Origin of the sequence: Actinocorallia aurantiaca (assembly GCF_039533685.1) — a bacterium.
Classification (GTDB): domain Bacteria; phylum Actinomycetota; class Actinomycetes; order Streptosporangiales; family Streptosporangiaceae; genus Actinocorallia; species Actinocorallia aurantiaca.
This window is the reverse complement of record NZ_BAAATZ010000009.1, coordinates 213,047-410,809: the sequence shown is the minus strand read 5'-3', so window position 1 is coordinate 410,809 and position 197,763 is coordinate 213,047. Positions and strand designations below refer to the sequence as shown.

The 197,763-nt window shown below is 70.9% G+C and carries 192 protein-coding genes and 3 tRNA genes; 68 read left to right on the top strand and 127 right to left on the bottom strand.

Going from position 1 to position 197,763, the window contains the following annotated elements; genetic code table 11:
• Positions 1 to 9: 9 nt before the first annotated feature.
• Complete coding sequence (locus tag ABD327_RS14725) at positions 10 to 1,611, bottom strand: alpha/beta hydrolase (protein ID WP_344450918.1); 1,602 nt, start codon at positions 1,609 to 1,611, stop codon at positions 10 to 12.
• A 114-nt stretch (positions 1,612 to 1,725) separates the two neighbouring features.
• Positions 1,726 to 3,111 carry a PucR family transcriptional regulator gene (locus tag ABD327_RS14720; RefSeq protein ID WP_344450917.1) on the bottom strand — a complete coding sequence of 462 codons (1,386 nt, stop codon included), beginning with the start codon at positions 3,109 to 3,111 and terminating at the stop codon, positions 1,726 to 1,728.
• 82 nt (positions 3,112 to 3,193) lie between these two features.
• Between ABD327_RS14720 and gabT the strand changes: the two genes are divergently transcribed.
• Positions 3,194 to 4,525 carry a 4-aminobutyrate--2-oxoglutarate transaminase gene (gabT, locus tag ABD327_RS14715; protein ID WP_344450916.1) on the top strand — a complete coding sequence of 444 codons (1,332 nt, stop codon included), beginning with the start codon at positions 3,194 to 3,196 and terminating at the stop codon, positions 4,523 to 4,525.
• Positions 4,526 to 4,982: 457 nt separating this feature from the next.
• Here gabT and ABD327_RS14710 read toward each other — a convergent pair whose 3' ends face one another.
• Positions 4,983 to 6,146 (bottom strand): extracellular solute-binding protein, encoded by a 1,164-nt coding sequence (locus ABD327_RS14710; protein ID WP_344450915.1) that lies wholly within the window; start codon positions 6,144 to 6,146, stop codon positions 4,983 to 4,985.
• 156 nt (positions 6,147 to 6,302) lie between these two features.
• Positions 6,303 to 6,590 carry a hypothetical protein gene (locus ABD327_RS14705; protein WP_344450914.1) on the bottom strand — a complete coding sequence of 96 codons (288 nt, stop codon included), beginning with the start codon at positions 6,588 to 6,590 and terminating at the stop codon, positions 6,303 to 6,305.
• Positions 6,591 to 6,865: 275 nt separating this feature from the next.
• Between ABD327_RS14705 and ABD327_RS14700 the strand changes: the two genes are divergently transcribed.
• On the top strand, positions 6,866 to 8,218 hold the full coding sequence (locus ABD327_RS14700; protein WP_344450913.1) for a CoA transferase: 1,353 nt from the start codon (positions 6,866 to 6,868) through the stop codon (positions 8,216 to 8,218).
• An 87-nt stretch (positions 8,219 to 8,305) separates the two neighbouring features.
• Here ABD327_RS14700 and ABD327_RS14695 read toward each other — a convergent pair whose 3' ends face one another.
• Complete coding sequence (locus ABD327_RS14695; protein ID WP_344450912.1) at positions 8,306 to 9,910, bottom strand: PucR family transcriptional regulator; 1,605 nt, start codon at positions 9,908 to 9,910, stop codon at positions 8,306 to 8,308.
• Between the two features lie 86 nt (positions 9,911 to 9,996).
• On the opposite strand from ABD327_RS14695, the gene ABD327_RS14690 reads away from it, so the two are divergent.
• From ABD327_RS14690 to ABD327_RS14680, 3 genes are all read left to right on the top strand, one after another.
• Positions 9,997 to 10,230 carry a 4a-hydroxytetrahydrobiopterin dehydratase gene (locus tag ABD327_RS14690; protein WP_344450911.1) on the top strand — a complete coding sequence of 78 codons (234 nt, stop codon included), beginning with the start codon at positions 9,997 to 9,999 and terminating at the stop codon, positions 10,228 to 10,230.
• Between the two features lie 68 nt (positions 10,231 to 10,298).
• Entirely contained in the window at positions 10,299 to 11,582 is a 1,284-nt protein-coding gene (locus ABD327_RS14685; protein WP_344450910.1) for an aspartate aminotransferase family protein, read from the top strand.
• On the top strand, positions 11,582 to 13,072 hold the full coding sequence (locus tag ABD327_RS14680) for a CoA-acylating methylmalonate-semialdehyde dehydrogenase (protein ID WP_344450909.1): 1,491 nt from the start codon (positions 11,582 to 11,584) through the stop codon (positions 13,070 to 13,072). Before ABD327_RS14685 ends, ABD327_RS14680 begins: the two co-directional genes overlap by 1 nt.
• 18 nt (positions 13,073 to 13,090) lie before the next feature.
• Here the strand turns inward: ABD327_RS14680 and ABD327_RS14675 are convergent, their stop codons facing one another.
• The gene (locus ABD327_RS14675; RefSeq protein ID WP_344450908.1) at positions 13,091 to 13,510 is read right to left on the bottom strand and encodes an ATP-binding protein; all 420 of its coding nucleotides are present in this window, start codon (positions 13,508 to 13,510) and stop codon (positions 13,091 to 13,093) included.
• A 198-nt stretch (positions 13,511 to 13,708) separates the two neighbouring features.
• Here ABD327_RS14675 and ABD327_RS14670 point away from each other — a divergent pair, with 198 nt between their 5' ends.
• From ABD327_RS14670 to ABD327_RS14645, 6 genes are all read left to right on the top strand, one after another.
• Positions 13,709 to 14,551 carry a helix-turn-helix domain-containing protein gene (locus ABD327_RS14670; RefSeq protein WP_344450907.1) on the top strand — a complete coding sequence of 281 codons (843 nt, stop codon included), beginning with the start codon at positions 13,709 to 13,711 and terminating at the stop codon, positions 14,549 to 14,551.
• A gap of 16 nt (positions 14,552 to 14,567) precedes the next feature.
• Positions 14,568 to 14,765 carry a DUF397 domain-containing protein gene (locus ABD327_RS14665; protein WP_344450906.1) on the top strand — a complete coding sequence of 66 codons (198 nt, stop codon included), beginning with the start codon at positions 14,568 to 14,570 and terminating at the stop codon, positions 14,763 to 14,765.
• A gap of 36 nt (positions 14,766 to 14,801) precedes the next feature.
• Positions 14,802 to 15,203: an NUDIX hydrolase gene (locus ABD327_RS14660; protein WP_344450905.1), complete on the top strand. Its 402-nt coding sequence runs from the start codon at positions 14,802 to 14,804 to the stop codon at positions 15,201 to 15,203.
• 454 nt (positions 15,204 to 15,657) lie between these two features.
• Positions 15,658 to 16,266, top strand: coding sequence for a DUF1989 domain-containing protein (locus ABD327_RS14655; protein WP_344450904.1), 609 nt, complete (start codon positions 15,658 to 15,660; stop codon positions 16,264 to 16,266).
• 13 nt (positions 16,267 to 16,279) lie between these two features.
• Positions 16,280 to 17,419: an oxidoreductase gene (locus ABD327_RS14650; protein ID WP_344450903.1), complete on the top strand. Its 1,140-nt coding sequence runs from the start codon at positions 16,280 to 16,282 to the stop codon at positions 17,417 to 17,419.
• A 10-nt stretch (positions 17,420 to 17,429) separates the two neighbouring features.
• Positions 17,430 to 18,296: a polysaccharide deacetylase family protein gene (locus tag ABD327_RS14645; protein ID WP_344450902.1), complete on the top strand. Its 867-nt coding sequence runs from the start codon at positions 17,430 to 17,432 to the stop codon at positions 18,294 to 18,296.
• Positions 18,297 to 18,311: 15 nt separating this feature from the next.
• Here the strand turns inward: ABD327_RS14645 and ABD327_RS14640 are convergent, their stop codons facing one another.
• The gene (locus ABD327_RS14640) at positions 18,312 to 19,865 is read right to left on the bottom strand and encodes a PucR family transcriptional regulator (RefSeq protein ID WP_344450901.1); all 1,554 of its coding nucleotides are present in this window, start codon (positions 19,863 to 19,865) and stop codon (positions 18,312 to 18,314) included.
• A 36-nt stretch (positions 19,866 to 19,901) separates the two neighbouring features.
• On the opposite strand from ABD327_RS14640, the gene ABD327_RS14635 reads away from it, so the two are divergent.
• Positions 19,902 to 20,054 carry a hypothetical protein gene (locus ABD327_RS14635; protein ID WP_344450900.1) on the top strand — a complete coding sequence of 51 codons (153 nt, stop codon included), beginning with the start codon at positions 19,902 to 19,904 and terminating at the stop codon, positions 20,052 to 20,054.
• A gap of 211 nt (positions 20,055 to 20,265) precedes the next feature.
• Here the strand turns inward: ABD327_RS14635 and ABD327_RS14630 are convergent, their stop codons facing one another.
• From ABD327_RS14630 to ABD327_RS14620, 3 genes are all read right to left on the bottom strand, one after another.
• The gene (locus ABD327_RS14630; RefSeq protein ID WP_344450899.1) at positions 20,266 to 20,685 is read right to left on the bottom strand and encodes an ATP-binding protein; all 420 of its coding nucleotides are present in this window, start codon (positions 20,683 to 20,685) and stop codon (positions 20,266 to 20,268) included.
• Between the two features lie 230 nt (positions 20,686 to 20,915).
• Positions 20,916 to 21,686 carry an MBL fold metallo-hydrolase gene (locus tag ABD327_RS14625; RefSeq protein WP_344450898.1) on the bottom strand — a complete coding sequence of 257 codons (771 nt, stop codon included), beginning with the start codon at positions 21,684 to 21,686 and terminating at the stop codon, positions 20,916 to 20,918.
• 58 nt (positions 21,687 to 21,744) lie between these two features.
• Complete coding sequence (locus ABD327_RS14620; RefSeq protein WP_344450897.1) at positions 21,745 to 22,614, bottom strand: dihydrodipicolinate synthase family protein; 870 nt, start codon at positions 22,612 to 22,614, stop codon at positions 21,745 to 21,747.
• 71 nt (positions 22,615 to 22,685) lie between these two features.
• On the opposite strand from ABD327_RS14620, the gene ABD327_RS14615 reads away from it, so the two are divergent.
• Positions 22,686 to 23,543, top strand: a complete 858-nt coding sequence (locus ABD327_RS14615) for a LysR family transcriptional regulator (RefSeq protein ID WP_344450896.1) — start codon at positions 22,686 to 22,688, stop codon at positions 23,541 to 23,543.
• Positions 23,544 to 23,556: 13 nt separating this feature from the next.
• Here ABD327_RS14615 and ABD327_RS14610 read toward each other — a convergent pair whose 3' ends face one another.
• From ABD327_RS14610 to ABD327_RS14580, 7 genes are all read right to left on the bottom strand, one after another.
• Positions 23,557 to 23,880, bottom strand: coding sequence for a putative quinol monooxygenase (locus ABD327_RS14610; protein ID WP_344450895.1), 324 nt, complete (start codon positions 23,878 to 23,880; stop codon positions 23,557 to 23,559).
• A gap of 91 nt (positions 23,881 to 23,971) precedes the next feature.
• Positions 23,972 to 24,703 carry a hypothetical protein gene (locus ABD327_RS14605; protein ID WP_344450894.1) on the bottom strand — a complete coding sequence of 244 codons (732 nt, stop codon included), beginning with the start codon at positions 24,701 to 24,703 and terminating at the stop codon, positions 23,972 to 23,974.
• 223 nt (positions 24,704 to 24,926) lie between these two features.
• Positions 24,927 to 25,436: a hypothetical protein gene (locus ABD327_RS14600; protein ID WP_344450893.1), complete on the bottom strand. Its 510-nt coding sequence runs from the start codon at positions 25,434 to 25,436 to the stop codon at positions 24,927 to 24,929.
• 118 nt (positions 25,437 to 25,554) lie between these two features.
• The gene (locus ABD327_RS14595) at positions 25,555 to 26,412 is read right to left on the bottom strand and encodes a haloalkane dehalogenase (protein WP_344450892.1); all 858 of its coding nucleotides are present in this window, start codon (positions 26,410 to 26,412) and stop codon (positions 25,555 to 25,557) included.
• Between the two features lie 12 nt (positions 26,413 to 26,424).
• Complete coding sequence (locus ABD327_RS14590; RefSeq protein WP_344450891.1) at positions 26,425 to 26,880, bottom strand: MarR family winged helix-turn-helix transcriptional regulator; 456 nt, start codon at positions 26,878 to 26,880, stop codon at positions 26,425 to 26,427.
• An 87-nt stretch (positions 26,881 to 26,967) separates the two neighbouring features.
• A complete protein-coding gene (locus ABD327_RS14585; RefSeq protein ID WP_344450890.1) occupies positions 26,968 to 28,176 on the bottom strand; it encodes an alpha/beta hydrolase family protein in 1,209 nt (402 codons plus the stop codon).
• An 892-nt stretch (positions 28,177 to 29,068) separates the two neighbouring features.
• Positions 29,069 to 29,293 (bottom strand): hypothetical protein, encoded by a 225-nt coding sequence (locus tag ABD327_RS14580; protein WP_344450889.1) that lies wholly within the window; start codon positions 29,291 to 29,293, stop codon positions 29,069 to 29,071.
• Between ABD327_RS14580 and ABD327_RS37465 the strand changes: the two genes are divergently transcribed.
• From ABD327_RS37465 to ABD327_RS14540, 8 genes are all read left to right on the top strand, one after another.
• Positions 29,184 to 30,455, top strand: coding sequence for an ice-binding family protein (locus ABD327_RS37465; protein WP_425547121.1), 1,272 nt, complete (start codon positions 29,184 to 29,186; stop codon positions 30,453 to 30,455). The two genes, ABD327_RS14580 and ABD327_RS37465, sit on opposite strands and share 110 nt — an antisense overlap.
• 356 nt (positions 30,456 to 30,811) lie before the next feature.
• A complete protein-coding gene (locus tag ABD327_RS14570; protein WP_344450887.1) occupies positions 30,812 to 31,963 on the top strand; it encodes a GDSL-type esterase/lipase family protein in 1,152 nt (383 codons plus the stop codon).
• A 147-nt stretch (positions 31,964 to 32,110) separates the two neighbouring features.
• Positions 32,111 to 33,049 carry an alpha/beta hydrolase gene (locus ABD327_RS14565; protein WP_344450886.1) on the top strand — a complete coding sequence of 313 codons (939 nt, stop codon included), beginning with the start codon at positions 32,111 to 32,113 and terminating at the stop codon, positions 33,047 to 33,049.
• Positions 33,050 to 33,215: 166 nt separating this feature from the next.
• Positions 33,216 to 35,411: a serine/threonine-protein kinase gene (locus tag ABD327_RS14560; protein ID WP_344450885.1), complete on the top strand. Its 2,196-nt coding sequence runs from the start codon at positions 33,216 to 33,218 to the stop codon at positions 35,409 to 35,411.
• Positions 35,412 to 35,433: 22 nt separating this feature from the next.
• Positions 35,434 to 36,363 carry a protein phosphatase 2C domain-containing protein gene (locus ABD327_RS14555; protein ID WP_344450884.1) on the top strand — a complete coding sequence of 310 codons (930 nt, stop codon included), beginning with the start codon at positions 35,434 to 35,436 and terminating at the stop codon, positions 36,361 to 36,363.
• The gene (locus ABD327_RS14550) at positions 36,360 to 37,607 is read left to right on the top strand and encodes an FHA domain-containing protein (protein WP_344450883.1); all 1,248 of its coding nucleotides are present in this window, start codon (positions 36,360 to 36,362) and stop codon (positions 37,605 to 37,607) included. Before ABD327_RS14555 ends, ABD327_RS14550 begins: the two co-directional genes overlap by 4 nt.
• Positions 37,604 to 39,007 (top strand): hypothetical protein, encoded by a 1,404-nt coding sequence (locus tag ABD327_RS14545; protein ID WP_344450882.1) that lies wholly within the window; start codon positions 37,604 to 37,606, stop codon positions 39,005 to 39,007. The genes ABD327_RS14550 and ABD327_RS14545 overlap by 4 nt, the downstream gene beginning before the upstream one ends.
• Positions 39,004 to 39,831 (top strand): glutamate ABC transporter substrate-binding protein, encoded by an 828-nt coding sequence (locus ABD327_RS14540; protein ID WP_344450881.1) that lies wholly within the window; start codon positions 39,004 to 39,006, stop codon positions 39,829 to 39,831. The genes ABD327_RS14545 and ABD327_RS14540 overlap by 4 nt, the downstream gene beginning before the upstream one ends.
• A gap of 15 nt (positions 39,832 to 39,846) precedes the next feature.
• Here the strand turns inward: ABD327_RS14540 and ABD327_RS14535 are convergent, their stop codons facing one another.
• The 7 genes from ABD327_RS14535 to ABD327_RS14505 all read right to left on the bottom strand — a co-directional run bounded on the left by ABD327_RS14535 (position 39,847) and on the right by ABD327_RS14505 (position 47,422).
• On the bottom strand, positions 39,847 to 40,437 hold the full coding sequence (locus tag ABD327_RS14535; RefSeq protein WP_425547117.1) for a GTP-binding protein: 591 nt from the start codon (positions 40,435 to 40,437) through the stop codon (positions 39,847 to 39,849).
• Positions 40,418 to 40,768 carry a DUF742 domain-containing protein gene (locus tag ABD327_RS14530; protein ID WP_344450879.1) on the bottom strand — a complete coding sequence of 117 codons (351 nt, stop codon included), beginning with the start codon at positions 40,766 to 40,768 and terminating at the stop codon, positions 40,418 to 40,420. Before ABD327_RS14530 ends, ABD327_RS14535 begins: the two co-directional genes overlap by 20 nt.
• A 35-nt stretch (positions 40,769 to 40,803) precedes the next feature.
• Positions 40,804 to 41,211, bottom strand: coding sequence for a roadblock/LC7 domain-containing protein (locus ABD327_RS14525; RefSeq protein ID WP_344450878.1), 408 nt, complete (start codon positions 41,209 to 41,211; stop codon positions 40,804 to 40,806).
• The gene (locus tag ABD327_RS14520; RefSeq protein ID WP_344450877.1) at positions 41,211 to 43,478 is read right to left on the bottom strand and encodes a sensor histidine kinase; all 2,268 of its coding nucleotides are present in this window, start codon (positions 43,476 to 43,478) and stop codon (positions 41,211 to 41,213) included. The genes ABD327_RS14525 and ABD327_RS14520 overlap by 1 nt, the downstream gene beginning before the upstream one ends.
• Positions 43,479 to 43,721: 243 nt before the next feature.
• A complete protein-coding gene (locus ABD327_RS14515; RefSeq protein WP_344450876.1) occupies positions 43,722 to 45,209 on the bottom strand; it encodes a prenyltransferase/squalene oxidase repeat-containing protein in 1,488 nt (495 codons plus the stop codon).
• Entirely contained in the window at positions 45,206 to 46,042 is an 837-nt protein-coding gene (locus tag ABD327_RS14510; protein ID WP_344450875.1) for a terpene synthase family protein, read from the bottom strand. The genes ABD327_RS14515 and ABD327_RS14510 overlap by 4 nt, the downstream gene beginning before the upstream one ends.
• Positions 46,043 to 46,066: 24 nt before the next feature.
• Positions 46,067 to 47,422: a cytochrome P450 gene (locus ABD327_RS14505; RefSeq protein WP_344450874.1), complete on the bottom strand. Its 1,356-nt coding sequence runs from the start codon at positions 47,420 to 47,422 to the stop codon at positions 46,067 to 46,069.
• A 335-nt stretch (positions 47,423 to 47,757) separates the two neighbouring features.
• Between ABD327_RS14505 and ABD327_RS14500 the strand changes: the two genes are divergently transcribed.
• Positions 47,758 to 48,783, top strand: coding sequence for a polyprenyl synthetase family protein (locus ABD327_RS14500; RefSeq protein WP_344450873.1), 1,026 nt, complete (start codon positions 47,758 to 47,760; stop codon positions 48,781 to 48,783).
• A gap of 40 nt (positions 48,784 to 48,823) precedes the next feature.
• On the opposite strand, the gene ABD327_RS14495 is transcribed toward ABD327_RS14500, so the two are convergent.
• The 4 genes from ABD327_RS14495 to ABD327_RS14480 all read right to left on the bottom strand — a co-directional run bounded on the left by ABD327_RS14495 (position 48,824) and on the right by ABD327_RS14480 (position 52,546).
• On the bottom strand, positions 48,824 to 49,198 hold the full coding sequence (locus ABD327_RS14495; RefSeq protein WP_344450872.1) for a DUF742 domain-containing protein: 375 nt from the start codon (positions 49,196 to 49,198) through the stop codon (positions 48,824 to 48,826).
• The gene (locus ABD327_RS14490; RefSeq protein WP_344450871.1) at positions 49,185 to 49,607 is read right to left on the bottom strand and encodes a roadblock/LC7 domain-containing protein; all 423 of its coding nucleotides are present in this window, start codon (positions 49,605 to 49,607) and stop codon (positions 49,185 to 49,187) included. Before ABD327_RS14490 ends, ABD327_RS14495 begins: the two co-directional genes overlap by 14 nt.
• Positions 49,604 to 51,982 (bottom strand): sensor histidine kinase, encoded by a 2,379-nt coding sequence (locus ABD327_RS14485; protein ID WP_344450870.1) that lies wholly within the window; start codon positions 51,980 to 51,982, stop codon positions 49,604 to 49,606. Before ABD327_RS14485 ends, ABD327_RS14490 begins: the two co-directional genes overlap by 4 nt.
• Positions 51,983 to 52,096: 114 nt before the next feature.
• Positions 52,097 to 52,546, bottom strand: a complete 450-nt coding sequence (locus ABD327_RS14480; RefSeq protein WP_344450869.1) for a winged helix-turn-helix domain-containing protein — start codon at positions 52,544 to 52,546, stop codon at positions 52,097 to 52,099.
• A gap of 106 nt (positions 52,547 to 52,652) precedes the next feature.
• Between ABD327_RS14480 and ABD327_RS14475 the strand changes: the two genes are divergently transcribed.
• The 8 genes from ABD327_RS14475 to ABD327_RS14440 all read left to right on the top strand — a co-directional run bounded on the left by ABD327_RS14475 (position 52,653) and on the right by ABD327_RS14440 (position 60,683).
• Positions 52,653 to 53,183 carry a PH domain-containing protein gene (locus tag ABD327_RS14475; protein ID WP_344450868.1) on the top strand — a complete coding sequence of 177 codons (531 nt, stop codon included), beginning with the start codon at positions 52,653 to 52,655 and terminating at the stop codon, positions 53,181 to 53,183.
• Positions 53,184 to 53,304: 121 nt separating this feature from the next.
• Complete coding sequence (locus tag ABD327_RS14470; protein WP_344450867.1) at positions 53,305 to 54,831, top strand: hypothetical protein; 1,527 nt, start codon at positions 53,305 to 53,307, stop codon at positions 54,829 to 54,831.
• 2 nt (positions 54,832 to 54,833) lie between these two features.
• The gene (locus ABD327_RS14465) at positions 54,834 to 55,280 is read left to right on the top strand and encodes a hypothetical protein (RefSeq protein ID WP_344450866.1); all 447 of its coding nucleotides are present in this window, start codon (positions 54,834 to 54,836) and stop codon (positions 55,278 to 55,280) included.
• Positions 55,277 to 56,440, top strand: coding sequence for an FHA domain-containing protein (locus tag ABD327_RS14460; RefSeq protein WP_344450865.1), 1,164 nt, complete (start codon positions 55,277 to 55,279; stop codon positions 56,438 to 56,440). Before ABD327_RS14465 ends, ABD327_RS14460 begins: the two co-directional genes overlap by 4 nt.
• On the top strand, positions 56,440 to 58,056 hold the full coding sequence (locus ABD327_RS14455) for a cation:proton antiporter (RefSeq protein WP_344450864.1): 1,617 nt from the start codon (positions 56,440 to 56,442) through the stop codon (positions 58,054 to 58,056). The genes ABD327_RS14460 and ABD327_RS14455 overlap by 1 nt, the downstream gene beginning before the upstream one ends.
• 32 nt (positions 58,057 to 58,088) lie before the next feature.
• Positions 58,089 to 58,886 carry a serine/threonine-protein kinase gene (locus tag ABD327_RS14450; RefSeq protein WP_344450863.1) on the top strand — a complete coding sequence of 266 codons (798 nt, stop codon included), beginning with the start codon at positions 58,089 to 58,091 and terminating at the stop codon, positions 58,884 to 58,886.
• A 79-nt stretch (positions 58,887 to 58,965) separates the two neighbouring features.
• Positions 58,966 to 59,403: a cupredoxin domain-containing protein gene (locus tag ABD327_RS14445; RefSeq protein WP_344450862.1), complete on the top strand. Its 438-nt coding sequence runs from the start codon at positions 58,966 to 58,968 to the stop codon at positions 59,401 to 59,403.
• On the top strand, positions 59,403 to 60,683 hold the full coding sequence (locus tag ABD327_RS14440; RefSeq protein WP_344450861.1) for a hypothetical protein: 1,281 nt from the start codon (positions 59,403 to 59,405) through the stop codon (positions 60,681 to 60,683). Before ABD327_RS14445 ends, ABD327_RS14440 begins: the two co-directional genes overlap by 1 nt.
• A gap of 46 nt (positions 60,684 to 60,729) precedes the next feature.
• Here the strand turns inward: ABD327_RS14440 and ABD327_RS14435 are convergent, their stop codons facing one another.
• The 6 genes from ABD327_RS14435 to ABD327_RS14410 form a co-directional block, all read right to left on the bottom strand.
• On the bottom strand, positions 60,730 to 62,139 hold the full coding sequence (locus ABD327_RS14435; protein ID WP_344450982.1) for an NAD(P)/FAD-dependent oxidoreductase: 1,410 nt from the start codon (positions 62,137 to 62,139) through the stop codon (positions 60,730 to 60,732).
• 90 nt (positions 62,140 to 62,229) lie between these two features.
• On the bottom strand, positions 62,230 to 63,015 hold the full coding sequence (locus ABD327_RS14430) for an ABC transporter permease (RefSeq protein WP_344450860.1): 786 nt from the start codon (positions 63,013 to 63,015) through the stop codon (positions 62,230 to 62,232).
• Between the two features lie 32 nt (positions 63,016 to 63,047).
• On the bottom strand, positions 63,048 to 63,875 hold the full coding sequence (locus ABD327_RS14425; RefSeq protein ID WP_344450981.1) for an ABC transporter permease: 828 nt from the start codon (positions 63,873 to 63,875) through the stop codon (positions 63,048 to 63,050).
• 26 nt (positions 63,876 to 63,901) lie between these two features.
• Positions 63,902 to 65,113: an ABC transporter substrate-binding protein gene (locus tag ABD327_RS14420; protein WP_344450859.1), complete on the bottom strand. Its 1,212-nt coding sequence runs from the start codon at positions 65,111 to 65,113 to the stop codon at positions 63,902 to 63,904.
• A 3-nt stretch (positions 65,114 to 65,116) separates the two neighbouring features.
• Positions 65,117 to 66,214: an ABC transporter ATP-binding protein gene (locus tag ABD327_RS14415; protein WP_344450858.1), complete on the bottom strand. Its 1,098-nt coding sequence runs from the start codon at positions 66,212 to 66,214 to the stop codon at positions 65,117 to 65,119.
• Between the two features lie 82 nt (positions 66,215 to 66,296).
• Positions 66,297 to 67,733 (bottom strand): gamma-aminobutyraldehyde dehydrogenase, encoded by a 1,437-nt coding sequence (locus tag ABD327_RS14410; protein WP_344450857.1) that lies wholly within the window; start codon positions 67,731 to 67,733, stop codon positions 66,297 to 66,299.
• A gap of 210 nt (positions 67,734 to 67,943) precedes the next feature.
• Between ABD327_RS14410 and ABD327_RS14405 the strand changes: the two genes are divergently transcribed.
• On the top strand, positions 67,944 to 68,408 hold the full coding sequence (locus ABD327_RS14405; RefSeq protein WP_344450856.1) for an Lrp/AsnC family transcriptional regulator: 465 nt from the start codon (positions 67,944 to 67,946) through the stop codon (positions 68,406 to 68,408).
• A 6-nt stretch (positions 68,409 to 68,414) separates the two neighbouring features.
• On the opposite strand, the gene ABD327_RS14400 is transcribed toward ABD327_RS14405, so the two are convergent.
• The 8 genes from ABD327_RS14400 to rpsB form a co-directional block, all read right to left on the bottom strand.
• Positions 68,415 to 68,825: an HIT family protein gene (locus ABD327_RS14400; protein WP_344450855.1), complete on the bottom strand. Its 411-nt coding sequence runs from the start codon at positions 68,823 to 68,825 to the stop codon at positions 68,415 to 68,417.
• Between the two features lie 11 nt (positions 68,826 to 68,836).
• Positions 68,837 to 69,376, bottom strand: coding sequence for a DivIVA domain-containing protein (locus ABD327_RS14395; RefSeq protein ID WP_344450854.1), 540 nt, complete (start codon positions 69,374 to 69,376; stop codon positions 68,837 to 68,839).
• 25 nt (positions 69,377 to 69,401) lie between these two features.
• A complete protein-coding gene (gene rlmN, locus ABD327_RS14390) occupies positions 69,402 to 70,538 on the bottom strand; it encodes a dual-specificity RNA methyltransferase RlmN (protein ID WP_344450853.1) in 1,137 nt (378 codons plus the stop codon).
• Positions 70,539 to 70,552: 14 nt separating this feature from the next.
• Positions 70,553 to 71,332 (bottom strand): phosphatidate cytidylyltransferase, encoded by a 780-nt coding sequence (locus ABD327_RS14385; RefSeq protein WP_344450852.1) that lies wholly within the window; start codon positions 71,330 to 71,332, stop codon positions 70,553 to 70,555.
• A gap of 59 nt (positions 71,333 to 71,391) precedes the next feature.
• The gene (frr, locus tag ABD327_RS14380) at positions 71,392 to 71,949 is read right to left on the bottom strand and encodes a ribosome recycling factor (RefSeq protein ID WP_344450851.1); all 558 of its coding nucleotides are present in this window, start codon (positions 71,947 to 71,949) and stop codon (positions 71,392 to 71,394) included.
• Between the two features lie 15 nt (positions 71,950 to 71,964).
• On the bottom strand, positions 71,965 to 72,723 hold the full coding sequence (gene pyrH / locus ABD327_RS14375; RefSeq protein ID WP_425547113.1) for a UMP kinase: 759 nt from the start codon (positions 72,721 to 72,723) through the stop codon (positions 71,965 to 71,967).
• 87 nt (positions 72,724 to 72,810) lie between these two features.
• Entirely contained in the window at positions 72,811 to 73,647 is an 837-nt protein-coding gene (gene tsf / locus ABD327_RS14370) for a translation elongation factor Ts (RefSeq protein WP_344450850.1), read from the bottom strand.
• A 72-nt stretch (positions 73,648 to 73,719) separates the two neighbouring features.
• The gene (gene rpsB, locus ABD327_RS14365; protein WP_344450849.1) at positions 73,720 to 74,658 is read right to left on the bottom strand and encodes a 30S ribosomal protein S2; all 939 of its coding nucleotides are present in this window, start codon (positions 74,656 to 74,658) and stop codon (positions 73,720 to 73,722) included.
• Positions 74,659 to 74,924: 266 nt separating this feature from the next.
• On the opposite strand from rpsB, the gene ABD327_RS14360 reads away from it, so the two are divergent.
• The 4 genes from ABD327_RS14360 (at position 74,925) to ABD327_RS14345 (ending at position 78,803) form a co-directional block, all read left to right on the top strand.
• Positions 74,925 to 75,368 (top strand): peptidoglycan DD-metalloendopeptidase family protein, encoded by a 444-nt coding sequence (locus ABD327_RS14360; protein ID WP_344450848.1) that lies wholly within the window; start codon positions 74,925 to 74,927, stop codon positions 75,366 to 75,368.
• Positions 75,369 to 75,659: 291 nt separating this feature from the next.
• Positions 75,660 to 76,544, top strand: a complete 885-nt coding sequence (locus tag ABD327_RS14355; protein ID WP_344450847.1) for a tyrosine recombinase XerC — start codon at positions 75,660 to 75,662, stop codon at positions 76,542 to 76,544.
• Positions 76,545 to 76,971: 427 nt separating this feature from the next.
• Complete coding sequence (locus ABD327_RS14350) at positions 76,972 to 77,328, top strand: YraN family protein (protein ID WP_344450846.1); 357 nt, start codon at positions 76,972 to 76,974, stop codon at positions 77,326 to 77,328.
• The gene (locus ABD327_RS14345) at positions 77,328 to 78,803 is read left to right on the top strand and encodes a YifB family Mg chelatase-like AAA ATPase (protein ID WP_344450845.1); all 1,476 of its coding nucleotides are present in this window, start codon (positions 77,328 to 77,330) and stop codon (positions 78,801 to 78,803) included. The genes ABD327_RS14350 and ABD327_RS14345 overlap by 1 nt, the downstream gene beginning before the upstream one ends.
• 35 nt (positions 78,804 to 78,838) lie before the next feature.
• Here the strand turns inward: ABD327_RS14345 and ABD327_RS14340 are convergent, their stop codons facing one another.
• Positions 78,839 to 79,759 (bottom strand): hypothetical protein, encoded by a 921-nt coding sequence (locus tag ABD327_RS14340; RefSeq protein ID WP_344450844.1) that lies wholly within the window; start codon positions 79,757 to 79,759, stop codon positions 78,839 to 78,841.
• A 97-nt stretch (positions 79,760 to 79,856) separates the two neighbouring features.
• Between ABD327_RS14340 and ABD327_RS14335 the strand changes: the two genes are divergently transcribed.
• Complete coding sequence (locus ABD327_RS14335; protein WP_344450843.1) at positions 79,857 to 80,123, top strand: GntR family transcriptional regulator; 267 nt, start codon at positions 79,857 to 79,859, stop codon at positions 80,121 to 80,123.
• A gap of 197 nt (positions 80,124 to 80,320) precedes the next feature.
• Here ABD327_RS14335 and ABD327_RS14330 read toward each other — a convergent pair whose 3' ends face one another.
• The 10 genes from ABD327_RS14330 to ABD327_RS14285 all read right to left on the bottom strand — a co-directional run bounded on the left by ABD327_RS14330 (position 80,321) and on the right by ABD327_RS14285 (position 89,623).
• Complete coding sequence (locus ABD327_RS14330) at positions 80,321 to 80,830, bottom strand: hypothetical protein (protein WP_344450842.1); 510 nt, start codon at positions 80,828 to 80,830, stop codon at positions 80,321 to 80,323.
• Positions 80,827 to 81,210, bottom strand: a complete 384-nt coding sequence (locus ABD327_RS14325) for a hypothetical protein (protein WP_344450841.1) — start codon at positions 81,208 to 81,210, stop codon at positions 80,827 to 80,829. Before ABD327_RS14325 ends, ABD327_RS14330 begins: the two co-directional genes overlap by 4 nt.
• The gene (locus ABD327_RS14320) at positions 81,207 to 81,680 is read right to left on the bottom strand and encodes a hypothetical protein (RefSeq protein WP_344450840.1); all 474 of its coding nucleotides are present in this window, start codon (positions 81,678 to 81,680) and stop codon (positions 81,207 to 81,209) included. Before ABD327_RS14320 ends, ABD327_RS14325 begins: the two co-directional genes overlap by 4 nt.
• Positions 81,681 to 82,030: 350 nt before the next feature.
• A complete protein-coding gene (locus ABD327_RS14315; protein ID WP_344450839.1) occupies positions 82,031 to 82,174 on the bottom strand; it encodes a hypothetical protein in 144 nt (47 codons plus the stop codon).
• A 156-nt stretch (positions 82,175 to 82,330) separates the two neighbouring features.
• Positions 82,331 to 84,208, bottom strand: coding sequence for an FtsK/SpoIIIE domain-containing protein (locus ABD327_RS14310; RefSeq protein ID WP_344450838.1), 1,878 nt, complete (start codon positions 84,206 to 84,208; stop codon positions 82,331 to 82,333).
• Positions 84,209 to 84,522: 314 nt separating this feature from the next.
• Positions 84,523 to 85,491, bottom strand: coding sequence for a DUF2637 domain-containing protein (locus tag ABD327_RS14305; RefSeq protein WP_344450837.1), 969 nt, complete (start codon positions 85,489 to 85,491; stop codon positions 84,523 to 84,525).
• 27 nt (positions 85,492 to 85,518) lie between these two features.
• Positions 85,519 to 85,809 carry a hypothetical protein gene (locus ABD327_RS14300; protein WP_344450836.1) on the bottom strand — a complete coding sequence of 97 codons (291 nt, stop codon included), beginning with the start codon at positions 85,807 to 85,809 and terminating at the stop codon, positions 85,519 to 85,521.
• On the bottom strand, positions 85,806 to 86,051 hold the full coding sequence (locus tag ABD327_RS14295) for a hypothetical protein (protein ID WP_344450835.1): 246 nt from the start codon (positions 86,049 to 86,051) through the stop codon (positions 85,806 to 85,808). The genes ABD327_RS14300 and ABD327_RS14295 overlap by 4 nt, the downstream gene beginning before the upstream one ends.
• 667 nt (positions 86,052 to 86,718) lie before the next feature.
• Positions 86,719 to 89,355, bottom strand: coding sequence for a bifunctional DNA primase/polymerase (locus ABD327_RS14290; protein ID WP_344450834.1), 2,637 nt, complete (start codon positions 89,353 to 89,355; stop codon positions 86,719 to 86,721).
• 37 nt (positions 89,356 to 89,392) lie between these two features.
• On the bottom strand, positions 89,393 to 89,623 hold the full coding sequence (locus ABD327_RS14285; protein ID WP_344450833.1) for a hypothetical protein: 231 nt from the start codon (positions 89,621 to 89,623) through the stop codon (positions 89,393 to 89,395).
• 279 nt (positions 89,624 to 89,902) lie between these two features.
• Here ABD327_RS14285 and ABD327_RS14280 point away from each other — a divergent pair, with 279 nt between their 5' ends.
• A complete protein-coding gene (locus ABD327_RS14280) occupies positions 89,903 to 90,115 on the top strand; it encodes a MerR family transcriptional regulator (protein WP_344450832.1) in 213 nt (70 codons plus the stop codon).
• A gap of 59 nt (positions 90,116 to 90,174) precedes the next feature.
• Here the strand turns inward: ABD327_RS14280 and ABD327_RS14275 are convergent, their stop codons facing one another.
• Entirely contained in the window at positions 90,175 to 91,575 is a 1,401-nt protein-coding gene (locus ABD327_RS14275) for a recombinase family protein (RefSeq protein ID WP_344450979.1), read from the bottom strand.
• 340 nt (positions 91,576 to 91,915) lie between these two features.
• Here ABD327_RS14275 and dprA point away from each other — a divergent pair, with 340 nt between their 5' ends.
• On the top strand, positions 91,916 to 93,073 hold the full coding sequence (gene dprA / locus ABD327_RS14270; RefSeq protein ID WP_344450831.1) for a DNA-processing protein DprA: 1,158 nt from the start codon (positions 91,916 to 91,918) through the stop codon (positions 93,071 to 93,073).
• Between the two features lie 186 nt (positions 93,074 to 93,259).
• Here dprA and ABD327_RS14265 read toward each other — a convergent pair whose 3' ends face one another.
• From ABD327_RS14265 to recG, 26 genes are all read right to left on the bottom strand, one after another.
• Entirely contained in the window at positions 93,260 to 93,568 is a 309-nt protein-coding gene (locus ABD327_RS14265; RefSeq protein ID WP_344450830.1) for a DUF2469 domain-containing protein, read from the bottom strand.
• Positions 93,558 to 94,295, bottom strand: coding sequence for a ribonuclease HII (locus ABD327_RS14260; protein WP_344450829.1), 738 nt, complete (start codon positions 94,293 to 94,295; stop codon positions 93,558 to 93,560). The genes ABD327_RS14265 and ABD327_RS14260 overlap by 11 nt, the downstream gene beginning before the upstream one ends.
• Positions 94,296 to 94,387: 92 nt before the next feature.
• Positions 94,388 to 95,278 (bottom strand): signal peptidase I, encoded by an 891-nt coding sequence (gene lepB / locus ABD327_RS14255; protein WP_344450828.1) that lies wholly within the window; start codon positions 95,276 to 95,278, stop codon positions 94,388 to 94,390.
• A 206-nt stretch (positions 95,279 to 95,484) separates the two neighbouring features.
• Entirely contained in the window at positions 95,485 to 95,838 is a 354-nt protein-coding gene (gene rplS, locus ABD327_RS14250) for a 50S ribosomal protein L19 (RefSeq protein ID WP_344450827.1), read from the bottom strand.
• 105 nt (positions 95,839 to 95,943) lie between these two features.
• Positions 95,944 to 96,729: a tRNA (guanosine(37)-N1)-methyltransferase TrmD gene (gene trmD / locus ABD327_RS14245; protein ID WP_344450826.1), complete on the bottom strand. Its 786-nt coding sequence runs from the start codon at positions 96,727 to 96,729 to the stop codon at positions 95,944 to 95,946.
• 3 nt (positions 96,730 to 96,732) lie between these two features.
• Positions 96,733 to 97,233 (bottom strand): ribosome maturation factor RimM, encoded by a 501-nt coding sequence (gene rimM, locus ABD327_RS14240; protein ID WP_344450825.1) that lies wholly within the window; start codon positions 97,231 to 97,233, stop codon positions 96,733 to 96,735.
• 3 nt (positions 97,234 to 97,236) lie between these two features.
• Positions 97,237 to 97,479, bottom strand: coding sequence for an RNA-binding protein (locus ABD327_RS14235; protein WP_344450824.1), 243 nt, complete (start codon positions 97,477 to 97,479; stop codon positions 97,237 to 97,239).
• The gene (rpsP, locus tag ABD327_RS14230; RefSeq protein ID WP_344450823.1) at positions 97,480 to 97,911 is read right to left on the bottom strand and encodes a 30S ribosomal protein S16; all 432 of its coding nucleotides are present in this window, start codon (positions 97,909 to 97,911) and stop codon (positions 97,480 to 97,482) included.
• 220 nt (positions 97,912 to 98,131) lie between these two features.
• Positions 98,132 to 99,676, bottom strand: a complete 1,545-nt coding sequence (gene ffh, locus ABD327_RS14225; protein WP_344450822.1) for a signal recognition particle protein — start codon at positions 99,674 to 99,676, stop codon at positions 98,132 to 98,134.
• A 100-nt stretch (positions 99,677 to 99,776) separates the two neighbouring features.
• Positions 99,777 to 99,911: a hypothetical protein gene (locus ABD327_RS14220; RefSeq protein ID WP_344450821.1), complete on the bottom strand. Its 135-nt coding sequence runs from the start codon at positions 99,909 to 99,911 to the stop codon at positions 99,777 to 99,779.
• A 121-nt stretch (positions 99,912 to 100,032) separates the two neighbouring features.
• A complete protein-coding gene (locus ABD327_RS14215) occupies positions 100,033 to 102,285 on the bottom strand; it encodes a [protein-PII] uridylyltransferase (protein ID WP_344450820.1) in 2,253 nt (750 codons plus the stop codon).
• Between the two features lie 84 nt (positions 102,286 to 102,369).
• The gene (locus tag ABD327_RS14210) at positions 102,370 to 102,708 is read right to left on the bottom strand and encodes a P-II family nitrogen regulator (RefSeq protein ID WP_344450819.1); all 339 of its coding nucleotides are present in this window, start codon (positions 102,706 to 102,708) and stop codon (positions 102,370 to 102,372) included.
• Positions 102,705 to 103,997, bottom strand: coding sequence for an ammonium transporter (locus ABD327_RS14205; protein WP_344450818.1), 1,293 nt, complete (start codon positions 103,995 to 103,997; stop codon positions 102,705 to 102,707). The genes ABD327_RS14210 and ABD327_RS14205 overlap by 4 nt, the downstream gene beginning before the upstream one ends.
• Before the next feature lie 237 nt (positions 103,998 to 104,234).
• Positions 104,235 to 104,888 (bottom strand): hypothetical protein, encoded by a 654-nt coding sequence (locus ABD327_RS14200; RefSeq protein ID WP_344450817.1) that lies wholly within the window; start codon positions 104,886 to 104,888, stop codon positions 104,235 to 104,237.
• Positions 104,889 to 105,014: 126 nt separating this feature from the next.
• Positions 105,015 to 106,160 (bottom strand): signal recognition particle-docking protein FtsY, encoded by a 1,146-nt coding sequence (gene ftsY, locus ABD327_RS14195; protein WP_344450816.1) that lies wholly within the window; start codon positions 106,158 to 106,160, stop codon positions 105,015 to 105,017.
• An 82-nt stretch (positions 106,161 to 106,242) separates the two neighbouring features.
• The gene (smc, locus tag ABD327_RS14190; protein WP_344450815.1) at positions 106,243 to 109,881 is read right to left on the bottom strand and encodes a chromosome segregation protein SMC; all 3,639 of its coding nucleotides are present in this window, start codon (positions 109,879 to 109,881) and stop codon (positions 106,243 to 106,245) included.
• 286 nt (positions 109,882 to 110,167) lie between these two features.
• Complete coding sequence (locus tag ABD327_RS14185; protein WP_106398019.1) at positions 110,168 to 110,353, bottom strand: hypothetical protein; 186 nt, start codon at positions 110,351 to 110,353, stop codon at positions 110,168 to 110,170.
• 182 nt (positions 110,354 to 110,535) lie between these two features.
• On the bottom strand, positions 110,536 to 110,823 hold the full coding sequence (locus tag ABD327_RS14180) for an acylphosphatase (RefSeq protein WP_344450814.1): 288 nt from the start codon (positions 110,821 to 110,823) through the stop codon (positions 110,536 to 110,538).
• A complete protein-coding gene (gene mutM, locus ABD327_RS14175) occupies positions 110,813 to 111,682 on the bottom strand; it encodes a bifunctional DNA-formamidopyrimidine glycosylase/DNA-(apurinic or apyrimidinic site) lyase (protein ID WP_344450813.1) in 870 nt (289 codons plus the stop codon). The genes ABD327_RS14180 and mutM overlap by 11 nt, the downstream gene beginning before the upstream one ends.
• Positions 111,675 to 112,409: a ribonuclease III gene (rnc, locus tag ABD327_RS14170; protein ID WP_344450812.1), complete on the bottom strand. Its 735-nt coding sequence runs from the start codon at positions 112,407 to 112,409 to the stop codon at positions 111,675 to 111,677. The genes mutM and rnc overlap by 8 nt, the downstream gene beginning before the upstream one ends.
• 239 nt (positions 112,410 to 112,648) lie before the next feature.
• Entirely contained in the window at positions 112,649 to 112,825 is a 177-nt protein-coding gene (gene rpmF / locus ABD327_RS14165) for a 50S ribosomal protein L32 (RefSeq protein WP_344450811.1), read from the bottom strand.
• A gap of 3 nt (positions 112,826 to 112,828) precedes the next feature.
• Entirely contained in the window at positions 112,829 to 113,350 is a 522-nt protein-coding gene (locus tag ABD327_RS14160; RefSeq protein ID WP_344450810.1) for a YceD family protein, read from the bottom strand.
• Positions 113,351 to 113,563: 213 nt separating this feature from the next.
• Positions 113,564 to 114,043, bottom strand: a complete 480-nt coding sequence (coaD, locus tag ABD327_RS14155) for a pantetheine-phosphate adenylyltransferase (RefSeq protein ID WP_344450978.1) — start codon at positions 114,041 to 114,043, stop codon at positions 113,564 to 113,566.
• Between the two features lie 75 nt (positions 114,044 to 114,118).
• The gene (gene rsmD / locus ABD327_RS14150; RefSeq protein ID WP_344450809.1) at positions 114,119 to 114,679 is read right to left on the bottom strand and encodes a 16S rRNA (guanine(966)-N(2))-methyltransferase RsmD; all 561 of its coding nucleotides are present in this window, start codon (positions 114,677 to 114,679) and stop codon (positions 114,119 to 114,121) included.
• A gap of 84 nt (positions 114,680 to 114,763) precedes the next feature.
• The gene (locus tag ABD327_RS14145) at positions 114,764 to 115,663 is read right to left on the bottom strand and encodes a HEAT repeat domain-containing protein (protein WP_344450808.1); all 900 of its coding nucleotides are present in this window, start codon (positions 115,661 to 115,663) and stop codon (positions 114,764 to 114,766) included.
• Positions 115,664 to 115,858: 195 nt separating this feature from the next.
• Positions 115,859 to 118,087, bottom strand: coding sequence for an ATP-dependent DNA helicase RecG (recG, locus tag ABD327_RS14140; RefSeq protein ID WP_344450807.1), 2,229 nt, complete (start codon positions 118,085 to 118,087; stop codon positions 115,859 to 115,861).
• A 212-nt stretch (positions 118,088 to 118,299) separates the two neighbouring features.
• On the opposite strand from recG, the gene ABD327_RS14135 reads away from it, so the two are divergent.
• Complete coding sequence (locus ABD327_RS14135; protein WP_344450806.1) at positions 118,300 to 118,572, top strand: hypothetical protein; 273 nt, start codon at positions 118,300 to 118,302, stop codon at positions 118,570 to 118,572.
• Positions 118,573 to 118,668: 96 nt separating this feature from the next.
• Here the strand turns inward: ABD327_RS14135 and ABD327_RS14130 are convergent, their stop codons facing one another.
• Positions 118,669 to 120,252 carry a DAK2 domain-containing protein gene (locus ABD327_RS14130; protein WP_344450805.1) on the bottom strand — a complete coding sequence of 528 codons (1,584 nt, stop codon included), beginning with the start codon at positions 120,250 to 120,252 and terminating at the stop codon, positions 118,669 to 118,671.
• A gap of 253 nt (positions 120,253 to 120,505) precedes the next feature.
• Here ABD327_RS14130 and rpmB point away from each other — a divergent pair, with 253 nt between their 5' ends.
• Positions 120,506 to 120,703: a 50S ribosomal protein L28 gene (gene rpmB, locus ABD327_RS14125; RefSeq protein ID WP_106398010.1), complete on the top strand. Its 198-nt coding sequence runs from the start codon at positions 120,506 to 120,508 to the stop codon at positions 120,701 to 120,703.
• Positions 120,704 to 120,810: 107 nt separating this feature from the next.
• On the opposite strand, the gene ABD327_RS14120 is transcribed toward rpmB, so the two are convergent.
• The 4 genes from ABD327_RS14120 to ABD327_RS14105 form a co-directional block, all read right to left on the bottom strand.
• The gene (locus ABD327_RS14120) at positions 120,811 to 121,191 is read right to left on the bottom strand and encodes an effector-associated constant component EACC1 (protein WP_344450804.1); all 381 of its coding nucleotides are present in this window, start codon (positions 121,189 to 121,191) and stop codon (positions 120,811 to 120,813) included.
• 155 nt (positions 121,192 to 121,346) lie between these two features.
• On the bottom strand, positions 121,347 to 122,144 hold the full coding sequence (gene thiD, locus ABD327_RS14115; protein WP_344450803.1) for a bifunctional hydroxymethylpyrimidine kinase/phosphomethylpyrimidine kinase: 798 nt from the start codon (positions 122,142 to 122,144) through the stop codon (positions 121,347 to 121,349).
• A gap of 33 nt (positions 122,145 to 122,177) precedes the next feature.
• A complete protein-coding gene (locus ABD327_RS14110; protein ID WP_344450802.1) occupies positions 122,178 to 122,816 on the bottom strand; it encodes a hypothetical protein in 639 nt (212 codons plus the stop codon).
• A 103-nt stretch (positions 122,817 to 122,919) separates the two neighbouring features.
• Entirely contained in the window at positions 122,920 to 123,852 is a 933-nt protein-coding gene (locus tag ABD327_RS14105; RefSeq protein WP_425547120.1) for a thiamine-phosphate kinase, read from the bottom strand.
• 67 nt (positions 123,853 to 123,919) lie between these two features.
• Here ABD327_RS14105 and ABD327_RS14100 point away from each other — a divergent pair, with 67 nt between their 5' ends.
• Both ABD327_RS14100 and ABD327_RS14095 read left to right on the top strand, forming a co-directional pair.
• Positions 123,920 to 124,153, top strand: a complete 234-nt coding sequence (locus tag ABD327_RS14100) for an Lrp/AsnC ligand binding domain-containing protein (RefSeq protein ID WP_344450800.1) — start codon at positions 123,920 to 123,922, stop codon at positions 124,151 to 124,153.
• The gene (locus ABD327_RS14095; RefSeq protein WP_344450799.1) at positions 124,150 to 124,635 is read left to right on the top strand and encodes a DUF3515 domain-containing protein; all 486 of its coding nucleotides are present in this window, start codon (positions 124,150 to 124,152) and stop codon (positions 124,633 to 124,635) included. Before ABD327_RS14100 ends, ABD327_RS14095 begins: the two co-directional genes overlap by 4 nt.
• On the opposite strand, the gene ABD327_RS14090 is transcribed toward ABD327_RS14095, so the two are convergent.
• Positions 124,632 to 125,231 (bottom strand): acetamidase/formamidase family protein, encoded by a 600-nt coding sequence (locus tag ABD327_RS14090; RefSeq protein ID WP_344450798.1) that lies wholly within the window; start codon positions 125,229 to 125,231, stop codon positions 124,632 to 124,634. The two genes, ABD327_RS14095 and ABD327_RS14090, sit on opposite strands and share 4 nt — an antisense overlap.
• 178 nt (positions 125,232 to 125,409) lie before the next feature.
• Between ABD327_RS14090 and ABD327_RS14085 the strand changes: the two genes are divergently transcribed.
• Entirely contained in the window at positions 125,410 to 127,227 is a 1,818-nt protein-coding gene (locus ABD327_RS14085) for a beta-propeller domain-containing protein (RefSeq protein ID WP_344450797.1), read from the top strand.
• Here the strand turns inward: ABD327_RS14085 and ABD327_RS14080 are convergent.
• Both ABD327_RS14080 and ABD327_RS14075 read right to left on the bottom strand, forming a co-directional pair.
• On the bottom strand, positions 127,224 to 128,273 hold the full coding sequence (locus tag ABD327_RS14080) for a D-alanine--D-alanine ligase family protein (protein ID WP_344450796.1): 1,050 nt from the start codon (positions 128,271 to 128,273) through the stop codon (positions 127,224 to 127,226). The two genes, ABD327_RS14085 and ABD327_RS14080, sit on opposite strands and share 4 nt — an antisense overlap.
• 68 nt (positions 128,274 to 128,341) lie before the next feature.
• Positions 128,342 to 129,349 carry an NAD(P)H-dependent glycerol-3-phosphate dehydrogenase gene (locus ABD327_RS14075; protein ID WP_344450795.1) on the bottom strand — a complete coding sequence of 336 codons (1,008 nt, stop codon included), beginning with the start codon at positions 129,347 to 129,349 and terminating at the stop codon, positions 128,342 to 128,344.
• A 460-nt stretch (positions 129,350 to 129,809) separates the two neighbouring features.
• Here ABD327_RS14075 and cofC point away from each other — a divergent pair, with 460 nt between their 5' ends.
• Entirely contained in the window at positions 129,810 to 130,442 is a 633-nt protein-coding gene (gene cofC / locus ABD327_RS14070; protein ID WP_344450794.1) for a 2-phospho-L-lactate guanylyltransferase, read from the top strand.
• Positions 130,443 to 130,452: 10 nt separating this feature from the next.
• Positions 130,453 to 130,653 (top strand): hypothetical protein, encoded by a 201-nt coding sequence (locus ABD327_RS14065; RefSeq protein ID WP_344450793.1) that lies wholly within the window; start codon positions 130,453 to 130,455, stop codon positions 130,651 to 130,653.
• 86 nt (positions 130,654 to 130,739) lie between these two features.
• On the opposite strand, the gene ABD327_RS14060 is transcribed toward ABD327_RS14065, so the two are convergent.
• The 4 genes from ABD327_RS14060 to leuC form a co-directional block, all read right to left on the bottom strand.
• Entirely contained in the window at positions 130,740 to 131,018 is a 279-nt protein-coding gene (locus tag ABD327_RS14060) for an HU family DNA-binding protein (protein WP_344450792.1), read from the bottom strand.
• Between the two features lie 160 nt (positions 131,019 to 131,178).
• Positions 131,179 to 131,418: an SCO5555 family protein gene (locus tag ABD327_RS14055; protein WP_344450791.1), complete on the bottom strand. Its 240-nt coding sequence runs from the start codon at positions 131,416 to 131,418 to the stop codon at positions 131,179 to 131,181.
• 161 nt (positions 131,419 to 131,579) lie between these two features.
• Positions 131,580 to 132,167: a 3-isopropylmalate dehydratase small subunit gene (gene leuD, locus ABD327_RS14050; RefSeq protein WP_344450790.1), complete on the bottom strand. Its 588-nt coding sequence runs from the start codon at positions 132,165 to 132,167 to the stop codon at positions 131,580 to 131,582.
• A 12-nt stretch (positions 132,168 to 132,179) separates the two neighbouring features.
• The gene (gene leuC / locus ABD327_RS14045; protein ID WP_344450789.1) at positions 132,180 to 133,577 is read right to left on the bottom strand and encodes a 3-isopropylmalate dehydratase large subunit; all 1,398 of its coding nucleotides are present in this window, start codon (positions 133,575 to 133,577) and stop codon (positions 132,180 to 132,182) included.
• A gap of 108 nt (positions 133,578 to 133,685) precedes the next feature.
• On the opposite strand from leuC, the gene ABD327_RS14040 reads away from it, so the two are divergent.
• The 3 genes from ABD327_RS14040 (at position 133,686) to ABD327_RS14030 (ending at position 137,789) form a co-directional block, all read left to right on the top strand.
• Positions 133,686 to 134,408: an IclR family transcriptional regulator gene (locus tag ABD327_RS14040; RefSeq protein ID WP_344450788.1), complete on the top strand. Its 723-nt coding sequence runs from the start codon at positions 133,686 to 133,688 to the stop codon at positions 134,406 to 134,408.
• A gap of 87 nt (positions 134,409 to 134,495) precedes the next feature.
• Complete coding sequence (locus ABD327_RS14035) at positions 134,496 to 136,772, top strand: glycoside hydrolase family 3 protein (protein WP_344450787.1); 2,277 nt, start codon at positions 134,496 to 134,498, stop codon at positions 136,770 to 136,772.
• Between the two features lie 30 nt (positions 136,773 to 136,802).
• Positions 136,803 to 137,789 carry an alpha/beta hydrolase gene (locus ABD327_RS14030; RefSeq protein ID WP_344450786.1) on the top strand — a complete coding sequence of 329 codons (987 nt, stop codon included), beginning with the start codon at positions 136,803 to 136,805 and terminating at the stop codon, positions 137,787 to 137,789.
• Positions 137,790 to 137,979: 190 nt separating this feature from the next.
• Here ABD327_RS14030 and ABD327_RS14025 read toward each other — a convergent pair whose 3' ends face one another.
• The 5 genes from ABD327_RS14025 to pdxR form a co-directional block, all read right to left on the bottom strand.
• Complete coding sequence (locus ABD327_RS14025) at positions 137,980 to 138,750, bottom strand: class I SAM-dependent methyltransferase (protein ID WP_344450785.1); 771 nt, start codon at positions 138,748 to 138,750, stop codon at positions 137,980 to 137,982.
• A 47-nt stretch (positions 138,751 to 138,797) separates the two neighbouring features.
• Complete coding sequence (locus ABD327_RS14020) at positions 138,798 to 140,531, bottom strand: AMP-dependent synthetase/ligase (protein ID WP_344450784.1); 1,734 nt, start codon at positions 140,529 to 140,531, stop codon at positions 138,798 to 138,800.
• A gap of 30 nt (positions 140,532 to 140,561) precedes the next feature.
• Positions 140,562 to 142,172, bottom strand: a complete 1,611-nt coding sequence (locus ABD327_RS14015) for an AMP-binding protein (protein WP_344450783.1) — start codon at positions 142,170 to 142,172, stop codon at positions 140,562 to 140,564.
• A 69-nt stretch (positions 142,173 to 142,241) separates the two neighbouring features.
• A complete protein-coding gene (locus ABD327_RS14010) occupies positions 142,242 to 143,102 on the bottom strand; it encodes an EamA family transporter (RefSeq protein ID WP_344450782.1) in 861 nt (286 codons plus the stop codon).
• A 40-nt stretch (positions 143,103 to 143,142) separates the two neighbouring features.
• Positions 143,143 to 144,546 carry a MocR-like pyridoxine biosynthesis transcription factor PdxR gene (gene pdxR / locus ABD327_RS14005; protein ID WP_344450781.1) on the bottom strand — a complete coding sequence of 468 codons (1,404 nt, stop codon included), beginning with the start codon at positions 144,544 to 144,546 and terminating at the stop codon, positions 143,143 to 143,145.
• 67 nt (positions 144,547 to 144,613) lie between these two features.
• Here pdxR and ABD327_RS14000 point away from each other — a divergent pair, with 67 nt between their 5' ends.
• Together ABD327_RS14000 and ABD327_RS13995 are read left to right on the top strand one after the other, a co-directional pair.
• Positions 144,614 to 145,264, top strand: a complete 651-nt coding sequence (locus tag ABD327_RS14000) for a pyridoxamine 5'-phosphate oxidase family protein (RefSeq protein WP_344450780.1) — start codon at positions 144,614 to 144,616, stop codon at positions 145,262 to 145,264.
• A 5-nt stretch (positions 145,265 to 145,269) separates the two neighbouring features.
• The gene (locus ABD327_RS13995) at positions 145,270 to 148,767 is read left to right on the top strand and encodes a translocation/assembly module TamB domain-containing protein (RefSeq protein ID WP_344450779.1); all 3,498 of its coding nucleotides are present in this window, start codon (positions 145,270 to 145,272) and stop codon (positions 148,765 to 148,767) included.
• A gap of 22 nt (positions 148,768 to 148,789) precedes the next feature.
• On the opposite strand, the gene ABD327_RS13990 is transcribed toward ABD327_RS13995, so the two are convergent.
• A complete protein-coding gene (locus ABD327_RS13990) occupies positions 148,790 to 148,912 on the bottom strand; it encodes a type II toxin-antitoxin system YoeB family toxin (protein ID WP_344450778.1) in 123 nt (40 codons plus the stop codon).
• A gap of 88 nt (positions 148,913 to 149,000) precedes the next feature.
• Between ABD327_RS13990 and ABD327_RS13985 the strand changes: the two genes are divergently transcribed.
• Together ABD327_RS13985 and ABD327_RS13980 are read left to right on the top strand one after the other, a co-directional pair.
• A complete protein-coding gene (locus ABD327_RS13985; RefSeq protein WP_344450777.1) occupies positions 149,001 to 150,152 on the top strand; it encodes an RNA-guided endonuclease InsQ/TnpB family protein in 1,152 nt (383 codons plus the stop codon).
• A gap of 57 nt (positions 150,153 to 150,209) precedes the next feature.
• Positions 150,210 to 150,386: a hypothetical protein gene (locus ABD327_RS13980; RefSeq protein WP_344450776.1), complete on the top strand. Its 177-nt coding sequence runs from the start codon at positions 150,210 to 150,212 to the stop codon at positions 150,384 to 150,386.
• 21 nt (positions 150,387 to 150,407) lie between these two features.
• On the opposite strand, the gene ABD327_RS13975 is transcribed toward ABD327_RS13980, so the two are convergent.
• Positions 150,408 to 152,786, bottom strand: a complete 2,379-nt coding sequence (locus tag ABD327_RS13975) for a HelD family protein (protein ID WP_344450775.1) — start codon at positions 152,784 to 152,786, stop codon at positions 150,408 to 150,410.
• A gap of 186 nt (positions 152,787 to 152,972) precedes the next feature.
• Here ABD327_RS13975 and ABD327_RS13970 point away from each other — a divergent pair, with 186 nt between their 5' ends.
• Positions 152,973 to 154,742, top strand: a complete 1,770-nt coding sequence (locus ABD327_RS13970; protein WP_344450774.1) for a thiamine pyrophosphate-binding protein — start codon at positions 152,973 to 152,975, stop codon at positions 154,740 to 154,742.
• A gap of 547 nt (positions 154,743 to 155,289) precedes the next feature.
• Here the strand turns inward: ABD327_RS13970 and ABD327_RS13965 are convergent.
• Both ABD327_RS13965 and ABD327_RS13960 read right to left on the bottom strand, forming a co-directional pair.
• Entirely contained in the window at positions 155,290 to 155,796 is a 507-nt protein-coding gene (locus ABD327_RS13965) for a DinB family protein (protein WP_344450773.1), read from the bottom strand.
• Positions 155,793 to 156,068 (bottom strand): hypothetical protein, encoded by a 276-nt coding sequence (locus tag ABD327_RS13960; RefSeq protein WP_344450772.1) that lies wholly within the window; start codon positions 156,066 to 156,068, stop codon positions 155,793 to 155,795. Before ABD327_RS13960 ends, ABD327_RS13965 begins: the two co-directional genes overlap by 4 nt.
• Before the next feature lie 155 nt (positions 156,069 to 156,223).
• Here ABD327_RS13960 and ABD327_RS13955 point away from each other — a divergent pair, with 155 nt between their 5' ends.
• Positions 156,224 to 157,261, top strand: a complete 1,038-nt coding sequence (locus ABD327_RS13955) for a hypothetical protein (RefSeq protein WP_344450771.1) — start codon at positions 156,224 to 156,226, stop codon at positions 157,259 to 157,261.
• A gap of 1 nt (position 157,262) precedes the next feature.
• Here ABD327_RS13955 and ABD327_RS13950 read toward each other — a convergent pair whose 3' ends face one another.
• Complete coding sequence (locus tag ABD327_RS13950) at positions 157,263 to 158,270, bottom strand: TY-Chap domain-containing protein (RefSeq protein WP_344450770.1); 1,008 nt, start codon at positions 158,268 to 158,270, stop codon at positions 157,263 to 157,265.
• 323 nt (positions 158,271 to 158,593) lie between these two features.
• Between ABD327_RS13950 and ABD327_RS13945 the strand changes: the two genes are divergently transcribed.
• Positions 158,594 to 160,618, top strand: coding sequence for a serine/threonine-protein kinase (locus ABD327_RS13945; RefSeq protein WP_344450769.1), 2,025 nt, complete (start codon positions 158,594 to 158,596; stop codon positions 160,616 to 160,618).
• 62 nt (positions 160,619 to 160,680) lie between these two features.
• Here the strand turns inward: ABD327_RS13945 and rox are convergent, their stop codons facing one another.
• Together rox and ABD327_RS13935 are read right to left on the bottom strand one after the other, a co-directional pair.
• Positions 160,681 to 162,117: a rifampin monooxygenase gene (gene rox / locus ABD327_RS13940; protein WP_344450768.1), complete on the bottom strand. Its 1,437-nt coding sequence runs from the start codon at positions 162,115 to 162,117 to the stop codon at positions 160,681 to 160,683.
• 238 nt (positions 162,118 to 162,355) lie between these two features.
• Positions 162,356 to 162,802 (bottom strand): hypothetical protein, encoded by a 447-nt coding sequence (locus ABD327_RS13935; RefSeq protein WP_344450767.1) that lies wholly within the window; start codon positions 162,800 to 162,802, stop codon positions 162,356 to 162,358.
• 149 nt (positions 162,803 to 162,951) lie between these two features.
• Between ABD327_RS13935 and ABD327_RS13930 the strand changes: the two genes are divergently transcribed.
• The 4 genes from ABD327_RS13930 (at position 162,952) to ABD327_RS13915 (ending at position 166,162) form a co-directional block, all read left to right on the top strand.
• Positions 162,952 to 164,400, top strand: a complete 1,449-nt coding sequence (locus ABD327_RS13930) for a serine/threonine-protein kinase (RefSeq protein WP_344450766.1) — start codon at positions 162,952 to 162,954, stop codon at positions 164,398 to 164,400.
• A 120-nt stretch (positions 164,401 to 164,520) separates the two neighbouring features.
• Positions 164,521 to 165,057, top strand: a complete 537-nt coding sequence (locus ABD327_RS13925) for a maleylpyruvate isomerase N-terminal domain-containing protein (RefSeq protein ID WP_344450765.1) — start codon at positions 164,521 to 164,523, stop codon at positions 165,055 to 165,057.
• A gap of 335 nt (positions 165,058 to 165,392) precedes the next feature.
• Positions 165,393 to 165,821, top strand: a complete 429-nt coding sequence (locus ABD327_RS13920; protein WP_344450764.1) for a hypothetical protein — start codon at positions 165,393 to 165,395, stop codon at positions 165,819 to 165,821.
• Positions 165,818 to 166,162, top strand: a complete 345-nt coding sequence (locus ABD327_RS13915; protein ID WP_344450763.1) for a winged helix-turn-helix domain-containing protein — start codon at positions 165,818 to 165,820, stop codon at positions 166,160 to 166,162. The genes ABD327_RS13920 and ABD327_RS13915 overlap by 4 nt, the downstream gene beginning before the upstream one ends.
• An 88-nt stretch (positions 166,163 to 166,250) precedes the next feature.
• Here ABD327_RS13915 and ABD327_RS13910 read toward each other — a convergent pair whose 3' ends face one another.
• The 7 genes from ABD327_RS13910 to ABD327_RS13880 form a co-directional block, all read right to left on the bottom strand.
• Positions 166,251 to 166,901 carry a hypothetical protein gene (locus ABD327_RS13910; protein WP_344450762.1) on the bottom strand — a complete coding sequence of 217 codons (651 nt, stop codon included), beginning with the start codon at positions 166,899 to 166,901 and terminating at the stop codon, positions 166,251 to 166,253.
• A 341-nt stretch (positions 166,902 to 167,242) separates the two neighbouring features.
• Positions 167,243 to 168,229 carry an NADPH:quinone reductase gene (locus ABD327_RS13905; protein WP_344450761.1) on the bottom strand — a complete coding sequence of 329 codons (987 nt, stop codon included), beginning with the start codon at positions 168,227 to 168,229 and terminating at the stop codon, positions 167,243 to 167,245.
• A 242-nt stretch (positions 168,230 to 168,471) separates the two neighbouring features.
• Entirely contained in the window at positions 168,472 to 169,110 is a 639-nt protein-coding gene (locus ABD327_RS13900; RefSeq protein WP_344450760.1) for a hypothetical protein, read from the bottom strand.
• A gap of 361 nt (positions 169,111 to 169,471) precedes the next feature.
• Positions 169,472 to 170,104 (bottom strand): hypothetical protein, encoded by a 633-nt coding sequence (locus ABD327_RS13895; RefSeq protein ID WP_344450759.1) that lies wholly within the window; start codon positions 170,102 to 170,104, stop codon positions 169,472 to 169,474.
• A gap of 566 nt (positions 170,105 to 170,670) precedes the next feature.
• Entirely contained in the window at positions 170,671 to 171,885 is a 1,215-nt protein-coding gene (locus tag ABD327_RS13890) for a hypothetical protein (RefSeq protein ID WP_344450758.1), read from the bottom strand.
• A complete protein-coding gene (locus tag ABD327_RS13885; RefSeq protein WP_344450757.1) occupies positions 171,882 to 172,598 on the bottom strand; it encodes a hypothetical protein in 717 nt (238 codons plus the stop codon). The genes ABD327_RS13890 and ABD327_RS13885 overlap by 4 nt, the downstream gene beginning before the upstream one ends.
• Positions 172,599 to 172,767: 169 nt before the next feature.
• Entirely contained in the window at positions 172,768 to 173,532 is a 765-nt protein-coding gene (locus ABD327_RS13880; protein ID WP_344450756.1) for a GIDE domain-containing protein, read from the bottom strand.
• Positions 173,533 to 173,655: 123 nt separating this feature from the next.
• Here ABD327_RS13880 and ABD327_RS13875 point away from each other — a divergent pair, with 123 nt between their 5' ends.
• Both ABD327_RS13875 and ABD327_RS13870 read left to right on the top strand, forming a co-directional pair.
• A complete protein-coding gene (locus tag ABD327_RS13875) occupies positions 173,656 to 174,030 on the top strand; it encodes an ArsR/SmtB family transcription factor (RefSeq protein ID WP_344450755.1) in 375 nt (124 codons plus the stop codon).
• Positions 174,027 to 174,512 carry an SRPBCC family protein gene (locus ABD327_RS13870; RefSeq protein WP_344450754.1) on the top strand — a complete coding sequence of 162 codons (486 nt, stop codon included), beginning with the start codon at positions 174,027 to 174,029 and terminating at the stop codon, positions 174,510 to 174,512. Before ABD327_RS13875 ends, ABD327_RS13870 begins: the two co-directional genes overlap by 4 nt.
• 237 nt (positions 174,513 to 174,749) lie before the next feature.
• Here the strand turns inward: ABD327_RS13870 and ABD327_RS13865 are convergent, their stop codons facing one another.
• Positions 174,750 to 175,358, bottom strand: a complete 609-nt coding sequence (locus ABD327_RS13865) for a TetR family transcriptional regulator (protein ID WP_344450753.1) — start codon at positions 175,356 to 175,358, stop codon at positions 174,750 to 174,752.
• A 91-nt stretch (positions 175,359 to 175,449) separates the two neighbouring features.
• Here ABD327_RS13865 and ABD327_RS13860 point away from each other — a divergent pair, with 91 nt between their 5' ends.
• The 4 genes from ABD327_RS13860 (at position 175,450) to ABD327_RS13845 (ending at position 179,664) form a co-directional block, all read left to right on the top strand.
• The gene (locus ABD327_RS13860; RefSeq protein ID WP_344450752.1) at positions 175,450 to 176,220 is read left to right on the top strand and encodes an SDR family NAD(P)-dependent oxidoreductase; all 771 of its coding nucleotides are present in this window, start codon (positions 175,450 to 175,452) and stop codon (positions 176,218 to 176,220) included.
• A gap of 109 nt (positions 176,221 to 176,329) precedes the next feature.
• The gene (locus ABD327_RS13855; protein WP_344450751.1) at positions 176,330 to 177,202 is read left to right on the top strand and encodes an enoyl-CoA hydratase/isomerase family protein; all 873 of its coding nucleotides are present in this window, start codon (positions 176,330 to 176,332) and stop codon (positions 177,200 to 177,202) included.
• A 41-nt stretch (positions 177,203 to 177,243) separates the two neighbouring features.
• On the top strand, positions 177,244 to 179,022 hold the full coding sequence (locus ABD327_RS13850) for an N-acyl-D-amino-acid deacylase family protein (protein WP_344450750.1): 1,779 nt from the start codon (positions 177,244 to 177,246) through the stop codon (positions 179,020 to 179,022).
• Positions 179,023 to 179,664 carry a TetR/AcrR family transcriptional regulator gene (locus ABD327_RS13845; RefSeq protein ID WP_344450749.1) on the top strand — a complete coding sequence of 214 codons (642 nt, stop codon included), beginning with the start codon at positions 179,023 to 179,025 and terminating at the stop codon, positions 179,662 to 179,664.
• A gap of 53 nt (positions 179,665 to 179,717) precedes the next feature.
• Here ABD327_RS13845 and ABD327_RS13840 read toward each other — a convergent pair whose 3' ends face one another.
• Together ABD327_RS13840 and ABD327_RS13835 are read right to left on the bottom strand one after the other, a co-directional pair.
• Positions 179,718 to 180,638: a tyrosinase family protein gene (locus ABD327_RS13840; RefSeq protein WP_344450748.1), complete on the bottom strand. Its 921-nt coding sequence runs from the start codon at positions 180,636 to 180,638 to the stop codon at positions 179,718 to 179,720.
• A gap of 244 nt (positions 180,639 to 180,882) precedes the next feature.
• Complete coding sequence (locus tag ABD327_RS13835) at positions 180,883 to 181,065, bottom strand: hypothetical protein (protein WP_344450747.1); 183 nt, start codon at positions 181,063 to 181,065, stop codon at positions 180,883 to 180,885.
• Between the two features lie 18 nt (positions 181,066 to 181,083).
• Between ABD327_RS13835 and ABD327_RS13830 the strand changes: the two genes are divergently transcribed.
• Positions 181,084 to 181,791 carry a hypothetical protein gene (locus ABD327_RS13830; RefSeq protein ID WP_344450746.1) on the top strand — a complete coding sequence of 236 codons (708 nt, stop codon included), beginning with the start codon at positions 181,084 to 181,086 and terminating at the stop codon, positions 181,789 to 181,791.
• 21 nt (positions 181,792 to 181,812) lie between these two features.
• On the opposite strand, the gene ABD327_RS13825 is transcribed toward ABD327_RS13830, so the two are convergent.
• From ABD327_RS13825 to ABD327_RS13815, 3 genes are all read right to left on the bottom strand, one after another.
• Positions 181,813 to 183,291 (bottom strand): SulP family inorganic anion transporter, encoded by a 1,479-nt coding sequence (locus ABD327_RS13825; RefSeq protein ID WP_344450745.1) that lies wholly within the window; start codon positions 183,289 to 183,291, stop codon positions 181,813 to 181,815.
• Between the two features lie 176 nt (positions 183,292 to 183,467).
• The gene (locus tag ABD327_RS13820; protein ID WP_344450744.1) at positions 183,468 to 184,502 is read right to left on the bottom strand and encodes a hemolysin family protein; all 1,035 of its coding nucleotides are present in this window, start codon (positions 184,500 to 184,502) and stop codon (positions 183,468 to 183,470) included.
• Entirely contained in the window at positions 184,502 to 185,878 is a 1,377-nt protein-coding gene (locus ABD327_RS13815; protein ID WP_344450743.1) for a hemolysin family protein, read from the bottom strand. Before ABD327_RS13815 ends, ABD327_RS13820 begins: the two co-directional genes overlap by 1 nt.
• A gap of 243 nt (positions 185,879 to 186,121) precedes the next feature.
• Between ABD327_RS13815 and nhaA the strand changes: the two genes are divergently transcribed.
• Positions 186,122 to 187,975 (top strand): Na+/H+ antiporter NhaA, encoded by a 1,854-nt coding sequence (gene nhaA / locus ABD327_RS13810; RefSeq protein WP_344450742.1) that lies wholly within the window; start codon positions 186,122 to 186,124, stop codon positions 187,973 to 187,975.
• A gap of 64 nt (positions 187,976 to 188,039) precedes the next feature.
• Here nhaA and ABD327_RS13805 read toward each other — a convergent pair.
• The 5 genes from ABD327_RS13805 to ABD327_RS13785 all read right to left on the bottom strand — a co-directional run bounded on the left by ABD327_RS13805 (position 188,040) and on the right by ABD327_RS13785 (position 190,070).
• Positions 188,040 to 188,112, bottom strand: a tRNA-Glu gene (locus ABD327_RS13805).
• Positions 188,113 to 188,135: 23 nt separating this feature from the next.
• Positions 188,136 to 188,211: transfer RNA gene (locus ABD327_RS13800), tRNA-Glu, on the bottom strand.
• 42 nt (positions 188,212 to 188,253) lie between these two features.
• Positions 188,254 to 188,325: transfer RNA gene (locus ABD327_RS13795), tRNA-Gln, on the bottom strand.
• Positions 188,326 to 188,446: 121 nt separating this feature from the next.
• A complete protein-coding gene (locus ABD327_RS13790) occupies positions 188,447 to 189,214 on the bottom strand; it encodes a fumarylacetoacetate hydrolase family protein (RefSeq protein WP_344450741.1) in 768 nt (255 codons plus the stop codon).
• Positions 189,215 to 189,245: 31 nt separating this feature from the next.
• The gene (locus ABD327_RS13785) at positions 189,246 to 190,070 is read right to left on the bottom strand and encodes a cellulose binding domain-containing protein (RefSeq protein WP_344450740.1); all 825 of its coding nucleotides are present in this window, start codon (positions 190,068 to 190,070) and stop codon (positions 189,246 to 189,248) included.
• Between the two features lie 229 nt (positions 190,071 to 190,299).
• On the opposite strand from ABD327_RS13785, the gene ABD327_RS13780 reads away from it, so the two are divergent.
• Positions 190,300 to 190,653 carry an antibiotic biosynthesis monooxygenase family protein gene (locus tag ABD327_RS13780; RefSeq protein WP_344450739.1) on the top strand — a complete coding sequence of 118 codons (354 nt, stop codon included), beginning with the start codon at positions 190,300 to 190,302 and terminating at the stop codon, positions 190,651 to 190,653.
• Positions 190,654 to 190,698: 45 nt separating this feature from the next.
• Here the strand turns inward: ABD327_RS13780 and ABD327_RS13775 are convergent, their stop codons facing one another.
• The 5 genes from ABD327_RS13775 to ABD327_RS13755 all read right to left on the bottom strand — a co-directional run bounded on the left by ABD327_RS13775 (position 190,699) and on the right by ABD327_RS13755 (position 197,291).
• A complete protein-coding gene (locus tag ABD327_RS13775) occupies positions 190,699 to 190,977 on the bottom strand; it encodes a GNAT family N-acetyltransferase (protein WP_344450738.1) in 279 nt (92 codons plus the stop codon).
• Between the two features lie 18 nt (positions 190,978 to 190,995).
• Positions 190,996 to 192,570 (bottom strand): citramalate synthase, encoded by a 1,575-nt coding sequence (gene cimA / locus ABD327_RS13770; protein ID WP_344450737.1) that lies wholly within the window; start codon positions 192,568 to 192,570, stop codon positions 190,996 to 190,998.
• 287 nt (positions 192,571 to 192,857) lie between these two features.
• A complete protein-coding gene (locus ABD327_RS13765; RefSeq protein ID WP_344450736.1) occupies positions 192,858 to 193,949 on the bottom strand; it encodes a branched-chain amino acid aminotransferase in 1,092 nt (363 codons plus the stop codon).
• Between the two features lie 150 nt (positions 193,950 to 194,099).
• Positions 194,100 to 195,149: a 3-isopropylmalate dehydrogenase gene (locus tag ABD327_RS13760; protein ID WP_344450735.1), complete on the bottom strand. Its 1,050-nt coding sequence runs from the start codon at positions 195,147 to 195,149 to the stop codon at positions 194,100 to 194,102.
• 81 nt (positions 195,150 to 195,230) lie between these two features.
• Positions 195,231 to 197,291, bottom strand: coding sequence for an AAA family ATPase (locus tag ABD327_RS13755; RefSeq protein WP_344450734.1), 2,061 nt, complete (start codon positions 197,289 to 197,291; stop codon positions 195,231 to 195,233).
• Positions 197,292 to 197,763: the final 472 nt, after the last annotated feature.

The window sequence follows — 197,763 nt, the reverse complement described above, 5'->3', positions numbered from 1 at the left end:
GCGGAGGGGTCACCGCCGGCCGAGGATCACCTCGTCGGCGGGCACGGCCCGGGTCCGGGCCGCCGCGGCCGGGGGCTGCGGCTGGGGCAGGGCGTCCACGTGGACGATCTTCTTCTTCGGAAGGCGTCCGGTGAGCAGGTAGTTCTCGAAGTAGGCGTCGATCCTGGTGTTGCCGCGCTGGACGACGCCGTGGGTCAGGCCGCCGTCCTCGACGACCAGGTGGCCGCCGAGCCTCTTGCGCAGCTCGACGCCGCCGGCGTAGGGGGTGGGGGCGTCATGGGTGGCCTGGAACAGCAGGATGTCCGGCAGTCCGGCGCGCTCGCGGACGTTCACCGGCTTGCCGGCCTTGGCGGGCCAGTAGAGGCAGGAGGTGTTGTACCAGGTGTTCCCCCACGTCACGAAGGGGTGCTTGGCGTGGACGCGCTCGGCGTCCCGCTTCCAGGTCTTCCACTTGCGCGGCCACTGCACGTCGGTGCACTGGACGGCGTTGTAGACGGGGAAGCCGCTGGTGGGCTCCTCCGTGGCGCCGAGGTTGACGTAGGCGTTGGCGATGCCGGTGTCGGATCCGGCCTTGCGTTCGGCGAGGGCGGTGGCGAGCAGGCCCCAGATGCCGCTGCTGGCGCGGTATCCGGCGACGAGGAAGCTGTCCTCGAGCTCGGAGGACCCGACCTTGGTCAGCTCGGCGGGCTTGGCGGGGTCGAGCGCGACGGAGACGGGCTTGGCGGCGAGCTCGGCGCGGGTCTTGTAGTAGAAGGCGCGCACGGCCTTGCGGGTCGTCCCGACCTTGTAGGTCTTGTCGTGCTTGGCGACCCAGCCGAAGAAGACGTTCAGGTTCCGGTCGAAGGCCTTGTCCTGCTCCAGGTTGGCCTCGTACCAGACCCTGCTGGGCGCGACGTTGGAGTCGAGCACCATGCGGCCGACCTTGCGCGGGAACAGCGTCGCGTAGACGCCGCCCAGGTAGGTGCCGTAGGACGCGCCGTAGAAGTTGAGCTTCCGCTCGCCCAGACGCTGCCGGATGAGCTCCATGTCGCGGGCCGAGTCGGTCGTCTTCATGTTCTCCAGGAGGCGGCCGTACTTCTTGCCGCACGCCTTGGCGTAGTCCTTCGACTCCTTCAGCCAGTAGGCGATGTCGCCCTTGTCCTTGGGCCGGTAGTCCGGCCGGACGGGGTCGAAGTGGTCGGCGACGCAGCTCATCGCGCCGCTGCCGCCGGTGCCGCGCGGGTCGAAGCCCACGATGTCGTAGGCGGCGCGGAGCTTGGCGGAGGCGCGGCCCGCGACCGGGACGGCGAAGTCGGTGCCGGTGCCGCCGGGACCGCCGGGGTTGACGACCAGGCTGCCGCGCTTCTTGGCGCCGGTGTGCTTGATCCGGGAGAGCGCGAGGGTGATCTTCTTGCCGCGGGGCCTGTCGTGGTCCAGCGGGACCTTGATCTTCGCGCACTGGAGGGTGGCGCCCTTGAGGGTGTCGTACGCCGCGGCGTAGTCCACCAGGTCCTGCCCGCATGCTCCCCACTTGACGGGGCTGTACCCGGGCGCGGCCGAGGCCGGCGCGGGCACTGCCAGGCCGGCGAGGACGAGCCCCGCCGCGGCGGACGCCCCGATCAGCTTCTTCATCGACTCCCCTTGTCAGGTTCAGATAGGGCAAAGCGAACAAAGGGAGAGTCTCACGATAAGTTCCGGCAAAATAGAAGATCGCTAACAAGAACTACGCCGAACCGTGATGGATCTTTAAAAAACGGCACGCTGCGTGAGCATGAGAGCGATCCACAACTCCGCACGGGTACCGGCGTCCTCCAGGTCACGGTCGAGCAGCCGGGAGATCCTGCGCGTCCGGTGGCGCAGGGTGTGCCGGTGCACCCCCAGCGCGCGGGCCGCCGGATCCCCCAGGCCGCCCGCCTCCAGATACGCCCGCAGCGACGCGCGCAGCGTCTCGTCCAGCGGGGCGAGCAGCCTTTCGGCCATCGCCTCGGCCTCCGGCCCGTCCAGCAGCCCGAGCAGCCCCCGGACCGGCAGCTCGGCGTACCGGCGGACCCCGGAGACCGGCCTGGCCCGTTCGGCCTCGGCCAGCGAGCGGGGCACGTCCCCCAGCTTCGCCGGGTCCCCCACCCCCACCGGCCCGTACGCCTCCACCAGGGGGATGACCTGTTCGACCAGGGGGTCGGAGACGATCAGCACGCATCCGGCGGGATGCGGCACCGCCAGGCAGCGCTCCCACACGGGGTCGTTCTCCAGCCCCTTCGGCGCGTCGGCTCCGCAGACCAGGACCCGCAGCGGGTGCGGGGGCTCCTCGGGCTCCCACCCCAGCAGCAGGCTGCCCAGCGCCGCCCTGAGCCGCGCGTCCCCGCGCGGCGCCTCGGAGCCGAGGGTGAGCAGGGAGACCGCGACGCCCACGATGGTGTGCTCGACGGGGTTCAGCGTCCGCGGGGTCCCGACCGCCAGATAGCCGCGGGGCCGCCCGCCCAGGCCGATCGCCTGGACCACGACCGGGCCCGGCAGCGCCAGGCTCGCGGCCCCGCCCGCCAGCCGGTGCAGCTCCGAGGCGATTTCGTCCAGGCGGTTCCCCGCGTACTCGGGCACCGCGTGCCGCAGCTCCCCGGACGGCCCGAGCAGCAGCGCCCAGCCGCGCAGTTCCCTGGCCAGCCGGTCGGTCAGCGCCCCGGAGCCGCGCAGCGCGGCCCTGGTCAGCTCCCGCTGGGCCTGGAAGGCCCGGGTGACGTTCTCGTACTGGGCGGAGGCCAGCGCCCGGGAGACCGCCTCGCCGATCGCCACGAACGGGACGGGCCGGGGCACCTCCAGCAGCGGCAGGCCGTGCCGCTCCGCCGCCTCGACCAGCGCGGGCGGCACCTCGGCGTGGCCGAGCCCCACCCCGAACCCCAGCCCGGCCACCCCCCTCGCGACCAGTCTGGCGACGTACGCCTGGAATTCCCCGTCCTCCCCGGGGCCCGCCGCCCACATTCCGGTCGTCAGCACCAGCTCGCCGCCCTGCAGGAAGGGCGTGGGGTCGGGCAGCTCGCTCACCGCCACCCAGCGGACAGGGACGTCCGGGGACGCCGTCGTGAGCCCGCGCAGGCCGAGCCTGGGCAGGGACGCTACGGAGGCGAGAGTCGGCGCCATGACACTGTGTCCAATCGCGAGGCACTGAGTTGTCCAGAATGTCAGCGTCTCAGGCTTGGACGCGCGGCTTATCGTCAGGGGTATGAGCAGCTTGAACGGCGGCCCGGCCCTGCCGCAGGAACGCAAGATCGTCACCGAGATCCCCGGACCCCGCTCCCGGGAGCTCCAGGAGCGCCGGAAGAAGGCCGTGGCCCCCGGGGTCGGCTCGACGCTGCCGGTCTACGTCGTCGCGGCGGGCGGCGGGGTCGTCGCCGACGTCGACGGCAACAGCCTGATCGACTTCGGGTCCGGGATCGCGGTCACCGGCGTCGGCAACGCCCATCCGGAGGTCGTGCGCAGGGTCCGGGAGCAGGTGGGGGCCTTCACCCACACCTGCTTCATGGTCACCCCCTACGAGGCGTACGTCGCGGTGTGCGAGAAGCTGAACGAGCTGACGCCCGGCGACCACGAGAAGCGCACGATCCTGGTGAACTCCGGCGCGGAGGCCGTCGAGAACGCCGTGAAGATCGCGCGGTACGCCACGCGGCGTCCCGCGGTCGTGGTCTTCGACCACGGCTACCACGGGCGCACCCTGCTCACGATGACGCTGACCTCCAAGAACATGCCGTACAAGGAGGGTTTCGGCCCGTACGCCCCCGAGGTGTACCGGATGCCGATGGCCTACCCGTTCCGCTCTGAACTGGACGGTCCGGCCACCGCGGCACAGGCGATCGACCAGATCACCACGCAGATCGGCGCGCACAATGTGGCCGCGATCCTGGTCGAGCCGATCCTCGGCGAGGGCGGCTTCATCGAGCCCTCCCCCGGTTTCCTCCCGGCTCTCGACCGGTTCGCCAAGGAGAACGGGATCGTCTTCATCGCCGACGAGATCCAGACGGGCTTCGGCCGCACCGGGCGGCTGTTCGCCAGCGAGCACGAGGGGATCGTCCCCGACCTGGTCACCACCGCCAAGGGCATCGCGGGCGGGCTGCCGCTGGCCGCCGTCACCGGCCGGGCCGACCTGATGGACTCCGTGCACGGCGGCGGCCTCGGCGGCACCTACGGCGGCAACCCGCTCGCCTGCCAGGCGGCTCTGGCCGTCTTCGAGGCGATGGAGGACGGGAGGCTCGTCGAGCGGGCCGGGTGGATCGGCGAGGTCATGCTGTCCCGGCTGCGGGCGCTGGCCGAGAGGTTCCCGCAGATCGGCGACGTGCGGGGACGGGGCGCGATGACCGCGATCGAGCTGGTCGTGCCGGGGACGAAGACGCCCGATCCCGGGGCGGCCGCGGCGCTGGCCAGGGCGTGCCACGAGCGGGGGCTGCTGGTGCTCACCGCGGGCACCTACGGCAACGTCCTGCGGTTCCTGCCGCCGCTGGTCATCCCCGAACACCTGCTGCTGGAGGGGCTGGATCTGCTGGAAGAGGCGTTTCAGTAAGTAAGGGGGAACCCAGCAGCTTTGCCAGGGTTTGGTTCCGACATTCCCCCGATCTCAGACAACAGCACGTAGAAAGGAGGAGAACCGAGGAACGGTCCACCGAATGTCAGGGAGGTGAGCAATGAGCCGAAAGACCTATATGGTCCCCGGCGCCGGCGCTCGCGCCCGCATGTCGGGCGGCTCAGGGGTGTTCGCGCATGCCATCGTCGGCGTGCCCGCCCTGCCGGTCTCCCTTCGGGGACCGTCCGCGGTTCCAAGTGGGTGAGTGAACCTCACTGGATACAGCGGGGCCCCGGGCTTTCGGGGGGTTGGCCCGGGGCACCCGCTCCCATGAAAGGGACGCGAAGACGGCGGTCTTTCGCCCACGCGTCCGCGAGGCGGGTCCGACTGGGGGCGGTCGGGCCCGCCTTCGTCATGTCCTGACGCCGACGCGACGACGCGACGGCCGGGAGCCGGGTCAGCCGAGGGAGGACCACGCCTCCGTCCAGTCCGACCAGTCCGCGCACTCGGAGTCCTTCTCGCACTCCTCGTCGGGGATGCGGGGGAAGACCAGCCCGTCGATGTAGGCGCGGTCCCCCACGTGGTAGGCGGTGCAGAACCCGGGCCGCAGCAGCCCGCAGGCCCGGCTGTCCGCAGGCGAGACCCCTCTCCACTCCGCGACCTGCTTCTGCACCTCGGGAGTGCTCACCCAGTCCAGCCACTGGTACATGCAGTTGGGGTGCCGCACCCGGGGGTTGATCCCCCACGCGGCGTACCAGCCGGTGACCCCTTCTTTCGGGGCGGCGACGGCGATGGGGCGCCCGCCCCTGGCGAGCACGTCCAGCTCGTGCAGGCCGCCCATCCCGACCACGGCGTCCCCGGCGGCGAACGCCTCGATCGACTGGATGCCGTCCTTCCACACGCTCAGCACGTTCGGGCGCTGCTCGCGCAGCAGCGAGACGACCTCGTCCAGCTGGCCCGTGGTCAGCGCGTAGGGATCGCGGATCTTCAGGGAGCGCTTGCGGTGCTTGAGGTAGAGCGCGGCCGACGCGATGGCGTGCGGGCCGTCCCGCCAGACGATCCTCTTGTGGTGCGGCTTGCTCTCCCCCGGGTCGAACACCGCGCCCCAGGAGGCCGGCTGCGCCTGGCCCGTCTCGAACAGCAGCAGGTTCGCCCCCCACGCCGCGGGCACCCCGTAGGTCTCGTCCCCCTGCTTCACCAGGCCGCGCAGCCGCGCGTCGAGGGACTTGTAGGAGGGGAGCAGCCTGGTGTTCACCGGGGCGAGGCCGTCCGCGGCGACGAGCCTGCCGAACGCCTCGGACGGCACCAGCGCGCCGTCGTAGAAGTCCCCTCCCGACATCCGCTCGTAGACGTCCTGGGCGGTGCCGACCGTGCGGACGTTCACCTGGCAGCCGGAGCGCTCCTCGAACGGCTTCACCCAGTCGACGGACCGGTCCTCGAAGCCCTCCTCGACGTAGCCGGGGAGGGACAGGAGGTTCAGGGCCCCCTCCGCGGCTCCGACCGTCTTCAGCGGCTCGGCCTTCCCGCCGGGGGCGTCCTCGGCGCTGCACGCGGAGAGCGTCACGACCAGACCGGTGCACAAGGCCGTACAGAGCGCCAGTACCGACCGAAGATGACTCATGAACGGGCAGCTTACTGAGGAAGACCCCGGAAAGCGGCGGGGGTTGCCCGGCTGAGCATTCTCACGGAGGAACGTGATGGAGGGTGAATGCCTCGCCTGTGCGCTTTCCGGGGTCTCATGCCGCTGCGGCACGGAGCCGGGCCGGGGAACAGCGGGTCACCTTGCAGGGTCACCCGGCCATGCCGCCAGCGGCACCCGTCGGACCGGGGGCGCGCCGAGCCGGAGGATGCTCGACGGGTCCCGGTACGGCGGGAGTTCGGATTGGATCTCCTCGATGTGCTCGATGAGTCCGGGCAGGTCGGCCGCCTCGACGAAGTCGCCGATGTCGCGCTCCCTGGGGGGAAGCGCCCACCAGCTGCCGGTCGCGAGGCCGTACCAGATGGTCCACTCGGGATAGCGTCCGACGAGGAAGGAGAGCTCCGTGGAGTGGTCCTCTTCGGTCATCTCCGCTCTCCCTTCCCGTCATTCTCGAGTGTGTCCAGTGAAACAATTCGGGTCAAGTCTTGTAGAAATATTCCTTATTACTCACACACCGCCGAAAATGGGTAACGCGCAAATAAAGGATGCAAAACCCTTCCGGCGGGACCGTTCTCCAATGGGATTCGTCAGCGGCGCGGCGTCCCGGCCGCCCATGCGATCTCCGCGTCCCGCGGCGGCCTTCCCCACTGACCCGCGGGCCAGGTACCCGTGGCGCACGTCATATCGACGGGGAGGCCGGGTTGCGGTTGAGTGAAAACGTGGTGGAGCAGAGCATCCTGTCGTTGTGCGCCGAAGCGGGAATTCCTCCGGCTCCCGTGGAGGTGAGCGGAAGGTCCGGGCTCCTGCCCTCCGTCTTCCGGGTGGACCTCCTGGCCGCGGCGAGCGTCGGCGCCGTGAGCTCCGCGGCGGCGGTGTACTGGGAGCTGCGGGGCGGGCCGCGCGCCTTCGCCTCCGTCGCCCGCGACCACGCCGAGCTGGCCTTCCTCTCCGAACGCTTCTTCAAGATCGCCGGCAACGAGCTCGAACTGTGGGCCGACCTGTCCGGCGACTACCGCACCCGCGACGGCTGGGTCAGGCTCCACTGCAACTTCCCCGCGCACCGCGACGCGGCGGTCCGCGCGCTCGCCTGCCCGCCGACCCGCGACGCGGTGGCCGGGGCCTGCCTGGAGCGCGGCTCCCTGGAGGTGGAGGAAGCGGTGCTCGCCGAGGGCGGAGCCGCCGCGGCGCTCCGGTCCCGGGACGAGTGGGCGGCCTTCCCGCACGAGCCTCTGGTCAGCATGGAACGCCTCTCCGAAGGGCCCGCCGTCCAGCCGAAGAACGCCGACCGGCCGCTGGAGGGCGTCCGGGTCCTCGACCTCACCCGGGTCATCGCCGGTCCCGTCGCCACCCGGACGCTGGCCGCGCACGGCGCCGACGTCCTGCGCATCGGCGCCTCGCACGTCCCCGAGGTCCCCGGCCTGGTGCTCGACATGGGCTTCGGGAAACGCTCCTGCCACCTGGACCTGCGCACCGAGGACGGCCGCGACCGCCTGCGCGGGCTCGTCGCCACCGCCGACGTCCTGGTGCAGGGCTACCGGCCGTCGGCGCTGGCCGCGCTCGGATTCGGGCCGGAACAGCTGCACGAGCTCAACCCGTCGATCGTGAGCGTCGACATCTCGGCGTACGAGCCGGGCAGCCCCTGGTACGCCAGGCGCGGCTTCGACAGCCTGGTGCAGCTCGCCACGGGCCTGGCCCACGAGGCGATGCTGGCCGCGGGCTCCGACCGTCCGGTCGCGCTGCCCGCGCAGGCCCTGGACCACGCCACCGGCTACCTGGGGGCGTTCGCGGCGATCTCCGGCCTCGTCCACCGGGCCACGACGGGCGGTTCCTGGCACGCCAGGCTGTCCCTGGCCGGCACGGCCCGCTGGCTGGACTCGCTGGGGCGGCGGGAGCCCGCTCCCGCGACCGTCCCGTCGGACGACGTGATCGCCGCGATCGACAGCCCGCACGGGGTTCTCAGCTTCGTCCTGCCGCCGGGGGGCGTCTCCGGATGGCGGCCCCGGTGGGATTCGCCGCCGCCCCTGGACGGCTCTTCTCCGCCCGTCTGGCTGTGACGTTTTCCCGAGTGGGGACTTTTGTGTAAAAGGACGGTCCGCGCCCCGAGAATTGCGCGAAATGAAACCATTCAATACGGGATTTCATCAGTAGTGGTCGCGGCGCACCGATGCCAGGGCCAGGAGTGCCACGTGCAGTGACGTGCACGTTTCGACGTCGTCCAGATCCACGTTCAGGACGCGTTCGACACGGTGAAGGCGCTCGTAGAGGGCCGGACGGGAGAGATGGGTGCGCCGGGCCGCCATGACCTTGTTGCGCCCGCAGTCCAGGTAGGCCGACAGGATCCCGGTGAGGTCGCCGCCGCGCCGGGCGTCGTGCTCCAGGAGCGGGCCCAGCTCGCGCTCCACGAACGTCTGGAGGCGGGCGTCGTCGCGCAGCAGGTGCAGCAGGCCGCGCAGGCGCAGGTCGGGCAGGCGGTGGAAGAGGCGGTCGCCTCCGCTGCGCACCACCACGTCCGCGACCTGCTCGGCCTCCAGGAAGGAGCGGCGCACGTCCCGCAGGGAGTCGACGACGGAACCGGCCGCCATCACCGGCTCGGACGTCCCCGCCGAGGCCCGCAGGCGGCGCGCCGTCTCGGTGAGCACCGGCTCGGCGTCCGCGCGCGGCGGCAGCGCGGCCAGCATCCCCACCCGCGCCTGCGGGGTCCACTCGTCGAGCAGGCCGACCAGCGCGGAGAGCCCGGCCCCCCGGGCCGCCGCCGCGGCGGCCTCGGCCAGGTCGGTGAGCCCCTCGGGCTCCGCCCCGGCTCGGGCCCGCACGACGACCCCGAGCAGCCTGCGCCCGGCCAGCCGCACGCCCAGGGCGCGGGCGCGGGCCGCCGCCTCCTGCGGGTCGGAGTAGGAGCCTGCGAGGATGCCGCTGATGAGCGTCCCGTGGGCCTGGCGCTCCAGCGACGCCTCGTGCCGGTCCAGCAGGCGGCCCAGGGCCAGGGTCGTCGCGGCCCGTTCGATCAGGACCGTGTCGCGCGGGGTGGGCGGGGCGCCCAGCGGGACGATCAGGCGCCCCCAGTCCTCGCCCCGCGCGCCGACCGTCGTCACCAGCCAGCCGGACGCCTCGTCGTAGCCGGTCCGCCCGTCCGGGCGGACCGCGCGGGAGCGGCTCTCCCAGCCGTCGAGCAGGCCCGCCGGGTCGCTTCCGGAGGCGGCCAGCACCTGGTGGGAGAGGTTCTCCAGGACGGCCGGGCGGCGGGAGAGCGTCGCGACCTGGCGCACCACCTCGCCGGGGGCCGCCCCCTCCACGCTGAGCTGGGTGAAGATCTCGTGCAGCCGTTCCGAGGCGCGGAGCTCGGCGAGCTGGGCGTCGAGGATACGGGCGTGCACGGCCTCCGTCACGTCCACGAAGGGGATCTCGCGGCGCAGCACGATCACCGGGAGGCCGAGCCGTCCGGCCTCCCGCACCAGGGCGGGCGGGAGCTCGTCGGCGTAACGCCGGCCCAGCTCGACCATGAGGCCGCTGACGCCGACCTCGGCCAGGGCCGCCACGTACCCGCGCAGCCGGGACGCCTCCTCGGGGAAGGCGATGCCGGTGGTCAGCACCAGTTCGCCGCCGCGCAGCAGCGGGGCGATGTCGGCGATCTCCGCGACATGCACCCAGCGGATCGGGGAGTCCAGCCGGTCGGCGCAGGCCACCGCCCGGGGCAGGCCCCGGCGCACCGGCTCCAGCTCCAGCACCTCGGCCAAAGTAGGCAGCATCGCTCTCATCTTAGGACACAGTGTTAAAAATCCGTCACCGCTTGTTAACAGGTTGTCAAACCTTGCGCCTGGGTAAGGAGACCTGCATGGAGAACGGATGGGAGAACACGGGCCACGCCCTCGTCCGGGAGTTCGTCTTCTCGGACTTCGCCGGGGCCATGGCCTTCGTCAACAGGGTCGCCCAGGTGGCCGAGGAGAAGAACCACCACCCCGACATCCAGATCCGGTGGAACAAGGTAACCCTCACCCTGTCCACCCACACCAGCGGCGGGCTCACCGAGAAGGACTTCAGGCTCGCCGAGGCGATAGACAGCCTGTAAGAAGACTCCCCCCTTCGCCGACACTCTGCCCCCTGCCCCGCCGTCTCCGAGCCGAAAAGACTGGGTACATGTCGGAACTCCTCGCCCGCCACCGGGCTGTCATGCCGCAGTGGACAGCGCTCTACTACGACCGGCCCATAGAGATCACCGGCGGCAAGGGCAACCGCGTCTCCGACGCCGAGGGCCACTCCTACCTCGACTTCTTCGCCGGCATCCTCACCAACATGATCGGCTACGACGTGGCCGAGGTCCGCGAGGCCGTCGAACGGCAGCTCGCCACCGGCGTCGTGCACACCTCGACCGTCTACCTCCTGCGCGGCCAGGTGGAGCTCGCCGAGAAGATCGCCCGGCTGTCGGGCATCCCCGACGCCAAGGTGTTCTTCACCAACTCCGGCACCGAGGCCAACGAGGCGGCCCTGCTGCTCGCCACGTACGAGCGGCGCAGCAACCAGGTCCTGGCGATGCGGCAGAGCTACCACGGCAAGTCGTTCGGCGCGACGGCCGTCACGTCCAACCGGGCGTGGAAGAACAGCGGGCTGACCCCGTTCAACACCGTGTTCCTGCACGGCGCCGACAGGCACCTGCCGCAGTTCGCGGGCCTGTCGGACGCCGACTACACCAGGGTCTGCGTCGAGGACCTGCGCCACACGCTTGCCACCGCGACCGGCGGCGACGTCGCCGCGCTCATCGCCGAGCCGATCCAGGGCGTCGGCGGGTTCACGATGGCCCCGGACGGCCTGTTCGCCGCCTACAAGGAAGTGCTGGACGAGCACGGCATCCTGTTCATCTCCGACGAGGTCCAGACGGGCTGGGGACGCACCGGGCAGAGCTTCTTCGGCATCGGCAACCACGGCGTCACACCCGACGCGATGACCTTCGCCAAGGGCCTCGGGAACGGCTTCGCCGTCGGCGGCGTCGTCGCGCGCGGCGACCTGATGGACGCCCCGCACGCCGTCGGCCTCTCCACCTTCGGCGGCAACCCGATCGCCATGGCAGCCGCCAACGCGACACTGGACTACGTGCTCTCCCACGACCTCCAGGCCAACGCCGCCGCGCAGGGCGCGTTCATCATCTCCGGGTTGAAAGACGCCGCGCCGCGCTTCCCGTTCGTCGCGGACGTGCGGGGCAAGGGCCTGATGTTCGCGCTCGACCTGGTCGACCCCGAGACGGGCGCGCCCTCCCCCGCGCTGGCCGCCCGCATGATGGAGGAGACGAGGAAGCGCGGGCTGCTCGCCGGCAAGGGCGGCCTGTATGGCAACGTCATGCGCATGGCCCCGCCGCTGACCCTCACCTCCGAAGAGGCCGCCGAAGGCCTGAAGATCCTCGTCGACTCCCTGGAAGCGATCTCCTGATGACCTCGCACGTGACGCACTGGATCAACGGCAAGCCCTGGACGGGGACGGCCTCCCGGCAGGGCGACGTCTACAACCCGGCGACGGGCGTCGTCTCCGGGACCGTGGACTTCGCCTCCGTCTCCGACGTGGACGAGGCCGTGGCCGCCGCGAAGGCCGCGTTCCCCGAGTGGCGCGACGCCTCGCTCTCCCAGCGGGCCCGGGTGCTGTTCCGCTTCCGCGAACTGCTCGTGCGGGACTCCGAGGAACTGGCGCGGATCATCTCCTCCGAGCACGGGAAGGTCGTCTCCGACGCGGCCGGTGAAGTGGCGCGCGGCCTGGAGGTCGTGGAGTTCGCCTGCGGCATCCCGCACCTGCTCAAGGGCGGATTCTCCGAGAACGTCTCCACGAAGGTCGACGCGTACTCGATCCTCCAGCCGCTGGGAGTCGTCACGGGGATCACCCCGTTCAACTTCCCGGCGATGGTGCCGATGTGGATGTTCCCCATCGCGATCGCCTGCGGGAACACGTTCGTGCTGAAGCCGTCGGAGAAGGACCCGTCCGCCGCGATGAAGATCGCCGAACTGTGGGCCGAGGCGGGGCTGCCCGACGGCGTCTTCAACGTCGTGCACGGCGACAAGACCGCGGTGGACGCGCTGCTGGAGCACAAGGACGTCAAGGCGGTGTCGTTCGTCGGGTCCACCCCGATCGCTCGGTACATCTACGAGACGGCCGCCCGCAACGGCAAGCGCGTCCAGGCGCTCGGCGGCGCGAAGAACCACATGGTGGTGCTCCCCGACGCCGACCTGGACCTCGCCGCCGACGCCGCCGTCAACGCCGGTTTCGGCTCGGCCGGCGAGCGCTGCATGGCCATCTCGGTGCTGGTGGCGGTCGAGCCCGTCGCGGACGCCCTCCTAGAGAAGATCAAGGACCGGGTGTCCGGGCTGGTGACGGGCCCCGGCGACGACCCGACGTCGGAGATGGGCCCCCTCGTCACCCGCGCGCACCGCGACAAGGTCGCCTCCTACCTGGCGTCGTCGGTGGAGCAGGGCGCGACCCTGGCGGTCGACGGCCGCGAGGGCCTGCCGTCGGGCGACGGCTTCTGGTTGCGCCCCACCCTCATCGACAACGTCACGCCCGACATGGACTGCTACCAGGACGAGATCTTCGGCCCGGTGCTGTCGGTCGTCCGCGTGCGGACGTTCGACGAGGCCATGGCCCTGGTCGACGCCAACCCGTACGGGAACGGCACCGCCATCTTCACCAACGACGGAGGCGCCGCCCGCCGCTTCCAGAACGAGGTGGAGGTCGGGATGGTCGGCATCAACGTGCCCATCCCGGTGCCGATGGCGTACTACAGCTTCGGCGGCTGGAAGGCCAGCCTCTTCGGCGACAGCCACGCCCACGGCACCGAAGGCGTGCACTTCTACACCCGCACCAAGGCCGTGACGTCCCGCTGGCTCGACCCGTCCCACGGCGGCGTCAACCTGGGCTTCCCCACCAACGGCTGATCCCTTCCCTTCCAGCCGTCACCGTCCGGCCTCCTCGACCACCCCCGAGGAGGCCGGCCGCCTTTCCAGCTCCACCCACACCGTCGTGCCCGTCTCCCCGCACACCGCTCCCCACCTTCGCGCAAGGCCGTCGACGAGCAGCAGCCCCCGTCCGTCCTCGTCCTCCTCCCCCGCCTTCTTGACCCGCAGTTCCCGTCCCGGCCCCGAGTCACCTACTTCGATCCGCACGAAGTCCTCGTTCACCGAGACCGCCAGGCCGAACTTGCCCGAACCCCCATACGCGACGGCGTTGGCAGCCAGCTCGGTGACGACGAGCGACGCCTCCCAGTCCTCGATCCCCTCCTGTTCGAGCAGTCTCCGCGCATACCGTCGAGCCGCCGTCACCGCCCGTTCCTCTCCCTCGAACTCGACGATCCCCAGCACGGCCAACGCCCCCATCACGCCTCCCGGTCTCCTCGCTTCCGCTCCGCTCCCCCGAGCGGCTCCCGCCAGGATGACGACGAGACGACGTCGTCGCTCTCGTCTTCGGATCCGTCGCCGGATATCCCTTCTGGAAATTTCCGCTCTCGCCGATTTCCGCGGCCTCCCTGACAGCGCGACAGCAAAATGAAGTCACGAGATCACAGGGAGCAGCCGATGGCGGAAACACCACAAAACGAACGGGCCCGGCGGCTGGGCGTGGAACTCCGCGCCATCCGCAGGGAGCAGAACCTCACGATCGCCACCGCCGCCAAGAAGGTGAAACGCTCCCTCGCCTCGCTGAGCCGCATCGAGAACGGCCAGGTTCACCTACCGGAACGGGACCTGATGGCCCTTCTGACGCTCTACGGAGTGGAGGACTCCGCTCGCCGCTCTCAACTCTTCCTGCTCTGCAGGGAGGCCGAATCCGGCTGGTGGGAGAAGTACAAAGACGGACAGAATTCCTTCGAGACCATCAGCTTCGAGGCCAACGCCAGCAAGATCTACACTTACGAGCAGATGGTCGTCCCCGGCCTGTTCCAGACCCGCGGCTACATCGAAGCCCTGTTCCGGACTTCGACACCCCCGCTCGATCCGACGGCCTTCCGCAGAGCCGTGAGGGTCCGACTCAACCGGCAACTGGTGCTCTGCCCTCCGGCCCCCACCCCGGTCCACGCCCTCATGTCCGAAGCCGCTCTCCACAACAAAGTGGGGAGCGACGAGACCATGCGCGCTCAGTTCACCCGGCTGCTCGCCATCTGCGAGCTGGGGCACGTCAAACTTCAGGTTCTCCCCTTCAGCAGAGGCGCTCACACGACAGCCGCCAACTCCTTCCTCATGTTCGACCTCCCCCAGATGGGCGATGTCCGCCTCGTCTATGTAGACCTCATCCGAGCCCATTGCATCCACGATGAGACCGATGTCAACGCATATAACCTGGCATTCGGGCATCTAGCTTCGGCAGCACTTTCGGAAACCGACTCACGAGACGTCATCAAGACGATGGCATCCAGCTACTGAACCGAGGAGACCGGCAATGTCCTCCCTCATCCCACCAGCTCCCTTTTGGCGCAAGAGCTCCCACTCCGGCTCAGACCCCACCAGCAACTGCGTCGAGCTGGCCGCCGCCCGCCGCGCCGTCGCCGTCCGTGACTCCAAGCATCCCGGCGGCCCCGTCCTCCGCCTGTCCCCCGCCGGGTTCCGCTCCCTGCTCCAGGGTCTCCGGAACATCTGAGCCCGGCGGCCCCGGACGAACTCTTAGGGTTCGAGCATGCATCTCGTCGTCGACAAGATCGCCTGGATCCATCTGGACCAGGGCAGGATCCTCAGCACCCGCTCACGCGGCAAGGACGTCTACTACCTCCCCGGCGGCAAACGCGAACCCGGCGAAAGCGACCTCGACACCCTCGTCCGGGAGATCGACGAGGAACTCGCCCTCGTCATCGACCCGACCACCGCCATCCACCTGGAAACCTTCCATGCCCAGGCCCACGGCTTTCCCGACGGGTCCACCATCCAGATGGCCTGTTACACCGCCGACCACCGGGGAACCCCCACCCCCTGCAACGAGATCGACGAGATCGTCTGGCTCACCTACGCCGACCGCCCTCGGAGCTCACCCGTCGACCAGCTCGTCTTCGACCACCTCCACCGGACCGGCCGACTCCACTGACCGGACCCCGCCCGAGACCTCGTCCTTCCCCATGGCCAGCCGACCCGCTGAGAAGGCTGCCGGCCGGAGACGCCCCTCCGCCCGCCTTGGAACCTGACCGGCGGAGCGCGGCAGCCCTGGCGGCCTCGCCAGCGCTCTGCGTCACCCGGGCTCTCTACGAAGCCTGGGACCTCCAGAGCACCGGGATCCATGGTGGCGACTACAGCGATCACGACTGTCCCGGCTGAACCCGTGCGGTACCCGTCCGCCCGGCCGTGAGGACGTCCTCGATCCGGCGATGACGCCGATGCCGTCCAGAGCCGAGCGTTGTCCCGTCCGCTGCCGGATGCACTTCCATGGAACCGGGTAACAACGACGCGCCCGCACCAGAAATGGATGAAAGTCCAGGAGATTCCAGAAAGGATGAATGAATCTCCATAGAAGAGTCGGCATGGTCGATGGTTGCCTTACCGGCATGGAAACCACGACCGCCGAAGGGCGGATGGTCGTTCCCGCCCGCACCGGACGAGGGGTGCGGGTGGCCGCGGGCCGGCGGGTCAGCGTCGTCGACCTCGAAGGCGGCCAGGTCGGCGATGTCTTCGCCTTCACCGCCGACATGAGCGAGCACCTCAGCGCCGCCCACACGCGCGCCGCCACGGACAGGCTCTTCCCCGCGCAGGGCCGGCACTTCGTCACCGACCGGCGCCGTCCGATCCTCGCGCTGGTCTCCGACACCTCGCCCGGCCGGCACGACATGCTGATCCCGGCATGCGACCCGGCGCGCTACGCGAGCCTGGGAGCAGAGCCCGGCCACCCCTCCTGCGCCGAGAACCTGCACCGCGCCCTCGCCGAGCTGGGCACGGCCTCACCCCTCACGCCGCAGCCGGTCAACGTGTTCATGCACATCCCCGTGGACGGGGACGAGCTGCGCTGGCTGCCCGCCACCACCCGTCCGGGCGACGCCATCACCTTCCAGGCGGTCGTGGACTGCGTGTTCGTGGTCTCAGCCTGCCCCCAAGACCTGGTGGACATCAACGGCGGCGACCCGACACCACTCGCGATCGACCTTCTACCCGCCGACTGAGAACGGAACCGACATGACCACGCATCCCGCACTCCAGCCCGCACGACTCGGTGAGCTGGAACTGGCCAACCGGCTCGCGGTCTCCCCCATGACCCGGGTCTCGGCCACTCCCGACGGCACCCCGACCGCCGAGATGGCCGACTACTACACCGGATTCGCCGAGGGCGGCTTCGGCCTCGTGATCACCGAGGGCACCTACACCGACACCCTCTACAGCCAGGGGTACTTCAACCAGCCGGGCATCGTCTCAAAAGCCCACGCCGCCGCCTGGCTCGGCGTCACCGAGCGGGTGCACGCCGCCGGGTCGCGGATCGTGCTGCAGCTCATGCACGCCGGCGCGCTGTCCCAGGGCAGCCACTACCGCGACGACACGGCGGGCCCGTCGGCCGTGCCGCCCCTGGGCGAGAAGATGCCGGAGTACGGCGGGCAGGGGCCGTGGCCGACGCCCGAGGCGATGAGCCAGGACGACATCGACGCCGCCGTGCGGGGCTTCGTCGACTCGGCCGCACGCGCCCGCGAGGCCGGATTCGACGGTGTCGAGGTGCACGCGGCCAACGGCTACCTGCTGGACCAGTTCCTCACGGCGTACACCAACGAACGCGACGACTCCTACGGCGGCCCGGTCGAGAACCGGGTGCGGCTGACCGCCGAGGTGGTCGCCGCCATCCGGGCCGAGGTCGGCGCGGAGTTCTGCGTGGGCGTACGGCTTTCGCAGACCAAGGTCAACGACTTCGTCCACCGCTGGCCCGGCGGCGCGTACGACGCCCGGGTCATCTTCGCGGCCCTCGCCGAGGCCGGAGCGACCTACCTGCACATCGCCAGCGAGGGACGCGACTGGATCGAGACCGCGCGCCTGGACAGCGAGACGACGATCACGGGCCTGGCCCGCCTGGCGACCGGCCTGCCCGTCATCGCGAACGGCGGCATGCACGATCTCCCCCAGGCCGCGCAGGTGCTCCGGGACGGCCACGCCGACCTGCTCTCCATCGGCCGGGGCGCGCTGGCCAACCCCGACTTCCCGCGGTGCGTCGCCGAGAACCGGCAACTGGAACGATTCGACCATATGATGCTGCAGCCCATGGCGACTCTGGCCAACGCCCGCCGCTGGCGGCAGACCGCGGCGAACCGCCATCCGGCCCCCGCCGGAAGCTAGGAAGGCACCGATGAGCGAGAGCTGGCACCGCGGAGCCGCGGCTGTCGCCACGCTGACCTTCGACGTGGACGCGGAGACGCCGATCCTCGCCCGGAGCCGCGGCTACGCCCGGCACGCCGGCACGATGTCGCACCAGGCGTACGGGCCGGACGTCGGGCTGCCGCGCATCCTCGACCTGCTGGACGAGCTCGACATACCGGCCACCTTCTTCGTGCCGGGATGGGTGGCCGAGCACCGGCCGGGGCTGGCGCGGTCGATCGTCGAGCGCGGGCACGAGGTGGCGCACCATTCCTACAGCCACCGGCCGCCCACCTCGATGACGCCGGAGGACGAGCGCGCCGACTTCGAACGCGCTCTGGCGGTCTTCGCCGACCAGGACATCGAGGTCGCCGGGCATCGGGCCGCGCTGTGGGAGGCCAGCTGGCAGACCGCCGAGCTGGTCGCCGAGTACGGCCTGCGCTACGACTCCTCCCTCATGGGCGACGACCGGCCCTACCGCGTCGCCACGGCGTCGGGCGACATCGCCGAGCTGCCCGTCCACTGGTCGCTCGACGACTGGGAGCAGTACGCGTTCCTGCCCGCGCCGGACATCGGCTCGGTCATCGAATCGCCGGAGAAGGCGCTGGAGCTGTGGCGGGCCGAGCTCGACGGGATGCGCCACTACCGGTGCCTGTTCAACCTCTGCATGCACCCCTTCCTGTCCGGCAGGCCGGGCCGGGCGATGGCGCTGCGCAGGCTTCTGGAGTACGCGCTGGAGTGCGGGGACGTGCGGTTCGCCCGCTGCCGTGACGTGGCGGACGCCGCGCTGGCCGATCCGGGGCTGCCCACCCGCCGGCCGCAGGCCCCGGTCGTGGACCCGGACGTCTATCCCGTCTGAGCCGTCCCGTCCCGCTCATGCCATCGCGTCGATGGCCAGGGCGAGGAACAGGTCCACCCGGTCCTCGGTGCGCCCCACGTCCCTGCCGGTCAGCTCGGTGACACGGGCCAGCCGGTTGCGCAGGGTGTTGACATGGACGTGCAGTGCGGCGGCCGTGGCCGCCCACTGCCCGTCGTGGTCGAGGAACGCGCGCAGCGTCGGCTCCAGGTCGCCGCCGCGCCGGGCGTCGTGCTCGCGGAGCGGGGTGAGCAGGTCCCGCGAGAACGCGCTCAGCGTCTCGGGATCCACCAGCCCGAGCAGCAGCCGGTGCGTGCCCAGCTCGCGGAAGCCGCGCACGGCCGGGCCGCCCGGTGTGCGGCGGAGCACCCGGCACGCCTCCCTCGACTGCAGCAACGGCTGCCGCAGGTCGCCCGCGTGCGCGACGACACCACCGAGACCGGCCACGGGGCGCCGTCCGGGAGACCGCTCCGCCACGTTCGCGACCAGGCGTTCCCCCAGCGCGGGCAGCTCGTCCTCGGAATCCCGCCAGGCGAGCACGGCCACCACGTCGTTCGTGCCCCCCGCGACGACGGCGGGAACGCCCTCGTCCGCGAAGAACTCGCCGACCATTTCGGCCAGGCCGTGCACGGTGGCGGCTTCCCCGCTGAAAGCCACCGTGCACACCGCCAGAGCTCCCGTGGGGTCCACGCCGAACGCCTGCAACCGGCCCGCCACCTCCGACGCGCGCCGCCCACCGGACAGCACCATCTCCAGCAGCTCTCCGGCGAAGCGCATCTCGATGGCCTGCACGGCCTGCTGCCTGGCCACTTCCAGGCTGAGGAACCTGGCGGCCTGCTCCAGCGCGTCGCGCTCGGTGGCGGTCAGCTCGGCCAGCGGCCGCAGGCAGACGAGCGCCGCGTCGACGTCACCGACCGCGCCCACGAGGAACAGCGCGGCACGCCCGTCCCCCAGGTCCAGCTCCAGTGCCGGCGGCCGGCGCGCCAGCCCCTCGGCCACGGTCCGCAGCTGCCCGGCGTCCAGCTCGGCCCCGTCCGCCGCCAGCAGCCGTCCCATCCGGTCGACCACCGCCAGCGGCAGGTCGCGGTCACGGGTGAGCACGCGCAGCACGCCCGAGGCGCCCGTCCCCCGGGAGAGCGCCGTGGCCAGGGCGTCGCCCCGGCGCACCATGCCGATCAGATCCCGCTGGCGTTCGTCGGCGTACATCGCGGAGAACGCGTGCGAGACCGCGGTGAACGGAACCGCCGGAGAGATCTCCAGCAGCGGGAGACCCGCCTCCCCGCAGGCCGCGACCAGGCCTTCCGGGGTGCGCGGCCGCTCGGCGCGCAACCCGAACACGATCCCGGCCGCTCCGGCGCGCCTGACGTTCGCCACGAACTCGGCCGGCGTCACCTGATCGATCCACAGTCCGTTGGTCAGCACCAGCTCCTTTTCCCGGATGTACGGGGACGGGTCGGGAAGCTCGGTGTTGTGCACCCAGGTCACCGACTCCGACAGGGCTCCCGACGTGCCGGATTCGAGGATCCTGAGCTCCAGCGCGGCATTGCCGACGAGCGCGCCAATGGTGATCATCCTGTGAATCTATACATGCCTACCGAGCATCGTGAGATGTTCATCCACCGTCTGGTGCGACGAGCCGGTTCCCTCGTCGGCACGCGACTCGACCCCATGGCAGCAGTCCTGGATCTGGTCGGGCACCGAAAAGGACACTTCGTGGTCATGACCGCGGAGGGTTCGGGCCTGTGGGGAGTCCGGGTCTGAGGCCGTCGGAGGGGTAGGGGGCGGTCTCGGCGATGGGCGGTGGGGAAGGGCTGTCGTCCGGCGACGGTTTCCGGCGTCGCCCCACCTTCATCCACCACGTCATCGAGGGCGTGCACTTCTCCAGCTGCGCCGAGGCCGTGACATCACGGCGGCTCGATCCGTCCCACGGCGGAGTCGAACTCGGCTTCCCGGCCGGTGCTTCCGGCCGTTCTCACCCGGTCTCCCCGGCCAGCCCCGAGGAGACCGGGCGTTTTTCCAGTTCCGCCCATACGACCGTCCCGTCCCCGTCCTCGTGCACGCCCCATCTGCGTGTCAGCGCGTCGACGATCAGCAGGCCCCGTCCCTCTTCGTCCTCATCGGCCGCCTCCCGGACCTGAGGCTCCTTGCCGACGACCCCCGAGTCGGCCACTTCGATCCGCACCACGTCATCTCCGACCGACACCGTCAGCCGGAATCCGCCTTCGCCTCCGTGCGCCACCGCGTTGGTGACCAGCTCGCTCACGATGAGCTGCGCCTCCCCCGCGTCGACCCCCTCTCCGTCCAGCAGCCCACGCGCATACCGCCGGGCCGCCGGCACGGCCGAATCCTCTCCGCCGAAACCGACGCTTCCCAGCACGACCAGTGAACCCATCTCGTCTCCCCCGATTTCCCATATCCGATCCCGCTGCCTCCCGGGCGGCCCCTCGTCACAATGACGACGCTTTGTCTCTTCTGCCCATGTCAAGGCCACTCCAGCCCGGTATCTCCTAAAGAATTGCCACGCTCCCCTACTTTTAGTGATCAAATAGCCATTTTCATTACTTAAACGACCAGATCGCTCACTCTTCGCTACCGATCCGCCCTCGCCGAAGTCGCGGCGCTTCACTCCACCGGGAAGGTGACACCGGGAGCCGCGTGGTCGACGGGGCCGTCGAACCGGGTCGAGGCGCGCGCCACCGCCTGCTGCGGGGTGAGGAAACGCCCGACATGCGTGACGACCAACCGTCCCGCCCCGGCCGAGCGGGCTGTGTCCCCGGCGTCCTCCGGAGTGTGGTGGACCCGCTCACCCTCGGCCGGGGACCGGTCGCTCTCGGCCTCGCACAGCAGCACATCGCATCCCTCGGCCAGACTCGTCAGCGCGGGGCAGGGCGCCGTGTCGCCGGAGTACACCAGCGAGCGGTCCGCGGACTCGACGCGCAGGGCGAAGGCGGGCATGCCGTGCTTCACCGCCCGGCTGGTCAGTGTGAGCGCGCCGACCCGCACCCGGTGCCCGTCGTGCAGTTCCTCGACGGCGAAGGCGGATTCGATCGGGCTGCGGGTGTCGGTGTTGGTGAGGAAGTGGGCGAGCCGGTCGGCGATGCCCGGCGGGCCATACAGGGGGATCGGCGCCGCGAGCTCGATGTCGGCGTAGAGCGCGCCGTAATAGGCGGTGAGAAGGTCCGCGCTGTGATCGGCGTGCAGATGCGAGATCCAGATCGCGTCCAGCCCGTCCAGCCCGACATGCCGTTGCAGCTCGCCCAGCGTCCCGCTGCCCGCGTCCACCCACACCCGGGCGCCCCCGCCGGACACCAGGTAACCGGAACAGGGGTTGCCCACGCTCGCGTAGGGCGTCGCGCAGCCGAGAACAGTGAAACGGAGAGGGTCGTTGGTCATCCACGCACCCTAGAAGACCCGGTCCACGGGCATCGAGTGCGGCCGGACAGCGCGAAGGTCAGGGGATCCGGCGGAGGGCGGCGGTGGTGGCCTCGGGGCTCGCGGACAGCAGCGGCAGGCGGACGGCCGGGGTCGGGATGGCGCCTCGTGCGGCGAGCACCGCCTTGATCACCACCGGGTTGGGCTCTGCGAACAGCGCGCCCGACAGGCCCGCCAGCTCGTGGCCGAGCGTTCGGGCCTCGTCGATGCGGCCGGTCCGCCACAGTTCGACGAGCCGTGCGAAACGGGCGGTCTCCAGGTGGGCGGAGGCGAGGACCGCGCCGGACGCGCCGAGCGCCAGCATCGGCGAGACGTAGAGGTCGTCGCCGGCGAGCACCGCCGTGTGCTCCGGACGGCCCGCCATGAACGTGATCGTCGCCTCGTCGACGCCTCCCGCGGCGTGCTTGAACCCCGCGACGCCCGGGATCGCGGCGAGCCTGAGCAGGGTACGGCCGCTCAGCGGACGGCCCGTCCGGTAGGGGACGTGGTAGATGACCAGCGGCACCCGGGAGGCGGCGGCCAGCGTCTCGAAGTGGGCGACGACTCCGTCCTCCGAGGGCCTGACGAACGCCGGGACGCCGACCATGGCCGCGGTCGCACGCTCGTCGAGCGCGGTCAGGGCCGCGAGCGTCGCGGCCGTGGAGGCGCCCTCGACCCCGGCGGTCAGGGGGACCGAGCGCTCCGCGCAGACGGCGGCGCAGATCTCCAGGGCCCTGCCGCGCTCGTGCTCGGTGAGGGAGGCGGCCTCCGCGGTGGTGCCGAGCGCGACGATCCCGGACGCCCCGTCGTCGAGGACCGTGTGGGCGAGGCCCTCCAGGGCGTCCTCGGCGAGCGTGCCGGAGGAGGTGAAGGGCGTGATGAGCGGAATGTGGAGACCTGTGAAAATCATGGATCGAGGGTGTCCCGACCTTGAGCATCAGGTCCAGTTCAGGTTCGTTCAGTTGAGCGTAAGCTGAGCTGATGCTCGATGTGCGCAAGTTGAGGCTGCTGCGGGAACTGGCGCATCGCGGGACGATCGCGGCGGTCGCCGAGGCCCTGTCCTACACGCCCTCGGCCGTCTCCCAGCAGCTCGCGGCGCTGGAGCGCGAGGCCGGGGTGGCGCTGCTGGAGCGGACCGGACGCCGGGTCGAGCTGACCCCCGCGGCCCGGACGCTCGCGACGCGCACCGAGACGGTCCTCGCGGCGCTGGCCGAGGCCGAGGCGGAGCTCGCGGCCTCCCGGACCGGGCTCACCGGGACCCTGCGGATCGGCGCCTTCCCCACGGCCGTGCGGACCGTCCTGTCCCCCGCGCTGGTGACGCTCAGCAGGACCCATCCGGGGCTCGACCTGCGGGTCAGCGAACTCGATCCGGCGGTGGTGCCCGACGCGCTGCGGGCCGACGCGCTCGACGTCGCACTCGTCCAGGAGTACGACTTCACGGCCTCGCCCGACCATCCGGGGCTGGAGACCGAACCGCTGCTGGAGGAGACCGTCCACCTGGCGGCGCTGTCGGCGGGTCCGCCGAGCGCCCACCGGGACGCCCCGTGGATCGCGGCGACCCCCGGCACGCTCTGCCACACGATGACCGTCCGGGCCTGCGAGGCCGAGGGCTTCACTCCGAGGATCCGGCACCACGCCGACGACTTCGGGGCCGTCCTCGCCCTGGTCGCCGCAGGCCAGGGCGTCGCGCTGGTTCCCGACCTCGGCCTGCTCGACCCGCCGCCCGGCGTCGTCCTCACCCCGCTGGCCGCGCGCCGCCGCACCCGCATCGCCTACCGCCGAGGCGCCGCAGCCCACCCCCTGATCGCCGCGGCCCGAGCCGCCCTCCACGCCGTCTGACGCCGGTCCCGAGTCAGTCGAGGCCCAGCTCGCCCATCCTGCTCCAGCCGGACGCGCCCTCGATCGTGGTGCTGACGATCTCGGGGGCGCGCTGGACGAGGGGGCGCATGGTCTCCATCGCGGCGCGGAAGTGGTCGGAGTCCACGTGGGCCGCGGCGGCATCATCCTGGAAGGCCTCGACCAGGACGTAGGTGTTCGGGTCCTCCAGGCTGCGGGACCACTCGAACCAGAGGTTGCCGGGTTCCGCGCGGGTGGCCCGGGTGAACGCCTCCACGTGGGACGGCCACTCTTCGGCGTGCTCGGGCTTCACGGGGAATTTCACGACGATGAAGATCATGCTTCCAGCTTACGGACCCGGGGTCGGGCTCCGGCGTGTTCTCCGCCACCGGGGCGATGTCCGCTTCCTCATGCGGAGGTCGATTCGGCGGTCAGGTGTCCTCTGGTTCCCAGGGGGTCGTCTCCACGATCCGGGGGACCGTCATGTGGCCGTCGACGATCTCCACCTCGATGACCACGGAGACGGGGGTGTCCGCGCGGCAGCACCCGGCCGTCTCCCTGATTCCGGTGGAGGTCACCATCTTGGCGGCGGCGTAGGTGCCCATCGTGCCGCAGCCCGCGAGGATGACCAGGCGCCTGGAGGGAGAAAAGGGATTGGGCAGGAAGCTGATGACCGCGAAGTCCCGTACGGTCTTCTCCTCTTCGATCTCCTGGGCGAGCTTCCGATTGTCGGAGAGACGTATGAGGTTCGCACTGCGGGGGAAGAGCTCGAATGCGTACGGCATTTCCAGGCGGCCATCGAGCCGCTTGTAAAAGTCATTCGCGTTGGGACCTCCGATGACGACCAGGTGGCTGTCGGCGTCTCGTCTCAGGGAAAAGGTCTTCGACCGTTCGATCCTGATCGTCCTCACGCCGAGCGCCGTGCTCAGATAATGGTCCACAGTCGCTGCGGCCATGGCGTCGCCCTCGTACAGGGTCGGCAGCGGCGTGTCGCCCCCCGGCCCGTCGGACTGCACGATGACCACCTGTTCGGAGGACTGGACGCGCCAGAACCGCCTCGCCGGGCCGATCGACCTCCACCGCGCGTAGAGCCCTCGGGCCAGGGCTCCCAGAAGAAAGGCGAGAAGCGAGGACAGCAGGTTGAGCGCCAACGCCGAAGTCATGGTTCCGCCACCTCAGAGTTTTTCACAACAGATCGTCACCGACGATTTCGTCGAAGACCAGTGAATAACTGAGACGCATCACCGGGATCTGCGGTTTCATCGGCGCGCGACTCGGAAGCAGGGGCCGCGAGGGCGGTTCCGCGAGATGAAAAAGACATCCGGAAAGCCCGTGGCCGTGAATCCGGAAATCTTCGGCGTCCGAAACCCGAGTATCTTCGCCCCGTCAGACCCCACCGCTCCAGGCCCGGAGGGCGTGGCCCTTCCAGCAGGCCCCCCCTCGGCTCGGCGCGTAGTAGTCGAAGGAGTTGACGGCGCCGCAGGCGCATCGCACGTTCACGCCCGGGAGAACGGTTTCCGGTTTCCCCTGGGGCGAGGGGCCCCCGTTCTCGAAGGCGGCCCGCGTTCCGTCGAACCGGACGAGTTCGAGCGTCCTGGCGGCCCTCCGCCTGGAGACGAAGGCCTCGACCCTCCCGTCCTCGCCCAGCAGCACGATGCCGGGAATCTCCTTCTCCTCCAGGAAGATGAAGCCGACGGCGCTCTTCACGAGCTCGTCCAGGGTGGCCGTGGACGGGGCGACGGCCACAGGGAGGACGCGTCCGTCCTCCCCCGCCACCCCGTAAGGGGTGCCCTGCTCGTCGATCAGGACGAACGGGCCGTGCTCCGGCCTCCCGGCGTCGTCCGGGGCGACGACGGTGAAGGGGTCGCTCCCCAGCTCCCCGATCTCGTGGTGCACGATCGCTCCCCTCCCGCAGGCGGCCCGCAGGCCGGTTCCGGTCCCCGGGGAGATACCCGGACGGAAGCCCGGCCCCGCCGGACACGGGAAATCAGCGGAGAAATTTTCCCCTTCGGGGTCAGCGCAGGCCGTGGCGGTCGGCCCAGGCGGAGACCGCGGCGGCGATCTCCCCGGGACGGTCCTCGGGGGCGTGGTGGCCGGCCTCGCCGCAGTGGACGGTCTCGAGGGAGGCGATGTTCGCCGTGCACCAGGCCGCCATCCTCTCGTCGACGAGAAGGGTCGGCGAGCCTTCGAAGGTCATCAGGAGCTTGGGGACGTCCGGGCTCTTCGCCAGCCAGGCGTCGTAGGCCTCGATCCGGGTGACGAGTTCGGCGGGCTCGCCGCCGAGGGGCATCTGCCGGGCCCAGGCCAGCAGGGGGCGGCGGCTGTCGCGGGTCGGGTAGGGGGCGAGGTAGGCCTCCAGGTCCGCCGCCTCCAGCGGGGTGAGCACTCCGCCGGTGAACGCCTGCCGGACGGCGAGGTCCTGGTCGAGCATCATCTTCTCGCCGGTGCCGGGCGTGCGGATGGCCTCGGAGCGGGCGCGCGCCTGCGGTGAGAGGTCCTCCCAGGCCATCGGCTTGACGATGCTCTCCAGGAACGCCAGGCCGAGGACGCGCTCGGGATGGCGGGCCGCCCAGTCGAAGGCGAGCGCGCCGCCCCAGTCGTGCCCGACGAGGACGACGCGGTCGAGGCCGAGCGCGTCGAACCAGGCGTCCAGATAGCGGGCATGGTCGGCGAACAGGTAGGGGATGTCCGGTTTTCCGGAGAGCCCCATGCCGATGAGGTCCGGGGCGAGCAGCCGGCCGGGCCCGACGCCGGGCAGGACGTCGCGCCACAGGTGCGAGGAGCCCGGGTTGCCGTGGAGGAAGACGAAGTCCGTCCCCGTTCCGGAGTCCCGGTAGTGGATGGTCGAGTCGAGAACGTTCACTTCGGGCATGCGGGGTCCCTTCTAGGGGGTCGGGGTGTCGAGAGGGGCGTCCAGCAGGGCCGTCAGGTCCCGGACGAACTCCTCGGTGCGCGGATCGTCGCGGCCGCCCAGCGGGGCCAGCAGCCGTTCCAGCAGCACCCGGACGGTGTCGAGGGCGGGCCGGACGGCCTCGTGCCCTCGTTCGGTCAGTTCGAGCCGCACCGTCCGGGTGTCGACGGGATCGCGTGTCCGCGCGATGAGCCCGTCGGCCTCCAGCGTCCGCGCCAGCTTGGACACGTACAGCGCCTCCATCCCCGCGTGGTCGGCCAGTTCGCGCTGACTGGGCCGCAGCCCGTCGCGCCGCATCCCGTACAGCGAGGACAGCAGCACGTACTGCGCGTGCGTCAGCCCCAGCGGCGCCAGCGCCCGGTCGACGGCGACCCGCCATTTCATGGCCAGCCGCCACACCAGGTGGCCGGGCGTCCCTCTCTCACTCATGCCATTTAATGTACATGGCTACTATGTACATGACTACTGTTTTCGGCGCGAAAGGCTCCCGGAGGCGAAGGGGCGGACCCCGTCAGGTCAGAAGAGGGGGCGGGAGACCGGCCAGCGGAGGGTCTCGGAGAGCCAGTCGAAGGCCTGCTGGGTGAAGCGGGAGCGGTTCCACAGCTCGCAGTGGCCGGCGGCTCCCTCGGCCCGGGTGAAGGCCCTGAAGGTCTTGGGGCCGGGGAGGCGGGCGTAGAAGGTGCCGGCCCGGGCGGACAGCAGGTCGGCCTCGGTGGCGCCCACGAAGGTCGGGCAGGTGATCTCCTCCACGACCTCGGAGATGTTGTAGCGGGCCAGGTCCAGGATGTACTCGGCGGGCGAGTCCACGCCGTGGATCCACTGGCCGCGCTGGACCAGCTGCCAGCGGTGCACCCGGTCCTCCAGGAACGGCTCCAGGTAGGGCGCCAGGTCGGCCGGGTCGACGTCCGGGAGGGCGTTCTTGATCTCGTCGGGGAAGGGGGCCTCCTCGCGCAGCAGGTCGATCTGGTCCCACTGGCCGGGGTCGACGACCAGCGCCTTCACCCGGGGGTCGCCCGCCACGCCGCGCGAGGCCAGGTAGCCGCCGAAGCTCCAGCCCATGACGACCAGCCGGTCCGGGTCGACCTCCCCGTAGGTGAGGAGCCGCTTGAGGATCGGCCCCAGGACGTGCTCCCAGTCGTGGCGGATGTGCAGGCCGTACTCGATGAGATTGCGGCCCTGGCCCGGCCCGTCCATCAGCAGGCAGTGGTATCCGCGTTTCAATGCCGGAATTGCGTGGGACCAGTACATCTCGTGGAGGTTGGAGTCGTATCCGTTGACCGCGACCACGGTCGGGCGAGTCTCGTCCTTGGCCGCGAGGCAGAGGTAGCCGCGCAGTTCGACGTCCTCGTAGGGGACTTCCATGGGGCGCAGGCGCCGCAGTTCCGCCGAGCGCCCGAAGGCGTCGAACTCCTTGCGGAAGGTCTCGGCCAGGCGCGGGTCCACGGGGCTGCCGAAGAGCGGGAAGTTCGCCACGCGGTAGTAGGTGGAAGCCCTGTGGTAGGCCTCGGCGGCGCTGACGGCGTGTCCCTTGTCGTCGCTGCGGGCGCCCCATTCGGCGACCATGTCGGCGGTCGCCGTCCACTCGCGGTGCCAGCCGTCGGCGTCCCTCCCGGTGATCCGGGAGGCCGTCAGGGCGCACTCGCCGTACTCGGCGCCGCCGCCCGTCATGGTCATCAGCGCGCGGTCGGCGAACTGCTGGAACAGCCGATCCTCGAACAGGCGCATATCACATCCATACCCGCATATCACGTACCTACCCGGAAAGAGCACAAGTCGGCAGATGCCACTTACCAATCGCTTGCTTGTTTTATGTCGCGACGAGGCGGCACCTCCCTGCCTCGCCACGGAAGACCGGCGTCCTCGGCGACTCACCACGCACCACCCCGCCCACCCCCGAGTCGGCGATTTCAATACATCCGGCCCCCCAGCGACTATTACGCAACAGCGATAGGCCGGTCATGGACGGATTCATGACGAGCGGCGCAGGCGATCAGATTTTCACGTCGTTTCATTGACACGATTTCCACTCGATAGAGCCGCGCCATTTGACTCTTCTCTAGGGCCTCCTATTTTCCAGATGTGGCGGTTTTCGCGTTTCCGGTTTTTCGGCTGGAACCGATGAGACGTCCACCCCTACCGAAGACCGTTAGGTGACGTTCCGGTGCCGGCCAGGCACTACTCCGACGCCCACAGGGACCAGGTCGAACGGCTGGCGACACCCCCATTCACCACGTCCCCTACCAGCGGATACCTTTCCGGCATTCCGCGACATGACGCCGATCGAGATAGCCGCAGAAAACGCTCGGCCAGGCGGACAGGCGTCGAATCATTCACTTCGGTGAAATCATTGATCTCGACCTATTCGACGACTTTCTCGGCAGCCGTTTGAAGATCGATAACTGTGTGTTTGCAATTCTCAGTGGTTCACGCCCGCGCTCCCTGGAGAAAACAGCGGTGTGCGACTCACCGCGCAGGAATATCCGGGTTTCACGCACCACTGATCACTCCACGAGGGAAGTTGTGATTGGTCAGTGAATCGCCCGACTGTGACGGCTCTGCGTCTTCACAAACGCGACAGACGGGGATGTCCGGTACTCGTTAATAGGAGAAAGATTCGCTAAATGAAAACTATCCTCACTCGCGTCTCGCGGAGTTCACCGCGAAGTTCGCCCTGGCGCTCTCGGCTGGCGGCGGCCTTCTCAATCCTCCCGGTGATAGCCCTGACCATCGCTGTGCAGTCCAGCGCGCGCGCCGCGACGGCTCCAGTGGATCTGGGAACTGCCGAAAGCTTCGCGGTTCTGGCCGGAACCACGGTCACGAACACCGGTCCCAGCAAGATCATCGGGGACCTGGGCGTGAGCCCGGGCAGCGCGGTGACCGGGTTCCCTCCCGGCATAGTGATCGGGGCGGAGCACGTTGCCGACGCCGTCGCCCTCCAAGCGCAATCCGACCTGACCACCGCGTACAACGACGCCGCCGGGCGACCCTCGACCGGCTCCGTCTCGGGCGACCTCGTCGGTCAGACCTTCGTCTCCGGCGTCTACACGGCCACGTCCTCCATCGGGCTGACGGGCACGGTCACTCTCGACGGCCAGGGTGACCCCAGCTCCGTCTTCATCTTCCAGATCGGTTCCACGCTCATCACCGGATCGGCCAGCCGCGTCAGGCTCATCAACGGCGCCCGAGCATGCAACGTCTTCTGGCAGGTGGGCAGCTCCGCGACGCTGGGAACGAACTCCACCTTCGTCGGCAACATCCTCGCCCTCACCTCGATCTCGGTGACGACCGGCACCACCATCGCCGGCCGGGCGCTGGCCCGCAACGGCGCGGTCACCCTTGACAACAACGTCATCACCAGACCCCAGTGCTCCCCTCCCGGACCGACAGGACCACCCGGACCGACAGGATCACCCGGGCCGACAGGACCCGAGGGGCCGGCAGGTCCGGGTGGACCCGCGGGACCGGGTGGGCCCGCAGGACCGGCGGGACCCGGTGGACCCGCAGGACCGGCGGGACCCGGTGGACCCGCAGGACCGGCGGGACCGGGTGGTCCCGCGGGACCCGCGGGACCTGAGGGTCCGGCAGGACAGCCCGGGCCGGCAGGACCCGGGGGACCCGCAGGACCCGGGGGACCCGCAGGACCCGCAGGACCGGGAGGACCCGCGGGACCCGCGGGACCCGCGGGACCCGCAGGACCCGCAGGACCCGCAGGACCCGCAGGACCGAAGGGTGACCACGGCGAGTGCCGCGACAGAGACGACAAGTGCCGCGACAGGTGTCACGACCGGGGCGACAAGTGCCACGAGAGGGGCGACAAGTGCCACGAGAGGGACTACAAGTGCCGCGACAGGTGCCGCGACCGGGGCGACAAGTGCCACGAGAGGGGCGACAAGTGCCACGAGAGGGACTACAAGTGCCGCGACAGGAACAATAAATGTCGCGACAGGGGCGACAAGTGCCATGACAAGAACGACCACTGGCGCCGCGTTTCCAAGAACAGCTGATCGCTCCACGTCGAACCCATGAAGACCACTCCGGCCCAGCCAGATCTCTGGCTGGGCCGGAGTGGTCTGTACGGCGTGGAACGGGACGCTGAAGCGTTGCGGGACCGGAAGGAGGCGCTCACCGGGACCGGCCCGGCCGACCGTCGCCCTCAGGGCGGGGCCACCGGCGGCAGGTGGACGTCCGGCGGCCGTCCCTTCCCCTCGCCCGTCATCGGCGTAACCTCGGTGATCCTGGGACGGATATCACACGCCCGCCCGACAAAATCATGGCCAAGTGGGCAATACACAACCGAGTGCCTGCCTGGTGGGCATATGCGATGATCGAAATTTTCTCCAGAAATGAGAGGAGCGTGCACATGGGCGTGCAGTGGGTGGCCGCGCACCGGGCGGCGATGGTCAGCCCCTACGACGGCCTCAGCTTCACCAAACCGCGCGGCGGGTTCAGCGGGCGCACCGTGCGGCAGGTCGTCCACCTGCACCGCGGCGGACCGCAGCTGCGGGTGTGGCTGAGCAACCAGTTCGGCAGCGGCCCGCTGCGTATCGGAGAGGCCCGGGTAGGCCGCCATCTCGGCGGCGGGCGGATCGCCGAGGACCAGATCAGGCTGTCGTTCGGTGGTTCGAAGTCGGTGGAGATCGTGGCCGGCACCGAGGTGGTCAGCGACCTCACCGACTTCGAGGTCCCCGACGACGCCGAGCTCGCGATCAGCCTTTACGTAGTAGAGGACAGCGGGTTGGCCACCAACCACCCCGAGGCCCTGCAGACCGGTTACGTCGCCGCCGGGAACACCGCCGCCGACCCCGAGCCCGGCCTCGCGGAGGAGATCGCCTCCCTCTACTGGATCAAAGGGGTGGACCTCCGGCTGGAACGCTCCGGAGACGAGCCCGTCGTCGCCGCGTTCGGCGACTCCCTCACCGACGGCTCCGGCACCACCCCCGGAGCCCACCAGCGCTACCCCGACCACCTGTCCCGCCGCCTCGGCCTGCCCGTCCTCAACCTCGGCATCGGCGGCAACCGCCTGCTGCGCAACGGCTTCGGGCCCGCGGGACTGCTCCGCTTCCAGCCGGACGTCCTGTCCGTCCCCGGCCTCACCCACGTGATCATCGCCCTGGGGATCAACGATCTGGGCCTGCCGGCGATGCTCGGCCAGCCCAAGACCGGCGCCGAGGAGATGATCGCGGGTTTCACCACCCTGGCCCGCCTGGCGCGGGAGGCGGGGGTGGCTCCGATCGGCGCGACCCTGCCGCCCTACGCCGGGACCACCTTCCCCGGCTACCACTCCGAGAAGGGGGACCGGATCCGCGAGGCCGTCAACGACTGGATCCGCCGGACCCCGGAGTACCACGCCTGCCTGGACATCGACGCCGCCGTGCGCGACCCCGAACGGCCCTCCCGCTTCCATCCGGACCTGCACTGCGGGGACGGCCTGCACCCCAACGACGAGGGCGCCCGGGCCATGGCCCACGCCATCGGCCTGGACGCCTTCCTGACGCGGCGGGTCAGCCGCTGAACGGGGACTCCGCCGGGAGTCCACTCCCCCGCCGCCGAGCCACCTGCCCGAAATTCAGCAAAATGTGCGTTCCGTCCGGGATGCCGGTGCGTTAGGTTCCTGCGTTCCCCCACCGAAGACGTTCTCGTTTCCAGGAGTGTGATTCCGATGTGGCAGCGGCGTGACCTCCTCAGGGCCGCGGTGCTCTCGGCCGGAGCCGGCGGCGCCCTCCTCGCCGGTCCCGCCGGGGCCGCGGGAGCGCGGGTCGTCTCGGAGAAGAAGCTGAGCTCCCGGGTCCGCGACCTGACGATCGCCTCCCCCGCGATGCGGCGCAACATGAAGGTCAGGCTCGTCCTGCCCAAAGGCTGGAACCGGAAGCGGAAATGGCCGCTGCTGTGGCTCCTGCACGGCGGGAACGACGGCTACCGGGCATGGTCCGAGAAGTCCGACATCATCACGAGGAGCGCCCGGCACCGGATGATGGTCGTCATGCCCGAGGGCGGCAGCGGCGGAGGCTACACCGACTGGCTGGTCGGCCCCCAGTGGGAGACCTTCCACCTGAAGGAGCTGCGCGGCATCCTGATGAGCCGTTACGGGGCGTCCAGGCGGCAGGCGGTCGCCGGGCTGTCGGCCGGGGGCTACGGAGCGCTGATCTACTCCGCCCGGCACCCCGGCATGTTCGCGTTCACCGGCAGCTTCAGCGGCTACGGCGCCACCCTGGTGCCCGGCGCCCCCGAGGTGCTGCTGACCGGCATCCCCGGCTCCGGCGCCGAGAAGTTCCTCATGTGGGGGCAGCCCCAGCTCAACCGGGACGTCTGGGAGGCGCACGACCCGCTCAGCCGGGCCAGGGGGCTCCGCGGCACCAGGCTCTACATCTCCTGCGCCCGCAACGGCGAGAAGGGGCCGCTGGATCCCGAGACCGCCCACGCCGCCGACCCCGCCGAGGCGTTCTGCCACTACACGACGGCCCCTCTGGTCGCCCGGCTGCGCAGGCTCGAGATCCCCGTCACCGCCGACCTCTACGCCAGGGGCACCCACACCTGGCCCTATTTCCGGCGGGGCCTGAAGCGCTCCTGGCCCATGATCACCAAGTCGCTGGGGGTCTGAGCAGGGACTCCCGCCCCGTCCGCCCCCGGCCGAACGGCACCCCGGGACTGGCCTCAACACCAAACCGGCTGATACCTATATCAGCTAGGGCGACCTACAGAGAGCCAGGACAAGTGGGGCAAAGTACTGCGGAGATCTTCCTGAGCGGCCAGGACGACCCCGGACCATGAACACGAGCTGCGCCTGGCCCGAATGCGCCGGCACCGTGGCGGACGGCTACTGCCTGGAATGCGGGCTGGCCCCGGAACCGCCACCGGAAGGCCTCACCCACCCCGACCACGGACTCCCCCGCACCGGCTCCCAGCACCCCGGAACCTGGACGAGCACGGCCCGCAGCACCGCCCGCAGCACCGGCGGGTCGGCCAGCGGCAAGTCCCGGCGCGGGCTGCTCGGCGCCGGCCTGGTCGAGGTCCCGCCCGTCCCCTACAAGGACCCCGCCGAGGCCGTACTGGCCGACCCCGTCGTCGCCGAGCGCAAACGCTACTGCCGCTGCGGCGAGGCCGTCGGGCGCGGCCGCGACGGCGGGCCCGGGCGGGCCGAAGGCTTCTGCCCCCGCTGCGGCGCCTCCTACTCCTTCCTGCCCAAGCTGCGCCCCGGCGACCTCGTCGGCGGCCAGTACGAGGTGCTCGGCTGCCTCGCCCACGGCGGCCTCGGCTGGATCTACCTGGCCCGCGACCGCAACGTCAGCGACCGCTGGGTGGTACTCAAGGGCCTGCTGGACACCGAGGACCCCGAGGCCGGCGCGGTGGCCGCCGCGGAGAAGGCGTTCCTGGCCGAGGTCGAGCACCCCAACATCGTCCGGATCTACAACTTCGTCCAGCACCCCGACCCGCGCACCCTGCGGATGCTCGGCTACATCGTCATGGAGTACGTCGGCGGCCACGCCCTCAAGGACGTCCTGCACGAGCACCGCCGCGAGCACGGCGAGGGCGCCGCCCTCCCCCTCGGCCAGGCCATCGCCTACGCCCTGGAGGTGCTGCGGGCCATGGGCTACCTGCACTCCCTCGGCCTCCTGTACTGCGACTTCAAGCCCGACAACGCCATCCAGTCCGAAGAGCAGCTCAAACTGATCGACCTCGGCGGGGTGAGGCGCATGGACGACACCGAGTCCGCCGTCTACGGCACGGTCGGCTACCAGGCTCCCGAGATCGCCGGGCTCGGCCCGTCCGTCGCCTCGGACCTCTACACCGTCGGCCGCGCCCTGGCCGTGCTCAGCTTCCCCTTCCACGGCCACACCACCAAGTACGCGGCGAGCCTGCCGCCCCGCGAGCAGGTCCCGGTGCTGCGCGAGCACGAGTCCTACGACCGCCTCCTGCGCCGCGCCACCGCCCGCGACCCCTACTCGCGCTTCCAGGACGCCCAGGAGATGGCCGAGCAGCTCACCGGGGTGCTGCGCGAGGTGCTCTCGGCCCAGGACGGGCGGCCGCGCCCCGCCCCCTCCGCCCTGTTCGGACCCGAACGCCGCATCCCCGCCGAGCGGCTCACGCCCCGGGCCGCGCTGCTGGCCCTGCCGACCCCCCTGCCCCGCCCCTCGGACGGGTCCGCCGGGTTCCTGGCGTCGCTGACCGTCGACGACCCCCGCGCCCTGCTGGCCGCGCTGGCCTCCGCCCCCGCCGACTCCCCCGACCTCCGGCTGCGCCGGGTGCTGGCCCATCTGGAACTCGACGACCACGACTCCGCCCGCCTGATCCTCGCCGGACTGCGCGAGGACTGGCGGTCCGAGTGGTACCGGGCGGTGTCCGCGCTGGGCGCGGGGGAGCTGCGGGAGGCCCGCCACCGGTTCGACGACCTCTACGACCTCACGCCCGGCGAGGCCGCCCCGAAACTCGCCCTCGGCTTCTGCCACGAACTGCTCGGCCGCCTGCCCGAGGCCGAGCGCTACTACCAGACCGTCTGGCGCACCGACCAGACGTACGTGAGCGCCGCCTTCGGCCTGTCCAGGGTGCGTTCCGCCGCCGGGGACCGGGCCGGCGCCATCGCCGCGCTCGACGCCGTCCCCCCGGCCTCCAGCCACTTTCCGAGCGCCCGGATCGCCGCCGTCCACCTGATCATTTCCGGTCGGGAACCTACCGGTCTGTCCGAGCGTGAACTGATAGACGCCGCCAGTCGTCTCAGCCGTCTGGGCCTCGACGCGCAGCGCCACTGGCGGCTGTCCGCCGAGATCCTTCACTCGGCCCTGGACCGGGTGATGGCCGGGAATCCGTCCCGGGCCCGGATCCTGGGCGTCCGCCTGACAGAGGAGGAACTGCGCCGCGGCCTTGAACGCGCCTACCGGGCCCTGGCCCGGCTCGCCGACGACCCCCCCGAACGCCACGCCCTGGTCACCCGGGCCAACGCCATCCGTCCCAGAACCCTGTTCTGACCCTCCCAGCGAACGGACTCCGATGCCCTGCCCCTCCTGCTCCGCCCCCGTCCTCGCCGGCGACCTGTTCTGCGAGGCCTGCGGCCACCGGCTGCGCACGGGCGCAGAGCCGTGGCCGGAGACCGCCGACCACCGGGAGATCGACCTGGGCGGCGACGCCGCCGCGGTGAGCGACCGCGGACTGCGGCACAGCACCAACCAGGACGGCATGGAGCTGTGCCGCGTCCCCGGCGGCCTGGCCGCGGTGGTCTCCGACGGCGTCTCGGCCTCCCCCCGTCCCGAGGAGGCCTCCCGCACCGCCGTCGGCACCGGCATCGCCGTCCTGACCCGGGAGCTGGAGGCCGGCTCCGACCCGCGCGACGCCACCCGCACCGCCGCGCTGGAGGCCGCCAAGGCCGTGGCGGGCCTCACCGCCGACCGGTCCTCCGCCCCCGCCTGCACCTACATCTCGGCGGTCACCGGGGAGGCCGACGGCCGGCCCGTCATCACCGTCGGCTGGATCGGGGACAGCCGCGCCTACTGGATCGGCGCGACCGGCGACGAACTGCTCACCGAGGACGACTCCTGGGCCGAGCACGTCATCGCCCACGGCATGATGACCGAGGCGGAGGCCTACTCCGACCGCAGAGCGCACATGCTCGTCGGCTGGATGGGCGCCGACGCCAGGGAGATCGACGTGCACGTGCGGGTCTACGCGCCCGAGGTGCCCGGCGTGCTGGTGGTCTGCACCGACGGCCTCTGGAACTACATGGCCTCGCCGCTGGCGTTGGCCGCCGCGTTGGCCGACCCGCTGGCCGACCCGGTCTCCGGGCCGCTCACCGGGCACCGGGGCGGCAGCCGCACCCCGCTGTCGGTCGCCCGCGAGCTGGTGCGCGCCGCGCTCAACGGCGGCGGCCACGACAACATCACCGTCGCGATCATCCCGGTCGAAGGGGACGGCCTCGAACTATGACCACCAGGACCGCCTTCACCGTCTCCGTGGACCAGAACCGCTACCTGCCCGACGGCGGGACGGACCTCCACGCGATCGTCTCCGTCACCGGGACGGGCGACCCCGACGAGCCGGACGGGGACGTCCTCCTGCGGGTGACGGTGCCGCGCGGAGTCTCCCTCCGCTCCCTCAGGCAGGTGCTGCCGGCCGAGGAGGACCTCACCGGGAGCGCCTCCGAGAGCGCCCCGCGCGTCTTCGACCACCCCACCGGGCGCTGGGGCCGCCGCGAGACCCGCGAGTACCACCTGCGCCTGCGGGTCCCCGCCCACGAACTCGGCCTGCGGATGCGCGCGGCCCGGATCTCGCTCCTCGACGGCGGCCCGTCGGGCGCCGCCGACGTGTTCGCCGAGTGGACCGACGACCGGACCCGGTGCACCCGCATCGACGCGAGGGTCGCCCACTACACCGGCCAGAGCGAGCTCGCGGCGCGGATCCGGGCCGGGCTGGACGCCCGGCAGGCCGGGGACGCCGGGACCGCCGCGGTCGAGCTGGACGGCGCGCTCCGGCTGGCCCGCGCCCACGGAAACGTCCCGCTGGCCACGGTGCTCAGCCGGGTCATCGAGGGCGACGAGACCACCTGCACCTTCCGGCTGCGCCGCGGCGCCTCCCGCGCCGAGCCCCCACGGCCCGTCCCCGCCGTCGCCGTGGACACCCCCTGCCCCGAATGCGGCCTGCCCGGCTTCGGACGCTTCTGCGAGGGCTGCGGCCACGACTTCGCCACCGGCGTGCCGGGCCCGCGGCCCGCGCCGCGGGACGCCGCCGGGTTCCGGTGGCACGTGGTGATCAGCACCGACCACGACTACCACCGGCAGGTCCTCGCCGAGAGCGGGCCCGACGCCGGACGGCTGCCGCGCCCGCCGCGGCGAGCGGAGCGGAGCCTCCCCCTCACCGGCGGCCGGGTGCTGCTGGGCCGGCGCAGCGCCCTGCGCGGCACCGTCCCCGACATCGACCTGGCCGGCACCAGCCGGGACCCCGCCGTCTCCCGCACCCACGCCGTCCTGCTCGCCCGCGGCGGCGGCTGGTCCCTGATCGACCCCGGCTCGGCCAACGGCACCCGGCTGAACGAGGCGGCCGCCCCGCTCTCCCCCGGCGCCGAGATCCCGCTCCGCGAGGGCGACCGCATCCACCTCGGCGCCTGGACCACGGTCGAGCTGCGCGGAGAACCGGCCCGAGAAGGCACGGGCCGGGAAGAGTCCCCCTCGTGACCGGCCCCGCCGCCAAGGCCGCCGGCAAGGCCGCCGGCAAGGCCGCCAGCAAGACACTGCGGCGGCTGACCGGGCGCGGAGCGGTCCCACGGACCGTGCCCGGCCGCATCCGGGGCTGGACGGCGGCGGGTCTGGTCGCCGTCATCGTCCTGGTCGCCGCGGTCTCCACCGGCCTGGAGGCGGCCCGCCAGGGCGTGCGGCTGGTCGGCGAGGACGCCGGGCCGCAGGTGGTGCACACCGGGCACCTGTACTTCGCGCTCAGCGACATGGACACCCAGCTCGCCGGGACGCTGCTCATCGGCCGCGAGCACGACCTGGGCGTCGGCCGGGACCGCTCCGAGGCCCTCTACAGCGACCGGCGGGGCGAGGCCCACCGGGCGCTGCTGCAGGCCTTCGAGATCGCCGGGACGGACACGGCGAGCCGGCGCACCGTCCAGGAGATCCTGGACCGCCTCGGCACGTACGAGCAGCTCGCCTCCCGCGCGCTCCTCCTCGGCGACCAGGCCGCGCACCCGGCCGGACCGCCGCCGGAGGAGGTCCTGGACGTCTACCGGCAGGCCACCGACCTGATGCGGCTGGACATCCTCCCCAAGGCCTACAACCTCACCCTGGAGAACGCGAGCGTCGTCCGCCGCGCGTACGCGGACGAGCGCTCGCACGTCCTGCGCTCCCGGGTCACCGTCGGCGTCGCCTCGGTGCTGCTGCTGGCCGCGCTCGCGGGACTCCAGATCTACCTCACCCGCCGCTTCCGGCGGCTGGTGAACCCGGCGCTGGCGCTGGCCACCGCGCTGACGCTGGTGCTGGCGGGCTGGGCGCTGCTCGTCCTGGGCAGCTCCTCTGCGCACCTGCACGACGCCAAGGAGGAGGGCTTCGACCCGACCCTCGCCTTCACCCGCGCCCGGGCCATCAGCAACACCGCCGCCGCCGACCAGACCCGCTTCCTCCTCGATCCCCGGCGCGCCGACACCTACGCGCAGGTCTACCTCGACACCTCCCAGGCCATCGCCTACCGGGAGGTCGGCAGCCTCGCCGACTACTACCGGGGGCTGGCCTCGCAGCCGACGGAGCTGGGCTTCCTGGGCGGCGTGCCGCGCCACGCCGAGGTGCTCGTCCGCTACCGGGCCTTCCAGCAGCAGGACGAGGCGATGCGCGGCCTGGTGCGCGAGGGCCGGGACCGGGAGGCCCTCATCCTGCGCACCGGCCTCATGTCCGAGCTCTTCACCGCCTACGACCTCGAGCTGAGCAAGCTCATCGCGAAACGGAACGCCGACTTCGAGCGCGAGGTCGACGCCGGCGCCGCCGCCCTCGACGGCTGGAACCGGGGCCTGCCCGCGGCGGGCCTCGTCCTGGCCGTCCTCATCGTCGTGGGCGTACGGCCCAGACTCGCGGAGTACCGTTGACCTGCACCGTTCCCAGACGCCTCCTGGCCGCCCTGCTGGCCGCCGTCCTCGTCCTGCCCCTGGCCTCCTGCGGCGTGAAGGGCTCTTCCGGCGTGGAGGGCAGGAAGGTCCTCAAAGTCGGGGTGAAGTACGACCAGCCGGGCATCGGGCTGCGCGTGCCCGACGGCTCCTTCCAGGGCTTCGACGTGGACGTCGCCTCCTACGTCGCCCGGCGGCTCGGGGCCGACAGGGTCGAGTTCGTCGGGCTCACCTCGAACGACCGCGAGGAGTTCCTGGCCGAGCGGAAGGTCGACCTGGTCGTGGCCAGCTACTCCATCACCCCGCAGCGCAAGACCGTGGTCGGCTTCGCGGGCCCCTACTACGTGGCCCACCAGGACATCATGGTCCGCGAGGAGGAGAAGGGGATCCGCGGCCCGCGGGACCTGAGGGACCGCAGGCTGTGCAAGAGCGAGGGCTCCAACTCCTGGAAGCGGGTCGTGGAGGAGCTGGGCGTCCGGGCGAGGCTCGTCGACGCCGGGACCTACGGCGAGTGCGTCCAGCTCCTCCTGGACGGCGAGCTCGACGCCGTCACCACCGACGACCTGATCCTCGCGGGCTTCGCCATGCGGCAGCCCGACGCCTTCCGCATGGTCAACGCCAGGTTCACCGACGAGAAGTACGGCATCGGGCTGCACAAGGACGACATCGGCGGTTGCGAGGCGGTCAACCGCGCCCTCACCCGGATGTACCAGGACGGGACGGCGGAGCGGCTCCTGACCCGGTGGTTCGCGCCGACCGGGCTGAAGACCGCTGCCACCGTCCCGCAGTTCGAGGGCTGCGACTGAGCCCCCGGGCGGCCCCTAGCGGGCCGCCCTCATGCGCATGGCGTGCTGCACCAGGGTGATGAGCACCTCCTTGCTGGACTCCTTCAGGCGGGCGTCGCACAGCAGCACCGGGATGCCGTCGCCGATCTGCAGCGCCTGCTTGACCTCGTCGGCGTCGTACTTCCGCGCGCCGTCGAAGCAGTTGACCGCCACGATGAACGGGGTCCCGCGGCGCTCGAAGTAGTCGATCGCGGGGAAGCAGTCGGCCAGCCTCCGGGTGTCGGCCAGCACCACCGCCCCGAGCGCCCCGAGCGCCACCTCGTCCCACATGAACCAGAAGCGCTCCTGGCCCGGGGTGCCGAACAGGTAGAGGACGAACTCCTCGCCGAAGGTGATCCGGCCGAAGTCCATCGCCACCGTGGTGGTCCGCTTGGTCTCCACCCCGCCGAGGTCGTCGACCCCGACCCCGCGGTCGGTGAGCACCTCCTCGGTGCGCAGCGGCTCGGTCTCCGAGACGGCGCCGACCAGGGTCGTCTTCCCCGCGCCGAAGCCCCCCGCCACCAGGATCTTGATGGCGGTGGGCATCTTGCGGCGCGTCCCGGACGTGCTAGAGGGCGCGGAGGCCATCGATCACCGCCTGGTACATCCTGAGGTCCTGCATGTCGATCTCCGGTTGGGGTTCCTGGACGGTGACGAGACCACGGTCGAGCAGGTCTCCCAACAGCACCCGGACCGTGCCGGTCGGCAGGTCCAGGTGGGCCGTGATCTCGGCCACCGACATCATCGTCTGGCAGAGGCGGAGGATCGACAGGTGCTCCGGTCCGAGGCCTATGCCGACCGCCGGAGCGGGACCGGTCGCCTCGACCAGGGTGATCAGGTCGAATTCCCCGCGGACCGGCTGGAGCCGGCCGCTGGTCATCACATACGGCCTGACCAACGGGCCGGCGCTCTCATCCATCCAGCGCTCATGCTCGGGCTCCTGAGGCGGGTATTTCACGCCGACTCCGTCACCCGGGCGGGCGTGGAGAGATGGTGCCCCAGCTTGGTGACCATCATGGCCATCTCGTAGGCGATGAGGCCGACGTCGGCGTCCTCGCTGCTGAGCACCGCCAGGCAGGCTCCCTGCCCGGCGACGGTGACCAGCAGGAAGGCCGACCGCATCTCGATGATGGTCTGGCGGACCGCGCCGCCGCCGAACCGCTCTCCCGCGCCCTTGGCCAGGCTCTGGATACCCGCCGCGATCGCGGAGAGGTGCTCCGCGTCATCCCGGCCGATGTCCTGGGACTGCGCCATCAGCAGCCCGTCCGCGGACAGCACGATCGCGTGTTCCGCCTCGTTGACCCGCTTGACCAGGTCGTCGAGCAGCCACGCCAGATCGGCGCCGGCTCCTGTCTTCTGCATCACTCGGTCTCACTCTCGACGGAGGCGGCCCTGCCTCGCAGGGTGCCGCTTTGGAACGCGCCCACGATCCGGCGGATCTCTTCGGGCGAACGGCCGGGGTCGTCTTCGGCGGTCGGCTCCCCGCCGTTCGTCTCGTCGCGCAGCGGCGGGGCGAGGCTGGCCTGGGGAACCCGCACCGGCAGACCCGACGAGGTCACCTCTCCCTGGTCCTGGTTCTTGGTCTGCCGGACCGGCAGCGGCGCGTCGGAGTCGGAACTCGGTGCGGCCAGTGGTTCTTCGGGGGGTGACGGAACCAGGACGGGAGTGAACCGCTCCCTGCCCTCGGACTCCATCGGGTCGGTGACTTCCGGCATGGTCGCCCCGACGACCGTCAGGGACTGCGACGGCGCGCCGGACTCTCCTTCCTCGAGCAGTTCCCGCGGGATGATGACCACCGCGGTCGTTCCCTTGTAGGGCGAACGCTTCAACGTCACTTGCACGCCGTACCGTTCGGCGAGCTTGCCGACCACGTACAGGCCGAGCTGCACCGAGCTGGAGAGGTTGAACTCCGGCGGGTCGGCGATCTTGCGGTTGATGGATTCGAGGTTGTCGTCCGACATGCCCAGGCCGCGGTCCTCGATCTCCAGGGCGTACCCGGAGGCGACCATGTGGCCGGAGATCTGCGCGTAGGTGTAGGGCGGCGAGAACGACACGGCGTTCTCGATCAGCTCGGCCAGGAGGTGGGCGATGTCGGCTACGGCCCGGCCGACGAGGTGGACCTCGTCGATCGGCATGACGGTCACCCGGGTGTAGTCCTCGACCTCGGCGACGGCCGAGCGGACCACGTCGACCATGGGGACGGGCTTGCGCCAGCCGCGGGCCGGCGTCGCGCCCGAGAGGATGATCAGGTTCTCCGCGTTGCGCCGCATACGGGTCGCGAGGTGGTCGAGGCGGAAGAGGTCCTCGAGCTCCTCGGTGTCGATCTCGCGGCGCTCCATCTGGTCCAGCAGGTTGAGCTGCCGGTGTACCAGCGCCTGGGAGCGGCGCGCCAGGCTCAGCAGGATGTCGCGGATGCCGCGCCGCAGCTCGGCCTGCTCGACCGCGGTGCGGATCGCGGTCTCCTGGACGGCGTTGAACGCCTGCCCCACCTTGCCGATGTCGTCGTCGCCGAACTCCAGCGGCGGCGCCTCGGCCTTGACGTCCACCTGCTCACCGTGGCCCAGACGCTCCACGACGTTCGGCAGCCGCACGTCGGACAGCTCGTGCGCGGCCTCCTGCAGCCGTTCCAGCTGCCGCACCAGGTGCCGGGCCGTGGTGATGGCCAGCACCACCGAGGCGAGGACCGCGAGGAAGCCGAGACCGCCGGCCAGGGTCAGCCGGACGATGACCCAGGTCGCGATGGGGACGGCGTCCTTGACGAGCTGGTCGCCGGCGTCCCACGTGATGTCCTGCGAATCCGCCAGCCAGGCGGTGGTGGCGTTGTTCCAAGCGGTCAAGGAGACGGTCTGGATGGGCTTGCGGTGGTTGTTGCCCATCATCGCCAGCAGGCGGTCCTCCAGGGCCGTCACCGCGGCCAGGGACTGGCTCCCGTTGTGTCTCTCGACCGTTTCCGGGGCGAACTCGGCGAGCCGCTCGATCACCTCGGCCCGCGCGTGGCGCTGGACGCCGAGCAACCGGTGGAAGTCGGTGTAGGAGGCGTTGGTGAAGCGCCCGGTGGCCAGCACCCCGGAGACCAGCGCGTCCTCCTGGGAGAACAGCTCGTTGTACTGGTTGAGCTCGACCAGGATCCGGGTCCTGGCGGCGAAGTCGTCGTCGTCGAGGGTCGCCATGCCCTCGTACACCCGGTTGATCGAGCCGATCGCCTCCGTGTAGAGCGAGCGGGCCCAGTCGGGCGACCTGCCGTCGGGCGCGTCGAACCAGGCTCGCGCCTTGTCCAGTTCCTGGAGCGCCGTGAAGGACTGCGCGAGCTGCGCCTCCAGGGCGTCGCCCGCGGCCAGCTTCGTCATGGTCGAGCGGGCGTCCCGCAGGTACTTCGCCTTTTTGCGGTCGGTGCTCGCCCGCTGGTCGCGCAGGGCGTCGGCGGTCACCTGCGTCCGGCCGCCGGCGAGGATCACGGACAGCCGGCGCTCCTTCTGGAGGTCGACGATGAGGGGGTCTCCCGGCTGGGCGATCCCCTTGTCGAGCTGGTTGACCCACAGGAGGTTCACACCCTCGCGGAGTGTGACCCAGGCGGCGAAAACCCACAACGCGGTGAGCGAGAGCAGCAGGGCCGTGATTTTGGTCCGCACACTGGAATTGCGGAGGCGCATTACAGCCGCTCCATCGCATCAATAGACAAGAAGGCCGTTGAACTCTAGCAACGTGCCGTTAACAGTGCCGTATCGAGCGGTTCCGGACATCTCCGGCAGAACCGCCGTCAACGGACGGGAGAACGATAGCAACTTAGCGAACAACCCACCAAAATACCGGCAAGATTCCTACATCTCCCCCGCCTCCGCAAAAACAATGCGTTCCGGAGTATAAGGATAATCCTAAGTAACCAGCGTGCCGCCGAGCTGCGCCCGGGCGAGATGGGAGGCGGCCAGCACCGCGGCACGCACGATCGCGATCGGGAGATACAGATCCTTGTCGTGCCAGAGCGCCGGCGGCTCGCCGTCCGAGGCCTCCTCCAGGAAACCGGCTCCCGCCCGCACCGCCTCGGCCGCGTCCTCCGGCTCGCCGGCGAGCAGCAGGACGTGCAGGGCGTAGGCGCTCTCCTCCGCGGTTCCGCCCCACACGCCCCAGGAGCCGTCGGGCCGCTGGGTGCCGCGCACCCAGCGCACGGCCGCGCGGACCGAGTCCGCCGAGTCCTCGCCCCCGAACTCCGCCAGGGCCAGGGCCGCCGCCATCGTCGCGTAGTAGGGCGAGACGTGCCAGCGGTCCGTCCAGGAGCCGTCGACCCGCTGCACGTTCCGCAGCCACGCCGCGACCTTGGCCGCGGTGGCCTCGTGCCCGGCACCGGGCTCCAGCCGCGCGTACTGGCCGAACGCTTCCAGAACATGGGCGTTGGTGGTGACCGAACGCCCCTGCTCGCCGCCGGTCCAGGTGCTGAAGTTGGTCTCCGTCTCGTATCCGGTGAGCGGGTCGGGCGCGACGCGCCTGCCCAGCAGTGCCAGGGCGTAGAGGACCGCGGAGGTGGTGTCGGCGTCCGGGGGCAGGCCCGGCCCGGTGGCCACGCCGTCCGGGCCCAGCGGCTCGGACAGGCTCAGCAGCAGTTCCGGGTGGGGGTCGAAGGCCAGCCCCGCCCTGTTCAGCAGGGTCAGCACCCAGGACCGTTCGAAGACGGTGATCGGCAGTCCGCAGGCCACCGGACCGCCGTGCTGGCGGGCGGCGGTCTCCAGGAAGCGCCGGGAGGGATCGGACGGCGGAGGCTCCGTCCGGCCCAGCCAGGCGGCTGTCGCGGCGGGCGCCGCGCCCACCCCGCCCATGCTCTCCACCGGGACCCCGGGCAGCCCGGCCGCGGCGGGACCGATGATCTCGAGCGCGTGCCACATCTTCTGCGGCAGCGGCCCGCCCTGCTTCGCGGCGGCGATGACCAGGTCCAGGGTGCCGTCGTCGAGCGCGGCGGGCGCCGGCAGCGCCCCGGGCAGGCGGGAGTCGACCGAACGGATCAGCGAGGCCGAGATCAGCTCGATCGCCGGGGTGTCCGGGAGCGGCGGCAGCGCGGCCAGCAGCGGGCGCATCCGGTCCAGCCCGCGGCGGGCGGCGGCCACCGCCTCGGCCGACCCCTCGGCCAGCAGCGCGTCGATCGCGCTGAGCGAGGGCACGAGGAGGTAGCCCGGTTCGCCGTCCGGTCCCCAGGCGCCGTCGGGCCGCTGGGTGCGGAGCAGGAAGGCGACCCGTTCGGCGTGCCCTGCCAGCCAGGGGGTGAAGGCCACCAGCCGCCCGGTCTCGTAGACCGACGGCGAGACCTGGCCCCAGGGCTCGGCGAGCAGTCCGTCCACCAGCTCCTGGGCCCGGAGGTCGACATCGCGGATCAAAATTCGACACCCCAGTAGTCGGTGACGCCGTAGAAGCCGCCGCAGAACTCCATCTGCCGGCGCATGTAGCCGCCGTGCTCCGGCGGGAGCGGCTCCAGCAGCCGCACCGCCTCGGCGGACAGCTCGGCGACCTTCCGCTCGACGGTCGGCCGGTCGACCCCCAGCAGCAGTGCGTTGAGGTCGCCCCACTGCAGGTCGCGCTCGTAGGTGCCCAGATCGTTGAGCAGCCGGATCACCTGCTGGACGGCCCGGCTGGCCTTGCGGACCTCCGCGAGTTCGCCGGACGCCCCGTTGGCGATCCAGTGCGCGAAGAAGACGAAGGCGAATCCGAGGTTGTCGGCGTTGTCCAGGTACTCCTCGAAGGAGGGGCGCGGCCCGCGGCTCTTCCAGCGCCACTCCAGCGCCATCCCGTCGAGCATGTCCCGGAGCTCCTCCCGCCAGATCGCGCGCAGGGCGGGGTCCGGGGGGAGGTCGTCGCGGAGTTCGGCGAGGAAGGCGGTGAGCTCGTCCTCCGGCTCCGCCCCGTCGGCCACCGAGGCGACCCGGGCCAGCAGCGCGCCGACCTCCTCCTCGCTCTGCGCCTGGTAGTCGACGAGCCAGTCCAGCCCGAACGCCCACAGGCAGGTCTTGTTGGCCGCGGTGAGCTGGTCGGCGTCGTACCAGGGACCGCTGAAGGCGGTGGCCTGGGCCAGGGTGCCGAACAGCGCCGGGTCGAACTCCGGTTTGTCGTACAGGCCCGGGTACTTCTGCGCCCAGGCGCGCATCCGGCGCTGCGACTGGCCTCCGACGGCCGCCGCCACTCCGCAGCTCCGGGCGTTGAGCAGGTCGTTCACCACATGTCCTCGTGTCGTTCGGGCTCAGCGGGCGGGCCGCACGACCATCTCGACCTTCTCCAGCGGTTTGATGGTGGCTCCCACCACCCGGGTGGGTTCGGACGGCGTCACGTTCACCAGGCGGAACCTGCTGAAGAGCCCCGCCAGCAGCAGCAGCGCCTCCGTCGCGAAGAGGTGGTTGCCGATGCAGAGGTGGCCGCCGGCCCCGAAGGGGAAGTAGGAGTAGCGGTTGGGGGGCGGGGCGCCCGGGGCGAACCGCTCGGGGTCGAACTCCAGGGGCCGGTCCCAGTACTTCTCGCTCCGGTGGCTGATGAACGGGCTGATCAGGATGTCGGCGCCCCGGGGGATGCGCACTCCGTCGATCACGTCCTCGTCCACCGCGACCCGGCTGAACAGCCAGCCCACCGGCATGTAGCGCAGCAGCTCGTCGATGACCTGCTTGGTGTAGACCAGGCGCGGCAGGTGCTCGGGGCCCACCTCGTCGGCCCCGACGACCTCGTCGATCTCGGCGGTCAGCTTCGCGTGGACCTCCGGGTGCCGGGCCAGGATCGGCATCAGCCAGACCATCGCCGAGACTGTGCTCTCGCTCGCCGCGCCGTAGACCCCGGAGAAGTTGTCACGAAGCCACTTGGGCGAGGGCGGGCCGCCGTCCGGGCCGGGGGCTCCCAGGAGCAGGGTGAGCAGGTCGTCGTCGCCCTCCCGCGGCCGGGCCGCGGCCACCTCGTACATGTGCTTGTCGAAGACCTTGATGGCCTCGGCGAACACGCGGTCCTTGGGCCGGGGGAACCACTCGGGCAGGAAGGGCGTGACCACCCGGGGGATCATGGACGGGATGAGGGTGTTGGTCGCCGCGGTCAGCTCGTCCGCCTGCTCGCGGCTGATCCGCTGGCCGAAGATGAGGCCGACGACCGCCTTCGTCACGATGGAGGCCATCAGGTCGTCGACGTCCACCGGGGCGCCCGTGCGGGCCGGCTCCTCCAGCGCGTTCAGTCCCTCGTTGATGAAGCCCGCCATCCGCGACTGGATCAGCTTGATGTGCCGCGCGGTGAACATCGGCTGCATGATCCGGCGGCTGTGCACCCAGGTGTCGCCGTCCGCGCCGAGGATGCCGTCGCCGAACAGGTCCTTCAGCGGGGAGTAGAAGATGCCCCCGCGGGCGTAGTTGTCCTGGTTGCCCCGCAGGATGTGCTGGACGTGATCCGGCGCGGTGATCAGATAGGGACTGCAGACCTTCGCGTCGAGGCGGACGATCTCGCCGTCCGCCTGGCGGCCCCATTCCGCAAACGAGTTCAACGGGTCCCGGAGGAGGCTCGGAATGTCTCGGTAAATAGGCAGACTGCGCGCTTTTACAGCCGACTTCACGGAAGTACTCAGGGCCATCGGTCCGACGCCTCTTCTTCTCACCGGTTCATCCAGGGAACACCTGAAGCTGGAACAGATCAGACAAATCCGACAACTCGTAAGTTTTTCATGATCCACTTACGTATCAAGAGTGCACGAAGCCGACACAACAGACAAGCCAATGTGATGCAGAGCACACGAACACGACAAGTGATCAACGCCGAACTCTCCGTCGCAAACCTTTCTCGAAATAACCCTCCGTGATCGGGCGGTCATCGAAAGATGCTTACGGGAATGAAACACGAATGGCTTATCCTGCGATATTTCTTTGCCAGAGTTGACATGAAGATCTGTTGTAGTGGAAAGGGCTGCGAATGACGCCCGGTACGCTCACCCCGCCGGACGGGGTCACGGGGACGCTGGACGAGACGAGGCGATGGATGCGTCCGGCCATGCAGGAGGCGGTGGAGCGGCTGCATCCCGTTCCCCGGTTGATCTCCGGATTCACCCTCGGCTGGCTGACGGTCGGCGGCAGCCCCCGGACGGGTGCCGGGGGCAAGGGCGTCCGTCCCGCGCTGGCCGGGCTGGCGGCGGTCGCCGCCGGCGGGCGCGCCGAGGACGCCGCACCGGGCGCGGCGGCCGTGGAGTTCGTCCACGCCTTCTCCCTGGTGCACGACGACATCATGGACGGCGACGAGCTGCGCAGGCACCGTGCGACCGCGTGGAAGGCCTACGGGGTCGGAGCGGCGGTCCTGACCGGGGACGGGCTGCTGGCCCTGGCCCTGGACACCCTCGCCAGGACCGGCAACGCGGACGCGGTGCTCCGGCTGACCTCGGTGCTGGTGGAACTCGTCAACGGGCAGGCCGCCGACACCGCTTTCGAGAGCCGGCCTTGGAGCGGTCCCGACGCGGTCACCGTCGAGGAGTACCGCGCGATGGCCGTCGGCAAGACCGCGTCGCTGCTCGGGTGCGCGGCCTCGATCGGATGGCTGCTGGGCGGCGGCGACCGCGAGGGCTCGGAGAAGATGGACCGGATGGGCCGTCACCTGGGGCTGGCGTTCCAGGCCGTGGACGACCTGCTCGGCATCTGGGGCGAGACCGAGGTCACCGGCAAGGCCGTCTACAACGACCTGCGCCAGGGCAAGAAGAGCCTTCCGGTCGTCGCCGCGCTGCGGGCCGGGGACGAGGAGCTGGTGCGCCTGCTGGAGGCGCGGCCCGCGGACGGGCTGGAGGCGCGGCGGGCGGCCCTGCTGATCGAGCGGGCGGGCGGACGCTCCTACACCGAGGAGCTGGCGGAGCGGGAGACGGCGGCGGCGCTGGCGCTCATCGACGAGGTCGGCGGGCGCGCCGGTGAGGAGCTGGCGGCGCTGGCCCGATACATCGTCGCGCGCCGCGCCTAGCGAGTCCCGGCGGGGGGGACGCCTCTCCGCCGGGAGCGGGTCAGAGGGCCTTCAGGTCCTCCAGGACCCGCTGGAGGAGGGCCTGGTCCGCCTGCACCATGCGGCGGCCGGGCTTTCTGACCTCCAGAAGCCCCAGGTGGCACATCTCGCCGGCGAGCACCTTCACCACGCCCAGCGGCAGGTCGAGGTCGGAGGCCAGGTCGGCGATCGCCGCGGGCTGCCAGCACAGGGCCAGCATGCGGGTCTCCTCGCGGGACAGCCGCGTGCCGTGCGGCGGCTCCCTCCCCGTCGCGCTCAGCAGGCTCACCAGGTCCAGCGCGAGGCCCCGGGGCTGGGTGCGGCCCCGCACCACCGCGTAGGAGCGGACGATCGGCCCCGCCTCTTCGTCCACCCAGCGTTCGTCAAATCTGCCCATCGCCGACCCCCGGCTGCCTCGGAGCCGCGGACAGCAGGCGGCGCACCCGCTTGACCAGCATCGACATCTCGTAGGCGACCAGTCCCGCGTTGGCCCCGGCCTCGCTCAGCACCGCCAGGCAGGCGCCCTGGCCGGCCGACGCCACGAAGAACAGGCCGGTGTCCAGCTCGACGATCGTCTGCCGGACCTCGCCCGCGCCGAAGTGGACGCGGGTCCCGCCCGCCAGGCTGTGCAGCCCGGAGGCGAGGGCCGCCAGGTGGTCGCCCTCCTCCCGGCTCACCCCCTGGGAGACCCCCATCACCAGGCCGTCCCTGGACAGGACGACGGCCTTGCGTACCTCGCCGACCCGGGTGACCAGATCGTCCAGAAGCCAGCTCAGTTCGGTGGCCGCGGCGCGGGTGTTAGTCATGATCTGTATCCGTCCTCGTCGTTCTCGTTCCTGGCACGCTGCCAGCCGGCCTGCAGCGAACTGAAGAGATCACGGCTTTCCTCGGGCGCGCGGTCCTCCGGGACCCCGGAGCCGGTGGGGGCGGAGAAGGTGTCCTGACGCAGCTGCGGAGCCAGGTTGTTCTGCCTGACCCGGCGGGGCAGCCCGCCCTCCTCGTTCGGCGGAATGACCCCTGAGACCGGGGCGGGGGTGCGCGCCGGGGCGGAGGTGCGTGTCGGGACGGGGAAGGCGCCGGAGCCCGAGCCGGGGGCCGGGTCGGACGCGGGGAAGGCGCCGGAGTCCGAGGCGGCCGGGGCGGAGATCTGGCCGGGCGCGGTGTAGGAGAGGGGCGCCTGCGCCCGCGGGGCGGCGCGGCCCGCCGGAGCCGAGGACGGGCGGGCCTCGATCGAGGGCTGCTCGTCGTCGATCGCCGTCTCGGGGACGATCAGCGAGTGCGGCATCACCACGACCGCGCTGACGCCTCCGTAGGCCGAAGGCTGCAGCGTCACCTTGATGCCGTGCCGGGCGGCCAGGCGCGAGACCACGAACAGGCCGAGCCGGTCGGTGTCGGCGAGGTCGAACTCGGGAGCCCTGGACAGGCGCTCGTTGAGCTCGTCGAACTCCGCGGGGGTGAGGCCGACGCCCCGGTCGACGATCTCGACGGCGAACCCGTTGCCCACGACCTCGCCGTGCACCAGCACCTCGGTGGGCGGCGGCGAGTAGGCGGTGCCGTTCTCGATGAGCTCGGCCAGCAGGTGGATGACGTCGGTGACGGCGGCGCCGGTCAGCGCCACCGGGGAGTTGGACACGGCCTCGACCCGGGTGTAGTCCTCGACCTCGGCGACCGCTCCGCGCAGCACGTCCGACATGTGCACCGGCTTGCTCCAGGAGCGGCCGGGCGCGGCGCCCGAGAGGATGATGAGGCCCTCGGCGTGCCGCCGCATGCGGGTGGTGAGGTGGTCGAGCTGGAACAGGTCGTTGAGGGTGTCGGGGTCGCCGGCCTTGCGCTCGAGGCCGTCCAGCATGCGCAGCTGCCGGTGCAGCAGCGACTGGCTGCGCCAGGCCAGGTTGAGGAAGACCCGGCTGATGCCCTTGCGCAGGTGCGCCTCGCCGACCGCGGTCTGCATGGCGGTGTTCTGCACCCGGTTGAACGCGTCGGCCACCTTGGCGACCTCGGTGGTCCTGGCGCCGATGTCCAGCGGCGGCACCTCCTGGGCCACGTCGACGTTCTCACCGCGCCGCAGCCTGCCGACGACCCAGGGCAGCCGCCGTTCGGCCAGCTCCCAGGCCGCGTTCTGCAGCTGCGCGATCTCCTTGACGAGGCTGCGGACGAGGGCCACGGTCAGCACGAGGGAGACCACGACCGCCAGCAGGCCCGCTCCCGTGGCCATGGCCAGCCGCCAGATGACCTCGTCCCCCACCTTCTCGGAGTCCTTCTTGATGACCATGCCGGCCTTGTTCACGTTGTCGGTCCACAGCGTGACGAGCTGGTCGGTGGTGGCGGCCCAGTCCTTGGCGACCGAGGCGGGCAGCCGCCCCGAGGGGCCGGCCGCCGCCTGCAGGACCTGGTTCTCCAGCTGGCTGAAGGCCGCGTAGTGCGGGGAGTTGAAGATCTCCTGCATCAGGGCGGCCATCGAGGCGCCCAGGTTCTCCTGGGACATCGCCGTCATCTGCCGGTGTCCGGTGACCAGGATGCCGAAGGACTGGGACTGCGCCTTGGTCATGCGGCCCTTGTCGGCGAGCGCGGTGAGGACCACGAGGTCCTCCCGCAGGACGAACTCGCGCGCCCAGTTGTAGGAGATGAGGGCGTTGCTCTTGCGGTAGAGGTCGACGTCGTCGGCGAGCAGCAGCGAGCCGAAGACGTTGAGGCCCGCGTTGACCGCCTTGGTGTAGCCGTCGGTCGCCGCGGCGGGCTTGACGAGCTTGCCGTCGACGTCCTCGCGGAGTTCGGTCAGCTTGTCGAGCTCGGTGCTGAAGGTGTCGATGAGCTTGGCGGTGTCGTCGCCGACCGTGTCGCGCACGTCGCTCGTGAGCGCCTTGGCGCGGTAGGTCTTCAGGAACTGGTCGACCTGGGTGCGCACCCCCACGAGCTGCTGGTAGACCTCGCCCTCGGGGCCCTGCTTCCCGGCGACGTGCAGGACGCTCAGCTTCCGTTCGTACTGCAACGCCCCCATCAGGGAGGCGGAGGGGAGGCCGACGCTCTCGTACGCGGTGTCGATCTTGAACTTGCTCTGGGCGTCGGGAAGCGTGAGGCTCAGCGCGAATCCCCAGAGCCCGACGAGCGAGAGCAGCGGAACGACGAGGAGGAGGGCGATCCTGGCCCGGATGCTACGTGTCCGGGGCTTGAGCGAAGCCATGACAACCTGCGCAATCCTGTAATAGCCGTCACACGGCTTTCAGAAAGCTCATGTTGCACGTCGGGCTCATCGTAGGTCAACCTCGCCCAAACTCAACAAAGGGGTCACTGAAAGTCAGCGCTGGGTGTACATGTAACCCAGCCTCCTGACCGTGACGATCCTCTCGCGGTAAGATCCGAGCTTACTGCGGAGTCTATGCACGTGAACGTCCACCGTGCGAAGCGAGCCCGCGTCCGTGTGGCCCCACACCGCGCGCAGGAGTTGACCGCGGGAGTGCACCCGGCCAGGACTGGCCGTCAGATGGGCCAGCAGCTCGAACTCCTGGTACGTGAGCGGGACCGTCCGCCCGTCCGCGCGCACGCATCGGGCCACGGGGTCGACGGCCAGGCCGTCGCCCAGCGGCCGGACGGGGAGGTCCGCCGGCTCCCCCTCGCTTCCGAGCTCCACCAGGTGACCGACTATCACCAGCGCGGTGCGGGTGCCCTCCATCGGGACGACACCGAGCAGCCGCCCCTCACCGGGGGCGAGGCCCTCCACCTTGGTGGCGAATGTTGTGGAATCCATGACGCCATATTACCCACCTAGTTGGTCGAGTTTATAGATTTACTTCACGGCCGATCCCGGACCGCGAGACCGGGGCGAGCGCCCTTCCGTGTGCGATGCTGAAGCCGTGCGCTTCAACCAGGTGATGGTCGTACGGGAACGAACCAGGGCCCGTGTGTTCCGCAAGTACCTCATGGAGAACGAGGGCAACGTCATCGCGGTGCGCCGCCACCCCGCCGTGCTGCTGCGCTACTTCTGCGAGGTGCTCGGCGGGCTCATCGCCGCCGGCGCGCTCACCGGCTGGCTCGGCGGAGGCGCGGCCGTCCTCGCGGTCTGGGTCGCCTGGCTCCTCGTCCTCGGCCGGCTCGGCTGGAAACTGGTCACCTGGTCGGTGGAGTTCTTCATCGTCACCGACCTCCGCCTCCTCTACATCCGGGGGCTGGTCGCCCGCCGCGTCGGCATGATCCCGCGCGGCAAGGTCACCGACATCCGGATGGAACGCACCGTGCTGGGCGAGATCCTGGACTACGGCACGTTCTTCATGGAGAGCGCCGGAGACGACCAGGCGTTCAGGGTGGTGACCTTCATGCCCTACCCGGAACAGCTCTACTACGAGATCTCCTCCGCCCTCTTCTCCGCCGAGAACCTCGACGACTGACACCGCCCCGGGATCCCGACGGGACCACAGCCCCTGTTCCCCGGGACCCAACCGACCCCATAGTCGCTGCGTCCAAAGGTTTGGACGGCACCACTCCACCAGCGAACGGGGAACGGGCGACGTGACGACACCTCCTACTCACGGTGATCTCTCCCAGGAGCTCCTGAGCAGTCCGCTGTGGACGGATCGGATGGTCGCCGCCTCCGGCATTCCGGTGGTGGACGTCCCCTTCGTCACCGTCGGAGGCGGGATCGGCTCCTTCGTGACAGTCGACTACCTGCGCGTCTACGGGGTCCCCACCTCTCAGATACGCGTCCTGACCAACCTCGACCACCCCTGGCAGACCTACGAGTACCTGACCCGCTGCTCGCAGATCCCGCGGACCGAGCGCATCCGCTCCGACTCCAGCTCCCGCCCGGACAACCTCTGGGGGTTCCCGTCCTACGCGCTGGAGGAGGCGTGGAAGGACAGGTCCCTCAAGCACCTCTTCAACATCGCCACGGAACCCGTCTTCAACGACTACTGGACGCCCAGGGCCGGCACCGTCTTCGACAACCTCGAACGCGAGGCCAAGCGCATCGACTACTTCTCGATGGTCGCCAAGGGCAACGTCCGCATGGTGCGCAAGCGGGCGGACGGCGGGTACTTCACCATCCTCACTCCCCCGCCCGGCGCCACCCCGACCCGGCGCGTCGCCTTCCGGTCCCGTTTCGTGCACCTGGCCGTCGGCTACCCGGGGCTGAAGTTCCTGCCCGACCTCCAGGAGTTCCGCGAGAGGCACCAGGACTACCACCACGTCGTCAACGCCTACGAGCCGCACGAGCACGTGTACGAGTTCCTGAAGACGCAGCCCGGCGCCGTGATGGTGCGCGGCGGCGGCATCGTCGCGTCGCGGATCCTGCAGCGGCTGATGGACGACCGCGAGAAGTACGGGCTGCAGACCCAGATCGTCCACGCCTTCCGCACCTTCGTGACCGGCTCCCACGGCCCGCACCTGTGGAGCCGCCGCCGGGGCGGCGACGGCTGGGCCTACCAGGGCTTCAACTACCCCAAGTCGGTGTGGGGCGGGCAGCTCAAGGCGGAGATGCGCAAGCTGGAGGGCGCCGAGCGCGCCGCCAAGTACAAGCAGATGGGCGGCACCAACACCCCCAGGCGCCGCCGCTGGCAGTCGCAGATGAAGAAGGGCCGCCAGGAGGGCTGGTACCACAACATGCAGGGCGTGGTCGACAGGGTCGAGCCCGGCCCGAACGGCCGGCTCGTCTCCCACCTGCGCAGCGAGGACGGCCGGCGCCAGAGCTTCCTGTCGGACTTCATCATCGACTGCACCGGCCTGGAGGCCGACATCTCCGAACACCGGGTGCTGGAGGACCTGCTGAGGCACTCCGGCGCCCAGCGCAACCCGGTGAACCGGCTGGAGGTCGAACGGCACTTCGAGGTGAGGGGCACCGCCAGCGGCGACGGCGCCCTGTACGCCTCGGGCACCGCCACCCTCGGCGGCTACTTCCCCGGCGTCGACACCTTCCTCGGGCTGCAGATCGCCGCCCAGGAGATCGCCGACGACCTGGCGCGGCGCGGGTTCTGCGGAAGACTCGGTCCGATCCGCTCCACCTCCCAATGGCTCAGGTGGGCCCGGAACAAGGCGGTCTGAACATGGTCCCCACACTCCTCGGCCGGATCCAGACCCGGCTCTTCCTCCTCGCCACCGTCGGCCCCGTCGTCACCCTCCTGCTCGTCCCGGTCCTGCCCGGCGTGCCCGCCGGGACCCCTCTCGGCGACGTCCTCACCACGGCACTGGTCGTGCTGGCGTCCGTCGCCGTCCTCGGGATCGGCTGGGAACTCCTCTACCACCTCCTCATGCAGTTCCGGTGGGAGAAGGACTGGCCCTCCCTCTTCGGCCTGCTCAACCTCCTCAACGAGGGCGTGCTGCTGTTCGTCCTGCTGAAGGCCGGCCTGGTGCCCGGCATCCCGGCGACGCCCTCGGCCGCGGCCTTCTGGACGCACTTCACCGCGGTGTGGCTCGCCGTGTGGCTGGCCGCCAACGGCCCGATGCGCGTCCCGTTCATCCGCTGGCGCTTCCGCGGCGGGCGGCTCATATGACGCCGTCCGTCAGGCCGCTGCGCGGCGAGGGGATCGTGGCGAGCGGGAACGGGCTGCTGATGGTCTGCGCGGACGGCGCCTCCGGCACCGAGCGGCTGCTCCAGGCCTTCACCGAGGTGGCCGAGGCGGGCGGCGGGGGACACGACCTCGCCCGCCGGGTGGCGCGGATCCTGTCCGCCCTCCTGCCGGAACCGCACTCCTGCGCGGTGGCGGGACCGGCCGAGGGCGGAGTCGCGGTCCTGGTCAGCGGCGGCGCGACCGCCCGGATCACCGGACCCGCCGGAGAGGTCGGGCTCGACGGCAGGGACGCCCTCACCTGGACCGACCGGCTCGTCGGCGGCCGGGTCGACCAGATCGAACTGAGGCTCCCCGGCGCCTCCGCCGGCGACACCCGCTGGCGGCTCGACCGCGGGATCGTCCCCGGGGGCGGGCTGCTCTGCCTGACCGGCTCCCCGGGTACGGGCCGCGCCGCCGAGGTCGAGGGGCCGACGGCCAGGGCCAGCGAAGTCGAGGGACCCACCGCGCGGGACGGAGCCGCGCCCGGACGGGCGGAGCCGGTGCAGGTCGCCAACGTCACCCTGGTCGAGGACTACCGGGACCAGCCCTTCGAGTCGGTGCTGCTCCTGCCCTCCGAGCAGGCCCCCTCCCCTCCGCCGCGCCCGGCCTCCGCGCCGGAGCCCGACTCGCGGCCGCTGGTGTGGGGTGCCGACTGCAAGAACGGGCACTTCAACGACCCGCGCGTCCAGTACTGCGGGATCTGCGGCATCGCGATGGTGCAGATGAGCCTGATCCCCCGGCAGGCGCCGCGCCCTCCGCTGGGCGTGCTGCTCCTCGACGACGGGGCGACGTTCCGGCTCGACACCGGCTATGTGGCGGGCCGCAGCCCCGAGCCCGCCGCCGAGGTGCGGGACGGCACGGCGCGGCCGATCCTGATGACCGACCCCGAGGGCTCGGTGTCCCGGCGCCACGTGAAGGTCGTCCTGGACCAGTGGGACGTGCGGATCACCGACCTCGGCTCGGTCAACGGCACCTTCGTGACCGAGCCCGGCCTGCCCGAGCGCAGGCTCCGCCAGGGGGAGACGGTGACCCTGTGTCCGGGCAGCCTGGTGCGGGTGGGCGGCATCCGCACGTTCCGCTACGAGTCCCATAGGAAAAGCTGATGCTCCGGGTCGATCTGCTGCTGCTGGACCTCGTCGTGATCCTCGTCCTGGCCAGGCTGCTGGGCGCGGGGGCGCGGCTGATCGGCCAGCCGCCCGTCATCGGGGAGATCACCGCGGGCATCCTGCTGGGCCCCTCCCTGCTGGGCGATCTCATCGGCGAGGACCTCTTCCCCTCCGGGATCCAGGCCCCGCTCAAGGCGCTGGCCGACGTCGGGCTGGTGCTGTTCATGTTCGTCGTCGGGCTGGAGCTGGACCAGCGGCTGGTCCGGGGCAGGGGCAAGGTCGCCGCCGGGGTGTCCCTCGGCTCGACGCTGCTGCCGTTCGGGCTCGGCGCCCTCCTGGCCCTGGCCATCGCCGACGAGCACGTCGACGGCGGCGACAAGCTCGCGTTCGTGCTGTTCCTGGGCGCGGCCATGTCGGCGACGGCGTTCCCGGTGCTGGCCCGCATCCTCACCGACCGCGGCATGCACCGCACCCGGCTGGGCGGGCTCGCGCTCGCCTGCGCCGCGGTGATCGACGTGCTGGCCTGGACGGCGCTGGCCGCGGTGGTGGCCCTGGCCGGATCCGGCGAGGGCCAGTGGAAGATCGCGTTCGCGCTGCCCTTCGCACTGGTGATGATCCTGGGGGTGCGGCCCGCGCTGCGGCGGCTGGTGCCCGCCTACGAGAAGGCCGGACGGCTCACCCCCGATCTGCTCGCGATCGTCCTCATCGGCCTCTTCCTCTCGGCATGGGCGACGGAGTGGCTGCACGTGCACTTCATCTTCGGCGCGTTCCTGTTCGGGGCGGTCATGCCCCGGGGCGGAGCCGCCGAGCGGCTGAACCACGAGATCCTGGAGCGCCTGGAGCAGCTGGCGGTCCTGCTGCTCCTGCCGATGTTCTTCGTCGTCTCCGGGTTCAACGTCGACCTCGGCGCGCTCCAGGTGTCCAGTTTCGGCACCCTCGCGGCGATCCTGTTCGTCGCGATCTTCGGCAAGCTCGCCGGAACCTACGCGGCGGCCCGGCTGCTGGGCGTGCCGAACCGGGAGAGCGCGGGTCTCGCCGCGCTCCTCAACACCCGGGGCCTGACCGAGATCGTCATCCTCAGCGTCGGGCTGGAGCGGGGGATCCTGGACACCGAGCTGTACTCGCTGATGGTCCTCATGGCGCTGCTCACCACCGCGATGACCGGCCCGCTGCTGAGCCGGCTCTACCCGCGCGAACGGGTCGAGGCCGAACTCGCCGAGACCGGACGGCTCGCGCCGGGCGAGCACCGCGCGCACCGGATCATGGTGATCGTGGACGACCTTTCCCGGGCCGCGGAGCTGGCGGCCGAGGGCGCCGCCCGGGCCGCGGGCCGGGAGAGCGCCGAACTGGTGCTGGCCCATCTGCGCCCCTACCCCGTCGAACGGCTGGAGGTGGGCCTCGGGCTGTCGTCCGAGCTGGCGGAGATGGCCGACACCCTGTCGGTCCTGAAGGCCGCCGCCGCCTCGGTCTCGGACGCCTCCCTGTCCGTCCAGGTGATCAGCCGGTTCAGCGCCGACGTCGAGGGCGAACTGGCCGGCCTCCTCACCGCCGCCGCGCCCGACGAGGTGCTCGGCGCCCCCATGCCCCCCGCGCCCCCGCTCCCGCGGTCTTGAGCACGATCCCTTTTCCGATCAGGAGACCTGTGATGCAGGGCATTGCCGACTACGAGTTCCTCCGTTCGCTGGGCCAGGGCAACCATGGCGAGTTCTTCCTCGCCAGAAGGCCGCCGCGGCTCCCGGTCGAGGCCGACCTGGTGGCCGTGAAGGTGGTGGGCGGCACCGGCGAGGACGCCTTCCGCCGCGCCACCCGCGAGCTGAAGGCCTTCGCCGCCGTCACCTCGCCCCACCTGGTCACCCTGTACGACGCCGGGCAGCAGGGCGGGGTCTTCTACTACTCGATGGAGTACCTGCCCGACGGGTCGCTCGCGGCGCCCTCCCGGCCGGCGGAGACCGCCGAACGGGTGCGGGCGGTGGCGTGCGCGGCGCGGGCGGCGCAGGCGCTGCACGACGCGGGGATCGTCCACCGGGACGTCAAACCCGGCAACGTGCTGCTCGCCGGGCGGGGGGCCAAGCTGTCGGACCTGGGCCTGTCGCAGGTGCTGACCCCCGGCGTCCAGGTCACCGGGATGGGGAGGATCAGCTCGGTGGAGTTCACCGACCCCGGGCTGCTGCGCGGTGAGCACCCCTCGCCCGCGGCGGACGTGTGGTCCCTGGGCGCGACGCTGCACTGGGCGCTGAGCGGCGGCGGCCTGTACGGGGACCTGCCGGCGGACGACACGATCCTCACCCTTCGGACGGTGCTGAGCACCCCTCCCGCCGTCTCCCCCTCGATCTCCCCGGGGACGGCGGAGGCGATCCGCGGCTGCCTGGCGGAACCCTCCGACCGGCCGAGCGCGTTGGAGTTCGCGGTGCGTCTTGAATCCCTTCCGCCCGCCCTGTTGTGACCTTCGTCCGTATCCGGGGAGTTCGGAGGGATCCCTAGACTGGCCCAGATCAGCCTCCCCCGAGCCCCAGGAGTCCCCCGTGTCCCGCGTCCGATTCCTCGTCCCCGTCCTCGCGCTGTCCCTGTTCGCCGCCGGCTGCGGCGGCGGCGAGGAGGAGCCGACGGCCTCGGCCACCGCCTCGTCGGAGGCGACCGCCTCACCGGAGGCCACCGCCGAGGCGACGGAGTCCGCGGCTCCCGGTGAGCCCGCCTTCGACGGGACGCTGGTCAAGGTGGACATCAACGGCAGCAAGGTGGCGCCCCGGCCGTCCACCCACAAGGTCGCCAAGGGCGACAAGGTCCGCATCGAGGTCACCAGCGACAAGGCCGATGAGCTGCACGTCCACGGCTACGACAAGACCGCGGACCTGAAGGCCGGCCAGACCGCCGTGGTGGAGTTCACCGCCGACCAAAGCGGCCGGTTCGAGGTCGAGACCCACGACTCGGGGCTGCTGCTGTTCAACCTCGAGGTCTCCTGATGGTCCTCGCCCACGGGATCGGCGGCCGCCAGGACCTGCCGATCCCCCTGTCGTTCCTGATGGCCGGGGCGGCGCTGGCCGTCCTGGTCTCCTTCATGGCGGTGGGCGTGCTGTGGCGCGACTCCCGCTTCGACGGCGAGAAGGGGCGGCCCGTACCGGCCGGACTCCAGTCCTTCGCCGACTCGAAGATCACCCGGTTCGTCCTGCGCGCGATCGGAGTCGCCGGCGCCGTCCTGACCGTCGCCGCCGCCCTGTTCGGCGCGGGCGGCGCGGCCAACCCCGCGCCCTGGACGGTCTACGTCGTCCTCTGGGTCGGGCTGGTCCCGCTGTCGCTGCTGTTCGGCCCGGTCTGGAAGCTGCTGAACCCGCTGCGGGCGGTGCACGCGGGCCTGTCTCTGATCAGCGGGGGCAGGCCACTGGCCCAGCCGCCCCCCTGGCTGGGCTACTGGCCCGCCGCGATCGGCCTCTTCGCCTTCACCTGGCTGGAGCTCGTCCCGCCCGACCGCGAAGAGGGCTGGGCGCTGCTCACCTGGTACGCGGTCTACGCGATCGTCATGATCGTCGGCTCGCTGGTGTTCGGCAAGGAGTTCTTCGACAAGGGCGACCCCTTCGAGGTCTACTCGGCGTTCATCGGCCGGCTGGCCCCGCTGGGCCGCCGCTCCGACGGCCGCCTGGTGCTCCGCAACCCGTTCGACGGGCTGGCCGGACTGCGGTCGGGCCCGGGCCTGGTCGCGGTCGTCTGCGTGATGCTCGGCTCCACCGCCTACGACGGGTTCTCCCGCTCCCCGTGGTGGGCCGGGCAGGTGCAGTCGGGACCGCTGCCGCGCACCCTGATGGGCACGCTCGGACTGGCCGCGCTGGTGGCGCTGGTGGCGCTCACCTACTGGCTGTGCACCCGCCCGATCGGGCCCGGAGCCCCCGCCGCGCTCGCCCCGTCGCTGATCCCCATCGCGGTCGGCTACCTGATCGCGCACTACTTCACCCTGCTGGTCTTCGGCGGCCAGCAGGCGATGAAGCTGTGGACCGACCCTTTCGCCACCCAGGCCGACCACCTCGGCACCCGCGACTGGGTGATCGACTACGAGATGCTCAGCGACACCACCCAGGCCGTCATCCGGGCCGGGGCCGTGGTCGTCGGGCACGTGCTCGGCGTGTTCGCCGCCCACGACAAGGCGGTCGAACTGCTGCCCAAGCGCCGCGCCCTCACCGGACAGCTCCCGCTGCTGCTGCTGATGGTCTTCTACACCGTCGGCGGCCTGGCCCTGCTGTTCGCCACCTGACCGACCGGCCCGGTGCCGGGCGGGAGACCCGCCCGGCACCGGCCGCTCAGCTGTCGAACCCCAGCCCGAACCGGTCGAGGGTGCGCAGCCACAGGTTGCGCCTGCCCTGGTTGGCGTCCGCCCGCGCGATGGACCAGCGGGTCAGCTGGATCGCCCCGAACCGGAACGGCTCGGGCGGGAACGGCAGCGGTTTGCCGGTCACCATCGCCAGCCCCAGCCGTTCGGCCCGCTCGTCCGTCGCGGGCCCCACCTCCAGATGGTCGAGCATGACCTCGGCGCCGAACCTCGTGGCGCCGACCCCCAGCCCGGTGTAGCCGACGGCGTAGGCGAGCCTGCCGCCCATCGCCTTGCCGTAGAAGGCGCAGAACCTGCTGCAGGTGTCGATCACCCCGCCCCACCTGTGGGTGAAGTTCACCCCTTCCAGCTGCGGATAGGTCCTGAAGAAGTGCTCCGACAGGCGCGCGAACGTCTCCGGGCGGGACTCCAGCTCCGAGCGGACCCCGTTGCGGAAGTGGTAGATCGCGTCGTAGCCGCCCCACAGGATGCGGTTGTCGGACGTCAGCCGGTAGTAGTGGAACTGGTTCGCCGCGTCCGACAGGCCCTGCCTGTTGCCCCAGCCCAGCGAGGCCAGCCGCGCCTCGGACAGGGGCTCGGTCATGAGCGCGTAGTCGTAGACGGGCACCAGGTAGTGCTTCAACCGCTTCAGGAGAGGCGGGAAGGCCCCCGTCCCCAAAGCGACCTTCCGTGCTCGGATGCGTCCGTAAGGAGACCTCAGGAGGACTCCCCCGCCGTCGCCTTCCATGGACGTGACGGGCGTGCGCTCGTAGATCCTGACACCCAGCGCGGCACAGGCCTCGCGCAGCCCCCACGCGAGCTTGGACGGGTGGAGCATGGCGGCCCCGTCCACGTCCCACAGCCCGCCCAGATAGGTGGGCGAGTCCACCTCCGCGCGCATCTCGTCGCGATCGAGCAGCCGCATGTCGTGGCCCAGCGCGGCGCCGTGCCCGGCCTCCTCCTCCAGTTCGGGCAGCTGCCACGGCTCGGTGGCGACCTTCAGCTCGCCGGTGAACTCGAATTCGCAGTCGATCCCGTACCGGTCGACGGCGGAGGCGATCTCCGCCAGGTTCTCCTTGCCGAGCCGCTCCAGGGTCTTGATCTGGCGCGGCCAGCGTTCCATTCCGTTCCACAGGCCGTGGGTGAGGGAGGCGGCGCAGAAGCCGCCGTTGCGGCCGGAGGCCGCCTCACCCACGAGGTCCGCGTCGACCAGCACCACGTCCAGTGACGGGTCGCGTTCCTTGGCCAGCAGCGCGGTCCACAGGCCGGTGTAGCCGCCCCCGATGACGGCCAGGTCGCAGGTGGTCGTCTCCACCAGCGAGGGGTAGGGCTCGGGACGAGCCGGGTCCTGCAGCCAGAACGGTGTCGGCTCCGCCTCGGCGAGAGCCTTGAGCACGTTCACGATTCCCTTCTTCTGCGTCCCCTGGGCCCCGGCCGGGGTCCGTGCCACGATGACCACGGATCCTTCCCCGACCGGGACTAGGGCCACGTGTCAGGTCTTCCTGCGGCGTGCGCCGACCACGTTGACGATCGCGATCAGGACGCCGACGGCGAAGATCAACGTGCCCATCACGTTGACCTGGGGAGGGGTGCCGGTCCGGGTGGAGCTCCACACCCACAGCGGGAACGTCACGGTGGTCCCGCTGGTGAAGTTGGTGATGATGAAGTCGTCGATGGACAGGGCGAAGGCCAGCAGCGCGCCGGAGAGCACCCCCGGCATGATCATCGGCAGGGTGACCAGCCGGAAGGTCTCCCAGTCCGAGGCGCCGAGGTCGGCGGCGGCCTCCTCCAGGGCCGGGTCGATGCCCACGGCCCTGGCCCGGACCGTCACCGCGACGAACGCGATGGAGAACATCACGTGCGCCGCCACGACCGTCCCGATGCCGCGGGGGATGTTCAGGGTGACGAACATCGACAGCAGCGACGCGCCCATCACCAGCTCCGGGGAGGAGATCGCGGCGAACAGCACGATGTTGGACAGGCCCTTGCCGCGGAACCGGTACCGGCCCAGCGCCAGGCCCACCAGGGTGCCCAGGACCGTCGTGACGACGGTGCTCAGCACCGCGATGAGCAGCGAGTTGACCAGCGCCCGGGTGAGGTCCTCCTTCTCGAACAGGCGGGCGTACCACTTGAGCGTGAAGCCCTCCCAGACGAAGTTCTGCTTGCTGGAGGTGTCGTTGAAGCCGAACAGGATCATCACCGCGATCGGCAGGACCAGCCAGCCGACGAGGATCCAGGTGTAGATCTGGAGGCCTCGCCCCTTCACGGCGCCTTTCATCCTCACGGTGCCTTTCGCCTTCACAGCCCCCTTCATCGCTTCGCCGCCTCGAGCACGTCCTCGGTGCCCAGGGCCCGGGCGTAGAGGAAGATCCCGACGAGCAGGATCGCCATCAGCGTGAACGACAGCGCCGAGGCCGTCGGGTAGTCGCTGTTGGTGAAGTACTCGGTCTGGATGATGTTGCCGATCATCACGTTGTCGGGACCGCCCAGCACGTCGGCGTTGACGTAGTCGCCGGAGATCGGGATGAACGTCATGATCACGCCCGCGAACACCCCGGGCAGCGACAGCGGCAGCACCACCCGCAGGAACGTCTGGACGCGCGAGGCGTACAGGTCCTGCGCCGCCTCGACGACCCGGAAGTCGATGCGCTCCAGCGCCACGTAGATCGGCAGCGCCATGAACGGAAGGAAGTTGTACGTCAGCCCGGCGATCACCGCGAAGGTGGTGCCCAGGACGTGGAAGTCGCCCGGCAGCAGCCCCCAGTCCTTCAGGGTGCCCAGCACGATCCCGTTGTCGGCGAGCACGAACTTCCAGGACACCGTCCGCAGGATGAACGACACGAAGAACGGGAGCAGCAGCAGGAGAAGGTACGCCGACTTGCGGCTGCCCGCCCTGAAGGCGATCCAGTAGGACGCCGGATAGGCCAGCACGATGCACGCGCAGGTCGCCAGGAAGCCGTACCAGAGCGAGCGGACGAACTTGTCGCCGTAGCGCTCCAGCCCTTCGGTGTAGTTCTGCCAGTGGAACGTCGGCCGGAACCCGTCGATGATGTTGCCGGTCATCAGCGAGAACGACAACATCATCACCAGCGGGACGGCGAAGAACGCCAGCAGCCACAGCCCGCCGGGCAGGACCATCAGATAGGGGGTGAGCCTCCTGCGCACTACGAGCCCTGCGGGATCGGGGTGAAGATCTGCTGGTACTGCTCCTTCTCCTCCTGCGAGAGGGTCCGGAAGCGGCGCAGGCGGGCCAGATCCTGCTCGCTGGGGTAGACCAGCGGGCTGGTCAGGAACGACTCGAGTTCCTCCTTGTCCTCGCCCGAGGCCGCGTCCGCCTTCTTCCGCAGGACGTCCTTGGTGCCGGGGACCGGCGTGATGTAGGTGATGAACTCCGTCAGCGGCGCGTTGACCTGCGGGTCGTACAGGTAATTGATCATCTCCAGCGCGTCCACCGGGTTCTCGGCGGTCTTGGGAATACAGAGGTTGTCGGTCCAGATCGTGCCGCCCTCTTCGGGGATCACGAACTTCACCTCGGGCCCCGCCAGGCTGTAGGCGTCGCCGGACCAGGCCATCGTCATCCACACGTCGCCCTTGGTGACGGCCTCGATGTAGTCCTGGTTGTAGTACTTGCGCAGCAGCGGGCGCTGCTCGCGCAGCTTGGCCGCGGCCTTCTCCCAGTCGGCGGGCGTCGACTTCTCCGGGTCCACGCCGGTCAGGAACATGCCGACGTTGCCCAGCTCCTGGGAGTCGGCCATCATGCCGATCTTGCCCTTGTACTTCGGGTTCAGCAGGTCCGCCCACTTGGTGATGGGCTCCTTCACGTACTTGGTGTTGTACGCGATCCCGGTGATCCCCGACATGAAGGGGACGGTGAAGGTGTTGTCCGGGTCGTAGGTGGGGTTCTTGAACGACGCGCCGGCGTTCGCGGCGAAGTTCGGCAGCTTCGCGTGGTCCAGCGGGGCGAGGTAGCCGAGCTGGCGGCACTGCTCCAGCTGGATGCCGTTGGTCATCACCATGAGGTCGAAGTCGATGGACTGCCCGGCGCGCAGCGGCTCGTTGATCTTCCCGAACCACTCGCCGTTCTCGTTGATGACCTCCTTGTACTCCACCTCGATCCCGGTGGCCTTGGTGAAGTTCTTCAGGGTCGCCCGGTCGTCCTCGATGTAGCCGACCCAGTTGGCCCAGTCGAGCCTCCCGTTGCGGGTCTTGCCCGCCCAGAACTCCTCGACCTGGGACTTGGTGACGTTCTGCTGCCCGCCCTGCCCGCTGACGCCGCACGCGGCGGCGGCCAGGCCGAGCCCGCCGACGCCCATCAGCCGCAGGAAGTCGCGTCGGTGGGTGAGCCCGCGCTGGAGGAGGGGGTTGCGTTCGTTCATGGGTCAGGCTCCGATCGCGTAAGAGTGCCGCGGTTCCCACGACAGCCAGACGCTGTCCCCCCGTACGGCTATGTCATTGGCGTTGTTGGCGTTCTGGACGAAGACCACGACGTCCGCGCCCGTAGAGGTGCGGACGTTGTAGTTGGTGGAGGTCCCGAGGTAGATGACCTCGGTGACCGTGCCGCGGACCCGGCTGCCCTCCCCCGACGGCTGCTCGACGCTCAGGTCGATCTTCTCCGGACGGACGGTCAGCTCCAGCTCCCCGCCGGCGTCCGCCTTCACGGGCACCACGATCCGCTCCTCCGGGCCGAGGGAGATGACCGCGTTGTCCCCGACCCGGTCGGTGATCTCGCCGGACAGGAGGTTGGAGGTGCCGATGAACCCCGCGACGAACCTGGTGCCGGGCCGTTCGTAGATCTCCCGAGGGGAGCCGAGCTGCTCCACCCGCCCGTCGTTCATGACGGCGATCCGGTCCGACATGGTGAGGGCCTCGCCCTGGTCGTGCGTGACGAACACGAAGGTGATGCCGACCTCGCGCTGGATGCGCTTGAGCTCGACCTGCATGCTCTGGCGCAGCTTGAGGTCCAGGGCGGCCAGGGGCTCGTCCAGCAGCAGCGCGCGGGGGTCGTTGACCAGCGCGCGGGCCAGCGCCACCCGCTGCTGCTGGCCGCCGGACAGCTCGGCGGGCCTGCGTTTCTCCCGTCCGGTCAGGCCGACGACCTCCAGCATCTCGCCGACCCGGCGGGTGATCTCGGGTTTGGAGATCTTCTTCCTGCGCCTGAGCCCGAAGGCGACGTTCTCCGCGACGCTCATGTGCGGGAACAGGGCGTAGGACTGGAACACCATGTTCACGTCCCGCCTGTTCGGCGGCACGCCCACGACGTTCTGACCGTGCAGGAGGACCTCGCCCGAGGTGGGCTCGTCGAAACCCGCGATCATGCGCATGGTGGTGGTCTTGCCGCACCCTGACGGACCCAGGAGGGAGAAGAACTCTCCCTCCCCGATCCGCAGGTCTACGCCCTTGACGGCTTGGACGACCTCTCCGTGCGACGTGAACTCCTTCACGACGCCGGAGAGTTCGATGGCGGGGGTCTCCGTCATTGCGTTGGTCCTTCGGGGGTTGTGCGGAGCCCGGCGGGGGCGGTCGGGGGACGCCGTCCGCCGGGCTGGTGGAGCCGAGGGGTCAGGTGCCCAGGTAGTGCATGACGTGCTTGATCCGGGTGTAATCCTCGAAGCCGTACATAGAAAGATCTTTTCCGTAGCCGGAGTGCTTGAAGCCGCCATGCGGCATTTCGGACACGAAGGGTATGTGGGTGTTCACCCAGACTGCACCGAAATCCAGCCGCCGGGTCATCCGCATAGCCCTGCCGTGGTCCTTCGTCCACACCGAGGCCGAAAGACCGTACTTCACGCCGTTCGCCCAGCGCACGGCGAGGTCCTCGTCCGAGAACGGCTGGACGGTGATGACCGGCCCGAAGATCTCCTCCTGGACGTGCTCGTCGTCCTGGCGCAGGCCGGAGATGACGGTCGGGGCGAAGAAGTAGCCCCGGTCGCCCACCCGTGCGCCGCCGGTCTCGACCGTGGCGTGGTCGGGCACCCGGTCCAGGAAGCCCTGGACCCGGGCGAGCTGGTTCGCGTTGTTGACCGGACCGAAGTAGGCGTCGGGGTCGTCCGGGCCCGCGGTCTTCAGGTCGGCCGCGGCCTCCGCCAGCGCCGCGGTGAAGTCCCCAGCGATGCGCTCGTGCACCAGCACCCGGGTCGCGGCGGTGCAGTCCTGGCCGGCGTTGAACAGGCCCGCGCCCGCGATTCCCTCGGCGGCCGAGGCGATGTCGGCGTCGTCGAACACCACGACCGGGGCCTTGCCGCCCAGCTCCAGGTGCACCTTCTTCAGGTCCTTGGCGGCCGAGGCCGCGACCTCCTTGCCCGCCCGCACCGAGCCGGTGATGGAGACCATCTGCGGGACCGGGTGCTCCACCAGCGCGCGGCCGGTGTCGCGGTCGCCGGTGACGACGTTGAACACGCCCGGGGGCAGGAACTCGGCGGCGATCTCCGCCAGCAGCAGCGTACTGACCGGAGTGGTGTCCGACGGCTTGAGCACCACGGTGTTGCCCGCCGCGAGCGCCGGCGCGAACTTCCACACGGCCATCATCATCGGGTAGTTCCACGGCGTGACCTGCGCGCAGACCCCGATCGGCTCCCGCCGGACCGAGGAGGTGTGGTCGGCCAGGTACTCCCCGGTCGCCTTGCCCTCCAGGATCCGGGCCGCGCCGGCGAAGAAGCGGAGGTTGTCCACCATGGGAGGCAGCTCCTCCTCCATGGTGAGCTGCACGGGCTTGCCGGTGTTCCTGCACTCGGCCGCGACGAGCTCCTCGCCCCGCGCCTCGATCGCGTCGGCGAACCTCAGCAGCGCCAGGCTCCGGTCCTTGGGCGTGGCGTCCCGCCACCCCTCGAACGCGGCGGCGGCCGCGGTGTAGGCGCCTTCGACGTCGGCGGCCCCCGACACCGGGGCCTGCGCGTAGACCTCGCCGGTGCTGGGATCGACGACGTCCGAGAACGAGCCGTCCCGTGCCTCGACGTACTCCCCGTTCACGAAGTTGCGCAGGAGTGCCTTGCCGGTCATCTTCGACCTCCGCGATCTGTCCTTGTCGACTGACTTTTGCAGAGCATAACCACGCGTAACAAGGGATTCCGTTGTTAAGTTCAAGTTTCGCAACGAAATCCCTCGAAAAGGGACGCCCTGCGGGATGATGTCGCAGCAGGGAACGATTCAATGGGATGCCCGCGTGTTCTGCGGCCTTCCTTACCCACCGGGAACCGGAAAGATGTCGTCATGAGCGAGACAGCGCGCCGAGCCCCCCTGGACGAGACCTCCAAGAGGATCATCGAACAGCTCCAGGAGGACGGCAGGCGCTCCTACGCCGCGATCGGCAAGGCCGTCGGGCTGTCCGAGGCCGCCGTACGCCAGCGCGTGCAGCGACTGCTGGACACCGGCGTCATGCAGATCGTCGGGGTCACCGACCCGATGATGCTGGGATTCTCCCGCCAGACGATGATCGGGATCAAGTGCCGAGGCGACCTGGAGGAGGTCGCCGACGAACTCGCGGCCATGCCCGAGATCGACTACGTGGTGATCACGGCCGGCTCCTTCGACCTCCTGGTCGAACTCGTCGCCGAGACCGACGAGCAGCTGCTCGAGATCCTCGGCCGCATCCGATCCGTCCCCGCCGTCGTCAGCACCGAGAGCTTCGTCTACCTCAAGCTCAGGAAGCAGACCTACTCCTGGGGCACCCGCTGACGTCCCTCAGAGCTCCGCCCGGATCCGTTCGGCGTAACCGGCCATCTCCTCGGCCGAGTCGTACCGGTGGCGGGGCCAGAAGAAGCCCTTCAGGCCGTCCTTGGGGTTGCGCGGCACGACGTGGACGTGCAGGTGCGGCACACTCTGGCTGATCTTGTTGTTCATCGCCACGAAGGTGCCGCCGGCCTCCAGGCCCCGCTGCACGGCGCCCGCCAGGCGCTGCGCCAGTGTGAACAGCGGCCCGAGCTTCTCGGGCGGCACGTCCGTCAGGGTCTCGTGGTGCTCCCTGGGCACCAGCAGCACATGCCCCTTGATCAGCGGGCGGACGTCCAGGAAGGCCACCGCCTCCGGCTCGTCCAGCACCAGACGGGCGGCGGAACGCCCGGAGACGATCTCGCAGAAGACGCAGTCGGCCATGGTCGGCCAGCCTAACCGGACGCGCTCCCGGCCCGCTGGAGGTGGTCGAGAGCCGCGGCGAGCTCGTCCAGGAACCGGTCGACCTCGACCTCGTCGTAGCCGGACCCCAGGAACGACGAACCGAACAGGCAGTCCCGGATGTCCTGGCTCGAGACCGCCGGGGCCACTCCGCGCAGCCCGGCGATCACCCGGTCCAGGAACTCGTCGACTTCCTTCTCCCGGTAGCCCGGACGCAGCCGGGTCGGCGTGAACTCCGCCTCCTCGATCCACCTGACCAGCCAGGGCACCTGCCCCGCGACCGTCTCGGTGTAGGGCTCCCGGTCGCCCCGCTCCCGCTGCTCCAGCTCCCGCACGTACTCCAGCAGGGCGCCGTCCACCGCGTGCGGGTCGTACCCCCGCAGCACGACGCTCAGCCTGGTCGCGCGCAGCTCGTCCGCGGTGATCGGGGGCACCTGCGCGTCGTTCCGGCCCAGCGTGGCCTCGATCCGCAGCAGCAGGGCGTCGACCTCTATCGCGAAGTAACCGCGCAGCACGCGGGGGAACCGTGCCACCGGGGGACCTCCTAGGGGCTGGCCGTCAGGTCTGCACGGCGGCGGCCAGCTGGCCGCAGGCGCCGTCGATCTCCCTGCCCCGGGTGTCGCGGACGGTCACGGCGACGCCGTGCGACTCCAGCCTCCGGACGAACTCACGCTCGTCCTCGGGCCGCGAGGCCGTCCACTTCGATCCCGGAGTGGGGTTCAACGGGATCAGATTGACGTGAACGAGCTTGCCTTTCAAGAGCCTGCCCAGCAGATCGGCCCGCCAGGCCTGGTCGTTGATGTCCTTGATCAGCGCATACTCGATCGAGACCCGCCGGCCGGTCTTGCGCGTGTACCCCCAGGCGGCCTCCAGCACCTCCTGGACCTTCCAGCGGGTGTTGATCGGCACCAGGGTGTCGCGCAGCTCGTCGTCGGGGGCGTGCAGCGAGACCGCCAGCCGCACCGAGAGGTCCGCCTCGGTGAGCTTCTCGATCGCCGGGACCAGCCCCACCGTCGAGACCGTCACCCCCCGCTGCGAGATGCCCAGCCCCGACGGGCTCGGCTCGGTGATCCGCCGGACCGCGCCCAGCACCGCCTTGTAGTTCGCCAGCGGCTCGCCCATGCCCATGAAGACGATGTTGCTGACCCGGCCCGGGCCTCCCGCGACCCTGCCCTGGTTGAGCGCCCGCTGTCCGGCCGCGACCTGCTCGACGATCTCGGCGGTCGACAGGTTGCGGGTCAGGCCCGCCTGGCCGGTCGCACAGAACGGGCAGTTCATACCGCAGCCGGCCTGGGAGGAGACGCACATCGTCACCCGGTCGGGATAGCGCATCAGGACGGACTCGAACAGCGAGCCGTCGAAGGCCTTCCAGACCGTCTTGTGGGTGTTGCCTCCGTCGCACGCCAGGTCCCGCACGGGGGTGAGCAGCCGCGGCAGCATCTCCGGGACCAGCTTCTCGCGCAGCGCCTTCGACAGGTCCGGCATGTCCGCCGGGTCGTCGACCAGGCGGTCGAAGTAGTGGCGGGACAGCTGGTCGGCGCGGAACGGCTTCTCGCCCAGCGCCGCGACGGCCTCCCGCCGCTCGGCGACCGTCAGGTCGGCCAGGTGGCGGGGCGGCTTGGCCCGCCGGGGACCGGCGAAGACCAGCTGTCCGGGCCGGGGCGGGACGCTCTGGGTGTTCTCTTCCGACGACATGCTTCCAGTCTCGCTCACGCGAAGGAGTGGAACGTCTGGAGCAGGATCCACACCACGGGGACGGTGATCAGCAGGGAGTCCAGCCGGTCCATCACCCCGCCGTGGCCCGGCAGCAGGCTGCCCAGGTCCTTGATCCCCAGGTCCCTCTTGATCATGGATTCGACGAGGTCGCCGAGCGTGGCCGTCAGGACCACGCAGGCCCCCAGCACCACGCCCTGCCACCAGGGGGAGTCCAGCAGCCAGACCATCAGCCAGGCGCCGACCCCCATGCAGGTCAGGGCGGAGCCCGCGAAGCCCTCCCAGGTCTTCTTCGGGCTGATCTTCGGGGCGATCTTGTGCTTGCCCAGGTAGGCGCCGACGAAGAAGCCGCCGATGTCACTGGCCACCGTGACGGCGATGAACGTCACGATCTGGTGGGCGCCGTTCTCCGGCTCCAGCAGGAGCATCGCGAAACCCACCAGGAACGGCAGGTAGACGACGGTGAACACCCCGGCGGTGGTGTCTCGGACGTACCCCTCGGATCCGTCCTTCATCCGCCAGATCAGCAGGACGAGGACGGTCGACGCCAGGGTGACGACCATGCCACCGGGGCCGTAGAAGAAGGCCACGGGGAGCATCGCGGCGCTGCCGATCGCGACGGGCGGCATCGGGATCCTGATCTGGCGGCCGGCGAAAGCCGAGTTCAGTTCCCACAGCGCCACCCCGCCGAAGACCAGCACGACCAGGATGAAGGACTCGCGTACCGTATAAAGCGAGACCAGGACCAGCGCGGCCAGTCCCAGTCCCACTCCCACGGCCACCGGGACGTTGCGTCCCGGATTGCGTCTGGCCGCGGGCTCTGTCGATTGGGCCATCAGATTTCGAGCAGCTCGGCCTTCTTGTGCTCGAGTAGCGCGTCGATGGAGGCCACGTACTTCTTGGTCACCTCGTCGAGCTCCTTCTCGGCACGCCGGACCTCGTCCTCGCCGGCCTCGCCGTCCTTGACGAGCTTGTCGAGGACGTCGTTGGCCTTGCGGCGGATGTTGCGAATCGAGATCTTGGCGTCCTCGGCCTTGGTGCCCGCGATCTTGATGTACTCCCTGCGGCGCTCCTCCGACAGGTCGGGGAAGACCACCCGGATGATCGAACCGTCGTTGCCCGGGTTCACGCCCAGGTCGCTGTTGCGGATCGCCTTCTCGATGGCGGCCAGCGAGCTCTTGTCGAACGGCTGGACGACCACCATGCGCGGCTCGGGCAGGTGGAAGGAGGCGAGCTGGTTCACCGGGGTCATCGCGCCGTAGTACTCCACCATGATCTTGTTGAACATGGCGGGGGTGACCCGGCCGGTGCGGATACCGGTGAAGTCCTCCTTGGCGACCGAGACCGCCTTCTCCATCTTCTCCTCGGCTTCGAGGAGGATCTCATCGATCACTGCACTGGCTCCCGTCTAGTTCTGTGCCGGGCTGACGAGGGTGCCGATCTTCTCGCCCCGCACAGCCCGCACGATGTTGCCCTGCCCCATGAGGTCGAAGACCACGATGGGCAGGCCGTTGTCCATGCACAGGCTGATGGCGGTGGCGTCCATGACCTTCAGACCGCGTCGCAGGACCTCACCGTAGTCCAAATGGTCGAAACGCACCGCGTCCGGGTTCTTCCGGGGATCGGCGTCGTACACGCCGTCCACCTGGGTGCCCTTGAGCACCGCGTCCGCGCCGATCTCCAGCGCGCGCTGGGCGGCGCAGGTGTCGGTGGAGAAGAACGGCTGGCCCAGGCCCGCACCGAAGATCACGACGCGGCCCTTCTCCAGGTGGCGGACGGCCCGGCGGGGAATGTACGCCTCGGCCACCTGCGCCATCGTGATGGCCGTCTGCACCCGGGTCTCGACGCCGATGCGCTCCAGGAAGTCCTGCAGAGCCAGGCAGTTGACCACGGTGGAGAGCATGCCCATGTAGTCGCCGCGGGCCCGGTCCATGCCCCGCTCGGACAGCTGCGCGCCGCGGAACATGTTGCCGCCGCCGCAGACCACGGCGACCTGGACGCCCTCGTCGACGGCCACCTTGATCGCTTCCGCGACGTGCTGCACCACGACCGGGTCGATGCCCAGCGGCTGGCCGCCGGCGAACGCCTCGCCCGACAGCTTCAGCAGCACCCGCTTCCAGCCATGGTGAGAGGCCGTCGCTGCGTCATTCTGATGGATTTCCGGCACGGCGACGGCCTCCTCGGTGTTGCTTCACGTTCTACCTTAGGTTTCCCCCGGCTAAGGAGAAAGTGGATCAGCCTCTGGGCGAGAGCCTCAGGCCTGGCCGACCTTGAAACGGACGAAACGCTCGACCTTGACGCCGGCCTCGTCGAGGAGCTTGGCGATCGTCTTCTTGTTGTCCTTGACGAAGGCCTGCTCCAGCAGGACGAAGTCACGCAGGTAGGCGTTGACCCGGCCATCGACGATCTTGGCGATCGCGGCTTCGGGCTTGCCCTCCTCGCGGGTCTTGGTCTCGGCCAGCGCCCGCTCCTTCTCGATCACGTCGGCCGGGATCTCCTCGAAGGTGAGGTACTTCGGAGCCATCGCCGCGATCTGCTGGGCGACGTCCCTGGCGACCTGCGGGTCGACCTTGTCCAGCTGGACCAGCACGCCGGTGGTCGGCGGCAGCTGCGGGTCGGACTTGTGCAGGTAGCTGGCCACGTACGCACCGGTGAAGTGCACGAAGCGGCGCAGCTCCAGCTTCTCGCCGATGGTGGCGGAGTTCTGCTCGATCAGGGCCTGGACGGTCTTGCCCGGCTCGATCTCCGCACCCAGCAGGGCCGGGACGTCCGCGACGCCGGACTCGGCGGCGAACTTGGTGATCTTGTCGGCGAGCTCGATGAAGCTCTCGTTCTTGGCGACGAAGTCGGTCTCGCAGTTGAGCTCGAGCAGCGTGCCGTCGCCCTCGCCCTTGAAGTACTCGGCGACCAGGCCGTTGCCGGCGGTGCGCTCGGCGCGCTTGCCGACGTCCTTCGCGCCCTTGAGGCGGAGGGTCTCTACGGCCTTCTCGAAGTCGCCCTCGGCGTCGACGAGCGCGTTCTTGCAGTCCATCATGCCGGAGCCGGTGAGCTCACGGAGCCGCTTGACGTCGGCGGCGGTGACGTTCGCCATGGTTCTTGAATCCCTTTTCGTGGTCTGCTCTGGCACGAGCACGGCCCCGTGCGGGGCCGTGCTCGCGAGGACTTACTCCGCGGCGGGGGCCTCGGCGTCGGAAGCGGCCTCGGCGGGAGCCTCGGCGGCGACTTCGGCGGGGGCCTCGGCTGCGGCCTCGGCCGGAGCCTCAGCGGCGGCCTCGGCGGGCGCCTCAGCGGGAGCCTCGGCGGGCGCCTCGGCGGGCGCCTCGTCCTTCTTGCCCTCGAGCAGCTCGCGCTCCCACTCGGCCAGCGGCTCGACGACCTCGGCGGCCTTGTCGGCGCCCGCGCCTCCGCCGGAGCGGGCGAGCAGGCCGTCGGCGGCGGCGTCGGCGACCACGCGGGTCAGGATGCTGACGGCGCGGATGGCGTCGTCGTTACCCGGGATCGGGTAGTCGACCTCGTCGGGGTCGCAGTTGGTGTCGAGGATCGCGACGACCGGGATGTTCAGCTTCTTGGCCTCGCTGATCGCGATGTGTTCCTTCTTGGTGTCCACGATCCAGACGGCGGAGGGGACCTTCGCCATGTCGCGGATACCGCCGAGGGTCTTCTCCAGCTTGTCCTTCTCGCGCTTGAGACCCAGCAGCTCCTTCTTCGTCATGCCGGAGCCGGCCACGTCGTCGAAGTCGAGGAGCTCGAGCTCCTTGAGGCGCTGGAGCCTCTTGTGCACGGTGGAGAAGTTGGTGAGCATGCCGCCCAGCCAGCGCTGGTTGACGTAGGGCATGCCGACGCGGGTCGCCTGCTCGGCGATCGCCTCCTGCGCCTGCTTCTTGGTGCCGACGAAGAGGATCGTGCCGCCGTGCGCGACGGTCGCCTTGATGAACTCGTAGGCGCGGTCGATGTGCCCGAGCGACTGCTCGAGGTCGATGATGTAGATGCCGTTGCGCTCGGTGAGGATGAAGCGCTTCATCTTCGGGTTCCAGCGACGCGTCTGGTGGCCGAAGTGCACGCCGCTCTCGAGCAGCTGTCGCATGGTGACGACGGGAGCCATGGGCCCGTACTCCTTCTTGTGTTCGGTTGCCTGTCACGTCCGGACGCACCCCGCTGCCCCGTCACGAGGACGATGCAGACCTGGGAGGCGCGTCCCGCCTGGGCGGCCGGCGGACGCTGAGAATTCGGGCACGTGGACAGAGTCCACGCGCACCGTGTCATCAGTTTAGGGGAATGCGCCCCCGACCACGAATCGAATGGGCGGCCGCCGTCCCCAGAACGGGGTTCGGCCGGTCATCGGGGAGTTCCGGGGCCGATGCTGACGGCATGATCCTTCCGCTGCCCGTCCCCCCGCCGCCCTGGGAGTGGCCTCTACCGCCTCCCGTCCGCGTCGTCCGCGCCTTCGCCCCTCCCGCCGCCCCCTGGCTGCCCGGCCACCGCGGCGTCGACCTGGCCGCCCGCCCCGGCACGGGCGTCCACGCCCCCGCCGCGGGCCGCGTGACCTTCGCCCGCGACCTGGCCGGCCGCGGCGTGATCACTCTCACCCACGGCCCCCTGCGCACCACCTACGAGCCGGTCCTCCCCGCCGTCCCCCCGGGCTCCCCCGTCACCGCCGGAACCCTCATCGGCACCGTCCAGCCCGCCCGAACCCACTGCGCCCCCGCCACCTGCCTCCACTGGGGCCTCCGCCGCGGCACCGCCTACCTCGACCCCCTGCTCCTCCTCTCCCTCCCCCGCATCCGCCTCCTCCCCCGCCTGCCCGCCCCCTGACCGGCCGCCTTGTGGCCCGATCACCTCCATCCGGCTCCCTATCTCCCGGCCTCCCGGGCCATCCAGCCACCCGGCTCCCGGGCCGCCCGGCCATCCAGGCCACCCGGGCCACCCGGGCTACCCGGCTCCCGGGCCACCCGGCCTCCCATGCCTCCCGGGGCGAGGGCCGGGAGGTCTCGCACCGCGCCCGGGCGGATCCCGCTCGCCGCCCGCCGAGCGGGATCCGCCCGCTTCCTCTCCAACACCCACGAGTACGGATCATCGGCGCGCTTCGCGGGTAGCGTTACCGGGGTGAACGGGCTGGGTCTGGTGGAGTTCGAGCGGCATCTACGGCTGGAGCGCGGCCTGTCGGCGCACACCGTCCGCTCCTATCTGAGCGATCTGCGCGACCTGGAGGCCCACGCCCTGGCCCGCGGCCTGACCTCCCCCGCCGACCTGCACATCGACCTGCTCCGCGACTGGCTGGCCCGCCTGCACGACTCGGGCCTGGCCAGGTCGACCCTGGCCCGCCGCACCGCGGCCGTCCGCACCTACACGGCCTGGGCCCACCGCGGCGGCCTCCTCCCCGACGACCCGGGCCCCCTCCTGGGCGTCCCGCGAGCCCCCCGCGCCCTTCCCCGCATCCTCCGCCGGGACCAGGCCGCCGAACTCCTCGACGCACCCCGCGACCCCTCCCCCGAGCCCCTGCGCGACCTGGCCGTCCTGGAACTCCTCTACGCCACCGCGATCCGCGTCGGCGAACTGTGCGCCCTGGACATCGACGACCTGGACGAGGAGACCGAGACCATCCGGGTCCTGGGCAAAGGCGGCAAGCAACGCACCGTCCCCGTCGGAAGGCCGGCCCTCGAGGCCGTCCGCTCCTGGCTGTCGGCCCGCCCCGCCTGGACCACCCCCCGAAGCGGCCCCGCCCTCTTCCTGGGCTCCCGAGGCTCCCGCCTCCACCCCAACACGGCCCGCCGCGTGGTCCACCGCGCCCTCCAGAAGGCCGGCCTCCCCGACCTCACCCCCCACGGCCTCCGCCACACCGCCGCCACCCACCTCCTGGAGGGCGGCGCCGACCTCCGCACCGTCCAGGACCTCCTGGGCCACGCCTCCCTCCAGACCACCCAGCTCTACACCCACCTCACCCCCGCCCACCTGAAAGCCGTCCACTCCCGAACCCACCCCCGAGCCTGACCCTCCACCGCCCTCCACCCGCGGCCCATCCCCAGGAGAACGCGCGCCCGGCGACGCACCGCCCGCGCCCGAACGGCGCTACGCACACCGGAAGTTCCACAGAAGCAACATGCGCCCGGCAGCGCACCACCCGAGGCTGAACGCGCCACGCACACCGGAGTTCCACAGAAGCAACATGCGCCCGGCAGCGCACCACCCGCGGCTGAACGCGCCACGCGCGCTGAACAGCCCGCAGAAGAACATGCGCCCGACGGCATACCGCCCCGTGGCTGACACGCACTGAACGATCCTTAGAAGAACGCGCGCCCGGCGACGCACCGCCCGTGACTGAAGGCGCGCCGACGTGCGCCGAGTCATCCACAGAACGCGGTTCGGTCACTTTCGGCGACATTCCATGCCTCAGGGTGATGGCCAGGAGGTGATGGCGATGAACGCCGGACACGAGCTGGGGCGTCGCGGGGAGAACGCGGCGGTGCGCTATCTGGAGGGCATGGGGTGGCGGGTGCTCGAACGCAACTGGAGGTGCTCCGAGGGGGAGCTGGACATCGTGGCCCACGACGGGCACCGGCATGTGGTCTGCGAGGTGAAGACGCGGCGCACCCGGGCCTACGGCGACCCCGCCGAGGCGATCACGATCTCCAAGGCGCTGCGGCTGCGCAGGCTGGCGCGGCGCTGGGCCAGGGAGCACGGCGTCCGGACGATGTCGGTCCGGATCGATCTGATCGGCCTGGTCGGCGGCGGGACCGGCGGCTTCACCGTCGACCACCTGAAAGAGGTGGCGTGATGGCTCTCGCCCGGACCAGAGCGGTCGCCCTCGTGGGGGTCTCCGGCCATCTCGTCGACGTCGAGGCCGCCATCACCAGCGGTACCCCGGGCCTGCACCTGGTCGGCCTGCCCGACACCGCGCTCAGCGAGGCCCGCGACCGGGTACGCGCCGCGATCATGCACTCGGGCGAGGAATGGCCCGTGAGACACACGACCGTGGCGCTGGGGCCGGCGGGGCTGCCCAAGGCCGGCGCGGGCTTCGACGTGGCGATCGCCGTCGCGATCCTCGCCGCCGCCGGTGAGCTGCCCCTCGCCGACTGCGCCGACCTCGTCATGCTCGGCGAGCTGGGCCTGGACGGACGGATCCGTCCCGTCCCCGGGGTGCTGCCCTGCGTGCTGGGCGCCGCCGAGGCGGGCTGCCGCACCGTGGTCGTGCCCCGCGCCAACCAGGGGGAGGCCGAGCTCGTCCCCGACGTCAAAGTGATCGCCGTCGGCAGCCTGCGCGCGCTGCTGTGCCATCTGCGCCACGAGCCCCCGCCCCTCGAACCGGACGAACCCGTAGAGCTCCCCGCCCCTCCGAAGGACAGGTCATCGGCCCGTTCCCGGCGAGGGTCCCTGGACCTGGCCGACGTGCGGGGCCAGGCCGAGGCCCGCCGCGCGCTGGAGGTCAGCGCCGCGGGCGGCCACCACCTGTTCCTGCTGGGCCCGCCCGGCTGCGGCAAGACGATGCTCGCCGAACGGCTCCCCACCCTGCTCCCGCCGCTGGACCGCAGGATGGCCCTGGAGGTGACGGCCGTGCACTCCATAGCGGGGGCCCTCCCCCCGGACCGTCCCCTCATCGAGCACGCGCCCTTCCAGGCCCCGCACCACAGCGCCACGAAGTCCGCCATCATCGGCGGCGGATCCGGCCGCCAGGTCCACCCCGGCGTGATCAGCCTCGCCCACAACGGCATCTTGTTCATAGACGAGGCCCCCGAGTACACGGGCGGCATCCTGGACTCCCTGCGCCAGCCCATGGAGTCGGGCGAGGTCTGCATCGACCGGAGCGGCGTGAGCACCCGCTTCCCCGCCATGTTCACCCTGGTCATGGCGGCCAATCCCTGTCCGTGCGCCGCCGCCAAGGTCCTGCAGTGCCGCTGCACCCCTTCGGTCCGCGCCCGCTACCTGGCCAAGATCTCAGGCCCTCTCCTGGACCGGGTGGACCTCAAGCTCGAGTTGAGCCCCGCCACCCGCGCCGAGCTCCGCTACGACCTGGAGAACGCCGAGTCGAGCCGGACGGTGGCCGCCCGCGTCCAGGACGCCCGCGACCGCGCCCTGGCCCGAATGTCGGACCTCCCCTGGCGCAGCAACAGCGAGATCCCGGGCCCCGAGCTCCGCCGCCGCTTCCCCGTCTCCCCCGAGGCCCTGGCCCCCCTGGAGCGGGCCCTCCAGGAGGGCTCCCTCAGCGCCCGGGGCATGGACCGCGCCCTCCGCACCGAGAGGGCAGAGAAATAGCAGAGGTGAGACCATAACGTCACCAGGGGGACAGGTCAGACCGCCCGGACGAGCCGGAGCAGCTCCCGGGAGCCGTCAGCCCCGTCGAGGGCCTTGACCACCCGCAGCCCCCGGGTCCGGACCTCCCCGTCTCCCGGCTTCTCGTACCGGTGCAGCTCCCCCAGCGTCGCCATGGCGATGGTGACCGCCTCGTCCGTCCGGCCCGCCAGGGCCACGGCCCGCGCCAGGTTCAGACTCGTCCGGATCGAGATCAGGCGGCTCCCCGTCTTCGGGTAGGCCCTCAGCCCCGTCTCGATCAGCTCGACGGCGTCCTCCTCCCCCGCGTCGGCGGCGGCGTCCCCGAGTCCCGCCGTGATCTGGGAGGCGGTCACGGACAGGGCCCCGAGGGATACGTCCGGGAGGTGCCGGGCGGCGGCCTCCGCCCTGGAGCGGGCCCGACGGTAGACGTCGAGGAGGTCAGTGCGGTCCTCCCTCGATCGGCGGGCCGCCGCACGGGCCAGCGTCACAGCGGCCCATATATAGAGGTCGTCCCCCTCCTGCCGGGCCAGCGGGGACCGGGCCTGCTCCAGGGCGGCGGCGGACAGCTTGCAGGCGTCGAACGCCGTCCCGTGGTGAAGCTCGACGGTGGCCCGCCGGATCGCGGCGAACGCCTCCGCCCTCCGGTTCCCGGACCGCAGTCCGGCACTCCGGGCCATCAGGGCGTAGGACCGGGCGGCGGGCACGTCCCCCGCCGCGAGGCACACGGTAGAGAGGAGACCGAACTGCCAGCCCTGGAGGGCAAGGGCCCGGTCGGCGATCCGGTGATGGGTCGAGGTCTCGATCAGCCGGGCGGCCTGCTCGGTGTCGGACTTGAGCGAGACCCGCAGGGCGATCGGGGAGTGCCCGGAGATCAAGGACTCGGCGAAGACCCGGAGGCGGCTGTCGAGGTGGTCGAGGGTGTCGTAAGTGCTGGTCATGCTCGGGAGTCTAGGCAACCTGTTCCATCCTGTCCCTACCTATCCCAGGCAGTCCCGGCCTGTATCGCATCGTCCCAGGTCACCTAGGGTCAGGATCATGTCCGAGATCGACTTCGACGGCCCCGACCCGATCTATGTGCAGCTTTCGGCCGTCCTGGAACGCCGGATAAAGGACGGGACCTATCCGCCCAATCGCAAGATCCCGCCAGAGGCGGGCCTCCGGGAGGAGTTCGGGGTCGCCCGGAACACCGTCCGGGCCGCGATCAAGGTCCTGACGGACAGGGGGATGCTCCGCCCGGTCGTCGGCCGTGGCGTGTTCGTCCTGCCGTGGGCGGTCGAGGGCACCGGGCCGGAAAAGGACTGACCCCGCCTCGCTCACCGGGCCGGAAGGAAAGAGCCCAGAGGTGCCGGAGCGAAACGGGGTCAAGCGAGCGCAGGTGGATCACAGCGGGCGAGAAGGGGAACACTTAACCCGCTACGCACCTTGGCTTCCGGACGCCCCAACAACTAGGGGAAGAAAGACGCCGGACGGCTTTGACGCTCACGATCTAGGTCACGGGATCAGCTCCACTTGACGGCCTCCCGTAGCTCGACCGCCCGGGGGCGGGAGCCGGGACGAGCCGACTCGGTCACGGGCGTCGAGGAGGTCGAGGTGATCCGCCCTCCGACCTTCAGCCGGGAGTACTCCCTCAGCGCCTCGACAAGGCCCCCATCGGCCCGCAGCCCCGCCCAGTCCCCGAACGCCACCTTCTGCCGGAGGTAGCCCCGGGCCTGTCCGTCGCTCATGCCGTGGATCTCGACGGCCGTCCGGACGGCTTCCTCCCACTCCGGGAGGCTCTCGACCGTGGGAGCGGAGCGAACGGGGCCCCGACCGGCGGCGGCCCGCCGCGCGGCCGACTCGGTCAGTCCCATCTCGGTGAACGCGGCTTCGAGCCGGTCGGCCGGAGCGGTGCTCTCCCTGATCAGCCCGGACTCGGTGACAGCGTCGAGGGCGGCCGACTCGCTTAGCCCCAGCTCACGCCACGACTCGTAGAGGCTCCGGGCCTGCCCGGTCAGCTCCTCAGCGCTCATGCTGCCCTCCGTGTCATGCGTTCGATCTCGTCCCGGTCAAGGCACCACCGGCCGGTAGCGTCCCGGTGGCCCAGTCCCCCGGCGGCGAGTTGCTGCACTCGACGGCGGGTGAGCCCGAGCAGCTCGGCGGCTTCGCTCGTCCCGATCGGGTCATGTGGCCAGGATGCCCCGTCCCGGCTGTCGGCCGCTTCGGCGGCGAAACGTGCCTGCCCGTAAGCCCGCGCGGCCCTTCGCATCGCCTCTCTCACCGCCATCTCGTCCGGGTCGGCGAGCCTGTCGAGGACGGCCCGGACCTTCGGGGAGTCCAGAACCTTCCGGTAGATCACGGCGACGTGGCCGGGAACGATCACGGCGTGCTCGACGTACGCGGGCCCGGTCACGACAGGTCCATGTCGAGGAGGTCGATGATGCTGTACCCGGACAGGTCGACCGGCTTGGGATCGGTCGGCGACACGGCGGGGGCGGGCTCGATCCGTTCGAGGAGGTCGCGGTACTCGGCGCTCTCCTCCTCGTCCAGCCGGAACAGGGATTCGTAGGGGTCGAACGGAGGGATCCTGCCGGAGCGCACCGCCTCGAAGTGCTCCTCTTCCTCCCGCAGCTTCTCCGCTTCCCTCTCGGCTCTCTCCTGTTCCCGCTCCTCCATCCACGCCCTCCACTCTGCCCACTCCCTCCTCCGTTCGGCTTCCGCCTCAGCCTCGGCCTCGGCCCACTGCCGCTCCCGCTCAGCTTTAACCCTGGCCTCGGCCTCCAGCCGGACCCTGTCCTCCTCCCGCCGGATCCTGTCCAGGGCAGCGCGTACTTCGTCCCCGTCCTTGGGGGTGAAGAGGGCCGGGTTGATGCGATCCCACATGCTCGGAGGGAGACCCTGACGCTCCCCCCATTCCGCTTGTAGTCGACGCACCGTCGCCTTGTAGGCACGGCGGGCGTCTTGTACTCCCGGGTCCTCATCCATAGGTTCCACGGTGATCATCTCCAGTGTTCGGGAGGTCCGAGCCTCGGTCGAGGCCCGGAGGACTTCACATGATCGGAGTCATGTGAGACCGCGAGGCGGGCCCCGCCCTGACTTACGGGAATGTTCGTTCCCGACACTCAGACGGCCGACAAGGCACCGTGAGAGGCTGATCGGAGAGGTAGCAGGATGGATACTCAGGGTCACGCAGAAGGACCCCTGCCGACCGGCAGGGGTCCGTGGCCCGAGGGTCAGCCCTGACGCTGCTGGAACGCCTCGGTGAATCGGTGGATCGTCGAGGCGAGAGTGAGCAGGGCGTACGCCTGAGCCGCCTCGTAGTTCTGCTCTCGGACGGCTTCCATCGTCAGAGCTTGGAAGTCGGTCGGATGATGCATCGCAGTCCTCCCCCATCGGCTGGAGATTCCAGGGGAGCACGCGAGGGTCCGAGGAGAAAGCGAGACGGCCGGAAGCGGCCCGCCTCACCCCGATACCGTGGGGGCGAGACGAGCCCGTTAGCCGCGGGCTCGTCTCACTCGTCTTGTCCACCGGGCTCACACCGCGTCCGCGATAGCGGCCCGCCGCCAGACCCCGGGACGGACCCGCTCGACCCGGCCCTCTGACAGGAACTCCTTCAGCCGGTCATCGCAGGTCTTCTGAGACAGACCGGCGACCTTCTCGACGTCCTTCCGGTGGACCTCAGAGCCGTCCTCGGGCAGCGCCGCCCACACAGCCGCCCTGCTGTAGTCCTTCCGGTCGAGACGCACCGACGGGGCGGCCTCCCGGACCGGCTCGTCAGGCGACGGCTGAGCCAGCGCCGCCCGCAGGTCACGCGGCCCGCCACGGTTCACCCTGACCGGCGGGGGCGCGGTCGACAGGTCGGCCTCCTGCTGAGCGTCCGACAGGTAGAACGCCTTGCCCTGAACCGGCTCCCCGTAGGTCGGGCTCTTGATCAGGAAGGTGTTCTTCGGCAGGCAGTGAGCCGACCAACCTTCCTTCTCGGCGGTGTCCCCGAAGACGACCCGGTTCGCCGTCGAGTCCCGGACCCTCAGCCCGATCGTCTGCGGCAGGTTCCGCTTCACCTTGGCGGGCACCGAGGCCGCCACGGGGTTCTGTGTCGCCAGGACCAGCGTGATCCCGAACTTGCGGCCCTCAGCGGCCACGCTGACGAGCAGGTCCCCGTACCCCTCCTCGGTGAGCACCTGCGCTTCGTCGACCACGAACAGGATGTGCGGGTGCTCCGGGGTCGGGTGCCAGTTCTTGAGCCCCCGGGCCTCCATCTGCTCACCCCGCCACTGCCGCTCGGCGAGCAGGACGTCAATGATCCGCTCGGCGTCCTCGGTCGAGGTCCCGACCACGTCGGCCCGACCCCGCCACGCCCCGAACTCCGTCGCCCCCGAGCCCATGTCGAGGAGGACCAGGGACAGCCACTCGACCCGGCTCGCGAGCCGGAGCAGGTTCTGTAGAACCATCGACTTTCCCGCGCCGGTCTCCCCCGCTACGAGCGTGTTGACCCGCAGGTCGAACCGGACCGGCTCCCCCGTCTCGAAGATCCCGAACTCAAGGAGCGGCTCAGCCAGGCTGACCGGGACGAACGCCGGGGGCAGGATCGCCTCGGCGTGCGGGTCCTCCGTCATGACCCGGACCCGGATCAGGCGGGCCTTGTTGTTCTCCGGCACCGCCAGCACCCGAGCAGAGCCCCGCTGGGCGTCGAGGGCACGTTCGAGGGCGGGCAGCAGGTTCCGCACTTCGGGGATGCCGTGCTTAACCGTGGTCCGGATGTCGACCGAGGCGGACCACTCGTCACAGGTGATCCGGACGAGCTTCATGCCCACGGTCCCCAGGTCCCGGCAGGTGTAGGGCCAGCGCTTCACGAACCGGCGGGAGGACCGCCATGCCTCGACCCGGGGACGGAGCCCCCGGACGGCGCTGATGTCCACCCGGACGCCGGAGCGCCGCCAGTTGTGCCGCCACCAGGCCAGCGCCGCAGCGCCCGCCAGCGGCCCGGTCAGCTCGACCGGGGGGAGGTCGAGGAGGAAGGCGTCGATCCCGGCCAGGGCCGCCGTGCCGTAGGCGGGAGCCATCACGCGACGGGTCCGCCACGTCCGGGCGATGACCTTCCGCTCGAAGGACCGCTCAGCCTTCCGTGCCGCCTTCTCGGGGTCCTTCGGTACCCGGACGTAGAAGACGTCACGGCGCAGGGCCCGGAGGATCGCAGGAGTAGGAGCAGCCTCGCGCCCCCGCGTAATCGGGGTGTCCGGCGTGGCCGCTCCTCCTGCTCCTGTGCCCGCGCCGCCCGAGCCGGCGAAAGTCTCGACCGACTCTCGACCGAACTCGTCGTCCGACTCCGGGCCTTCCTCGAAGGGCTCGACCGGGTCGGGTACTGCCTTGAGCCATCGCCTGTCGCGCGGCGTCTCGTGTACGTCCGTCATGGTGTTCCCCTATGTCCTCTCGTCGGTGCTGGCCGGTCGGTTGGCCGGTCACGTGGCCGGACATGTCCGCATGTCCGTCCGCGTCATCGGTCACTCGTGTCCGGGGCGGACATGTCCGCGTGTCCGGATGTCCGGGGCGGACATGTCCGCTGTCCGGCTTCATGTCCGCGTGTCCGCGTGTCCGTGTCCGGGGCGGACAGGAGGGGCAGATGTCCGTGTCCGGATGTCCGCGCCCTGCCTGTCCGCTGTCCCATGTCCGTGTCCGCCTTCGTGTCCGTGTCCGGATGTCCGCGTGTCCGGGGCGGACATGTCCGTCAGGCCGACTTCCGAGCGGGCATGTATCGGCGGGCCTGCCTGACCGAGACGCCCAGCTCAGCGGCCAGCTCAGCGGACGTGATGTCCGGGCGGGCGGACATCAGGGCCAGAGCCTCGGCCTGACGGCCCTTCCGGGCGGACATGTCCGTGACCGTGGCGACCGGAGCGGACACCTTGTCCGGGGCGATGTCCGGGGCGGACATGTCCGTGTCCGGCTTCGTGTCCGCCTCGATCGCGGGGAGGATGTCCGCCTCGATGCCCGGGACGATGTCCGTGTCCAGCCTGTCCGCGCGGACCTTGGTGGGCTCCGGGTCCGTGTCCGGCTTCGTGTCCGGCTCGACGGCCGGAGCGACGAAGCCACTCGGGCCGACGGGCAGGGTCTCGGTCCAGGCCCGGAAGCCGTTGAAGGTGGAGTTGAAGTGGAAGGTCAGCCGGAGGACCCAGAGGAACAGGCCCTTGGCCTTGCGGATCGGGCCGTCCTCCTCCTCGGTGACCATGAGGCGGCGGACGTTGGAGATCAGCAGGTCCGAGGTGAGCGCGTAGACCACGGGGGCCATCGCCCACACGGAGATCGAGGCGACCCCCAGGTCAGCGGAGAAGACGTTCATGGCGACGCTCGCCCCGATGAACAGGAGGTTGAGCACCCGGCACATGAACGCGCTCATGCCCTTGAGGGCGAGAGCGAGACCGATCATCGCGACGATCACGGCCCCGCCGTCGAGGATCAGGGACTCCAGGACGGCGGCGGTGTGGTCCTGCTTCTCGGCATAGATGAAGGCGTACTGCGCCTTGAAGGACACGAACATCGCGGCGGCGGCCACGGCGAATAGCAGGACGCTGGAGGCGATCAGGAGGGCGTTCCCGGCCTTGGCCTTGCCCTGACCCTTGCCGGTCATGTCGTAGATGTTGGCCCCGCCTTCGATGCGGGGTGTGGGGTTGACGAGCGACTCGATTCCCTTGGTGACCATGGTCGTTCTCTCCTTCTCGTAGGGGGGTTAGTGCTTCTGTCGGGGTCCGCAGGTGGGGCAGTGGGAGCCCCTCCTCTCCCGTCCGTGCTGCTCGCGGATCGCTGTGGTGAAGGGTCCGGCCTCTTCGAGGTCGTAGCCGCCCCTCAGGGGGGAGGACTCGCACCGGCAGTGCGAGGCCCGGGGCCCGGCGGGGAGCCCGTGGACGTGCCAGGTCCTCTCGTGCTCGCACCAGACACGGAGGGTGGAGCCGTCCCGGTAAGCGGGGAGCACGGGGTCGTTCGGCAGCCCATGGGGTTCGGCGAACGCGGGGGTCTTCACGGCGTCTCCTCCTTCGTCTTCCTGGCTCGGGCGTGCTTGGCCCGGTGCCGCTCGGCGTCGCAGAGTCGGCATTGGATCTGCTTGTCCCCGGTCCACGTGTTCTCGGGGGTCCGGGCGTGCCCTCTCGGGCAGACCACTCGCCGGATGGGGAGTCCGGTCAGGACGAACCATCGGCGCGCGGCCTTGATCAGCGCGTCGGCGGCTCGGGCCGCCTCTGGTGCTTCGTTCGGGTCGGGGAGCATGATCACCTCCAAAAAGAGAGAGACCAGGAACGGCGACTTCCATTCCTGGTCTCTCTTTAATTTTAAGAGAGGAGGTGTGTATAAAGCACCCTTTTTCCCATGCATAAATGGCTTGGATTTCAGGGGCTTCAGGGGTCGAGGCAGGCGTTCCCGCAGGTCATCGACCCAGAGAGGCCCGCCGTCGGAGGGCCAGGGGCTTCAGGGGAATCCGGGGTACGAGCCCGGGGCATAGGGCGGCGGAATTGGAGTCGGCCCAGATATGGCCCTGCTGTATAAAGCCAGTCGGCGAACCCCTGATGCACCTTCCGGCGGGCCCGGCCTACGGTGTCAGGCGGTCGGCTGCCTGACTCTGCCCCCCTGACACAGGGCCTCCTGACGCGGCCCCCATGTCAAGCCGACAGGGTCAAGCCGTGCTCCGCTTGACGTGGATCGAACGGGGCCCCCGGACCAAGACAGGCCCGGCGGGAGAAGGAGGGGGGTTATGGGGGGTGTAGAACCCCCTCGCCAACTCCCTCGTCTCTGGAACGTGTTGGTTGAGTTATAACCAACACGCCATAGGGGCCAGGGGGCTGGCCGGGACCCTCTACACCCCCCATAACCCCCCTCCTTCTCCCGCCGGGCATGAAGAAGCCCCGCCGGGGATCCCGGCGGGGCTCGGTCGAGCGGGTCAGCCCTGGTGCTCCATCACCCAGAACTTCGCCGCTCCCTTCCGGTTGGGGGCGGTCCCCAGGGCGAGAGACGCGGCGTAGCGGTTCGCCCGGTTGCTCATCCACTTCCCGAGGGACTTGGTGAATCCGGCCTGGTGGCCCGGCCCGGCCTTGGTCCACTTGTCCGCCAGGTCGCCCGGCAGGTATTCGGCCTGGAACTTGCCTTCCGGGAGGCTCTCCTCCTCGGCGTCGGCCCAGACTCCGGACGGGGTGCTGTCCGTGATCGTCCCGACCAGGTCCCGGGCGGTGAACCGCCGGTCGCCCATGACCCGCCGGACCTCCTCCAGGAAGAGGAGCCACTCGCGGTCGTCCTCGCTCTCGCTGCGCCGCTCGTCCACGATCCCGAACTTGTCGGAAATCCCGGCCCAGGACAGCAGGCTCGCCATGGCGGCGTCCCACGTGGCGAAGCTGTCGCCACGGCGCTCCGTCATCTCCGGGCGGCCCGCCTCGACCCACCCGGCGATGACGGTCAGCAGGGCCGAGACGATCGCCGCCCGGTTGGCCGGGACCCAGGTGGTCAGGTTCAGCTTGAACCCGGTCCGGTCGTACGGCCTCGGGGTGTTGGCGTTGATCGTGACCCAGTAGCACCGCCGGGCCAGGTCGCCCCCGAGGGAGGCGTTATTCGCCGTGACGAGCCACAGCCGGTCATTCCGCAGGGTCAGGTACTTGTTCTGACCGAGGAGCCGGTCCGTGTACTCCTCGGAGGTCAGCAGGCTTTCGAGCGTCGCGCTGGATATCTTCCCCTTGACGTTGTCGAACGTGACGACCGGAGCCGTGGTGTTGTGGAGGATCGTGGTGATCTTCTTTCCGACCTCCGCCTCGCTGTCCGGCCAGCCCGAGGCCATCACGCCGCCGTGGACGTCCGCGAGGATCTTGGCCAGGGCGGTCTTGCCGGAGCCCTGCTGCGGAGCGTCGATCACGAACATCGGGTAGGGGCTCGGGTACATGAGCTTCAGGAGCGGGGTGAACAGCGCCCCGAACCAGTTGGCCCGGTCCGTCTCGGTGACGAAGGGGAACTGCTCGACCGGGCGGGTGATCAGGGCGACCGCGTCGGCCACGGCCGCAGCGTCACAGCGGACCTCCGGGAAGGTGACTCCCGCCTCGGGCAGGTAGAGGGTCCGGGTCTCCCCGTCGTAACCGGGGGTGTCGAGGATCGAGCCGTCCTTACGGATCAGCGGGGTGTGCCCGACGCCCGTCAGCCTCCGCAGGTTCGGGACCTCCAGCCCGTTTAGGCATGACCTGTAGAGGTTGCTCGCGGACTCCATGGACAGGTTCTTCGGCTCCCACCGCTTCTCGGGCTTGGGCTCGCCGTCCTTGCCCCTCACGGTGACGGTCCGGCTGACACCCAGGGAGAGCCGGATCTCGACCATCGTCTTCAGGTCGAGAGCGTCCATGACCCGGACCTGCGCCGGTCCATCGTCGCCGGTCTTCGGCGGAACGTACCCCTCCTCTCCGACCCGGGGGGTGTAGACGAGTTCGGGGCCCCGCAGGAAGATTCCGGACAGCGGCCCAGTCCCGATGATCTCCCTGATCCGGTTCTGCGCCCGGTTCTTGTTGCTGACCGTGATCCGGATCTTCCCGTCACGGCCGACGCCGGTCTCATCGTCGTCGTGAGCGGGGGCGGTCATGGTGTCGTCTCCTTCGGGGGTGTCGTCTTCGTCGTCCAGCTCGGGGAGGGTGTCGGTGCAGTGCTCGGCGTCGAAGTGGAGGGTCGAGGTCTTGCTCAGGGCGTCCCGGAGGGCGTCCTCCCACTCCTTCTCGGTGTCGTGGCCGAGTCGGCGGCTGCCCGGGTCGGACTCGATCTCGTAGACGAACCAGTCGCGCAGCTCGTCTAGGGCCTCCTGGCCTCCAGGGTGGCCGCCACGGGCGTAGCAGACGATGGCCCACTGGGAGTCCCGGCAGGTGTCGTGTCGGCCCTTGACGGGGCTCTGAGCCCTCTCCAGGACGTCCTTCATGTGGCTGCACATCGCCCCGTCGGAGACCTCGTCCCACTGGGCGTCCAGCTCGACGGCGGTCAGGTCCGAGCGGTGCAGGGTGGCCCTGTGCTCCCCGCGCAGCTCCTCCAGCCACGCGGCGGGCAGCTCGGGCAGGTCGGCCACGGCCGGGACCTCATCGCCCTCCCACCGGTAGGTACGGCCCTCCGGGTGCAGGGACGGCCACACGACGGCGTACCGGTGGGTGTGCTTGATGATGTCGATCCCGTCGAGGCCGTCCCTCAGGGGGACGTCGGCCGGGACCCGGTAGAACCGGATGCCGCTGACGCCGTCCCGGCTGGACGACTTGGGGCTGTACGGCAGGGGACCGAGCTTGGCCTCCAGCGCGGCGAGGGTGACCCCGCCGGACTTCGTGCCGTAGTCGTCCACGTCGAGCCCGACGACCCCCTCGGGCATCCGGACACCGAGGTTCCCTTTCGGGCAGGCCCGGATCTCGTCCTCGATTTCGCCGCGAGTGGCGGCGATCCCGTCGGCTCCGGTCCGACCCTTCGGCGGCGGGAACTTCTCACCCGGGGGCAGAAGAAGGGGCTCCCATCCCTTATCGAGATAGGTGACGGCTTCGAGGTACGGGGTACCATTGGACGTAGGAACTGAGACGCTCATGAGAGGGCCGCCCTTGTGCCGGGGGCGGCTTTTCTCGTTATGCAGCATCGGTCCGGACCCCCTCCAGCAGCAGGCCCGCGAGCCGCTCACGCTGCTCGACGGTCAGCGGGGGCGCGGTGTCGACGATGGCCCTGATGTGGTCTTCGAGGGTCTGGGCGTTGAGGTCCCGCCGCAGGTCATCGACCTTCTCGGGGCTGAAACGGGAGGCACTGGCAAGCTGCTGCCGGATGCTGATCCGGGCAGCGCTCGCTTTGATCTTGCTCGCCATCTGGCAGAACTCCTGATTGCTGAGTCTGCGGGCCGTCCCCAATGGCGAGTCGGGGTCCGCTGGTGTGGCAAGTTGTGATGGCGCAAGCGTGGTAAGCCCGGATCAGGGGTGAGGTTGCCGACCTACTTGCCGAACCCCTTGTTCGATCCGCCGCTTACAGCATATCCCAGTTCCATTGGCATTGGAATGGTATGAACAATGGATAATTTGAAGGGGTCACTTTATACAGAAGGGAGTTCAAGCCATTCTGTATAAAGTGCATCGGGTACCGTCGAGGGCGTGCTGCTCGACCCTGACGACCCCCTGTCCGAGGTCCTGACGATCCCCGAGGCCGCCGCGAAGGTCGGCCGCTCCCCCGCCGTCCTGCGGGACTGGATACGGCGGGGGCTGCTCGTACCGCTCCGCCTGCCGGGCGACCGCCGGACGTGGACGACGGGGCGGGCCTGCCGGGAGGTCGAGGCGGCCATCTGGAAGCGCAAGCACCTGAAGTGACACAGCCCCCGGCGTCCTGCCGGGGGCTGTGTTAAGCCCTCAGAGTTCAGTGGTCCTGTTCACCGCCACTCGATCCGCACCGTCTCCGGCCGGAAGGTCCGGGTGCCACGCCCCGGAGGGTCGAGGCGGACGACCATGAGCGTGTCGACCACGAGCCGCTGCCGGTCGACGCCGAGAGAGTCCCAGACGGCCCGGACGTCCTCTGCCCCGATCAGAGGGCCCAGTACGCTCACGCGGCCCGCGTCGGCAAGCTGGGACTCGACCTCCGCCAACTTCCCGGACAGCCGCTCGTTCGCCGTCTTCATCTGGGATCGGGTCAGGACCCCGTCGGCGTAGTCGAGGGCCAGGTTCTCGATCCGCTGGCGCAGTGCGGCGGCGTCGGTCCGCAGCGTCCCGGTGTCCGGGCGGCCCCGGTCGGCCAGCAGCTCGACGGCGTCCAGCCGTGACAGCCTCTCGACCACGACGGCGGACACGAACTCCTCGACCGGGAGGGCCATCCGGGAGACGTGGCCGGGAAGGTCCGCGCCGCCCTCGATCGCCCCCTTGCCGGAGCACCGGTACATCGGAGCCTTGTTCGCCGCTCCCCCCGCGTGGACGGTCGCGTCGCACACCCCGCAGAGCCCGACGCCGGTCAGAAGCCGCTTGGCACCGCGCGGAACCGCCCGTGCGGCGTTGCCCGCGAGCACGTCGAGGGCGGCCCGCCACGTCTCTTCGCTCACCAGGGCGGGCCACTGGGCGGCCCCCACGACCTCCCCGCGTAGGGCTCTGAGACCGGCGTAGCGGGGGTTACGGAGCACCCGGCGGACCGAGTCCCATGCCCACGGACGGCTCTGCGCGGTGAAGCCCTGAGCGTTCCACTCCCGGGCGATCTGACCGAGCGGGACGCCGGACAGCAGGGCGGTGTACCCGGCCTTCACGGCGGCGGCCTCGACCGGCCTGACGGTCATCCCGTCGGGCTCGTAGCCGAACGGCTTGCGCCCGGAGACCCACAGTCCCTTCTCGGCGGCCTGCTCGACGGCCCGGCGCTGCCGGTCGCCCTTCTGGTCGATCTCGTGCTTGGCGACGGACGCCATGATCTCGGCGACGAGCCGTCCGTTGGGCGTGGACATGTCGAGGTCGCTGCCGCGCACCAGGGCGACCGTGACGCCGTTGCGCTGCCCGGCCTCGATCAGGGTCAAGGTGTCGCGGGCGTTGCGGGAGAGCCTCGACCAGTCCCAGGCGATCACGTTAGCGGCGCGACCGGCCTCGATCAGGTCGAGGAGTTCGGTGAAGCCGGGGCGGGCCTTGCGGCCCGAGGCGGACGTGTCATTGTCCGTGAGGATCTTGACGACGGTCCATCCTCGCTGGGCGGCGAGCTGCTCGCAGTCCTCCCGCTGGCGGCTGACGGCGAGCCCGTCGCCGCTGCGGTCGAGGGACTGCCGGACGTAGATGAGGGTGCTCTCGGGGGGCGCTTTATACATCTCCACATCTGCGAAGTTACTGCCCTCCGCACCGCCTGGACCCTCGCCGACCTGGGCGGCCGCGACGCCCCCGCCCCCTGGGACACCGCCGAGGCCCTGGACCTCTGGCGAGGCCACCGCCCCTGACCCGCCCCCGACCCGGGACCTGTGGTCACCCGAAGCGGTGCGTTCGATCCACCGCTTCTCGAGCGAAGGGCTTCGGCCTGTTGAGGCGTTGACCATCGCGTCGATGGGGCCTGTCGTACCCGAACGTGTGCCTGCCCTGGCGCATGGGCGGGGCCGCCGAAACGGGGTCGTGGTCCTGAAATTCAGAGGAATTGCGAGTTTTGAGGAGGAAGAAATGGATGGACGGGTCGTGGAGCGGCTGGGGGGCGACGGGGAGGGGGCGGCCCGGGCCTGGCTCAGCGGGGTGTGCGAGCCGGGGGACGAGGCGGCGTGGCGGCTGGTGGCGCGGCTCGGTGCCGAAGGGGCGGCGGAGGCCGTCCGGCGCGGACGGGTGCCCGGCGGGCTGGGGATCACGGAGAAGAAGCTCGCCGGGTGGCGGACGCGCGCGGAGGCGTTCGATCTCGACGGGGTCCTGTTCCTGGCGGAGAAGGTCGGCGGGCGCGTCCTGACTCCGGGGGATCCCGGCTGGCCGACCACGCTCGACCAGCTCGACGAGAGCGCCCCGCTCATGTTGTGGATACGGGGCCGCGGCGACATGCGCCAGCTGTGCCTGCGGTCGGTCTCCGTGGTGGGAGCCCGCGCGGCGTCCCCCTACGGCCGCCGGTTGGCCGCGGAACTCGGCGCGGAGATGGCCGAACGGGGCTGGACGGTCGTCAGCGGAGGCGCCCTGGGCGTCGACGGTGAGGCCCACCGGGGAGCCCTGGCCGCGGACGGCGTCACCATCGCCGTGCTGGCCAACGGCGTGGACGTCCCCTACCCGCCACGCCATGCGGGGCTGTTCGCCGAGATCGCCCGCACCGGCCTCCTGGTCAGCGAATGGCCGCTCGCCTCCCATCCGACCCGCCCCCGCTTCCTCGTCCGCAACCGGGTGATCGCGGCGCTCACGAAGGGCACCGTCGTGGTCGAGGCCGACCTGCGCAGCGGCGCCCTCAACACCGCCCACCGCGCCCGCGACCTGGGCCGCCACCTCATGGCGTTCCCGGGCCCGGTCACCTCGGTCATGTCCCGCGGCTGCCACGACCTCCTGCGCTCCACTCCCCCCGCCGCCCGCCTGGTCACCTGCGCCGAGGACGTCATCGAGGAGGTGGGCAGCATCGGCGAGGGCCTCGACCGCCCCCACGGCGGCCCCGTCCTCCCCCGCGACCACCTGGACCCCGACTCCCGATCCGTCCTGGAAGCCGTCCCCGCCACCCCCTCGGGCGCCCCCGCCCACGCCATAGCCGCCTCCGCCGCCGTGGACCTTCCCACCGCCCGCAGCCGCCTCTCCCTCCTGGCCGCCACCGGCTTCATAGACCGCACCCGCACCGGCTGGCGCCTCCGCCCCGCCCCCTGACCCTTGGCCGGTGCGGTCCAGACGTCGATTTCGGCGCAAGGCGAGGGGCGGGATCCGTGCATGCGGAAACCGGGGGTGGCGCATACCAAGACCAATGGCACAAAAGCCAGTCAAGAAAAGCACATGGCGAAATCGAGGAATGCGTTCGATTCGATATCAGGGAATTCCCGGAAGGCCGGGAGGGGATCAATTGGGGAGTTGAAGGTCCGGCTTGGCCAGTTCCTCGACGTTCACATCATGGAAAGTGACAACTCGGACGTTCTTGACGAAACGCGCTGGCCGGTACATGTCCCAGACCCAGGCGTCCTGCATGGCGACCTCGAAGTAGACCTCGCCGTTGTCCAGGCTGCGGACCTGGAGGTCGACCGAGTTGGTGAGGTAGAAGCGGCGCTCGGTCTCCACCACGTAGGTGAAGAGGCCCACGACGTCCCGGTACTCGCGATAGAGCTGGAGCTCCATCTCGGTCTCGTACTTCTCCAGGTCCTCAGCGCTCATCGTCCCCTCCCACCTTCTCGTTCTTCCCCGTCCGCACGCTCCGTCCCACACCCGCGAGGGGCCTGGATCCGCCCCCGGCCCTCGAGATCACGTTCGAGAACGAGAAGCGGTGCTCCGGGCAGGGCCCGTGCAGGCTGAGCGCGGCCATGTGCTCCGCGGTGTTGTACCCCTTGTGGACGTCAAATCCGTACCCGGGATGGGTGAGGTGCATCTCGGCCATGATCCTGTCCCGGGTGACCTTGGCGACCACCGAGGCCGCGGCGATGCAGGCCACCGCCCGGTCGCCCTTGATCACCGGCAGGCTCGGAACCTCCAGGCCCGGGACGCCGAAACCGTCGCTGAGCACGTACGAGGGGCGCTCCGGCAGCGCCGCCAGCACCCGGCGCATCCCGGTGATGTTGCTGCGGTGCAGCCCCACCCGGTCGATCTCGGCGCTGGGGATGACCAGGACCCGCCACACCGCCTCGGCGGTGATCTGCTCGTAGAGGGCCTCGCGGCGGGCCGGGGTGAGCAGTTTGGAGTCCGCCAGCCCCTCGATCCTGAGGCCGTCCAGGATCACGGCGGCCACCACCAGCGGCCCCGCGCAGGCGCCGCGCCCCGCCTCGTCCACTCCCGCCACGCGGCGGAATCCGCCGTGTGCCAGGGCCCTTTCATAGCCGTACATCCCGGCGTCCCTGCGCGGCGTGAACCGCAGGGGGCGCCTGATCTCCCAGTTGGCCGAGATCATCGGAGGCACCGGTAGTGAAGGCTGTGCATACCCGGAACCATACGCCCACCACAGGAGATCCGCCCAACGCCCTGTGGACGGCCGTCCCGGCCTCAGGAACGCGGCCTGCGGCGCAGCCAGAACACCGGCACGGCGCCCGCCGCGCCCAGAGCCGCCGGCGTCGCGCCCAGCGCGGCCCCGCCGAGCCCCGGCTGCCGGAAGGTCTCCGGGATCTCCAGGACCTGCCAGTGGGCGATCGGCCAGATCACCACGAAGGCCCGCCCCACCACGCTCTCCAGCGGGATGGTGCCGCTGCCCCTGTCGGCCTGGTGGCCGCGGGAGTCCCAGGAGACCTCGCGGTGGTCGCCCATCACCCACAGCCGTTCGGGAGGCACCACGACGTCGAACTTCTGGGACGACGGAACGTTCTGCTCACCGGTGTTCGGATCGGTGTAGAGGTAGGAGTCCTCGTCCAGGGGCGTCCCGTTCACCGTGATCCGCCCCGTCTTCTTGTCGCAGCAGATCACGTGGTCGCCGGGGAGGCCGATCACCCTCTTGATGTAGTCCTTCTCGCCCGGGACGATCCCGAACGCCTTCCCCACCGCTTTCAGGCCCCTGCCCAGCGGGTTCGACCCGGACTCGTCGAGGGCCGGATCCCAGCTGTCCAGCCCGCTGAAGACCACGACGTCACCGCGCTCGATGTCCCGCACGTGGTAGACGAGCTTGTTGACCAGCACCCGGTCGCCGATCTGGAGCGTGCTCTCCATCGACGCCGACGGGATGTAGAAGGCCTGGACGACGAATGACTTGATCACCAGGGCCAGGACCAGCGCGACCCCGATCAGCAGGGGCAGCTCCCGCCAGAAGGATCCCCGTTTCGCCGGGGGCTCCTCCTCTTCCCCTGAGGATTCGGCGGGCTCGGCGGATTCGGGGGGCTCGGACTCCGCCCGCCCGTCGCCCGCCGCCCGCTCGTCGGGGGCCGGTCCCTCGGTATCGGAACGCACTTCTCTCCGCCCCTCCGCAGGTACGGGCCTGTCGGCCCTGCCGCCGGACCGTCCCTCGTCGTCACTCATCAAGGAACGAGCCTAGCGCCGCCCGACCCCGGACGAAGATCGAGGAAGGCTCCAGAGTCGCCAAGAAGATCCCCAAGAACGGCCGAACGCCCGGCCCCCACGGGACCGGGCGTTCGCCGGAATTCCGGCGGAGTCTCTCAGAACTCGCGCTTCTCCTTGATGCGGGCGGCCTTGCCCCGCAGGTTGCGCAGGTAGTACAGCTTGGCGCGGCGCACGTCACCGCGGATGACGACCTCGAGCTTCTCGATGGCCGGCAGGTTCAGCGGGAAGGTCCGCTCCACGCCGTAGCCGCCCTTGCTGACCTTGCGGACGCTGAAGGTCTCGCGGGCGCCGCCGCCCTGACGGCGGATCACGACGCCTTCGAAGACCTGGATACGGCTGACCTTGCCCTCGGTGATCCGCACGTGCACCTTGACGGTGTCACCGGGGCGGAAGTCCGGCAGGTCCGACCGCAGCGCGGCCTTCTCGATCTCCTGGATCAGGGTGTGCATGACTGTCCTCGCTGCTGAGCTGGCCCGTGCCGTGAGAGGCCCCGGAATCACCACTGGGGGCGTCAGGCCGGGAACGAATGAGCGCACGCGAAAGCGCGCGACGCTCTAGTCTGCCACAGGATCGGAGTGCTCGGCCAAATCGAGCGACTCCAGCAGCCTGCGGTCGTGCTTGTCCAGGCCTTCGCGGCCCAGCCGTGCCAGCAGGTCGGGGCGCAGGGCGGCGGTGCGCCTCAGCGCCTCGTCGCGCCGCCAGCGGGCGATCCTCCCGTGGTGGCCCGACGTCAGCACCTGCGGCACCTCGAGCCCCCGCCAGACGGGCGGCTTGGTGTAGACGGGTCCTTCGACCAGGTTCTCCATGCGGCCGGGGGCGAAGGAGTCGTCGCTCACCGACTCGGCGTTGCCGAGCACCCCCGGCACCAGCCTGCTGACCGCCTCGATCATGACGAGCACCGCGACCTCCCCTCCCGCCAGCACGTAGTCGCCGATACTGAGCTCGTCGACCTCGACCCCGGAGGACGGGGAGGAGTAGTGCGCCATGACGCGCGAGTCGATGCCCTCGTACCGGCCACAGGCGAAGACGAGTTGAGGGGAGGCCGCCAGTTCGCCGGCGACCTTCTGGGTGAACCGGCGCCCGGACGGGGTGGGCACCACCAGCCGGGCCCCGGGGGTCAGGACGTCGTCCAGCGCCTGGCCCCACGGTTCGGGTTTCATGACCATGCCGGGCCCGCCCCCGTAGGGGGTGTCGTCCACGGTGCGGTGCCGGTCGTAGGCCCATTCCCGCAGGTCGTGCACGCCGAAGGACAGCAGCCCCCTGTCCTGGGCCTTGCCCAGGAGAGAGGCCGACAGCGGAGTGAAGTACTCCGGGAAGATCGTGATGATGTCGAAGCGCATGGGCTAGTCGAAGAGCCCGCCGGGCGGGTCGACGAGCAGCCGGCCGCCTTCGAGGTCCACCTCGGGGACGATCGCCGACACGAAGGGCACCAGCTTGTCCCCTTCGTCGGTGGAGACCACCAGCAGTTCCTGCGCGTGGTGCAGGACTTCAGAGACCGTCCCGATCCGCTCGCCCCCGGTGGTGACGACCTCCAGCCCGATGAGCTGCTGGTCGTGGAACACGTCCGGGTCGGACGAGGGAAGGATCTCCGAGGAGTCGATCACCAGCCAGGTGCCGCGCAGTTCCTCGGCGCGAGTGCGGTCGGAGACCCCTGTGAACCGGACGACGAGCCTGCCGCTGTGCCAGCGGGAGGTGTCGACCGTCAGGGGACCGGCCGTCACGGGATCCGTGGCGAGCGTCGCCCCCGGCGCGAACCGGACGTCTGCGTCGTCCGTGCGCACGTCGACGGTGACGTCGCCGCGGATCCCGTGCGGTTTGCCGATTCGGCCCACTACCAGTTGCACCGGTCAGCGGACCTCGTTGACGTCGAGCAGGTCCACCCGGACATAGCGACCTCCGGAGAGGGCTCCCATGACCGTGCGAAGGGCCTTGGCGGTACGACCGCTGCGACCGATCACCTTGCCGAGGTCCTCGGGGTGCACGCGCACCTCGAGGACCCGGCCACCGCGGATTCGCTTGGCGTGAACCAGGACATCGTCAGGATGTTCGACGATGCCCCGCACCAAGTGCTCGAGCGCTTCTTCGAGCACTTAGGCCTCGCTCGCGGCTTCGGCCTCGTCGGCCTTGGGCTCGGCCTTCTTCTTGGCCTTCGGAGTGGGCGCCGCGCCACCGTCGAGGTTCGCGGCCTCCTTGGCGGCGGCGGCGAAGACCTCGGCCTTGTTCGGCTTGGGCTCGGCCGTCTTCAGGGTGCCCTCGGCACCGGGGAGGCCCTTGAACTTCTGCCAGTCACCGGTGATCTTGAACAGCTTCTCGACGGCGTCGGTCGGCTGGGCGCCGACTCCCAGCCAGTACTGCACCCGCTCGGAGTCCACCTCGATCAGCGAGGGGTCCTGCTTGGGGTGGTACTTGCCGATCTCCTCGATCGCCCGGCCGTCCCGCTTGGTGCGGGCGTCGGCGATGACGATGCGGTACTGCGCGCTACGGATCTTGCCGAGACGCTTGAGCTTGATCTTGACAGCCACGGGTGTGGTAACTCCGGTTTCAGTAACAGGAGAACAGCCTCCGCCCGTGTGGGGAACCGGACCAGGGCTGCTCGGATGGACTCCGGTCGTCAGAGCGAGAGAGGGCGCCTCACGTGCCGGGTTTCCAGTGCTCCATTGTGCCAGATCTCCGTGACTACTCCGTCACGCCGCTCCGGCACCGGCCGCGCCGGCCCCGCCGTCCCGCTCCCCGCCCGGAGGTTCAGTGCTTCTTGCCCAGATCGCCGAGGTCGGGCAGCTGGAAGCCGGGAGGCAGCTGGCCGGGCACTCCGCCGCCGCCGAACGCCGGGGGCAGGCCGCCGGCCTGCTGCGGCTGCGCCTGCTCGCCCTTGGACCCCGCGCCCGTGGCCCGCTTGCGCGGGTCGCCCGAACGCTGCTTGCCCTTCTTGGCCTTGACCTGCTTCTGGCCCTTGCGCCGGGTGCCGGGCATCCCCGGGATGCCCATCCCGCCGGCCATGGACTTCATCATCTTCTGGGCCTGGAAGAACCGGGTGACCAGGGAGTTGACCTCCCCGACGGTGACCCCGGAGCCCTTGGCGATGCGGGACCGGCGCGAACCGTTGATGATCTTCGGATCGCTGCGCTCGCCCGGGGTCATCGACCGGATGATCGCGGCGACCCGGTCGAGGTCCCTGTCGTCGATCTGGTTCACCTGCTGGCGCATCTGCCCCATGCCGGGCAGCATGCCGAGCAGGTTCCCGATCGGACCCATCTTGCGGATCATCATCATCTGGTCGAGGAAGTCCTCGAGCGTGAAGTCCTCGCCCGACGCGAGCTTGTCGGCCATCCTGGCCGTCTGCTCCTCGTCGAACGTGCGCTGGGCCTGCTCGATCAGGGTGAGGATGTCGCCCATGTCCAGGATCCGGCCGGCCATCCGGTCGGGGTGGAACAGGTCGAAGTCCTCGAGCTTCTCACCGGTGGACGCGAACATGATCGGCCGCCCGGTGATCTGGCGGACCGACAGCGCGGCGCCGCCCCGGGCGTCGCCGTCCAGCTTGGTCAGCACGACCCCGTCGAAGCCGACGCCGTCCATGAAGGCCTGGGCGGTGTTCACCGCGTCCTGGCCGACCATGGCGTCGACGACGAACAGCACCTCTTCGGGCTCGGTGGCCCGGCGGATGTCGATCGCCTGCTGCATCATCTCGGAGTCGATGCCCAGGCGGCCCGCGGTGTCGATGATCACCACGTCGTGCTGGGCGCGCTTGGCCTCGGCGATGGAGGCCTGCGCGACGCGCACCGGGTCGCCCACGCCGTTGCCCGGCTCGGGCGCGTACACCGCGACCCCGGCCCGCTCGCCCATCACCTGGAGCTGCTGGACGGCGTTGGGGCGCTGGAGGTCGCAGGCGACCAGCAGCGGGGTGTGGCCCTCTTCCCTGAGCCAGCGGGCCAGCTTGCCCGCCAGGGTGGTCTTGCCCGCGCCCTGCAGGCCGGCCAGCATGATCACGGTCGGCGGGGTCTTGGCGAAGCGCACTCGCCGGGTCTCCCCGCCCAGGATCTCGATCAGCTCGTCATTGACGATCTTGACGACCTGCTGCGCCGGGTTGAGGGCCTGGGAGACCTCGGAGCCCTGGGCGCGCTCCTTGATGCGCGCGATGAAGTCCTTGACCACCGGCAGCGCCACGTCCGCCTCGAGCAGCGCGACCCGGATCTCCCGTGCGGTGGCGTTGATGTCGGCCTCGGACAACCTGCCCTTGCTGCGCAGGTTGGTGAAGACCGAGGTCAACCGATCGGAGAGATTCTCGAACACTTGCCCGTCCTAGCCCGACGCCTGATGAGAACTCTCCAAGCCTATCCGCCGCGCGGCATGTCGCGCGCCCGCGAGCGCGGGGACAGGCCCTTCCCGCCCCTCACCCGTCCCCGGCGACGGCGTCCGATCCCGGCGCCGGGCGCAGCGAGACGGTGAGGATCAGCGGGGCCAGCAGCGCGCCCAGGGACACGGTGATCGAGAGGGCGCTCCAGGCCATGTCCGTCTTCCTTCCCATGCGGCTTCCGCCGGGGAAGACTCTGGAGCCGTCCGGCGACCGGGAAGAAGGCAGGGAATGACCTCTTTCCCTCCATCAGCTGAATAGTCGACTAATAACCCACATCGGCCATATCGCTATATCAGCCGAGGGCCGCGAGAATGCGCTCCTGGACGTCGGCGAGGACCGCCTGGTCGGAGACGGGCAGCCCCTCCCCGTCCACCACGTAGAAGACGTCGACGGCCTCCGAGCCCAGCGTGTCCACCTTCGCCGCCCTGATGTGCAGCCCGAGCTCGCCGAAGACCCGTCCGATGCGCCACAGCAGCCCCGGCCGGTCGGAAGCGCGAACCTCCACCACCGTCGCGGTCTGCGAGGCCTCCTCCACGAGGTTCACCTTCGGCGGCGCCACCGGCACCCCCCGCCGGTTGCGGACGGACGCCGCGCGCTTCTCCAGCCGGTCCGCGACGTCCAGCCGCCCCGCCAGCACCCGGCGCAGGTCCGCCTCGATCGAGGCCGGGTCCGGCGGGCTGCCGAACTCCGGCTGGGCGGTGAACTCGATCACCGCGTTGCCGCCGCCGTGCGAGAACGTCCGCGCCGTCCGCAGCACCAGCCGGTGCAGCGCCAATACCCCGGCCGCCTGCCACAGCAGCCCCTGGCGGTCGGCGGCCACGACGGTGACCGTCAGCCCTCCCCCGGTGTGCTTGGCCCACGAGCCGCGCACCGAGCCGCTGCTCACCCGCACGGCCACCCCGTCGTGCCGGGCGAGCGCCAGCTGGCCCGCGGTCGGCTCGGGGGTGCGCGGCGGCGCGTCCCCCTGCAGCAGCTTGTCGGTGCGCCGCACCAGCTCGTCGATCAGCCTCGCCTTCCAGCCGCCCCAGGCCGCGGGCCCGGTCGCGCCGGCGTCTGCGACGGCGATGGCGTGCAGCAGCTCCAGCACCACCGGAGAGCCGACCGCTTTCGCCGCGGTCTCGATCGTCAGCGGATCGTCCAGATCCCGTCGGGTGGCGGTGTCGGGCAGCAACAGGTGGTGCAGAACCACCCGCTCCAGGATGTCCACGTCCTCGGGAGGGAAGCCGAGCCGGGCCGCGAGCGGACGGGTGTACTCCGCGCCCACCACGGAGTGGTCGCGCCCGGAGCCGTCCTTGCCGATGTCGTGCAGCAGCGCGCCGACCAGCAGCAGGTCGGGCCGGGCCACCTCGCGGGTGAGGCCGGCGGCCCGCGCCGCGGCCTCCACCAGGTGCCGGTCGACGGTGTACTTGTGGACGGCGTTGCGCTGCGGCCTGTTCCGCACCCGCGACCAGTCGGGGATCATCCGCACCACCAGGCTGGCCTGGTCGAGCGCCTCCCAGGCGCCGATCGCGGCGGGACCGGCGCCCAGCAGCGACACCAGCGCGGTGCGCGCCCGCTCCGGCCAGGGGTCGGGCAGCCCGGTGAAGGACTTCGCGAGCTGCTCCACGGTCGCGGGCGCCAGCGGAAGCCCCGCGTGCGCGGCCGCGGCGGCGGCCCGCAGCGGCAGGGACGGGTCGGCCAGGTCCGCGTCGCGGGCCAGGACGGTCTCGCCCGCGAACTCGACGAACCCGTCGGCCAGCGGACGGCGCTCGCTCCTGCTCGGCGACGTGCCCTGCCGTTCGACGTGGCGCCAGACGTGCTCACCGGCGTAGGTGATCGTCCTCGCGCATTCGGCGACCGTCCCCAGCAGCTCGTAGACGTCCTTCAGCCCCAGGTGGTCGGCGACGGGATCCTGCTCCTGCAGCAGGAGCCGGTCGCCTGAGCGCCCGGTGACGGCGTGCAGCGCGTGGCGGATCTCCAGCAGCCGCCCGTAGGCCGCCTTGACCCGGGGGCCCGGCGGGGGCACCACCCAGGTGGCCACGACCGCCTCCATCACGTGGACGTCCCGCAGCCCGCCGTGAGCGTCCTTGAGGTCCCCCTCCTGCAGGAACGCCAGTTCCCCCAGTCGCTCCCAGCGCTCCCTGGTCATCCGGGCGAGCTCCGGCAGCCGGGTCTTGGCCGCGGCCCTCCAGTCGGCCAGGACGGCGCCGCGCACCTCCTCGGCCAGCTTCGGGTCCCCCGCGATCAGCCGGGTGCGCAGCAGTCCCATGACCGCCTTGATGTCCTCCGCCGCGACGTCCCTGGCCTCTGCGACGGTGCGGACGGAGTGGTCGAGTCTCAGGCCCCGGTCCCAGACCGGGTACCAGATCTTCTCGGCGAACTCCCCGATGTCGTCCCTGCCGTCGTGCAGCAGCACCAGATCGAGGTCTCCGCCGGGGGTCAGGTCGCCCCGCCCGAAGCTGCCGACGGCCAGCAGCGCCACCCCCGGCTCGTCTCCCACCAGGCCGGCCAGCCAGGCGTCCAGTTCGGCGACCCTGGCCGCGCGTTCGTCCGCGAAACTCCGCAAATCCCTCTACCTCCCGACAGAGTTAGGGGCGTCCCGGATCTTCTCCGGAACGCCCCTGCGCTCTCCCCCGAACCCGCTGCCCGCTTAGAGGGCCTCGGCTCCGGTCTCTCCGGTCCGCACCCGGACGACCGTCTCGACCGGGGTCGCCCAGACCTTGCCGTCGCCGATCTTGCCGGTCTGCGCGGCCTTCACGACCACGTCGATGACCTCCTCGAGGTCCTCGTCGTCGACCAGGACCTCGAGCCGGATCTTCGGCACGACGTCGACCTTGTACTCGGCACCGCGGTAGACCTCGGTGTGGCCCTTCTGGCGGCCGAACCCGCTGGCCTCGCTGACCGTCATCCCCTTGACCCCGAAGGTCTCCAGGGCGGCCTTCACGTCGTCGAGCTTGAAGGGCTTGATGATCGCGGTGATGAGCTTCATGCGTCGGCCTCGACCTTCGTGGTGTCGGCGGCGATCGGGGCGGCGGAGGAGCCGCTCAGGCCGCTGCTGCTGGAGGTGTTCAGATCATAGGCGCTCTCGGCGTGCTCGACGATGTCGATGCCCGTGACCTCCGCCTCCTCGTCGACCCGGAAGCCCATGGTCATGTCGAGCACCTTGCCGATGATGAAGGTCACCACGAAGGAGTAGACCAGGGTGGCGCCGATCGCGATGGCCTGCTTGCCCAGCAGCGAGGCGCTGCCGGCGGACAGGAGGCTGTCCGCGCCGAGGGCCGCGGAGCCCCAGACGCCGATCGCCAGGGCGCCGATGATGCCGCCCACCAGGTGGACGCCGACCACGTCGAGCGAGTCGTCGTAGCCGAGCTTGTACTTCAGGCTGACCGCGACGGCGCAGATCGCACCGGCGACGAGGCCCAGCACCAGGGCGCCGACCGGGGTCATGGTGGCGGCGGCCGGAGTGATCGCGACCAGACCGGCGACGATGCCGGAGGCGATGCCCAGCGTGGTGGCGGCGCCGTCGCGCATCTTCTCGACGACGATCCAGCCGAACCCGGCCGCACCGGTCGCGACGATGGTGTTGATGAACGCCAGGGAGGCGGTCTCGTTGGCGGCCAGGGCGGAGCCGGCGTTGAAGCCGAACCAGCCGAACCACAGCAGACCGGCGCCGAGCAGGACGAACGGCAGGTTGTGCGGCCGCATCGGCTCCTTCGGCCAGCCCTTGCGCTTGCCCAGGACCAGGGCCAGCGCCAGCGCGGCGCAACCGGCGTTGATGTGGACCACCGTGCCGCCCGCGAAGTCGAGGGCGCCGAGCTTGAAGATCCAGCCCTCGGCGAACCAGACCGAGTGCGCGATCGGCAGGTAGACCAGGGTGATCCAGATCGGGACGAACACGCACCAGGTCGTGAACTTGGTGCGGTCCGCGATCGCGCCGCTGATCAGCGCGACGGTGATGATGGCGAAGGTCGCCTGGAAGGCCACGAAGGCCAGGGCCGGGTAGCCGTCGCCCTCGGCCTCGAGGCCGACCAGGCCCCAGGCGTCCAGGCCGCCGAAGAAGGCGGGGACGCCGCCCTCGCTGCCGAAGGCCACCGAGTAGCCCCAGAGCACCCAGACCATGCTGACGATGCTCATGCTGACGAAGCTCATCATCATCATGTTGAGCACCGACTTGGCCCGGCTCATACCTCCGTAGAAGAAGGCGAGACCTGGCGTCATCAGAAGGACGAGCGCAGCGCTCGTCAAGATCCAGGCTGTATTGCCGCTGTCGATTTCCATTTCGGAGAGCGCCCTCCTTGTGCGGGTTTTCCTTCGCCGAGAAGACTCTTCCTCGGCCGTTTCGCCCGGGGGGCACTGATGTTTCCGACGTGTGAAACATCCAACAGCGATGTTTCCTAAGTGTTTCCGTCCCCAAACCGTTCCAAGAGCCTTCCGCCACGGCGCTCCGAGGGGCCCGCAACGCGGAACCGCCGCCTTCCGGAGACTCCGGAGGACGGCGGTTCGGAACGGTCCGGCTCAGCCCCGTTCGCCCGGCGACGACCCGTGCGGGCCGGTGCTCTGGGAAGAGTCGCCGGCGCCCTGAGCAGGGCTCTGGTGCGTGCCCGGTTCGACCCATTCCATGCCGGGGACGGACTCGGACGGCCGCTCGCCGCGGGATTCCAGGTAGCCCCAGATGGACAGGGCGGCCAGGGCGATGCCGGAGGCCATGGCCAGGTACCAGCCGGTGTCGAGGCCGACTCCGGCGTTGGCCAGGACCAGCGCCTGGGTGTCGCCCAGGATGGCGGGAATGTTCAGGGCGTCACGGAAACGGAATCCGAAGATCACCGTGGAGATGAACGCCAGGACCCCGCAGACCGCCGAGACCAGCAGCAGGGTGTTGCGGCTCAGTTCCCGCCAGTAGAGGGCGGCCAGCGCCGCCGCCCCCGCGAGGAACGCCAGGATCAGCGTGATCCTGCCCTCCCAGATCCGGACGCCGCTGAGCGTCGCCGCGCTGAAGAAGGTGACGCTCACCCAGGGCAGCAGGGTGGCGATGATCAGCACTCCCGCGGAGATGGCGGCGCCCTTGGAGGCCAGCCGGGAGGTGCGTTCCTCCTCCGTCAGCGATGGGAGCCCACCTGTCCGAGTCTCTTCCGCCGTGGCTCCGTGCTCTCTACCGGTACGTGTGGCCATGCAGATCAACCCCCGATCCCTGGCGCCTGCGAACAGCCGTTGCGGGCGGTCTCCGGCGCCGCAGGCGGCCGCACTTCCTTTCACGGAACCACAGATCGACCGGCCGGGGACCACGGGAGGGTCCGGCTATCCCAAAATGGCGTCCACGAACGCGCCGGGGTCGAACGGGGCGAGATCGTCCGGGCCCTCGCCCAGGCCGACCAGCTTGACGGGCACTCCCAGCTCGCGCTGGACGGAGATGACGATGCCGCCCTTGGCGGTGCCGTCGAGCTTGGTCAGCGCGATGCCGGTGATGTTCACGACCTCGGCGAACACCCGGGCCTGGGTGAGCCCGTTCTGGCCGGTGGTGGCGTCCAGCACCAGCAGCACCTCGTCGACCGTGGCCTGTTTCTCGATGACCCGCTTGACCTTGCCCAGCTCGTCCATCAGGCCGGTCTTGGTGTGCAGACGGCCCGCGGTGTCGATGATGACGGTGTCCACGCCGTCCTGGATGCCCTGCTTGACCGCCTCGAAGGCGACGCTGGCCGGGTCCGAGCCCTCGGGGCCCCGGACGACCCGCGCGCCGACCCGCTCGCCCCAGGTGGTCAGCTGCTCGGCCGCCGCCGCGCGGAAGGTGTCGGCCGCGCCCAGCAGGACCTGCTTGCCGTCGCCGACCAGCACCCGCGACAGCTTGCCGCTGGTGGTGGTCTTGCCGGTGCCGTTGACCCCGACGACCATCACCACGGCCGGGTGGCCGCCGTGCGCGTCCACGTGCAGGGCCCGCGGAAGGTCGGGGCCGATCTGCGCGACGAGCTGCTCGCGCAGCAGCGCGCGGACCTCGTCGGGGCTCATCTGGCCCGCCACCTTCACCTTGGTGCGCAGCTCCTCGACGATCATCCGGGACGGGGCGACGCCGACGTCGGCGCTGATGAGGAGGTCCTCGATCTCGTCCCAGTCGTCGTCGGTGAGCACGTCGCGGGACAGCAGGTTCAGCAGGCCCTGGCCGAGGGTGCTCTGCGAACGGGCCAGCCGGGCGCGCAACCGCTGCAGCCGGCCGGCGGACGGGGGCGGCAGCTCGATCTCGGGCGCCACCACCGGCTCGGCCAGCGGCGGGCGCTCGGCGGGCCGGGTGACGACCGCCTCTTCTTCGGCGGGAGGCGCCGGTCTGGTGATCGTCGGAGCCTCGGGCGGCGCCTCCAGGGTGCCGGGGCCCGACCGGGATCTCAGCAGGGCGACCGTTCCACCCACTGCCAAGATGACGAAAAGCGCGATACCGAGAATCAGATATTCCATAGCCCGTCCAGTCTCGCAGACTCCACCCGACCGCTGATTGATCCCCTTCCCGGAACGGCTTCACCTCCCCGGGACGGAAAAGTCAGGCGGATTCGGCGTCCCGCAGCCGCTGGCTGATCACCTGGCTCACGCCGTCGCCGCGCATGCTCACCCCGTACAGCGCGTCGGCGCCCTCCATGGTGCGCTTCTGGTGGGTGATGATGATCAGCTGCGAGGACTCCCTGAGCTCCTCGAACACCTTGATCAGCCGCTGGGTGTTGGTGTCGTCCAGCGCCGCCTCGACCTCGTCCAGCACGTAGAACGGGCTGGGCCTGGCCTTGAACACCGCGACCAGGAAGGCGACCGCCACCAGGGAGCGCTCGCCGCCCGACAGCAGCGACAACCGCTTGACCTTCTTGCCGGGCGGGCGCGCGGAGACCTCGATGCCGGTGGCCAGCATGTCCTCGGGCTCGGTGAGGGACAGCGAGCCCTCGCCGCCGGGGAACAGCCGGCCGAAGATCCCCGAGAAGTGCTCGGCGGTGTCGGCGTAGGCGGCGGCGAAGACCTCCTGCACCCGCCGGTCGACGTCCTTGACGATGTCGAAGAGGTCCTTGCGGGTCTTCTTCAGGTCCTCGAGCTGCGCGGTGAGGAAGGCGTGGCGCTCCTCCAGCGCCGCGAACTCCTCCAGCGCCAGCGGGTTGACCTTGCCCAGCTGCGTCATCTGGCGTTCGGCGGCCCTGGCCCGCTTCTCCTGGACGGCGCGGTCGAAGGGCTCGGGCGAGCCCTCCGGGTCCTGCGGGGGCACGGGCTGGTCGGGGCCGTACTCGGCGACCAGCCCCTCCACCTCCATGCCGTACTCCTCCAGCGCCCTGGTCTCCAGCTGCTCCAGCCGCAGGCGCTGCTCGGCGCGGGCGACCTCGCTGCCGTGCACCACGTTGACCAGCCGCTCCAGCTGGGTGCCGTACTCGCGGACCTGCCCGCGGACGACCTTCAGCTCCTCCTCGCGGTCGGCCCGCCGCCGCTCGGCCTCCTCGCGTTCGGCGACCGCGACGGCCAGCGAGCGCTCGATCCGCTCCAGCGCGAACGCCGCCCCCTGGCGGACGGCCTGCGCCACCCGGGCCTGACGCTCCCGCCTGCGCCGCCGCTCCACCGCCTGGGCGCGCTCCCTGCGCTCGTCGGCGGCCTGCCGCTCCAGCGCGTCGGCCCGGCCCGCGAGCGCGCCGGCCCGTTCCTCGGCGGTGCGCACCGCCAGCCGCGCCTCCATCTCGGCGCCGCGCAGCTCCTGGACCCGGTCGGCCAGCTCGTCGCGGATCTCGGTGTCCGGCTCGTCCTCGGGCTCGTTCGCCGCCTCGGCCTCGAAGTCCTCCTCCAGCGCGGCGAGGGCCTCGGCGTCCCGGTCCCGGTTCTCCTCGGCGTTCGCGACGTTCAGGGCGAGCCGTTCGGCCTCCTGGCGGGCCGCCTGCGCGGCGGCCTGCAGGCGTGCCTCCTGCTTGGCCTCCTGCGCCGCCGCCGCGTCGGCCTGGCGCAGCCGCGCCCTGAGGGCGTCCAGCTCGGTCTGCGCGCGGCCCACTCCGGACTGTGCCTGGTCGGCGCGCGCCTGCGCGGCCTCCACCAGGCTCTGCGTCCGGCTTTCTGCCTCGGCGGCCTCCTCCAAACAGGCCTCGGTCAGCTCGGCGGCCTCTCCGGCGGCCTCCAGCGACGCGCGCGCCGCGTCCAGCGTGGCGCGCATCTGCAGCAGCCCCTGGCCTGCGGCGCTCCCGCCGCGCGCCCAGTGCGCCCCCAGCAGCTCTCCCGTCCGGGTGACCGCGCGCAGTCCGGGCTCGGACCGGACGAGCTCGGCCGCCCGGTCGAGGTCGTCCACCACGACGACGCCGTCGAGCAGGGCCCTGACCGCGGGCTCCAGGGGTGCGGGGACCGTGACCAGCTCCGTGGCCCAGACGCTCCCGTCCGTGCGGGCGGGCCGCTCCTGCGGCGCGGGGGCGGAGCCGATGACCAGCCCGGCCGCGGCGTCGCGCTCGGCCAGCAGGGCCAGTGCCCGGGCGGCGGCCTCCAGCGAGGCGACCGAGACCGCCTCGGTGAGCGGGCCGAGGACGGCGGCGATCGCCGTCTCGGCGCCCGGCCTGACCGAGAGTTCGGCGGCCAGGGTGCCGAGCACCCCGTCCAGGCCGGAGTCCAGCAGCACCTCTCCGCCGTCGGCGGCCGAGCCGAGGCTGAGCTCCAGCGCCTCGATCCTGGCCTGCAGCGCGGTGAGCTCCTTCTGGGCGCGCTGGTCGGCGGCGCGGGCGGACGCCACCTGGTCGCGGGCGGCCTTGAGGGCGCGCTGCGGCTCCTCGACCGCGGCGCGGGCCTCGGACGCGCTCTCCTTGGCCGTCTCCAGCCTCTCCTCGGCCAGCTCCAGCTCCTCGGCCAGCGCCGGGTCCACCGCGGCCCCCGCCTGGAAGGCCTCGGCCTCGGCCAGCGCGGCGGCGGCCCGCTCCTCGGCGGACAGCCGGGCCTCGGCGAGCCGGCCGATCTCGGCCTCCGCGGCCTGCAGGCGGCTGCGCAGCGACTCCAGCCGGCCCCGCTTGGCGACCAGCGCGTCCCTCCGCTCGGCGGCGGCCTTGGCCAGCGCCTGGAGCCTGCGGTCCTCGGCGGCCAGCGCCGACTCCGCCCCGGCCCGCTCGCCGACCGCCTCCTCCAGGCGTTCGCGCGCCTCCTCCAGGCGCTCCTCCAGGACCTCCTCCTGGGCGCGGACCTCCTCGGCCTCGCGCTCCAGCTCCTCGGGATCGCGGCCGAACCGCTCGTCCTGCCCGGAGTCCGCGGCGTTGCGGTGCCGTTCGGCGGCCAGGTCGGCGACGCCGCGCAGCCGCTCCTTCAGGGACGACAGGCGGAACCACGTCTCCTGGGCGGCGGCCAGGACCGGCGAGGCCGCAGCGGCCTCGGCCTCCAGTTCCTCCTCGCGCGCCTGCGCGGTGGCCAGCGCCCCTTCCACCTCGGCGCGGCGGCGCCGGACGGAGTCCTCGTCGGCGGCCTCCCGCTCCAGCCTCGCGCGCAGGGCGACCAGGTCGTCGGCGAGCAGCCGCAGCCTGGAGTCGCGCAGTTCGGCCTGGATCACCGCGGCCCTGCGGGCGATCTCGGCCTGCTTGCCCAGGGGCTTGAGCTGGCGGCGCAGCTCGGCGGTGAGGTCGGAGACGCGGGCGAGGTTGGCCTCCATGGCGCTGAGCTTGCGCAGCGCCTTCTCCTTGCGCTTGCGGTGCTTGAGGACGCCCGCGGCCTCCTCGACGATGGCGCGGCGGCCCTCGGGGCCGGCGTTCAGCACCTGGTCGAGCTGGCCCTGGCCGATGATCACGTGCATCTCGCGGCCGATGCCGGAGTCCGACAGCAGTTCCTGGACGTCCAGGAGCCGGCAGGCGTCGCCGTTGATCGAGTACTCGCTGGAGCCGGACCGGAACATCAGCCGGCTGATCGTCACCTCGGAGTAGTCGATCGGCAGGGCGCCGTCGGAGTTGTCGATGGTCAGGACCACCTCGGCCCGGCCGAGCGGGGCCCGGTTGGCGGTGCCGGCGAAGATGACGTCCTCCATCTTGCCGCCGCGCAGCGACTTGGCGCCCTGCTCGCCCATGACCCAGGCGAGGGCGTCGACGACGTTGGACTTGCCCGAGCCGTTGGGGCCGACCACGCAGGTGATCCCCGGCTCGAAGCGCAGCGTCGTCGAGGAGGCGAAGGACTTGAACCCGCGCAGGGTGAGACTTTTGAGATACACGCGCGGCGGTCCCCCTCACGGTGTCCGGTACCGGCGACGGCTTCGGCGTGGCCTCGGCTCGGGCGCGGTCCTGTGCTTCGGCGCGGTCTTCGGCGCGAAAAAGCAGCTTAGTGCCGGTGAGCGGCTTCACGCGTGTGCATCATCGTGCCACCACCAGGGGGGCTCCGCCGGGTTTTCCCGGACCCGGGCCCCGCCGGTGAATGACAAGGGTGAATGACAAAAGGGACGCCGTGGTCGACGTCCCTGTGCTGTCGGCAACCGCTCGACGCGGGTGCGAACCGGCGCCTCAGGTGAGGGCGGGTTCACGGTCCTTCACGGAGTGCACCACCTCGGACGAGGAGAGCGCTTCGTTCTCTTCCTGGAGCCTGACAAGCTCGGCTTCCAGATCCCTGACACGCCGCTGGAGACGTCGCATCTCCGCGACCATCCGGGGGTCGGGACCGCCGACGTGGCCTAGTAGAGCCTTCGCCATAATTGAGGGTCCTCCACGCTGAGTAACCAGCAGAGATCACACTGCGCCCCCTGATTGAGGGCGGTGCAGAATCAATTCACATTGGGTGTTCCGGCCCGCATGCCGGTCAAGCTGGACATCACAGACCAGTAACAACCTTGTTCTACAGAGTTTAGCAGGTCGCGGACGGAATACCCACCCGGTCATCTCTCAACGAAACCGACATTGTTCCCACGCGCCACACCCCACTGTTCCGTCACACCCGTCACACGGCCGGGGGCCCTCTCCGAACTCAGCAGTTCGAGCAGCTTTCCGCAGGCCACGGGGTCTCCCTCGGCGACGACCTCCACCCTGCCGCCCCTCAGGTTCGAAGCCGAGCCCACCAGGCCCAGTTCCAGCGCCCGCGCCCTGGTCCACCAGCGGAAACCGACGCCCTGGACCTCCCCCCGCACCCAGGCGGTCAGCCGGACGTGACCCGTATCACCGGACAAGTCGCGGCCTCGGCTGGCAGCGCGGGCAACTGTAGGAGGAGCGATTCATGAAGACCTCTCTCAGAATCGCCGTTCCGCACCTCGCGCAGGGCTCGTCACGGCGGCCGTAGGCGTTCAGGGAACGTTCGAAATATCCGCTTTCGCCGTTCACGTTCACGTACAGGCTGTCGAAGGACGTGCCGCCGGCCCGCAGCGCCTCGTCCATGACCTCCCGCACCGACCGCAGCAGGAGCGCGGACTGCGCCCCGGTCAGCCTCGCGGTGGGCCGCTCCCCGTGCAGCCCGGCCCGCCACAGCGCCTCGTCGGCGTAGATGTTGCCCACCCCGCTGATCAGCGACTGGTCGAGCAGCGCCCGCTTGACCCCGGTCTGCTTGCGCTTGAGGGCTTTGAAGAACGCCTCGTCGTCGAACACCGGCTCGAACGGGTCCGCCGCGATGTGGGCGATCACGTCGGGCACGCCGCCCTCGCCGCCCCGCGGATCGGGCACCAGGGGGCAGACCATCAGGTGGCCGAACGTGCGCTGGTCGACGAACCGCAGGTCCAGCCCGTCGTCGGCGAAGGCGAGCCGCACCCGCAGATGGCGCTGCGGCGGGGCGTCCGCCTCCCCCACCAGCAGCTGGCCGCTCATGCCCAGATGGGCCAGGACCGCGGCGTCCCCGAAGGGCAGCCACAGGTACTTGCCGCGCCGCCGGGGCTCGTCCAGGGTGCTCCCGGCGATCCGGGCGGCGAAGTCCGCCGCCCCGGGCAGGTGGCGGCGCACCGCGCGGGGGTGCAGGACCTCCACGGAGGCGACCGTGCGGCCCGAGGCCCAGCGCGCCAGCCCCCGCCGGACGACCTCGACCTCGGGAAGCTCAGGCATCGGCGGTCTTGCCGGCCCGTTCGCCGGGCCCCCCGTCCCCGACGCCGGCGCGGATCTCCGTCCAGGCGGCCTCGGCGGCCTTCTGCTCGGCCTCCTTCTTGCTGCGGCCCCTGCCCTCGCCGTAGGTGCGGCCGCCGACCCGCACGCAGGCGCGGAAGCTCTTCTGGTGGTCGGGGCCGCTCTCGGTCACCAGGTACTCGGGCACACCCAGGCCCTCGTCGGCGGTGAGCTCCTGGAGGGAGGTCTTCCAGTCCAGGCCCGCGCCCAGGTTCGAGGAGTGCTCGATCAGGTCGTCGAAGAGCCGGTGCACCAGCGCCGAGGCCTCCTCCAGCCCCTGGTCCAGGTACACCGCGCCGATCACGGCCTCCAGGGTGTCGGCCAGGATGGAGGCCTTCTCCCGGCCCCCGGTGCCCTCCTCGCCCCGGCCGAGGCGGATGTGGGCTCCCAGGTCCAGCAGCGAGCGGGCGACGCCGGCCAGCGCCTTCATGTTGACCACGGCGGCCCGCAGCTTGGCCAGCTGGCCCTCGGGCAGGTCCGGGTGGTTGCGGTACAGGGTGTCGGTGACGACCAGGCCGAGCACCGAGTCGCCGAGGAACTCCAGGCGCTCGTTGGTGGGCAGCCCGCCGTTCTCATAGGCGTAGGAGCGGTGGGTGAGCGCCCGCTCCAGCATGTCGGGGTCGAGCCTGAGGCCGATCCTGGCCTCGAGTTCGGAAGTCGGGACGGTCATGTCTCACTCCTCGCGTGACGGGCTCACGAAGGAGGGCGCCGACCTCGCGGACGGACGTCCGCGGCGCCGGTTGCCCGGATCCCAGAAGACGAGGTGCGCGCCGGGCGGAACCCGCGGTGATCTCCACGGGATCCGGCGTGCACCACGGCCTCGGGTTCTCCTGGTCCGCCCTCCAAGAAACCGGGGGGCGGACCGTGCGGCGCACGGAACCGACCCCCGGGTCACTCTTCTCAGGCGGTTCAGGCCGTCTCGACGACCTGGCGCTTGTTGTAGGTACCGCAGGTGCCGCACGCGATGTGGGGCAGCTTCTGGTCGCGGCACTGCGGGCACTCCACCAGAGCAATGCGCGGCGCCTTCCACTGCGACCGGCGGTGCCGGGTGTTGCTGCGGGATTTCTTCCGCTTCGGGACGGCCACTTGTCAGCCCTCCTGGCTTTCTTCTCGTGTTTCGACAAGGCCCTGCAGTGCCGCCCACCGGGGGTCGGCGACGTCGTGTGAATGATCGGGACCGACATCGGCCAGCCGTTCACCGCACTCCGCGCAGAGGCCGGGACAATCGTCCTGGCACAGGGGGGACAACGGCAGTGCGAGCACCACCGCGTCCCTGAGCACCGGCTCGAGATCGAGGAGATCTCCCTCCAGACGGCGTTCGTCTTCGTCGGCACCCGCCGCGGAGCGGGTGTCGTCGTAGACGAAGAGTTCCTGGAACTCGACCTCCATGGTGAAGGAGATCTCGTCCAGGCAGCGTGCGCACTCCCCCTCGATGGGCAAGAGCGCCGTGCCCGAGACGAGCACGCCCTCCATCACCGATTCGAACCGCAGGTCCAGCTCGAGTTCGGCGTCCTTGGGAACGCCGACCATCTCGACGCCTAGACCCTCTGGTGCCGGAGCGGTGAGCCGCTGTTCCTTCATCGATCCCGGACGGCGGCCCAGCGTTCTCATGTCGAGGACGAGCGGGGCCTTGGGATCAAGACTGGACAGGGTTCCCCCTTCGGTCCCACCTTCCGGCCGACCGGAGGACGGACCGTCGGGTGAGCATCGTGCACGGTTGGATCGCCACGTCAGGCATGGCCGACCACCAAGGATACCGAAGCCTGGAGGCTACCCCAACCTGCACGCCGTGATTCGAGGCGGGTCCGGCGGGCGCGGGCCCGCTCAGGCGTCCTTGAGTCTCTCGATCAGCCGGTCGTGCACCAGCTCGGGGACCAGGCCGGTCACGTCTCCGCCCCACTGGACGACCTCCTTCATCAGGCTCGACGAGAGGAAGGCGTACAGCGGGTTGGTCGCCATGAAGAGGGTCTCCACCCCCGACATGCGGTGGTTCATCTGCGCGATCTGCAGCTCGTAGTCGTAGTCGGTGACCGCCCGCAGCCCCCGCACGATCACGGGGATGTCGTGCTGCTTGCAGTAGTCGACGGTGAGCCCGCGGAAGGCGTCGACCTTCACGTTGCCGTAGTCCCTGGTGACCTCGCGGATCAGGTCGAGCCGCTCCTCCACCGTGAACAGGCTCTTCTTGGCCAGGTTGATGGACACCATCACCACCACCTCGTCATAGAGGCGGGAGGCCCTGCTGATGATGTCGAGATGGCCATTGGTCACCGGGTCGAAGGAGCCCGGGCAGACGACACGGCGCACTACGATCATTCCCTTCGGCTTGAACGGCGAGACCGTACCAAATCGTGTTCACTCCCCCTCGCAGCGCCCTGGTCATCACACGTGTGACCCGTAGTAGAAGGTCGCCTCCCCGTACCTGCGGTCCTTCTCCGCCTCATACCCCTCGGGCCACTCCAGAGCCCTTCCGCGACTCGCCCTCTCCACCGCGATCAGCGCGTCCGGCGCCAGCCACCCGTTGTCCCTGAGCGCCTCCAGGAGCGCGACGACGTCCTCGTCCGCCACCGCGTAGGGCGGGTCGGCGAACACGAAGTCGTAGGGCTCCTCCGGCCGCCGGGCCAGGACCCGTTCGACCCTGTCGACGACGAGTTCCGCCCCCGGCAGCCCCAGCGTCCGGATGTTCTCCCGGATCACCCGGCCCGCCTTGGGGTTCGCCTCCACCATCAGCGCGTGCGCCGCGCCCCGCGAGAGGGACTCCAGGCCCACGGCCCCTGATCCGGCGAAGAGGTCGACCGCCCGGATCCCCTCCAGGGAGCCCAGGAGCGCCCCCACGGTCGAGAAGAGCCCCTCCCTCGCCCGGTCCGCGGTGGGCCGGGTGTCCCGCCCCTCCAGCACCGCCAGCCTTCTGCCCCGCGCCACCCCGGCGATCACCCGTGTCATGCCCTCATTCTCCCCCGGCACGGGTTCGGCACGGTCCCGCGCCGCGGAGGAGGGGCGGGGCCGTGCCGGGATCGGGGGGAGCGGTCAGGCGGTTCTCAGCCGGGTCTCGCCCCGGGTGCGGGAGAGGCTCCAGCGGGCCTGGGTGCGGACGCCCGGGTCGGAGTCGGAGAGGGCCTCGGTCAGGGCCGCCAGGGCCCGGGGGTGGCGGTCCGCCCAGTGCTCCAGCGCCCGGACGGCGGAACGGCGCACGTCGACGACGGGGTCGCGCAGCGCCCTGGCCAGGTGGCCGACCGCCTGTTCGGCGGAGGAGGCGGCCAGGGTCCGCACGGCGCGTTCGCGCACCTGCCAGCCGGCGTGGGTCAGGGACAGGGCCGCCCGCGGCACCAGGACGGCGGGCAGGCCCAGGGAGGCCGCGGCGTCCAGGGCGGCCAGCCGGACCACCGGGTCGTGGTCGGCCAGCAGGTGCTCCAGCCCGTCGGCGGAGCCCAGCCGGGCCAGCCCTTCGGCGACGGCCACGCGCACCTCGCGCGCGGGGTCGTCGGCCGCGTCCCGGACTCCGTCGGCGGAGCGCAGCACGATCAGGGACAGGACGGCCTGGGCCCTGACCTGCGGCTCGCCGTCGGCCAGGCCCTGGGCGTAGAGCGTGCGCGCGGCCTCCGCCAGGGAGTCCAGCTGGTCGGCGGCGGCCCGGCGGACCAGCGCGTCGCGGCCTCCGGCGGCGGCCAGGCGGAGGGCGTCGAGCCCGTCCTCGCCGACGCGGGGGCGGGTGAGGGAGAGCAGTTCCGCGGCGGTGGCGCGGACCTCGGCGTCCTCGTCGGCCAGCGCCCAGGCCAGGGCGTCGCCCGCGCCGGGCGGGAGGGTCTGGCCGACCAGTTCGACCGCCGCCCGGCGGATGCGGGGGTCGGGGTCCCGGAGGTAGTCGTCGATCAGGGTCGGTTCGGTCTGTGCCGGTTCGGTGGAGCCGGTCTCGATCCGAGCGGTCATGGGTTCTTCTCCCGTAGTCCTGGGGTCACCGGGGCCGTGTGCCCTCTCCGGCGCGGGCCGGGGGGCTCAGGCGCGGCGACACAGGGCGCTGGCCTGGCGGCGCAGGTCGACGTGCAGGCTTCGGGTCAGGAGACCGGACATGGGGACGATGCTCGCCCTGTTTACCTACAAAGTCAATAGGGTTAGTAGGGAATCTCAGGCCTTCTCCAGGTACTCCACGCGGTCCTCGTCGAGGAGCTCGGCCAGCCCCGCGGCCAGGGAGGCGTGGCCGGACAGGTCGGGGTCCGCGGCGACCAGGGCGGCGGCCTCCTCGCGGGCGCGGGCGATGAGGCGTTCGTCGCGCAGCAGGGTGAGCAGGCGCAGGGAGGAGCGGCGGCCCGACTGCGCGGCGCCCAGGATGTCGCCCTCGCGGCGCTGCTCCAGGTCCAGGCGGGAGAGCTCGAAGCCGTCGGTGGTGGCGGCCACCGCGTCGAGCCGCTCCCTGGACCCGCTGTCGGGCGGGGTGTCGGTGACCAGCAGGCACAGTCCCGGCAGGCTCCCCCGGCCGACCCGGCCGCGCAGCTGGTGCAGCTGGGAGACGCCGAACCTGTCCGCGTCCATGATCATCATCACGGTGGCGTTCGGCACGTCCACGCCCACCTCGATCACCGTGGTGGCCAGCAGGACGTCCAGCTCCCCCGCGGCGAACCGGCGCATCACCGCGTCCTTCTCGTCGGGGTGCAGCCGCCCGTGCAGGACGCCGACGCGCAGGCCCGCCAGCAGCTCACCCTCCAGCATCGGCAGGAGGTCCAGGACGGCCAGCGGCGGCCGCGCGCCCTCCTGCCCCGCCGGCTCCCCGGAGTCCGCCGGGTCCGCCGGAGCGGCTGGAGCGGCCGAGGAGACGGCCTCCCCCGTGTCGCCCTCGCCGATGCGGGGGCACACGATGTAGGCCTGCCGCCCCTTCGCGGCCTCCTCGCGGATGCGCTCCCAGGCCCGCTTCAGGTAGGCGGGCCGCTCCGCCGGGACGACGTGGGTGGCGATCGGGGCCCGTCCGGCGGGCAGCTGGCGCAGCACCGAGGTGTCCAGGTCGCCGAACACCGTCATGGCGACCGTGCGCGGGATGGGCGTGGCGGTCATGACGAGCACGTGCGGACGCCCCCCGGCGACCTTCTCGCGCAGCGCGTCGCGCTGCTCGACGCCGAAGCGGTGCTGCTCGTCCACCACGATGAGGCCGAGGTCGGCGAACTGCACGTGCTCCTGGATCAGCGCGTGCGTGCCCACCACGATGCCGGCCTCGCCGGAGGCGGCCTCCAGCAGCGCGGCCCGCTTGACCTTGGCCCCCTGGGAGCCGGTGAGCAGCGCCACCCGGGTGGCGTGCTCCGCGCCGCCCAGCCGCCCGGCCTCGGCCAGCGGCCCCAGCAGAGCGGTGATCGAGCGGTGGTGCTGCTGGGCCAGCACCTCGGTGGGGGCGAGCAGCGCCGCCTGGCCGCCGCCGTCGACGACCTGCAGCATCGCCCGCAGCGCCACGATCGTCTTTCCCGCGCCCACGTCGCCCTGCAGCAGCCGGTGCATGGGGTGGGAGCCGGCGAGGTCGGCGGAGATCTCCTCGCCCACGGCGAGCTGGCCCTCGGTGAGGGTGAAGGGCAGGGACGCGTCGAACGCCTCCAGCAGCCCGCCCGGACGGGCCGGTCGGGGCGCGGCGGGCAGCGCGGCGGCCGCGTGCCTGCGCTGGGCCAGCGCGAGCTGGACGTAGAAGGCCTCGTCCCACTTCAGGCGGCGCCGCGCCGCGTTCAGCTCGTCGTCGTCCTTGGGCCGGTGGATGCGCTCCAGCGCGTCGGTCAGCGAGATCAGCCGGTGCCGGGCCAGCAGTTCGGGCGGCATCGGGTCCGGAACCTCGAGGCCGGGGCCGAGGACGAGGTCGACCGCGCTCTTGATCTTCCAGGAGGCGAGCTCCTTGGTCGCCGGGTACAGCGGGATCGGCTTGGTGGCGTACTCCTCGACCGTCTCGGTGGAGGCGAGCCCGGGGATCACCTCGAAGTCGGGGTGGTTGAGCTGGATCCTGCCCCGGAAGTACCCGACCTTCCCCGCGATCATCGCCAGGATGCCCTGCTGGAGCTCCTTGTCCGCGCGGTAGACGCCGGTGCCGAAGAAGCTCAGCTTGAGCGTGTCGCCGGCGCCGTCCTGCACCGTGACCTCGAACACCTGGTACGGCTTGCGCTGGAGCTTGCGCAGCTCGCGCCGCACCACCCTGCCGACGATCGTCACGTCCTCGCCCTCGGCGAGCGAGGCGAGGTCGGTCAGCTCGCCGTGCCTGACGTACCGGCGGGGGTAATGCCGCAGCAGGTCCCCCACGGTGCGCATCTCCCACTTGGCCGTGAGGATCTTGGCGGTCTTGTCCCCGATCGCGCTTCGCAGGTCTCCGCTGAGATTCACCACGAGCCCCATTACAGCCGATGCCGCCGACATCCGCGTCCCGGGCCTCGGCCGTGAGGAGGCTCACGGCCGAGGCCCGGGACCCCCTGGGGATAACCCCATCAGACCCTCACGCAACCGGGCACAATGGTAAAGATCACTGATCCCACTTGCTTATTTCGGTAAAACCGGGCAATCCTTAAGTAAGTGACAAGAAACCCCCCACAATGAAGTGGAGATCGTTCATGGTCACCCTGACCTACACCGACTGCCTGCGGGACCTCGCCGACCGGCTGACCGCACACGGACTGCGCGCCCGGCTGGACCAGCCCATCGGCCGTCCGCCCGCGCTCCACGTCAGCAACCCCGGCGTCCCCGGCTCCGCCGAGCACGTGTTCCTCGAGGACCAGGCCCTCTGGTGGTCCTGGGGCGACCTGCTGGCGGCCGCGAGCAACGTCGACGCCGCCGTCGCGGGCATCTGCCGCATGCTGGGAGCGCGCACCGCGGTCGTGAACTGACCCCGCGCCCCCGCTGGACCCGGACCCCGGAACGGTGAACCTGTCTCATCCCCCTGAGGCTCACCCCGCCGGGGTCCTCTCATGTCCGCGCCCGGATCACTCCACCCCGAGCAGGACCGGGTAAAGGACCTGGCCGCCGTCGTAGACGGTCAGCTCCACGTCGGGCCGCCGGGCGTGCAGCTCCTCCTCCACCTCGGCGACGAGGCCGGGCGGCACGTCCACCCCGGTGATCATCGTCACCAGCTCCCCGCCGCCCGAGAGCATGCGGTGCAGCAGGTCCCGGGTGACCCCGCCGGGGGCGGAGCCGATCACCACCACGTCGCCCTCCAGCAGTCCCAGCACGTCGCCGGGCTGGCAGATGCCGGCGCTGGTCATCGCCTCCTCCGCGGCCACCTGGAGGCTGCCGAACCGGGTGGCGCGGGCGGTTCCGGCCATCTCGATCACGTCCTCGTCGAAGTGGCGCAGCGGATCGTGCACGGCCAGCGCGGCCAGCCCCTGCACCGACGCCTCCGTGGGGATCACCGCGATCTTGACGCCGCTGTCGCGGGCCCGGGCCGCCGCCGCCTCCGCCAGCGCCAGCACCTCCGGCTCGTTCGGCAGCACCGCCACCTCGTCGCCCGCCAGCAGGATCGCCTCCACCAGCACGGCCAGCTGCGGCATGCCCCCCGACGGGCGCCGCACCACCGCCGCGCCGGCCTCCTCGAACAGGGCGGCCAGCCCGTCCGCCGCGGTCACGGCCACCACCCCCCTGCCGGTGTGCGGGGCCCGCGGCGCCGGAGCGGTGCCCAGGTGGGTCACCCGGATGCGGTAGGCGCGGCCCGCCTCCAGGCCCGCCTCGATCGCGGCGCCCGCGTCGTCCACGTGGACGTGGACGTTCCACAGCCCGTCGCCGCCGACCACGACCAGCGAGTCCCCGAGGACGTCCAGGGCCGCGCGCAGCTCGGGGATGCGCTCGTCCTCGGTCTCCAGCAGGTAGATGACCTCGTACCCGAAGTCCTTCTCCTGCGGGTACGCGATGACGGCGTTCTTCGGGTACTTGGTCTCGTCCCGTGCAGGGATCTCATAGCGCTCGGGATACTCCTCCGTCACCACCGCGGCGAGCGCGTCCAGCAGCACGCACAACCCGGCCGCGCCCGCGTCCACCACGCCGCGCTCGGCCAGCACGTCCAGCTGGCCCGTCGTCTCCCGCAACGCCCGGCGCGCCCCGCGCGCCGCCGACCTGGCGACCTCGGCCGCGCTCGTGCCGCCCGCCGCCTCCGAGGCGGCCCGCAGGACGGTGAGGATGGTGCCCTCCACCGGGTGCGCCACCGCCGCCCTGGCCAGCTCCGTCGCGTACGCCAGCGCCTCCTCCAGCAGGGGGCCGTCCGGCCTGCCCCCGGAACCCAGGATCTCCGCGAGGCTGCGCAGGATCTGGCTGACGATCACTCCCGAGTTGCCGCGCGCGCCCATCAGCGCGCCCCGGCTCAGCGCCAGCCACACCTCGGCCAGCGGCGCCTCCTCCGGCAGCCCCGCCACGCTCTCGGCCGCCGCCAGGAGGGTCAGGTGCAGGTTGGTGCCGGTGTCTCCGTCGGGCACGGGGAAGACGTTCAGCGTGTCGATCTCCCGCCGGGTCCGCCCCAGCGCCTCCGCGGCCAGCAGCGCCCACCGCCGTACCGCCGGCGCGTCCAGAATGTCGAGCACCGCACCTCCCTACCGCTTCAGAGCGTATTCCGACCATGGGCGTCTCGTTCGTCACGAGACGCACGAGTTCCGGCCGGTCTTCCGCTCCCGGCGCGCGAGTCCCCCGCGGTCCGCCGTCCCGATTCGCCTCAGCGGGCTCGGTCGGTTAACCTGTTGGGGCGTCCCCTGCGTGGGGACCTTTTCCTTGTATTTTCAGAACGCCCGCGGCCCACGTGCTCCGGGTCGTCCCAGTTCTCGACTGTTTGGAGTTACCGTGGCTGCCAACTGCGAAGTGTGCGGCAAGGGCCCCGGCTTCGGTATGAGCGTGTCCCACTCGCACCGTCGCACCCCGCGCCGCTGGAACCCCAACATCCAGCGTGTCCGCGCGGTCATCAGCGGCACCACCAAGCGCGTGAACGTCTGCACGTCCTGCCTCAAGGCCGGCAAGATCCAGCGCCCCCTGGCCCGCTAGGACGCCTGGCCGCACTTCAGGAGACCCGGTCGCCGTCAAGGCGATCCGGGTCTTCGGCTTTCCCCCGGCCGCTCCGCCGGACCTTCCGCCCCGCCTCGGCCGTCTGTTCAGGCGGGACCGTCCGGTTCCGGACCTCCCCCGTGGCCGAGCAGCCACAGGAGGAATCCCCGCCGGTGCGCGTCGGTGACCGCCGAGAGCTCGATGCTCTCGGCTCCCACGGTCACCTTGGCCGCGCGATCCTCCCCCGCCGCCAGCCAGCCGAACACCCCCTCGGCGAGTGCCGCGGCGGCCGGAGCGGAGAACAGGGAGACGGCCAGCGCGCCGCTGGCCATGACGGTTCCGGGGCTGCCCGGCGGGGGCGGCAGGGAGACGAAGTCCACGACGACGCCCCGATCCCACAGCTCCCTTCGGAGCCTTCGGGCCAGCTCGTCCCGGCGGAACGGATCGGCGTACGCCTCCGAGACCTCGATCAGCGCTACTTGTGCCATCTCCCCCCTTCCACAAGCCTTCTTACTGCAGGTCAATGAGGAAGACGCCCCGAATCGGGGGATGGGTGCGGTCCGCAGATCTCAATCTGAAAAATTCAGCGGACAAAACACGGCAATTACAACATTATCGAGAAACGCAATAAACGAGTCGAGACTCAACGGGCGCGCAGCCGCCAGCCGTGGTCGACCGGACCGATGCCCGCGCCCAGCGGGAAGCCCGCCTCGATCGCGCCGGTGACGTACTCCTTGGCGGCGCCCACCGCCTCGGGCACCTCGTCGCCGAACGCCAGCCTCGTGGCGATCGCCGAGGCCAGCGTGCAGCCGGTGCCGTGGGTGTGCCGGTTGTCGTGGCGCGACGCGAGGTACTCGTAGGTCTCGGCGCCGTCGTAGAGCAGGTCCACCGGACGCCCCGGCAGGTGGCCGCCCTTGACGAGCACCCACTGCGGGCCGAACTCCTTGACCGCCTCCGCGGCGCGGCGCAGGTCCCGCTCCGACTCCACCTTCACCCCGGTGAGGAGCTCGACCTCCCACAGGTTGGGCGTGACGACCGTCGCGACGGGCAGCAGCTTGTACCGCACCGCGTCGACGGCGTCCCGGGCCAGCAGGGCGTCGCCGTGCTTGCTGACGCCCACCGGGTCGACCACCAGCGGGGCCGGGTACTCCGACAGCCGCGCCGCGACCGTCTCGACCAGGGTGGTGGAGGCGAGCATGCCCGTCTTGACGGCCTGCGCGCCCATGTCGGACAGCACCGACTCCAGCTGCGCCTCGACCGCCTCGGGCGGCAGTTCCCAGGCCCCCTGGACGCCCAGGGAGTTCTGCGCGGTGACCGCGCAGACGACGCTCATGCCGTGCGCGCCCAGGGCGAGCATGGTCTTCAGGTCGGCCTGGATTCCGGCGCCGCCGCCGGAGTCGGAGCCGGCGACGGTCAGCACGCGGGGAGGGGCGACGGACATGCTCAGACCCTACCCAACCGGGCGGGAGACGGGTCAGGCGCAGTCGCGTCCGTTGACCTTGCAGACCGCGGGCTTGGACCAGGCGCCCTCCGCGGTGAAGCTCACCCGGACGACCTGGCTCCCCTCGAGCGCGGCCGGCCCGGTGAACCAGGTGGTGCCGCCGTTCTCCTTCGTCGTCCTGAGGGCCGCCCCCTGGACGTTCACCACGACGGCGTTGGGGATGCGGAAGGCCAGCTTCCAGTTCTTGGGAGTCTTGGAGCTGTTGCGGATGACGGCCACCGCGGTGAACCCGCCGGGGATCATCTCGCCCAGCCTGATCTCGACCCTGAGCGGCCGCTGCGACACCGTCCTGGTGGACTGCCGGGGCAGCGACGCCTCCGAGGGCGCCGCCTGGGGCTGCCGAGCGGCGTCCTCCGGGGTCTGCCCGCCGTCCGTCCCGTCCTTCCGCGCCTGCGTGTCGGTGAGCCCGTTGCAGCCCGCGCACGCGGCGGGATCCGGAGGGGTCCCGCCGGCGAAGTTCAGCGAGATCGACCGGGTGCTGAGGGCGGCTGCGATGACTCCCACCGCGATGACTCCCGCGAGGAGGGGCATCAGCGGCGTGCGGCCCAGCCAGGCCATGCGCTTGGGTTCGGCGTCCTGGGACGCCTCGTCCGAATTGGTGTGTCGTCCCATCCCATCCTCTTCGTTCCTGGGATGTATACCAAAATCCGCCCAAGTCCGCCTACCGGATGGGTAAGTCAAGTCGGTTAAAAGACTCTTATTATCAAAGATACGTTTAACTAGTAACGCCGAAGTGGTCCCATCCGCCCTGCTCCACGGGGCCGCCGTCCACGGTCACGCCCCCGCCCGCGACCACCTCGCCGAGCACCTTCCAGGACGGCGGCAGGACGCGGCCCGCCGGGAACGTCCCGACGAACGCGTGGTCGTCGCCTCCGGTCAGCGCGTCCGCGAGCGCCACCCCCTCGTCGAGCGGCACCAGGGCCGAAGACAGGGCGATCCCCACGCCGCTCCCGCGCGCCAGGTGGCCCAGATCCTGCACGAGCCCGTCCGAGACGTCCATCAATGCCGTGGCGCCGAGTGAACGCGCCTCCTCACCCGCCGTGTAGGGCGGCTCAGGACGCCTGTGCGCGGCCGTGAACCGCTCCGGCACCTCCACCGGCCCGAGCAGTCCCGCCAGACCCGTGGCGGCCCATCCGAGCCTGCCGCGCACCGCCACGGAATCCCCGGGGCGCGCGCCCGTACGGGTCAGCGGAGGCCGGCCGCCCAGATCGCCGAGCACGGTGACGGCCACCATGATCTTCTCGGAGCGCACGGTGTCCCCTCCGACGACCGAGGCGCCCACCAGAGCGCATTCGTCGCGCAGCCCGTCGCTGAACTCCTCGGCCCAGGCCATCTCCAGTTCCGGAGGTCCTCCGAAACCCAGCAGCAGCGCCGTCGGCCGCGCGCCCATGGCCACGATGTCCGCGAGGTTCTGCGCCGCGGCCTTGCGCCCCACGTCGTAGGCGCTCGACCAGTCGGTGCGGAAGTGCCGCCCTTCCAGCAGCAGGTCCATGCTCGCGACCACGCGCCCGTCCGGAACGCGGACCACCGCCGCGTCGTCCCCGGGCCCCAACTCCACCAGCGGCCCCTGCGGGAACCGCCGGACCACTCTTGTGATCAGGCCGAACTCCCCGGCCTCCCCGATCTCGATGACGCCCCTCCCTGAAATTCCCGAACGCTCCAAGGTACGGTGACGATCAGTCGGCTTTTCTCCCACCCCTACCGGGAAGACCGCGATGGTGCAGGCCTACATCTTGATCCAGACCGAGGTCGGCCGGGCCGCCGAGGTCGCCGTGGCCGTCGGCGCCCTTCCCGGCGTCGTCGACGCCGACGACGTCACCGGCCCCTACGACGTGATCGCCAAGGCCGAGGCGCCCCACATGGACGACCTGGGCAGACTCGTGGTCGCCCGGATCCAGGAGATACCCGGAATCACCCGGACTCTGACCTGCCCTATCGTGCACCTGTGAGACGACCTGTGAGAACGGGCGCCGCCGCGGGCGCCGCCCTCGCCGCGGTCCTGGCCGCGGCCGCCTGCTCCGGCGGTCCCGTCCGGATCACGGCGCCCTCCCCCGACCCCGCCGCCGCGCAGGCCTGCCGGGAGCTGGAGTTCCCGGCGAAGGTCAACGGGCTGGAGCGCCGGGAGACCGACCCCGAAACGCCTTACGCGGCGGTCTGGGGCAGCCCCGCCATCGCGCTGCGCTGCGGCGTGCCGCGCCCCTCCGACCCCGACACCGGCCTCATCGAACGCGTCGTGACCATCGACGGCCTCGACTGGCTCCCCGAGGACTCCGAGCAGCCGCGCGTGTGGACGCTGGTGGGCCGCGCCGCCTACGTCGAGGTGACGATCCCGCCCAAGTACGCCCCGCCGGGCACGCCCCCCGGCGAGCTCCTCACCGAGTTCACCCCCGCGCTGAGCGGGCTCGCGAAGAAGCCCGAGGGCGAGTACTAGACCGGCATCAGCAGCGGGCCCGTCACGTGGAAGCGTTCGACGCCGCGTTTGGTGAGGTTGACGCGCAGGTCGATCCAGCCGTCCAGGGCGGTGCAGCCCTCGCCGAAGTGCAGGTCCCCGACGGACAGCTTGGCGCCGCGCACCTGGACGGGGAGCACGATCCGCGAGCCCGCGCCGAGCCTCGCGTCGGAGCACGAGCCGACGTCCCCGGCCCGGGCCGCGGTCCGGACGGCGCGGGCGGCGACCGGCTGGTAGGCGGCCAGTCCCGGACGGACCCGCCCCAGCAGGGGCCCGTCGGGAACGACCGCGACCGGCAGGTCCTCGTCGCCCGGCGCGCATCCGATGACGCCCGGGTGCGCGCCCGGGGCCGGGACCCCGCCGGAGCGCCCGACGCCCAGCACGTCCACCACGATCACGTCGCCCGGTTCGGCGCCGACCACCGCGAGCGGGCCGCACAGCAGCGCCTCCCGGGTGCCCCAGAACCCTTCGCACTCCATCCGTACCGAGCCTCCCGAGATGACTTCGGCGACGGCCGGGATCTCGGGATGCCAGCGGGTGTGTCCTGGCACCGTCTGGGCGCCGTACGACAGGGGCACGGGAAGTCCTTTCAGGGCTCGCGGCGGAAGCGGTCCGCCAGAGAAATAGTGCACCGGAGGCTGTTTCGGACCCGTTTCCTCACCTTTTCCCGGAAGTAATTGTCGTCTCACTCTTCGAGACGGTCTTTTCCCGTGCAACGCCGCGTGTCCTCCGTCACGTCCTGGAAGCATGCGACCCATGCGACGTGCCCTCACCGCCCTGATCGGTGTCCCGGTGCTCCTGGCGGGCTGCCAGAGCGCTCCCCCGCGTTCCCCCCAGGCGGGAGAGGCCCCGCCGATGCGGCTGGTCTCCTACTCCGGCTGCACGGAACTCCTGGAGTCGCTGCGCGCCTCCGCCGCGGCCAGGGTCGGCCCCTACGGCTTCGACGGGCCCATGCCCTTCGGCGAGGGAATGCTGCTGAACGACCTGGCCGCGAAGAGCGCCCCGACCGCCGGCGCCCCCGAACACTCCGGGACCAACGTCCACGAGGCGGGAGTGGACGAGCCGGACCTGGTGAAGACCGACGGCTCCCGGGTGTTCACCGTCGCGGAGGGCAGCCTCCAGATCGTCGACGCGGCGTCCCGGAAGGTCGTCCACCGGCTGAAGCTGCCCGAGGAGTTCCGCAGCCCCGCGAACCTGCTCGTCAGCGGTGACCGCGCCCTCCTGCTGCACAGCGGCTTCCGCCACACCGGCCGTCCGCTCATCCGCACCGACCTGCTGCCGTCGCCGGGGGCCGGCGAGCTGAAAGTCCTGTACGTCGACCTGGCCGAGCCGAAGATCCTCGGCGAGCTCGACGCCGAGGCCTCGCTGGTGGACGCGAGGCAGGTCGGCTCGGTGGCCCGGCTCGTCCTGCGCACCTCGCCCGACATCGCGTTCACCGCCCCGAACTGGAACCGCCCCGGCGACCACGAGAAGAAGGAGAAGCGGGCGGCGGAGCGCAACCGCGAGATCGCGCGCGAGGCTCCGCTGGAGGCCTTCCAGCCCGCCTACGACATCACGGTCGACGGGAGGAAGACGTCGCACCGCGTGCCCTGCGAGCGGATCAGCCATCCGAAGAACAGCGAGGAGGGCGACGAGGTCAACATGCTCACCGTCCTCACCGTCGACCTGGCCAGGGGTCTCGGCGACGGGGATCCGGTCACCGCGGTGGCCGACGGCGACACCGTCTACGGCACCCCCCAGAGCCTGTACGTGACGGGCTCACCGTGGCGGAAGCCGACCACGCAGATCCACAAGTTCGAACTCGGCGAAGGCCGTCCGCGTTACGCCGCCTCCGGGGAGGTCCGCGGACGGCTGCTCAACCAGTACTCGATGTCGGAGTACGAGGGGAACCTCCGCGTCGCCGTCACCGAGGACGAGAAGGACGGCGAGAAGCAGGTGAGCTCCGTCCACGTGCTCCGGCCCGCCGGACCGCTGCTGCGGACGGTCGGCTCCCTCGGCGGCCTGGGCCGTGACGAGCGCATCTACTCGGTGCGGTTCGCGGGCCCGCGCGGCTACGTGGTGACCTTCCGCCAGGTCGACCCCCTCTACGCCCTCGATCTCTCCCACCCGAGGAGACCTCGTCTGCTGGGCGAGCTGAAGATCACCGGCTACTCCGCCTACCTGCACCCCGTCGGCGACGGGCGGCTGCTGGGCGTGGGCCGGGAGGCCGACGCGAAAGGCCGCGCGCTGGGCGCCCAGATCTCCCTCTTCGACGTGACGGGCTCGCCGAGGAGGCTCTCGCGGCTGCACCTGCCGAAGGTCTACGACACCCAGGTCGAGTACGACCAGCACGCCTTCCTGCACTGGCCCGCGACGGGCCTGACCGTCCTGCCCGACTCCGACGGAAAGGCCCTCGTCCTGACCGTCAAGGACGACGCCATCACCAGGACCGGCGCGGTGAAGCACCCGGGGAACGCCCACATCCAGCGCTCCCTGGTCATCGGCGACACCCTGTGGACGGTCTCCGCCGAGGGCGCGAAGGTGGACGACGCCGCCACCCTCGCCCAGCGCTCCTGGATCCGCTGGAAGCGCTAACGCAGGCCGAGCGGACGCTTCAGGGCGGTCTGGATCAGCCGGTCGACCAGGGCCCCGTACTCCACTCCGGTGGCCGCCCACATCTGGGGGAAGGCCGAGGTCGGGGTGAAGCCGGGCATGGTGTTGATCTCGTTGAGGACCAGGTCGTGCCCGGGGGTGACGAAGAAGTCCACCCGGGCCAAGCCCTCGCAGCCCAGCGCGTCGAACGCGCGCACCGCCGTGGCGCGCAGCCGCTCGATCACCTCGGGCGGGAGGTTCGCCGGGATCTCCAGGCGGGACGTGCCGTCCAGGTACTTGGTCTCGAAGTCGTAGAAGTCGTGCTGGCCGAGCATCACGATCTCGGCGGGCAGGCTCGCCTCGGTGGGGCCGTCGTCCCGGCCCTGGAGCACCCCGCACTCGACCTCCATGCCCTCGACCCCGGCCTCGATGATCAGCTTGGGGTCGTGCTCGCGGGCCGCCTCGATCGCCGGGAGGAGGTCCTCCTCGCGGGTGACGCGGGAGATGCCCATGCTGGAGCCGGCGCGGGCGGGCTTGACGAACACCGGCCAGCCGAGCTGCTTGATCTCGTCGAGCTTGCGCGCCCGCTCCAGCCGCCACTCGCGGTCGGTGACGATGACGTACGGCCCGACCGGCAGCCCCTGGGCCTGCCAGATCAGCTTCATGAACGCCTTGTCCATGCCGGCGGCGCTGGCCAGGACCCCGGCGCCGACGTAGCGCACCCCGACCAGTTCCAGCAGCCCCTGGACGGTGCCGTCCTCGCCGTAGGGGCCGTGCAGCAGCGGCAGCACCACGTCCGCCTCGGCGAGGACCCGCTGCGGATCGAGCGGCGCGCCGTCGACGACCTCGGGCAGCACGCCGTCCTCGATGGCCAGCCGCTGCCCCTCGGGGGCGTGCACCCAGCGCCCGTCCCGGGTGATGCCGATCGGCACCACCTCGTGGCGGGCGGGATCGATGGCGGCCATGACGCTCCCCGCCGTGACGCAGGAGATGGCGTGCTCTGAGCTGAGGCCGCCGAACACCACGGCCACTCTGATCTTCTCGGGCATGATGCCTGACCCTACCGCTGGTCAGCCCGGGGTGCGGGCAGGGACGGGGTCGCTCCCCTCCACCGCCCCTATACCCCGTACCGCTCGGGTTTCGGCGAACGCGTCATGAGTTTGAGGTAGGCCTCCTCGATCGGCACCCCGTCGTGCATGACCGCCGCCACCACCTCGGTGATCGGCATCTCGACGAAGTGCCGCCGGGCCATGGTCAGCACCGGCCGGGACGACTTGACGCCCTCGGCGGTCTGCTTGGTCACCGCGATGACCTCCTCCAGGGTCATGCCCCGGCCGAGGTTCTCGCCGAACGTGCGGTTGCGCGAGTAGGGCGAGCTGCAGGTGGCGACGAGGTCGCCGAGCCCGGCCAGTCCGGCGAAGGTCGGCTCCTGCGCGCCGAGCCCCACGCCGAGGCGGGTGATCTCGGCCAGGCCGCGGGTCATGAGCAGCGCCTTGGTGCTGTCGCCGAAGCCCAGCCCGGTGGCGATGCCCACGCACAGGGCGATGACGTTCTTGACGGCGCCGCCGAGCTCGCAGCCGATCACGTCGGTGCTGGTGTAGACCCGGAAGTAGGGCGTCATGCAGGTGGCCTGGAGCCGCTGCGCGGTGCGCTCGTCGGCGCAGGCGGCCACCGCCGCGCCCGGCTCGCCGCGGGCGATCTCCATCGCGAGGTTGGGCCCGCAGACCACGGCGATGCGCTCGGGTCCGGCGCCCAGCGCCTCGGCGATCACCTCGGACATGCGCAGGGTGGTGCCCGACTCGATGCCCTTCATCAGGCTGACCAGCACCGCGTCGGACGGGATGTGCGGCGCCCAGGCGGCGAGGTTCTCCCGCAGGGTCTGGGCGGGGACGGCCAGGCAGACGAACTCGGCTCCGGCCAGCGCGCCGGCCAGGTCGGTGGTCGCCCGCAGCCCTTCGGGCAGCCGCACCCCCGGCAGGTACTCGGTGTTCTCGTGCCGCTCGTTGACGTCCTGGACGACCTCGCCCCTGCGCCCCCACAGGACGACGTCGCAGCCCGCGTCCACGAGCACCTTCGCGAAGACGGTCCCCCACGATCCCGCGCCCATCACCGTAACCCGTGTCACGTCTGTCTACGCTCCCTCAAACCTACGGTTCCGGGTGGACTCTCTCCGGTGGACGTGCGGCTCCGCGGACGGCCTCCGCCCGCGCGGTTCACCCGGCGGTTCCGCGATCGCCCGCATGATGCCGTCCGACGCCGCTCCGAGCGTATCGGCGTCCGGGGACCCGCAGGGGATCGCCCTCGCCGTCCTGCGGGGACGCGGGAGCGGTCCGGGGCCGCGGTGTCGCGGCAGGCTCCGCGCGTTCCGGCGGGCGACCGGGATGACCGGGGCCACGCTCTCCGAGGCCGGCCATGCCGCCTCGGTCCCGGCGCTCACCGGCCACTGAGGGGTGGTGGTGGACGGGCGCCGCCCCTGAGGGTAGCGGTAGGTCATCGAGGGAGGACACCCCCTTCCGGCGGCCTGGCGAACTAGCGGGGACCGCAACACAATAATCTCGCCTCTGATGTCAAAGAACCTCTGGTCAGTGATCGTTCCGGTGAAACGCCTGGCGCTGGGCAAGTCCCGGCTCGCCGCGGCCGCCGGGGCGTACCGGAGCGAGCTCGCCCTGGCCGTCGCGACGGACACCGTCGGCGCGGTGCTGCGCTGCCCCTCCGTGGGCGGCGTGGTGGTCGTGACCGAGGATCCGCGGGCCGCGGACCGGCTGGGCGCGCTGGGCGCGCTGATCGTGCCGGACGGGCCGGTGCCGGGGCTGAACGAGGCGCTGCGGCGGGGCGCGGAGTGGATCAGGCCGCGGGGCCTGGGGCTCGCCGCGCTGCAGGCCGACCTGCCGGCGCTGCGGCCCGAGGAGCTGCGGGCGGTGCTCTGCGAGGCGGAACGTCTTCCTCACTCCTTCCTTCCTGATCTCGCGGGGACGGGCACGGTGTTCTACGGCGCCCGCGCCGGGGAGGAGTTCGCCCCGGCCTTCGGCGGGGCCTCCCGCGCCCGCCATCTGGCCCTGGGCGTTCCCGAGCTCTCCCCGGGTCCGGTCCCGAGCGTCAGGACGGACGTCGACACCCTGGCCGATCTGAAGGCCGCGCTGGAGCTGGGTGTGGGGCCGCACACCGCGGCGGTCGCGGAGAAGATCCTCGCCGCGGGCGCCCGCGGGGCCGCCGGGTAGGCTGCCGGGCATGCAGGGCACCGTGAAGGACTTCGACCCCGCCGGGCGTACGGGCAGCGTGCTGCTGGACGACGGAAGCGAGCTGCCGTTCGACGCCGCCGCCTTCGACGCGGGCGGGCTGCGGCTGCTGCGGTTCGGGCAGCGGGTCAACCTCGCCTGGGACGGCGAACGCGTCACCGCGCTCACCCTCTCGACGCTGCCCCTGCCCTGAGCCGCCGGGCCGCACGGCCCCGCCGTCCCGCGTAAAGAGAGCGCCCGCACGCGGAACGTGCGGGCGCTCTTTCGTGCGGGCGGGTGTTACTTGCCCGCGACCAGGTTCTTGAAGTCGGCTCCGGCCTTGAACTTCGGCACCGAAGTGGCCGGGACGTCTATACTCTTGCCGGTCGCGGGATTCCGCGCGGTACGAGCGGGGCGGTCCGCCTTCTCGAACGAACCGAATCCCGTGATGGCCACTTTCTCGCCCTTGGCCACCGTCGCCTGGATCGTGTCGAGGACCGCGTCGACGGCTTCGGCGGCCTCTTTCTTGCTGCCGCTCAGCCGTTCGGCGATCGCGTCGACCAGCTCACGCTTGTTCATAGGGTTTGCTCCTCCGGTTACCCCGTTGCGCCCCCGAAACTAAGGGCTTCCGGGCACCGGCACAATCACCGTGCAGCGAGTTTTCCCATGTCATGGCCGAAACCATTGCGAGAAATCACCGGTTCCATTCGGATTCGTTGGGATTCGCCCGGTGGAGCCGTCACTCCGGTTCGAGCCCCCGGTCCAGCTGGTCGAGGAAGACGACCAGCCTCCGCGCGGCCAGTTCCTGGTCCCGCTTGGCCAGATCGGTGATCGCCAGCAGGTGGCGGTGCAGCCGCAGCCGCGACTCCCGGGGAAAGGGCGAGATGCGCTCGTGCGCCGCCCGCAGCCGGGCGGCGAGCAGCGTCAGCTCCGGATCCTCCCAGGCGGGTCCCGCCTGCCAGGTCTCGCTCTCGCCCATCCGCGCATTGTCGCAGCCCGGCGATCACCGGCTTCGGGCCGCCCCCGCAAAACGAGACACGCACCCCGGAAAGGTGCTTCCGAAGGGTGCGTGCTCGTGGGGCATCGGCCCGGACCGGCTTGTGGCCGGAGGGCCGTTCTCGGCCTTGGTGCGGGCCGGGTCTACTGGGTGACGGGCAGCCAGGACGGGCGGGTGGCCTCGAAGGCCTCGATGTCCTCGGCGTGCCGCAGGGTCAGGCCGATGTCGTCCAGACCCTCCATCAGCCGCCAGCGAGTGTAGTCGTCCAGGTCGAAGGACGCGGTGAGGCCGCCGCTGCGCACCTCGCGCTTCTCCAGGTCGACGGTGATCTCGGTGGCCGGGTCCTTCTCCACCGCGTCCTGCAGCTCACCGACGGTCTTCTCGTCCAGGATGACGGGCAGCAGGCCCATCTTCGTGGAGTTGTTGCGGAAGATGTCGCCGAACCGGGAGGCGATGACCACCCGGAAGCCGTACTGCTGCAGCGCCCAGACGGCGTGCTCGCGGGAGGAGCCGGTGCCGAAGTCGGGGCCGGGGATCAGGATCGAGGCCCCCTGGTACACCGGGTCGTTCAGCACGAACTCCGGGTCCTCGCGCCAGGCGGAGAACAGGCCCTTCTCGAAGCCGGTCCGGGAGACCTGCTTCAGCCACACCGCCGGGATGATCTGGTCGGTGTCGACGTTGCTGCGCCGCAGCGGCACCGCGCGACCCGTGTGAACCGTGAACTTTTCCATCAGAAGTCCTCCTTACAGGTCGGCGGGGGCGGCCAGGCGGCCCTTGACTGCGGTGGCGGCGGCGACGGCGGGCGACACCAGGTGGGTGCGTCCGCCGGGGCCCTGCCGGCCCTCGAAGTTGCGGTTGGAGGTCGAGGCGCTGCGCTCGCCCGGGGTCAGCTTGTCGGGGTTCATCGCCAGGCACATCGAGCAGCCCGCCTCGCGCCACTCGGCGCCCGCCTCGGTGAAGACCTTGTCCAGGCCCTCGGCCTCGGCGTCCTTCTTCACCTGGACCGAGCCGGGGACGATCAGCGCGCGCACGCCGTCGGCGACCTTGCGTCCCTTGAGCACCTCGGCGACGGCCCGCAGGTCCTCCAGGCGGCCGTTGGTGCAGGAGCCGACGAAGACCGTGTCGACCTTGACGTCGCGCAGCGGGGTCCCGGCCTCCAGGCCCATGTACTCCAGCGCGCGCTCGGCGGCCTGCTTCTGGGTCGGGTCGGCGAAGTCCTCGGGAGAGGGGACGTTCGCGCCCAGCTGCGCGCCCTGGCCGGGGTTGGTGCCCCAGGTGACGAACGGGGTCAGGGTGGAGGCGTCGATGACGACCTCCTTGTCGAAGACCGCGTCGTCGTCGGTGCGCAGGGTCTTCCAGTACTCGACCGCGGTGTCCCAGTCGGCGCCCTTGGGGGCGTGCGGGCGGCCCTTCAGGTAGGCGAAGGTCGTCTCGTCGGGGGCGATCATCCCGGCGCGGGCGCCCGCCTCGATGGACATGTTGCAGACCGTCATGCGGCCTTCCATCGACAGGGAGCGGATGGCCTCGCCGCGGTACTCGATGATGTAGCCCTGGCCGCCGCCGGTGCCGATCTCGGTGATGATCGCCAGGATCAGGTCCTTGGCGGTGACGCCGAACGGCAGCGCGCCCTCGATGGTCACGGCCATCATCTTCGGCTTGACCTGGGGCAGCGTCTGGGTGGCCAGCACGTGCTCGACCTCGGAGGTGCCGATGCCGTGGGCCAGCGCGCCGAACGCGCCGTGGGTGGAGGTGTGGGAGTCGCCGCACACGACCGTCATGCCGGGCTGGGTCAGGCCCAGGTCCGGGCCCATGACGTGCACGATGCCCTGGCCGGCGTCGCCCATCGGGTGCAGCCGCAGGCCGAACTCGGCGGCGTTCTTGCGCAGCGTCTCGACCTGCGTGCGCGACACCAGGTCGGCGATCGGCAGGTGGATGTTCTGGGTGGGGACGTTGTGGTCCTCGGTGGCGATGGTCAGGTCGGGGCGGCGGACCTTGCGGTCGGCCAGGCGCAGCCCGTCGAACGCCTGGGGAGAGGTGACCTCGTGGACCAGGTGCAGGTCGATGTAGAGAAGGTCCGGTTCGCCCTCCACGTGACGCACGACGTGTGCGTCATAAACCTTCTCGGCCAGTGTGCGGCCCATCGTTCCCACCTCTCCATCGAGTTCCGGTCTGGTACCGGTCGGGTTTCTGGCGACCCTTCCAGGTCACCTCGAGTTGCGTCTCAAGTATCGAGACGGCAATATCGAGGTATGGACAACTCTAGCGGAGTCGGCGTACTGGATAAAGCAGTTCTGGTACTCAACGCCCTGGAAGCCGGCCCCGCCTCGCTGGCCCAGCTCGTCACCGCCACCGGTCTGGCCCGCCCCACGGCCCACCGGCTGGCCGTCGCCCTCGAACACCACCGCATCGTCCATCGCGACACCCAGGGCCGCTTCATCCTCGGCCCGCGCCTGGCCGAACTGGCCGTGGCGGCGGGCGAGGACCGCCTGCTGGCCATCGCCCAGCCCGTCCTGACCCAGCTGCGCGACCTCACCGGCGAGTCCGCCCAGCTCTACCGCAGGCAGGGGGACGTGCGGGTGTGCGTCGCCGCCGCGGAACGCTCCAGCGGCCTGCGCGACACCGTCCCTGTGGGCACCGCGCTGCCCATGACCGCCGGCTCCGCCGCGCAGATCCTGCTCGCCTGGGAGGACCCCGACCGGCTGCACCGGGGGCTGCGCGGCGCCAAGTTCACCGCCGCGGGCCTGGCCTCGGTCCGCCGCCGCGGCTGGGCGCAGTCCGTGGGCGAGCGCGAGGCGGGGGTCGGCTCGGTCTCGGCCCCGGTGCGCGGCAACGGCGGCAGGGTCATCGGCGCCATCTCCGTCTCCGGCCCGCTGGAGCGGCTCAGCCGATCCCCCGGCCGGGTGCACGCCGGCCCGGTGACGTCCGCCGCGGAGAGGGTCAGCGAGGCCATGCGCCGGGGTTCCCAGTCATAGGCATTCACGTGATATAGCCCACAAGTCACGACGACCCGCCTAACATCCGGCCATGCTCACTGCTGATCGGCAGAAGGGGGCACGGCCTTGCGTGAAGTTCCGGAAGATCCACGTGAAGAGGACCTGCGCGGGCGGGTCGCCGCCCTGACGCTCCAGGAGAAGGTGAGCCTGCTCACCGGAGCCGACTTCTGGACCACGCGTCCGCTGCCGGGCGCCGGGCTGCGGAAGCTGGTGACGTCCGACGGGCCCGCCGGGGTGCGCGGCCCCACCTGGGACCCGCGGCGCACCGGCCTGCTGTTCCCCTGTCCCAGCGCGGTCGCCGCCACCTGGGACGTCGCGCTGGCCGAGCGCGCCGGACGGCTGATGGGCGCGCAGGCCAGGGACGGGGGCGTGCACGTCCTCCTCGCCCCGACGGTCAACCTCCACCGCTCCCCGCGCGGCGGAAGGCACTTCGAGTGCTTCTCCGAGGACCCGCTGCTGACCGGGGAGACGGCCGGGGCGTTCGTGGCGGGCGTGCAGTCCGCCGGGGTGGCCGCGACGGCCAAGCACTACGTCGGCAACGACTCCGAGACCGAGCGCACGGAGTACGACGCGCGGATCTCGGGGGAGGACCTCGACGCCCTCTACCTCAAGCCGTTCCGGATGCTCGCCGACCGGGGCGTGTGGGCGGTGATGGCCGCCTACAACAAGGTCAACGGGCTCTCGATGAGCGAGAACGGCCCGCTGCTCGGGCTGCTGAAGGACGGCTGGGGCTTCGACGGGGTCGTGGTCTCGGACTGGTCGGGCAACCGCTCCACCGCCCCCTCGGCGACGGCCGGGCTCGACCTGTCCATGCCGGGCGTCCCCGCGGACCCGTGGGGGGAACGGCTGGCCGGGGCCGTCCGGGACGGCCTGGTGCCCGAGCGGACCATCGACGACAAGGTGCTGCGCCTCCTCCGGCTGGCGTCCCGGGTGGGGGCGCTGGAGGGATACCCGTCTCCCCCTCCCGTCACGACGCCCGACGACGCTCGCGCCCAGTTGCGGGAGTTCGCCGCGCGGAGCATGGTCCTGCTGCGCAACGACGGCCTCCTGCCCCTTCCGCCGGTGCGCCGGATCGCGCTGCTCGGCGAGAACGCGGTGCACCTGGCCGCCCAGGGCGGCGGGAGCGCCCACGTCAGCCCGGCCCACGTCGTCTCCCCCCTGGAGGGGCTGAGCCGCGCGCTGCCGGAGGCGGAGATCGTCCTGCGCCCGGGCGTCTTCGTGCGGGAGCGCATGCCTCTGGTCCCCGGCCGGGGCCTTCTGGAGTTCCGAGACGGGGACGGGCGGGTGCTCGCCTCCGAGGAGCGTTTCAGCACCGACGTCTTCTACCCGGGCACCGTCCCTCCCGCCACCGAGGCCATGACGCTGAAGGCCCGGTACACCGCCGCCTCCTCCGGAACGCACGTCTTCGCCGCCTCCGGAGCCGGACGTTACGAGCTTCGCGCCGGCGGCCGGGTGGAGGAGTTCGCGCTGAGCCTGACGACGGGCGACCCCGTGGAGGCCCTCAGCCGCCCGCCGCAGGGAGGCCTGGAGCTGGCGCTGGAGGAGGGCGAGGAGGTCGCCCTGGAGCTGACCCGGCACTTCGGCGAAGGCGGCTTCGGCAAGTTCGCCCTGGTCCGCCGCGAGCCCCGGCCTTCCGAGGAGGAGGAGTTCGCCGCCGCGGTCGAGGCGGCCCGCGGCGCCGACGTGGCGGTCGTCGTGGTCGGCACCAACCCCGAGGTCGAGAGCGAGGGCTACGACCGGGCGTCCCTCGCCCTGCCCGGACGCCAGGACGAGCTCGTCCGCGCCGTGGCGGCCGCCAACCCCCGCACGGTCGTCGTCGTCAACGCGGGCGCCCCCGTCCTGATGCCGTGGCGGGAGGAGGTCTCCGCCGTCCTGTGGGCCTGGCTGCCGGGCCAGGAGGGCGGCGACGCGCTGGCCGACGTGCTGACCGGCGCGGCCGAGCCCGGCGGGCGCCTGCCCACGACGTTCTTCGACACCGAGGAAGGACTGCCCGATCCGCGCCCTGTCGATGGGGTTCTCGACTACGACGGGCTGGTCGGCTACGAGCGCGTCGGCGTCCCCGTCGCCTACCCCTTCGGCCACGGCCTCGGCTACACGACGTGGAGGTACGAGGAGCTGAAGACCGTCGGCGCCGCCGCCGAGGTGACCCTCCGCAACACCGGGGAGCGGAGCGGACGCGAGGTGGTGCGCCTCTTCCTGGACGGCAGGCTCGCCGGGTTCTCGGTGGCCGAGGCCGGGCCGGGAGAGGCGGTCACCGTCACGGTCGAGATGGACGCCGCTCCTGTGACGCCGGACACATTGACCCTTGGTCCAATAAGTGGGACGCTCCCGCCAGATCGATAAGTGACAAGCGTTCGATAACTGGAGGGCCCGGTGGAACCCGTCATCGAGCTGCGGAAGGGTGTCCGCCTTCGCACCCGGCTGTTCATCCTCGTCCTCCGTTTCACCCTCCGGCCGCTGATGCTCCACATGCCCTTCCCCCCGGGCGTCCTGCGCTTCATGTTCCTCGTCGAGACGCTGGCCCGCGTCATGCTCGCCCCGAGCGGGACACGGACCCGGAAGGTGCCCTTCGAGGGGTTCAAAGCCGAGTGGGTGCACGGGCGCGGGGTGAAGGACCCCGGATCCGGGCGCGCCGAGCGGGTGATCCTGTACTTCCACGGCGGCGGGTTCATGGTCTGCGGCCTGAACACCCACCGCCGGATGATCTCCCGGATCTCCGCCGCGGCGGGGGTGCCCGCCCTGTCCGTCGCCTACCGGCAGCTGCCGCAGGCCAACCTCGCGGGCAGCGTCGCCGACTGCGTCACCGCCTACCGGTACCTCCTGGACCGGGGCTACCGGCCGGAGCAGATCATCTTCGCGGGCGACTCCGCCGGCGGGTTCCTCTCCCTGGCCGCCCCGCTGCAGGCGCTGCGCGAGGGGCTGCCGGCGCCCGGCGGAATCGTCGCGATCTCGCCGCTGACCGACCTGGACGACGCCGCCAAGCTCGCCCACGAGAACCTGCGGCTGGAGGCTTTCCTCCCCGGCACGCGCCTGGGGGTCCTGAGCACCATGATCCTGAAGGACATGGTGCCCGACCCCCTGCACTCCCCCGTCAACGGCGACCTGGCCGACTTCCCGCCCGTCCTCATCCACGTGGGCTCGACCGAGATCCTCCGGGTCGACGCCGAGCTGATGGTCCAGCGCCTCTCCGCCGCCGGAGTGCCGGCGACCCTGACGCTCTGGGACCACCAGCCCCACGTCTTCCAGATCTTCGCCGACCTCTGCCCCGAGGGCCACGACTCCATCGCCGAGATCGGAGCCTTCGTCCGCTCCCTCCCGGCCGTCCGGGAGGAGTCCGAGGCCGAGGCCGAGGTCGCCTGACGGCCCCCGCATGGGGCGGTCCCCAGACCCCTTCGACCTTGAGGGCCGGGCTGGGAACCATGGGGCGGCCCAGACCCCTTCAACCCCTGAGGGCCGGGCTGGAACTCGGCCTGTCCATTTTTCTGGGGGGGCGACCCCCAGGCCCCCGGAAGAGGACAGCCGATCCTCGCTTCGCTGCGGTCGTCTGTCCTCAGCGGACAGTGATGCGGATCTTGCTCTGCTTGTGGGGGTTCTTCTCCCAGTCGTACATGAACCTGGCCTCCAGGCCGTGCTTGGCGGCCAGGTCCACCAGCGTCTCGGTGCGGTAGTAGAAGTCCTCGCGCAGCACCTGGTGCTCGGCCAGTTCGGTGCGGTCGAAGGTGAAGTCGAAGAACCCGTCGGGGCGCAGGATGCGGCCGACGTGCGCGAAGCACTCCTCCACGATCTCCAGCGGGGTGTGCGAGAAGACGCTGTGCGCGTGGACGACGTCGAAGTGGTCGTCGGGCAGCCACCCGAACGTCAGGTCCCGGACCAGGTGCAGGTTGGGCAGCTTGTCCTGGAGTTCGTAGCGGACGACGGTGTCGTTGGCGGCCAGCAGGATGTCGGGCGAGATGTCCAGGCCGTAGTAGTTGCCGGCGTCCAGGTGCTCGATGATGCGCCAGCCGGCGCGCAGGTTGCCGCAGCCGATCTCCAGAACCCGGTGACGGGGCTGCAGGCCGTGGGACAGCAGGTACTCGAACTGCAGGAGGCCGTTGCGCAGCCAGCTCTCCTCCGTCGGGCTGCCGACCGCCTTGAACGGGCTCTTCTCGGTGACGTCCGACCGCATGACCTCGCGGTAGTAGGCCACGTGGTCCGGTGCGCTCGCGCGAAGGACCAGGTCGCGGGCGTACCGGCTCACGTAGGGGCGGATCCGGTCGGGATTACGGATCGCGTACTGGATCTGGTACAGGAGGCTGGAGCGCTGGCGCCGGGTGTAGGTCATGCAGGAATTCGTACACCCTGAGTGACGCCAGCGCCACTAAGCGCTCACTATGCGTACAGTGCGTCGATCTCCGCAGCGTACTTCTCGCCGATCGGGCGGCGGCGCAGCTTCATGGTCGGGGTCAGCTCGTCGCCTCCCGGCTCCCAGTAGTTCGGCAGGATCGTGAACTTCTTGATCTGCTCGACCCGGGACAGTTTGGCGTTGGCCGCGTCGATGCCGGCCTTGATCTCCTCGTGCACGCGGGCGTCCTTGGCCAGGACGGCCGGGTCGGCCTCCAGCCCGTACCTGGCCGCCACGATCGCCGCCGCGTCGGGGTCGATGCAGACCAGCGCGACGTTGTAGGCCTTGGCCTCGCCGATGACGACGATGCCGCCGAGCAGCGGGGAGTGCGCCCGGATGGTGTTCTCGATGTTGGTCGGCGACATGTTCTTGCCGGCCGCGTTGATGATGAGTTCCTTCTTGCGGTCGACGATGGTGACGTAGCCGTCGTCGTCGATGGTGGCGATGTCGCCGGTGTGCAGCCAGCCGTCGGAGTCGACGGTCTCGGCGGTCTTGGCCGGGTCGTTGCGGTAGCCCTTCATCACCCACGCGCCGCGCACCAGCAGCTCGCCGTCCTCGCCGAGCTTGACCTCCATGCCCTCCAGCGGAGGCCCGACGGTGCCGACCTTGACCTTGCCGACCGGGTTGCAGGTGGCGACCGAGGTCACCTCGGTCATGCCCCAGCCCTCGACGATGTTCAGGCCCATCGCCAGGAAGAACTCCAGGGTCTCCTTGGGGATGGCGGCCGCGCCGGAGAAGGCGTAGCGCATCCGGTCCAGGCCGAGCAGCGCGCGGATGTTGGCGAAGACGACCTCGTCGACGAACGCGTACTCCTCCAGGAGCTGCTGCGGCACCTCCTCGCCAGCCTGTTCCAGGGCGACCTTGCGCAGCGCCACCTCGAAGGCGCCGTCGACGGCCTTGCGCTTGTCCTCCTCGGCACCGGCCAGCATCGCCTGGATGCCGTTCTTGATCTTCTCCCAGACGCGCGGGACCGCGACCCACACGTCGGGGCGGACCTCGGTGAGCGCGCCGAGGATCCCGGCCATGTCCGCCACGCAGGTCACGACGGTGCCCTGCCACATGTGCATCCAGTGGCTGCCCATGCGGTCCACGGCGTGCGCGGCCGGCAGGTAGGAGGTGACGTTGTCGCCCCGGCGGACGGGGTAGCCCTTCTGGAACGCCTCGATGTTGGCGAGCACGCCCCGGTGGGTGACCTCGACGCCCTTCGGCGGGCCGGTCGTGCCGGAGGTGTAGATGAGGGTGACGACGTTCTCGGGGTCGACGGACTTCCAGGCGGCCTCGAAGTCGAACTCGTCGTCGGTCTCCAGCGAGCCGAGGTCGGCCACGTCGATCAGGTGGTCGATCGAGGCCGCGCCGCCCTCGGTGATCTTGCCGATGAACTGCTCCTCGGCCACCACGACCTTCGGCCCGGCGTGCCCGATGATGTAGGCGATCTGCTCGGGCGAGCTGGTGTTGTAGATCGAGAACGGGATCGCGCCCAGGTGCAGGGCGGCGTTGTCCACGAAGTGGAACTCGGGCCGGTTGGTGAGCATCATCGCGACCCGGTCGCCGGGGCGCACTCCCAGCTTGTGCAGGGCGCGGGCGATCCGTTCGACCTCGGCGGCGTACTGGGCCCACGTGTGGACGGCCGCGTCGCCGGGGGTGCGCAGCGCGACGGCGTCCGACAGTTCGGAGGCGGTCTGCCGGAACGCCTCTACCAGGGTCTTGGGGGTGGGAGACATGGCTCGCTCCTGCGGTTGGAGGTTTCTCTGCTACTGGATGAGGGCGCGTGCGGCGGCGTAGTCCGCCTTGCCGTTGGGGAGGCGCAGGGCGTCGTCGGTGCGGACGAAGCTCTTGGGGATCTTGTATCGGGCCAGGTGGGCGGCGCAGGCGTCCTTGAGCGCCTCGTCGCTCAGTTCCCCGGCGAGCCTGACGACGGCGACGATCTCGTTGCCCCAGCGCTCGCTGGGCCGGCCCAGCACCAGTGCCTCGGCGACGCCCGGGATGGCGCGGACGACCGCCTCGACCTCCTCGGCGAAGACCTTCTCGCCGCCGGTGTTGATGGTCATGGAGTCGCGGCCGTGCATCTCGACGAACCCGTCGGAGCGCAGCCGGGCGCGGTCGCCGGGGATGACGCAGCGGTAGTCGCCGATCTTCACGAAGGTCGCCGCGGTCTTCTTCGGGTCGCCCAGGTAGCCCAGCGGGATGGATCCGCCCTTGGCCAGCCAGCCCAGTTCGTCCTCGCCCGGCTCCAGCCTGCGCGTGCGGTCCTCGCTGAGCACGGCGGTGCCGGGGGTGGGCAGGAAGGGGGCGTCCGCGCCGCCGAGGCGGGTGATCTGGAAGCCGCTCTCGGACGAGCCGACGATGTCGATGAGGCGCACGTGCGGCAGCAGTTCGGCCAGCCGGGCCTTGGTGACGGGGTTGATCGCGGCCCCGGAGTTGACGATCTGGCGCAGCTTGGGCAGCTCGCGGCCCGTGCGCTCCAGTTCGGCCACCAGCGGGCGGGCGAAGGCGTCTCCGATGACCGGCATCCGGCTGGCGCCCTCCTTGTCCAGGATGTCCACGACGCCCTCGATGTCGAGGCGTTCGACGACGTCGGGGAGCAGGACGGTCGCGCCGCCCAGCCAGCCGCCGAGGGAGACCCAGGTGCCCGAGCCGTGCATCATCGGCGGCAGCACCAGCACCTTGGCGGTCGTGCGGGCGACGGCGGCCTCGACGGCCTCCTGCACGGAGTCGTACCGGCTCCCGTCGCGGCGGCGCAGTCCCAGCGGCCCGTCGACGAGGTCGGCGATGCGCCACAGGACGCCCTTGGGCATCCCGGTCGTGCCGCCGGTGTAGAGGATGTGCAGGTCGTCGCCGCTCGAGGTGACGGGCAGCGGCTCGTCCGAGGCGGCGGCGAGGGCCTCCTCGTAGTCCAGCGCGCCCGGCAGCAGGGCGTTGCCGGAGTCGTCGGCGACCTGGATCAGCAGGGGCCGGACGGCCAGATTCGGCAGGACCTGCGCCAGGGTCGGCGCGTACGTCGCGTGGTAGAGGATCGCCTTCGGCCTGGCGTCGGCGAACAGGTACTCCAGCTCGTCGCCTACGTAGCGGTAGTTGACGTTGAAGGGCGCCACGCGCGCCCGGTGCGCGCCGACCAGGCCCTCCAGGTAGGCCTGGCTGTTGTGCAGGTAGAGGGCGAGGTGGTCGTGGTTGGACTCCCACGGGTCGCCCGGCTCACCGGTACGGCCCAGGCCGTGGTCGTGCAGGACGCGGGAGAGCGCGCGCACCCGCCGGGACACCTCCGCGAACGTCCACCGGCGGCCCCGCCAGACGAGGGCGTCCCGCTCGGGGATCGCCTCGGCGATGGCATCGAAAAGGGTGGCCAGGTCCAGCTGAGGGGTCATCCCGAACTTCCTCCTTGTGCGCCTGAGCGGTAGTAAATCATTACTTACCGGTCATGTGGTACGCGGGGATCATCCTGACGTGACCAGGGCCACTCCTGTCAAGGCCACGAGCAGCCCGATTCTCTGCGCCACCTGCAGTCTCTCCTTGTGCACGAGCCACGCCAGGAGCACCGTGACGGCCGGGTAGAGGGACGTGAGGACCCCCACGACGCTGAGCATCCCGGCGTTGACGGCCTTGAAGTAGGCGACGTTCGCGACGACGTCCAGGACGCCCGCGCCCACGGCCAGCGCCCAGGTCGTCCGGCCGCGCAACCGGGTGACGGACGGCCTGGAGGGCGAGCAGGCCAGGAACGCGACGACGCCCAGCACGACCGTCAGCACCCCGGCGCGGGACAGGACCAGCGGCCACAGCCCGCCGCCCTCGCCCGCGTAGCTGAGCAGGACGAAGAAAATGCCGAAGCCCGTCCCGGCCACCAGCGCCAGGGAAAGCCCTCCGCCCCACCCCCACGGGGACGGGCCCTCCCTGCCGGGCTCCATGCTGACCAGGCCGATCGCCGCGACGCACAGGACGACGCCGAACAGCACCGTGCCGCCGAACCGCTCCCCCGCCAGCAGCCCCGCGACGACCGGCACGACCGCGCCCGCCAGGGCCGAGACCGGGGCGACCACGCTCATCGGGCCGATGGCCAGGGCGCGGTAGAGGGCGAGGAATCCGACGCCGCTGGCCAGGCCCGAGGCCAGCCCCCAGCCGACGCCCGCCGCGTCGGGCGCGATGCCGCCGAACAGGGCCGCGACCGCCATGACGGCCAGCCCCAGCGGGATGCTCACCGTGAGCACCGACAGGGCGGTGGCGCGGCGCGAGGCGGCCCCGCCGAAGAAGTCGCCCACGCCGTAGAAGAGCGCCGCGGTCAGCGCCATGACGGTCACCATGGAAACAGGGGGATGTAAGGGATGAAATGCATGACGGTCATTATTCCCTCAGCAGTTCGGCGAGGACCTCGCAGCCGCGGCGCACCTCGGCGGGGGACGCCGAGCCGTAGCCCAGCATCAACCCGTGGACGGATGAGGAGACCTCGGTGTAGCGGGTGAGGTCCTCCAGCAGCACGCCCCTGGCCTCGGCCTCCGCCCTGACCCGGTCCGTGCGGGCGGCGTCGAGCGGGATCATGACGTGCAGCCCCGCGGTGTCGCCCGTGATCCACTCCCCCAGGTGCTCCACGACCGTCGCCCGGCGGCGCGCGTACTCCAGCCGCATCCGGCGCAGGTGGCGGTCCAGGTCGCCGTTCTCCAGCAGGACGGCCGTCGCGTACTGGACGGGCCCGCTGGTGCGGTCGACCAGGACGCGCCGCAGCTCCGCCAGCCGGGAGGCCAGTTCCGGGGAGGCGACGATCCAGCCGATGCCCAGGTCCGGCGTCAGCGTCTTGGCCAGCGTCCCCAGCAGGATCACCCGCTCGGGGTCCAGCCCGTACAGCGCGGGCAGCGGGGCCACGTCGTAGCGGAACTCCGCGTCGTAGTCGTCCTCCACGATCCGCGCCCCGGTGGCGCGGGCCCAGGCCAGCAGCCGCTCCCGCCGGGAGATGGACAGCCGTCCGCCCAGCGGGTACTGGTGCGCCGGGGTCGTGTAGAGCAGCCGCAGCCCGTCGGGGAGCCCCTCGACGAGGACGCCCTCACGGTCGACCGGGCAGGGCACCACCTCGGCTCCCCGCGCCCGCAGGATGGAGCGGGCCCGGCCGTAGCCCGGCTCCTCCACCCCGGCGCGGCCGCCCGCCGCCAGCAGCGCGGCGACCAGGTCGAGCCCGTTGCCGGTGCCCCGGGTGATCACGAGGTTCTCCGGCCGCACCGCGATGCCCCGAGCCCGGCGCAGGTGCCCGGCGAGCAGTTCCCTCAGCCACGGCAGGCCGCGCGGGTCGGGGTCGTCGTCCGGCGGGTGGTCGGCCGCCCGCCGCCAGGCCCTCTTCCAGGCCGCGAAGTCGCGGTCGCGCACCCAGGGCGCCCCGGGCCGCAGGTCCAGCAGCCCGGCCGCCCTCGCTTCGGTGCGGGAGAGGAACGCGGGCTCCGGCCGTTCGGGGACGGCCGCTCCCGCGTCCGGCATGCTCCCCGGCGCGGGTTCCGGATGCCCCACGTCGGCGACGAACGTGCCGGATCCGTGCCTGCCCTCCAGCCAGCCCTCGGCGTAGAGCTGCTGGTAGGCCTCGGTGACGACGGTCCGGCTGACCGCGAGTCCGGCGGCGAGCGCCCGGCTGGAAGGCAGTCGCTCGCCCGGCGCGAGCACCCCGGTGCGCATCAGCTCGCGCAGCCCCCGGGACACCTGGACGTTCAGCGGTTCGGTCGAGGCCCGGTCGAGGAGAAGATGCAGGTCAGCAGGTCGGCGAGACAAAGTGGTCTTCCATTTCGAGGGGGAAGTGGCCATGGTGGCAGGTCCACTCGTCGTCCACTGTAGGAGCATGCTCTCCACCACCGAACGCACCCGCCTCCGCCGGCTCGGGGAACGTGCCAGGACCGACCGGGAAGACCTGTACGACGTGCTCGACGCCGGGCTGGTCTGCCACCTCGGCGTCGTCGTCGACGGCTCTCCCCGGGTGATCCCCACCGGTTACGGCCGCATCGACGACACCCTCTACCTGCACGGCTCCACCGGCGCCCGCTCGCTGCGCACGGACGGCGAGATCTGCGTGACCGTCACCCACCTGGACGGCATCGTCCTGGCCCGTTCGGCCATGCACCACTCGATGAACTACCGCTCCGCCGTGGTCTACGGCACGCCCCGTCCCGTCACCGACCCGGACGAGCACCTGGCCGCGCTCCGCGCCATCACCGAGCAGCTCGCCCCCGGCCAGTGGGACGCCGTGCGGCCGCCGAACCGTAAGGAGCTCGCCGCGACCGCCGTCCTGGCCCTGCCGCTGGCGGAAGCGTCGGTCAAGGTCCGCACCGGCCCCCCGAAGGACGACGACGAGGACTACGCCCTTCCGGTCTGGGCCGGCGTCCAGCCCGTCCGCACCGTCTTCGGAGAACCGGAGCCCGACCCCCGGCTCTCCCCCGCTCGTCCCGTGCCCGCCCACATACATGGACGTTCTACTCGATCTTCTGCAAGATAGGGCGCATGGGGCTGGATGATCTCACCGAGACCGAACTCCGGCTCTACACCGCGGTGGCGGACGGGAGCCCGGTCGACCTCACCGAGGCCGCGGACCGGACGGTCCGCGCCTCGGCCCTCACCCTCCTGCTGCACGACCCGCCCCCGCCCGACGGGGTGCCGGGGCTCCGGCTGCGCGGGGCGCGCGTCACCGGCAGGCTGCGCCTGCGCGGCACCGTCATCGACCACCCCCTCGTCTTCACCGAGTGCGAGTTCGACGAGCCGCCGCAGTTCATGGAGTCGATCACCCGGACGCTGCGGTTCGTGCGCTGCCGGATGCCCGGACTCGGCCTCGCCCGGCTGAGGCTGGACGGGGCGCTGTCCCTCAAGGGGTCCGTGATCACCGGCCAGGTGAACCTGGACCACGCCCAGATCGACGGCGAACTCCACCTGTCCGGCGCGACCCTCGGCGACGATCCGGCGGGCGAGGCCCTGCTCGGCGAGAGCCTCCTGGTCACCGGCCGGGCGAACTTCGACGCAGGGTTCACCGCGACGGGGTCGGTGCGCCTGCCGCACGCCCGGTTCGGCAGCGCGGTGCGCTTCTCCGACGCGCGCATCACCTCGGCCGACCAGTGGAGCGCGCTGCGCCTCGACAACGCCCACATCGGGGGGTCCTTCACGCTGCGCTCGGCCGCCGTCGCCAACCCGGGCCGGGTCGCGATCGCGGCGGGCGGCCTGCGGGCCGACGGGGCGCTGTGGCTCAACGAGGGGTTCAGCGCCGTCGGCGAGGTGCGGTTCATCGGCGCCACGCTCCGCGCCGCGCTCACCCTCACCGACGCGCGGCTCCAGGACTCCTCCCTCAACCTGGAGGCCGCGTCCCTCTCCGGCCTGCACGCCCGCGGCCTCGTCGTCGAAGGCGGGCAGGTCCGGCTCGTCAACGCCCGCCTCACCGGCGACCTGGAACTCTTCGGCGCCCGGCTGACGGCCGTGCCGAACAGCGCCGCCCTGGCCGCCGACGGCATGACCGCGGCGACGGCCCGCCTCGACGGCCTCACCGCCGAAGGCCGCGTCTCCCTCCGCAACACCGACATCGGCGAGATCCACCTCTCCCACGCCCGGCTGAAGGCGGGCCCCGACGGCCACGCCCTGCGCGGCGACCGCATCCGCTCCGGCGGCCTGTCCGCCGACTCCCTGCACGCCGAAGGCCGTGTCCTGCTGCGCGGCGCCGCCTTCACCGGCGACGTCCGGATGGGCGACTGCCGTCTGACCCCCGACGCCGACGGCCAGTGCCTGGACGCCGACAACATGGAGGCCGTCAACGTCCTCCTCCCCCGCCTCCACGCCGCCGGCCGGCTCTCCCTGGTCAACGCCCGCGTCACCGGCGACCTCGATCTGAGCTCCTCCCGTCTGGAGGTCGGGGACCGCGCTCTGGACGCCGCCGGGCTGACCGCGGGCAGCGTCCGCTCCGCGGGACTGGTCTCCGAAGGGCACGTCGTCTTCTCCGACTCCCGCGTCACCCGCGAGCTCGACCTCACCGACGCCCACCTCAAAGCCCGCGGCGGGTCGCTCACCGCGACCGGCCTCGAAGCGGGCGGGATCCTGGCCCGGCGGCTGCGCGCCGAGGGCCCGGTGGACTTCGACGACTCCCGCCTCGTCCGGGAGATGGACCTCGCCGAAGCCCGCATCGGGACGCACGGCGCCGGGCGGCGGGCGCTCAGCGCGGTGAGCCTCGTGGCGGGCGGCGTCTGCGTCCGGGGCCTGGAGGCGGAGGGCCCGCTCGTCTTCGACGACGCGCGGCTCACCCGGAACCTGGAACTGCACGGGGCGAAGCTGGGCATGGACGGCGAGGGGCTGTCCCTGTCCGCCGACGGGCTGGAGGCCGGGGGGATCTCCGCCGACGGGCTGGTCGCGGAGGGGCGGATATCGCTGCTCGGGAGCCAGATCGCCGGGGACGTGGTGCTCACCGGGGCGCAGGTCGGCGCCGACGTCGACGGACGCGCCGTGTCGGCCGCCGGTCTGAACGCGGTGCATCTCATCGCCGACGACGCCGGGTTCGAGGGCAGGGTCTCTTTGCGCGGAGCACAGGTGGCCGGGGACTTCCGGTTGGCCGGGGCGCGGATCACCAGCGAGATCGACGGGGTGGCGCTGCTGTGCAACGGCCTGGTCGCGGGCCAGGTGCTGCTCGACCGCCTGAGCGCCCGGGGCCGGATCTCACTGCGCGGGGCGCAGATCACCGCCGACCTCTCCGCCGAGGACGCCGTCTTCGTCGGCGACTCCGAGGGCAAGGCGTTCGCCGCCGAGGGGCTCAGCGCGGTCAACGTCCGCATGGCGCGGCTGCGGGCCGAGGGGAAGGTGTCGCTGCGCGGCTCCCAGCTGTCGGGGGTCGTCGAGTTCGCCGACGCCCATCTCACCGCGGCCGGAACGGATCCGGCGCTGCTGGCCAGCTGGATGACCGCGGGCGGGCTGCTGCTGAACGGCCTCACCGCCGCCGGCCGGATCGTCCTGCGCGGAAGCCAGGTCACCGGACAGACCCATCTGGACGACGTCCGGCTGACCGGGGACGGGGAGTACGCGATCCTCGCCGACGGCCTGAACACCCGCACCCTGCGGCTGCGCGGCGCCCGGATCGAAGGCGAGATCAACCTGCGCGGCGCCCGGATCTCCGACCTGTTCACCGCCCTGGACACCGAGTTCGTCAACCCCGGCCGGGTGGCCCTGCGGCTGTCGCTCGCCGAGGTCGTCGGAGACGTGTTCCTGACGCGGACCCGCTTCGAGGGGACGCTGCGCGTCGCCGAGGCCCGGATCGGCCGGACCCTCCAGCTCCGCGACACCGTCCTGGAGCGCCCTGAGGGGAGGGCCCTCGCCGCCAAGGGGCTGCAGGCGGGCCGCCTCCTGTTCGAGCACACCCGGCTGGACGGGATCGTGCAACTCAGCCACGCCCGCCTCGGCATCCTGGAGGACGACCCGGAGAACTGGCCGGAGGCGATCGAGCTCGACGGCCTGACCTACGAGGCGCTGGAGCCCCGGCTCGACCCGCAGACCCGGCTGGACTGGCTGGGCAGGGATCCGCGCGGCTTCCAGCCGCAGCCCTACGAGCAGCTCGCCGCCCACTACACCGCACTGGGCCAGCAGCGCCACGCCCAGACCGTCCTGCTGGCCAGGGAGCGCCGCCAGGGCCGCACCGCCTCCCGCGCGAGCCGGATGTGGGGACGGCTGCAGGACGTCACGGTCGGCTACGGCTACCAGCCGATGCGGGCCGCGACCTGGCTCGCCCTGCTCGTCGTGATCGGCTCGGTGGTGTTCTCGATCACCGAACCCGGGCCGGTCAAGGCCGACGAGCACCCGGACTTTAACCCCGTCATGTACACCGTCGACCTGCTGCTGCCGATCGTGGACCTGGGGCAGGAACGGGCCTTCAACCCGGTCGGCCCCTACCAGTGGTTCTCCTACCTGCTGGTGGCGGCGGGCTGGATCCTCGCCACGACCATCGCCGCGGGCGCCGCCCGCACCATCGGGCGCCGCTGAACCCTGGCAAGCGCGGACCCGGTCAGCGTTCGTAGTGGTAACGGCAGGCGGCGATACGGATCTGGTCGTCCACGATTTTGTAGACGAGTCGATGTTCGTCGGCGAGGACCCCGCCGGTACCCCGCGACGAAGACAGAACGAACATGCAGGTCGTAGGCGGCGCTTCGCCCCTTTGTGCATGCCGGGATCGGAAAATCATCTCGACATTAGAGAGGAGTCGCTATGTTGTGCATGTGAAGCTCGTGGTGCAGGTGAAGCTGCTCCCGGACGAGGCCGCCCGGGTGGCTCTGCGGGAGACGCTGCGCACTTGCAACCGGGCCGCCGACCACGCCTCCCGCCGCGCGTTCGAGACCGGCGTGACGGGCGGGCGGCCGCTTCAGCGGCTGGTGTACGGCGAGGTGAAGGCGATGGGATTGTCCGCCCAGCCCGCCCTGCACGCCGTCCGCAAGGCCGCCGGGGCCTACGCCACCTTGAAAGCGAACCTGAAGGCCGGGAACTACGGACCGGAAGGCTCCAAGCGGCGCAAGGCCGTGGAGGGCAAGCCGGTCCGGTTCCGCAAGGACGCCGCCCAGCCGTTCGACGACCGGTGCCTGTCCTGGCAGCTGGAGGCGCGCACCGTTTCGATCTGGACCGTCCGAGGCCGCGTGAGGGGCATCGGGTTCCAGTGCTCGCCGTCGCAGATGAAGATGCTCACCGAGTACCGGCGCGGGGAGTCCGATCTGGTGCTGCGGGGCGGAAGTTGGTATCTGCAGGCGACCTGCGAGGTCCCCGAGCCCGAATTGGGTAACCCGGTCGGGTTTTTGGGTGTGGATCTGGGCATCGTGAACATCGCCACCACCAGCGACGGCACCCGGCACGCCGGCAAACACCTCAACCAGGTCCGGCACAAGAACCGGCGGCTGCGCAGCAGGCTCCAGAAGAAGGGCACCAGGTCCGCCAAGCGGCTGCTGCGCAAGCTCTCCGGCCGGGAGGCGCGTTTCGCGGCCGACACCAACCACTGCATCGCCAAGAAGCTCGTGACCGAGGCTCAACGCACCTGCCGCGGTATCGCCCTGGAAGACCTGGGCGGCATCCGCGACAGGGTACGGCTCCGCAAGCCCCAGCGGGTCACGCTGCATTCCTGGTCGTTCGCCCAGCTCGGCGCGTTCGTCTCCTACAAGGCCGCCCTGGCGGGGGTACCGGTGGTGTTCGTAGACCCCCGATACACATCACAGGGCTGCTCCGCATGCGGTCACGTCAGCAGACGTAACCGGTCCGACCAGTCCACCTTCCATTGCACGTCGTGCGGCTTCGCTGAGCACGCCGACGTGAACGCAGGCCGCAACATCGCCCAACGTGGCGCGGCGGCCTGGGCAGTGAGTCACGCTGCCGACGACGCGGCCTGAACCACACCGGCCAGGTGCGGTGAAGAGCTGCAAGCTCGGCCTTTCAGGGCTGAGAAGTTGACCCCCGTCATGTACACCGTCGACCTGCTGCTGCCGATCGTGGACCTGGGCCAGGAACGCGCCTTCAACCCCGAAGGCCCCTACCAGTGGTTCTCCTACCTGCGGGTGGCGGCGGGCTGGATCCTGGCCACGACCATCGCGGCGGGCGCGGCCAGGACCATCGGCCGCCGCTGATGGTCCTGGCCCGCCGTCTCGTCAGCCGGATTCCCGGCCGGTCCCCTCACCGGCCTCCAGCCGATCGGTCGCGGCGCGCGGGCAGCGCGCGTTCTCCGGGCTGTTGAGCAGATGGGAGGTCTCGTCGAACGGCCGGGACCCCTCTCGTACAAGGCGGTGCAGTTCGGGCGGGAGGTCGCCGGAGTGGATGACGGTGAGGCGTCTCGTCGCGCGGGTGATGGCGACGTACAGGTCGTGGCCTCCGTTCGGGGACTCCTCGCGGATTCCGTCCGGGTCGACGAGGACGACGGCGTCGAACTCCAGGCCCTTGGATTCGGCCGCCGTCAGGATCACGACGGGCTGGTCGAGGGCTTCGGGCGTCACCTCCGCCGGAGCGTCCGGGAGGGCCGCGGTCACCTCCTGGCGTCGTGCCCGGGAGGTGATGACGGCCAGACGGCCCTCGCCGATCCGCTCCAGCTCGGCTTCGACCAGGCCGGGGAGACCATCGAGTGCGTCCATGCGGACGGCCTTCGGCGGGTCGCCCTCCTCCCGTACCGAGCGGGGCGCGACGGCGTGCGGGTCGACGCTCGCCAGCACGTCCTCGGCCACCGCCATGATCGCGCCGGGTGTGCGGTAGTTGACCAGCAGCCGCAGCTCCCGCCAGCGGTCCCCCACGAACGGCTCCAGCATCTCCGCCCAGTCGCGGGCGCCCGCCGCGCTGCCCGTCTGGGCGAGGTCGCCGACGATCGTCATCGACTTGGCGGGCACCCGGCGCATCACCGCGCGCCACGCCATGGAGGACAGTTCCTGCGCCTCGTCCACGATGACGTGCCCGTACGCCCACTCCCGGTCGGCGAGCCTTTCGGCGGCCGTGACGGGGCCGCGCTCCTCCCGCTGGCGTTCGGCGAGCATCCCGGCGTCCACCTCCGTGAGACCGGAGATCTGCAGGACGCCCCTGGCGTAGCGCTCCTCCTCGCGGCGCCGCTGCTCCTCACGGCGCTCGGCGGCCTTGTCCGCGCTGTCGTCCACGCCGAGGAGCTCGGCGGCCTCGTCCAGCAGCGGGACGTCCGCGACCGTCCACGGGGAGCCCGGCGCTCTTCGCAGCTCCGGGCAGCCGATGTGCCGGAGTGCCTCCGGGTCGGCGTACAGGTCGTTGAGGAAGCGTTCCGGGGTGAGTTCCGGCCACAGGGAGTCGATGAGACGCCGCACTTCGGGGTCGTCCCAGAGCGTCTCCTTGGCCAGTTCCAGATCGTGGTCCTCGCGCAGGCGGGAGGGCTCTTTAAGCAGTTCCTGCAGTTCTTTGCTCAGCCCGCCCTCTTCCAGGAGCCGCTGCAACGGCTCGTCGGTCTCGCGCTCCATCCGCTCCAGCTGGTCCTCGGCGAGCGCCGCGAGGACGTCGTGGACGAACACGCGCCGCTGGACGTTGTGCGGAGCTCTGACATTGCGCGCATGCTCACGCGCCCGCAGGGCGGCCTTGCTCGTGAGCGTGACGGGCATCCCGTCGGCCTCGAACGTCACGTCCTCGTCCGGGACGCGCTGGCGGGCCTTCAGCGCCTCCTCCAGCCGTTCGGCCATCCGCCCGTCGCCCTTGACGGCCTCGGCCTCCGGCGTCTCCGTCGCGGTGGCGTGCACCCCCGGGTACAGCGTCCCGAGCGGGCACAACGCGACGTCCGTCTCGCCGAGACCGGGCAGGACCCGCTCGATGTACCGCAGGAACGTCGGGTTGGGCCCCACGATGAGCACCCCGCGCCGGCTCAACGTCTCCCGGTACGTGTAGAGCAGGTAGGCGGCCCGGTGCAGCGCCGCGACCGTCTTCCCCGTCCCCGGCCCACCCTGAACGACCAGGATCCCCTGAAAACCGGCCCGGACGACTTCGTCCTGCTCCGCCTGGATCGTCGCGACGACGTCGCTCATCCGCCCCGTACGCCCCCGCCGGAGGCTCGCGAGCAGCGCCGCCTCCCCCACCAGCGACGCCCGATCCCCCGGCCGCATCGCCTCCAGGTCGAAGACCTCGTCGTCCAGATCGACGACCTTCCGCCCCCGCGTGTGCAGATGCCGCCGCCGCACCAGCTTCTCCGGATCGGCCGCGGTCGCGGTGTAGAACGGCCGCGCCGCGGGCGCCCGCCAGTCGATCAGCGCCGGGTCGCCCTCCTCGTCCCGCAACCCGATCCGCCCGATGTAGAGCGTGTCGTCCTTCCGGTCGATCCGCCCGAAGCACAGCCCGTGCTCGACCGCCGCGTACTGCGCGAGCTTCTTCTCCTTCTCATGGACGGCCGTCTCCCGGTCCACCCGCTGCTGGAACCCCCCGCCGCCACCCGCCTCGATCCGCTCCGACCCCTCGGCCCGAGCCCGGGCGGCGTCCAGCAGCCCGTACAGCCAGGTGACTTTTTCCTGCTCTTCCACGAGCGCCCTAGATGGCATGTGTGGTAAACTCCCAGTGGAAACGTGTGCCTGCACTTGGATGCAGATGACCAACGACCTCGGTACATCGGATGTTCCCGGCCGGGCGTTACAGTTTCCTCTTCCGCTTTCTCGGGTCGCTTCCCGATCACCCACTTATACGACAAACAACGTGTCACCCTCGCACGCCGGGGCACGGGTTACCCCATGGGACGAATCGCTGCCGAGGACCTGGTGGAACGTCTGATCGACTGGGGTGTCGACACCGTCTTCGGACTGCCGGGCGACGGCATCAACGGCATCATGGAGGCCCTGCGCCGGCATCAGGACCGGATCAGGTTCCTGCTCGTGCGGCACGAGGAGTCCGCCGCGTTCATGGCCGTCGCGCACGCCAAGGCCACCGGAAGGCTCGGCGTCTGCCTGGCCACCTCGGGCCCCGGCGCCATCCACCTGCTGAACGGCCTCTACGACGCCAAACTCGACCACGCGCCGGTCCTCGCCATCACGGGAACGCAGGAGACCGCCGTCCTCGGCAGCGGCTACCAGCAGGAGGTGCCCGTGGAGCACCTCTACGCCGACGTCGCGGAGTACAACCTGGTCGTCGACAATCCGGTGCAGCTCCCGGGCGTCGTGGACCTCGCCGTCCGCACCGCGCTGGCCCGCCGGGGCGTCGCCCACCTGAGCCTTCCGAACGACGTCCAGGTCGCCGACGCCGGCGCCGACCCATGGCAGCACGTCGCCCAGGCCCGCCCTCCGGCCACCGCCCCCGTCTTCCTCCCCGCGCCCGGAACGCCGCGCGCCGAGGACCTGGAGCGTGCCGCGCGGGTGCTCAACGAGGGAGAGCGAATCGCCCTGCTGGCCGGTGCGGGCGCGCTGCACGCCCGCGAGGAGATCCTGGCCGTCGCCGACGCGCTGGGCGCCCCCGTCATCAAGACTCTCCCCGGCAAGGCCGCCGTCCCCGACGACTCGCCGTTCTCCGTCGGCGGCATCGGCCTGCTGGGCACCCGCCCCGGCGAGGAGCTCGCCGAGGACTGCGACACCCTGTTCATGATCGGCACCAACTTCCCCTACACCAAGCACCTGCCCGAGCCCGGCTCGGTGCGCGTCGTCCAGTTGGAGGCCGACCCGGCCCGCGCCGGAGCCCGCCTGCCCACCGAGGTCCCCATGATCGGAGATGCCAAGGAGGGCCTCCGCGCGCTGCTCCCGCTGCTCGAACGCCGCCAGGACCGCGCACATCTGGTGAAGTACCAGGAGAAGATGAACGACTGGCGCCGGCGGATGGCGAGCCTCCAGAACCCCGAACGCGACCCCATCGCCCCCCAGTACGTCGTCGGCGTCCTCGACGACCTCGCCGCGGACGACGCGATCCTCACCTGCGACAGCGGCACCATCACCACCTGGGCGGCCCGCCACTGGACGATCCGCGGCGACCGCGGCTTCTACCTGTCGAGCAACCTCGCGTCGATGGCCCCCGGCCTGCCCTACGCCCTGGCCATGCAGCACGCCTTCCCCGGCCGCCAGATCATCGCCTACATCGGTGACGGCGGCTTCTCCATGCTGATGGCCGAGTTCCTCACCGCCGTCCACAACGACCTGCCGGTCAAGGTCGTCATCAACAACAACAACTCCCTCGGCCAGATCCTGTGGGAGCAGATGGTCCTCGGCTACCCCGAGCACGGCGTCCGCTTCTCCGAACACCCCGTCGCCGACTTCTCCCCCTGGGCCCGCTCCTGCGGCGGCTTCGGCGCGAAGATCACAAAGCCCGAGGACGTCCGCCCGGCCCTCGTCCAGGCCCTCGCACACGACGGCCCCGCCCTCGTCGACATCGACGTCAACCCGGACGAACCCCCGATGCCCGGCAAGGTCGAGCACGAGCAGGCCGAGAAGTTCGCCGAGGCGTTCCGCAAGGGCCAGCCCCGCCGCGCCTCGATCGCCACCACCCTGTTCAAGGACAAGATCCAGCAGTTCGGCGACTGACAACGGTCCCGAGCCCTCCCGGTCTCCGGCCACCGTGACCAGGCCGTCGAGAAGAGGATCAACCAGGAGTTGCGCGCACCGCTGGACGAAGCGGTCCGCACCTGGCGGGAGGCCTGGCGGGGGCATGCCCGAACACCGATACGGGACCTCTACCGGTTGAAGCCGAAACCCGCCGTTGCCCATCTCCACCGGCGCGAGTCGGACGGGCAGCACCCGGCCGAGCCCCTCATCGACCGGCGGCCCATGCTCCGGCCCCGCCTCCAGGTCGGCCATCTCTCCTCAGAGCCATCCACCACTCCCCTATGGGACGGCGCGGCCTCCGACGCGTCGGCCGTTTGAGGAGTTCTTACCGAGTCGTGGAGCCCGACCAGCTTGCGGCCGAGACGAGCTGTCTATACACAGTCGCCCATAACGGGAAAATCTTCGGCATGTGGTCAGTAATCGACGAGAGTGCTCGCCAACAGTGGGACTACATCCCTATGGGGAGTGCGGGCCGCTGTGGTTCGCCTCGATCCGGCTCCGGCTCCGCTCATGATCTCCGCCGGACCTAGTCGCCGGTCGTGCCGTCGAGCATCTCGCGCAGGATGTCCAGGTGGCCGTTGTGGCGAGCCGTCTCCTCGGTGAGGTGAAGGAGGATCCAGCGTAGGTCGACGTGGAGACCGTCGCGAACTGGTCGCCGGGCCCGCTCGTCCAGGCTGTTCCCGGCGACCAGTTCGCGGTAGCGGGCGCTGTGTTCGGCGTATTCGTCGAGCAACTGCGTGAGCGGGAAGTCGACGGCGATACGCATCTCGCGATCGGGATCGTCCTCGGTCCAGGGACCCCGGTCCTCCTCGCCGCAGAAGACCACCTGGAACCAGTAGTACTCGACCCAGCGAAGGTGGTTGATCACTCCGCTCACGGTCATCAGCGGTGAGCCCGGCAGGAGCGCCTTGCGGGCGTTCTCCGCAGAGACGCCGTCGCACTTGGCGCGGGCGGTGTCACGCGCGTAATCGAGAAACGTGGTGAGCTGGGTGCGCTCGTCCCACGCGGGTGGCGTGTCATCGGCTCTGGTCATCTCAAGAAGTGTCCCCGTTCACCACGACCGATGTCGAGATGTTTGACGGCGGGCTCGGGGAACGCCTCGGTGTAGAAGTCGAAGAGCGCCTGGTCGAGGGCGGGATGTCGGGACGGCTCGACCCGATCCAGTGCGGCCGTGACGCGGGAGGCGTTCTCGGCGAGGACGACGGTGTAGATGTCGTGGTGGAAGACCTCCACGCCGCTCCGCTCGTCGGAGCCCGTCCAATCCGCGGACCGCCCCGCCGGAACCGGAGCCACGGCGTTCACCATGTCCTTGGAGCACCGGTTCGGCGCGGCCCGCCGGGAGGAACTGGTGCGAGCCGACCGACCGCGCCGGCAGATGCAGCAGGCTGGTGACATAGAGACGCACATGGGACGAACTGTGAGCGAAGAGCGACGGGAACGGCGCCTGATTTACTGGGCGGATGGAGCTGCCCAGGGCCGCCGTTCTCGTCACCGAGATCGACGGTTTCCGTGCCGGAGGCCCCGGCTATTCCCTGCGTTTTCACCAGGACGTCCCCGGCGACCGGTGGTTCGTCGATTTCTGGCCACTCTGGTGTGCGGCGGTTCACCCGCAGGACGTCCACCGGTTCATCAGGACCTGCCTGACCGTGCTCAAGAGAGGAATGTTCGAGGAGTCGGCGCAATTCTTCGACGACGGTCACGTCAACGGTTCGGTGATCGTCGACGCGAACCGCGATGACGCCGGAACCGTGTGGCTGGCCGTGGATCTGAACGTCGATTTCCGGCAGGACCTGGTCGGGCATGACGCGAAAGGACGGCCTCTCTACCGCGACCACTCGCAGACCGTCTCGTTCTGGCCCGGCTGCCGCTTCGAGTCCCACCAGGACCGCGACCGGCTGCTCCGATCGCTGCGGATGCTGCGGGCGCGTCTCGACGGCCTCGACGATCCCGATCCGCCTGACGGCACCGTAGTCGTCGCCGAGTTCGACGACTTCTTCAGCGACGACGGCGACCATGACCGGCTCGGGCTGCGCTTCCACCATGACGAAGCCGGTGACCGGTGGTTCGTCTCCCTCTCGACGGAGAAGTCGATCTGCGAACCCGTCACGGGATTCCCGGTACGCAGCCTCCCGGTGACCCGGCAAGGGCTCCGCCGGTTCATCGACGCCTACCGGCACGCGACGACCGATCCCTTTGAGATCCCCGCGGAGACCCTGCTTCTCCACTACTACGACCACCGAATCGTCCTGCGCAGCTACGGCTTCAAGTACGACGAAACGAACGAAATGATCTTCTTGGAAGGGCGCGAGGTGGACCTTCTCCTGTACATCGAGTGCGGGACGGGATCAGAGTTCACCGGCCGGTCTCCGGACGGCGAACCGCTCTTCTCCGAGGGAAAGTTCGTCTGGTACTCGAGCTCCGTCTCGCTGCAGGACCCGCACAGCCTGCTGCGGAAGGTGACCGAACTGCGCGACCGCCTCGACCCGCCCGGTCCTTGAGCTACCGGCCACCGGGCCGGGTGGGCAGCCCGATCCCGAGCAGGTGGACGTCCGGCGAGATCAGCTCGTACCAGAGGTCCTCGAACGCGGCGCCGTACGACTGCAGCGTCCCGACCAGCATGTGTGCCGCCGTCGCCGCCTCCTCATCCCCCAGCACCGGAAACTCGCGGATCACGAGAAGTTTCCCGGAGCCCTCCGAGTCCGACGGCAGCCAACCCGACTCGGCCATCGCCGCCGACCACGCCGCGTCGGACTCGTCCGGGATGCCCGCCTCGATCCACAGCATCGGCCCCGACGCGTACCACTGCACGAACCGCCGGTCTCCCGGAGCACGCACGACCACGACGAAATCCCCGAGATCGCCCAGAAGCGCGAAATCCCGAACGACGGCCACCAGCGTCTTCGCCAGCCGCTCCTCGAACTCCGCCCACCCGTCCGCGAAGTACCCGCCCGGAACGAACAGGTCCGCTTCGCCTTCCTTCCAGTTGACCACCTGCCAGTAACCGAGCGGCCCGAGCCCGTCCTCGGCCTCGCCCCACTTCGCCACCTGGTACTCCGCGTTCTCGACGGCCTCGAGGGGGCGGAGCTCCAAGTACACCCCGAGCCGACCGTGCTCGAGCTCCAGCAACCGGTCCTTCCCTCGCCACCGCAGCGACGGCCCCGGCCCCCGCATGACCGACGGCACTCCGAGCTCGTCTTCGATCGCCGACCTCAGTCGGCGGAACAGCTCCTCCCCCTCCCCCGCCCGAACCGAGATCTGCGATCGCTCGTCACCGGCCCCATGCCGCGCGAACACCCCCCGACCCGTCCCGAGCCCGGTCTCGTACTCCTCCCGCCCACTCGGCCGCCGACGCCTCCGCTGCCACTCCAATTCCTCATCGGAATACTCCGCGGCCCGCCACCCGAGCACCTCCAGCGCCCGCCCGAACGCCGCGTCATCCCACCCGCCCATCTCAATCGCCACGAACCGCCGAACAAGCTCACGGACCTGGTCATCATCGAGTGCCATGGCAGCAGATCATAGGCCGCCGAAAGCCACGCGCGGCTTTCTGGGCGAAACCTCCTGCGGCACGTCAGAACCGGCGACGGCAAATGGTCATCACCCTCTCCGAACAGGGTTCCGACGATTTTCCCTCGACGACATGCTCGGCCGCGCCCTCGCCGTCTCCGGCCTCCCGAGCCGATGCGGTCGCAGCGCGGATGACGCCGGACCTGGTGGAAGTCCCCCGGCTCTCTCCCGCCGGGCGCCGTACCTCGTGAGGGCGCATAACGATTCGAGTGGTTCTGGTGGAGTTTCTGGTAGTTGGACGGTGACTGGTGTCCCCTGTTCCCATGGACGAATGGACGGTCCCGGGGCTCGTGGAACTGGCGGAGCTGGGTCGGGGGGCCCAGGGGCGGGTGGTGCTCGCCCGGCGCGAGCAGGACGGGGAGGCCGTCGCCGTCAAGTATCTGGTCGACGCCGACGAGGCGGCCCAGGCCAGGTTCCGGGAGGAGGCGGCTCTGCTGGCCGGGGTCGGCGACCCGCATGTGGCGCGGCTGCTGGAGTTCGTCGAGGACGGCGAACACTCGGCGATCGTGATGGAGTACGTCGAGGGCGTGACGCTTCGCAGGCTGCTGGGCGCGTCCGGACGGCGGCTCACCGCCGAAGAGGCGCTGGTGGTGTTGAAGGGCTCACTCCTGGGGCTGGGGGCGGCGCACTCCGTCGGGGTCGTCCACCGGGACTACAAACCGGAGAACGTGCTGGTCCGGCCCGACGGGGCGAGCAAACTCGTCGACTTCGGGGTGGCCGCGCGGACGGGCGGCCGAGGCCGGACGGGGACCGCCCCGTACATGGCTCCCGAGCAATGGCTGCGTGAACCCGTCGGACCCGGGACGGACGTCTACGCGGCGACCTGCGTGTTCTTCGAATGCCTCACCGGACGTCCCCCGTTCGGAGCCGACGAGCACGGCCACGTCCACGGGGAGATCCCGCTGGCCGAGGTTCCGGAGCAGGTCCGTGAACTGGTCCGGGCGGGATTGGCGAAGGCCGTCTCGGCCCGGCCCGTGAACGCCGTCGTCTTCCTGCGGAGCCTCGATGAGGTCGCCCGCCGGAGCTACGGGCGGAAGTGGGAGAAACGCGGTGCCCGAGGTCTCGCGGCGCTGGCCGGCCCGCTGCTGGCCGGGGCGGGAATGACCGCGCTCTCGGGGGGCGCCGCCTCCGTGGTGACGCCGTCGGTGGCCAAGACGTGGCTCGTGGGCAAGCTCGGGACACTGGCCGTGGCGTCCCTCACGGTCGCGGGCGTCGGGATCTTCGTCGTGAGCCGCCCGGACTCCGGCCCGCGGAACCCGCCTCCGCTGGAACTGGCCTTCGTCTCCCAGACCGATACCTACCCGGATCTCCGGTACACCACCGAGGGCGCCCGGATCGTGCAGGTCTCCGGCCACCGCGACCCCGCCGTCGAAAAGAAGATCAACCAGGTGCTGCGCGAGCCGCTGGACGAGGCGGTGCGGGTCTGGCGGGAGGCCTGGCGGGAGAACAGGGAGATCCGGTCGCCGCTACAGGAGTCACCGGAGCCGCGGGACCTCTACCGGCTGGAGCTGGCCCCCTCCGTCGGGCTGCGCGGCCCCGGCCTGGTCTCGGTGCTCTACGAGATCACCATGCCCTTCTCCCTGGACCTCGGCGGCATGCGCACCGAGGTCTACCGCGCGGTGACCGTCGACACCCGCACCGGCGAACAGGTCCCGCAGGAGGCGTTCTTCCGCGAGGGCTCCCTGGCGGAACTGTCCCGGAGGATCCCGCATCCGCCCAACGGCCCCGAAGCGCATACGGACATAGGCCATTTCGTCTGGCGCTCCCTCGAGACCGAGGGCCTGACCTCGCGTCCACTCCCCGATCCCGGAGTCGAACTGGCCCTCACCCCCGAGAGCCTTCGGATCGGCTGGCACAGCACCGACGGGGCCGAAGGCGGCGAGAACCTCCGCAAGACCGTGGACGTGCCCTACACGGACGTCCAGGACCTGATGGCACCGCGGATCCGCGACCTCGTCCCCGAGGCGGGCGCCGCCCAGGGAACCCCGGCTTCGACACCGCCGTCCCCCGCCGGGGAATTCCAGGTCCGGACGTTCGGCACCTCGGACGTCTTCTCCGCCCCCGACCCGTCGGCCCGACGCCTTCGCCTTCTGCGGGCAGGCCGCCACACCGTCCACTGCAAGGTCCCCGGCCCCGAGGTACGGGTGGACGACTCCTACAACCACTGGTGGCTGCGGCTCCGCGAACCCGACGGCAGCGACTCCTACTTCTCCGCCTACCACCTGCGCGACTGGGGCGACGACGAGGCCAAGGACGACGACGGCCGCGAGATCCCCGACTGCCCCTGAGCCTCTTCCGGAGAAGCAACGGTGATCTCATCCGGCAAAGGTCCGGGGAGCGGGCCGGTGCGTCAGCCGACGGGGACGCCGAACCAGCGGGACAGCCGGTCGCGCAGGTCCTGTTGGTCGTCGCCGACCCACGCCACGTGGCCGTCCGGGCGCAGCAGCACCGCGGACACGTCCAGTTCCTCGCTGGTGTCGACCGCATCGACCACGTGGTCGACCCGGTCCGTCCAGCCGTCGGCCGAGAGCCGGCCGGTCTGGTCGAGCAGGAGGCCGCGGCCGCCGTGCATCAGTTCGTACAGGCGGCCCTGCTTCAGTTTCACGTCCCGCAACCGCCTGCCGAGCAGGTCGTGGCCCTCGCCGAAGTCGTAGCGGACTCCTATCGCGGTGATCTTCTCGGTCAGGTGGCGGCGCACCTCTTCGAAGTCCATCAGCTCGGCCACCAGCCGGCGCACCGCCTGGGGGCCCGGCTCGGTGGACAGCAGTTCCATCTGCGCGCGGGTGTTGTCCAGCACGTCGGCGGCGACCGGGTGCCGTTCGGTCTGGTAGCTGTCCAGGAGGTCCTCCGGCGCCCAGCCGTTGACTTCGGCGGCCAGTTTCCAGCCGAGGTTGAACGCGTCCTGGACGCCGAGGTTGAGACCCTGGCCGCCGACCGGCGGGTGGATGTGCGCCGCGTCGCCCGCCAGGAGCACGCGGCCGGACCGGTAGCGCTCGGCCTGCCGGGTGGCGTCGCCGAAGCGGGAGAGCCAGCGCGGCGAGTGCACGCCGAAGTCGGTGCCGGCGACCGCCCGCAGCTGCTGCTTGAACTCCTCGATGGTCGGCGGGACCGAGCGGTCCTCGGCCACCCCTTCGGCGGGCACGCCGACGCGGTACACGCCGTCCCCGAGGGGCATGGCGCCGAACCTCAACTGGGTCTCGCGGACCTCGGCCACCACGGCGGCCAGCGTCTCCGGCGGCGCGGTCACCTCCATCTCGCCCAGCAGCGTCTCGGTGCTGGAGGGCTCGCCGGGGAAGCCGACGCCGAGCAGTTTGCGCACCGTGCTACGGCCGCCGTCGCAGCCGACGAGATAGCGCGAGCGCAGTCGTGTGCCGTCGGCCAGCTCGGCGGTCACCCCGTGGTCGTCCTGGCTCAGCCCGACCAGCTCGCAGCCGCGCCGGACCTCGGCGCCGACCTCGATGGCGTGCTCGTGCAGCAGGCGATCGATGACGGGCTGCGGGATGCCGAGGATGTAGGGGTGCGCGGTGTCCAGCCCGCCAGGCGCCGGCTTGATGATGCCGGCGAAGCCGCCACCGGCCGGGTACCGCACGCCGAGCGCCAGGAACCGCTCCAGCAGACCGCGCTGGTCCATCACCTCGATGCTGCGCACGTGCAGGCCGAGCGCGCGGACGAACCTGGTCGGCTCCGCCTCCTTCTCCAGTACGAGCACGCGTACCCCGTGCAGTCGCAACTCCCCGGCCAGCATCAAGCCGGTCGGCCCCCCACCGGCGATGATCACGTCGAACATGAGCCCCCGATTCAAAAAGGTCGTGTTTCGGCCGGCTGCTGCGCACTATCCGGCAGTACGCCCCGTAGACGCATTTCCACAGGTCCCGACTTCTGCCGGAGATTCTGCGGCACCACCCGGGTCTTGCCGCAAGCCCCCCGGCGCGCTATACGTTGAGAATGGAGGGGAGTTCACGCTCTTCCCGACGCCTATCGCCCTGTGTCGACGAACAGACCGATTCCCGCCCAGAGGAACGGAGTCAGCGTTTGCGGGGCTTGCTCGGGGTGAACAGCATCCACAGGCCGAGGCCGAGAAAGACCAGGCTGGCGAGGCGCGGGACGGAGCGGTCCTGGAGGCCGCAGAGGCCGGGGCTGGCCCAGATGTTGGTGCAGCCGCCTTCACCGGAGAAGCTGATCGCGATCCCTATACCGACGGCCAGCACGCCGAACACGAGGGTGATCACGTTCGAGACGACCCTTCGGACGAGCGGCGCCGAGACATCCGGGGGCTGGACGTACCCGGCGGCCGGCGGAGGAGGGGGCTGAGACGGGGCAGGGGCCGCTCCCTCCAGCAGTTCCACATTGCGGATGTGCCTGCTGCCCAGCAGTTCTCCGGCGAATTCGTGGAGCGCGGGTTCCGCCCAGTCCGCCAAGTGCAGCACCTGGCGTTCACCGCTTTCAAAATGGATGACCACTCTGTGTGCCACGCATCAGGTCTATCAAAGCGCCGCCGCCGACCGAATGTTTTTCCGATGTCCTTATCCGGTCACCCGAACTGTGCCGCGCCGACCGCCTCCGCCGCGGGCGCCGTGATGCGCTTGGGTACCGAAAGACCGCGGGGCGGGAGGCGGAGCGGATGCGGACGGAGCGGTTCACCCTCGTCGAGGAGCTGGGCAGCGGCGCGGCCGGGGTGGTCTGGCGGGCGCGGGACGAGGTCCTGAGGCGCGAGGTGGCGCTCAAACGCCTGCTCAGATACCCCGGCCTGACGCCCGAGCGGCTCGCCGCCCGCAGCGAGCGGCTGCTGCGCGAGGCCCGTGCCGCGGCACAGCTCGACCACCCGAACGCCGTCACCGTCTTCGACATCCTGAGGCACGAGGACGACGTCTTCGTCGTCATGGAATATGTCGCAGGACGTAGCCTGCAGGAGGTGGTCGAAAACGATGGACCGCTTTCCCCGGTCCGTTCCGCGCATATCGGAATGCAGCTCATCGACGTGCTGGCGACCGCGCACGAGAACGGCATCGTCCACCGTGACGTCAAGCCGGCGAATATCCTGCTCCTGCCCGGAGACCGCGTGAAACTCGCCGATTTCGGCATCGCCCGCCTGGAGTTCGACCCGACCATCACCGCGGAGGGATCCTGGATCGGCTCGCCCGCCTACATGGCGCCCGAGCAGGCCAGGGGCGAGCGCAGCGGGCCCGAGACGGACCTGTGGGCGCTGGGCGCGACCCTGTACTTCATGGTCGAGGGCCGCCGGGCGTTCGACGGGCACGGCCCCGAGGAGATCATCGCGGCGGTGCTGCGCGGCACCGTGGCGCCGCCGCAACGCGCCGGCCCCGCCCTGCGACGGGTGATGGGCCGCCTGCTCACGCAGGACCGGGCCCGGCGGCCCTCTCCACTGTGGATCCGCCGGGAACTGGAGACCGCCGCCGAGACGACCCCGACGCGGGAGGACGACTCCGAGCTCCGGCAGCCCGGCGTGAAACCGTCGGACGCATCGTCCGGCCGCACGTCCACCCGGCACATACAGCCCGTCATAACGCGAGCCGACGCCACTCACGACGACGGCATGCGGTTCCCCATCACCTGGTGGTGGCGGACCGGTAGGTACCTCCCGCGGGTGTTCGCGGCCCTGCTGCTCTCGGTACCGATGAGCACGGCCCCCGCGGCGTTCCGATGGGTCCTCTTCGCCGCTACGGTCTGGTGGGCGGCCAAAGCCGCGTCCGGCTCCTTGCGCCCCGGCCTCCTCCTCGTCGGCCCCGACGGCCTTGCCGTGCACGACGGCCTCCTCCGGCTGCGCCTGGCCTGGCCGCAGATCGCGGCGATGAACCTGGTCACGGTCCGGACACCGCCCTCCGGCACCGTGCTCATGGTGAGGACCGGCTACGTTCCGGGGTTGCCTGACCCGCTGCGCGGGCAGCGGCTCGGTCTCTCCCGCTCGGTGTTCCCGTGGCGGGAGCGCCGCACGGGCTGGATCGGCGTCTGCTACCTGAACCGGCTCCGCGCGCGGCCGGGCGAGGTCGAGGCCGCGATCGCCCGCTTCGCCGGACCCCGCGCCCCGGCTCCCCCGACGATGGCCGACTGACCGGGGTGATGCGGCTGGGCGCCTCCCACCGGGGCTTTCGCCGCAGGCGGCCAGGGCTTCCAGATCGGTTGCGTTCCGGGTCGGTGGCCGGGTGGACGGCGTCCAAATAGCATGCCTTTCATGGAGAGAGCCGCCTTGATACAGCAGATCGACGACGCGACCGGGAGACTCCTCGCCACGGTGGGGCGGCTCACCGATGAGGAGGTGCGGGGGCCTTCCCTCCTGCCCGGCTGGACTCGCGGTCATGTGCTCGCCCATGTCGCCCGGGGCGGGGACGCCCTGCGCAACCTTCTGGTGTGGGCGCGCACCGGAGTCGAGACCCAGGCCTACACGAGCCGGGAGGCGCGGGACGAGGCGATCGAAGCCGGTTCCGGACGCCCCGCCGCCGAGCATGTCAAGGACATCGCCGGCTCGGCCGAGGCGTTCGGTTCCGAGGTCGCCGCCATGCCTGACGGCTCGTGGGGATTTCAGCTGAGCGTTCCCGGCATTCCGACTTTTCCGGCCGACGGGGTCCTGACGCGGCGACTCGTCGAACTCGAACTGCACCACACCGACCTGGACGCGGGCTACCACCCGTCCGACTGGCCGTCCTCGTTCACCGAACTCGACCTCCCCGAACCGATGAGGTCGCAGCGCGACGAACGCCTGGCCTGGTGAGAGCCCGGTCTTTCTCAGCGGTGCAGCCGGTGGCGCCCTCGCCGCGCCCGCCACGGCGAGGCTTTGACACGGGGTGACGCGGAATCCCGCGGAGTGCGAACCCCGGCCTCCTCGGCCGCCGCGACCCCTCATCCCGCACGAGCACGAGCCGCTCAGCACCGCCGACCGCCCGGCTGCGCGGCCGAAAGGGAAAGAGCGGTCTTACAGGACTTCCCTGGCTCTTGGCGGTATTCCCCAGGGCGCCGCCCACGGCCTTCATCGCGACCACGACGGGTTGTCAGTGATCTCCAACTACTTTAGTATCGCTAAAGTAGTTATGCGAGGGGGAAGAAGACATGAACGACGAAAACGAGGGACGGGCCGCTCGGACCGCGCTGGCGGAGGCGGAACGGATACGCGAGCAGGCCGTGCGGTCGGGCCGGTGGTTCAGCGGATTCCTCGCGGCGCTCGGCGTCGCGTCGATCGCGTGGATCACCCTGCTGGAGGCGGTGTGGCCCGACGGCGGCGCCCGCAACTACACGGCCGCCGGAGGGGCGGCGCTGTTCCTCCTGGCCTCCTGGCGGGCCGAGCAGCGCAGGGTCTTCCCCCAGGGGGCCTCCCGGCGGCTCATGGTCTCCGCGATCGTCTGGTTCACCCTGTACCTGCTGGTGATCGGCCCGCTGGCCCGCTGGAAGCTGGAGACCTCTCCGCCCGGCTGGATCGCCGCGGCGACCGTCATGGCCCTGCCGTTCTTCGTCGCCGCGTGGACGGCCCGCCGGTCATGACCCACCCCCGGCACCACCTGGACGCGGTCATCCACACCCCGGCCCGCTTCTCCATCATGGCGCTGCTCGCGGCGGTCGAGCGGGCGGAGTTCCGGTTCGTCCGCGACACGGTCCAGATCAGCGATTCGGCGCTGTCCCAGCACCTCACCACCCTGGAGAAGGCCGGCTACGTCACCATCCGCAAAGCCCAGGCCGGAAGACGCACCACCACCTGGCTGGCGTCGACCCCCGAGGGCAAGGCGGCCTTCACCCGGCACATCGCGATCCTCAACCAGATCGCATCGCCGCCGAGCACCCCCGAAAGCCGGGAGCCGGCACCGCAGGGAGAACAGTCCGAGTAGCCCCGACGGGTGGCCACACCGAAGTGCGGCCGCCCTTCGGCTGCACGAAGATCAGGACGTTCTCACGCGCCTCCTCGATCCACCCCGGTCAGGAGGTGGTCGCGGTGACCTTGATCGCGGGGTCGAACTTCAGCGCACCGTCGAACGTGACGGTCTCGCCCTCGGCGAGCATCCCCTGGCAGTGGGGCTCCCCGCCTTCCGGTGTTCCCAGGTCGGTCTGCGCGGTCGTGGTCTTCAGGGTCGAGGTGGCGTTGGAGTAGGTCCCCGCCACGGACATGACGAAGAAGGCGCAGGTGGAACCGGCCCCCACCTGGCTGAAGATGTAGACCGGGGTCGCGGGCGTGTATCCGCTGTGCGTGACCGTGGTCGTCCCCGTCGAGGCGTTGAAGGCGGTGGCCCTGAAATAGCTGGGTCCTATCATGGTGCCCAGCATCCCGGCCCATTCTTCTCCGCCGGCGCCGGTGCAAGAAATCTGATAATACGAAGTAAACTTCCCCAGGGTCTGGCCATAGGGCGTGGACTGACTCCCCATCACACCGATGAGGGGGACATTCGCACAGGTGAAGAGTTTCTGGCCGGCGGCGTTCTTCACCGTCAGCGGACCCGACGTGGTGAACTTTCCGTCGGCATTGGGATTGACGACCGTCCAGGTCGTGGTCGCGGCCTGGACGGGAGCGGCCTGGGCTCCCAGCGCGAGCATCGAGGCCGCGGCCAGCACCGATGTGGTCTTCTTGCGCATTCTGATCACTCCTCCACCCGCTTGCACGGGCTTTCGACGATCAAGCTCGACTTGATGCCAAGCTAGATCACGAAGGGTGAAAAAGAAAGGATTACTTTCCGTCCCCGAATGCTGACCTGACGCCGGTGCCACGCTATATACCCAGAAGGTATCAGGCCCTCGGAATAACATACCCGTTTCGTCATCCAGCCTATTTTAGGGTGAACAGATTCGGGCGGCGCCGCTCCCCGTCAGGGAGCCGGTGAAGAGCTGACAGATATCGCGGATAAGCCGGTCCGGACCCATTCTTCACTTCCCCGCATTCCCGGACCCGCCCGAAACGATCCGTTCCGGCGGGACTCTCAGGACCCTGATGGCGCGCCCACCCGCAGGACGAACCTCCGGCCTGAGCCCTCCCCCGATTCGAGGCGGCGGTGGGCTTCGGCGGCCTCGCCCAGGGGCAGGTCGGTCCGGCGGCGGGCGCGGAGGAGGCCTGCGGCGGTGAGGCGGGCGACGTGGCGGGCCGCCTCGGCGAGTTCGGCGGTCGTGGCGTGGGAGATGACGAACCCGATGACGGATCGGTCCTGCTGGTAGAGGGCGGCGACGGGGAGGACGGGACGGGCCGTCATGCCCGAGAGGACGACGATGCGGCCGCGCCGTGCCAGGAGGCCCACCGCCTGCTCCAGGTCGTTGCGGCCCGAGGTGTCGATGAAGAGGTCGGCTCCGTCGCCGCACGCGGCCGCGATCCTCGCCGGGACGCCGGAGGCGCGGTAGTCGACGGTGTGGGCCGCGCCGAGGTCCCGGCAGTACGAGGCGTCGCCGGCGCCCGCCACCGCGACGACCCGGGCCCCCGCGTTCGCGGCCATGACGACCATGGCTCCACCGACGTTCCCGGCGGCGCCCAGGACGACGACGGTCTCGCCCGGGCGGAGGCGTCCGTGGGTGAAGAGGGCCAGATAGGCGGTCGCGGCAGGGTGGGCCACGGCGAGCACGTCCAGGGGATCGACGCCTTCGGGGAGACGGTAGAGCCGGTCGACGGAGACGACCGCCCGTTCGGCGGAAGAGCCCTGGCGGCCCTCGTGCCCCATGCTGAGGCTCCACACCCGATCGCCCGGCGCGAACCCCGGGACGCCTGCTTCGGCCACTGTGCCGACCAGGTCGCGGCCGATGACGAACGGGAATGTCAGCGGAGTGCGCCAGGCACCGGAGCGGACGAAGACGTCGACGGGATCGACGGCGACGGCCTCCACGTCGACGAGGACGTCCGTGGGGCCCGGCCGGGGATCGGGCAGTTCCCCGTAACGGATGACGGAAGGCGGCCCGTACTCCTCGATGTAAGCAGCGCGCATGGTTCCGCATTGTCGGGTGCCGCCCGTCCTGCCGCCTGCGCGGCTCAGCGCGGGCTTGCCGGTCTTTTACGAGCTCTCACTGGAAACCGGGCAGAGGTCCGCGGTGAGAAGAACGACGGGACCCTTTCGATCCCGTCGGCGGACCGGCCGCCCGACACGGCCCGAAAGAGAAAGGGCCGCCCTGCGGGAGCGGGGCGGCCCTCGGTCGGCGCGGAGCTCAGAATGCCCTCACGCCTCTCCTGTCAGGAAGTCGCCGTGATCTTGATGGCGGGGGTGAACTTGTACTCGGTGGCGAACGTGATCGTCTCGCCCTGAGTGAGCAGACCCTGGCAGGAGGGACCCGACTCGTCATTCCCCAACAAGACCTCCGCTTTCGTGGTCTTCAGAGTGGAGGTGGCGTTGGTGTAGGTCATCCCCTTGGCTTTGATGGTGAAGAAACAACGGCTGGAACCGGCCGTGTAGAAGTTGAAGAGCGAAGGCTGGAGCTGGTTGAACGTGGTCGTCCCCGTTGCGGCGTTGTACCCGGCGGCATTGAAGTAGTGGAACACGTAGGAGCCTGCCAGGGACCCGACCCAGCTACCGCCGCCGCCGTCCACGCAGGAGTTCGCCCGGGCCCACGTGAACTGTCCCAGGACGGGGGTGGCGGTGCTGGTGATGGACCTGCTCTGCATAGTGCCCCCGGCATCGATGCTCTGGCAGGTGAAGAGCGTCTCGCCGGCGCTGTTCTTCACCGTCAGCGAACCTGACACCGCATTGAAACTGCCATCCGCATTGGGATTGGCGACCGTCCAGGTCGTGGCGGCGGCCAGTGCCGGCGAAGCCTGGCCCCCCAGTGCGAGAACCGAGGCCAGGGTCAGCGTCGACAGGGTCTTCTTGCGCATTACAATCACTCCTCCATCCGCCTTCGCGGACATCAGACGGTCAGGCCGCATATAAAGCCAGGTCATCGAAAATCGAAAAGGAAGTGTTGATTTTCTACTCACCGACATCGACCGAACACAGGAATTCAGCGATATACCAGGAAAACATCTAAGATCCTGCCCCTTCAGAGACGGCCGGTCATCTCGTAATGGAGCGGTGTCGATGCCGGAGAACTGCGAGAGGCCGGTAGAGCGACCACCCGGAACCCGACGGCCCGGCCCGCTCCCGCCCCGTCCGGGGAAAGGACGGTCCCGCAGAAGTGGATCACCCTCGGTCGGTGCGGAGATCAGAGCACCCGCACGCCTCTTTCACGCGTCCCGGTCAGGTGGTGGTCGCGGTGATCTTGATGGCGGGGGCGACCTTGTACTCGGCGGCGAACGTGATGGTCTCACCAGCGGTGAGCAGCCCCGCGCAGGAAATCGAACCGCCCTCGTTCAGGGGGTAGGCCTTGGCGGTCGTGCTCTTCAAAGTGGAGGTGGCGTTGGTGTAGGTCGTCGCTATGGAAGTCACGAAGAAGGAGCAGCCGGGCGCGAAGGCCGCGAAGACCCCTCCGCTGTAGACGGTGCCACCCGACCGATGAATGAACGTGGTCGTCCCCGTCGAGGCGTTGAAGCTCTGGGCGGCGAGGTGGTTCGGCACCATGCTGGTGCCCACGAGCACGTATCCCTGGCCCCCGTCATGACCCGTGCAATTCGTGGGCATGGTCACGTTCGCCATGAAATTCCCGGCAGGCGAGGACCCGCTCGGCAGGCTTCCCTTGACATCAAAGTTCGTGCAGTCGAAGAGCGACCGGCCGGCCGCGTTCTTCACCGTCAGCGAGGGCGCCACCGCGGCGAAGCTGCCATCGGCGTTGGGATTGACGACCTTCCAGGTCGTCGCCGCCATTGCGGGAACCTGGGCCCCCACCACCAGCACCGAAGCCAGAGCCAACATCGAAGCAGTCCGCTTACCCATATGAATCACTCCCCCACCCGCCGCTGCGGGCTTTCGACGATCAGGCGCTTCCCGAAAACTAGGTCACCGACGACCAAAAAGGAAGGATTACTTTCCGATCTCGGACGTCGACAGATTGTAGAAGTTCCGTGATATACCCGGAAGGTATCGGAGCACCCGAATCCACATACCTATTTCATCGACCGCCCCCAGCCGAACAATCAGATCAGCAGGTCTCACCCGCACAGAAGGCATCCAGGCGGCCGGAAATCTCTGATATCGAGCTAATATCTGAAAGAAATTGCTTTTTGCTTGTATGGAAATCCGGGTGCAAGGATTTCGCAAGTGGCCGAAAACCGAGAACCATATGGCGGAGAACGCCTATCCGGGGGAACCCGCAGCCGGGTGGTGCGGTGCCGGCGTTTCGAATCGCCCTCCTCCCCCGTCACCGCGTGCGTACCAGTTCGCTCGCGGTGTACAGGAGTGCCCGCAGTTCCGGCTCGGCCTCCCGGTCCGCGCGCCGCACCGGCTTCCGAGTCGTCGCCGGGGTCCGCCTCGTCCGTCGCACCAAGGTGATCAGGCCGAAGTCAGGAGGTGAGGAAGTCATCCGCGATCGTGCGCAGGGTCCGTGCGGACAGCTCCGGAAAGGCCGCGAGGGCGGCGGTCAGGCAGACCGGCCAGGACCCGGTCTCGCGGACGCCGGACAGGAGCCTCCGGGCCGGCTCCGAGGCGATCTCGCCGTCCAGCCCGACCAGGAACCTGGACCAGAGGAAGAGGAAGGGAGCGGGAGGCGGGACCTGGGCGCGTGAGGTGAGGAGGCGGGCGCGGTCCGGGTCCGAGGGGAGCACCTCCGCCGCCAGCGCCGTCCAGGACAGGGCGCGCAGGAGCGGGTCGGGCACCTCGGGGATGAGGAGTTCGGTCTCGTCGGCGACGGCCGAGGCACGGCCCTCCTCACCGATCTCGTGCAGGGTCAGAATCAGACCCAGCGACTCCCCGACGCGCTCGTAGGGGTCCGCGACGGCGGAGATGAGGACCCGCACCTCGGCGAGGAGGGCGTGGACCCGGCTCTCCTCGCCGAGGAGAGCGGACGCCTCCATCAGTTCCATCAAGACCGACGCCCGGTTCTCCGGGCAGGCGGAGACGAGGGATTCGGCGCGCTCGGCGAAGATCCGGGCCCGCTCCGGATCCCCGAGCGCCGCCGCCACTTTCGCCAGTTCCGCGGCCGTCCACATCGCGCGCTCGGGGTCTCCGAGCATCGCCGCCACCCGTGCCCGCTCCTGCCGGGGAGACGACGGGTGCGGGGACGGGAACAGCCCTTCGGCGTACTCGATGAACGCCCTGGCCCGTGCCGGGTCCTCACCCGCCGTCCCGGCCGCCAGGGACACCGCGTGCGACGCCGCCTCGCCCGGATCGGCGAGGTCCAGGATCAGTTCCTCGGCCCTGCCCGCCAGCCGGGGAAAGTCCTGCGGAGCCGTCAGCCTCATCAGTCTCAGGAGTTCCGCGACCCGCGAACCCCGGTCAGGGGCGGACAGCGCCAAGTCCTCGGCCAGGTCCACGCCTCCGGCGGCCAGCGCGGCCTCCAGGAGATCATTCCGCTGTCCGACGCCGGAGAGGGGCCGGGCGAGGTCCCGGCTCCGGTCGTAGAGGGCGCGGCTCCGGTCTCGGTCGACGGCCGCCACCGCGACCGCGAGCTTCGCCAGCGCGCACGACTCCTCGTAGGGGTCGCCGGCGGTTCCGTCGCGGGCGACGGCCTGCCGGAGCAGTTCCGGCAGGTCCGTCTCGGTGATCTCCGCGTGCCTCACCTGCCGGGGGCCGCCGGGACGGCGGGGCGGGAGAAGGCCAGGCCGATGCCGGCGACCAGGACCCACACGGGGCCGATGAAGCCGGCGGTGTACTGGAGCGGGGAGATGCCGGCGACGAGGGTCAGGCCGCCGAGGACGACGCTCGCCCAGCCGAGCCACAGGGGGACGGCGCGGTGGCGCAGGGACGCGGCGGCCACGGCCACGCCGCTCAGGCCCGTGCCGACCCACAGCCACGGGATCGTGCCGATCCAGTGGGCGCCGATCAGGGCGAGTTCGGGGGCGAGCATGCTCTTCTCGCCGTTCAGCGCGAAGTACAGCTCGGTGTCCAGGCCGCTGCCGAGGAGGGTCGCCGTCGCGGTCAGGACCAGGCCCAGGGCGGCCACGGCGGGCAGCAGGCTGTCCTGGGGCAGGGTGGAGCGCAGCCGCCGCCACAGGCCGACGGCGAAGACCGGAAGCAGGACCGTCGCCGTCATCAGCGCCACGTGCAGCACCAGCAGCGGGCCGGTCTGCTGGGCGAACGCCTCCGTGACCCTCGCGGCGTCGCCGGCGGTCTTCTCGTCGTAGGCCGCGGTGATGTTGTTGCTGGCCTGGACGGCGACCATCCCGGCGAGGCCGGTTCCCGCCCCCGCCCACGCCCACAGGACGCCTCCTCCGGTGCCGGTCCTTCTGCCCTGTGCCACGCCGACGGCGCTCATCGCTGTCCCCTTTCGCATACGGCGTTCCTTGACGCCTCCGTCCAAGCTCGCAGCGTCCCTGTCCCGATCACCAGGTGCGGCCGTCCCGTGCCCCTAGGACGTTGACCTCCTCTTCCGTCCGCGGGTCCCCGCGTACGCCCGGCAAGGGCGGAGGCGCGCGGAGGCCGATCCGCGCCGTCCGGCTCCCTCACCTGTACCTGGAGTCGTAGTCGTTGTCGTAGTCCTCCTCGGCCGTCACGACGAAGGCCGCCAGCCCCCCGACGGCCAGTGCCCCCGTGACGCCGTATCCCACGGCCATCCCCAGGAGCGCGCGCCGCCGCAGCGCCTTCTCGTCCCCGGCGCTGACCAGGTAGGGGTTCTCGGACGACAGTTCGACGGCCCGCGCGTCCGACCCGTCCGGGAGGGGGAAGGGGCGGTCCATGACCAGCCGCCGCCCGTCGAAGGACGCCCGGCCGCACGCGTAGAGCGGCCGGCCCGGCACGAGCACCCATTCCTCGTACCGGTACCACTGCGCGTCCCCCGCACGCACGGGCAGTCCGCCCGCTTCGGCGGGCGCCGCCTTTCGGTCGAAGGACTTCGCGGCCTTCTGCACGCTCTCGTTCTTCCCCTCCGGAGCCAGGACGGCGATCACGCCGGTCCCGTCGTCCACCGTGAACGCGCCCGAGGAGCCCTCCTTCCGGATCACCCGCTTCTCGCCGCCCGCGTCCTTCTCCGTGACCATCACCCGGTACCAGACGCACGGCGTCCCGGAGAAGGGTGCCCGCAGCAGCCCGCCCTCCCCCGCTCCGACCGTCCCCGTCACCTCGCAGAGCACCGATCCCGGCCCCCGCGCCCGCAACTCCGCGCAGGTCAGCGTCTCCCGCTTCCGCGCGGCCCGGTACTGGGCCCGGAACACCTGCCCCACGACGAGGAAGGGAACGGCCAAGAACCCGCAGACCAGCAGAATCCCCATGGCGACCTCCACGATTCGGAATTCCCGCCATCGTCGTCGCCTCCGCGTATCCGTGCCAGGGACACCGGTCCCGTCCGGGTCCCCGTTTTACAGGGAGGGGAGCACGGGGTAACCTACAACCAAATGGTTGTACGTGAACTGGACGACGAGGCCGTGGACCTGCTGTTCCACGCGCTGGCCGACGCCACCCGCCGCGACATCCTGCGCCGCTCCGTGCGGGGCGAGCTGTCGGTGTCGCGGCTGGCGGAGGCCTATCCGATGAGTTTCGCGGCGGTGCAGAAGCACGTCGCGGTGCTGGAGCGGGCAGGACTGGTCATGAAGGAACGCCGTGGACGGGAGCAGCTCGTGCGCACCGCCCCCGACGCCCTGAGCCGGGCGCGCCGAGCCCTCGACCTGCTCGAGGCCGCCTGGCGCGGACGAGTGGACAGGATGACCCGCCTGCTCGCCGAAGACCCGGCCCCGGAAGACGACGATCCACCGAGAGGACGAGACACATGAGCGTCACCGACACCCGCAAGGACCTCGAGAACCTGACCTTCACCCTCATCGCCGACTTCGAAGCGCCCGTCGAACGGGTGTGGCGGCTGTGGGCCGACCCGCGGCGGCTGGAGCGCTGGTGGGGCCCGCCCGCCTTCCCCGCGACCGTGAAGGAGCACGACCTCACCCCCGGCGGCGACGTCGCCTACTTCATGACGGGTGCAGAGGGCGAGCAGTACCACGGCTGGTGGCGGATCACCTCCGTCGAGCCGCCCACCTCACTGGAGTTCGTCGACGGCTTCGCCGACGCCGAGGGCAAGCCCGACGAGGACCGCCCGACCACCGTCATCCGGGTGCGGCTCACCGCCCGCGACGGCGGCACCCGCATGGAGATGCACTCGACCTTCGACTCCCTCGAGCAGATGGAGCAGCTGATCGACATGGGCATGGCCGAGGGCATGGAGCAGGCCGTCGGCCAGATGGACGCCCTGCTGGCCGCCTGACCCGCTCGGGCATCCGCGAGACGCTCGGGCATCCGGCGAGACGCCGACGCGGGACGGAGCTTCGGGCTCCGCCCCGCGCCGGGCTCGTTCCGAGTGCTGCGGACTCCTCCAGGACTTCCGTGCGCCCGGTGCCGGGCGGTCGCTCCTCGGGCGCGTTCACAGCGGATGACGAGACCGGAGCGATCACCGTCCCGACAGCGGAAGATCAGGCCGTCTCAGCCGGGCGCGCCTCCCGCGTCATCCCCCTCCGACGAGGAGGGCGCGGGCCTCGGCGAAAGCGTGGGCGAACTTCTCCTCCGGGGAGGAGCCGACGCCGTCCTTCAGCCACTGCTCGGTGGCGAGGCGCACGGCGCACAGGACGATGCCCGCCACGAGGCGGCGGGCGAATCCGCCGTCGGCGCCGTCGGGGAGGCGCGGGTGGAGGGCGTCGGCGAGGGCGTTCTCCCAGGCCAGGTACTGGGCGCTGGCGTGGGCCTGGACGGCGGGGTCCTCGGCGCGGATGCGGGCTTCGAGGTGGAGGAAGCCGCGTTGGCGGCGCCAGTCTCCGGAGAGGGAGAGGAAGGTCCCGCACAGCGCGGTGAAGGCGTCCTCCGAGGCCGGGCGGGCCTTCAGGGCGGCCACCACCGCGTCGAGGCGGCCCTGGTTGACTCCGGCGACGAAACAGCTTTCCTTGGAGTCGAAGTAGCGGAAGAACGTCGAACGGCTGATCCCTGCGCGCTCGCAGATGTCGTCGACCTTCACCGCCTGGATGCCGCGTTCCGCGACGAGCTCCACGGCGGCCCGGGAGGCCGTCGTGAACGTGCGGCGCTTCTTGCGCCGGCGTAGGGAACCGCTGTCCGCATCCATCTCCGGACATATTGACACTCAGTCTCAGTTGCTCCAAGGTCCCAAGTACGTATCCGGCCGCGCCGTACCGGCCGCACGTCGAGGAGGACGCATGGACACTGGGAAGCTTCGGTCGCTGTTCGACCTGACGGGACGGGTCGCGCTCGTCACCGGCGGGACCCGCGGCATCGGACGGGCGATCGCCGAGGGTTTCGCCGCGGCCGGGGCGAGCGTCGTCGTCGCCAGCCGCAAGCCCGACGCCTGCGCCGAGACCGAGGCCCACCTGAAGGCGATGGGCGGCGCCGCCCTGGGCGTCCCCACCCACCTGGGCGACCTCGACTCCCTCGACGCCCTCGTGACGCGCACCACCGAGACCTTCGGCGGGCTCGACATCCTCGTCAACAACGCCGCCAACGCCCTCGCGCTGCCGCTGGGCTCCCTCACCCCCGAGGCGTTCGCCAAGTCCCAGGACGTCAACGTCCGCGGCCCCGTCTTCCTCGTGCAGCGCGCGCTCGACCACCTCACCGAGAGCCCGCACGCCTCGGTCGTCAACGTCGTCTCCGCGGGCGCGTTCATGTTCTCCCCCTACGTGTCCATGTACGCCGCGGGCAAGGCCGCCATGGTCGCCTACACCCGCTCCATGGCCGCGGAGTTCGCCCCGCGCGGCATCCGCGTCAACGCCCTGGCCCCCGGCACCGTGGACACCGACATGGTCCGCAACAACCCGCCCGAGTTCCAGCGGCACATGGAGGAGGCCGCCCTCCAGAAGCGCATGGCGACCCCCGACGAGATGGTCGGCCCTGCCCTCTTCCTGGCCTCCGACGCCGCCAGCTTCGTCACCGGCCAGGTCCTCCACGCCGACGGCGGCCTCGTCGCCCGCTGACCCCGGCAGAGCCCGACACGCGAACGGCGGAACGTCCCGCCCGGTCCGCCCCGCAGGTCCCGGCACCGCCGGGCTCGCCGGGCCTCCGCGACAGAACGAAGGAAGACACATGCTGACCAACGGCGACGCCTACCTGCGCGACACCCCTGCCTCAGGCAAGACCGTACGGGTCGAGGAGCCCGTGCCGGGCGTGCGGCTGCTCACCCTGGACCGGCCCGAGCGGCTCAACGCGATGTCCGGTGAGTTGATCAAGGATCTGCACAACGCGCTCGACGACGTCTCGCTGGACGACTCCTGCCGGGTCGTCGTGCTGACCGGGGCGGGGCGGGCGTTCTGTGCGGGCCTGGACCTGTATGAGCCGCCCAACCGCCATGTCTCCGAGCCGGCCTCCGAAGAGGAAGCCGCCTGGCGCAAGAGCCCCCAGGCGGGTATGCACGTCCAGCAGGCCATCGCCTCGCTCGTGCCCAAGCTCCGCAACCTGCGCCAGCCGGTCATCTCCGCCGTCAACGGCCCCGCCTCGGGCGGCGGGTTCGCCCTCGCGCTGGCCAGCGACATCCGCGTCGCCTCCACCACCGCGAAGTTCAACGCCGCCTTCGTCCGCATCGGCCTGTCCGGCTGCGATATCGGCGTCAGCTGGCTGCTGCCCCGCCTCATCGGCGCGGGCCTGTCCCACGAACTGCTGCTCACCGGCCGTTTCGTGGAGGCCGAAGAGGCCCTGCGCATCGGTCTGGTCAGCCGCGTCGTGGAGGAGGGGAAGGCCGTCGAGGCCGCCCTGGAGACCGCAGCCCTCATCTGCGCCAACAGCCCGATGGGCGTGTGGATGACCAAGGAGGTCGCCTGGAGCCAGCTGGAGGTCTCCAGCCTCCAGGCCGGCATCGACCTGGAGAACCGCACCCAGATCCTCACCTCCTACACCCGCGACATGACCGAGCAGGTCACCTCCTTCCTGGAACGCCGCCCCGCGAACTACACCGACTCCTGAGGCCCTTGACACATAGAGACCGATTGGTTTCTATCTTGGGCATGGGTTACGACGTCGTCATTCGCGGTGGACGCTGGTTCGACGGGACGGGCGCGCCTTCGGCCGTCCGGAACATCGGGTTGAAGGACGGGAAGGTCGCCGCCGTCTCGGAGGCGGAGCTCGACACGGACGGGGCCGAGGTCGTCGACGCGGCCGGCAAGTGGGTGATGCCGGGGTTCGTCGACATCCACACGCACTACGACGCGGAGGTGCTGTCCGCGCCGGGGCTCGGGGAGTCGGTGCGGCACGGGGTGACGACGGTGGTGTTCGGGTCCTGCTCGCTGAGCACCGTGCACGTGGAGCCGCTGGACGCCGCGGACCTCTTCAGCCGCGTCGAGGCCGTGCCGCGCGAGCACGTGCTGGCGACGCTGGAGGAGAAGAAGACCTGGTCGAGCGCCTCGGAGTACATCTCGGCGATCGAGGGGCTGCCGCTCGGGCCGAACGTGGCGATGTTCCTCGGGCACTCCGACCTGCGGGCCTCGGTGATGGGGCTGGGACGCTCCACCGACGAGGGCGTCAAGCCGTCCGACGCCGAGATCCGGAGGATGGAACTGCTCCTGGTGGACGCCCTCCGCGCCGGGATGCTCGGCATGTCGGAGATGCGTAACCCCTGGGACAAGCTCGACGGCGAACGGTACCGCTCCCGGACGCTCCCTTCGACGTACGCGACCCGGACCGAGCGCAAGCGGCTGCAGCGGATCCTGCGCAGCTCGGGCCGCGTCCTGCAGTCCGTGCCGAACCTCTCCTTCCCCGTCGCGCTGATCCCCGCGCTGTGGTCGGCGATCGGCCGGGGCGGGAACAAGCCGCTGCGCACCAGCTACCTCACCGCCGCCGACGTCAAGGCCAACCCGCTGATCATGCACATCATGGGCCCCCTCGCCCGGGTCGTGAACCGGCTCGGCGCGGACTTCCGGTGGCAGCACCTGCCCGTCCCGTTCAAGGTGTACGCCGACGGCATCGACCTGGTGGTCTTCGAGGAGTTCGGGGCGGGCGCCGCAGCCCTGCACCTGAAGGACGCCGTCGAGCGCAACGCGCTGCTCCGGGACGAGGGGTACCGGCGCTGGTTCCGGCGCGAGTACGAGAACAAGTTCACGCCCCGGGTCTGGCACCGCGACCTCCACGACGCCCACATCGTCGACTGCCCGGACGATTCCGTCATCGGCAAGACGTTCGGGCAGGTCGGCGACGAGCGCGGCGTCCACCCCGTCGACGCCTTCCTCGACCTCGTCGTCGAGCACGGCACGAAGGTCCGCTGGCACACCACGATCTCCAACCACCGGCCCAAGGCGCTGAACAAGCTCAGCTCCCTGCCGGAGGTCCAGATGGGCTTCTCCGACGCCGGAGCCCACCTGCGGAACATGGCCTTCTACAACTTCCCCCTGCGGCTCCTGCGCCGCGCCCACCGGGAGGGCTTCATGACGGCCGAACGCGCCGTCCACCGCCTGACCGGCGAGCTGGCCTCCTGGTATGGCATCGACGCGGGCCACCTGCGCGAGGGCGACCGCGCCGACCTCGTCATCGTCGACCCCGAGCGTCTCGGCCCCGAACTCGACGAGATCCACGAGGCCCCGGCGGAGGCGTTCGGCGGCATGATGCGCATGGTCAACCGCAACGACGCGACCGTGGCCGCCGTCTTCGTCGCGGGCAACCGGGTCTTCGGCGAGGGCGAGTACGCGCCCGGCCTCGGACGCCGCCGCACCGGCCGCTTCCTGCGCGTGGGCGAGGCGCGCGGCACCGTGGACCCGCGCACGCTCGGGAGCGCGGACGCTACCCTCGCCTGAGTGAGCACGGAACAGCCGCCGAAGCGCCGCACCCAACGCGAACGCAGGGAGGCGACCGTCGCCCGTCTCGTCGACGCGACGATCGCCTCCATCGCCCGGGTCGGTTACGCCGGCACCTCCGTGGGCGAGATCTGCGGACGCTCCGGCGTGTCCCGCGGCGGCCTGTTCCGCCATTTCGACTCCCGCCTCGCCCTCGTCGCCGCCGCCGCCGAGGAGGTGGCCCGCCGCCATCTGGCCCTGGTGCGCCACCGCCTCGCGGCCCTTCCCCCCGTAGACCTCCGCGCGGCCCTGGCCCTCATGCGCGAACGCAACCGCGACGACGACAACGTCGTCTGGTTCGAGCTCATGGTCGCCGCCCGCACCGACGCCGACCTGCGCGCCCACCTCGCCCCCGTGGCCGACCGCTTCTTCACCGAGATCACCCGCGTCGCCCGAGGGCTCCCCGCCCTGGCCGCCCTCCCCGACGACGCCCTCCACCTGTTCGTCTCCTCCGCCCGCAACCTCTTCGACGGCGAGGCCATCTCCCGCACCGTCGTCCCCGACCCCGAGGCCGAGGACGCCCGTCTCGACCTCCTCGCCGACTACGCCGAATTCCTCGTCGCCCGCCACACCCGGTCCTCCCCCTCCCCCCAACACGCCTAGAAACGTTCGCTCCCCGACCTGCGGACCGGGCACGCCCGCCTCCGCCTTCCGGCTCATGACGACGGGTCCTTCGTCTCCTGTTCCGCTCCGGAGCCCCAGCGCGGGTAGGAGTAGCCGAACGCCTCATCTCGGAGGTCGAGGGCGGAGGCGACGGTGACGCCGAAGGGCTCCAGGACGTCCTGGACGTCGGCCCGCCGCCCCAGGGCCGTCCCGGCGTACGCGTGCGCCCGCGTGGGGTCCCTCGCCTGGCGTTCGGCCCACAGCAGGTCCAGGAAGGCGCGGTGGGACCAGAAGAGGGGATCGTTCGGCGCGACCAGCGCGCTCAGGTCGCCGCCGACCCACGCCTGGAACGGGGCGTCGAGCGTGGACTCGACGGCGGCGCGGAACGCGTCGTATCCGGCGTCGTCCGCCAGGATCCCTTCGACGTCCTCCGCGCCGGGGAGGGAGCTGAGCCCGCTTCCTTCGTCGTACCAGCGGCGCAGCCGGTGCGGAGAGGGATGCGCGACCGTCCAACCGGCGAAGGACCCGTCCAGCACCTCGCGGCCTTCGCCGGATCCGTTCCCTCCGAAGTACCGGTCGCCGAGCACCTCGGAGCTCGCGGGCGCCCGCGCGTCCCTCGTCCAGTCCCAGTAGGGCACCCGCACCGCCGGGTCGATCCGCTGCAGGGCGAGCTCGAACCGGCGCAGGAAGACTCGATTCCACGGCAGGAACGCCGGGGTCCCGTAGGCCGTGTGCGCGTGGTCGACGTGGACCTGCACGATCCCGTCGTACTCGCTCGTGCCGCCGCTCCTGCGGTTCAGCGCCCGGACCGCCCGCACGTACCTCCCCCACCGCTCCGCGGTGAGTGCCCGGACCTCCGGCCGGACCGCCTCGACGGCCGCCGCCGCACCCGCCGCGGGCAGGCCCCACGCTCCCCCGAGCACCGCGCCGCCCGCCGCCCACTTCAACACTCCGCGCCTGCTGATCTCGTCCACCGGCTCTCCTCAGGCAGCCCCCGTCCCGGATGCCCAAGCTAACAAGATCAAAAGCACCGTCCGGGTTTTCCACAGCCAGGAAAACCTGCCCCCAAAGCAAGGAGGGCCCCGGCGTGGCCGGTGTCAGAGGGACCCAGCCTGGCGCCGGACCAGCAGGGACAGCCCGACCGCGATGAGGATCGCGCCGACGGGGAGCAGGTCGAACAGGTCGCAGAGGATCACCCGGTGGCGGCGTTTCCCCTGGTCACGTCTCGGGGTCGTCTTCCGGGCGGGCTTCGGCGAGGCGTTCGTGGAGGCGGCTGCGGATCTCGTCCGGCGTGTAGGCGCGCCGCTTGCGTTCGGAGCGGATGACGACGGCTCCGGTGGCCGCGACACCGGCCAGGCCGGCCAGACCGATCAGTTTCCACCAGTTCATACGCTTCAACATCCGCTTAGGCTACGAGACATGACGGCCATCAGTCTGGAAAGAGCACTCGAACTCACCCGGACAGGAGACATCTGGGTCTTCCGCGGCAGGTCCCCCGCCGACCGGGCCATCCAGACGCTGACCAACAGCCCTGTCAACCACGTCGGCATGTCCCTGGTCGTCGACGACCTGCCGCCGCTGATGTGGCACGCCGAGCTGGGCAGTTCGCTCCCCGACCTGTGGTCGGGCACCAGGCACCGCGGCGTCCAGCTGCACGACATGCACGACGCCGTCTGCCAGTGGGGGGCCCGCTACGGCCAGCGCGCCTGGCTGCGCCAGCTCGACCGGCCCATCACCCGCGACAGCGAGGACGCCGCCCTCAGGATGATCGCCCGCCTGGACGGCACCCCCTTCCCCTCGACCGCCCGCCTCACCACCCGCTGGTTCAAGGGCCGCATCCCCTTCCTCAAGGAGCAGCAGGCCCTGGAGAGCGCCTACTGCGCCGAGGTGGTCGCCCTCACCTACGGGGCCATGGGCCTGCTCCCCAGGAGCCGGCGCCCCAACTGGTACGACCCCGGCCGCTTCTGGAGCGGCGACTCCCTCACCCTCGCCGACGGCTACGAACTCGGCGACGAGATCGCGGTCGACGTCCCCGCCCCCCGGCCCGCCGCTCCCCCGCACCGGCGGCGAGGGCCCCGGCCCCTGTCGGCAGTCCTCGACGCGGTGAAGAAGCGCAGGACCCGCTGACGCCCCGGGGCCGACCGGCGCTCAGTGGCTGGAGAGCTCTCCGCTGAGGGTGCCGTGCATGGCCGCGCTGGGCTTGTTGAGGCCGATGATCTCGACGGTCTTGCCGCGCTGGGCGTACTTGGTCTCGACGGCGTCGAGGGCCGCGACGGAGGAGGCGTCCCAGATGTGGGCGCCGGACAGGTCGATCGTCACGTGCTCGGGGTCGCCCGCGTAGTCGAAGCGGTAGACGAGGTCGTTGCTGGAGGCGAAGAAGAGCGCTCCGGTGACGGCGTAGACGACGCGGCCGCCGTCGGGGTCGGTGACGGAGGTGACGTCAACGAGATGCGCGACCCGCCGGGCGAAGATGACCATCGCGGTGATCGAGCCGACCACGACGCCGATCGCGAGGTTGTGGGTCGCGACGACCATCCCGACGGTGACGACCATGACGGTGGTCTCGCCGACGGGCAGGCGCTTCAGCGTCCCGGGCGCGACGGAGTGCCAGTCGAAGGTCGAGACCGACACCAGCACCATCACCGCGACCAGCGCGGCCATCGGGATGTCCGAGACGACCGGCCCGAACACGATGCACAGGATCATCAGGAAGACCCCGGCCAGGAACGTCGAGATCCGGGTCCGCGCCCCGTTCTTCACGTTGATCATCGTCTGGCCGATCATGGCGCAGCCGCCCATGCCGCCGAAGAACCCGGTGACGACGTTGGCGACGCCCTGCCCGATCGACTCGCGGGTCTTGTTGGAATGCGTGTCGGTGAGGTCGTCGACGAGCTTGGCCGTCATCAGCGACTCCATCAGCCCGACGAGGGCGAGCGCCAGCGCGTACGGCGCGATGATCCTCAGGGTCTCGGCGGTGAACGGCACGTCCGGCAGCCCGAGACCCGGCAGCGACGACGGCAGCACGCCCCTGTCGCCCACGGTCGGCACCGCGATCCCGGCGCCGACGGTCAGCGCGGTGAGCGCGACGATCGACACCAGCGGCGCCGGCACCACCGAGGTCAGCCTGGGCAGCAGGTTCATCAGCGCCAGCCCGCCGATCACCAGCGGGTACACCGCCCACGGCACGTCCCGCAGTTCGGTCAGCTGCGCCATGAAGATCAGGATCGCCAGCGCGTTGACGAACCCGACCATCACCGAGCGCGGCACGAACCGCATCAGCCGCGCCACTCCCAGCGCCCCCAGCACGATCTGGAAGATCCCGCCGAGGATGACGGCCGCCACGAGGTATCCGAGCCCGTGCTCCATGTTCAGCGGCGCGACGACCAGCGCCACCGCCCCGGTCGCCGCCGAGATCATCGCGGGCCGCCCGCCGACGATCGCGATGGTGACGGCCATCGTGAACGAGGCGAACAGCCCGACGCTCGGGTCGACGCCCGCGATGATCGAGAACGAGATCGCCTCGGGGATCAGGGCGAGCGCCACCACCAGCCCCGCCAGCACCTCGGTGCGCAGCACCTTGGGCGACGGCAGGGATGGGCGGAGGCGGGGCAGCGCGAAGGACGGCAAGAGAACAAGGACCCCTCGGGTACGGGCACGCCCACGAGGGAGCCGTGCGGAAGCGGGCGCGGGGCCCGTCTTCTGTTCGCGGAGAACGGCACGGGGGGCGTCTTCGCCTTCCGGTCCGGCACAGGGATCCTACCCGCTGCCGACCCGGAGGTCCGGAACGTCCGATGTGGTGACGCTCACCGCCCGGCGGCGGCGGTCGCTCCGCTCTTCTCCGGCCGGGGGAAGAGGTGGCGGAGGATGTCCGCGATCGTGATGACCCCGACGACCTTCCCTCCCTCGGTGACGAGGGCGAGCTGGTTGCTGGCCTCCCGCATCAGGGCGAGAGCCGTGTAGACGGGCGTCTCGGCCTCCATCCGGTGGGCCGGACGGGTCAGGTGGTCGATGCCCGACGTCTCCGGCTCGGTCAGCGTGTCCCGCACGTGGACGACGCTCCAGTCGACGCCCGGCCTCGTCACCAGGATGCGCAGGTGGCCCGAGGCCCGGCCCGCCGCCTGGACGTCGGCCACCGTGGCCCCCTCGGGCACGCACGTGGGTGCGGCGTCCCGGCTCACCAGGTCGCCGAGCCGCAGGTCCTGCAGGTCCAGGGCTCCGGAGAGCTGCTCGGAGTACCTGCTGTCGAGCGCCCCGACGTTGGCCGAGTGCTCCACCAGGTGCCGCAGGGCCTCCGGGTCCTGGCCCGCCGCGACCTGGTCGGCGGCCTCCACCCCGACCTTCCTCAGGCACCAGTTCGCCGCCTCGTTCAGCCCGCGCAGCAGCGGCCGGGTCAGCCACATGAACCCGCGCATGGGCAGCGCCAGCATCGTCGCGGACTTCTCCGGGTGCGCGATCGCCCACGACTTGGGCGCCATCTCCCCGACGACCAGGTGCAGGAACGTCACGATGATCAGGGCGAGCACGAAGCCGGCGGCGTCGGCCGTCCAGGGGGCCAGCCCCCAGGAGGAGAAGACCGGGGTGAGCCAGTGGTGCACCGCCGGCTTGGTGACCGCGCCCAGCGCCAGCGTGCAGACGGTGATGCCGAGCTGCGAGCCGGCCAGCAGCACGGTGAGCTCCGAGGCGCTGCGCAGCGCGGCCCGCGCCGACCTGCTGGTGTGCGCGGCGTCCTCCAGCCGGTGGCGCCTGGCGGCGATCAGGGCGAACTCGACCGCGACGAAGAACGCGCTCAGCGCGATGATCAGGACGGTCACCGTGAGGACGATCCAGGGGTTCTCCATCAGTGCTCTCCCTCTTCCGCCGCGGCTCTCCAGTCACGCCCGAGCTCCAGCCGGATGGACGAGGGCACGTGGTTGTCGACCTCCAGGACCTCGACGCTGACGACCCGGCGCGGCGGCTCCTCGATGAGGGCCAGGTCCGCCGGGTCGGCGGGGAGCTCGATCTCGAGCCTCGTCCCGGGTTCGGGCAGCGACCCGTGGGCGGCGATCACCAGCCCGGCGATGGTCTCGTAGTCGCCCTCGGGAAGCCGGTGGTCGATGGCGCGCTCGATCTCGTCGATGTGGAAGTTGCCGGGGAGGATCCAGGCGTCTCCGGCGTCGGTGGCAGTGGGCTCCCCCTCCTCGACGTCGTGCTCGTCGGTGATCTCGCCGACGAGCTCCTCGGACAGGTCCTCCAGGGTGATGATCCCGGCGAAGCTCCCGAACTCGTCGACGACGCAGGCGAGCTGGGCCTTGTGCCCGATCAGCTCGTCCAGCACCACCGGCAGGGTCATCAGCGTCGGCACCACCAGGGCGGGCCTCATGATCTCCGACACCGGGCGGGAGAGGTCGGGCGCGGTCAGGACGTCGTCCAGGTCGACCACGCCGACGATGCGCTCCTCGGTGTCCAGCACGGGGTACCGGGAGTGCCCGGTGCTCATCTCGCGCCGCACCTCGGCGATGGACTCCTCCCGGTCGACCGTGCCGACCCGGGTCCGGGGGATCATCGCGTGCTCGACGTCCCGCTGCGGGAAGTCCAGGATCCGGTCGAGCAGGATCGACAGGTCCGGCGGCAGGTCGCCGCTGCGGCGCGACTCGGCGACGATGTGCGCCAGGTCCCGTTCGGTGGCCGAGTGCTCCACGTCGTGGACGGGCTCGATGCCCAGCAGGCGCAGCAGGACGTTGGACGCCTGGTCGAACACCCAGATCAGCCAACCGAAGGCCTTCAGGTAGACCAGCGTGGAGACCGACAGCCAGCGGGCGACCGGCTCGGGCCGTGCGATCGCGAGGTTCTTGGGGAACAACTCCCCGAACAGCATCTGCACCAGCGTGGAGAAGGCCAGCGCCAGCACGGTCCCGACGGCCACCCCGGTGCCCAGGGGCACGCCGACCCCGCCGAGCAGCTCGCCGATGGACTCGCCGATCATCGGTTCGGCGACGTAGCCGACGAGCAGCCCCGTCACGGTGATGCCCAGCTGGGCGCCCGACAGCATGAAGGAGGTGCGCTTCGTCACCTTCAGGGCGCGGGCGGCGGCACCGTCCCCGGTTCCGGCCCTGGCGCTGAGCCGGGAGCGGTCCACGGCCATGTAGGCGAATTCCTGGGCGACGAAGTAGCCGGTCAGCGCGGTGATCGCGAGCACCACCGCCACGCCCAGCAGCAGGGAGAGCGCTGTGGTCACCGGCGCCCTCTCCCGTGGTGGCGGACGGGGGCGGTGGGTGGGTCGTGGTCCATGGCTCTCTCTGGTCGGGAATCACTCGTACAACTCCGGATGACCTGGTCAGGTTCCCCATCAGACGCCTCTTCACACCAAGACGGTCGGAACCCCCACTGTCACCAGGGGTGAATACTACTTCTGTAATAGACGTCACTCCCGGGCCGGCCAAGGGATCTTCCCCTTCCACGTGGGTAGCTCTCCGGTGTCATGGCGACGAGGGACGAGACCACCGCGGGCAGGGTCGCGCTGCTGGAGCAGCTGTCGGCCCCCCTCCGGCGCTTCCTGACCACCGAGGCGGGCAGCGCCGGCCTCCTGCTCGCCGCCACCGTGCTGGCCCTGATCTGGGCGAACTCCCCCTGGTCCCACCTGTACGAGGCCCTGTGGCACCTGGACGCGTCCGTCTCCTTCGGGGGCGCCACCCTGTCGATGGACCTCGAGCACTGGGTGAACGACGGCCTGATGGCGGTCTTCTTCTTCGTCGTGGGGCTGGAGGTGCGGCACGAGTTCTCCGTCGGGGAGCTGACCGAGCCGCGCCGCGTCGCCATTCCCGTGGCCGCGGCGCTCGGCGGCGTCCTCGTCCCCGTGCTGGTGTACCTGGCGTTCAACCCGTCGGCGCCGGCCGCGCAGGGCTGGGGCGTGGTCGTCGGCACCGACACCGCGTTCATGCTGGGCGCGCTGGCCCTGGTCGGGCCCCGGTTCTCCACCCAGCTGCGGATCTTCCTGCTGGTCTTCACCGTCATCGACGACATCATCGCGGTGAGCGTGATCGGCCTGGTCTACTCCGACGAACTGCACCCGCCCGCGCTGATCGCCATGCTCGTCATGTGCGGGGTGCTCTGGCTGCTGAGCCGCCTCGGGGTCTGGCGCACCGCCCCGTACGTCCTCGCCGGGCTGGGGCTGTGGCTGGCCACCTACGAGTCGGGCCTGCACGGCTCCATCGCCGGGATGATCGGCGGGCTGCTCATCGCCGCCCACGAACCCGCCCGCGACGCCGTCGTGCGGGCCGCCAGGTCCTTCCGCGCCTTCTGGCAGTCCCCCAGGGTCGAGGTGGGGTTCTCCGCCGCCCAGGGGCTGCGGCGGGCCGTGTCGGTCAACGAGCGGCTGCAGCTGATGCTGCACCCCTGGGCCAGTTATGTCGTCGTCCCCGTGTTCGCGCTGGCCAACGCCGGAGTCGACCTGCGCGGCGGCGTCCTGGGCGAGGCGTTCAGGTCGCCGCTCACCTGGGGCGTGGCCTGCGCCCTCGTCCTGGGCAAGCTGGTGGGTGTGGGCGGGACGACCCTGGCCGCCGCCCGGCTCGGCCTCGGCCGGCTGCCCCAAGGCGTCGGCAAGGGCCACGTCCTGAGCGGCGCCGCCCTGTCCGGCATCGGGTTCACCGTCTCCCTGCTCATCACCGGGCTCGCCTTCGACGACCGGGTCATGCAGGACGAGGTCGTCGTCGGGATCCTCATGGCCCTGGTGCTCGCGACGGCTCTCGGGTGGCTCCTGTTCCAGATCTCCGCCAGGTTCCTCGGCGAGGGCGACGCCGACCTCCCCCGGTTCCTCGACCGCCCCGTGGACCCGGCCACCGACTACATCAGAGGCCCCGTCGACGCGCCCCTCACCCTCGTGGAGTACGGCGACTTCGAGTGCCCCTTCTGCGCCCGCGCCACGGGTGTCGCCCGCGAGCTGCACAAGCGCTTCGGAGACGACCTGCGCTACGTCTTCCGGCACCTGCCCCTCGTCGACGTGCACCCGCACGCGGAACTCGCCGCCCGCGCCGCCATCTCCGCCGGGTTCCAGGGCCGCTTCTGGGAGATGCACGACCTCCTCTTCGCCCACCAGGACGAACTCGAGTTCGAGGATCTCACCGGTTACGCCGCCGAGATCGGCCTGGACGTCGAGCGGTTCCTGCGGGACCTCGACGACGAGCGCACCGTGGCCCGCGTCCGAGCCGACGTCGCCGGCGCGGACGCGAGCGGCGCCCGCGGCACCCCGACCTTCTTCGTCGGAGACCGGCGTCACATCGGCCCCTTCGACGCCCGGACCCTCTCGGCCGCCCTGGAGGAGTCCCGCACCACCTGAGAACACGCTGCCCGAAAAAAGAAGAAGACCCTCTCCCGTGAACGGGAGAGGGTCTTCTGTCCTGTACCTCCGAGCGGATTCGAACCGCCGCTACCGCCTTGAGAGGGCGGCGTCCTGGGCCACTAGACGACGGAGGCAAGCTATGGAGTTGTGGAAAGGGTGGTACCTCCGAGCGGATTCGAACCGCCGCTACCGCCTTGAGAGGGCGGCGTCCTGGGCCACTAGACGACGGAGGCAGGACTTGCAGACCACTCCCGAATGGAATCCGGGGGGACTTGCTGGGGTACCAGGACTCGAACCTAGAATAACTGAACCAGAATCAGTCGTGTTGCCGATTACACCATACCCCATCGCGCTTCGGGACCTTCCCTTTCGGGCTGTTCCCTGGCGACCTCGGAAAGCTTACAGGACTTACCGAGTACTAGCCAAAACGATTCCCCGAAGCGCACCGGACCCCTGTCCCCGGAGGGCTCAGTCGCGGGCGACGACCCGGTTGCTCAGCTCGCCGATCCCCTCGACCTCCACGCTCACCGTGTCGCCGAGCTCCAGCGGGCCGACGCCCTCGGGGGTGCCGGTCAGGATGACGTCGCCCGGCAGGAGGGTCATCACCTGGCTGACGTGGGCGATGAGACGGGGAATGTCGTGGATCATCGAGGAGGTGCGGGAGGACTGGCGCACCTCGCCGTTGACCAGGGTACGTATCGCCAGGTCGGACGGGTCGAGCACGGTCTCGATCCAGGGGCCCAGGGGGCAGAAGGTGTCGAAGCCCTTGGCCCTGGTCCACTGCCCGTCCCTGCCCTGGAGGTCGCGGGCGGTCACGTCGTTGGCGCACGTGTAGCCGAAGATCACCTCCTGGGCGCGGGAGACCGGGACCTCGCGGCACAGCCGGCCGATGACGACGGCGAGCTCGCCCTCGTAGTCGACGCGCCGGGAGAGCTTCTCCGGATACCGGACCGCCTCGTACGGCCCGACGACGGAGGTGGACGGCTTGAGGAAGAACAGCGGCTCCTCGGGGACCTCCGAGCCCATCTCCCGGGCGTGCTCGGCGTAGTTCCTGCCGATCGCGATCACCTTGCTGGGCAGGATCGGCGCCAGCAGCCGGACGTCCGCCACCGGGTGCCTGGCCCCGGTGAAGCGGATCTCGCCCAGGAACGGATGCCCCGAGACCTCCGCGATCTCCTCGCCTTCGACGACCCCGAAGGAAACTTCCTCACCTGCGGAAAACCTTGCAATACGCACGATCCCAGCCTCTCACACGGCCGCCGCGCGATCAGAGACCGCAGGCGCTCCCGTTCAGGGTGCAGCCCTGCGGCCCGGACGGCGTCCCGGATCCGCCGAACCTGACGGTCGCCGACGCCCCCTCCGGGATCGAGGCGGTGTTCTCGTCCCCGGTGACGACCACCGTCCCGTCGTCCCGCGTCCAGAGGTGCCCGGCCCAGACGTTCCTGATCGAGGCCCCCGGATAGGTGAAGGAGAGGGTCCAGTCCTTCAACTCGGCCCCGGTGCCGTTGGTGAGCGTCACCTCGCCCTCGAAGTACCCGTCCGAGACCTCGACCGTCCGGTACGTCACCTCCACGCCCTGCGCCGTGGTCCCGGAGACCGGCGGTGCCGTCACCGCCGCGGGCTCCGCCGGATCATCGGCCGCGGCGGGAGGCCACTGCTCCGGCGGCGAGCCCTCCTCGGCCCTCTGCCCAGGCTCCGGCGTGCCGTCCCCCGGCACGGCCGCCGACGTGGAGGCGTCCGGCGCGGCCTGGGGAACCCTGCCTTCGGAGTCCGACGACCACAAGGCCGCCGCCACCAGCGTCACGGCAAGCGCCCCCGCCAGCACGACCGCCACCAGCAGGAGCGCCTTCCGCCCCTGCCGTCGCTCCGCGGCGGGCGGCGCCCCCACCACCGCCTGCGGCCCGGTGACCTCTTCGGGCCCGGCCTCCGGCGGTACGGCGGCGGGCTCGCGCGGCTCGGCCGGGGCGGGCTTCACGGACCCGAACACCACGTCGGGCAGAGGCCTGGGCGAGAGGACGAGCGGCGCGGTCGCCCACCCCTCCTCGTCGTCCCGCCGCGCGGACCCCGCCGACCGTTCCTCCTCGGCGTCCAAGACGCACCCTCCCACCCGTACGAGATGATCTCCCGGATTCGGACGCCGGAGCACCGCCCCCGGTTCGGTCCGTCGCCTCCCGCACCGTTCTCGACCGGTGACTTGAGGTGATCTGCCCCAGACTAGCCGTGTACGCTCCTGCCCGCCCGCCGTCCACAGCCCCTTCCCTCCCCCGCTCACCGTCCCGATAGCGTGGAGATCGACGACTTCGGCGGAGAAGGAGCGGCGCATGAGCGTTGTGAAGATCAATGCACTGACGGTCCCCGAGGGCATGGGGCCCGAGCTGGAGAAGCGGTTCGCGGCCCGGGCCGGGCTGGTCGAGGGGTCGGAGGGGTTCGAGGGCTTCGAGCTACTGCGTCCCGTGGACGGCACCGACCGCTACCTGGTGTACACCCGGTGGAGCAGCGAGGAGGCCTTCCAGGCCTGGACCAAGAGCCAGGCGTTCTCGCAGGGGCACGCCAAGGCCGCCGCGGACGCCCAGCAGGGCTCCGGGCACGGGCACGGCCACGGGCACGGCGGACCCGCCGCGTCGGGGGCGGAGCTGTGGGGCTTCGAGGTCATCCAGCGGGTCGAGCCCAAGTAGGCCGAACGCGGAGGCCCGCGCCCCGGCAGGGGGCGCGGGCCTCTTTCAGGCGCGCAGGCCGTCGAACTCCATGTGGCGTTCCAGGTACTCCAGCACGAAGGGGCAGAGGGGCACCACCCTGAGCCCCCGGGCGCGGATGTCCTCCATCGCGCCGCGCACCAGCGCCCCGCTCAGGCCGTGGCCCTCGAACTCGTCGGCGATCTCGGTGTGGTGGAAGACGACATGATCGCCCTGGCGGGTGTAGGTGGAGAAACCCGCCAGGTCGCCCTCGTCGGTGAAGACCTCGTACCGCAGGGCCGCGCTGTTGTCGGTGACTCGGTACATCACCCCTGGTCTACCCGGTCAGGACGGGTCGTACCCTGCGCGCAGCAGGCTGTAGGTGACGGCCTCCTCCAGCGCCTGCCAGGACGCGGCGATGACGTTCTCGCCGACCCCTACGGTGCCCCATTCGGCCTTGCCGTCGGAGGAGTCGATGAGCACCCGGGTGATCGCGTCGGTGCCGTGCGAGCCCTCCAGGATGCGCACCTTGAAGTCCACCAGCTCCAGGTTGGCCAGCTCGGGGTAGAGGCGCTCCAGCGCGAACCGCAGCGCGGTGTCCAGCGCGTTGACCGGGCCGTTGCCCTCGCCGGTGGCGATGATCCGCTCGCCCTTGGCGTGCACCTTGACGGTGGCCTCGCTGATCTGCACCCCGTCGGGCCGCTGCTCGGCGATGACCCGCCAGGACTCGACGGTGAAGTAGGAGGTGCGGGCGCCGGCGAGCTCCTCGCGCAGCAGCAGCTCGAAGGAGGCGTCGGCGGCCTCGAAGGTGTAGCCCTTGGACTCCAGGTCCTTGACCCGGGAGACGACCTCGGCGGCCTTCTGCCCGGACACGTCGTAGCCCAGCTCCTTGCCCTTGAGCTCGACCGAGGCCCGGCCCGACATGGACGACACCAGCATGCGCATGTCGTTGCCGACGACCAGCGGGTCGATGTGCTGGTAGAGGTTCGGGTCGACCTTGACGGCGGAGGCGTGCAGGCCGGCCTTGTGCGCGAACGCCGAGTGGCCCACGTAGGGGGCCTGGGAGCTGAGCGTCACGTTGGTGGCCTCGGAGACGGCGTGCGCGATCCGCGTCATCTCGGCGAGCTGGGCGTCGCCGACGATGTTCATGCCGCGTTTGAGCTGGAGGTTGCCGATCACGGTGAAGAGGTTCGCGTTGCCCGAGCGCTCCCCGTACCCGTTGGCGCAGCCCTGGACGTGCGTGGCGCCCGCCCGCACCGCGGCCAGCGAGTTGGCCACCGCGCAGCCGGAGTCGTCGTGGCAGTGGATGCCGACCCTGGCCCCCGCGCCGACGACCTCGTGCACGACGTCCGCGAGCTCGTCCGGCAGCATCCCGCCGTTGGTGTCGCACAGCGCCACGACGTCGGCCCCGGCCTCGGCGGCGGTCCGGACGACCTCCAGCGCGTAGGCGCGGTTGGCCTTGAACCCGTCGAAGAAGTGCTCGGCGTCGACGAAGACCCGTTGGCCCTCCGCGCGAAGGTGGGAGACGGTGTCGCGGATCATCGCGAGGTTCTCCTCCAGCGTCGTGCGGAGGGCCAGTTCCACGTGCCGGTCGTGGCTTTTGGCCACAAGGGTGACGACCGGGGCACGTGAATCGCGCAGGGCGGCCACCTGAGGGTCGTCGGCGGCCTTCAGGCCGGCCCGGCGGGTCGCGCCGAACGCGGCCAGCTGCGCGTGCTTGAGATCGAGCTCGGTCCGGGCGAGCCGGAAGAACTCGGTGTCCTTGGGGTTGGCGCCGGGCCATCCGCCTTCGATGAAGCCCACGCCCAGCGAGTCCAGATGCCGGGCGATCACCAGCTTGTCCTGAACGCTGAGGTTCAGGCCCTCCTGCTGGGATCCGTCCCGGAGGGTGGTGTCGTAGACGTGGAAGCCGTCGCTCATGGAGAACCCCTCTGCGAAGAGCCCGGCGAAACAAAAAGACCCCTCACGGACGTGAGAGGTCTGCGCGCCGGCGATGCCCTTTAGCCGACGCGCCGTCTGATAATGATCAGGCCGGTGCTCATAACAGGGTCAGTCTGCCACAGCTGTAACGCATCCGTCACATCCCGCGTCATGTGATCTGAGACACGGAGGGGACGGGCGGGTGGTGGTGATCCGGCCGGCCCCTCCCGCCACGGTGATCCGGGAGCACGGAGATGACGGGAGGGCGCGGCGGAGTCGGGGACGGCTCAGGCGAGGGAGGTGATCCAGCCGTAGGGGTCGGGGCGCCGGCCGTACTGGATGCCGACCAGTTCCTCGCGGAGCCTCATGGTGACGGGGCCGCCCGCTTCGGAGATGGTGAACTCGCCCTCTTCGCCCTTGACGCGGCCGACCGGGGTGATCACGGCGGCGGTACCGCAGGCGAAGACCTCGGTGAGGGCGCCGGACGCCACGTCGTCGCGCCACTGCTCGACGCTGATCATCTCCTCGGAGACGGGGATGCCGAGCTCGGGGGCGAGCTTGAGGAGGGAGTCGCGGGTGATGCCGGGCAGGATGGTGCCGGCGGTCGGCGGGGTGACCAGGCGCGCGTCGGGGCCGGAGCCGTAGACGAAGAAGAGGTTCATGCCGCCCATCTCCTCCACCCAGCGGTGCTCGGCGGCGTCCAGCCAGACGACCTGGTCGCAGCCCTTGGCGACGGCCTCCTGCTGGGCGACGAACGCCGCGGCGTAGTTGCCGCCGCACTTGGCGAACCCGGTGCCGCCGGGGGCCGCCCGGGTGTAGTCCCGCGACAGCCAGACCGAGACGGGCTTGACGGCGCCGGAGAAGTAGGACGCCGACGGCGCGGCGATCACGCAGTACATGTACTTGTTCGACGGGTAGTTGACGCCCATGCCCGTCTCGGTGGCGATGATGAACGGCCGCAGGTAGAGGCTGTGGCCCTCACGCGTCGGCACCCAGTCGCGGTCGGCGTCGCACAGCAGCTCCAGCGACTTCAGGAAGGTCTCCTCGGGCAGCCGGGGCATGGCCATCCGGTCACAGGAGGTGTTGAAGCGCGCCGCGTTGGCCTGGGGCCGGAAGCTGACGATCGTGCCGTCCGGCTGGCGGTAGGCCTTGAGCCCCTCGAAGAGCTCCTGGCCGTAGTGGAAGACCTTGGTGGCCGGGTCGAGGGACAGCGGCCCGTACGGCCGCAGCCGCGCGTCGTGCCAGCCCTGTTCCTTGTCCCACTCGATCGTGATCATGTGCTCGGTGAAGTGCAGCCCGAAGCCGGGATCGGCCAGCACGGCCTCCCGCTCCTGGGCGCTCTTGCGCCGGTCGACGAGCTCGATCTCGAATTCGATCATTTCTGTACCTCTCCCGGATCACCGGCAAAGATTCTACCGGCTTCTCTTCATTGTGTGCTCTATCTCACGCGGGGGCTACGCGGCGCACACAAAAACGGGCGCGCCGCGTCGGTTCGCGGCGCGCCCGTCACTCACCGGGGTGGCTGCCGCCTACCCGGCTACTCGCTTGGCGATGTCGTCGCCGACCTGCTGGGTCGGGCGCGGGCCCGTGCGCTCGGTGAGGTCCTCGCCGACCGCTTTCTCGATCTTGCGTGCGGCCTCGGGCAGGCCGAGGTGGTCCAGCAGCATGGCGACCGACAGGATGGTGGCCGTCGGGTCCGCCTTGAACTGCCCGGCGATGTCGGGGGCGCTGCCGTGGACCGGCTCGAACATGGACGGCACGGAGCGGTCGGGGTTGATGTTCCCGGAGGCCGCCAGGCCGATGCCGCCGGCGATCGCCGCGCCGATGTCGGTGATGATGTCGCCGAAGAGGTTGTCGGTGACGACGACGTCGAACCGCTGCGGGTTGTTCACGAAGAACATCGTGGCCGCGTCGACGTGGCAGTAGTCGGTGGTGACGTCGGGGAACTCGGCGGCGACCTTCTTCAGGGTGCGCTGCCACAGGTCGCCGGCGAAGGTCAGCACGTTGTCCTTGTGGACGAGCGTCAGCTTCTTGCGCGGGCGGGCGGCGGCGACCTCGAAGGCGTAGCGGATGACCCGCTCGGCGCCGAAGGCGGTGTTGACGCTCTCCTGGGTGGCGACCTCGTGCGGGGTGCCCTTGCGCAGCACGCCGCCGACCCCGGTGTAGGGGCCCTCGGTGCCCTCCCGGACGACGATCATGTCGATGTCGTCGGGGGTGACGCCGGCCAGCGGGGACGTCACGCCGGGCAGCAGCTTGACCGGCCGCAGGTTCACGTAGTGGTCGAGGGCGAAGCGCAGGCTCAGCAGCAGTCCCCGCTCCAGCACGCCGGACGGGACGGTCGGGTCGCCGATCGCGCCCAGCAGGATGGCGTCCTGCCCCCGGATCTCCTCGAGCACGGACTCGGGCAGCACCTCGCCGGTGCGGTGCCAGCGCGCGGCGCCCAGGTCGTAGGAGGTCTTCTCGATCGACAGGTCGTACTGGCCGGCGATCACGTCGAGGACCTTGAGGCCCTCGGCCACGACCTCGGGGCCGATACCGTCACCTGCGACGACTGCGAGTCGGATGCTGCGGGAAGCCATGCTGGCATCGTAGTGCATCCGTCTCACACATCGGGCATTCATCTCACATACCAGGACGCGGATGTCGGGAGCCGCGGCGGCTCAGACCTCGGGCGCCAGCAGGACGGCCAGCCGCTCGGGCCCGGAGACCCCGAGCTTGGCGCAGATCTCCACGAGCTGGTCGGCGACCGTGCGGAGCGGCAGCGACATCAGCTCGGAGATCTCCTCCTCGGACCTGCCGCCGGCGACCAGCTCGGCCATCTCGTACTGGATCCTGGTCAGGTCGGGCACCGCGGCGGTGCGCAGCGCCGGGGTGCGCACCTGGTCGCAGCGCTGCACCATCACCCAGGCCCGGGTGCCGGCCGCGGCGGCCTGCTGCTTGTCCCAATGCACCTCGGCGGCCTGGGCGGCGGCCTCGGCCGCGTGCAGGGTCATGCCGAGCCCCTCGAACTCGAAGGACACCCCGATCAGTCCCGACCAGTCGCCCGCCGCCGCGGCCTCGGCGTGCCTGGCGCACAGGGCGGCGAGATCGCCCTCGGAGTCCTCGGCGAGCTGCGCCAGCCGGTCGGCGACCACGCCGGCCGCGCCCAGCCTGACCACGTCGTGCAGCGCCGACACCGCGTACGGGCGCAGCTCCAGCGCCTCGGCCGCGGCCGCGGCGTCGAGCAGTCCGTGCACCGCGGCGCCGACGGCGCCCTGGGCGACCAGCAGCCACGGCCGGGCCAGCGCCACCGGGAACCACAGCGCCCGCATCGTCGGCAGCGCCCGCCGGTCGGCCTCGGCCAGCGCGTCGCGGGCGGTGGCCAGGTCCCCGGCGAGGGCGGCGGCGTGCGCCAGCTCGCCCAGGCACGGACCGGCGAACAGGGAGTGGCCCCGGCTCAGCAGCCTGGCCCCGTCCCAGCCCTCGCGCAGCGCCGCGTGGATCTGGCCGCGGGCCCGCAGCACCCGGGCCTGGACCGCGGCGTGCGCGACCGGGTCGGAGGACGGCGCGCCGTCCTCCCCCGCGGCGTCGAGGTCCCCGACCGACAGCCACACCTCGGCGCGGGCGAACTCCAGCAGCGGGGCGCACTCGGACGCCCGCGGGAACCAGTCGTCCAGACCGTGCAGCCCGGCGCGCACCTTGTCGAGCGCGGCGGCGGCCTGGCCGGTCAGCGCGGCGGTCACGGCCTGGACGGAGGTGATCCGCGCGTCGGCCACCGGGTGGGCGCCGGGCCCGGAGGCGGCGTCGTCGGCCAAATCCAGCGCCTGCCGGCAGTCGGCCCGGTGCAGGGCGAACTCGGCCCGCTGGGCCAGGACGCGGCGGCGTTCGGCGGGCTCGGAGACGGTCTCCAGCGCGATGCCCAGCACCCGGTCGGCCTCCTCGGCCCGGCCCAGGCCGTAGGCGAGGTTGGCGGCCCTGGCGCGGGCGAAGGTCGTCCTGGCCCTGTCCTCGGGCCGGCGCGGGGATGTGGCCAGCAGTTCCTCCGCCTCCTCCGGGCGGCCGAGCGCGGCCAGCAGCGACGCCTGGGCGAGCGCCTCCTCCAGGGAGGCGGCCTTCTGGCCGGTGCGCGCGGGCGGGTCCTGCCAGTGGTCTCCGGAGAGCACCCCGGTGGCCCGGCCGATCCGCACCAGTTCGTGCAGCAGGCGCAGGTCGCCCTGCGCCGCCTCGGCCAGGTAGGCGGCGGTCGGTCCGTCGACCGGCTCGACCAGGGTGACGTCGGCGAGCGGCGCCAGCACCACCGGGACGGGGGTGAGCGCGGCCAGCGGCTCGGGCAGGCGCTCCCCCGCCGCCAGCAGCCGGGCCCTGCCGGTCCCGGTCAGGGCGCGCAGCAGCCGGGCCGACTGCTCGTCGAGTTCGTGGACGTCGTCGGCGACCAGCAGGAAGGTGCCCGAACCGGCCTTGGCCAGGATGGTCTCCACGGCCGACGCCACCTCGCGCACCGGGGAGCGCAGCGGCAGCAGGTGGGCGAAGGCGCCGAACGGCGCGGCCGGGGCCTGTCCGGCGCGGGCCTCGACGACCGGCAGGTCGGGGACGTGGCCGAGGACGACCTCGGCGATCAGCCGGCTCTTGCCCGAGCCGGGGGCGCCGCTCACCAGCGCTCCGGGCCCGGAGCGGTCGAACAGCGCGTCCCGGATGGCGGCCACTTCGGACTCGCGGCCGGCGAAAGGCCAAGTCGTTCCCACACCAGGAGCGTAGATTCCCCACCGCGTCACGACCAGCCCTCAACTCTCCGCTGTCTCTTCGGGCCGATGCCCTGCACCGGCTCCGAGGCTTCGGATCTTCTGACGCCCGTCCCGCGCCGGCGGTTCGGATTTCCGGCACCGGGGTCTGCGACTCTCACATTCGATCATCGACGGACCTCCGGAAAAGCTCTCAGCCCGGCCCGTCGTCCGGCTTTTGACCAGGTCAGAGCCCTTCCTCGGCCCGCCATTGCCCGATCCCGGAGGCAATCGCGAACTGCTTGATCTGTTCCACCCGGGTGTGCTTCCGGAAACCGGCCGCCCCATCTGGCACCGGGAACAATCCCATTTCCCCAGAAGGCAGGTCTTTCTTCCCCCTTCACGGCAATTTATGAAATTCTCTGACCAATTCACCTCTCACCACAAATGCAACATGTGGAACTTGTGCCACGAAAACGGAAAACGCCCTCCCGGC

Coding starts and splice junctions, on each gene's coding strand:
- ABD327_RS14725 (WP_344450918.1), bottom strand. CDS start 1,611: ATGAAGAAGCTGATCGGGGCGTCCGCCGCGGCGGGGCTCGTCCTCGCC.
- ABD327_RS14720 (WP_344450917.1), bottom strand. CDS start 3,111: ATGGCGCCGACTCTCGCCTCCGTAGCGTCCCTGCCCAGGCTCGGCCTG.
- gabT (WP_344450916.1), top strand. CDS start 3,194: ATGAGCAGCTTGAACGGCGGCCCGGCCCTGCCGCAGGAACGCAAGATC.
- ABD327_RS14710 (WP_344450915.1), bottom strand. CDS start 6,146: ATGAGTCATCTTCGGTCGGTACTGGCGCTCTGTACGGCCTTGTGCACC.
- ABD327_RS14705 (WP_344450914.1), bottom strand. CDS start 6,590: ATGACCGAAGAGGACCACTCCACGGAGCTCTCCTTCCTCGTCGGACGC.
- ABD327_RS14695 (WP_344450912.1), bottom strand. CDS start 9,910: ATGCTGCCTACTTTGGCCGAGGTGCTGGAGCTGGAGCCGGTGCGCCGG.
- ABD327_RS14690 (WP_344450911.1), top strand. CDS start 9,997: ATGGAGAACGGATGGGAGAACACGGGCCACGCCCTCGTCCGGGAGTTC.
- ABD327_RS14685 (WP_344450910.1), top strand. CDS start 10,299: ATGTCGGAACTCCTCGCCCGCCACCGGGCTGTCATGCCGCAGTGGACA.
- ABD327_RS14680 (WP_344450909.1), top strand. CDS start 11,582: ATGACCTCGCACGTGACGCACTGGATCAACGGCAAGCCCTGGACGGGG.
- ABD327_RS14675 (WP_344450908.1), bottom strand. CDS start 13,510: ATGGGGGCGTTGGCCGTGCTGGGGATCGTCGAGTTCGAGGGAGAGGAA.
- ABD327_RS14670 (WP_344450907.1), top strand. CDS start 13,709: ATGGCGGAAACACCACAAAACGAACGGGCCCGGCGGCTGGGCGTGGAA.
- ABD327_RS14665 (WP_344450906.1), top strand. CDS start 14,568: ATGTCCTCCCTCATCCCACCAGCTCCCTTTTGGCGCAAGAGCTCCCAC.
- ABD327_RS14660 (WP_344450905.1), top strand. CDS start 14,802: ATGCATCTCGTCGTCGACAAGATCGCCTGGATCCATCTGGACCAGGGC.
- ABD327_RS14655 (WP_344450904.1), top strand. CDS start 15,658: ATGGAAACCACGACCGCCGAAGGGCGGATGGTCGTTCCCGCCCGCACC.
- ABD327_RS14650 (WP_344450903.1), top strand. CDS start 16,280: ATGACCACGCATCCCGCACTCCAGCCCGCACGACTCGGTGAGCTGGAA.
- ABD327_RS14645 (WP_344450902.1), top strand. CDS start 17,430: ATGAGCGAGAGCTGGCACCGCGGAGCCGCGGCTGTCGCCACGCTGACC.
- ABD327_RS14640 (WP_344450901.1), bottom strand. CDS start 19,865: ATGATCACCATTGGCGCGCTCGTCGGCAATGCCGCGCTGGAGCTCAGG.
- ABD327_RS14635 (WP_344450900.1), top strand. CDS start 19,902: ATGTTCATCCACCGTCTGGTGCGACGAGCCGGTTCCCTCGTCGGCACG.
- ABD327_RS14630 (WP_344450899.1), bottom strand. CDS start 20,685: ATGGGTTCACTGGTCGTGCTGGGAAGCGTCGGTTTCGGCGGAGAGGAT.
- ABD327_RS14625 (WP_344450898.1), bottom strand. CDS start 21,686: ATGACCAACGACCCTCTCCGTTTCACTGTTCTCGGCTGCGCGACGCCC.
- ABD327_RS14620 (WP_344450897.1), bottom strand. CDS start 22,614: ATGATTTTCACAGGTCTCCACATTCCGCTCATCACGCCCTTCACCTCC.
- ABD327_RS14615 (WP_344450896.1), top strand. CDS start 22,686: ATGCTCGATGTGCGCAAGTTGAGGCTGCTGCGGGAACTGGCGCATCGC.
- ABD327_RS14610 (WP_344450895.1), bottom strand. CDS start 23,880: ATGATCTTCATCGTCGTGAAATTCCCCGTGAAGCCCGAGCACGCCGAA.
- ABD327_RS14605 (WP_344450894.1), bottom strand. CDS start 24,703: ATGACTTCGGCGTTGGCGCTCAACCTGCTGTCCTCGCTTCTCGCCTTT.
- ABD327_RS14595 (WP_344450892.1), bottom strand. CDS start 26,412: ATGCCCGAAGTGAACGTTCTCGACTCGACCATCCACTACCGGGACTCC.
- ABD327_RS14590 (WP_344450891.1), bottom strand. CDS start 26,880: ATGAGTGAGAGAGGGACGCCCGGCCACCTGGTGTGGCGGCTGGCCATG.
- ABD327_RS14585 (WP_344450890.1), bottom strand. CDS start 28,176: ATGCGCCTGTTCGAGGATCGGCTGTTCCAGCAGTTCGCCGACCGCGCG.
- ABD327_RS14580 (WP_344450889.1), bottom strand. CDS start 29,293: ATGATCTTGCTGGGACCGGTGTTCGTGACCGTGGTTCCGGCCAGAACC.
- ABD327_RS14570 (WP_344450887.1), top strand. CDS start 30,812: ATGGGCGTGCAGTGGGTGGCCGCGCACCGGGCGGCGATGGTCAGCCCC.
- ABD327_RS14565 (WP_344450886.1), top strand. CDS start 32,111: ATGTGGCAGCGGCGTGACCTCCTCAGGGCCGCGGTGCTCTCGGCCGGA.
- ABD327_RS14560 (WP_344450885.1), top strand. CDS start 33,216: ATGAACACGAGCTGCGCCTGGCCCGAATGCGCCGGCACCGTGGCGGAC.
- ABD327_RS14555 (WP_344450884.1), top strand. CDS start 35,434: ATGCCCTGCCCCTCCTGCTCCGCCCCCGTCCTCGCCGGCGACCTGTTC.
- ABD327_RS14550 (WP_344450883.1), top strand. CDS start 36,360: ATGACCACCAGGACCGCCTTCACCGTCTCCGTGGACCAGAACCGCTAC.
- ABD327_RS14535 (WP_425547117.1), bottom strand. CDS start 40,437: ATGGCCTCCGCGCCCTCTAGCACGTCCGGGACGCGCCGCAAGATGCCC.
- ABD327_RS14530 (WP_344450879.1), bottom strand. CDS start 40,768: ATGGATGAGAGCGCCGGCCCGTTGGTCAGGCCGTATGTGATGACCAGC.
- ABD327_RS14525 (WP_344450878.1), bottom strand. CDS start 41,211: ATGCAGAAGACAGGAGCCGGCGCCGATCTGGCGTGGCTGCTCGACGAC.
- ABD327_RS14505 (WP_344450874.1), bottom strand. CDS start 47,422: ATGGCCCTGAGTACTTCCGTGAAGTCGGCTGTAAAAGCGCGCAGTCTG.
- ABD327_RS14500 (WP_344450873.1), top strand. CDS start 47,758: ATGACGCCCGGTACGCTCACCCCGCCGGACGGGGTCACGGGGACGCTG.
- ABD327_RS14495 (WP_344450872.1), bottom strand. CDS start 49,198: ATGGGCAGATTTGACGAACGCTGGGTGGACGAAGAGGCGGGGCCGATC.
- ABD327_RS14490 (WP_344450871.1), bottom strand. CDS start 49,607: ATGACTAACACCCGCGCCGCGGCCACCGAACTGAGCTGGCTTCTGGAC.
- ABD327_RS14485 (WP_344450870.1), bottom strand. CDS start 51,982: ATGGCTTCGCTCAAGCCCCGGACACGTAGCATCCGGGCCAGGATCGCC.
- ABD327_RS14480 (WP_344450869.1), bottom strand. CDS start 52,546: ATGGATTCCACAACATTCGCCACCAAGGTGGAGGGCCTCGCCCCCGGT.
- ABD327_RS14465 (WP_344450866.1), top strand. CDS start 54,834: ATGGTCCCCACACTCCTCGGCCGGATCCAGACCCGGCTCTTCCTCCTC.
- ABD327_RS14460 (WP_344450865.1), top strand. CDS start 55,277: ATGACGCCGTCCGTCAGGCCGCTGCGCGGCGAGGGGATCGTGGCGAGC.
- ABD327_RS14455 (WP_344450864.1), top strand. CDS start 56,440: ATGCTCCGGGTCGATCTGCTGCTGCTGGACCTCGTCGTGATCCTCGTC.
- ABD327_RS14450 (WP_344450863.1), top strand. CDS start 58,089: ATGCAGGGCATTGCCGACTACGAGTTCCTCCGTTCGCTGGGCCAGGGC.
- ABD327_RS14440 (WP_344450861.1), top strand. CDS start 59,403: ATGGTCCTCGCCCACGGGATCGGCGGCCGCCAGGACCTGCCGATCCCC.
- ABD327_RS14430 (WP_344450860.1), bottom strand. CDS start 63,015: ATGAAAGGCGCCGTGAAGGGGCGAGGCCTCCAGATCTACACCTGGATC.
- ABD327_RS14425 (WP_344450981.1), bottom strand. CDS start 63,875: ATGGTCCTGCCCGGCGGGCTGTGGCTGCTGGCGTTCTTCGCCGTCCCG.
- ABD327_RS14420 (WP_344450859.1), bottom strand. CDS start 65,113: ATGAACGAACGCAACCCCCTCCTCCAGCGCGGGCTCACCCACCGACGC.
- ABD327_RS14415 (WP_344450858.1), bottom strand. CDS start 66,214: ATGACGGAGACCCCCGCCATCGAACTCTCCGGCGTCGTGAAGGAGTTC.
- ABD327_RS14410 (WP_344450857.1), bottom strand. CDS start 67,733: ATGACCGGCAAGGCACTCCTGCGCAACTTCGTGAACGGGGAGTACGTC.
- ABD327_RS14405 (WP_344450856.1), top strand. CDS start 67,944: ATGAGCGAGACAGCGCGCCGAGCCCCCCTGGACGAGACCTCCAAGAGG.
- ABD327_RS14400 (WP_344450855.1), bottom strand. CDS start 68,825: ATGGCCGACTGCGTCTTCTGCGAGATCGTCTCCGGGCGTTCCGCCGCC.
- rlmN (WP_344450853.1), bottom strand. CDS start 70,538: ATGTCGTCGGAAGAGAACACCCAGAGCGTCCCGCCCCGGCCCGGACAG.
- tsf (WP_344450850.1), bottom strand. CDS start 73,647: ATGGCGAACGTCACCGCCGCCGACGTCAAGCGGCTCCGTGAGCTCACC.
- rpsB (WP_344450849.1), bottom strand. CDS start 74,658: ATGGCTCCCGTCGTCACCATGCGACAGCTGCTCGAGAGCGGCGTGCAC.
- ABD327_RS14360 (WP_344450848.1), top strand. CDS start 74,925: ATGATCCTTCCGCTGCCCGTCCCCCCGCCGCCCTGGGAGTGGCCTCTA.
- ABD327_RS14350 (WP_344450846.1), top strand. CDS start 76,972: ATGAACGCCGGACACGAGCTGGGGCGTCGCGGGGAGAACGCGGCGGTG.
- ABD327_RS14345 (WP_344450845.1), top strand. CDS start 77,328: ATGGCTCTCGCCCGGACCAGAGCGGTCGCCCTCGTGGGGGTCTCCGGC.
- ABD327_RS14340 (WP_344450844.1), bottom strand. CDS start 79,759: ATGACCAGCACTTACGACACCCTCGACCACCTCGACAGCCGCCTCCGG.
- ABD327_RS14335 (WP_344450843.1), top strand. CDS start 79,857: ATGTCCGAGATCGACTTCGACGGCCCCGACCCGATCTATGTGCAGCTT.
- ABD327_RS14330 (WP_344450842.1), bottom strand. CDS start 80,830: ATGAGCGCTGAGGAGCTGACCGGGCAGGCCCGGAGCCTCTACGAGTCG.
- ABD327_RS14320 (WP_344450840.1), bottom strand. CDS start 81,680: ATGTGGGATCGCATCAACCCGGCCCTCTTCACCCCCAAGGACGGGGAC.
- ABD327_RS14315 (WP_344450839.1), bottom strand. CDS start 82,174: ATGCATCATCCGACCGACTTCCAAGCTCTGACGATGGAAGCCGTCCGA.
- ABD327_RS14310 (WP_344450838.1), bottom strand. CDS start 84,208: ATGACGGACGTACACGAGACGCCGCGCGACAGGCGATGGCTCAAGGCA.
- ABD327_RS14305 (WP_344450837.1), bottom strand. CDS start 85,491: ATGGTCACCAAGGGAATCGAGTCGCTCGTCAACCCCACACCCCGCATC.
- ABD327_RS14295 (WP_344450835.1), bottom strand. CDS start 86,051: ATGCTCCCCGACCCGAACGAAGCACCAGAGGCGGCCCGAGCCGCCGAC.
- ABD327_RS14290 (WP_344450834.1), bottom strand. CDS start 89,355: ATGAGCGTCTCAGTTCCTACGTCCAATGGTACCCCGTACCTCGAAGCC.
- ABD327_RS14285 (WP_344450833.1), bottom strand. CDS start 89,623: ATGGCGAGCAAGATCAAAGCGAGCGCTGCCCGGATCAGCATCCGGCAG.
- ABD327_RS14275 (WP_344450979.1), bottom strand. CDS start 91,575: ATGTATAAAGCGCCCCCCGAGAGCACCCTCATCTACGTCCGGCAGTCC.
- dprA (WP_344450831.1), top strand. CDS start 91,916: ATGGATGGACGGGTCGTGGAGCGGCTGGGGGGCGACGGGGAGGGGGCG.
- ABD327_RS14265 (WP_344450830.1), bottom strand. CDS start 93,568: ATGAGCGCTGAGGACCTGGAGAAGTACGAGACCGAGATGGAGCTCCAG.
- ABD327_RS14260 (WP_344450829.1), bottom strand. CDS start 94,295: ATGATCTCGGCCAACTGGGAGATCAGGCGCCCCCTGCGGTTCACGCCG.
- rplS (WP_344450827.1), bottom strand. CDS start 95,838: ATGCACACCCTGATCCAGGAGATCGAGAAGGCCGCGCTGCGGTCGGAC.
- trmD (WP_344450826.1), bottom strand. CDS start 96,729: ATGCGCTTCGACATCATCACGATCTTCCCGGAGTACTTCACTCCGCTG.
- ABD327_RS14220 (WP_344450821.1), bottom strand. CDS start 99,911: ATGGGAAGGAAGACGGACATGGCCTGGAGCGCCCTCTCGATCACCGTG.
- ABD327_RS14210 (WP_344450819.1), bottom strand. CDS start 102,708: ATGAAGCTCATCACCGCGATCATCAAGCCCTTCAAGCTCGACGACGTG.
- ABD327_RS14205 (WP_344450818.1), bottom strand. CDS start 103,997: ATGGAAATCGACAGCGGCAATACAGCCTGGATCTTGACGAGCGCTGCG.
- ABD327_RS14200 (WP_344450817.1), bottom strand. CDS start 104,888: ATGGCCACACGTACCGGTAGAGAGCACGGAGCCACGGCGGAAGAGACT.
- ftsY (WP_344450816.1), bottom strand. CDS start 106,160: ATGGAATATCTGATTCTCGGTATCGCGCTTTTCGTCATCTTGGCAGTG.
- ABD327_RS14185 (WP_106398019.1), bottom strand. CDS start 110,353: ATGGCGAAGGCTCTACTAGGCCACGTCGGCGGTCCCGACCCCCGGATG.
- mutM (WP_344450813.1), bottom strand. CDS start 111,682: ATGCCTGAGCTTCCCGAGGTCGAGGTCGTCCGGCGGGGGCTGGCGCGC.
- rnc (WP_344450812.1), bottom strand. CDS start 112,409: ATGACCGTCCCGACTTCCGAACTCGAGGCCAGGATCGGCCTCAGGCTC.
- ABD327_RS14160 (WP_344450810.1), bottom strand. CDS start 113,350: ATGAGAACGCTGGGCCGCCGTCCGGGATCGATGAAGGAACAGCGGCTC.
- rsmD (WP_344450809.1), bottom strand. CDS start 114,679: ATGACACGGGTGATCGCCGGGGTGGCGCGGGGCAGAAGGCTGGCGGTG.
- ABD327_RS14145 (WP_344450808.1), bottom strand. CDS start 115,663: ATGACCGCTCGGATCGAGACCGGCTCCACCGAACCGGCACAGACCGAA.
- recG (WP_344450807.1), bottom strand. CDS start 118,087: ATGGGGCTCGTGGTGAATCTCAGCGGAGACCTGCGAAGCGCGATCGGG.
- ABD327_RS14135 (WP_344450806.1), top strand. CDS start 118,300: ATGGTCACCCTGACCTACACCGACTGCCTGCGGGACCTCGCCGACCGG.
- ABD327_RS14120 (WP_344450804.1), bottom strand. CDS start 121,191: ATGGCACAAGTAGCGCTGATCGAGGTCTCGGAGGCGTACGCCGATCCG.
- thiD (WP_344450803.1), bottom strand. CDS start 122,144: ATGTCCGTCGCCCCTCCCCGCGTGCTGACCGTCGCCGGCTCCGACTCC.
- ABD327_RS14110 (WP_344450802.1), bottom strand. CDS start 122,816: ATGGGACGACACACCAATTCGGACGAGGCGTCCCAGGACGCCGAACCC.
- ABD327_RS14100 (WP_344450800.1), top strand. CDS start 123,920: ATGGTGCAGGCCTACATCTTGATCCAGACCGAGGTCGGCCGGGCCGCC.
- ABD327_RS14085 (WP_344450797.1), top strand. CDS start 125,410: ATGCGACGTGCCCTCACCGCCCTGATCGGTGTCCCGGTGCTCCTGGCG.
- ABD327_RS14080 (WP_344450796.1), bottom strand. CDS start 128,273: ATGCCCGAGAAGATCAGAGTGGCCGTGGTGTTCGGCGGCCTCAGCTCA.
- ABD327_RS14065 (WP_344450793.1), top strand. CDS start 130,453: ATGCAGGGCACCGTGAAGGACTTCGACCCCGCCGGGCGTACGGGCAGC.
- ABD327_RS14060 (WP_344450792.1), bottom strand. CDS start 131,018: ATGAACAAGCGTGAGCTGGTCGACGCGATCGCCGAACGGCTGAGCGGC.
- ABD327_RS14055 (WP_344450791.1), bottom strand. CDS start 131,418: ATGGGCGAGAGCGAGACCTGGCAGGCGGGACCCGCCTGGGAGGATCCG.
- leuD (WP_344450790.1), bottom strand. CDS start 132,167: ATGGAAAAGTTCACGGTTCACACGGGTCGCGCGGTGCCGCTGCGGCGC.
- leuC (WP_344450789.1), bottom strand. CDS start 133,577: ATGGGCCGCACACTGGCCGAGAAGGTTTATGACGCACACGTCGTGCGT.
- ABD327_RS14040 (WP_344450788.1), top strand. CDS start 133,686: ATGGACAACTCTAGCGGAGTCGGCGTACTGGATAAAGCAGTTCTGGTA.
- ABD327_RS14025 (WP_344450785.1), bottom strand. CDS start 138,750: ATGACCTACACCCGGCGCCAGCGCTCCAGCCTCCTGTACCAGATCCAG.
- ABD327_RS14020 (WP_344450784.1), bottom strand. CDS start 140,531: ATGTCTCCCACCCCCAAGACCCTGGTAGAGGCGTTCCGGCAGACCGCC.
- ABD327_RS14015 (WP_344450783.1), bottom strand. CDS start 142,172: ATGACCCCTCAGCTGGACCTGGCCACCCTTTTCGATGCCATCGCCGAG.
- ABD327_RS14010 (WP_344450782.1), bottom strand. CDS start 143,102: ATGGTGACCGTCATGGCGCTGACCGCGGCGCTCTTCTACGGCGTGGGC.
- ABD327_RS14000 (WP_344450780.1), top strand. CDS start 144,614: ATGCTCTCCACCACCGAACGCACCCGCCTCCGCCGGCTCGGGGAACGT.
- ABD327_RS13995 (WP_344450779.1), top strand. CDS start 145,270: ATGGGGCTGGATGATCTCACCGAGACCGAACTCCGGCTCTACACCGCG.
- ABD327_RS13990 (WP_344450778.1), bottom strand. CDS start 148,912: ATGTTCGTTCTGTCTTCGTCGCGGGGTACCGGCGGGGTCCTCGCCGAC.
- ABD327_RS13975 (WP_344450775.1), bottom strand. CDS start 152,786: ATGCCATCTAGGGCGCTCGTGGAAGAGCAGGAAAAAGTCACCTGGCTG.
- ABD327_RS13970 (WP_344450774.1), top strand. CDS start 152,973: ATGGGACGAATCGCTGCCGAGGACCTGGTGGAACGTCTGATCGACTGG.
- ABD327_RS13965 (WP_344450773.1), bottom strand. CDS start 155,796: ATGACCAGAGCCGATGACACGCCACCCGCGTGGGACGAGCGCACCCAG.
- ABD327_RS13960 (WP_344450772.1), bottom strand. CDS start 156,068: ATGGTGAACGCCGTGGCTCCGGTTCCGGCGGGGCGGTCCGCGGATTGG.
- ABD327_RS13955 (WP_344450771.1), top strand. CDS start 156,224: ATGGAGCTGCCCAGGGCCGCCGTTCTCGTCACCGAGATCGACGGTTTC.
- ABD327_RS13950 (WP_344450770.1), bottom strand. CDS start 158,270: ATGGCACTCGATGATGACCAGGTCCGTGAGCTTGTTCGGCGGTTCGTG.
- ABD327_RS13945 (WP_344450769.1), top strand. CDS start 158,594: ATGGACGAATGGACGGTCCCGGGGCTCGTGGAACTGGCGGAGCTGGGT.
- rox (WP_344450768.1), bottom strand. CDS start 162,117: ATGTTCGACGTGATCATCGCCGGTGGGGGGCCGACCGGCTTGATGCTG.
- ABD327_RS13930 (WP_344450766.1), top strand. CDS start 162,952: ATGCGGACGGAGCGGTTCACCCTCGTCGAGGAGCTGGGCAGCGGCGCG.
- ABD327_RS13925 (WP_344450765.1), top strand. CDS start 164,521: ATGGAGAGAGCCGCCTTGATACAGCAGATCGACGACGCGACCGGGAGA.
- ABD327_RS13920 (WP_344450764.1), top strand. CDS start 165,393: ATGAACGACGAAAACGAGGGACGGGCCGCTCGGACCGCGCTGGCGGAG.
- ABD327_RS13915 (WP_344450763.1), top strand. CDS start 165,818: ATGACCCACCCCCGGCACCACCTGGACGCGGTCATCCACACCCCGGCC.
- ABD327_RS13910 (WP_344450762.1), bottom strand. CDS start 166,901: ATGCGCAAGAAGACCACATCGGTGCTGGCCGCGGCCTCGATGCTCGCG.
- ABD327_RS13905 (WP_344450761.1), bottom strand. CDS start 168,229: ATGCGCGCTGCTTACATCGAGGAGTACGGGCCGCCTTCCGTCATCCGT.
- ABD327_RS13900 (WP_344450760.1), bottom strand. CDS start 169,110: ATGCGCAAGAAGACCCTGTCGACGCTGACCCTGGCCTCGGTTCTCGCA.
- ABD327_RS13895 (WP_344450759.1), bottom strand. CDS start 170,104: ATGGGTAAGCGGACTGCTTCGATGTTGGCTCTGGCTTCGGTGCTGGTG.
- ABD327_RS13885 (WP_344450757.1), bottom strand. CDS start 172,598: ATGCGAAAGGGGACAGCGATGAGCGCCGTCGGCGTGGCACAGGGCAGA.
- ABD327_RS13880 (WP_344450756.1), bottom strand. CDS start 173,532: ATGGGGATTCTGCTGGTCTGCGGGTTCTTGGCCGTTCCCTTCCTCGTC.
- ABD327_RS13875 (WP_344450755.1), top strand. CDS start 173,656: ATGGTTGTACGTGAACTGGACGACGAGGCCGTGGACCTGCTGTTCCAC.
- ABD327_RS13870 (WP_344450754.1), top strand. CDS start 174,027: ATGAGCGTCACCGACACCCGCAAGGACCTCGAGAACCTGACCTTCACC.
- ABD327_RS13865 (WP_344450753.1), bottom strand. CDS start 175,358: ATGGATGCGGACAGCGGTTCCCTACGCCGGCGCAAGAAGCGCCGCACG.
- ABD327_RS13860 (WP_344450752.1), top strand. CDS start 175,450: ATGGACACTGGGAAGCTTCGGTCGCTGTTCGACCTGACGGGACGGGTC.
- ABD327_RS13855 (WP_344450751.1), top strand. CDS start 176,330: ATGCTGACCAACGGCGACGCCTACCTGCGCGACACCCCTGCCTCAGGC.
- ABD327_RS13850 (WP_344450750.1), top strand. CDS start 177,244: ATGGGTTACGACGTCGTCATTCGCGGTGGACGCTGGTTCGACGGGACG.
- ABD327_RS13835 (WP_344450747.1), bottom strand. CDS start 181,065: ATGTTGAAGCGTATGAACTGGTGGAAACTGATCGGTCTGGCCGGCCTG.
- ABD327_RS13830 (WP_344450746.1), top strand. CDS start 181,084: ATGACGGCCATCAGTCTGGAAAGAGCACTCGAACTCACCCGGACAGGA.
- ABD327_RS13820 (WP_344450744.1), bottom strand. CDS start 184,502: ATGGAGAACCCCTGGATCGTCCTCACGGTGACCGTCCTGATCATCGCG.
- nhaA (WP_344450742.1), top strand. CDS start 186,122: ATGGCGACGAGGGACGAGACCACCGCGGGCAGGGTCGCGCTGCTGGAG.
- ABD327_RS13780 (WP_344450739.1), top strand. CDS start 190,300: ATGAGCGTTGTGAAGATCAATGCACTGACGGTCCCCGAGGGCATGGGG.
- ABD327_RS13775 (WP_344450738.1), bottom strand. CDS start 190,977: ATGTACCGAGTCACCGACAACAGCGCGGCCCTGCGGTACGAGGTCTTC.
- cimA (WP_344450737.1), bottom strand. CDS start 192,570: ATGAGCGACGGCTTCCACGTCTACGACACCACCCTCCGGGACGGATCC.
- ABD327_RS13765 (WP_344450736.1), bottom strand. CDS start 193,949: ATGATCGAATTCGAGATCGAGCTCGTCGACCGGCGCAAGAGCGCCCAG.
- ABD327_RS13760 (WP_344450735.1), bottom strand. CDS start 195,149: ATGGCTTCCCGCAGCATCCGACTCGCAGTCGTCGCAGGTGACGGTATC.